Origin of the sequence: Vannielia litorea (assembly GCF_900142295.1) — a bacterium.
GTDB classification, from domain to species: Bacteria; Pseudomonadota; Alphaproteobacteria; order Rhodobacterales; family Rhodobacteraceae; genus Vannielia; species Vannielia litorea.
Window position 1 is genome coordinate 326,806 of the sequence record NZ_FSRL01000001.1, and the last position, 222,310, is coordinate 549,115.

Consider the following 222,310-nt stretch of genomic DNA (forward strand, 5'->3'; position numbering starts at 1 on the left):
CGGCACGCCGGTGGCCAGGTAGTTCATCCCCTGGTTCGCCAGCATCGCCACCGCGCAATCCAGCAGGCTCATGTCGATGTGCTGCCCCCGGCCGGTCCGGTGCCGCTGCTCCACCGCCGCCAGGATGCCGATGGTCGAGTAGAGCCCGGTCACGATATCCGTCACCGCCACGCCAAACCGCGTCGGCTGCCCCTCGGGGTCGCCGGTGATGTCCATCAGCCCGCTCATCCCCTGCAACAGGTAGTCGTAGCCCGCCCTCTTCGCATAGGGCCCGTCCTGCCCGAAGCCGGTGACAGAGCAGTAGATCAGCGCCGGGTTCACCTCCGCCAGGCTCGCGTAGTCCAGCCCGTATTTCGCCAGTCCGCCCACCTTGAAGTTCTCGATCAGGATATCGGCGCCCGCCGTCAGCTCGCGCACCCGCGCCTGCCCCTCCGGCTGGCGGAAGTCGACCACCTCGCTCACCTTGCCCCGGTTGGCCGAGTAGTAATAGGCCGCGCTCACGTCGCCCTCGCGCTCGATGAAGGGCGGCCCCCACTTGCGGGTGTCGTCTCCCTCCGGGCTCTCCAGCTTGATCACCTCAGCGCCCAGGTCGGCCAGCGCCTGGCCGATCCACGGCCCCGCGAGGATCCGCGCCATCTCGATCACCTTCAGCCCTTCCAGCGGTTTCATCACGCCTCCCTTGCCAATTCGCGCCACCCTAGCGCCCTCCGGCTGTTGCGGAAACACTGCGTTTCCGGCGCAGCTGGTGCCGCCCCCCTTCTGACACGCCGGGGTTGCGCGTATTGACATCCAAAAGCTCCCAGATCGGTATGCCCAGATGAAATCCACCGCCCGCATGCTCGCCTTTCTCGCAGCCCTCACCGGCCTCGCCGCGCCCGCGCAGGCGGCCGAACGTGCGCTTCTGGGCTGGGGACGGATCTTCACCAACGACGTGCTGGGCGATGGCTACGACCGCTGGCGCACCGGCGCCTACACCATCTCCATCGCCTACGGCCCCGACTGGACCGGCGCGGCGCCCGATGATTTCGGCCAGCTGCTCGAGTTCCGCCTGCGCTCCGAGCTGATCGCGCCCCAGAGCCTCACCGCCCCCGCCGCCGATGACCGCCGCTTCGCCGGCGCGCTCACCTTCGGCGTGCACAGCTACTCCCGCATGGGCGCGGCCGATCTGCGGCTCGGCGCCGACATCACCTTCACCGGCCCCCAGAACGGGCTGGGCGAGCTGCAGAACTCGATCCACGAGAGCTTCGGCCTTGCCGAAAGCACGGTGCTCGACGACCAGATCGAGGACAACACCTACCTCAGCCTCTCCGGCGAGCTTTCGCGCGAGTTCGCGGTGGGCCCGGCCCGCCTGCGACCCTTTCTGGAGCTTCAGGCCGGGGTCGAGAGCTTTGCCCGCATCGGCGCGGACCTGACCTTCGGCAGCTACGGGCAGGGCGCGATGATGGCGCGCGACAGCACCACCGGCCACCGCTATCAGGTGATCCGCTCCAACGCCGACCAGGGCTTCTCCTTTCTCATCGGCGGCGATATCGCCCGCGTGTATTCCTCCGAGTATCTCCCCGAGGAAGACGGCATCGAGCTGACCGACACCCGCAGCCGCATCCGCGCCGGGGTGAACTGGCAGGGCGAGAGCGCCGGGCTGTTCTACGGCCTGACCTATCTCTCCGAAGAGTTCGAGACCCAGCCCGAGGGCCAGCTCGTCGGCGCGCTGCAACTCCGCCTGTTCTTCTAGGCGACCGCGCCGCCTGCACCAACGCCCTGACGTGACCGCCCGGCCACGTCCCTGACTCCGCTGCATTTTCTGCTTGGTGAGCCGCTTCCGACCGTGTTAACGAATCACCAATAAAAAAGAAAATCGGCAGGCATACAGGCATGAAAACGGGCTTTCTCGGCACGTTTGTCATCCCCTGGTCGCAGACGGAAACAGATGGGCACACCGGCGCGCCGGTGCAAAGCCTGCATCCCGGGGCGACATGGCGCTGGAGCGGAACGCTCACGCGGGTCGACGGACCCGGTGATGTGCTCTCGCTCGGCAGCGCCGAGGGCGTGGCAGACCTTCACAGACGTGCGGCACGCAAGGTGCGGCGGATGATCTCCGGCAATGGCGGGGCCCTCGCGGCGCTCTCGCGGGGCGAGGACGCCCGCCGCACGCTAGCCCGCGCCGAGGCGATCGCCCAGGTGGCCGAGGGCGAGGCCCTTCTGGCCCATGCCAGCTTTACCGTGACCGATGGCCAGCAGGCCTGGATGGCAAGCTGGATCGAGACGGTGCCCGGCGCCTCCGGCCTCCTGATGTTCGCGGGTGGCGTGCCGCCCGAGGGTGCCGACCTCTGGATCAGCCAGGTGAGCCAGGCCGCCGAGGCCCTGCCGCTCCCCGGCGAAACGCCCCAGGGCGGGGTGATCTGCTTCGTGGCCGGCACCCGCATCGCCACGCCCGAGGGGTTCAAGCCCGTCGAGGAGCTGGCCGAGGGCGACATGGTGCAGACCAAGGATGACGGTGCCCAGCCGGTCATCTGGGCCGGGCAGCGCCGGATGACCGGCGCGCGCCTCTTTGCCATGCCCCACCTGCGCCCCATGCGCATCCGCGCGGGCGTGCTGGGGCCCGACATTCCCGACGGCGACCTGCTGGTTTCGCCCAACCACCGCATGGTGATCCGCGGCCCGGCGGCGCGCGCGCTCTACAACACCCCCGAGGTGCTGGTCCGCGCCCGCGACCTCGCCGGCCTGCGCGGCATCTCCACCGATCACCGGCTCACCGAGGCGACCTATGTCCATGTCCTGATGGACCGCCACCAGGTGCTCTTCGCCAACGGCGTCGAGACCGAGAGCTTCCACCCCGCCGAGGCCGATTTCGCCACGCTGGACGCCGCCGACCGCGCCCGCCTGCTCGACGGGCTCCCCTGGCTGAAGAAGCGCCCCGACGACTACGGCGCCCCGGCCCGGCGGATGCTCTCCGAGGCCGAGGCGGCGATCCTGCGGCACGACGCCGGACTGGCCGCCTGAGCCCCTGTTGACTCCCCCCCGCGCGGCTGTATAAGCCCGCCATCCACCGGGGTTCGCGCCCCGGTGTTCATTTTGGTGTTGGTGGCCCCCGCAAGGGGATGCCCTGTCGGCCGCAAGGCAAAGGACAACGCCCTTCCATCGCGCCCGCCCAGGGCGCCACATATCGAAGGAGATCAGACGGTGACCAAACGCACCTCTGCCAAGTACAAGATCGACCGCCGCATGGGCGAGAACATCTGGGGCCGCCCCAAGTCCCCGGTCAACCGCCGCGAATACGGCCCCGGCCAGCACGGCCAGCGCCGCAAGGGCAAGCTCTCCGACTTCGGCCTCCAGCTCCGCGCCAAGCAGAAGCTGAAGGGCTACTACGGCGACCTGACCGAAAAGCAGTTCAAGCGCATCTTCGCCGAAGCCGCCCGCGTGAAGGGTGACACCGGTGAAAACCTCATCGGCCTGCTCGAGCGCCGCCTCGATGCCGTGGTCTACCGCGCCAAGTTCGTCGCCACCATCTTCGCGGCCCGCCAGTTCGTGAACCACGGCCACGTCACCGTGAACGGCCAGCGCGTCAACATCCCCTCCTACCGGGTGAAAGAGGGCGACGTGATCGAGGTCCGCGACAAGTCCAAGCAGCTCGCCGTTGTGCTCGAGGCCGTCGGCCTCGCCGAGCGTGACGTGCCCGAGTACATCGAGGCCGACCACTCCAAGATGAAGGCCACCTTCATCCGCACCCCGGGCCTCTCCGACGTGCCCTACGCGGTGCAGATGGAGCCCAACCTCGTCATCGAATTCTACGCCCAGAACTAATAGGGCGCCTCATTCGAGGGACAGATGGGCCGCACCGCAGGGTGCGGCCCTTTTCGTTGCGGGCGTTTATTGCGCTAGTGACAAGAGCGGGAAGCACCATTCGGTTGGGCCAGAAAGGTCTTCTTTGCGGATGCGCCAGGAAGCCTTGAATCCGCCGTTGCAGCGAGAGCGAGTAAAGAATGGCGAATATCTACTGCGCACTGATCCTCGGCGTGATCGGTTTCCAGATCGCGCTGATCCTCGGTGCCCCATGGGGCAGGATCACGCAAGGCGGGCAGGTTGAAGGCCCCTTGCCTCGGTCCGGTCGCATCGTCGCTGCGGTTTCCATCGCCCTCCTGATCGCAATGGCGCTCGCAATCCTCTCCGCCGACGGTCGCTGGCCCGCCTGGCCATCGTGGACCGGATGGGCCGCCGTTGCGATGAACGGGGTGATGACGGTCCTGAACTGGATCACGCCATCACCTGCAGAACGCAGGCTCTGGGGCCCCATCACCACGGTGATCTTCGCCCTGGCCTTCGCGGTTAACTGGTTCTGACTGGTCGCGGTCGTCGTCGCTGGCATCCAGGCACTATCACGCCACCCGTTCCCGTACCCACCACCGCCGAACCGCACAGAGAAAAAGGGCCGCCCAAACGGACGGCCCTTCCTGCTCGATTGCCGGGGAGATCACATGCCGGGGCTGACGGCGAAGCCCGAGAAACCGCCCATGCCGAGGTCGGCCAGCATGGTCGCGGCACCGCTCGACAGGTCGATGGCGTAGAGCCCGGCGCTTTCGGCGCCTTCCATCTGAAGCACGGCATAGGCCATGTCGGTGCCCTCTTCGGGGGAGACGATGTCGAACCCGCCCCAGGCGCTCAGGTCCACGGCCTCGCCGTCCACCGTCACCTTGCCCACGGTGGCCAGCGTGCCGTCGTTGTTGGCCAGCGTCACCAGCGAGTCGGTCGCCGCGTCGAGGGCAAACTGCGCCGTGCCGCTCGCCTTCGCGCCGGAGATCGCGTTGGTGTAGGCATTGGCAAAGATCATCGGCGTGGCGCCGGCATTGGCGTCACCCTCGGCATAGGCCGCATCGGTGAAGCGCTTCACGCTGTTGGCCTTCGGGTCGTTGTCGCCAAAGCCCTCGGGGAAGTACACGAGGTTGGCCCCGTCCGAGCCCACGGCCCGCACCGCGTCGATCGCGTTGTTGAAGTCGAAGGCCACATAGGCATCGGCCCCGATCATGGCGTTGTCGTCGAAGGCCGCGCCGAGGTCGGTCACTTCGCCGCTCGCCGGGTTGACGGTCACGATCATGCCGTCGGCAAAGCCCAGCAGGTCGCCGGTGACCGGGCGGTAGGCGATGGCGCGCAGCGGCTGCGCGAGGTCGAAGGTCTGCACCTCGCCGGGCGTGGCGATATCGGCCATGACGACCAGCGTTGCGCCGTCATTGGCAAGGGCATAGCCCATCTGGCCGGCGTGGCCGTCGGCCAGAAGCGGTGCGGCGGCAAGGCCGAGGGCAGAGGCGGCAAGGGTCGTGCGGAGTGTGGAGCGGGTCATCAAAGGTCCTCTCTGGGCAAGTGGCACCGGCGCCATTGCCGGGCTTGTGGCAGAGGGCACGAAAGGCAGGGCGCCGGAGTTTCACCCCGGCTGCGCGGCTCACGGTCTTGTTACCGCCGCGCCGCCCGCCCCGTGGCCCGGAACGCTTCGGCCTCGCCCTCCGTGAGCCCCGCGTGAAAAGCGCAGCCTTCTGCCCGCCGCGCGGCACGGGGTCATTCCCTTGTCACGGGTTTCGCGCCACCCTTGTGCAGAGGTCCCGGCAAGGAGCACCCCCATGGCCCGGCGTGACATTTCCTTTTCCAGCATGAACCTGCTGAACCTCCAGCTCCCGGGCGAGGCAATCTATGGCGATACCGACGGCTGGAGCCCCGAGGTCTATGCCCGCAAGATCGAATGGAGCGGCCGCACCCTGCAACGCATTGCCGCCGAGGTGATCGGCTTCCAGGAGCTCTGGGCGCCCGCCGCGCTCGATCAGCTCCTCGCCTCCGCCGGTCTCGTCGGCACCCACAGGGCGCTCACCCCGCCCGGCCATAACGGCCGCAAGATCGTTTGCGCGGCAGCGGTGCGGAGCGACATCCTCGTGGGCGACCCGCAGTGGATCACCGATTTTCCGCCCGAAATGGTGCTGCGCAGCGGCGGTGACGACCCCCAGCAGGCCGATATCGCGGTGCAGCTGTCGAGCTTCTCCCGCCCGGTGCTCAATTTTCGCGTCCGCGTCACCGAGGACACGCCCGAGATCGAGATCTTCGTCTGCCACTTCAAGTCGCGCCGCCCCACCGAGGTCTGGCGCGAGCGCGGCTGGTATCGGCGCGAGGTGCACGGCCCCCATGTGACCGCGCTGGGCTATGCCATCTCCACCATCCGCCGCACCGCCGAGGCCGCCGCCCTGCGGGTGCTCGTCACCCGCCTGACCAAGGGCACCACGACCCCGGTGGTGGTGATCGGCGACATGAATGACGGCAAGGAGAGCAACACGCTCAACATCATGAGCGAACAGCCCACCTACCTCTCGCCGCTCTCCACCGGCGGCGGTGACAACGCGCTCTACACCGCCCAGACCCTGCAGGAGTACCGCTCCGTGCGCGATGTCTATTACACCCATGTCTACAAGGGCCAGCGCGAGAGCCTCGACCACATCCTGTTTTCCGAGCAGTTCTACGACAACTCCAAGCGCCGCCTCTGGGCCTTCGACGAGATGACGGTGGAGAACGATCACCTCAACTTCGACGACCACAAGGACAGCGGCACCACCGACCACGGCGTGCTGCGGACGACCTTCAAGTGGAAGCCCGCGCCGGGTGCGGCAACCGCCTGACCCGGTTGGACATCCCCGCGCCGCGCCCATAGGTTCAGGGCAACACGAATTGCCCGGAGGTCCCCATGTCCTACCCCGTCTATGGCCGCATCGAAGGCCCCATCGTGATGATCGGCTTCGGCTCCATCGGAAAGGGCACCTGGCCGCTGATCGAGCGCCATTTCGAGTATGACGCCGACAAGTTCGTGGTGATCGAGCCCGACGCCCGGCAGCACAACTTCCTCAAGCAGCACAAGTTGCGCTACATCGACACCGCCCTGACCCCAGACAACTACCGCGAGGTGCTCTCCGGCCTCTTTCCCGAGGGCAAGGGCTTCTGCGTCAACCTCTCGGTCGATACCTCCTCGCTCGACATCCTCAAGCACTGCCGCGAGCTGGGCGTGCTCTACATCGACACCGTGGCCGAGCCCTGGGCCGGCTTCTACTTCGACACGGCAGACAACGCCGCGCGCACCAACTACGCCCTGCGCCAGGCGGTGCGCGACGAGAAGGCCAAAAACCCCGGCGGCCCCACGGCCGTCAACTGCTGCGGCGCCAACCCCGGCATGGTGTCGTGGTTCGTCAAGGAGGCCCTGCTGACCCTGGCCCGCGACACTGGCCGCGATGCCACGCCTCCCACCTCCCGCGAAAGCTGGGCGAAACTGATGCAAGGCCTCGGCGTGCAGGGCGTCCACATCGCCGAGCGAGACACCCAGGCCCGCCGCACCCCGCGTCCGCGCAACGTTTTCGTCAACACCTGGTCGGTCGAGGGCTTCATCGCCGAGGGCTTCCAGCCCGCCGAGCTGGGCTGGGGCACCCACGAGCCCTGGTTCCCCGAGAACGGCCATACCCACGACACCGGCTGCCAGGCCGCCATCTGGCTCGACCGCCCCGGCGCGATCACCCGCGTCCACACCTGGTGCCCCACGCCCGGCCCGCAATTCGGCTTTCTCGTCACCCACAACGAGGCGATCTCGATCTCCGACTATTACACCGTGGGGCAGGGGGCGCACCCTGAGTATCGCCCGACCTGCCACTACGCCTACCACCCCTCCGACGACGCGGTGCTCTCGCTCCACGAGATGTTCGGCTCCGGCAAGCAGCAGACCAGACACCACATCCTCACCGAAGACGAGATCGTCGAGGGCATCGACGAGCTGGGCGTGCTGCTCTACGGCCACGAGAAAAATGCGCTCTGGTTCGGCTCGCGCCTCTCCAACGAGGAAACCCGCGACCTGGCACCCTACCAGAACGCCACCGGCCTGCAGGTGACGAGCGCCGTGCTCGCCGGCATGGTCTGGGCGCTGGAAAACCCGGAGGCCGGCATCGTCGAGGCCGACGAGATGGACCACGCCCGCTGCCTCGAGGTCCAGCGCCCCTACCTCGGCCCCGTCGAGGCGCATTACACCGACTGGACCCCGCTTCAGGACCGCTGGGAGCACTTCCCCGAAGACATCGACGAGAACGAGCCCTGGGCCTTCCGCAACGTGCTGGCCACCTGACGCCAGCGGTGGTGCATCACCGCCACCCATCAGACGTCATCCTCGGGCCTGCCGCGAGGATCTCTCCTTCATCGCACGCGTCCTGCGCGCAACACCCGCCGGCCCGCCACACCCTGCACCTTCACCCCCCCGGCCCGCAGGGCTAGAACCCCGCGCAACAGGCTCAACCGCGAGTGCCATCCATGCCCGAACCCAAGCCCGACGAGACCCACCCGCTCGAACGCAGCATCGAGCGCGGCCTCTTCAATGCCCGCTGGCTCATGGCCCCGATGTATCTCGGCCTCTCGCTCTGCCTGGCGATGCTCACCTTCATCTTCCTGCGCGAGTTGATCTACTACGCACCGCAGGTGCTCACCATGTCGGCCGACAAGTCGATCCTCGTGGTCCTCACCCTGATCGACCTCTCGCTGGCCGGAAACCTCCTGCTCATCGTCCTTTTCTCCGGCTACGAGAACTTCGTCAGCAAGCTCGACATCGGCGATCCCGAGGACAGGCCCGCCTGGATGGGCACGGTCGATTTCTCCGGCCTGAAGATGAAGTTGATCGGCTCCATCGTCGCCATCTCGGCGATCCACCTGCTCAAGCGCTTCATGGAGATCGGCCGCGACGAGGCCGATGCGATCTATGGCGAGCAGGAGCTTTTCTGGCTGGTCGTCATCCACCTCACCTTCGTCACCTCCGGCGTGCTCATGGCGCTGATGGACTGGCTCACCGCCCGCGCGAAGAAGGGCTAGACCGACCTGCGCTGCACGCCAACCGGCCCGCATTCGAAGCCAACCCTGAACCCCTTGTAGCCGTCATCCTCGGGCTTGACCCGAGGATCTCCCGGCGGCCGAGGGATCCTCGGGTCAAGCCCGAGGATGACCGTCCGCATGTGGAACGCTCACGCCACCAGCTGCACCCAGAGCGCCAGTGCCACGGCGGCCAGCGCCACGAAGACGCCATTCCACTTCACCGCCACCTCCCAGGGTGTCACCCCGCCCAGCCGCGAGATGATCATCACCGAGGCGGTGAAGGGCGAGGTCGGCGCGGTCAGGGTCCAGCCCGAGGTCAGCGCCAGCACCACCGAGATGGTCGAAACCCCCAGCGCGTCGGGGCTGGGCAGCAGTTGTGCAAAAAGCGAGACAAAGAGGATCGGGTTCAGCCCGATCTGCCCGGCCAGCGGCACCAGCAGGATCGGCAGCACCAGCAGCACCCGCGCGGGAATGCCCCCCAGGTCGAACCCGCTGCCCGCCAGCCATCCGGCCAGCAGCGCACCCGCCGCCGTGCCGATAAACCCCGCCGTCGCCAGCAGCACCAGCTCGCTGCGGTAGGAGGGCAGGTCGCAGAAGGCATAGGCCCGGCCCCGCGCCGCCAGTTCCGCCAGCTTGCGGCCCGCGGCGGTCTCGATCAGCACCCAGACCGCCGCGATCAGCGGCACCAGCCCCAGCACCGTGCGCGAGGGCTGCACGCCCCAGAGCACATCGACCACGATCGCGGGCAAGGCCACGGCGGTCAGCAGCCAGCCCAGCGGGCGCAGCGATTTCACGTCATGCGCGGCCACCTGGTCTCGCTGCGGCACCACCGTGCCCGCAGGCAGCGTGCCCTTCAGCCGCCTGTCCACCAGCCAGCCCACGATCACGATGATGAGCGCCGAGCCGAGCCCGTAGAGCACGACGGAGCCCAGCTCCGCGCCGGGCACGAGGGCGGTGGTGATGACCGTTGCAAAGGCCAGCGGCGACCAGCAGAGCGAGGCCGAGAACCCGCATTGTGCACCCTGCAGCATCCGCCGCGTCCGAAGCGCCCGCACCGCCGGGTCCGGCTCCCGCTCCGCCGAGTGCCGCGCCATGGTGCCCAGGAGCGACAGCGCGCCGTAGCTCAGCATCAGCGCAAAGACCTGGGTGCCGAAGCCGAGCGCCAGGTAGCGCCGCCCCGGCGGCTGGTTGGCCAGGAAGGCGGCGGCCCGGGCGATGGCGGGCGAGCGCCCGGCCACATGCTGCAGGCTCGCCAGTGCGCAGAAGAAGGCGATGATGAAGCTGGTGCGGTCCAGCGCCGGCCAGAGCACCTCGCCCGGCGCGGGCAGGGTCGTCAGGCAATAGCCCGCGAGCAGCACCGAGATCGCCAGAAACACGTGGCGCGACCGGCGCACCTGCGGCGCCAGCAATGCGAGCACCGCCACCGAGAGCAGGGCCGCCAGCGTGCCGGTCCCGGCGTCCAGCCCGAAGCCGTGCAGCATCACCAGCACCACGATGGCCAGGAGGAGAGCGCCGGTCAGCATCGCCAGTGGCTTGGTCGGGCTCTCCGGGGGGGCGGCGGGTTCGGTCATCGGTCGGGGTATCGTCTCATCGCGGCCTGTCCTCCCGCAGGCTCAGTCCTAGAGGCTCCGCGCGGGGGAGGGAAGGGGGAGGGGCACCGCGCGGTGGGGTAACGGATCGGGCCCGAAACAGCCATGCGCTGAGCGCATATGTACGGATTCTGCATGGGTTGTGCATGGGGTGTGCATCCCCCGATTTTCCGGTTAACGGCCTCGAGCCATTCCCGCCTTGCATGTTTCCGCCGGATTGCTATGACGCTGCGACCGGAGGAAGTGATGTCTGCACCCATTCCCCAGCCCGGCATTTCGGAGATCGCTCTTTACCAGAGCGGCAAGAGCACCTTCCAAGGTGTTGAAAATCCTCTGAAATTGTCCGCCAACGAAAACCCGTTCGGCTGCTCGCCGCGCGTGGCCGAGGCCATTGCCGCCGAGCTGGGGTCGCTGCACCGCTACCCCGGAACCGACCACCAGATCCTGCGGGAGGCCATCGCCAAGGCCCACGATCTGCCCGCCGACCAGGTGATCTGCGGCGTCGGAAGCGACGAGATCCTCCACCTCGCCGCCCAGGCCTACGCCGGGCCGGGGGGTGAGGTCGTCTATACCGAGCACGGCTTTTCGGTCTATCCGATCGTCGCCCGCGCCGCCGGCGCGGAGCCAGTGGTGGCCCCCGAACGCGACCGCGTGGCAGATGCTGACGCCATCCTGAGTGCTTGCAACGAAAAGACGAAAATCGTCTTTCTCGCCAACCCCAACAACCCCACCGGCACCATGATCGGCGGCAACGAGGTGGTCCGCCTTGCCGATGGTCTCCCCGAGGGCTGCCTGCTGGTGCTCGATGGCGCCTATGCCGAGTTCGTCGAGGGCTTCGACGGCGGCGCATCGCTGGCCGCCACCCGTGACAACGTCTTGATGACACGCACCTTTTCCAAGATCTACGGCCTCGGCGGTCTGCGCGTGGGCTGGGGGTTCGGCCCCCGCGAGATCATCGACACGCTGACCCGCATCCGTGGCCCGTTCAACCTGAGCAACATGCAGATCGCCGGTGCCGTGGCCGCGCTGGAAGACGTTGAATTCACCGAGAAATCCCGCGCCGAGAACAGCCGCAACCGCGCGCTGCTCGCCCGCGGCCTCACCGCGCTGGGCATCCCCTCCGATCCGTCCTTCGCCAACTTCATCCTCGCCCGCTTCGCTGGCGCCGAAGAGGCCGAGGCCGCCTTCAATCACCTTGGACATCAGGGGCTTATCGTTCGCCAGGTCGGCGGCTACGGGCTCCCGGATTGCCTGCGCATCACCATAGGCACCGAGGAAAACTGCCGCGCCGTCCTCGCCGCGCTCGAGGAGTTCAAATCCGCCCGATGATCTACCAACGTGTCGCCCTCATCGGCCTCGGCCTGATCGCCTCCTCCATGGCCCACGCCATCCGTCGCGGCGGCCTCGCCGGCGAGATCATCGGCACCGCCCGCTCCTCGGAAACCCGCGAAATCGCAAGAGAAATCAACCTCTGCGACCGCATCACCGAAACCGCGACCGAGGCTGTGCAGGGCGCCGACCTGGTCGTGCTCTGCGTCCCCGTGGGCGCGATGGGCGCAGTCGCGCAGGAGATCGCCCCGCATCTGTCCGAGGGCTGCACCGTCACCGATGTCGGCTCGGTCAAAAAGGCGGTGATAGAGGCCGTGGCCCCGCATCTGCCTGAAAAGGTTCACTTCATTCCCGGCCACCCGCTGGCGGGCACCGAGCATTCCGGCCCCCGCTCCGGTTTTGCCGAGCTCTTCGACAACCGCTGGAACATCCTTGTGCCCACCGTGGGCACGCCGCCCGAAGCCACTGATAGGCTTCGCAAACTTTGGGAGGGCATGGGGGCAAACGTCGATCAGATGGATGCCGAGCACCACGATCTCGTGCTTGCCGTCACCTCCCACTGCCCGCACCTCATCGCCTACACGATGGTCGGCGTGGCAGACGACCTGCGCCGGGTGACCGACAGCGAGGTCATCAAGTACTCCGCCGCCGGTTTCCGCGATTTCACCCGTATCGCCGCCTCCGATCCCACCATGTGGCGCGATGTTTTTCTGAACAACAAGGAAGCCACCCTGGAGATTCTCGGCCGCTTCACCGAGGAGCTCTTCGCGCTCCAGCGCGCCATCCGCACCGGCGACGGCCAGCAGCTCTTCGACTATTTCACCCACACCCGCGCCATCCGCCGCGGCATCATCGAAGCCGGTCAGGACACCGCCGCGCCAGACTTCGGCCGGGGCCCCAAGCGATGATCCGTCTCGCGGCTGCCCTCTTCCTCGCCGCCGCGCCCGCCCTTGCGGATGCACCCGCCAACTCGCTCCGCCCCATGCCGCGCGGTGGTGAAACTGTTGAAACCGAAGGAAAAACTACCGTGTCCACGCGAGGCAACGCGCCGCTGGACATGGCTGAGGATGCCGCGAAGCCTGCCGAGACCCGTCCCAAGCCGCGCCCGGCCCGTGCGGAGGTGCCCGCAGGCCAACCGTCGCCGCGCCGCCCCAGGGCCCGCCCGGCCGCGGCCACCGACCAGCATACGGTGGTGCGCGTCATCCGTGGCCCGCTGGCCCGGGCCGCGCTCCACGCCAAGCCCCGCCCGGCGCATATGGACCGGCTCGTGAAGGAGCAGGCAACGGTGACCGAAGTCGTCTATGCCGCGAAGGGCTCGGTCTGCGGCATCCCTTCGGTCAAGGGGCAGGCGATCAGCACCATCGGTCGGCCGGGCAACGGATGCGGCGTGTCCGAGCCGGTCAAGGTCACCTCCGTCCGGGGCGTCGCCCTCTCGAGCAGCGCGACGATGGACTGCGGCACCGCCAAGGCGCTGGACCGCTGGGTGGAGCAGGGGCTCAAGCCCGCCATCGGCTCCCGGGGCGGCGGCGTGAAGCAGATCAGGGTGGTGGCACATTACGCCTGCCGCAACCGCAACAACAGCAAGTCCGGGCGGCTGTCGGAGCACGCGAAGGGCCGGGCGGTGGATATCGCCGGGATCACGCTGCGCGACGGGACCCATGTTTCGGTGCTCAAGGGCTGGGGCTCCAAGTCCTGGTCGCAGGCGCTGAAGGTGATGCACAAGGCCGCCTGCGGGCCCTTCGGCACGGTGCTCGGGCCGAATGCAAACGCCTACCACCGCGATCACTTCCACTTCGACACCGCACGGTACCGCTCCGGCTCCTACTGCCGCTAAGGCTCGGAATTTACTCCAGGATTTCGCCCGGCTTCACGCCCCAGAGCGCGGTCTTGCGGACCCATCCACGTTGGCCTCCCGCCGAAACCCAGCACCAGTCCGGGGTGCACTCGCCGACGCGGGCCACCACGCCGGCCTCGGCGCGGGCGTTGATCGGGGCCTCGTCGTCGGGCTTCATCCGGAAGGCGGCCATGTCCTCCTCCACGAGCGCGGTACGCACGCCGGAGAGCAGCGAGTAATGCACCCATCCGCCCGCGCCCTCGCGGTCGCGGACCTTGCGCCAGTGGCCGAACTCGGCGACCACCTCGAGCGGCATGTTGCGGCGAGTGAAGACCCAGTCGATCCGATGGCTGAGCGACGGCCCGCGCCGCACGTTGCCCTCCTCGGCCTTGAGCGAGACGAAGCGGGGCAGGGGCATGTTGGTGACCGGCCCGCGCTCTTCGGCCGCATGCACCGCCGTGGCCAGCACGAGCCCAAGCAAACCGCCGTAAATTCTGTGAAATACCCGGCGCCCCCGAGTTGTTGCGCCTGCCTGCTGCCCCATGGATCTTACCACTGCTTGCCTCATCCGGCGCTTGTAACCCGCGCCTTTTCTTGCGCACACTCTACCGCAAGCATGGTCCTTGAGAAGCGGGAGGATGAGAGCGATGGGCGCAGAGCGTCTGAGTGTTGTCGTAACGCGACGGTTGCCCGAAGCGGTCGAAACGCGGATGAGCGAGCTCTTCAACGTGCGCCTGCGCGAGGACGACGTGCCGATGACCCGCGAGGAGCTGGTGGCCGCGATGAAGGACGCCGATGTGCTGGTGCCCACGATCACCGACACCCTCGACGGCGGCCTGATCGGCCAGGCCGGTGACCGGCTGAAGCTCATCGCCAACTACGGCGCGGGCTTCGACCACATCGACGTGTCGACCGCCCGCCAGCGCGGCATCCTTGTCAGCAACACGCCCGGCGTGGTGACCGAGGATACCGCCGACATGACCATGGCCCTCATCATCGGTGTCACGCGCAAGATTCCGCAGGGCGCCGCCCTGATGGCGGCCGGCAAATGGGAGGGCTGGTCGCCCACCGGCAACCTGGGCGGGCGCATCGCAGGGCGTCGGCTGGGTATTCTGGGCATGGGGCGGATCGGCCAGGCCGTGGCGCGGCGCGCGGCGGCCTTCGGGATGCAGATCCACTACCACAACCGCCGCCGGTTGCGTCCGGAGGTCGAAGACGAGCTGGGCGCGACCTATTGGGAGAGCCTCGACCAGATGCTGACCCGGATGGACGTGGTCTCGGTCAACTGTCCGCACACGCCCTCGACCTTCCACCTGCTCTCGGCCCGCCGGCTGAAGCTGCTGAAACCCGCGGCGGTGGTGGTGAATACCTCGCGCGGAGAGGTGATCGACGAAAACGCGCTGACACGCATGTTGCGGGCCGGCGAGATCGCCGGCGCGGGGCTGGACGTGTTCGACAAGACCCAAAAGCTCAACCCGCGCCTCTACGAACTGCCCAACGTGCTGCTGACGCCCCACATGGGCTCGGCCACCCTGGAGGGCCGGGTGGAGATGGGCGAGAAGGTTCTGATCAACATCAAGACCTTCGCCGACGGTCACCGCCCGCCCGACCAGGTCGTGCCGTCGATGCTCTGAGACGGCCCGCGCGCCGGCAGGGGCGCTGTCGGGGGGCGATGTCGCTTTTCGCCCCAAGGTGTCGAAACCCCGTGGCACGGGCGGCGCGATTTGGTGACAGTGGCGCTCAGACCCCTGAGCCCGGAGCCCGCGCCTGATGAAGACCCATGTGAAAGCCCTTGTCGTCGGCGGTGGCGCCGTTGGCACCTCGATCGCCTATCATCTCGGCAAGGCGGGGTGGGACACGATGCTGCTCGAGCGCGACGAGCTGACCTCCGGCTCCACCTGGCACGCCGCGGGCCTGCTGCCGCTGTTCAACATGGGCTATGCCACCAGCCACATCCACGACTACTCGGTGAGGTTCTACAAGACGCTGGAGGCGGAGACCGGGTTGAACGCGGGCTTTGCAGTGGTGGGCAACCTGCGCATGGCGCAGACAGATGCGCGGATGGACGAGTACGAGCTCTATGCCTCCACCGCCGAGACGGTGGGCATCCCCTACGAGTTTCTCACGCCGGCCCAGATCAGGGAGCGCTGGCCGCTGGTGCGCACCGAGGATCTGAAGGGCGCGCTCTTCCACCCCACGGACGGCTACATCAACCCGGCGGATGTGACGATGGCGATGGCCAAGGGCGCGCGCCAGCACGGCGTGACCATCGAGCGCAAGTGGCAGGTCGATGGCTACGAATGGACCGGCTCGGAGTGGCGCGTCACGGTGACGAAGATGGGCGAGAAGGGCGGCAACCTGGTGCCGACCGAGGAGCAGGCCGTCATCACCGCCGAGCATGTGGTCACCGCCACCGGCAACCACGCGCAGCGTACCGCGCGGCTGCTGGGGCTGAAGATTCCGGCGATCCCGGTCGAGCACCAGTATATCGTCACCGAGCCCGATCCGGCTCTGGTGGAGTGGCGTGCGGCGGGCAATCCCGAGCACCCGGTGCTCCGCGACGCCGATGCCAAGTGGTACGTGCGCGAAGAGCGCAAGGGCTGGATCCTCGGGCCCTACGAGCGCAACGCGCCTGCACGGTTCGAGTACGACGTGCCCGAGAGCTTCCGGGCCGATCTCTTTCCTCTCGATCTGGAGCGGATCGAGGAGGAATACATGAGCATGATCCACCGCATCCCGACCTCCGAGGAGGTTGGGTTGAAGGACGATTTCAACGGCCCGATCTGCTACACGCCCGATGGCAACCCGCTGGTCGGCCCCGCGCCGGGGCTGCGCAACATGTGGCTGGCCGAGGGCTTTTCCTTCGGGATCACCGCCGCCGGCGGCACCGGCCATTACCTTGCCCAGATGATGGTGGAGGGCGAAGCCGAGATCGACATGGCAAGCCTCGACCCCAAGCGCTACGGCAGCTGGATGACCACCGAATACGCCGCCCGGAAGAACGAGGAGTGCTACGAGCACGTCTTCATCCTCCACCACCCCGACGAGGAGCGCGAGGCCTGCCGGCCGCTGCGCACCGCCCCCGTCTACGAGCGCCAGAAGGCGGCGGGCGCGCAGTTCGGCTGCGTCAACGGCTTCGAACGGCCCAACTACTTCGGGCCGAAGGATGCGCCGTCGAGCTTCGACCACGACGCGCGCTCGTTTCGCCGTGGCGGCTGGTGGGACTATGCCAGGGCCGAGGCGGAGGCGATCCGCAAGGGCGTCGGCCTGATCGACGCCTCGGCCTTCACCAAGCACCTGCTGCGCGGGCCGGGGGCCACCGCCTTTCTCGACAAGTTCACCTGCAACAAGCTGCCCAAGGTGGGCCGGATCAACCTGACCTACGCGCTGACCGACGCCGGGACGACCCGCACCGAATACACCATCGTGCGGCTGGCCGAGAACGCCTATTACCTCGTCTCCGCCGGCGCCTGGACGGCTTATGACGCGGACTTCCTGACGAAGTCGGCGGAGGATTTCATGGCGGCGGGCGGCGGTTACGTCGATATCCACGACGTCACCACCCAATGGGGCGTCTTCGCCATCGCCGGTCCGAAGAGCCGCGACGTGCTGAACGAGCTGGTCAAGGATGCCGACCCCTCCACCGTGCTCTCCAACAAGCGCTTCCCTTGGCTTTCGATGCGTAACATCGAGCTGGGCATGTGCCCCGTTCGCGCGATCCGCGTGGCCTATACCGGCGAGCTGGGCTGGGAGCTGCACCACCCGATCGAGATGCAGACCTATCTCTACGACCAACTCCTCGCGGCGGGCGAGAAGCATGGGCTCACGCTCGTCGGCGCCCGGGCGCAGAACTGGCTGCGGCAGGAAAAGAGCTACCGCGCCTTCGGCACCGAGCTGGGCCGCGATGCCACGCCGCTGGAGGCCGGGCTGGACCGGTTCGTGGACCTCTCCAAGGACTTCAACGGCAAGGCGGCGATGGAGGCCAAGGGGATCCGCTCGATGTGCGTGACCGTGCTGATCGACGGGCCGTCCGATGCCGACCCCTGGGGCCGCGAGGCGCTCTATGACGGCGACACCAAGGTGGGGCGCCTCACCTCGGGCGGCTACTCGGTGGCCTTCGGCAGGAGCATCGGCATGGGCTATGTGCGCCCCGATCTGGCCAGGCCCGGCACCCGGCTGAAGGTGCGGATGCAGGGCAAGCTCTGGGACGTGGAGGTGACCGAAGACAGCCCCTACGACCCGACCAACGCGGTCATCCGCATCGACGGGTGAGCCGGACGGAGGGTCGATGCTGAAGCCGGCCCCCGCTCAGTAGTCCCGCTCGAAGAAGATCCCGATCCCGGCGTTGCCGTCCGACGAGGTCGAGCCCTTCACGTTCACGTTGGGCCCGATCTGGAGGTTCAGGTTGAGCTCGGTGGTGCCGTCGCTCTCCACCTCCACGTCGGAGTAGAGGTTCTCGCTGATGTACTTGCCCGCGCGCACGGAGGTCTCGCCGTCGTCGGTCTGGCTCACGTCGAGGTCGTCGAGCCCGAACTGGTCGCGCAGCCGGCCCATTATGCCCTCGCCGCCGCGCCCCGCCAGCGCGGCAACGGCCGAGGCAAGCTCCAGGGCCTGAAGCGGCGAGAGGGTGGTCAGGTCACGCCCGAAGATGAGCTGCGCAAGGATCTCGTCCTGCGGCAGGGTCGGCGCCGAGGTGAAGGAGATCTGCGGGTTGGAGGGCGAGCCCTCGAGGATGACCGAGATCGAGTAGCCGTTCTTCTCGGTGGTCGCCACCAGCCGCAGGTCGGCGTCAAACGAGCCGGTAAGGCGTGCCCTGCCCTCGGTCAGCTGAAACCGTTGGCTCAGGATGTCGAGCCGCCCGCGCACCAGCTCGAACGCGCCGATCGGGATGATGTTGGAGGTCGTGCCGGTCAGCCGCAACGAACCGCCGAGTTCGGCATCGAGCCCGCGGCCGCGAACGAACACCTGGTTCGGCGCGGCCAGCGTGATATCGAGCCCAAACCCGCCGCCGCTGCCGCCATTGCCCGATCCGCTGCCAGCTTCGTTCAGCCCGGCGCGATCCTGTGTCACCCGCACCGCCGTGCTCGCGCCGACATGGGTGATGGCGGGGATGTCGTGGATGCCGGTCATGCCGCTCGAGGGTATCCGGATCTCGGTCCGCCCCATCTCCAGCCGCCCTGTCACCACGGCACCGCCCGCGAGCGGCCCGGCCAGCGTGACCGCGCCGCTGACCGAGGTGTCATAGAGCTGCGGGTCGCGCAGGGCGAACCTCTGGAGCGTCACTGTCAGATCGGCACTCTGCGGGGCGGTGAGGCCCACGGAGCCACTCACCGCAAGCCGCCCGCCCTCGCCGCCGGTTGCCCCGATATCGACACGTGCGGCCCCGCCCGCGAGGGTCACCGTGCCATTGATCCCTTCGAGCGAAACCCCCACCTCGGGCGCCACGGCGCGGGCGTTGGAGGTGGTCACGGTTCCGCTCAGGCTCTCCAGCGCCAGCGGCCCGTTCAGCTGCAGGTCGACCTGTGCCGCGCCATTCAGCCGCTGCGGCGAGATGAAGGCATTGGCCAGGCCCAGAGGCGCCTGCCCGGTGATCGAGAGGTTGCCCTGCCCGCCGGAGATCGTGCCGGAGATGGTGGCCTGGGTGTCACCCGGCCCGGTTGCGCGGATGTCGAGGCCGGTCGTCCCGTCCTGCGAGGTCACCGTGCCGCTGGCCGTGACTGGGCCTCCGAAATCGGGCGCGATGAGGCCCAGATCGGCCAGCCGCGCCTCCAGCGTCAGGGCATTGGGCGTGCCGCTTGCCTCGATGTCGAGGTTCGGCCCGTCGAAACGGGCCTGATTGATTGTCAGCGGCGTATCCGCCGAGGCCCGGCTCACCTGTGCCGCATAGGTCGCGTTGCCCGCCGTCAGCCTGTCTGCGGTGGCGTTGCCGATGCCGAGGCCCTGGGCGCGGCCATCGAGCGCCAGGTCGAGCGCGCCGGTGGCCGGGTCGAAGAGCCCGGTTGCGGTGGCCTGCGTGGCGCCGTTCAGCGGCAGGCCGGCGAGGCTCGAAAACCGCGAGAGGGCAGGGGCGTCGAGCGCGAGGTCGTAGGTGATGGGGGCGCCCCCGAGCGGCTGGGCCAGCGTGACGGTGCCGGTGACCTCGGTTTGGTCGAGCCCGAGCGCGAGGTTGGTCACCCGCAGCGGCCCGTCGGCGGCATAGGCAATGTCGGCGCCCAGCCGCCCGGCGCCGCCGAGCACCGGATCGAGCCGTGCATCGCCGATGCCGAGCCCCTGCGTGGTGCCGTCGACCCGCAGGTCGGCGGTGCCGGTGTCGGGCCGGACAGTGCCCGTGGCCTTCACCGATGCGGCGCCCGTCAGAGGCAACCCGGCCAACCCGGCGAAGCGGCTGAGGGCAGGGGTGGCGAGCGTGGCGTCAAAGGTGATCGGGCCCTGGCCCGCCGGGGCGGCGAGCCGCGCGCTGCCGGTCAGGGTGGTCTCGCCCGAGATGAAGCGGATCTCGCTCAGGTCGAGGGGCCCGTCGGCGAGGTAGGAGAAGGCCGTCTCCAGCCCGGCGCTCTCGCCGACCGCCTGGGCCATCGCGGCATCCTCGGCAGAGATACCGTCACCCGAGAGGGCCAGCTCGCCCGCCATCGCCGCCAGCCCGCCGCCCTGGGCCTGAACCAGGCTGCCCGAGCCTTTCAGCGTGAAGGCCTGCGCGGCATAGCCCTCCGTCTCGAAATCGCGGAACACCGCGTCGGCGCGCCAGCGGCCCTCCTCGGCGCCATAGCCGATGTCGAGCGTGCCACCCGACAGGGTGAGCCCGGCGCCCACCGGCAGGATCACATCGCCGGTCTCCGATGAGAGCAGCGCGGCGATGGAGGCGGTTTGCAACTCGGTGCCGGCCAGCGCGACCCGCCCGCTCAGCCGGGCCGCGCCGCGGGCGGTTTCGCCGTCGAAGAGCGGGGCGATATCGGGCAGTTCGGCGGTGAAATCGAGCGCGCTGGCGGCGGTGGCCACCGTGCCATTGGCCGCGATCCGCGCGGCCTCGGTGCGGGCCTCGGCCTTGCGCAGCGTGATGCCGTTCTCGTTGCGCAGCACGCTGACTTCGATCCGGCCATCGCCTGCGAGGAGACGGTCCACCACATCCTGCCCGATGGCGAGATCGGTCGTGGTGCCCTCCAGCCCGAGGTCGAACGCCCCCGAGAGCAGCGCCACGTTGCCCTTTATGCCCAGACCCGCGGCGCCCTCCAGATCGACACCCGCGAGCGGTGCGAAGCGGGCAAGGTCTTCTGCCTCCAGCCGCAGGTCGAGCGCCGTGCCGAGGTCGGTGTCGACCCCGTCGAGCGTGGCCTCTCCGGTCAGCCCGAAGTCGGCGCCGCGCAGAGCGAGGCCCGAAATGCGCAGCGGCTGGCCCTCGTCATAGGCCAGCGTGAACTGCCCGGCGATCGCCTCGCCCACCGCACGGGCCAGCGCCGTGTCGTCCGGCGCAAGGCCGCGCGCATCGAGCGTGACATTGGCCGCGATGGCCCCGATCTCCTCGGCCTCGCCGGAGGTGATGCTGCCTTCGAGCCCGATGGTCATGGCCTCCGCCACGAAGCCCGTCGTCCGCACGCCCGTGGCCTCTGCATTGGCGGTGAATCCGCGCCCGTCTGCCTCGTCGTAGTCGAGCTGCAGGGTCGCCCGCGCAACCGAAGTCTCGCCGCCGCCGAAGGGCAGGACCACCGGCGCGCCCGCCGGGTCGGCCAGCGCGAGGCTCAGGTCCATCCGGCGCGGCCAGCCGGAGGGGGAGAACTGGAAATCGCCCTCGATGGTAGCGGTGCGTGCGCCCAGCGAAAGGCCGGAAAGCGAGAGCTGGCCCGCCGCATCCCGCTCGACCCGCGCCTGCAGGCTGATGTCGGGGCCGAAGAAGTCGCGCAGGTCGGGGGCGAAGAGCGGGGTCACGTCGCCCGAAAGGTCCACCGTCACCGTGAAGGGGGCGTCGGCCGCTTCGCTGGCGGCGAGCGAGATCGTGCCGCCGAGCCGCTCTTCATCGTCTGAGGTCACCGCCAGCCGAAGATCGAGATCGCTGATCGGCCCCTCGCCCTGAAGCGCCAGCGTGAGCGCCGGGCGGCCCGGGATGTTCAGCTTGTCCGCGGCAATGCCCGCCGGCCCCTCGCGCATGTCGAGGTTCACCGCGGCCTCCTCGGCAGCGGGATCGTAGCGGGCCACGAGGGTGATCGCGCCTTCCTTGCCGTCGAGCCGGTCAAGCGCGATGTCCACATTCGCGCCGCCATCGGCCAGACGGGCCTTGCCCGCCAGCCGCATGACCGCATCTTGCCCGAGCAGCGCGGCCCCGATCTCGGCCCGATCGACCGCGAGCTTGGCGATGTCGATTGACACGGGCAGTTCGGGGATGGCGAAAGGCGTTGCTTCGGGGCTCGGCGCGTCGCTCGTCAGCGGGCCGCGCGGCAGCACAAGCCGCTCGGCGGAGAACTCGCTCACCTCCAGCCGCCCGCGGAGCAGCGCCGCGCGGTTCCAGTCGAGGACCACGCCTTCGATGGTCAGCCATGTGCCCTGGTCGTCGGCGATGGTGATCCGTTCGATGGTGGCCCGCGACGAGAGCGCGCCCTGGAACCCGTCGATCACCACCGCGCGGCCGGCATCCGAAAGCACGTCTTGCAGCAGGTTGGTCAGATAGCCTTTGTCGGCCTCTTCCGAGGCGCTCTCCTGCGCGGTTGCGGCGAGCGGGAAGAGCAGGAGCAAGGCGAGGAGAAACTTGCGCATGTCAGAAGGCCTGCCCGATGCCGATGTAGAGTTCAACGCCGTCGCCGGTATCGCCCCCCACGGGGGTGGCCACGTCGAGCCGGATCGGGCCGAGGCCGGTCTGGTAGCGGATGCCGATGCCCGCGCCCGCATGGCTCTCGCCATCGCTGCCGGGCATGCTCTCGGCGCCCACGAGCCCGAAATCATAGAAGCCCACAAGCTGGATCTTCTCGCTCACCTGACCGCGCAGCTCGACCGAGGCCCCGACGAAGGAGGCGCCGCCGATCTCTTCGCCGGCGGGCAGGGTCACCCCAAGCGACTGGTAGGGCTGGCCGCGCACCGTGCCGCCGCCCCCGGAGTAGAACAGGTAGTCGGGCACCGTCTCGGCCACATCCGTGCCCATCACGGAGCCGACCTGGAGCCGCCCCGCGAGGGTGATCTTCTCGGCCTCGCCGAAGCTGCGATAGCCACGTGCATCGGCATAGAGCCGCGCCCCGGCGCCGGACCCGTCGACCCCGACGAAGGGCGTGAGATCGACGTTGAGGTAGTAGCCGTTCTTCGGGTCGAGGTCGTTGTCGCGCCGGTCCAGGGTGCCGCTGAAGGGCAGGGTGAGCAGGGTAAAATCGCGAATGCCGATATCGTCCTCGGTGTGCGAATAAAGCAGGCCGAGCCCGGCCTGAAACTTGTATTCCTCGTTGACGATCCGGGTCACGCCGCCCTCGATTTCGAAGCTGTCGCTGAGATAGAGCGGCTCGTCCTCGTGCTCGAGCGCGGCACGGATGTAGAGGTCGGTATCGGGGTTGAAGGTGCCCGGCCGGCCGTAGAGCACGCTCAGGCGGTAATCCACGCCGTTGTCGCCACCCAGGCCGATGTTGCTGATTTCGCCGTCGAACCGCAGCCGTTCGGCCCCGCCGAGCAGGTTGCGGTGCAGCCAGAAGGCCGAGAGGGTGGCGCCCTCCAGCGTGGTCAGCTCCGCCCCCACGCCGAGGCGCCGCCGCTTGGCCTCGACCAGTTCCGCGTTGATGTCGAGCGTGCCGTCCCGATTGGCGACCAGCGCCTCGGTGAGCGCCACGGAGCGGAAGGCCCCGGTGCGCTGGAGCCGTGTCGAGGCCTTGTCGACCTCGTCGGGGTGAAAGGTCTCGCCCCGCGGCAGCCCCGCGATCTCGATGATACGGTCGGTCCGGACCCTCTGGTTGCCGCGGGGGATCAGGTTGCCGAAGCGCAGCTTGCGCCCCGGGTTCAGCCCGATGCCCACGTCGATCTGCCGGGCCGGATGGGTCGCGGTGATGCGCTGGCCGGTGACTTCGGTCTTGGCAAAGCCGAGCTCGCGCCAGCGCTCGATGGCCGCCGTGCCGGCCTCCTCGATCACGGGCACCCTGGCCGTCGCGCCCCGCCGAAAGCCCTCGGGCAGGGCGGTGCGGGGGGCCAGCGGGGCGATCTCGGTGCGACCGAAGCGGAAGAGCGGGCCGGGATCCACGATCACGTCGATCCGCCCGACCTGCGTCGGCACCGCGAAGGGCGACATCTCCGCCGCCTCCCGCCCGTCGAGCCGGATCGACACAACCGGACCGTAATAACCCTCGGCATAGAGCGCGGCGAGGATGCGGCGATAATCTGCCTGCGCGGCCGCGATCAGGCCCTGCGGCTCGGTCTCCCCTTCAACAAGCAGTGATCGGGTGGAGAGAACCGCGATGATCTCGTCTCGCAGGTCGCTGTTTCCGCCCTTCACCGAGAGCCCCAGGCGAGGGTCGGCGACGGCGCTCAGACCGCTGGAAAGTAACAGGAAAGCCGCAGAAGCGACCTTCAGGATACGGGGGAATTTCACTGTGGTTCGCGCTCCTTCGGCCTCGCGCGGAGTCTAGGCGAAACCCCGGGGACTGCAACCAACTGCGACATCCTGCATCACGGTTTCGGGCCGCCCAGGGGGCGGGGGCCAGGGCCGTCCCGGCAGCCGGCGTTCCGGCCTCAGGCCAAGGGGCCGAGGCGCGCCAGAAGGGCCCCCGTTTCGGCGGCGGGCACGGCACCGGCGACCCGCCCGCGAGGCCCTGCGAGCCGGGTGGCCGCGAAGGCCTCGGCCACCGGGGCAGGGGCGGTGCGCAGCAGGATCGAAGCGGTGAGCAGGAGCGCCGTGCGCTCGGCAAACCACCGTGCCTCCGCCTCCTCGGGCAGTGCCGGCCAGCGGGCGATGTGCTCTGCGAGGGCCGCGTCAAAGGCAGCCGATCCGCCCCTGGCCGCCGCCAGCTCCTCCCGCAGCACTTCACCGGCCAGGGGTTCGCGGGCGAGGCTGCGCAGGATGTCGAGGCAGATCACGTTTCCCGACCCCTCCCAGATCCCGTTCAGCGGCGCCTCGCGGTAGAGCAGGGGCAGGGCGGCATCTTCCACGTAGCCCATGCCGCCCAGCACCTCCATCGCCTCCACGCAGACCAGGGGGCAGAGCTTGTTGGCGAGGAACTTGGCCAGCGCCACGCCGATCCGGGCGAAGGCGCGGCGCTCGGGGGCGCGGCCGTCAAACGCGGCGGCCACGTGCATCCCCAATGCGGTGCAGCCCTGCCAGTCCAGCACCAGGTCGGCCAGCACGGCGCGCATCAGCGGCGCGTCGATCAGCCTGCGCTGAAAGGCGGTGCGATGGACGACCCAGTGATGCGCCTCCGCCAGCGCCGCCCGCATCAGCCCGGCAGGCGCCATGGCCGTGTCGAGCCGCGTGTGGTGGACCATCTCGATGATCGTCCGAACGCCCGCGCCCTCCTCGCCCAGGATCTGCGCAAAGGCGCCCTCGTATTCGATCTCCGCGGAGGCATTGGAGCGGTTGCCGAGCTTGTCCTTGAGCCGCATCAGCCGGATGCCGTTGCGCTCTCCCTCGAGCCAGCGCGGCACCAGAAAGCAGGTCAGCCCCGCTCCGGTCTGTGCCAGCGTCAGGAACCCGTCCGACATCGGCGCCGAGCAGAACCACTTGTGCCCGTAGAGCCGCCAGCCGTCGCCGTCCCTGACGGCGCGCGTCGCGTTGGCCCGCACGTCCGAACCGCCCTGCTTCTCGGTCATGGCCATGCCGAGCGTGGCGCCGCGCTTGCGGGCGAGGGGCGCAACCGAAGGGTCATAGTGCCGAGACACCAGCTTCGGCCCCCAGAGCTTGGCCACCTCGGGCGCGGCGGCGAGCGCGGGCGTCGCGGCATAGCTCATGGTCAGCGGGCAGCAGTGCCCCGGCTCCGCCTGGCTGGCGAGGTAGACCATCGCGGCATGGGTCGCGTGCCCGCCCGGCTTGCCTTCCCAGGCCACGGCGGCATAGCCCGCGGCCGCGCTTGCCTGCATGATCTGGTGATAGGCCGGATGAAACCGCACCTCGTCGAGCCGCCGCCCGCCCGCATCGAAGAGCACCAGCTCCGGCGGGTGCCGGTTGGCCTCCCGGCCCGCCATGCGCATCTCTGCCCGGCCCATCTGGGCGCCATAACCCGCCAGACCCTCGGCCTGGCCGCCCGATGCCGCCGCGGCCTCGCGCAGCACCGGGTCACCGTCCCACAGGTCCAGGTCGCCGCGCGCCGGGGGCTGGTTTGTCACCTCGTGGTGCGGAAGGTCTGAGCGGGGAGGCAGCATGGGAGCATCCTACGCCCCGCCGCCCGCCCCGGCTAGCGTTGCGCGGTCTGCCACTCCGGGTGCACCCAGGGCTGCATGTTGACCGGGGGCAGGGGGCTGCGGCCGAGAATGTGATCGGCGGCCTTTTCGCCCACCATGATCGACGGCGCATTGAGGTTGCCGTTGGTGATGCGCGGGAAGATCGAGCTGTCGGCCAGCCGCAGCCCGTCGACCCCGATCACCCGGCACTCCGGGTCCACCACCGAACGCGGGTCGTCGGCGCGGCCCATCCGCGCGGTGCCACAGGGGTGATAGGCGCTCTCGGCATGCTCGCGGATCACCGCGTCCAGCGCCTCGTCGCTCTGCGCGGCGTCGCCCGGCTGGATCTCGTGCTTCACATAGGGCCTGAAAGCCTCCTGCCGGAACAGCTCGCGCGTGAGCCGGATGCAGCGGCGGAAGTCGATCCAGTCCTGCTCCTCGCTCATGTAGTTGAAGAAGATCCGCGGCGCCTCGGCCGGGTCGGCGGACTTCAGCGTGATCTCCCCGCGCGCGGGCGAGCGCATCGGGCCGACGTGGGCCTGAAAGCCGTGCCCCTCCGGTGCGGCCTGCCCGTCGTAGCGCACCGCGATGGGCAGGAAATGGAACTGGATGTCCGGGTAGTCCACCCCCGCGTCCGACCGGATGAAGCCCGCGCTCTCGAATTGGTTCGAGGCGCCCGGCCCGGAACGGGTGAAGAGCCAGCGCGCGCCCACATAGGCCTTTCCGAGCAGGTTCCAGTAGCGGTAGAGGCTGACCGGCTGGGCCGAGGCATATTGCACGTAGAGCTCCAGGTGATCCTGAAGGTTCTGCCCCACGCCCGCGCGGTCGGCGACCACCGGGATGCCATGCTCGGCCAGGTGCGCCGCCGGGCCGATGCCCGAGAGCATCAGCAGCTTGGGGGAGTTTATCGAGCTTGCCGCAAGGATCACCTCGGCCTCCGCCCGGATCACCTCGACCTTGCCGCCGCGCTCCACCTCGACGCCCACGGCGCGACCCTGCTCGATCACCACACGGCGGGCAAAGGCGCGGACCAGCTCGCAGTTGGGCTGCTTGAGCGCGGGCTTGAGATAGGCCTTGGCGGCCGACCAGCGTTCGCCGCGCCAGACCGTCATGTCATAGGGGCCGAAGCCCTCCTGCTGCGCGCCGTTGTAGTCGTCGGTGCGCGGGTAGCCCGCCTGCACGCCGGCCTCCACGAAGGCCTTCACCAGCGGGTTCATCCGCGCCCCGCGGGTCACGTGGAGCGGCCCATCGGTGCCCCGCCACGCCGGATCGCCGCCATGGCCGCCGTCGTGCCAGTGCTCCATCCGCTTGAAATAGGGCAGCACGTCGGCGTAGCCCCAGCCCTCGGCCCCCTCGTCGCGCCAGTGATCGAAGTCTCGGGCATGGCCGCGCACGTAGATCATCCCGTTGATCGAGGACGACCCGCCGATCACCTTGCCGCGCGGCGTGGCCATCCGGCGGCCCCCCAGGTGCGGCTCGGGCTCGCTGCGGAAGCCCCAGTCGTAGCGTCTCATGTTCATCGGGTAGCTGAGCGCGCCCGGCATGTTGATGAACGGCCCCCAGTCGGAGCCGCCATGCTCGATCACCAGAACGCGCCGCCCCGCCTGCGAGAGCCGCGCCGCCATGGCGCATCCGGCGCTGCCTGCGCCGACGATGACGTATTCGGCCTGCATCAGTAGGGCGCCTCGACATCGCCCATGCGGACATAGACCGATTTCAGCTGCGAGTAATGCTCGATCGCGGCCTTGGAGTTCTCGCGCCCCACGCCGGAGGCCTTCACCCCGCCGAACGGCGCCTCGACCGGCGCGTCGTTGTAGGAGTTGATGAAGCACGACCCGGCCCTGAGCTTGCCGATCACCCGATGCCCGCGCGAGAGATCGCGGGTGAACACGCCCGCCGAGAGGCCGAAGGCAGTGTCGTTGGCCCGCGCGATCACCTCGTCCTCGGTCTCGAAATCGAGCACCGCCATAACGGGCCCGAAAATCTCCTCCATCGCGATGGTCATGCCATCGGTGACGTCGGCAAAGACCGTCGGCTCGAGGTAGAACCCCTCGCGTTCAAGCCGCTTGCCGCCGGCCACCAGCCGCGCGCCCTCGGCAATGCCCTTCTCGATGTAGCGCTGCACGATCTCCATCTGCCGCTGGCTCACCATCGGGCCGAAATTCGTGGCCTCGTCCATCGGGTCCCCGATCACGGCACTTTTTACCCGTTCGGCGAGCCGGGCGAGAAACGCCTCCTTGATGCCCCGCTGCACGAAGACCCGCGTGCCGTTGGAGCAGACCTGGCCGGACGAATAGAAATTGCCGTTGATCGCCCCGCTCACCGCGTTCTCCAGGTCGGCATCGTCGAAGACCACCAGGGGCGACTTGCCGCCAAGCTCCATCGTCACATGCTTCATCTCGGCGGCTGCGGCGGCATAGACCTTGCGGCCCGTCGGCACCGATCCGGTGAGCGACACCTTGGCCACGCGCGGATCGGTCACCAGAAGGCTGCCCACCTCGCCCATGCCCTGCACCACGTTGAACACGCCCGCTGGCGCGCCCGCCTCTGTCAGGATCTCGGCGACCTTGAGGGCGCAGAGCGGCGTGGTCTCGGATGGCTTGAAGACCATCGCATTGCCGCAGGCCAGCGCCGGTGCGCCCTTCCAGCACGAGATCTGGGTCGGGTAATTCCAGGCCCCGATGCCCACGCAAACCCCGAGCGGCTCGCGCCGGGTGTAAACCCAATCCTCGCCCAGCTGGATGTGCTCGCCGGTCAGGCTCGCCGCCAGCCCGCCGAAATACTCCAGCGCATCGGCGGCACTCGTCGCATCGGCCACCAGCGTTTCCTGCAAGGGCTTGCCGGTGTCCCAGGTTTCCAGCTCCGAGAGCGCGCGGTTGCGCTCCCGCATGATCCGTGCGGCGTCGGTCAGCACCCGCCCGCGCGCGCGGCCGGTCATCTCGGCCCAGAGCGTCTGGGCCTCCACGGCGGCCGAGAGCGCCGCCTCCACCACGGCGGGCGTGGCGGCATGGACGCGGGCGATCTCTGCCCCCGTCGCCGGGTAGATCACCGGGATCGCCGCACCCGCGGAATCCTCGAGGTAGGCGCCGTTCACGTAGTGGCTGGCAGTCGGTTGTGTCTCGTAGCTCATCGCTCTCACTCGCCGCGCGGAAAGCGCTGACGCTCTTCCACGGTGTTCAGATCCATGTGGTTGCGCATGAAGCGCTCGCTGGCCTTCTGCAAAGGCTGGTAATCCCACGGGTAGTATGCGCCGTTGCGCAGCGCCTCGTAGACCACCCAGCGGCGGGCCTGGCTGCGGCGGACCTCCTCGTCGAAGCGGGCGAGATCCCAGCGTTCCGACGCCTCGGCCTTCAGCGCCGCATGGGCCTCCGCATGGGCCGGGTCGCCCGCGAGGTTCTGCAACTCGTGCGGGTCGGCCTCCAGGTCGAAGAGCTGATCCGGGTCCAGCGCGCAGAGGTTCAGCTTGTAGCGGCCCTTCCGGAGCGAGACCAAGGGCGCCTGGCTCGCCTCGGCGGCATATTCCATCGCCACCGCGCTCTGCCGCTCCGCACCCTGCCCCAGGGGCTTCAGACTCTCGCCGGCGGTCCAGGGGGCCACCTCCGCCATGCTCACGCCCGCGAGGTCGCAAAGCGTGGGGCAGACGTCGATGTTGCTGACAGGCGCCTCCACCAGCCCCGGCGCCATCTCGGGCGAGCAGATCATCATCGGCACGCGGGCCGAGCCCTCGTAGAAGTTCATCTTGAACCACAGGCCGCGCTCGCCGAGCATGTCGCCGTGGTCGGAGACGAAGAGAACGGTCGCCTCCTGCCGTGTCGCCTCCAGCACGTCGAGCAATTCGCCCACCTTCTCGTCGAGGTAGGAGATATTGGCGAAGTAGGCGCGACGCGACCGGCGAATGTCGTCCTCGCCGATATCGAAGCTGCGCCAGTCGTTGGCGTCGAAAATCCGCTGCGCATGGGCGTCCTGTTCCTCGTAGGGGATCGCGCCCACCTCGGGCAGCAGGTGCTCGCAATCCTCGTAGAGATCCCAGAACCGCTTGCGCGCCACGTAGGGGTCGTGCGGATGGGTAAAGCTCACGGTCAGGCACCAGGGCCGCGCGTCATGGCCGCGGGCGAGATCGTAGAGCTTGCGAACGGCGTGGTAGTGCACCTCGTCGTCATACTCCATCTGGTTGGTGATCTCGGCCACGCCCGCCCCGGTCACCGACCCCATGTTGTGATACCACCAGTCGATCCGCTCGCCGGGCTTGCGATAGTCCGGCGTCCAGCCGAAGTCGGCGGGGTAGATATCGGTCGTCAGCCGCTCCTCCAGCCCGTGCATCTGGTCGGGCCCGACGAAGTGCATCTTGCCGCTGAGACAGGTCTGGTAGCCCGCGCGGCGCAGGTGATGGGCATAGGTCGGCAAGTCGGAGGGGAACTCGGCGGCGTTGTCATAAACCCCGGTGACGCTCGGCAACTGCCCCGACATGAAGCTCGCCCGGCCGGGCGCACAGAGCGGCGATGCAGTGTAGGAGTTGCAAAACCGCGTGGAGCGCGCCGCCAGCCGCTTGAGGTTGGGCGCGTGCAGCCACTCCGCCGGCCCGTCGGGAAAGAGCGTGCCGTTCAGCTGATCGACCATGATGATCAGAAAGTTGGGGCGGGTCATGCCAGGGCTCCGAGTTCGTTGGCCAGGGTAGAAAGCGCATGCTCCGTGGCGGTCTGGCCGGTCATGTCGCCGGGGTTGGAGGCGTAACGCAGGTAGAGCCCGTCGATCACAGCGCCGATCCGGTCGGCGATGCCGCCCGCCGACTCTCCGGCCAGCGGGCGCAGGTCATGCACGAGATTGGAGCGCAGGCGCCGGTGGTAGACCGACAGGAGCCGCCGCGCCTCGTCGTTGCGCCGGGCCAGAACGTAGAAGTTGAGCCAGGCCGAGATCACCTCGGCGCGAAAGTTGCAGCTCGAGAAGCTCGCCCGCAGGATGCCCTCCAGCCGCTCGCGCGGCCCCTCCGAGACCAGCAGCGCCCCGCGCACCTCGGCGGCGTAGACCGCGAGCACATGGCGCATCGCGGCGAGGAAGAGCCGGTCCTTGTCGCCGAAGTAATGGAAGGCCAGCGCCGCCGAGACGCCCGCCCGCTTGGCGATCTTGCCGACGGTCACATCAAGCGAGCCATTCTCGCCGATCTCATGTATCGTCGCCTCCACCAACTGGGCTCTGCGCTTGGGTTCTACACTCATCGCCGACTCCAAAAGGCTTGCAATACGGGGTTAATCGTTCATTGTTTGATTGGTCAATCAATAAATGAACCAAACCCAAAGACGAACAGGGAGACCAGAATGAAAACCACCGCAGCCGTTTCCGTCCTCGCCCTCTGCGCCGCCTCCGCGGCCTGGGCCGAGTGCGACACCGTCGTCATGTCCGACGTGGGCTGGACCGACATCACCACCACCACCGCCACCGCAAAGCATGTGCTCGAGGCGCTGGGCTACGAGGTCGACGTGAAGATCCTCTCGGTGCCCGTGACCTTCGCCTCGCTGGAGAGCGACGATGTCGACGTGTTCCTCGGCAACTGGATGCCCGCCCAGACCGGCGCCATCGGCCCCTACCTCGAGTCGGGCGAGATCGAGGCGATCAACGTGAACCTCGAAGGCACCAAGTACACCCTCGCGGTGCCGACCTACACCTACGAGCGTGGCCTCCAGAGCTACGCCGACATCCCCGAGTTCGCCGAGCAACTCGAGGGCAAGATCTACGGTATCGAGCCGGGCAACGAGGGCAACGGCTACCTTGTGTCGCTGATCGACGAGAACAAGATGGGCTGGGGCGACGCCGAGCTGGAGGTGATCGAAAGCTCCGAGCAGGGCATGCTGGCCCAGGTCGAGCGCGCCTACAAGGACGAGCAGGACATCGTCTTTCTCGGCTGGGAGCCGCACCCGATGAACGCCAACTTCTCGCTGAAGTACCTGACCGGCGGCGAGGACTTCTTTGGCGGCGAGGGCGTGGTGCACACCGTCACCCGCAAGGGCTACTCGCAGGAGTGCCCCAACCTCGGCAAGCTCTTCGCCAACATGGACTTCACGCTGGAGATGGAAAACGGCATCATGGGCCAGATCCTCGATGATGGTGCCGATCCGGCGGATGCCACGCTCGACTGGCTCAAGGCCAATGCCGAGGTGCTCGACACCTGGCTCGCGGGCGTGACCGCCAAGGACGGCGGCGACGCCAAGGCCGCCGTCAGCGCCGCGCTGGGGCTCTGAACCGGATGTAGCGATCGAACCGCCCGCCTTCTCGCGGGCGGTTCTCTTTTGGCCGACCGACAAGCGCCACGCGAGCGCAGGCCAACCGGGGCAATGGGGAGACAGGAGCCGTGGAAGACTGGCTGGAAGACTACAAGATACCCGTGGGTAGGGGGGCCAAGGTCATCTTCGACTGGATCCGCGACCACGGAGAGGTGCTGCTCGACGGCTTTGCCGGCATCATGGAGGCGATGATCGACGCGATCCTCTGGGTGCTCCAGGAGCCGCCCGCGATCCTCGTCATCGCGGCCTTCGTGGCGATCACCTGGTTCCTCCAGAAGAGCTGGAAAACCTGCCTCTTCATCTTCCTCGGCTTCCTCTTCATCCTCAACCAGGGTTACTGGGACGAAACCACCGAGAGCCTTACCCTCGTGCTCTCCGCCTGCCTCGTCTGCATGGCCGTGGGCGTGCCCATCGGCATCGCCTGTGCCCACCGGCCCAAGCTCTACACCTACCTGCGCCCCGTGCTCGACCTGATGCAGACCCTGCCCACCTTCGTCTACCTGATCCCGGCGATCGTGTTCTTCGGGATCGGCATGGTGCCCGGCCTGATCGCCACGGTGATCTTCGTGCTGCCCGCCCCGATCCGGCTGACATACCTCGGCGTTTCCTCCACGCCCCAGTCGCTGCTCGAGGCGGCCCGTGCCTTCGGCGCCACGCCGCGCCAGACGCTCTGGAAGGTCGAGCTGCCCTATGCCTTCCCGCAGATCATGGCGGGCCTGAACCAGACCATCATGCTCTCGCTCTCCATGGTCGTCATCGCGGCGCTGGTGGGCGCCAATGGCCTCGGCGTGCCGGTGATGCGGGCGCTGGGCCAGGTCAATACCGCGCTGGGCTTCGAGTCCGGCATCGTCATCGTCGTGGTCGCCATCATGCTCGACCGGATGCTCAACGTGGGGGCGCGCAAATGACCACGGCCGTCAAGATCGACAATGTCTCCATCGTCTTCGGCGACCACCCGGAGCGCGCGCTTCCGCTGATGGACGCCGGCCAGCAGCGCAGCGAGATCCAGCAGGCCACAGGCCAGGTGCTGGGCGTGCACGACTGCTCGCTGGACGTGATGGAAGGCGAGATCGTGGTCCTCATGGGCCTTTCCGGCTCGGGCAAATCCACCCTCCTGAGGGCGGTGAACGGCCTCAACCCCGTGGTGCGGGGCGCGGTGCATGTGAACGACGGCCAGGGCATGGTCGACGTCACCCATGCCGACAAGTCGACCCTGCGGCGCATCCGCATGCATCACGTCGCCATGGTCTTCCAGCAGTTCGGCCTGCTGCCCTGGCGCTCCGTGCGCGAGAACGTGGGGCTCGGGCTGGAGCTGGCCGGCATGGACAAGGGCGAGGCCAACGAGCGGATCGACACCCAGCTCGACCTCGTGGGCCTCTCCGACTGGGCCGAGCGCAAGGTAGGCGAGCTTTCGGGCGGCATGCAGCAACGTGTCGGCCTGGCCCGCGCCTTCGCCACCGAGGCCCCGATCCTGCTGATGGACGAGCCCTTCTCGGCGCTCGACCCGCTGATCCGCACCAAGCTGCAGGACGAGCTCCTCGAACTCCAGCAACGGCTCCGGCGCACCATCATCTTCGTCAGCCATGATCTCGACGAGGCCTTCAAGCTGGGCAACCAGATTTCGATCATGGAGGGCGGGCGGATCGTGCAGACCGGCGCGCCGCAGGATATCTTCCGCGACCCCAAGAACGACTATGTGGCCGAATTCGTCCAGCACATGAACCCGCTGGGCGTGCTGCGCACCCGCGACCTCATGGGGCCGGCCACCGGCTCGCCCGCCGTGACCGTGGATGCCGACATGCTGGTGCGGGACGCAATGGAAACCCTGACCGGCTCCGAAGTGCCCGTAGGGGTCACCGAGAACGGCCGGATCGTGGGGCAGATCACGAAGGACGATATCCTGACCGGCCTTACCGCCCGGGAGATCACCCCGGCGGACTGACCGGCTGGACGCCGCCCGCCCTGCTGCTATCTTCGCGCCGGTTCAGTCCAGCGCGAGGCCCATCCCATGACCAGCAAACGCATCGTCCTTTCCAGCGATCACGCCGCCATCGAGTTGCGGCAGGCGGTTGCAGCCCATGTCGCCTCCAGGGGCTGGGATGTGGTGGACATCGGGCCGACCACGCCGGAGAGCACCCACTACCCGCTGCACGGCCAGGCCGCAGCCGAGCGCGTGGCCTCGGGCGATTGCGCGCTGGGCATCATCCTGTGCGGCACCGGGCAGGGCATCATGATGGCTGCCAACAAGGTGCCCGGCATCCGCTGCGGCGTGTGCTCCGATACCTTCTCCGCCCGGATGATCCGCATGCACAACGATGCCAACATCCTCTCGATCGGCGCGCGGGTCGTCGGCGAGGGTCTGGCCCTCGACATCGTGGACGCCTTTCTCGACGCCGAGTTCGAAGGCGGCCGCCATGCCACCCGCGTGGCCATGATCGAACCCGCGCCGGCCTGAGCGCGGGCGGGGCCTAGATCGGAAAGTCGTGCTGCCGGATCAGCGCCCAGATCGAACGGTTGAGCTGTTCGAGCTTGGCGATGCTGGCGTCGATGCTCGCCGATTCCGCCGCATTCACCCGCTCGGTCTTGCCCATGCGGATCGCCTCTTTGCGGTCCTGGATCCGCATCATGATCGTCTGGAGGCCGCCGCTCTCGGGGTCGAAGCTGTAGATGCAGTGGTTGTACTTGTTGCGCAGGCCCCCCTCGCGGGTCAGCGCCGAGGTCACCTCCAGCACATCCTTTCGCAACTCCGTGCTCACCGTCGGCAGCTTCGCCAGACGCTCCACGAGGTCGACACGGGCGCGCGTGGTGTTGAGCGTGAGAAAGATCACCACCGCCACATCCTTCTCGGTCTTGGCAAGGCCGGCGATCAGGTGAATCAGTAGGCTTTCGGTATTGGTCCAGGCGTAGTTCAGGCGTCCGACCCGCAGCAGGATCGCCTGAAGCTCCGCCTCGGCGCCCTGTGTCCTGCCTGGCGTGCGGGTGCCGGGTTCCATCATCTCCTCAATTGGCGCTGCGCATCGTCTGGAACTTGATCGCGGCCTCCGTCCGGTTCCGCACGTCGAGCTTGCCGATGATGTGATGGATATGCAGTTTCACGGTGTGCTCCGACACGCCGAGGTGCTCGGCGATGTGCTTGTTCTGCAGCCCGGTCGTAAGCTTCTCCAGAACCTCGATCTCCCGGCTCGTCAGCAAGTCCAGTTCGGCCTTTGCCTCCTGCCTGCATGGGGTCGGCACGGCGCCTCCGGCGGGTGACGGCTCGGCGTGAGACGACACGTGCCGCTCCGTCAGCTCGGCAGGAAAGTAGGTGCCGCCGTTGGCGAGCAGGCGGATGATCGACAGCCAGATGTCGATGGAAAGGTTCATCGGCACCAGGCCCCGCAGGTCTACGCGGTCTTCCAGCTGGCGATAGAGCCTCTCTCCGGTTTCGACATCCCAATAGGCCACGGCAAGTCCGGGTGGGTCATGGTTCGGGCATTGTTCGCTGAAAGCCTCAGCAAATGCGTAGAGGTTCTCGGCAGAATGGTTGCAAAGAAACGGATCCACGATTACGACTCTTGACTCGCCGCAATTGCCACCTATGGTTGAAATATACTCCTCGATACTCTCGTGGCGGATCGGCAAGGCGAAGCCACAGTCCAGTTTCACATTTCGCAAGAGCGTGTCCGAAAAGCTCTTCTTTGCTCCGGCGAACACGATGACATCCTGCTGTTCGGCAGGTGTTTCATGAAATGACATTTGTAATATGCTACTAGCCCCCCTACTTAAGAAAACTTTCGGGGCCTGAAGTAATTCGCCCGAAAATTTCGGAACAGATGAACGTCCGCCGAAATGCTCGGCGGTTATTAATCGAACGGTTAGCTTTTTATCCTCACGGTCTAAATCGTGCAGTCTCCAGCATCTGCTGCACGACGCTACGTTAACAAGCGGCGGTGATTCTGTTAACCCTTTTGGCAATTTGGTGCCGACCAGCCCCCCCTGGCGCGTCCCGTCCAGTCGTCTTTTCCACCGGAAGATCGCTGTTTTTCCACATAGTTATCCCGCGACTCGCACCCTCTCCCACCGGAGTAGATCGACTGGCCAGCTATTCTTGAGGGCTGTCCGGATCAAAGGTGGTTGGGCCGTCGGCGTTGATTTTGGCGGCAAATTTCCAATCGCATCCCGTGAAGGTTCTTTTGCGAGATGCACCGCCCACACCGCGTTCTGCGAGGCTTGCAATACGGGCGGACAATTAGGAAAGGGGGGTGATCGAAGGAGGCTTCACGTTTTCGAGAGGCCGACTGATGACGGCGCGATGAGCAATCCGTTTGCGCCACGGCCTTATCAATATCAATCCGCACATCGACGCATGGCTGCTTTGGACAGACTGGCAGCGGTTCGAGTGCATTCAAGGGAGTACCCGAAATGGGTGGATATCGAAACAACCTCTTTGCGCTGCAAGGGCAGTTGCAAGGCCAGCTCCAGGGCGAATTCCAGGCCCAGGGACAGGACCAGGACCAGGATCAGTGGCAAGGCCAGAAGCAGGGTCAGCACCAGTCCAGCGAGAACGTCAATCTCAATGGCAACGGCAACCTGAACGGCAATGGCAACCTGAACGGTAACGGCAACCTGAACGTCAACCACAACGACTCTACTGCCACGGGCGTGGGCGCGGGCCTCGGTGCCGGTGTCGGGCTTGCCGGCAGCAAGTCGCATGCCGGTTCCCACTCCGATGCCGTTTCGCTCGGGGTTGGTGTTGCCAAGTCGCACACCGACGTTGATGTCGACGTAGACGTCAAGCTCGACCTCAAGGACTACGAGCCGGTCGACAACGACTTCGCCGACTTCGATCTCGATGACGGGGCCAGGATCGACGACATCTTCATGGCCAAGGGCGACCTGACCTACGATCCGGGCAACGACATCAATCTCGATGGCGTTCTCAGCAAGGCCCTGAACGGTGAGGGCAACGACTCCGGCACCATCAACGCGATGTCGAACACGCTCGAGGACAACGACAGGATCGACAGCGCCAAGGTCGAGAACAACGCCCAGTACAACTCTACCCAGTCGGCCCGCGGCGGCACCGCCAATGCTGAAGAGGGCATCGACCTCGAGTCCGATGGCGGCTCCGGCGGCCGGGGCTCGGCCGATGGTGACGACGGCCATGCGGCGTCGCTCGGTGGCTTCTCGCTGGCCGATGGCGGCTACCACAAGGGCAACGACGGCGGCAGCGCCGACGGTGACGACGGTGGTGACGGCGGCAGCGCCGGTGCGATCGGCGTCGGCCTCGGTGGCCTCGGCGTCGGCCTCGGTTCGGGCGGCGACGGCGGCTCCGGCAGCGGCGGCGGCATGCCGACCTACTTCAAGCACCCCGGCAAGCCGGGTGGCGATGGCGTCGATGCCGATGGCGGCGATGGCCTCGGTGTCGGGATCGGTGTCGGCCACGGCGCTGGCCTCGCGGGTGCCTATGCGGGCGGCGGCGGCGGCGGCGGTGCCGGCGGTGACGCCAGTGCCAGCGGCGGCTGGTCCGGTGGCGGCAACTCCGATGGCGGCCATGCGGTCGTCTGGGGCGGCAACGGTGGCGACGGCGGCCATGTCAATGCCAACGGCGGCGCGGCTTCGGGCGCGGTCGGCGGCGGCAACTGGGGCTCCGGCAACTCGGACGACGGCTACGTCAACGGCTACTCGAATGCCTCCGCGGATGGCATCCTCGACAACGCCGCGTTCAACCAGAGCATCGTCCAGGGCGCGAACGTGCTCGGCAACACCGTCGACATGACGGTCGTTGGCGGCAACTTCTCGAACTCGCTCTCCGTCGGCGACGACGAGATGTAGGGCGATCCCCTCACGCAACAGGAGGCTGCGCGGCACCGTCGCGCAGCCTCACCCAAAAAAACGTCGAGCAGGCACAGTTTTCACACTACCCGACCAGGACGGATCGTGACCCATGTTGCTCGATGAAAAGTCCGAAATCATTGCTCATTTCATAGGTTTGTTCCAGCTGGGTTCCGAGGCCGCACGGATGCGGGAGGAGTTCGAGGAGTTCCAGGCGCTCAAGAACGCCGATCCCGAGTTCGGCAGCCTGCTCAACATAACCATCAACCTGTTCAGCGACTACGAGCTCGGTGCCTTCACGCCCGATATCCAGGGCCCTCTCTACTTTCCGGTGCTGCCGGGCGTTCCCGGCTTGCCCTACCTGCCGTTCGCGGGCCCGGCGGCGGAGCATCTCTGGCCGGTGTTGCCCGGCGAGCTCGCCGAGCTGCCAATCTACTGGTCCCCGCCCGGCTACCTCTTGGCCAAGCTGCAGTTCCTGATCCCGCCGCCCTCATCCGTTGCCACCATCACGGTGCAGTACAACTTTCTAAGGGATTACGATTACGCCTCCACCTCGGATGCCGAGATGAGCTTTGTCGACCCGGTCGCCTTCGAGGTGCCCCTGTCGTCGCTTCAGGCCACGGCCACCGCCCTTCAACCCTTCTCGGCGCCGGTGATGCCCGAGGATGAAGCCGCGATTGCCGAGAGCGGCCGCGAGGTCTCGGAGGATATCCGCGCCCTCGAGTCCGAGGGCGGACCGGGCGCGGCCGACGGCGCCGTCACCTTCGTTGCCTTCGGCGAGGCCACGGCCACGCCCACCCTCAATGGTCTCGCCGTCGAGGAAATGCCCAAGCTGTCCGACTACAGCGACACCTTTGCCGAGCCGGAGCCGGAACCCGAGGAGGAGGTGCCCGAGAGCCCCTTCGAGGACAACCGCGACGAGGCAGAGGAAGACGATCACCCAGAAGGCCAGCATGTGACCATGGGTGAGAACCTCCTGATCAACCAGGCCAACGTGGTCATGAACTGGCTTGACGCGCCCGTCTTCGTGGTGATGGGCGATGTCGTGGTCGCCAACGCGATCAGCCAGATCAACGTCTGGAACGATTTCGACAAGGTCAGCGGCGTATCCAGCCTCACCGAGGCCGGATCCACCCGCAGCGTCAACGCCAGCTCCATCGAGCATGTCGCCAACCCGGTTTCGGTCGGGGAGGGGGCCTATGGGCCCGGACAGGCGATCGTGACCCGGATCGAAGGCAACGTGATCAACTACAACCACATCCAGCAGTTCAACTTCGCCGCCGAGGGCGACGTGCTCAGCCTTCTGTTCAACGCCAGCGAGACCTTCATCCAGACCGGCGGCAATACGCTCTTCAACATCGCCGACATCCTCGAACTCGGCTTTGGCTACGACCTGATCGTCATCGGCGGCAACATGATCGACGTCACCCTGCTGACCCAGATGAACGTGCTGCTCGATGCCGACTCCGCCGAGATCGAAGGCGAGTTCGGCGGCACGATGGACACCTCGGGCAACCTGCTTCTGAACTATGCGGCCATCACCGAGGTCGGCGTCGATACCACGGTCGCCATCACCGAGGCCTACAGCAAGGCTGCGAACAAGGTCATCGAGGGCGGCGAGCCCGGCGGCGATATCCTCGGCGACCCGGCTTATCTCGGCACGCCGGTTCTGCGGGTGCTCTACATCGAAGGCGACTATCTCGACGTGCAGGTGATCGAACAGGTCAACGTGCTCGGCGATGTCGATCAGGTGGCGCTCGCGGCCGAAACGCTGCTGAGCGCCGAGGGCGCCGACGTCACGGTGCTCACCGGCGGCAACGAGCTGGTCAACATCGCCTCGGTCACCGACCACGGCGTCGATTCCACCGTCTACACGGGCGGCGAGGCCTATTCGGACGCCATGCTCTACCAGGCCGAGTTCATTTCCAACGACGACCCCTTCGCACTGGCCAGCTCCGACAATCTGGCCAGCGAGGCGGTGCTGTTCCTGGCCGACGACATGCTTTCCGACACATCGGACGGGCCCGGCGCGGGCCTGGGGCAACTGGTGCCCGAAGAGGCGCCGGTCGACGTCATGCAAACCCTCGTCGCGTGATCGAGGGCAGGTAAAAAGGGATACTGTTTTGAAGGACATGGTGAATGACGCGGAGCAGCCTGAAGCGCTGGTCGCGACCGAGGAGCCAGCGGCGCGGCAGGATGACGAGAGCAAGGAGGCCCTGCGCCTTGCGCCGGAAAACAGGGTAAAGGGCGAGCGCCCGTCGCCCTCCGGGTTCACCCGCATCACTCCAAGCGAGAAGGACTTGGGCGACCCTCCGCAGCGCCAGGAGAGCGAGCCGCCGAAACCCCCTGTCGACAACGGCGGCGGGCGAGGCAACGGCGGCGGCGGTGGCGGCGACGAGGTCTTTCACAAGCGCCTCGGCCCGATGGACTTTGCCGGCAGCCTCAAGCGCGGCCTCCGTGCGGTCCGACGCAACATGCTGCTTGTGATGCTGTTCACCTGCGCCACCAACCTGCTGATCCTCGCGATCCCCGTCTACCTCTTTCAGATCTCCGACCGCGTGCTCACCAGTCGGTCGATGGATACGCTGATCATGCTGACCACGATCATCGTGGGCGCCGTGGTGCTCCAGGCGATCCTCGATGCCGTGCGCCGCTTCATCCTGATGCGCACGGCGGTCGAGCTGGCGGCGCAACTGGGCTCCCCGATCCTCAGCGCCGCCGCCCGGGCCTCGCTCAACGGCAATGGCCGCGAGTATCAAACCCTGGGCGACCTTCAGCAGCTGCGCAGTTTTCTCGTCTCCGGCACGCTCCTGTCGTTCCTCGATGTGCCTTTCGCACCGCTCTTCATCCTGGCCATCTACCTGGTGCACCCCCATCTGGGCATGATCGTGGTCGCCACCGCCCTGGTGCTGCTCGTCATCGCGATCGTCAACCAGCGGGTGACTTCAGGAAAGTTCGCGGAGGCGAACCTGCACCTCAGCAAGGCCAACCTCCATCTCGACTCGATGTCGCGCAACAGCCAGATCATCAACGCGCTGGCGATGATCCCCGAGGCTGTTTCGATCTGGGGGCGCGATACGGCGGCCTCGCTGAAGGCGCAGGTCCGGGCGCAGGACCGCAACATCATCTCGGCCGCCTGCAGCCGGGCCGTGCGCCTGCTCACCCAGATCGGCCTCCTGGGGTGGGGCGCATACCTCGCGATCCAGGGCCATATCACCGGCGGCATGGTCATCGCCGCCTCGATCATCGCGGGCCGGGCGCTGGCGCCGATCGAGGGCGCGATCGAGGGCTGGAACCACTTTCTGATGTCGCGGTCGGCCTATGACCGCATCGCCCACCTCCTGCGCAGCTCGCCCCTCAACCAGGATCGCCTGATCCTGCCGCGCCCCGAGGGCCGGCTCGACGTGGAGCGGCTGCTCTACGTCCCGCAGGGCACCAAGAACGTGGTGCTCAACGGGCTGAGCTTTGTCCTCGCGCCCGGAGAGTCCCTTGCCATCGTCGGCAATTCGGGCGCGGGCAAGACGACCCTTGGCAAGATGCTGGTAGGCTCCGTCCTGCCCACCTCGGGCGCCGTCCGGCTCGACCTGATGGACCTGCGCAACTGGGATCAGCGCCAGCTCGGCACCAACATCGGCTACCTGCCGCAGGACGTGCAGCTCTTTCCCGGCACCATCAAGCAGAACATCGCCCGGATGCGGGAGGATGCCACCGATGCCCAGATCCACGAGGCGGCGATGCTGGCCGACGTGCATGGCATGATCTCGAACTTCCCGCAGGGCTACGAAACCTTTGTCGCCGCCGACGGCGCGCCGCTCTCGGGCGGGCAGAAGCAGCGCATTGCGCTGGCCCGGGCCTTCTTCGGCAATCCGCGGCTGGTGGTGCTCGACGAGCCCAACTCCAACCTCGACACTGCGGGCGACCAGGCCCTGGCCCGCGCCGTGGCCGATGCCAAGTCCCGCGGGATGACCCTTGTGGTCATCACCCAGAAGCCCTCTCTGCTCTCCTCGGTCGACAAGATCATGCTGATGGCCGACGGCAACATCGCGCTCTACGGCCAGCGCCAGCAGGTGCTGGAGGCGCTCGAGAAGCGTCGCCGCGGCAATGGCGGCGGCGGCCAGCAACTGAACTCCCCGAACAACCCCAATCCACAGGCAGGCTGATCATGAGTTTGGCAACCGCACCCACCTACGTCTCGAGCGAATGGTATTCCGAGGTGCCGCGCAGCGTCTGGCGCATCGGCCTGCTCGGCATCCTGCTGATGACCTTCTCGCTCGGCGGCTTCGGCTACTGGGCCTTCTCCGCGCCGCTTGCTGCCGCCGTGGTGGCGCCCGGCAGCTTTGTCGCGACCGGGCGCAACAAGATCGTCCAGCACCTCGAAGGCGGCATCATCGCCCAGATCCTCGTGGAAGAGGGGGAGGAGGTCGAGGCCGGCCAGCCGCTCGTGACGCTCGACACCACTGCCGCCGAGACGCGCCGCACCGAGCTTCAGCTCCGCCGCGCCCGGCTGGAGGCCATGAAGGTGCGCCTCATGGCCGAATACGACGACCGCAACACGGTCATCTTTCCGCCCGACCTGCGCCGCCGCGCCGTGATCGACCCGGAGATCGAGGAAATCCTGCTCAGCCAGAAGCTCAGCTTCGACCTCGCCCGCGACAAGCTCGACAATGACATCGGCCTCGTGGAGTCGAACATCCTCGCCCAGACAAAGCGGATCCAGGGCTACATCGCCCAACGCGAGTCCTCCGCCGTCCAGGTGAGCCTGTTGAAGGAGGACCGGGTCGCCAAGGCCGACCTGCTCAACAACGGCCTGACCCGGAAATCCGAGCTGAACGCCCTCGAGCGCGCCATCGTCGACGGTGTCGGCCAGATGGCCCGGCTGGAGGCGGAGATCGCCGAGAGCGAGGCGATGATCATCAAGTTCGAAAAGCAGATCCTGCAGACCCGCTACACCTATACCCAGGCCGCGCTGGACGAGCTTCATGTGGTTCAGGCCGAGCTCGACAGCGTGAAGGAGCAGGTGCTTCAGGCCGAAGACGTGCTGCGGCGCACCGAGATCCTCGCGCCGGTGGATGGCACGATCCTGCGCATGCACTATCACACCTCGGGCGGTGTGATCGAAAGCGGCAAACCCATCGTCGAGATCCTGCCCAAGGGCGCCCCGCTCATCATCGAAACCCTCATTCCGCGCAACGACATCGACAGCGTCCAGCTCGGTCAGTATGCCTCGGTGCGCCTGGTGGCGCTGAACCAGCGGACCACGCCGATCCTTGATGGGGAGGTCTTCTACATCTCTGCCGATGCCATCCCCGACACGGCGCAAGGCCCGGCGCGCGAGGTCTATGTGGCGCGGATCAGCCTGGAGGCAGAGCAGCTCCGCCGGGTCGACGGCTTTGCCCCGACCCCGGGCATGCCCGCCGAGATACTGATCGCCACCCGTGAGCGGACCTTCATGCAGTATCTCACCAAGCCCATCGTCGACTCGATGTCGCGCGCCTTCCGCGAAGACTGAGCGCGGGCCGGCACAGCGCAATGACGGCGCCGTTCCGCAACGGCGCAGCGCCCGCGCGATCACTCGCTCTGCTTGTCATTCTGCATGTCCGGGAAACTTGGTGGAGCCTAGGGGAGTCGAACCCCTGACCTCTTGCATGCCATGCAAGCGCTCTCCCAACTGAGCTAAGGCCCCGGTGAGGCGGACGTTTAGGGAATAGCGCCGGGGGGTTCAAGCGAAAATTTCGCTGCCCGACGCCTTTTCCCGGCCCGCCTCGAAAATGCCGTCAGTCGTCGTCGTCACCGCCGACGTCGGCGATATCGTCGAGCGACACATCATCATCGTCGTCGTCCTCGAGCACATCGTCCCCGAGATCGACATCGCTGTCATCATCATCATCGTCGAGCACGTCGATATCGGCGTCCTCGTCTTCCATCTCCAGCGACTTCGGATCGGGCTTGTCGCCCTTCAGCGCCGAGCGGGCCTTGTTGCCGGTGTCGAGCGTCACGATCTCGCCGGTGTAGGGGCTCACGATCGGGTCCTTGCCCAGGTCGTAAAACCGCTTGCCGGTGGTCGGGCAGACGCGCTTGACGCCCCATTCTTCCTTAGGCATCGAAATCCTCACATGCTTCGGGGTTCGAACGGGGCCAATGCCACGATGGGGGAGGGCTGTAAAGGGGGTATCGGGCTTTCTTGCCATCGCGCGTGGCGCTAGGATGGGCGGCAACGAAAAGGGCAGGGGCCTCATGGCACAGACAGGCTCGATCAGGCTCCCGGGAGAGCCGGAGGTGGAGGTCGTTCTGCGGCGCTCGTCGCGGGCGCGCAGGCTGTCTCTGCGGGTCTCCGGGGTCGATGGCCGCGTGACCCTCACCATGCCCCGTTTCGCGCCCGAGCGGGAGGCGCGCAGCTTCGCCGCCGAGAAGGCCGGTTGGATCCGCGACAGGCTGGCCGAGCAGGCCCCCTTCATCCTTGCCGCGCCCGGCGCCGTGGTGCCCGTCGAAGGGGTTGCCCGCCGGATCGAGACCGCCCCCCTGCGCCGCATTGCCCTTTCGGATCAGGCGCTTCTGGTGCCCGAGGGCGCATCGCGCGTGCCGGTGCGGCTCGGGGCCTTCCTGCGTGAACTGGCCCGCGACCGCCTGGCCGAGGCCTCCGCCCGCCACGCCGCCGCCCTCGGCCGCCCCCATGGCACCATTACCCTGCGCGACACCCGCTCCCGCTGGGGATCGTGCAGCCACGAGGGCAACCTGATGTATTCCTGGCGGCTCATCCTCGCGCCACCCGAGGTGCTCGACTACGTCGCCGCCCACGAGGTCGCCCACCTGGCCCACATGGATCACTCGCCCCGCTTCTGGGCCACCTGCGCGCAGCTCTTCCCGGCCCACAAGGCCGCGCGGCGATGGCTGCGACAGAACGGCGCCACATTGCACCGCTACGGCTTCAAGGGGTGAGTGTTTCCCCGTTGACGGATTGCAGATTCGTGATCACGCTCGAGAGATGCTGATCCAACCACCGCCCACCGATGCCGCTCCGCCCAACCGCGACATCCCCGCCCATGCCGGTGCCGCCACCGCGGCCCATGATCGGGTCTATCGCGCCCTGCGCACCCGCATCATGCACGGCGAGCTTCTGCCCGGCCACGCGCTCACCCTGCGCGGCGTTGGCAAGGATTTCGAGGTGTCGATGACCCCGGCCCGCGAGGCGGTGCGGCGGCTGGCGGCGGAAGGGGCGCTGACCCTCTCCGCGTCGGGCCGTGTATCCACGCCGGTGCTGTCGAACGACCGGATCGAGGAACTGGCCGCGATTCGTGCCCTTCTGGAGCCGGAACTGGCCACCCGCGCCCTGCCGCGCGCCCACATGGCGCTGATCGAGCGGCTGGAGGCAGTGAACGCGACCATCGCGGAGGTCACGGCGCGGGGCGATGCGGCGGGATACATCCGGGCGAACCTCGAATTTCACCGCACCCTCTACCTGCGGGCCCAGGCCCCGGCGATGCTGGCGCTGGCCGAGACGGTCTGGCTCCAGCTCGGCCCCACCATGCGGCTGCTCTACGACAGGCTGCGCCGCAACGAGGTGCCGCGCCATCATCGGCTGATCGTGGCGGCCCTCAAGGCTGGCGATGAGCCGGGCCTGCGGTTGGCCGTGCGCTCCGACGTGACCGGCGGTCTGAGGATGCTGGCCACCTGAGGCGGGGCGTCACAGGCTCCGCAGCATGCCCTGCATCTCCAGCGCCGAAATCCCCAGCGTGGCGGCCAGTCGGGCAAGAAAGCCCTTCTCGGATTGGGTGATCGTGCCGTCCGACACGGTAACCATCAGCGCCCCCCGCATCAGCGTCTCGCGCTGGTGCGCGTTGAGGCCCTGGCCGAAGGCGCGGAACTCGTCATCGGAGATCTTGCTGCCCGCCATGCCGATCAGCCGCTCGATCTGCTCGGCGGGGTAGGCAAGGCCGGTGAGCTTCTGGCTGGCGAAGGCGATGAGCTTCACCTCCTCCGGGTCCACCACGCCATCGGCCTTGGCGGCATGGCACATCACATCGAGCACGCGCTGGGCAAAGCCATTGGCGCCTGTCATCGCGTTGCGGCGGCGGCGCCGGCGCAGGCCGGCAAAGAGCTTGAGCAGGCCCATCAGCGCCACCGTCGCCCCGATCGCCGCAGAGCCGGCAAAGCCTGTCACCACCTGGGCGACCTGCATCCGGGGCTCGACCGGCAGGTTGCCCGGCGCCTCGCCGGACTGGAGCATCGCGGCCATGCGCTCCGGCGCGAGCGGAATGTACTTCTGTCCGGTGCAATTGTCGTAGGAGAGCGCATAGCTCTGCATCGAGCGCCAGAACCCGAGCTCAAGGATGTGCGACTTCTTCGACAGGTGGCAAAGCGCCATCTGGCCGCCCGCACCGTTGCCCGTGGTCGTATGCGCGACGAAATGGAGTTGCTCGCTCTCCATGATGAAGCCGCCACCCCGCCTGGCCTCGGCCTCGTGGCCGGTGACGGTGAGCGCCAGGGCGGCACTGGCCGCAATGGGTCCGAACTTGCGCATCGGCATGTCCTCTCGCTTTGGCTCAACAATCGGGGCTCTCCGGCCCAGTCCTTGCCAAAAGCGTTAACAACCGAATGCGGCGAGGCTTGGGCACAACCCGCGCACGAAAAAGGCCGCGGCGTTGCCACCGCGGCCCGGTCCCTGCGTCAGATGACGTGTCAGGCGTGGATCGCCCCGTCGCCGCAGGCCAGCGCGCTCTCGCGCACGGCTTCGGAGAAGGTCGGATGCGCGTGGCAGGTGCGGGCCACGTCCTCGGCGGAGGCACCGAACTCCATCGCCACGCAGATCTCGTGGATCAGCTCGCCCGCCGCCGGGCCGATGATGTGGCAGCCCAGGATCCGGTCGGTCTCCTTGTCGGCCAGCATCTTCACGAAACCCTCGGCCTGGTGCACCGACTTGGCCCGCGCATTGCCCATGAAGGGGAACTTGCCGACCTTGTAGGCGCGGCCCTTCTCCTTCAGCGTCTCTTCCGTCTCGCCCACGCTCGCCACCTCGGGCGCGGTGTAGATCACGCCCGGAATGAGGCCGTAGTTGATGTGCGGCTTCTGGCCCGCCAGCATCTCGGCCAGCGCGGTGCCCTCGTCTTCGGCCTTGTGCGCGAGCATCGGCCCCGGAATGGCATCACCGATGGCATAAATGCCCTTCACCGCGGTCTGGAAGTGATCGTCCACCTCCACCTGCCCGCGCTTTGTGAGCTTCACGCCAAGGCCTTCCAGCCCGAGGCCTTCGACGTAGGGCTTGCGACCCGTCGCCACCAGCACGGTGTCGGCCTTCAGCGTGTGGTCGCTCTCATCCTTGCGCAGCTTGTAGTGCACCGTGGCCTTGCCGCCCTTGGTCTCCACCTTGTTCACGGCGGCGCCCATGACGAACTCGAGCCCCTGTTTCTTCAGGATCCGCTGGAAGGTCTTGGCGACCTCGGCATCCGCGCCCGGCGTGATCGCATCGAGAAACTCGACCACGGTGACCTTGGTGCCCAGTCGGGCATAGACAGAGCCCAGCTCCAGCCCGATCACCCCGCCGCCGACCACGACCATCTCGTTCGGAACCTTGCCCAGCTCCAGCGCGCCGGTGGAGGTCACGACCGTTTTCTCGTCGATCTCGACCTCGGCGCCGGGAATGCTCGCAGGCTCGGAGCCCGTGGCGATGACGATGTGCTTGGCCTCATGCACCTCCTCGCCCACCTTGACCTTGCCGGCCTCGGGGATCGAGCCCCAGCCCTTGAGCCAGTCGATCTTGTTCTTCTTGAACAGAAATTCGATGCCCCCGGTGTTCTGGTCCACGGTCTTCTGCTTGTAGGCCTTCATCTGCGCCCAATCGACGGAGGGCGCCTTTCCCTTCAGCCCCATCTCGGCAAAGTTGTGCTCGGCCTCATGCAGCAGGTGGGAGGCATGCAGCAGCGCCTTGGAGGGGATGCAGCCCACGTTGAGGCAGGTGCCGCCCAGCGTTTCGCGGCCCTCGACCACGGCGGTTTTCAGGCCCAGCTGGGCACAGCGGATGGCGCAGACGTAGCCGCCGGGGCCGGCGCCGATGATGATCACGTCATATGCAGACATGGGGTCTCCTTTGCGGGGGTCAGGGGGCGTTGCGCCCCTCGGGCAGCGGTGTGCCCTGATGAAAGCGGGCCTGCCACCCGGCGGGCGTTTCGGCCCAGAGAGTGGATCGGCTGGCCCATTGAATCTCGTCCGGGTAGCGGGTCTCGGAGATATAGGTCACCAGCGTGACGCCGGGGCCTATCGTCTGTGTCTCGAGCCCGTGCAAGCGGTGCTCCGAAGGGCGGCCCTCGGAGGTGTCCGTCAGCAGCTCCTCGCGGGTATACTTGCGGCCCGAGCGCGACAGCTCGAAGAACTCGGGGGCCAGAAGCTCCTCGATGGCGGCGCGGTCATAGGCGGAGGCGGCGGCCCAGATCGCGTTTTCGAGCGCGGCGAAATCGGTCATCCCGCCACCCCGCTGAACGCGCCCTTGCGATAGAGATGCCAGGCAAACCAGGCGAGGCCCACGGCGAGCACGAACTCGACCACGGCCACGACCCAGATCATCGGGGTGACGAGCCATTGCGGCTCCACCCCCTCTGCGGCGCTGGGCGTGCGCCGCACGAGCAGAAAGGAAAAGCCGCAGATCGCCCAGATCAGCAGAACCGAAACAGGCTTGCGCGCGGGCAGGGTGTGCGACAGGGCGAGCAGCAGCAGGGCCGGGAGGAAGGCCACGGCGGCCAGGATCAGGAGCCAGGGCTGAAACCCGCCCCCGCCGAAGGTGCCGAGCCCCAGCACCCCCACGATGGAGAGAAACCCCAGCGTGAACCCGGCACTGCGCAGCCCGCGCGCCGTTTCGGGCGAGAAGGCAAGGGTTTCGGCGCGGGTGAGCAGGGTCACGGGGCAAGCTCCATCATCGCCGCGCCGCAAGACGGGCAGTGCAACGCCTCTGCCGCCCTGCGGAACGGGCCGAACCGGAACAGCCGCTTGCGCCTTTCTCCCGAGGGTGTGCGCTCGTTGAGATATTGCACTTCGCCGGAAAAACCGCAGGCCGTGCAGGTAAGGGTATTTGGAGTGAGCCAGGCCATCGCGTTTTCTGCCGGTGGGTTTCGCCCATCCTGCATATCCCTGCAGGGTGGGCGAAACCCGCCATGCCTCAAAGGTCCATCAACAGCCGGCGGGGGTCTTCGAGGGCTTCCTTGACCCGCACGAGGAAGGTCACGGCGCCCTTGCCGTCGACGATGCGGTGATCGTAGCTGAGAGCAAGATACATCATCGGGCGGATCTTGATCTCGCCACCCACCACCATCGGCCGGTCCTGGATCTTGTGCATCCCGAGGATGCCCGACTGCGGGGGGTTCAGGATCGGCGAAGACATCAGCGAACCGTAGACGCCGCCGTTGGAGATGGTGAAGGTGCCGCCCTGCATCTCGGCCATGCTCAGCTTTCCGTCGCGGGCGCGGGCGCCCTTTTCGGCGATCGCCTTCTCGATCTCGGCAAAGCTCATCGCGTCGGCATCGCGGATCACCGGCACCACGAGACCCTGCGGCGTGCCGGCGGCGATGCCCATGTGGACGAAGTTCTTGTAGACGATGTCGGTGCCGTCGATCTCGGCGTTGACCTCGGGCACCTCCTTCAGCGCGTGCACGCAGGCCTTGGTGAAGAACGACATGAAGCCGAGCTTCACCCCGTGCTTCTTGAGGAACAGCTCCTTGTACTCGTCGCGGAGCGCCATCACCTCGGTCATGTCCACCTCGTTGTAGGTGGTCAGGATCGCGGCGGTGTTCTGGGCGTCCTTCAGGCGGCGGGCGATGGTCTGGCGCAGGCGGGTCATCTTGACCCGCTCCTCGCGCGCCTCGTCCTCTGCGGCCACCGGGCCACGGGGCGGGGCGGAGGGGGCAGGGGCGGAGGCGGCCTTGGAGCCCGCGGCGCCGGCCCTCATCACGTCTTCCTTCATGATCCGGCCGTCCTTGCCGGTGCCCTGCACGTCGGAGGCCGAGAGGCCCTTCTCGGCCATCATCTTGTTGGCGGAGGGGGCGTTCTCCACGTCCTTCGCGCCTTTCGCGGCGCTCTCGGCGGCGGGCGCCTTGGGCGCTGCCGTGGCCGCGCCACCCTCGGCGGGGGCGGAGGCGCCGCCACCGGCCCCCTCGCTCATCACCGCCAGCTTGCCGCCGGCTTCCACCGTGGCACCCTCGGCGGCCACGATCTCGGTGATCGTGCCGGAGGCCGGTGCGGGCACCTCGACGCTCACCTTGTCGGTCTCGAGTTCGCAGAGCATCTCGTCAGCCTCGACGCTGTCGCCGACCTTCTTGAACCAGGTGGCCACGGTCGCCTCGGTCACGCTCTCGCCGAGCGTCGGCACCATCACGTCAACGCTGGCCCCGCCCGCGGCAGGGGCGGCCTCCTCTGCCTTGGGCTCTTCGGCCTTGGCGGCGGGCTTGGCCGGGGCGGCACCTTCGCCGCCCTCCGAGATCGTCGCCAGAAGCGCATCCACGCTCACGGTGTCGCCCTCGGCGGCCACGATCTCGCCCATCACCCCGGCGGCCGGGGCGGGGACTTCGACCGTCACCTTGTCGGTCTCCAGCTCGCAGAGCATTTCATCGACCGCCACGGTGTCGCCCGGCTTCTTGAACCAGGTGGCGACGGTGGCCTCGGTAACGCTTTCGCCCAGGGTGGGCACGCGGACTTCGGTGCTCATGTGATCAGTTTCCTTCGATTCCGAGCGCCTCGTTCACGAGGGCTTCCTGTTGTGCCTTGTGCTGCGAGGCGAGGCCGGTGGCGGGAGAGGCCGAGGTGGCCCGGCCCACGTAATGCGGACGGGTGTGGGCGGCGTCGATCCGGCTCAGCACCCATTCGATGTTGCTTTCGATGAACGTCCAGGCGCCCTGGTTCTTGGGCTCTTCCTGGCACCAGATCATCTCGGCGCCCTTGAACCGCTCCAGCTCCTTGACGAGGGAGATGGCGGGGAAGGGGTAGAACTGCTCGATCCGCAGCAGGTAGACATCGTCGATGCCGGCCGCGTCGCGCGCCTCCAGCAGGTCGTAGTAGACCTTGCCGGAGCACATCACCACGCGGCGGATCTTGTCATCGGTGACCAGCTGGGTGTCGGAGTTGCCGTGCTCGGCATCGTCCCACAGCACCCGGTGAAAGCTCGATCCGGTGGTGAACTCCTCCATCCGGCTGACCGCCAGCTTGTGGCGCAGCAGCGATTTCGGCGTCATCAGGATCAGCGGCTTGCGGAAGCTGCGGTGGACCTGGCGGCGCAGGATGTGGAAGTAGTTGGCCGGGGTCGTGCAGTTGGCCACGATCCAGTTGTCCTGCCCGCACATCTGCAAGAAGCGCTCGAGACGGGCGGAGGAGTGCTCCGGCCCTTGGCCCTCGAACCCGTGCGGCAGCAGGCAGACAAGGCCCGACATCCGCAGCCACTTGCTCTCGCCCGAGCTGACGAACTGGTCGAACATGATCTGCGCACCGTTGGCGAAGTCGCCGAACTGCGCCTCCCAGAGCACCAGTGCGTTGGGCTCGGCCAGGCTGTAGCCGTATTCGAAGCCCAGCACCGCGTATTCCGAGAGCATCGAGTCGATGACCTCGTAGTTGGCCTGGCCCGAGCGGATGTGGTTGAGCGGATAGTAGCGCTCCTCGGTGTCCTGGTTCACGAAGGCGGAGTGCCGCTGCGAGAAGGTGCCGCGGGTGCTGTCCTGCCCGGCCAGCCGCACCGGGTAGCCCTCGGTCAGCAGGGAGCCGAAGGCCAGCGCCTCGCCCGTCGCCCAGTCGATGCCCTCGCCCTTCTCGATCATCTCGGCCTTCGCGCCCAGCATCCGCTCCACGGTCTTGTGCAACGCATAGCCTTCGGGCGCGGTGGTCAGCGCCTTGCCGACCTCCTTGAAGGTCTCCTCGGCAATCGCCGTCTCGCCGCGCTGGTACTCCTCGCCGCGCCGGTCGAGGTGGCTCCAGCGGCCATCCAGCCAGTCGGCCTTGTTGGGCTTGTAGTTCTTCCCGGCTTCGAACTCGTCGTTCAGATAGGCCTGGAACGCCGCCTTCATGTCCTCGATCTCGCCCTCGGGGATCAGCCCGTCCTTGACCAGCCGCTCGGTGTAGAGGCTCAGGGTCGTCTTGTGACCCTTGATCCGCTTGTACATGATCGGGTTGGTGAACATCGGCTCGTCACCCTCGTTATGACCGAAACGGCGATAACAGAAGATGTCCAGCACCACGTCCTTGTGGAACTTCTGGCGGAACTCGGTGGCCACCCTGGCGGCATGCACCACCGCCTCCGGGTCGTCGCCGTTCACATGGAAGATCGGCGCCTCCACCATCAGCGCGATGTCGGTGGGGTAGGGCGACGAGCGCGAGAAATGCGGCGCGGTGGTGAAGCCGATCTGGTTGTTCACCACGATATGAATGGTGCCGCCGGTGCGGTGCCCGCGCAGGCCCGACAGGCCGAAACATTCGGCCACCACGCCCTGGCCGGCAAAGGCCGCGTCGCCGTGCAGAAGGATCGGCAGGACCTCGGTGCGCTGCTTGTCGCCCAGCTGGTCCTGCTTGGCGCGGGCCTTGCCCAGCACCACCGGGTTCACTGCCTCGAGGTGCGAGGGGTTGGCGGTGAGGCTGAGGTGCACGGTGTTGCCGTCGAACGAACGGTCGGAGGAGGCGCCGAGGTGGTATTTCACGTCGCCCGAGCCATCCACGTCTTCCGGCTTGAAGCTGCCGCCCTGGAACTCGTTGAAGATCGCGCGGTAGGGCTTGGCCATCACGTTGGCCAGCACGCTCAAGCGGCCCCGGTGGGGCATCCCGATCACGATCTCCTTCACGCCGAGGTTGCCGCCCCGCTTGATGATCTGCTCCATTGCCGGCACCAGGCTCTCGCCGCCGTCCAGGCCAAACCGCTTTGTGCCCATGTATTTGACATGGAGAAACTTCTCGAAGCCCTCGGCCTCCACCAGCTTGTTCAGGATCGCCTTGCGCCCTTCGCGGGTGAAGGCGATCTCCTTGCCCAGCCCCTCGATGCGCTCCTTCAGCCAGGAGGCCTCCTCGGGGTCGGAGATGTGCATGTACTGCAAGGCAAAGGTGCCGCAGTAGGTGCGCCGGACGATCTCGAGGATCTGCCGCAGCGAGGCGAACTTCAGGCCCAGCACCTCGTCGATGAAGATCGGGCGGTCCATGTCGGCATCGGTGAAGCCGTAGCTCTTGGGGTCGAGCTCGGGATGGGGCGTCTGGTCCTGCATGCCGAGCGGGTCGAGATCGGCCACGAGGTGTCCGCGGATCCGGTAGGCGCGGATGAGCATCAGCGCGCGGATCGAGTCGAGAACCGCGGTCTTGATCGCCTCCTCGCTCACCGGAGCGGCGCTGGCACCGGCGGCCTCCTTGATTTTCTGCGCGGCTCCGCGGCCCTCGGTGGTGGGCTCGGCGGGCCACTCGCCGGTGAGCGCAGCGGTCAGGTCATCGGCGGGCACCGGTGGCCAGTCCTTGCGTGCCCACGACGGGCCCTTGGCCTCTGCCTTCACATCGGTCTCACCGTCGCCCAGCTGCCGGAAGAACTCGGCCCAGGCGCCATCGACCGAATTCGGATCGTCGGCGTATTTGGCGTAAAGCTGTTCGAGGTAGGCCGCGTTGTGCCCCTGCATGAAGCTGGAGGCGTGGAAAAGGTCGTTGGGGCTTTGGTCGGTCATGATGCCACCTGATGTGTTGAAGGCCACGGACGGAATCCCCCGCCCGCGGCCGTTGTCGCGCGATATGTGCCGGGCCTAGCCAATCGCCTTCAGCACGGCCTCGCCCAGGGTCGCGGGGCTGTCGGCCACCACGATGCCGGCGGAGCGCATTGCTTCGATCTTGCTTTCGGCGTCGCCCTTGCCGCCCGCCACGATGGCGCCCGCATGGCCCATGCGGCGGCCCGGAGGGGCGGTGCGGCCGGCGATGAAACCGGCGACCGGCTTCCAGCGGCCCTTCTTCTTCTGCTCGGCCAGGAACTCGGCGGCCTCCTCCTCGGCGGAGCCGCCGATCTCGCCGATCATGATGATCGAATGGGTCTCGTCGTCGTCCAGGAACATGTCGAGCACGTCGATATGCTCGGTGCCCTTGATCGGGTCGCCGCCGATGCCCACGGCGGTGGACTGGCCGAGGCCTGCGTCGGAGGTCTGCTTTACCGCCTCGTAGGTCAGCGTGCCGGAGCGCGAAACCACGCCCACCGAGCCGCGCTTGTGGATGTGGCCGGGCATGATGCCGATCTTGCAGGCGTCGGGCGTGATGACACCGGGGCAGTTGGGGCCGATCAGCCGCGAGGAGGAACCTTCCAGCGCCCGCTTCACGCTCATCATGTCGAGCACCGGGATCCCTTCGGTTATGCAGACGATCAGCTCCATCTCTGCGTCGATCGCCTCGAGGATCGAGTCGGCGGCAAAGGGCGGCGGCACGTAGATCACCGAGGCATTGGCCCCGGTCACGGCCTTGGCCTCATGCACCGAGTTGAAGACCGGCAGGTCAAGGTGGCTCTGCCCGCCTTTGCCGGGGGTCACGCCACCGACCATCTTGGTGCCATAGGCAATCGCCTGCTCCGAGTGGAACGTGCCCTGGCTGCCGGTAAAGCCCTGGCAGATCACCTTGGTGTTTTCGTCTACGAGAATGGCCATCGGCACGTTCCTCTTTGTTGTCCGGCCCTCGGGCCCTGTTTCGGACGGGGCCTGCGGCGGCCCCGGTTGTATCACTTGGGCGCGAAGGTAAATCGCACCTGGTTGTCGCTCTCGCTATGGCAGACAGGGTCCTGGCCGCCGGAGGTGATGCCCACCGCACGGCCCTCGCCCAGCGTCCAGCCGGTGCAGCCCTCGATCTCCAGCGGGGTCGCGTCGGCGCCCACCGTCTCGAGAAAGGCCGACAAGGTGACCGTGCCTATTGCCGTGCCCTGCGCCGTGTTGTCCACCGCGCAGATCTCGCCATCGGCATAGAGCGTCACGAAGAGCGGGCCCTCGGGCGGGGTCATCTCGACCATGCCCATCTCGCTGTCGCCGAACACCTCCCAGCCGCGAGCCCTGAAGAACCCGGCGGTTGCCTCCGGGTCTCCGTTGCCCAGCAGGCAGGCCGAATAGGCACCGAGCTGCGCCTCGGGCGATGCCGGCGCGTTCAGCTGCGCCACCAGCGCCTCGAGAATCGCCACGTTCTGCGCAGCCGCCGGAGCAGCGGCCATGCAGGCCAGCAGAGGGAGCGCGAGACGCATCAGCCCTTCACGGCCTTCACGATCTTCTCGGCGCCGTCGGAGAGGTTGTCGGCGGCGATCACGTCGAGCCCGGAGGCGTTGATGATCTCCTTGCCCTTCTCCACGTTGGTGCCCTCGAGGCGCACCACCAGCGGCACCTTGAGGCCCACTTCCTTGACCGCGGCAATCACGCCCTCGGCGATCACGTCGCAGCGCATGATCCCGCCGAAGATGTTGACGAGAATACCCTTCACGTTGGGGTCGGAGGTGATGATCTTGAAGGCCTCGGTCACCTTCTCCTTGGTCGCGCCGCCGCCCACGTCGAGAAAGTTGGCAGGCTCGGCGCCGTAAAGCTTGATGATGTCCATCGTGGCCATCGCCAGGCCCGCGCCGTTGACCATGCAGCCGATCTCGCCGTCGAGCGCGATGTAGTTGAGGTCATGCTTGGAGGCGGCGAGCTCCTTGGGGTCTTCCTCGGTCTCGTCGCGTAACTCGGCCACATCGGGCTGACGGTAGATCGCGTTGCCGTCGAACCCGACCTTGGCGTCGAGCACCTTCAGCTCGCCGTTCGGCATGAGGATCAGCGGGTTGATCTCGAGCATCTCCATGTCCTTCTCCATGAAGGCCTTGTAGAGGATACCCATCAGCTTCACGCACTGCTTCACGGCGGCGCCTTCGAGCCCGAGGGCAAAGGCCACCCGGCGGCCGTAGTAGGGCTGGTAGCCCGTGGCCGGATCGACGGTGAAGCTCAGGATCTTCTCGGGCGTCGCGGCGGCGACCTCCTCGATGTCCATGCCGCCCTCGGTGGAGCAGACAAAGGACACCCGGCTGCTCTGACGGTCCACCAGCAGCGCGAGGTAGAACTCGGAGGTAATGTCGGAGCCGTCCTCGATGTAGATGCGGTTCACCGTCTTGCCGGCCGGGCCGGTCTGATGGGTGACCAGCGTCTTGCCGAGCATCTTCTTGGCTTCCTCGGCGGCCTCTTCGACCGACTTGGCCAGGCGCACGCCGCCCTTTTCACCGGCGCCGGCCTCCTTGAAGTGGCCCTTGCCGCGGCCACCGGCGTGGATCTGCGCCTTGACCACCCAGAGCGGGCCGTCCAGCGCGCCGGCGGCGGTCTTGGCCTCGTCGGCCTTCAGCACGGCCCGTCCATCGGAAACGGGGGCGCCGTAGGAGCGAAGCAGGGCCTTCGCCTGATACTCATGGATGTTCATGAAGCTGTTCCTCAAGCTGCGGTTCGCTCCCGTCCTTGGCACAGGCAATCGGCAAGGCAAACAAAAATCACCTTCAAAAGCGGGGGCTAACGGAGATTATTGCGATTTGTGATCACAGCCAAGAATTGTGTGATCACAAGTTAAGGCAGTGCTAACGCTATCATGGGAATCACCCCGCCCAGGCGCCGCCGGGGCTGGCCAGAGCCGCGCCGGAGAGGTATGCATTCGGCCATGAACGAGACCTCAAGACAGGGCAAACCCCCGACCTGGGCCGTCGTCGCCACCGTGCGCGAACCGGCCGAACTTGTGCTGGCCTTCGTCGCCCACCACCTCGAACTCGGCGCCGCCAAGGTGCTTATCTACCTCGACGACCCCGACGATCCGCTGCGCCCGATCCTGCGCGCCAAGTCGGGCGTCAACGTCGTCGCCTGCAACGAGGACTACTGGAACAAGGTCAACAAGGGCAGGGGGCGGCCGCCCAACCAGAACGCCCGGCAGGCGATCAACGCCACCACCGCCTACAAGAAGGTGAAGGCCGACTACCTGCTGCACCTCGATGCCGACGAGTTCCTGCACATGGCCCGCCCCTTCGCAGAAGAGGTCGCCCGCCTCGAGGCCGATGACATCTGGCTGCGCGTGCCCGCCGTCGAGCGCTGCTGGCTCGCGGGCGACCGCTCCGAGCACATCTTTTCCGGCGTGTTCCGCCATCCGATCAAGCAGGCCCCGCTGGTCGCCAAGCGGATTTACGGCGAGGAGGTTGCGCCCTACCTCGCCAACGGACTCGCCGGCTCGTCGCACGGCAAGCCGCTGGTGCGCACGGGCCACAAGGTTCAGCTGCAGGTCCATGCCGCCAAGCTCCCCGGCAAGAACAGCGGATGGGCCCCGCACAAGAAGGCCACCGGCCTGCACGTGCTGCACTTCGACGGGCTGACACCGCTGCATTGGGCGGCAAAGACCCTGCGCTATGCCGAGCAGGGCGACGAGGTGATCGACCACCTCCTCCACGAGGAACGCGCCCTCCAGGTCCGCCACGTGCGCGACAACATCGGCTCCATGCCCGAGCTGCTGCGCTTCTTCCGCAAGATCACCGGCCTCACGCCCGAGCAGGCCCGTGCCCTCACCGAACACGGCCGCCTCAGCGCGATGAAGATCGACCCGGAAGCCGCCATGCGCCGCGCATTCCCCGAGATCGAGGCCGACTTCTCCTTCCGCGCCTTCGACCTCAAGCTCGGCGCCGAGAACGCCAAGCGGCTGATGAAGAAGATCGCGGCCAGCCAGGCGGCCTGACGATCAGTCGCGGCTAATCCACTGGTTCAGGCGTTTTGAGAGCCCACGGCTAAGCGCCCGGGCAAGTCCCGGCAGGCCGCGCCGTATCAGCGGCTTCACTTCCGCGCCGCTTCCGCCCAGGGTTCTGTCGGCGGCCAGAAGAGCTTCGAGCTGATGATACACGGGGGGACCCAAGATCGTCTTGATCCGACTGAATTTCCGTTTCCGGTTTATAGTTTCTACGTGGCGATGCAGCCGCGGTAGATGCAGGATGCGAGGCGCGGCGAACTGTTCCGTATAAGCCTCGAGCAACTCGATGGTCATGAAATTGTATTCATCCGGCAAGACCCACAACCGCAGATCGGACTCGTAAACGCAGGCACGAAAGACGGGTTGGTCGCGGTCCAGCCCACTCGTCTGCAAAGTGGTGACCACCCTTTCTGCCAGTGCACTCACCCGGGGATCCTTGCAAAAGGCCAAGACACCGGTGTTCAGTTGCGGAAAGGCTGCCGGCAGCGGTTCTGCGAGGTTACTCACTGCCACCTTCGAATTACGTCGGGGCTCATGGGCAGCGGCAAGGTCGAAACGGTCAAGTACGCTGAAGACATCGTTCATCGGAGCGATGCAGAGCACATCCGCATCCAGCAGGATCGTCCTGTCGAACCGGCTGCGCTGCATCGCTTCGAATTTCGGGCGGAACCACGAGTTTTCCAGCGGAATAACCTGCGTGAAGATCTCTGCGGTGACCGGCTGGTCGCAGAACAGGTCTATTGGGTGGTCGGGGTGATGCAGCCGCAGGCTTTCGGCGGCGCGTAAGGCCAGCGGCACGTAGGCCGCACCGCTGACCGCAAAGACGAAGCCCTCTGAAGGCGGCCTCTTTGTATCTGTCGCATGCATCAAGTCAGCCAAGCGAGCTGTCGATCCCCTTGCAGGCCTCCATCAGGCCCTTCACGGCGTCGACCGACTTGTCGAACATCGCCTGCTCGTCCTTGGTGAGCTTGATGTCGACGACCTTCTCGATCCCGCCCGCGCCGATGACCGTGGGCACGCCCACGTACATGTCCTTCACGCCAATCTCGCCGTCGCAATAGGCGGCGCAGGGCAGAACGCGCTTCTGGTCCTTCAGGTAGGCCTCGGCCATCTCGATGGCGCTGGTCGCCGGAGCGTAATAGGCCGAGCCGGTCTTCAGCAGGCCCACGATCTCGGCGCCGCCGTCACGGGTGCGCTGGATGATCGCGTCGAGCTTCTCCTGCGTGGTCCAGCCCATCTCCACGAGGTCGGGCAGCGGGATGCCGGCAACGGTGGAGTAGCGGGCGGAGGGCACCATGGTATCGCCATGGCCGCCAAGCACGAAGGCGGTCACGTCCTTCATGCTGACGCCGAACTCGAGGCTGAGGAAGTGGCGGAAGCGGGCACTGTCGAGCACGCCGGCCATGCCGCAGACCTTGTGGGCGGGCAGGCCCGAAAACTTCTGCAACGCCCAGACCATCGCGTCGAGCGGGTTGGTGATGCAGATCACGAAGGCGTCGGGCGCATGGGCGGCAATGCCCTCGCCGACCGACTTCATGACCTTCAGGTTGATGCCCAGCAGGTCGTCGCGGCTCATGCCCGGCTTGCGCGGCACACCGGCGGTCACGATGCACACATCGGCGCCCGCGATCGCGGCGTAATCGGTGGTGCCCGAAAGCGCGGCGTCAAAACCTTCCGAAGGGCCGGACTCTGCAATATCGAGCGCCTTGCCCTGTGGCACGCCGTCGGCGATGTCGAAGAGGACAACGTCCCCCAGTTCCTTCATCGCGGCGAGATGAGCGAGCGTTCCGCCGATCTGCCCCGAACCGATGAGCGCAATCTTGGGTCTGGCCATTGTTGGTGTCCCTTGAGTGGTGAATTATCGCAGCACGCCTAGCCAATGGCATTGCGGCGTGCAAGGCTGCATTGCAGCGAGAATGCCGCAAACGCAAGCGCGGCCGGCGAGGAAAGGGCAGGGGATGCAAGGAGTTGGCGGCCATGTGGCCTGATCCCTGGGTCATGGCCGTGGCGGTGCCCGCGGTGATCTTTGCCGGTGTGTCCAAGGGCGGCTTCGGCTCCGGCGCGGCCTTTGCCGCAGCCCCGATTCTCGCCCTGGCGATCGACCCGCGCATGGCCGTGGGGCTGATGCTCCCTCTCCTGATGCTGATCGACGTCTTCACCCTCAGGAGCTTCTGGAAGCAGTGGCACGGCCCCTCGGCCCTCGCGCTCTGCCTCGGCTCCCTGCCGGGCATCGGCCTTGCCATCTGGCTCTTCCAGGTTGCCAACGCCGATACCTTCCGGCTCCTCATCGGCGCGATCGCCATTGCCTTCGTCATCTACCAGCTCGCACGTAGCCGGGGCTGGCTGAAGATCCCCGACAGGCCCTACGACCCGGTGGCGGGCGGCATTGCGGGTGCGGTGGCGGGCTTTACCAGCTTCATCAGCCATGCCGGCGGGCCGCCGGTGGCTGCCTTCCTGCTCGCGCAGGGCATGGGCAAGACGACCTACCAGGCGACGAGCGTCATCGTCTTCTGGGCGATCAACCTGCTCAAGTTCATCCCCTACGCGGCCCTGGGCATCTTCACCCGCGAGACCATCGTGCTCGACCTCTGGCTCGCGCCGGCCGCGATACTCGGCGCCTGGCTGGGCGTGAAGGCGCATCACGTCGTGCCCGAAAGGCCCTTCTTTGCGCTCACCTATGTTCTGCTCCTGCTGACCGGGGGCAAGCTGATCTGGGATGCGCTGACCTGAAGCAGCGCATCCGCGCGGTCTGCCCCGGTGTCAGGCGTCCTTCTCGCCGGCCGGAATGAGCGTTTCCTCCACCAGTTCAAAGGCCTTGCCCGAGGCCACGAGGCAGGTGATGCCGTTTGGCGCGGTCACCGTCACGGTCCAGGTGCCGCTCTCGAGGTTGGCGAAGGTCTCCACCACCTGGTTGTTGGCCCCCAGCCCGATCGCCTGGCGGCTCTCGCCATACCCGTCTGCAAGGCGGGCCACCACCTTGGCCCGGTCGGCGCAGTTGCGGTTCTGGGCCTCGGCCCCGGATGCGGCAAGGCAGGCAAGGCCCGCCGCGATGAAGAGAAGTTCTTTCATGGTCCAAACCCTTTTTGACAGCATGGCCCCATGTCGGGCGTGCCCGGCTTTGCCGGTGGCATGGGAGGCGCATTCGGCGCCGGTCCTTCACGGTCGGACTGATTTTTGCCGCTTTGCCCGGCAGCCCTGCCAGCCACGGCCCTCCAGTCGCCCGACTCTGCCTGAATGCTGCCGCCGATCGGTGTGCATCTGGTTAACGGCGCGGCGGGTGCCGTAACGGCCGAGTTCCGCGAGTTCGAAAATTGCGTGCTTGCGGGTATTTCCGGAAATCATCTTGCGCGGCGGCGCAGCATTTGTTCTTTCTGCACCTGCAACCGACCGGAGAGAATCAATGCCCGCCACCCGTCCGTATCGCTCGCTGCTCTACATTCCCGGCTCCAAGCCCCGTGCGCTGGAAAAGGCCGCGACCCTGCCCTGCGACGCGATCATCTTCGACCTCGAAGATGCGGTGACGGCCGAGGCCAAGGACGAAGCCCGTGCGCTTCTGGCCGACACGCTCCCGACAGCCGACTACGGCCCCCGCGCCCGCATCGTCCGCGTCAACGGCGCCGACACGCCATGGGGCGCCGCCGATCTCGAGGCCATCTGCCCGGTGGCGCCCGACGCGATCCTGCTGCCCAAGGTCGGCCATGCCGACGAGATCGCGGCGGTCAAGGCCAGGCTGGATGCCGCCGGCGCCAGCGCCACCCGGGTCTGGGCGATGATGGAAACGCCGCTGGGCATCTTCAACGCCCTCTCCATCGCTCAGGCTCCCGGCATGGGAGGCTTCGTGATGGGCACCAACGACCTCGCCAAGGAGCTGAACTGCCGCCCCCGTGCCGACCGTTTGCCGATGATGTTCGCGCTCCAGCACTGCCTCATGGCCGCCCGCGCCGCCGGGATCGTGGCCATCGACGGGGTGTACAATGCCTTCAAGGACGACGACGGCCTGAAGGCCGAGTGCGAGCAGGGCCGTGACCTCGGGTTCGACGGCAAGAGCCTGATCCACCCCGCCCAGCTCGAGATCACCAACGCCGCCTTCGCCCCCTCCGAGAGCGAGATCGACCTCGCTCGTCGCCAGATCGCGGCCTTCGAGGCGGTCGAGGCGAGCGGGCAGGGGGTTGCCGTGGTCGATGGCCGGATCGTGGAGAACCTCCACATCGAAACCGCCCGCGCCACGCTCGCCAGGGCCGAGGCCATTGCGGCCCTGACCGAATGAGGGCAAAGTGAACTTTACGGTTCACTTGTTGAGGATACCCCTATGGCACTCCCGCTCACCCTTCTGATTGCCGGTCTGGCGCTCTGGTGGCTCGCCCACCTCTTCAAGCGCATCGCGCCCGAGCGCCGCGCGGCCATGGGCAACGGCGGGCGCGGGGCCGTGGCGCTGGCGCTCATTGCCTCCATCGTCCTGATGACCTTCGGCATCCGCACCGCCGATGCCTCCCCCGACCTCTGGTATCCGCCCCATTGGCTGCGGCACCTGAACAACCTGCTGGTGCTGATCGCGCTCTATTTCACCTCGCCCGGCCCGTCCAAGGGGGCTCTCTTCTACAAGATGCGCCACCCCATGCTCTTCGGTTTCGCGCTCTGGGCCTTCGCGCACCTTCTGGTCAACGGCGACCTCGCCACCATGATCCTCTTCGGCGGCCTGCTGGCCTGGGCCCTTGCCGAGATGGTCGTCATCAACCGCGCCGAGCCCGAGTGGGCCCCGCCGCCGAAAGGCTCCATCGCCAAGGATGCGATGTTCCTGGCGATCTCCGTCCTCCTCCTCGGCCTCATCGGCTGGATCCACGGCCTCCTCGGCTACCCCGTGTTTGGATAACCCCCAATAGGCACAGCATGAAACTCTATCGCTTTCTCACCGAAGACGACACATCCGCCTTCTGCCACAAGGTCACCGCCGCGCTGAACAAGGGCTGGGTGCTCCACGGCGACCCGCAATACAGCTTCGATGCGTCCAACGGCGTCATGCGCTGCGGCCAGGCCGTGGTGAAGGAGGTCGAGGGCACCTACACGCCCGACACCAGGCTGGGGGAGCACTGATGTCGAAAACCAACGCGGGCCGGTTCTTTGAAGACTACGCACTCGGCGAAGTGATCCGTCACGCCGTGCCGCGCACCCTGGCCGAGGGCGAGCGGGCGCTCTACCACGCGCTCTACCCGGCCCGCCACGCGCTGCACTCCTCCGATGCCTTCGCCGGCGCCTGCGGCCTCGACGGCTCCCCGCTCGACGATCTCATCACCTTTCACGTGGTCTTCGGCAAGACCGTCCCCGACATCTCCCTGAACGCCGTCGCCAATCTCGGATATGCCGAGGGCCGCTGGCTGAAGCCGGTCTATCCCGGCGACACGCTCAGCGCCGAGTCCGAGGTGATCGGGCTGAAGCAAAACTCCAACGGCACGTCGGGCCTTGTCTATGTCCGCACCACCGGGCGCGACCAGACCGGCGAGCCGGTGCTGGACTACGTGCGCTGGGTGATGGTGCGCAAAGGCAATCTCGAGGCCCCCGCACCCGACACCACGATCCCCGATCTCGCTAAGGTCGTGGCGCCGGAGGATCTGGTGATCCCCGATGGCCTCAGCTTTGCCGATTACGACTTCACCGCCGCCGGCGAGCCCCATCGCTGGGGCGACTATGCCAAGGGCGAGGTGATCGACCACGTCGATGGCTCCACGATCGAGGAGGCCGAGCACATGCTGGCCACCCGGCTCTGGCAGAACACCGCCAAGGTGCATTTCGACGCCACCTTCCGCGAAGACGGCAAGCGGCTGATCTACGGCGGCCACGTGATCTCGATGGCTCGCGCGCTCTCCTTCAACGGCCTCGCCAACGCGCAGATGCTGGTGGCGATCAACGGCGGCGCCCATGCCAACCCCTGCTTTGCGGGCGACACGCTGCGCGCCTGGACCGAGGTGCTCGATGCCGCGCCCCTGACCGATGACATCGGCGCCCTCCGCCTGCGCCTCGTGGCCGTGAAGGGGCCAGAAGCCCTTGCCGGAGACCTCAAGGGCGAAGACGGCAGGTATCTGCCCCACGTGCTCCTCGATCTCGATTACTGGGCGCTCATGCCGCGATGAGCCCGCCCGCCCGCTGCGACCTGTGACGACGGAAGGGAGGCTTGCATTTTGTGATCACAAGTCGAAAAACTGTGATCACAACGCCGAAAAAACCTTCTGTTAGCGCCCGAACTGCGGCGCTTTATCATCGGTTTAGCCCGTGACTCGGCGGTTGAAAAATGCAAATGGAAAGACGCAGCACGCCTGCGCGGCCCGTCCGCGTGGCACGCCACCCAATGCGCCGCGCCCCGGCTCCGCCGCCCGGCCCGCGCCCTACAGGAGAGCGTTCATGGCAGATATGAACCGGGACCGCCCGCTTTCGCCCTTCATGATCGGCCCGTATTACCGGCCCCAGATCACCTCGATCTCCTCGATCATGGTGCGCATCACCGGAATCGTGTCCTTCGGCACCGCCTTCCTGGTGGTCTGCTGGCTGCTCGCGGCGGCCTTCTCCGAGCCCGCCTTCGACCGGATCAACTGGCTGATGACCAGCTTCATCGGCGACATCATCATGGTCCTCGCCAGCTGGGCCATCTGGTATCACATGCTCGGTCGGCTTCGGCACGTGATCTGGGACTTCGGCTACTGCCTCGAGGTTCCGATCTCCGAGAAGATGGGCTGGGGCATGTTCATCGGCGCCACCGTGCTGGCGCTCTTCACGGCCATCGTGGTGTAAGGGAGAGACACGATGAAATTCGTCACCGACCGCAAGCGCGCCACCGGCCTCGGCTCCGGCTCCGCAGGCACCCGCCACCACTGGCAGATGATGGCGAGCTCGCTCGCCCTCGTGGTGCTGGTGCCGCTCTTCGTCTTCACCTTCGGCGCCGCGCTGGGCCGTGGCCATGCCGACGTGCAGAGCTTCATCGCCAACCCCTTCGTCGCGCTGGTGCTGGGCATCGGCCTGACCGCCGGGCTGCTGCACTTCAAGATGGAGATCGACGAGGCGGTGGAGGACTACGTTCACGGGGTCAAGGGCAAGCTCACGCTGATCGCCGTCAGCGCCGCCACCTGGGTGCTGATCGCCGCCGGCCTGCTGGCGCTGCTGAAGCTGGCGCTCTGAGCCGCGCCGCCCCCAAGACCTGACGGAAGGCCCCGTCGCAACGCCGGCCTTCCCCCACGACCAGAGAGACGCGAGAGCGCCCAGGCCAGACGCAAGGGACGAACGAGACCATGGCAGCTTACGAATACGAGACGCATACCTATGACGTGGTGGTTGTGGGCGCCGGGGGCTCCGGCCTCCGGGCGACCCTCGGCATGGCCGAGCAGGGGCTGAAGACGGCCTGCGTCACCAAGGTCTTCCCGACCCGCTCGCACACCGTCGCAGCCCAGGGCGGCATCGCGGCCTCGCTCTCCAACATGGGCCCCGACCACTGGCAGTGGCACATGTATGATACCGTGAAGGGCTCCGACTGGCTGGGCGACACCGACGCGATGGAATATCTCGCCCGCGAGGCGCCCAAGGCGGTCTACGAGCTGGAGCACTACGGCGTGCCCTTTTCCCGCACCGAGGAAGGCAAGATCTACCAGCGCCCCTTCGGCGGCCACACCACCGAGTTCGGCGAGGGCCCGCCCGTGCAGCGCACCTGCGCCGCCGCCGACCGCACCGGCCACGCCATCCTGCACACGCTCTATGGCCAGTCGCTCAAGCACAACGCCGAGTTCTACATCGAGTATTTCGCCATCGACCTGATCATGGGCGAGGACGGCGCCTGCCAGGGCGTGGTCTGCTGGAAGCTCGATGACGGCACGATCCACGTCTTCCGCGCCAAGATGGTTGTGCTGGCGACCGGCGGTTATGGCCGCGCCTACTTTTCCGCCACCTCCGCCCACACCTGCACCGGCGACGGCGGCGGCATGGCCGCCCGCGCGGGCCTGCCGCTGCAAGACATGGAGTTCGTCCAGTTCCACCCCACCGGCATCTACGGCTCGGGCTGCCTGATCACCGAGGGCGCGCGCGGCGAGGGCGGATATCTCACCAACTCCGAGGGCGAGCGCTTCATGGAGCGCTACGCGCCCACCTACAAGGATCTCGCTTCGCGCGACGTGGTCAGCCGCTGCATGACCATGGAAATCCGTGAGGGCAGGGGCGTCGGCAAGGAGAAGGACCACATCTTCCTCCACCTCAACCACCTGCCGCCCGAGACCCTGGCCGAGCGCCTGCCCGGCATCTCCGAGAGCGCCCGCATCTTTGCCGGGGTGGACCTGACCAAGGAGCCGATCCCGGTGCTGCCGACCGTGCACTACAACATGGGCGGCATCCCCACGAACTACTGGGGCGAGGTGCTGAAGCCCACCGCCGACAACCCCGACGCCATCGCACCCGGCCTGATGGCCGTCGGCGAGGCCGGCTGCGCCAGCGTTCATGGCGCCAACCGGCTTGGGTCCAACAGCCTGATCGACCTCGTGGTCTTCGGCCGCGCCGCCGCGATCAAGGCGGCAGAGGTGGTGGACCCGAAATCGGCCAACCCCGACCTCAACAAGGCCTCCGTCGAGGCCGCGCTCGACCGCTTCGACAAGCTGCGCAATGCCTCGGGCTCGATCCCCACTGCCGAGCTGCGCGACGAGATGCAGCGCACCATGCAGGCCGACGCGGCGGTGTTCCGCACCGACAAGACCCTGGCCGAGGGCGTGGAGAAGATGAAGGCCGTTGCCGCCAAGATGGATGACATCAAGGTGACCGACCGCTCGCTGATCTGGAACTCCGACCTGATGGAAACCCTCGAGCTGACCAACCTCATGCCCAACGCGCTCGCCACCATCGTCGGCGCCGAGGCCCGCAAGGAAAGCCGCGGCGCCCACGCCCACGAGGATTACCCCGACCGCGACGACGAGAACTGGCGCAAGCACTCTCTCGCCGCCGTCGAGGGCAACCAGGTGACCCTCACCTATCGCCCCGTCCACCTCGACCCGCTGTCGACAGAGGCCGAAGGCGGCATCGACCTGAAGAAGATCGCGCCCAAGGCGCGGGTGTACTGAGACCCGTGCCACGGCGCACAGCCATATCCCGGTGGGCGGCATGATCACCGCCAACCTCGCCACCTACCCGCCGCGCGAGAGCAACCTCGCGCAGGTGGTGCAGGCCATCCTGCCGCAGGTCGACCGGCTGAACATCGTGCTCAACCAGTATGAGGCCCCTCTGCCTGCCTTCGAGGGCGAGGAGAAGATCGCCCAGATCATCCCCGACGAAGACCAGAAGGACGTTGGCAAGTTCTACCCCGATGTTTCGGGCGCCGATTGGGTCTTCATGATCGACGACGACATGATCTACCCTGTGGATTTCGTGGCAAAGTCCATCGCCTCGATGGAGGCGATCGGGCCGGGAAAGTTCCTCGGCGGCTACCACGGCTCGCTCTACTACGAGCCGCAGGTCTCCCTCTCGCCCGCGAAGCTGCTGAAGTACCTGCGCTACAAACCGGTGAACATCGCCGACTACCGCAAGCCCTTCCGCTTCTACGAACCGCTCGAAAAGCCCACGGTCGTGGATCAGATCGCCACCAACGCGGCGGTGATGCGCGGCGCGGATTTTCCGCCCCACGCCTTCATGGCCGGAAGCCAGAAGTTCGTCGACGTCCGCCTCGCCCGCTGGTGCTTCGAGAACTCCATCACCCCCGTCTGCCTGCCACGCCCCGCCGACTGGCTCGGCGAGGTGCGGTTCGACGAGACCATCTTCCGCGGCTTCACCCGCCAGAACCCGCCCCACGTCGCCGAGGAGATCTGGAGCTACGCGCTCAAGGTGCCCGGCCGGGGCGCCCCCGTCGGGGAGGGCCGCTGATGCCCCGCCTGATGTGCTTCGCCACCCACCACAAGTCCGGCACCGTCTGGACCCGTCGCACGATCCAGGCCCTGGGTCATGCCTTCGGGCTCGACTGGCATGGCATCTGGCGAGACGAGGCGATGCAGAAGCTGCCCGAGGAGGGCCGCGCCTTTCTGGTCAACTGGGCCGGGTGGTTTCCTGCCGACCTCTGGGCGCGCGACGACGTGGCCTTTGTCCACATCATCCGCGATCCGCGCGATATCCTGCTTTCGGGCTGCGTCTACCACCATTTCGCCGGCCAGCAGGGCGAGAAGTGGCTGCACCTGCCCCGCACGGATCTGGGCGGAAAGTCCTACCAGGAGCACCTGAAGGCGCTCGAAGGCGACGAGGCCAAGCTGCTCTTCGAGATGGAGGGCAAGCACCGCGAGACGGTGGAGGAAATGCGCAACTGGCCCTGGGGCGACGCGCGCATCTTCGAGCTGCGCTACGAAGACCTGATGCAGGACCGGGATTGCGCGCTCTTCGGCCAGGCCCTCGCCCATCTCGGCCTCGAGGGCGAGGAGCTCGAAACCGGCAAGCGCCTGTTCTGGGAGCAATCCCTCTTCGGCGGCATGGCCAAGATGGACGACCGCCCCCGCCACCTCATGGGCCACGTGTCGAGCGAAGGGGCGCTCAGGCGCTGGGAAACCGAGTTGCCGCGCGCCGTGGCCGAGGTTTACGCTGACCGCCACGGGGCAGACCTCGTGGCGCTGGGCTACGAGACAGACGCCACCGGCTGGCTCGACAGGCTGCGAGAGCCCGAGCCGCGCAATGAACGTGTTTCGAGGGGGAATGGACGATGATGGGTCGGATTGCTGCAATCGTGATCACCGGGGCCGTGCTGGCAGGTTGCACCGAGCGCGGCGGGCTGCGCGGCGAGATCCCCTTTCCCGAGGGCTACGCGCTGATGCCCGGCGACCGCGAGCGCTGGGCCGCGATGAATGACGCCGAGCGCCGCCGCGCGCTGGCCTTCATCTCCACCGGCGCCACCATCCAGAGCTCGATGGAGGCCGAATGAGCCTCCGCGCCGCCCCACTCCTCCTGCTGCTCCTCGCCGCCTGCGACGTGAACCCGGCCGACCTGGTCGCGCGGCAGGCCGCCAAGAGCGTCGTCCGCCCGATCGTGGTGGAAAAGCTGCCCGGCGTGCCGCCCGACCTGGTCACCGAATGCCTGATCGACAACATGTCGGCCGCCGAGATCTCCACCATCGCGCAGGAAGCCGCCACCGGCATCTCGCCCCGCTCGACCGAAATCGTCGTCGCCACCGCCCAGCGGCCGAAAGCCATCGAATGCATCACGCGGGAAGGTCTCCCGCTGATATTGAACGGATAGGAGCCTGACCCATGGTTCAACTCACCCTGCCCAAGAACTCCCGCATCACCACCGGCAAGACCTGGCCCAAGCCCGAAGGGGCGACCAACCTCCGCAAGTTCCAGATCTACCGCTACGATCCGGACTCGGGCAAAAATCCGAGCGTCGACACATATTTCATCGACATGGACGCCTGCGGCCCGATGGTTCTGGACGCGCTCATCAAGATCAAGAACGAGATCGACCCCACGCTCACCTTCCGCCGCTCCTGCCGCGAGGGCATCTGCGGCTCCTGCGCCATGAACATCGACGGCATCAACACGCTGGCCTGCATCTACGGCATGGACGAGATCAAGGGCGACGTGAAGATCTACCCGCTGCCCCACATGCCGGTGGTGAAAGACCTGATCCCCGACCTGACGCTGTTCTACGCCCAGCACGCCTCGATCATGCCCTGGCTCGAAACCAAGACCCAGCGTCCCGAGAAGGAGTGGAAGCAGAGCATCGAAGACCGCAAGAAGCTCGATGGCCTCTACGAATGCGTGATGTGCGCCTCCTGCTCCACCGCCTGCCCGAGCTACTGGTGGAACTCCGATCGCTACCTCGGCCCGGCCGCGCTGCTCCACGCCTATCGCTGGATCATCGACAGCCGCGACGAGGCCACCGGCGAGCGGCTCGACGACCTCGAAGACCCGTTCAAGCTCTACCGCTGCCACACCATTATGAACTGCGCCAAGACCTGCCCCAAGGGGCTGAACCCGGCCAAGGCCATCGCGCATATCAAGCAGATGATGGTCGAACGGGTCGTCTGACCGGGTGATCCTCTGGCTCCTCGCCAGCGCCGCGCTGATCTGGCTCGCCTGTGCGGCGGGCTGGCTCTGGCTCAGCGCCGGCCTGCGCGGGGAGGGCCTGCGCGGCAGGGCAGGGCGCATCGCGGTTCAGCTCTCGGGCTTCGCGCTGTTGGCCGGCGTGCTCGGCGGCAGCCCCCTTGTCGCCCTTGCCGGTGCCGCCTTTCCGCCCACGGCACTTCTGCTGCTCGACCGCATCCTGCGCGCGCCGGAGCTGGCCTCCGCCCTCCTGCCCTGGGCGCTCGGCGGCGCACTGGCCGGGGGGCTGCTCTCCGGGCTGTTCCTGTGGTGGCGCGGTGCCCGCACCACCTGGGCGCTCGGCCTCTCGCTCCTCGCGGGCACCCTCGCCATGACCGTCTCGGGTGAGGTCATCAGCCGCCGGGCCATGTGCAGCGCGGCCGCAGATCACGGCGCCACCACCGTGCTGCGCAACAGCTTTTCATGGAGCCTCCGCCACCCGCGCCGCGCCTTCAATTTCGAGGTGCACGGCCTCACGCGGCACGACGAGGTCACCCGGATCTGGAGCTACCGCAGCGTGTCCTGGCACGCCCTGCCCGAGACCATCGCGCGCAACATCGACGTGCCGCCGCACCGTCTCCCCTGCCCATAGCGGGGTTAGCGGGCCAGCGCCTCCTCGCGCGAAAACGGCTGACGGCCCCGGAACTCGGCAGGCACCAGCGCATCCACTGCATCGCCCGCGGCCTTCCACCGCCATCCGCGCCAGTCATGGGTAAAGATGAAGTCCTCGCGCTCGATCTCGGTCGTGGTGCGCTCCAGCTTGTCGAGCACGCCGGGGTGCGTCGGCGAGGCCACCGCGATGGTGAAGGCCACCTGGCAGTTGAAGGCCTCTTCGGTCAGCCGTTTGCACGCCCCGCGAAACCCGCTGTAGGTCACGCAGATCTCCACCTCGGGAAACTTCCGCAGGTTGGAGCGAAAGCCGGAGGGGCAGTCGTTCGTCGGGTACTGCTTGTTCAGCGCGTTCAGAAACCCGCTCTTCAGGTCGCCGGACTCGGGCTCCGGACTGATGAGCCTGGCCGTTGCATAGGCCTGAACCACCTTGTCCGGGCCTGTATCGTCCGGGATCGCTGCAGGGTGCAAAAAAATTGCGGAGAGGACGGAACCAAGTGCGGGCAGAAGCATTGTACCTCCGTTGACTGCCATTCGGGTATTGGGTCGTGCGTGCTCGATCCAACCCTAAACTGCGCCCTTCGCTCCTGTCATCCCCTTGTTACCTTTAATTCTCGTGACTGCCCGCCGATTGCGCGGCCCGTTGCGGCTCTGCCCTTTCGCTGGGCGCGGGACATCGCTTAGACTGGTCTCGAGCAGTCACAATTCCCCGAGCAGCCCATGAGCACGCCCCCCTCCGGCGGTCCCGCCGCGCCCGACCATGCAAAAGCCGCCCGCGCCGTGGCGCCGGTTATCTGCTACCCCACCAGCACGCTGCCCCAGCCCGACCTCGCCCTCTACACTCGCGCCCGCGCCGCCGCGCGCAAGACCGGAGAAGAGCAGGTGCCCCCGCGCGAGGCCCGTTGCATCCCGGTTCGGGCAGGGCAGTTCTTGCGAATCTCCTGTCCCGAGGGGGCGCAGGTGGGCGATCTCAACCTGTGGAACCTCGCAAACCTCTCCGAGCGCTTCTACTCCGGAAAGACCCGCGCCTTGCACGGCACACATCTTTCCGTGGGCGACCGCATGTGGTCGAGCTTCCCGCATCTGCGCCCGCTCGCCACCGTCACCGCCGACAGTCTGGCCTGGTATGGCACCGATTCCTTCGGCGGACGGGTGCATGACGTGATCGGCACCCGCTGCGACCCCTACACCCACCACCTGCTCTCCGGGCAGGACTACCACCACTGCTGCCACTCCAACCTCACCCGCGCTCTCGCGGACTGGACGGGGCAGGGGGCGGAGGCCGCGGAGCCGCTGGTGCACGATGTGCTCAACGTCTTCATGTGCACCGGCTTCACCGCCGACACCGGGCAATATTTCATGAAGGCCACCCCCGCGCGGGCCGGCGACTACATCGAGCTCTTCGCCGAGATCGACTTGCTCGCCGGCCTCTCCGCCTGCCCGGGCGGCGATTGCGGCGCCGAGCACAGCTCCGACGTGGCGCAATGCCATCCGCTGCTCTGCGAGGTCTTCGCGCCGCCGGCTGCCGCGCTGGAAGGATGGCAGAGCCCGCCGGTCAACGGCTACGACCGCAGCCACGGGCTGTGAAGCCCGCTGCCGTTCCGTAGGGCTGCGGGGTGGGTCAAACCCACCCTCAGCAATACCGCTCCACGCCGATCGTCTGGCTGTCGGAGTAGCGGTCGCCATGTGCAAAACCCACCGGCAGGATCTTTTCGATCTCGATGTAATCCTCGGTGGTCAGCGCCATGTCGGCGGCATCCACCCATTCCTTGAGGTGCGCCCCCGTCCGCGTGCCGGGGATCGGGATCAGGTGGTCGCCCCTGCCCAGCACCCAGGCCATCGCCAGCTTCGCGGTCGGCACGCCGCGGCTCCTGGCGTAGTCGCGGAAACGATCGAGCGCCTGCTGGTTGTAGCTCCGGTTCGGCTCCTGCCAGCGCGGATTGGCCCTGCGAAAGTCGGCCTCGCCCATCTTCGCCGGATCGGGGACCGTGTCGCTCAGCTCGCCCCGCGCCAGCGGGCTGAACGGCACGAAGGCCACGCCCAGCTCGGCACAGGTCTGGATCACCCCCAGCTCCGGCTGCCGCGACCAGAGCGAATATTCGTTCTGCACCGCCATCACCGGCTTCACCGCATGGGCGCGCCGGATGGTGGAGGGGGCCACCTCGCTCAGCCCGTAGCCGCCGATCAGCCCCTCTTCCATGAGCCGGGCCATGGTCTCGGCCAGCTCCTCCACGGGGCGCTCCTGCTCGCGCCGGTGCGCGTAGAACAGGCCCACGCTATCCACGCCGAGCCGCTTCAGGCTCTGCTCCAGCTCGCTGCGCAGATGGTCCTCGTCATTGCGAAAATGGCGCTGCGGCTTGGGCACGATCGAGGCCTTGGTGGCGATCACCGGCTTCGCGTCGGTGCCCTTCAGCCATGCTCCGATCGCACTTTCCGACCGGCCCATGCCGTAGATGTTGGCGGTATCCAGAAAGTCGATCCCGGCTTCCCAGGCCGTATCCAGGCAGGCCACCGAGGTTTCCAGGTCGGTGTCCCCGAAAAATCCGGCAAAGGACATGCAGCCCAGACCGATGGCAGATACCTCCGGCCCCCCGGCGCCGAGTTTGCGTTTCTTCATATGCTTGTTCCTTTATTGCGAGAACGCCGCTTCCAGCGCGATTTCGACCATGTCGCCAAAACTCTTTTCGCGTTGGTCGCTGGGTAGCGCTTCATGGGTTTTCAGGTGATCGGAAACGGTGAGAACGGCAAGCGCTCTGCAACCGTAGCGGGCGGCGAGCGTATAAAGCTCCGCCGCTTCCATTTCCACGGCCAGAATTCCGTGCCGTTCCATCTGCGCGTTCAAATCGGGCCGTTCATCGTAAAAAACGTCGGACGAATATATGCCGCCAACATGGATATTGACGTTTCTCCTTTCGGCCGCCACTGCCGCGGCCTTTATCAGAGACCAATCGGCGGTGGGCGCAAAATTCAGCTCCCGGAAAATACCGCGCGACGGCGTCGAAAGCGTGCTCGCCGTCATCGCCAGCACCACGTCGCGCACCGCAACGGAGTCCTGCATCGCGCCGCAGGAGCCGATGCGGATCAGCGTCTTCGCGCCGTAATCCCGGATCAGCTCATTCACGTAGATGGACAGCGAGGGCATCCCCATGCCGCTGCCCTGGATCGTCACCGGATGGCCGCGCCAGGTGCCGGTGAAGCCCAGCATCCCGCGCACTTCGTTGACGAGTCGGGGATTGTCGAGAAAGGTCTCCGCCGCCCAGCGGGCGCGGTAGGGGTCGCCGGGGAGAAGGACCGTCTCTGCGATCTCTCCCTTCTCGGCGCCGATATGCACGGTCATGCGCTGTCCCTCGGTCTGTTGCGGGGCGGCGCTTCTGGCCGCCCCGCACAGAAGATGGCTCAGATCGTGAAATCCTCAAGCGACTTTCCGGCGTTGAGTCCGTCCTTGATCCAGGCCGGCTGACGCCCGCGCCCTGTCCAGGTCTGGCTCTTGTCGGCCGGATTGGCGTATTTCGGCGCCCCTTTCGGCCCGCTTGCCTTTTTGGCGCCGGGCTTGCGGCCCCGTTTCGGCGTGGCGCCGGTCAATTCGTCGAGCGAAAAACCATGCGCCCGCGCTGCCTTTTCGGCGGCGACCATCGCGGCTTTCTTGTCTTCCTCGGCGGCCTTTTCCAGGGCCTTGTCGACATCTGCCTTGAGCTTTTCCAGCTCCTTGCGGCTCATGCCCTTTAGACTGATAGCCATTTCAATTCCTTCTTTGGGGGTTCCGTTGGTGAGTGTTTGCACGAACAAAAATGCGCCCGACCAATAAGAACGCGGCTTCGCGCCCGTGGATTGTATTGAAATCTATTGAAAATGCAAAGAGCTTGAGACTCCGGCGCAAATTCGCATCGGAGTCTCAATTCTTCAGCCGGTCCGGCGGCTTCAGGCGGCGGCTTCGCGCGGCTCGGCCAGGGCCACGATATCCATCATGATCCGGTTCAGCTCGAAATCCTTGGGCGTATAAACCTGCGAAACGCCCATCTCCTTGAGTGCATTCGCGTCTTCATCGGGGATGATCCCGCCGACGATGAGCGGAATATGCGCAAGCCCCTCCGCGTGCATCCGCTCCAATGTGTCGGCAATGAGTGGCAAATGACTGCCCGACAGGATCGAAAGACCCACAACATGCACCTCCTCCCGCCGTGCCGCCGCCACGATCTCTTCGGGCGTGAGCCGGATTCCCTCGTAGGAAATCTCCATGCCGCAGTCCCGGGCCCGGCAGGCGATCTGCTCGGCGCCGTTGGAGTGGCCGTCGAGTCCCGGCTTGCCGACCAGGAATTTCAGCCGCCGTCCCAGCCGGTCCGACACGAGGTCCACCGCCTCGCGGATGTGTTCGAGCCCCTCGGTCCGGTTCGAGGGCGCCCGCGCCACGCCGGTCGGCCCGCGATACTCCCCGAAGACGGCGCGCATCGCACCGGCCCATTCGCCCGTGGTCGCGCCCGCCTTCGCGGCGGCGATCGAGGGCTCCATCACGTTCTCGCCCGCCTGCGCCGCTGCTTTCAGTGCCGCGAGCGCCGCCGACACCGCCGCCGCGTCGCGCTCCGCGCGCCAGGCTTGCAGCCGGGCGATCTGGTCGGCCTCCACCGCCGGGTCCACCGTCATGATGCCGCCGTCCGAGCCCATCAGCGGCGAGGGCTCGGCCTCGGTCCAGCGGTTCACGCCCACCACCACCGTCTCGCCCGATTCCACCCGGCCAAGCCGCTCGGCATTGCTCTCCACCAGCCGCGCCTTCATGTAGTCGATGGCGGCAATCGCGCCGCCCATCCCGTCGAGCTGCGCCAACTCGGCCCGCGCGCCCTCTTTCAGCGCCTCCACCCTGGCCTCCACCGCCGGGTTGCCGTCAAAGAGGTCGCCGTATTCCAGCAGGTCGGTCTCATAGGCCATGATCTGCTGCATCCGGAGCGACCATTGCTGATCCCAGGGCCGCGGCAGCCCCAGCGCCTCGTTCCACGCCGGCAGCTGCACCGCCCTTGCCCGCGCCTTCCTGGAGAGCGTCACCGCCAGCATCTCGATGAGAATACGATACACGTTGTTTTCCGGCTGTTGCTCCGTCAGCCCGAGGCTGTTCACCTGCACCCCGTAGCGGAAGCGCCGCATCTTGGGGTCTTCCACGCCGTAGCGCTCCTGGCAGATCTCGTCCCAGAGGTCCACGAAGGCGCGCATCTTGCACATCTCGGTCACAAACCGGATGCCCGCGTTCACGAAAAAGCTGATCCGTCCCACCAGCACCGGAAAGTCCTCCTCCGGCACCTGGCCCTTCAGCGCATCCAGCACCGCGATCGCCGTGGCCAGCGCAAAGGACAGTTCCTGCTCCGGCGTCGCGCCTGCCTCCTGCAAGTGGTAGGAGCACACGTTCATCGGGTTCCACCTGGGCACGTTGGTGTAGCAATAGGCGGCCACGTCGGTGATGAGCTTCAGCGAGGGTTTCGGCGGGCAAACATAGGTGCCGCGGCTCAGGTATTCCTTGATGATGTCGTTCTGCACCGTGCCCTGGAGCTTCGACACATCCGCGCCCTGTTCCTCGGCCACGGCGATGTAGAGCGCCAGCAGCCAGGGCGCGGTCGCGTTGATCGTCATCGAGGTGTTCATCTGCTCCAGCGGAATGTCGGCAAACAGCGCCCGCATGTCGCCCAGGTGCGCCACCGGCACACCCACCTTGCCCACCTCGCCCTTGGAGCGCGGATCGTCGCTGTCGTAGCCGGTCTGGGTCGGCAGGTCGAAAGCCACCGAAAGGCCGGTCTGACCCTTGGCCAGGTTGGCCCGATAGAGGGCGTTCGAGGCGGCAGCAGTGGAGTGCCCGGCATAGGTGCGAAAGAGCCAGGGGCGGTCTTTATTCTGCGTCTGCGACATGGCGAGGCTCCGATTCATCGAGTGAGCAAGATTATTCCGTTGTGGGCGTTTCTGGCGAAAGATTATGCCAATGTCAATTCGCTGCAACGCGGCGCAACTTCCTATTGCGCCGCTGCCGCGCAATGCTACAGGTTTCCGCTCCCCATGATATGAAAGTGGGAGGGTAAGGGAGTGCCGGAGCTGATGTACGGACTGAACTCAGGGCTGATCGCCCTTGTGTTGCTCGCGTCCATGGTCGCTGCCATGTTTGGTGGCAGGGCGATGGCAGGGCGGCGGGCCCGACGCATTTCGGACGAAGGCAAATCGCAGACCCTGGCCGTGCAGGCCTCGCTGCTCGCGATCCTCGGCCTGCTGCTGGGTTTCACCTTCTCCCTCGCGCTCGGCCGCTACGACACCCGCAGCCAGGCCGTTGTCGAGGAGGCCAACGCCATCGGCACCGCATGGCTCCGCACCGACCTGATACCCGCCGGCCCGCGCGAGGAGGCCCGTGCGCTGCTGGTCAAATACGCCGAGTTCCGTGCCAAGGCGGGCGAGGTGCCCGCGCATCAGGCCGCCCGCCGCGCCGGCATGGTCGCCACGGCGCAAAAGACCTTCGACCAGCTCTGGGCCCTCGCCGCCGAAACGGCCCGCGCCGAGGGCGGCCCGGCAGTGGTGTCCTTCACCACATCGCTGAACGACATGATAGACCAGCTCTCCGCCCGCGACGCCGCCATCAACCGCCATGTGCCAGAGCCCGTGCTGTTGCTGCTCTACGGCACCTTCATCCTGCTGGGCTGGGTGCTCGGGCTTGCCTCGGCGCAAACCGGAGTGCGGCCTGGCCCGGCGGTCTATGCGATGCTGCTGCTCATCGTCGGCCTCGTCTTCGTCATCATCGACCTCGACAGGCCGAGGCGCGGGATCATCGAGGTCGAGCAGTCGCCGATACGCAACCTCGCCGACCAGCTGGCGAAGTCGGGCTGAGGCCGGGCCCCGGCCCGCGCGCCGTCAGTCGGCGGCGAAGCAGTAGAACAGCCCGTCGCCCCCGGTGCCGCGCAGCGCCTCCAGGCCGCAGCCGCCGCGGGAGGAGTGGGACGAGTTCCACGACTTCGCGGCGTCGCTCTCGTCGAGCCCCATCCGGTCGTGGTGGCCGACCATCCCGGCGGTGTCGGGGCCGTCGCTTGTCCAGTCCTCGCAGGTCATGCCCTCGGCCACGGTCCCGTCGGGCAGCGAGCCGGTGAGGATGTCATGCCGGTTCGGGCTGTCGCCCCGGCCATTCACCACGGCGCCGGTCTCGTCGAGCAGGGTGTCCTTGCCGAGGTTCGCCTCGCCGCCGTGAAGCTGCTCCACGCTCTCGGCCACGGTCACGCCCGCGGCGTTCACCCAGGGCCCGGTGCCGATCCGGTCGCGGGCATTCTCGGCGCTGGTCGACAGGTACGCCCGCCAGGTCGCCCCGCCCGCGCCCACGGCCTCCGCCAGCGCGGCGCAATGGGCATCGGCCCCCTCCAGGCCGCCGAGATTGCCACCGCTGCCGGGGTTCTGGCTGGTGACGAAAAAGCTCATCTCCCCGTCCTGCGCCCATGCCGCAGCGCCTGCGACCGTCAGAACGGCCGCGCCTATCCATCTGAACTTCATGCTGGTTCCTCCCTGGCTGCCGCTCCCCGCCCTCCAGCTCTCCAACGGTAGCACGCCCCCCGCGTGCCCTGCCTCACACATGCGTGACGAGAAATGCGGCGCAGTCGATTCCCGCGATTTACCGCGCAGCGAAAGTTTGCCACCCTCGCCGCATGTTCCAGCCGGTGACGCTGCCCCTCTGGCTCTTCGTCCTGATCCTCCTCTTCGCGGCGGTCACCTTCGCTTCGCACTTCCTCTTTCCCTCGGTCCGCTGGTTCTTCCGGCGGCGACTCGAGCGGGCCGTGGCGCGGCTCAACACCCGGCTCACCCGCCCGATCGAACCGTTCAAGCTGGCGCGGCGGCGCGACACCATCCAGCGGGTGCTCTACTCCCCCGACGTGCTCGCCGCCGTCACCGCCCATGCCGCCGAGGAGGGGGTGCCCGAAGAGGTCGCCTTCGAGCAGGCCCACCGCTACGCCCGCGAGATCGTTCCCGGCTTCTCGGCCTTCGCCTACTTCGGCTTCGCCATCCGCGCCGCCCGCTGGCTCGCCACCTCGCTCTTCCGCGTGCGCCTCGCCCGGCTCGATGCCGAGAAACTCGCCGCCATTCCGCCCGAGGCGACGGTCGTCTTCGTGATGAACCACCGCAGCAACATGGATTACGTCCTCGTCACCTATCTCGTCGCCGGGCAGACGACGCTCTCCTACGCCGTCGGCGAATGGGCGCGGGTCTGGCCCCTGCGCAGCCTGATCCGGGCGATGGGCGCCTACTTCATCCGCCGCAAGTCGCGCGGCGCGCTCTACCGCACCGTGCTCTCGACCTATGTCACCGTCGCCACCCGCGCGCGCGTCACCCAGGCCATGTTTCCCGAGGGCCGGCTTTCGCTGACCGGCGCACCGGGCGAGCCCAGGCTGGGGCTGCTGGCCTATATCACCGAGGCCGCGCAGGACGGCACCGAGGTGATCTTCGTGCCCACCGCGCTCAACTACGACCGTGTGCTGGAGGACCGCGTGCTCATCGCCGCGCAGGGGGGAGGGGGGTTTCCCACCCGGATCCGCGTGGTGATCCGCTGGCTCCTGCGCCAGCTGGTGCTGCGGGTGCGCGGGCTCACCCATCACCTCGGCTATGCGGCGGTCAGCTTTGGCGACCCGCTTTCGCTGGCCAGCTTTCCCGGCGACACCGAGGCGCTGGGCCGCGAGCTGATGGATCGGATCGAGGCGGTGATGCCGGTGCTCCCGGTGCCGTTACTGGCCGCGCTGCTGCTGGAGGCCGAAGGCCCGCTCGACCGGGCCACGCTCGAGCGCCGCTGGAATGCCCGGCTGCGCCTGCTGGAAGGGGCCGACATCGTGCTCCACGTGCCGCGCGGCAACCCCGCCTATGCCCTGGAAAACGCGTTGCGCATCCTGCGTGAGCGCCAGTTGCTCGCCGAAACCCCCGAGGGCATCGCGGCCGCGCCCGATGAGGCCCCGCTCTTCCGCTTCTATGCCGCCTCCGTCGCCCGGCAGCTGGCCAGGCTGGGCGATGCTGCGCCTGCAACCTTGCCGCACCCCCGGCTGCTGCCTGCCGATGATGCAGCTGCGAAGGTTTCTGCCGGAACCCGCGCCGAAACTGAATCGGGCGAGACATAAAATTACAAATCCGACGTCGGTCGTATTGCAATCTTGCGCGACGGCCCTTAGAACCTCCCGGACAAAGGGCGCGATTCTGCGCCGCAGAACAACGCGAGGAGAGATGACGATGGCGCTGGATGTCACCGAAGCCCGCCAGGCCCCCTATGAGGCCGAAGAGAAGGAGCTGTACGAGATCGGCGAAATGCCCCCTCTGGGTTACGTGCCGCCCAAGATGTATGCTTGGGCCATTCGCCGCGAGCGCCACGGCGAGCCCGATGTGTCGTTCAAGCAGGAGGTGCTCCCGACCTGGGAGATCGACAGCCAGGAAGTGCTCGTCCTCGTCATGGCCGCCGGCGTCAACTACAACGGCGTCTGGGCCGGGCTCGGCAAGCCGATCTCGCCCTTCGACGTGCACGGCCAGGATTTTCACATCGCCGGCTCCGACGCCTCCGGCATCGTCTGGAAGGTCGGTGACAAGGTCACGCGCTGGAAGGTCGGCGACGAGGTGGTGATCCACTGCAACCAGGACGACGGCGACGACGAGTTCTGCAACGGCGGCGATCCGATGTATTCGCCCAGCCAGCGGATCTGGGGATATGAAACCGGCGATGGCTCCTTTGCCCAGTTCACCAAGGTTCAGGCCCAGCAGCTCATGCCGCGGCCCAAGCACCTGACCTGGGAGGAGAGCGCCTGCTACACGCTGACGCTGGCCACCGCCTACCGCATGCTCTTCGGCCACGAGCCGCACGACCTGAAGCCCGGCCAGAACGTTCTGGTCTGGGGTGCCTCGGGCGGCCTCGGCTCCTATGCCATACAGCTCGCCAACACCGCCGGCGCCAATGCCATCGGGGTGATCTCCGACGAGAGCAAGCGCCAGTTCGTGATGGATCAGGGCGCCAAGGGCGTCATCAACCGGAAAGATTTCAACTGCTGGGGCCAGCTCCCCACGGTGAACAGCCCCGAGTACAACGAGTGGCTCAAGGAGGCCCGCAAGTTCGGCAAGGCGATCTGGGACATCACCGGCAAGGGCGTCAACGTCGACATGGTCTTCGAGCACCCCGGCGAGGCAACCTTCCCGGTCTCCACGCTGGTGGTCAAGAAGGGCGGCATGGTGGTGATCTGCGCCGGCACCTCCGGCTTCAACTGCACCTTCGACGTACGCTACATGTGGATGCACCAGAAACGCCTGCAGGGCTCGCACTTCGCACACCTCAAGCAGGCCTCCGCGGCCAACAAGCTGATGGTGGAGCGCAGGCTCGATCCCTGCATGTCCGAGGTCTTCCCCTGGGACGAGATCCCGGCGGCCCATACCAAGATGCTCCGCAACGAGCACAAACCCGGCAACATGTCGGTGCTGGTGCAGGCCCCCAGAACCGGCCTGCGCACCCTCGAGGATGTTCTCGAAGCCGGCCGCTCAGGCAACTGACCGGCCCTGTCCCCCGCCGCGCGGTTCCCTCGCGCGCGGCGGGTGGCACCACCAATGGTTGTGAGGTTCCCCGGGCACCATTGCGCGGGTCGATCCCGCCACGCCGCCTATCGGGCGCCCAATCTCCTGAACATGAAAAGAATTTCGGTGGCTTGTCAGATATCTCGCCATTTCAGGGGACGGTACATCCGCGAATTTTCTCACGCCGGGTCACATGCTAGGGTTGTGTTAACGCATCGTTAACCTTTAGGATTGAGGCTGCCTATGAAACACGATTGGGTGTTCGACGTCTTGGCCGATCTGCGGACATACGCAGCTCGCAACGGGCTGACCGCGCTGGAGGGGAAGCTGCTGGAGACGATCGAGGTGACACGTCGCGAGACGGGTTGCGATGCCGCATCGTTCAGGGGAGACGCGTCGGCGGAGGGCGATGGCGGCAGTGTTGGAGCATTTCATCGAGGGGTTGCAGCAGGCGAGCACGCTTGATGACCTGCAGACCTGCATCTTCGACTTCCGCGATCTCTACGAGGTCGAGCATGTCGTCTATCACTCGGTCAACGCGAGCGGCGGCCAGTATGCCGCGCTGACCTACGACAACAAATGGGTCGATCGCTACGTCTCGGAGGAGTACGAGCGCATCGACCCGGTGGTGATGGGCTGCTACCAGCGCTTCCACCCGGTAGACTGGCGGCGGCTGGACTGGTCGGGCAAGGTCAGCCGCGATTTCATGGACGAGGCCCAGCAGGCCGGGGTGGGCAACCAGGGCTACACCGTTCCGATCCGCGGTCCGTCAGGCCAGTTCGCGCTCTTCACCGTGTCGCACAATGCCAGCGACGCCAAGTGGACCCGCTTCACCGAGGCCTGCACCCGCGACCTGATCCTCGCGGCCCACTACCTGAACCAGAAAGCGCTGGAAATCGAGCGCGGCGGCACCGCAAGGGCCGCCTCCCGCGCCCTGTCTCCCCGCGAACGCGACGCCCTGACATTGCTCGCCTTGGGCTACAGCCGCGCCCAGGCCGCCGAGAGTCTCGAGATCTCCGAACACACCCTGCGGGTCTACATCGAGGGTGCCCGCTACAAGCTCGGGGCGATGAACACCACCCACGCCGTTGCCCTCGCCCTGGCACAGGGCCGGCTGGTATTCTGAGCGGCGCCGCATTTTCCTGATGCAATCTTAACGTGCCGGGCAATACAGCGTAACAACCTTAACGATAATTCCTTAACGTGACTCCCGTTCAAGCAACCAGATGGAGGGAGTTACCATGTTGCGCTATGTCTACGGCGAAGAGCTTTACCAGTTTCCCAAGCTGCGGAGCACCATGTTCCGGGATCGCGCCCGGCAGTTCTCGGAGCGGCTCGGCTGGGCGGTCACCGTGAACGAGGCCGGCGAGGAACACGACGAATACGACGTGATGAACCCGCTCTACGTGATCTGGCAGCGTGCCGACGGCAGCCACGGCGGCTCCATGCGCTTTCTGCCCACCACCGCAGCCTGCATGGTGAACGATCACTTCACCCATCTCACCGAGGGCGTGACCATTTCGCACCCGCTGATCTGGGAGTGCACCCGCTTCTGCCTTGCGCCCGAGGCCGAGGGCCGTGTGGCCGCGGCGCTCATGCTGGGCGGAGCCGAGCTGGGGCGCGGCTTTCACCTGACCGATGCGGTGGGCGTCTTCGATGCCCGGATGGTCCGCATCTACGGCCGCCTCGGCTGGGCGCCCACGGTGCTCGGCACGGCGGGCGAGGGGCGCGATGCCGTCTCCGTGGGGCTCTGGCAGATGTCCGATCCCACCCGCCTCGCCATGGCCCGCAGGGCCGGGCTCAGCCCCGCGCTCTCACGGCACTGGTTCGACCGCGCCTTCACCCCGGTCGCCTCTGCGCCAGAGGCCGTCTCGGCCTGACCACCGGGGCTGGTGGAGGGGGGGCGGACAGAATAAGGTCCGCCCCATGACCCTCCCCGCTCTCGTCTTCTCCGATGATCAGGCCCAGGCCTGGGATACCCTCTCGGAGGTGCTGCGCAAGCATGGCGTCGATCTCGACAACGAAACCACCACCCCCATGGCCGAGGGCAAGGGCTCGGTGACGGCGGTCCTGGGCAAGGCCGGCTCCGGCAAGACCCTCCTGCTCGCGCGCCTCGCCGATGCCCTGGCCGAGGCGGGGGTCGAGGTGATCTCGGGCGACTGGGAGGGCAAGCCGCGCCGCGACCGCCGCACGCTTGCCATCCTCGCGCCCACCAACAAGGCCGCTTCGGTCTTGCGGGGCAGGGGGGTGGCCGCCACCACGATCCACCGCATCCTCTACACGCCGGTCTACGACCCCGAGTACGAGAAGATCGCCGAGTGGCTGGCCGGGCAGGGCGACCGCCCCGAGCCGATGGAGGGCCTCACCGAGGCCGCCCTCGACCGCGCCCACGCCGTCTACCAGACCCACAAGTCCGTGCCCGCAGCGCTCGCCGCCGCCGGGCTGCGCGGCTCCGATTTCATCACCGGCTGGAAACGCCGCGAGGAACCGCTGGATATCGGCTTCATCGACGAGAGCTCGATGCTGTCCGACGACCAGTTCGACGACCTGAAGGAGATCTTCCAGGCCCTCGTGCTCTTCGGCGACCCGGCCCAGCTGGCGCCGGTCAAGCAGTCGGGCAACATGGTGTTCGACCGTCTCCCCGCGCCCCGCAAGCTCGAGCTGCACCGCATCCACCGCCAGGCCGACGACAACCCCATCCTCGATCTCGCCCACGCGCTCGCCGACCCGGATCTGACCTTCCAGGCCTTCGAGCGGATGGTCGAGGAGAAGGCCCGCGCCGACGACCGGGTGGTGGTCTCCGAGCGGGTCGAGGCCGCGCTCATGGCCCGCTCGCCCGTGCTGGTCTGGCGCAACAACACCCGCATCCGGCTCATCCACGCCTTCCGCGCCGCCTACCACGCCCCGCCCGATGCGCTCCTGCCCGGCGAACCGCTGGTCTGCGACGGGATCGAGCTGCCGATGAAGCACCGCAAGAAGCGGCTCGACCTCGAGGCGCGCGGCCTGATCAAGGGCGCCCAGGTGGTCTACCTCGGCCCCGGCAACAAGCCCGGCTTCTCCCGGCTCCACGTCTTCGGCGCCGAGCAGCCGCAAGTGTCTGCGGCCTCCATCGTCAAGATCGAGCTGCCCGACGAGGAGGAGCCCTTCATCCCCTACGCCGCCCGCATGGGGGCCACCTTCCTGCACGGCGCGGCGGTGACGATCCACAAGGCGCAGGGCAGCCAGTGGCCCACCGTCCAGGTCTTCGCGCCCGACCTCTTCGTGGCCGCCCGGATGAACCGCGACGAGGCCGGCCAGCCGCTCTGGAAACGCCTCGCCTACGTCGCCATCACCCGTGCCGAGGAACGGCTGCTCTGGGTCACCCGCAACCGCCTCGCCCGCCCCACCGCGCCGCTCACCATCGAAGACCTCTCCGCCCCCGCCGCGCCCCTGGCGCTGGAGGCCGAACAGCCCGAGTAGCACCCCGCCGGCAGAGGTGCACCGTCATCCTCGGGCCTGACCCGAGGACCTCTTGGCGGGGAGATCCTCGGGTCAGGCCCGAGGATGACGGTGAAACATCCCCATGGGCCTCAATACCCCGCCCCGCGATCCACCAGCCCGATGAGCGGCTCGCCCGCCTCTGCGCGCCGGATATTCTCGGCAACCGACCGCGCCGCGCTCGACACGCGCGTCTCCGCGGCCGTATGCGCCGTCACCGTCACCTTGGGGTGCGCCCAGAAGGCATGGCCCTCCGGCAGCGGCTCCACCCGGAACACGTCGAGCGTGGCATGGTCCAGTTGCCCCGAGTCCAGCGCGGCAATCAGGGCGTCGTCGTCGATCAGCGGCCCCCGCCCCGGGTTGATGAGAAAGCTCCCCCGCGCCATCGCCGCAAAGGCCCGCGCGTCCATCACCTTCTCCGTGGCCGGGGTGTCGGGCAGGAGCGTCACCACGATCTCCGCCCCCCTCAGCGCCTCCAGTAGCCCGTCCTCGCCGGCAAAGCTCTCGACGCCCTCGATCTCGCGCAGGCTCCGCGACCAGCCCCGCACCCGGAAGTTCAGCGCCACCAGCGCCCGCGCGCAGGCCGCGCCCAGAGCGCCCGTGCCCAGCACCGTCACCACCCGGTCCCGTGCCAGCGGCGGGATCACCCACTGCCAGGCGTGCTCGGGGTTCACGATGTGCCGGTCGAGCCCGAGGTGATGCCGCAGCACCTGCCCGGTGACCCACTCCACCATGCCCTCCGTCAAGGAGCTGTCCACCATCCGCGCCAGCGGCATCGTCAGGGTGGCGTTGCCCACGATCTGCTCCACCCCGGCCCAGAGGCTCAGCGCCGCCCTCGCCCGGACAAAGCCGCTGAAGTCCTCCACCGGTCCGTTCGGCGCAAAGACGATGTAGTCCACCTCGTCCTCGGCCACATCGCCGGGCTTAAACAGGGCCACCTCCAGCCCCGCCTCGGCGCAGGCGCGCGGCAGTTCGATGGCGTAGGGTTCCCAGAGGGACGAGCGGGCGGAGAGGAGTATGTTCAGCGTCATGCGCCGGACCCTATCCGCCCCGCGCGCCGCCGCCAAGCGATGCGCCCCTTGGGGCTACCGCCCGCGCGGCCTGTGCACATGGGCGCTCTGCACCAGCCCGAAGGCTCCCAGCAGCACGATCATCGCCGAGCCGCCGTAGCTCACCAGCGGCAGGGGCACGCCCACCACGGGCGCGAGGCCCATGACCATGCTCATGTTCACCGCGAAGAACAAAAAGAACGTGCCCGCGATCCCGAGAATCAGCAGCGAGCTGAACCTGTCGCGGTTCTTCAGCGCCGAGGCCACGCAGAAGACGATGATGAGCACGTAGAGCACCAGCAGAGACACGCCGCCAATAAAGCCGAATTCCTCCGCCAGCGTCGTGAAGATGAAGTCGGTGTGCTTTTCCGGCAGAAAGTTGAGCCGGCTCTGCGTGCCTTCCATCAGCCCGCGTCCCGTCCAGCCGCCCGAGCCCAGGGCGATCTTCGACTGGGTGATGTGGTAGCCCGCGCCCAGCGGGTCGGACTCCGGGTCGAGAAAGGTGTCGATCCGGCGGAACTGGTAGTCCTTCAGCAACTGCCAGGTCGTCCCGCGCGAGGCCAGGACGGTGCTCACCAGCCCCACGCCGCCGGCGATGACGACGCCGAAGTAGAGCCAGTGCACGCCGGCGCAGAACATCACCATCGCCCCGCCCACGACAAGCAGGATCGCGGTGCCGAGGTCGGGCTGCTTCAGCACCAGCGCGGTCGGCACCAGGATGATGAAGACCGGCAGCAGCACCCAGAGCGGGCGAGAGGTCTTTCCCACGTCGAGCCAGTCGTAATAGGCCGCCAGCAGCATCACCAGGGTGATCTTGGCCACCTCCGAGGGTTGCAGCCTTATGAAGCCGAGGTCGATCCAGCGCTGTGCGCCCATGCCGACATCGCCGAAGAACTCCACGTAGACCAGCAGCAGCAGCGAGCCCAGATAGGCCAGCAGCGCCATGTTGCGCCAGAAGTAGATCGGCACCATGGCGACGATGAACATCATCACCAGCCCGAGGGCAAAGCGCTTCATCTGCGGCCCCGCCCAGGGGTCGAGCGAGCCGCCCGCCACCGAGAAGAGCATCAGAAAGCCCACGCCGCAGACCGCCACCAGCAGCACGACCAGCGCCCAGTTGACGTAGAGCACCTTGCTCAGCCCGGTCGGGACCGTCTCGCGGTTGTACTCGAGATAGCTCACGCCGCGCGCCTCATGCCCTGTCGCTCGCCTCGCGCAGCAGGTCGTCGCGCAGCTTCAGCTCCTTGCGCATCTGCTCCACCTCCCAGCGCGCCGAGCTGGGGTAGGCCTCCATCGGGGGCAACCCGCCATAGAGCGTCTGAAGCATGATGTCCCGCGCCACCGGTGCCGCAACCGCCGAGCCGCCGCCGCCGTGCTCGACCACCACCGAAACCGCGTATTTGGGGTTGTCGTAGGGGGCAAAGGCCACAAAAAGCGCGTGGTCCCGCTGCTCCCAGGGCACATCCTGGTTGCGCACCACGACCGAGCGCACCTGGCTGGTGCCGGTCTTGCCCGCCATCGTCATGCCCTCGGCCACGATCCGGCTGCCCCGCGCGGTGCCGCGCGCCGAGTTCACCACGTCATACATGCCCTTGCGCACCTGGCTCAGCGCGGTGGGCGAAATGTCGAGCGGCTCCAGCCCGGTGACCGGCATCTCCTTGCCGTCAACCGACTTGACCAGCCTCGGGTCGATCCGGGTGCCGCTTGCGATGCGCGAGGCCATCACCGCGAGCTGGAGCGGCGAGGCCAGAACAAAGCCCTGGCCGATCGAGGCGTTCAGGCTGTCACCCACCACCCAGGGCTGTTCGTAGCGCTCCGCCTTCCACTCCTTCGACGGCGCGATGCCCTCCGCCACGGCGCTCATCGGCACGTCATGGCGCACCCCGATGCCGAGCTTCTTGGCCATCGCCGAGATGTTCTCGATCCCGGCCTTCATCGCCAGCTCGTAATAGTAGACGTCGCAGCTCTGCTCGAGCGAGGCCTCGAGGTCCACCCAGCCGTGGCCCGACCGCTTCCAGCAATGAAACCTGCGGCCCGAAATCTCCTTGTGGCCGGGGCAGTAGAAGGTCTCGCCCGCGGTCACCACGCCGGCCTCCATCGCCGCGAGGGCCGTGACCATCTTGAAGGTCGAGCCCGGCGGATACACGCCCTGTGCCGCCTTGTTTGCGAGGGGGCGGTGATCGTTCTCGGTCAGCGTGCGGTAGTCGGCCACCGAGATGCCGCGGACAAAGAGGTTGGGGTCGAAGGAGGGGGCCGAGCCGATCGCGAGCAGGTCGCCGTTGGTGACATCCATCACCACCGCCGCCGCGCTCTCGGTCCCGAGCCGCGCCTGCACGAAGTTCTGCAACTGGCTGTCGACGGTCAATTGCAGGTCGGCCCCCGAGATCCCCTGCTGCCGGTCCAGCTCGCGCATCACCCGTCCGCTCGCGTTCACCTCGATCCGCCGGTTGCCCGCCTTGCCGCGCAGCGGCTCCTCCCACTTGCTCTCCACCCCGGTCTTGCCGATCTGGAACTGGGGCAGCCGCAAGAGCGGGTCCGGGTCCTCGATCTTGGAGAGGTCGTAGTCGCTCACCCGGCCGACGTAGCCGATGACATGGGCGAAGTCCTCCAGCATGGGGTAGTGGCGCGACAGGCCCACCTCCGGCGAGATGCCGGGCAGGGCAGGGGTGTTCACGGCGACCTCCGAGAGCTGCTGCCAGCTCAGCCGGTCGGCGATGGTGTATTCGAGAAAGGGCGAGGACCGGCGCATCTCTTCCAGCGCCTTGTCGACCTCCTCGTCGGTCAGCGGGATGATCTTGCGCAGCCGGGCGAGCGTGTTGGCGAGGTCGCCCGCGTCTTCCGGCACGATGACCACCCGGTAGATCTGCTCGTTCACCGCGATCGGCCGCCCGTTGCGGTCGAAGATCAGGCCCCGCTCCGGCGGGATCAGCGAGAACTTGATCCGGTTCTCTTCCGCCAGCAGCCGGAAGGCATCGGCCTGTTCCACCTGCATGTAGCGCATCCGGCCCGCGAGCAAGGTGGCAAAGCCGCCCATCAGCCCGCCCATCACCAGCCCGCGCCGCGTGATCTTGCGAACGCTCTCCTCGGTATCCTTCGGTGCCCGCCTCACAGCCGGTGCCCCAGCGCATCCACCTCTCCCGGCGCGGCCTTGCGCAGCCCGAAGAGCATGTGGGAGGCGGCCACTACCACGGGGTAGGTCAGGATCGTGACGCCCATCTGCATCGCCGCCACGCCCATCGGCGGCCGCGGCACCATGAAGAGCGCCAGCACCGCCATGTTGGCCAGCATCAGCGCCACCATCACCATCCCCGCCATCGCCCACTCCAACGGAAACGGCAGCTCCCGCGACAGCGCCTGCCGGGCGCGCAGAAACTCGCAGCCCAGCAGCACCAGCAGGGTCCACAGGCCGGGCGGGCGGTGAAAGATCAGGTCGGCGGTCAGAAACACCAGCACCAGCAGCGCCGGCGGCACGAAGGCCGGGCGCCGCAGCACCCAGGCCAGTGTCAGCGCCAGCATCAGGTCGGGGCCGGGTATGCCGCCCGCGGTGGTGTCGAGCGGCAGCAGCCGGAAGAAGGCAAAGAGCGTGCAGAGGCCCAGAAAGGCCGCACGATAGGTCCAGATGCGGGTGGTGACCGGGTCAACCATCGGCAGCGCCCTCGGCCTGGCTCAGCGCCTCGGGGTGCGGATTGGGGGTGACCTCGGGGGTGAGGATCAGCCCGCCCGGATCGGCGATCACCTCGGCCTCATGGCTCCGCAGCACGCGCAGAAAGTCGAGCCGCTCGTAATCCGCCGAGAGCCGCACCCGCATCCGCCCGTCGCGCCCCTCCACCAGTTGTCCCACCACCAGCCCGGCCGGGAAGACCCCGCCATCGCCCGAGCTGACAACCCGGTCGCCGGGCCGCACGGTGTCGCGGTCCTCGATGAACTCCAGCGGCGGCAGCGCCCGGTTGTCGCCCGCCAGCATGGCGTGCTGGCCCGAGGGCTGCACCACGACAGGGATGCGCGAGGCCGCATCGGTCAGCAGGATCACCCGGCTGGTCTGCTCGCCCACGCCCGCGATCCGCCCCACGAGGCCCAGCCCGTCCATCACCGCCCAGCCATCGCGGATGCCGTCGCGCCGGCCCACGTTGAGCAGCACCGACTGGCGGAACGGCGAGCCGCTGTCGGCGATGACCACGCCCGACACGCTGGTCAGCCGCGGGTCGAGCCGCAGGTTGTTCAGCGCCAGCAGCTTGGCGTTCTGCTGTTCGAGCTGAACCGCCGCCTCCTTCCAGGCCTTCATCTGCTGAAGCTCCCGGCGCAGCTCCTGGTTCTGCTCGTAGAGCCGGTTGTAGGACTGGAAGCTGTCGGCCATGTTGCCGATCTTCGTGGCCGGCACGCTCGCCCACTCGAAGTTCGGCACCACCGCGTCGATCAGGTTGGAGCGAAACCGCTCCACCCGCGGGCTGTCGATCCGCCACAGCAGGAAGAGCCCGAAGCAGATCACGACGAAAACCGCGATCAGGATGCGCCTGACCGGGCTGACGTAGTCGATGTTCGTATCTCTCTTCGCCAAGCGGGCAGCCTTTCCGCGAGGCCTGCACCCTCGGCAGGGCCTCAGCTGTCGTAGTCTATCACATGCCTGAGCTGTTTTTCATATTCCAGCGCCTTGCCGGTGCCGAGCGCCACACAATTCAGTGACTCGTCGGCCACCGAGATGGCGAGGCCGGTCTGCTCGCGCAGGGCAAGGTCCAGCTCGCCCAGCAGCGCCCCGCCGCCGGTGAGCATCACGCCCCGGTCGACGATGTCGGCGGCAAGGTCCGGCGGAGTGGCCTCGAGCGCGGTCATCACCGCCTCGCAGATCTGCTGCACCGGCTCGCTCAGGGCCTCGGACACCTGCGCCTGGTTGATCTCGGTCTCCTTGGGCACGCCGTTCAACAGGTCGCGCCCGCGGATCATCATGCTGGCGCCCCGGCCATCGTCGGGCATCCGCGCGGTGCCGATCGAGGTCTTCACCCGCTCGGCGGTGCTGTCGCCGATCAGGATGTTGTGCTGCCGGCGCAGGTAGCTGACGATCGCCTCGTCCATCCGGTCTCCGCCCACCCGCACGCTTCGCGCATAGACGATGTCACCCAGCGAGAGCACGGCCACCTCGGTGGTGCCGCCGCCGATGTCGACGACCATGTTGCCCGTGGGGTCGGTGATCGGCATGCCCGCGCCGATGGCCGCCGCGATCGGCTCGGCGATCAGCCCCGCCCGGCGCGCACCCGCACTCAGCACCGATTGCCGGATCGCCCGCTTTTCAACCGGAGTCGCGCCATGGGGCACGCAGACGATGATCTTGGGCTTGGTGAAGGTGGTGCGCTTGTGAACCTTGCGGATGAAGTGCTTGATCATCTCTTCCGCCGTGTCGAAGTCGGCGATGACACCCTCGCGCATCGGCCGGATCGCCTCGATGCTGCCGGGCGTCCGGCCGAGCATCAGCTTGGCGTCCTCACCCACCGCCAGCACCTCCTTGCGCCCGCCCTTGGTGTGATAGGCCACCACGGAGGGCTCGTTGAGGATGATCCCCCGGCCCTTCACGTAAACCAGCGTGTTGGCGGTGCCGAGGTCGATCGCCATATCCGACGAAAACAGACCGCTCAGAAAAGCCATGTCAACGTTACCCCTGCCCTCTGCCAAAGCCCCACCGGGGCACGACTCAGCCGCCCCCTCGGAACTTTTGGCTTATAGGGGCAGGGTGGGAGGTGGGACAAGGGGGGCACGGGAGGGCAACGGCAAGTTGATGCCGGGGCAGGGGGGCATCGCCGACTGCCGTGCCGGAGGCACCCCGCCTCGCCGCCGGTCAGCGCCGGGCCACCTCGGTCAGCCGCATCGGCGGAAACAGCGCCGCCATCGGCCCCTGAACCTCGCTCGCGGTCACCAGCCCGAGGTCGGGGGCATAGATGTGCCGGGTCTCCAGCGGCGCCATCCACCCTACCGACACCGTGATCGAAACCTCCCACGCCGGGTATCGGCAAGCGCCCGCCACGGCCACGGAGGGGCCGAGATAGCGCACCACCACCTCGCCCTCCCGCACCGCCGCGCCAGCGGGCGCGATGGTCACGCCGCTCTGCCAGCGCCCCAGCTCGTCGAGCCGGTCCAGCGGGGCAGGGTCGGCGGCATAGGCGTAGCGGGTGGGTGCCGCCGCGGGTCCGGTCTCCGACACCAGCAAGGGGTGGAGATAGGCCATCCGCATCTGCCCGCCCGGCAGTCCGGGCGCATCCCGCAGGATCGTCCCGTCCCGCGCGCTGATCACCAGCGTCACCTCCGTCGCCTCGAGCCGCGCGCGCAGCCCGGCCTCCAGGTCGGCCGCCACCGGGCAGGCCGCAGCGGCGGGCGTTGCGACAAGGGCGCAGAGGGTGGCAATGATCTGGCGCATGAGCGTCTCCCCGGGTGACCACGCGCCATCCCATGCTAGAACCGTGGCATGAGTGAGGCGAAACCCAGAGAGCAGGATCTCTATGCCCCGGTGAAGGCCCTCCTTGAGGCCCAGGGCTACGAGGTGAAGGGCGAGGTCGGCGCGGCCGATCTGGTGGCGTGCCGGGGCGGCGACGCGCCCGTGGTGGTCGAACTGAAGCTGGCGTTCTCCCTGGCGCTGATCCACCAGGGCATCGCCCGCCAGGCGCTCACCGATGCCGTCTACCTCGCCGTGCCGCGCGGCTCGGGCCGCCGCTGGATCTCGGCGATGAAGAACCACAAGGTGCTCTGCCGCCGCCTCGGCCTCGGGCTGATCTACGTGCGCCTCTCCGACGGCCACACCCAGATCGCCCTCGACCCGGCGCCCTACACGCCGCGCAAATCGGCTCCCCGCACGAGCCGCCTCCTGCGCGAGTTCGCCCGCCGCGAGGGCGACCCGCAGCCCGGCGGCGCCGACCGCTCCTCCACGCTGATGACAGCCTACCGCCAGGACGCCATGAAGCTCGCCGCCCACCTCGCCGCCGAAGGCCCCTGCAAGGGCGCCACGGTCGCCGCCGCCACCGGCGTCGCCAGGGCCACCCGGATGATGGCCGACGACCACTACGGCTGGTTCGAGAGGGTGGAGAAGGGCATCTACGGCCTGACCGAGAACGGCGCAAAAGCCCTCGGTATGCTCGGAGCCGACGCGCCTTGACCCTCGCCTCCCCAGTCCCGGACCTGCATCAGCCCGCGCCGGCGCAACGCGAACTCCGGCCACAGTCCCGTGCCGATGCCGCCCTCTTCGCCGCCGTCGAGGCCTGGGCCCGCCTCCGTCATGGCAAGGCCCTGCGCTGGCTTCGCAAGACCGAGGGCGCCCCGCGCCGCCAATCCGTCGCGCTGCCCGATTGCGCCAACGACAAGTTCACCTGGCGCAAGCTCTTCGATCACGACCCCCGCTTCGTGCAGCTGAGCGACAAGGCTACCCAGCGCGACTGGCCCGGCGCTGCCCGCTGCGGCGTGCCCTGGGTTCCGATGCTGTGGGTGGGCGACGACATCGCGGCCTTTCCCGACGCGCTGTTCGCGCGCGACATCATTCTCAAGGGCGCGCATTGCTCGGGCCGCACGATCTTTGCCGAGGCCGGCACGCTGACCCGCGAGGCCCTGCACGCGCGCACGCGGCGCACCCTCCGGCGCACCCACGGCCGAAAGGCCGCCGAATGGGCCTACCGGCACCTGCCGCACCGCATCCTCGCGGAACCCATGCTCGGAAGCTCGGAGGCCGTCACCGATATCAAGTTCTACACCTACGGCGGCCAGATCGAGCGGGTCATCCACCTCTCCGACCGGCGCGGCAAATTGGGCCGCAGCGAGTGGCTCTGGCGCGACGGCACCTTCCGCCGCCTGCCCGGACCGCCGCAACCGGGCTTCTCCGATCTCCGCGCCGAGCTGCCCGATATCACCTGGCGCGCGATGGAGACCGCGCAGGACCTCGGCGCGCATTTCGACCACGTGCGGGTCGATTTCCTTTCCGACGGCCAAGGCCTCTGGCTCGGCGAACTGACCTTCTACACCAACGCCGGCTTCTACCACGGCGACCTCGGCACCAGCCCCGCAGCCCCCACCAACCGCATGTGGGACCTCCGCCGCAGCTGGTTCATGCAATCCCCGCAGCGCGGCTGGCGCGAGGCCTACCGCAGGGCGCTCGCCCGCAGCCTGGAGGCTGCCGCGGCGACCTGATCGCTAACCCAACCACAGACAGGCGCTTTCACAACAAAACGGCCCGCCAGGGGCGAGCCGTTCTCGATGCTTGCGGGTCTGGCCGCGCCTCAGCCGGCGTCCTTGTAGCTGACCTCGCGGGTGTCCTTGCCGCCGAGCTTTTCCTTGCGGACACGCAGGCGGTTCAGCGCGGTGACATAGGCCTTGGCCGAGGCCACCACCGTGTCGGTATCGGCGGCCTCGCCGGTGGCCAGCACGCCGTCTTCCTCCATCCGCACCGTCACCGTGGCCTGGGCGTCAGTGCCCTCGGTCACGGCGTGCACCTGGTAGAGCTGCAGCCGCGCGCCATGCGGGTAGAGCGCCTTCACCGCGTTGAAGGTCGCATCCACCGGCCCGTCGCCCTGGGCCGTGGCCTGCTGGTCCACGCCGCCCACGGTCAGGGTGATGTCGGCCGACTGCGGCGCCTGGGTGCCGCAGACCACGCGGAGAAACTTCAGCTTCAGGTGCTCTGCCGCCGGGTCGTTGGAGGCGTCGCGCATCAGCGCCACCAGGTCGTCGTCGAAGACCTCCTTCTTGCGGTCGGCCAGCTCCTTGAACCGCACGAACACGTCGGCCAGCTGGTTGTCGGCCAGCTCGTAGCCCAGCTCGTTGAGCTTGGAGCGCAGCGCCGCCCGGCCCGAGTGCTTGCCCATCACCAGGTTGGTCGCCGCCAGGCCCACGTCCTCGGGCCGCATGATCTCGAAGTTCTCGGGGTTCTTGAGCATCCCGTCCTGGTGGATGCCGCTCTCGTGGGCAAAGGCGTTCTTGCCGACGATCGCCTTGTTGGGCTGCACCGCAAAGCCGCTGACGGCCGCCACCCGGCGCGAGATATGCATGATCTTGCGAGTGTCGACCCCGGTGGTGAAGGGCATGATGTCATGGCGCGTCTTCATCGCCATCACCACCTCTTCCAGCGCGGTGTTGCCGGCCCGTTCGCCCAGCCCGTTGATGGTGCACTCGATCTGCCGCGCGCCCGCCTCCACGGCGGCGAGGCTGTTGGCCGTCGCCATGCCGAGGTCGTTGTGGCAATGGGTGGCGAACACCACGTCACCCGCCCCCGGCACCGTCTCGATCAGCCGCGAGATCAGCGACGCGCTCTCGCGTGGGGCGGTGTAGCCCACCGTATCGGGGATGTTGATGGTGGTGGCCCCCGCCTTGATGGCGATCTCGATCACCCGGCAGAGATAGTCCCACTCGGTCCGGGTCGCATCCATCGGGCTCCACTGCACGTTGTCGCAGAGGTTGCGGGCATGGGTCACCGTCTCGTGGATCCGGTCGGCCATCTCGTCCATCGTCAGGTTCGGGATCTGGCGATGCAGCGGCGAGGTGCCGATGAAGGTGTGGATGCGCGGAGACTTCGCGTGCTTCACCGCCTCCCAGCAGCGGTCGATGTCGGCGATGTTGGCGCGGGCGAGGCCGCAGACGGTCGCCCCCTTGGTCTGGCGGGCGATCTCGGAGACGGCGGCAAAGTCACCCTCCGAGGCGATCGGAAATCCCGCCTCGATGATATCGACGCCCATCTCGTCGAGCAGATTGGCAATCTCCAGCTTCTCGGCATGGGACATGGTGGCGCCGGGCGACTGTTCGCCATCGCGCAGGGTGGTGTCGAAGATCAATACGCGGTTTGCGTCGGACATGGAAAATCTCTCTGGCTTGCTGTGCTTGTGCTCTTGGGTGCTTTGGCGCGTCTATACCTCTGAGCGGTCGCGCCGAAAAGGCACGCTCAGAGGCAGGTAAGCAGAAGCAGCAGGCCGGCGAGGAGCAGGGCGACAACAGCGGCGAGAGGGAGCCGGCTGGCTTCCTCCTGGCGGGCGATCGCGATGGCCCGGGGCTGGTTGTGGCGCTCTTGCGTCATGGGCCGGATCATACGCGGGGAATCGAAAAAGAAAAGCGGAGAATCGAGCGCCGGTCCGCCGGCGGCGGGGCACCGCGCCCAGAAGGCCGGCAAGCCACCGCCGGAGCCGGCCCGTCCTTTCCGTGCTCACACCACGTTTTTCTCCGGCCCGAAGGGAAACCCCGTGATGTTCTCGGCCCCCTCCTCGGTGATCACCAGGATGTCGTGCTCCCGGTATCCGCCCGCCCCCGGCATCCCCTCGGGCACCGTTAGCATCGGCTCCATCGAGATCACCATCCCCGGCGCCAGCACCGTGTCGATGTCCTCCCGCAGCTCCAGCCCCGCCTCGCGCCCGTAGTAATGCGACAGCACGCCAAAGGAATGCCCGTAGCCGAAGCTGCGGTACTTCAGCAGCCCCCGCTCGGCGTAACAGGCATTCAGCTCCTCCGTCACCGCGCTGCACCTGGCCCCTGGCTTCAGCAGGGAAAGCCCCAACTCGTGGACCGCCACGTTGGCCTCCCAGTAGCCCAGCGAGGCGTCATCCACCTCGCCCACGAAGAGCGTCCGCTCCAGTGCGGTGTAGTAGCCCGAGATCATCGGAAAGCAGTTGAGGCTCAGGATATCGCCGCGCTCCAGACGCCGGCCCGTCACCGGGTTGTGCGCCCCGTCGGTGTTCAGCCCCGACTGGAACCAGACCCAGGTGTCGCGATACTCGGCCTCCGGAAAGGCCCGCGCGATCTCCAGCTCCATCGCGTCGCGGCCCGCCATCGCCACGTCGATCTCGCGCACGCCCTCGCGGATTGCGCCCCTTATCGCCTCGCCGCCAAGGTCCGCCACCCGTGCGCCCTCGCGGATCAGCGCGATCTCGGCCGGGCTCTTCACCATTCGGAGGCCCATCACCGTCCCGGCGATATCCATCGAGACCGGCGCCAGAAAGCTCTCCATCGCCGCCCGCTGCTGCACGGTCATGTGGTCGCCCTCGAAGCCCAGCACCCGGCCGGTGCCCGCCACATGGGCCACCGCCCGCCAGAAGTTGTCGCGCGCCCAGTCGGTGTAGGTCAGCGCCTCGCCATGGCAGCGCCGCCACGGCTGGCCCGCGTCGATGCCCGCGGCGATCACCACTGAGGTTTCCGCCGTCACCACAAGCCCGAACGGCCGCCCGAAGGCGCAATAGAGAAAGCCCGAATAATAGGCGATGTTGTGCATCGAAGTGAACAACGCCACCTCCACGCCCGCCTCCGCCATCACCGCCCGCAGCCTGGCGAGCCGTGCGTCATATTCGGCACCCGAGAAGGGCAGGGGCGCCTTCTCGCCGTTCTCGAAGCGGTAGAACTCGGGACGATCCGTCATGTCATCAGCCTTTCCGGGCCACGCATCGGGCCCATTCGTCAAGGAATGGTCCCGGCGTGCAGGACGGAAAGGGCCGCGCGACGGGGTGACGCCATCACCCCGGGCCTGCCGCCGACTATGCCACGCCGCCGCGCCCGCGCAAGCCCGTTGCAGCCCCCGCGGGCTCCGGGCACTCTGCGCCCATGCGCCGCCTCATCCTCGCCCTGCTCGCCCTCGTCACCCCCGCCGCCGCCCCGGCAGACCCGGCCTCCTTCGCGGCGCGCTTCGCCGTGCTCAAGCGGCAGCTCGACGATCCCGAGGCCTTGTTCATTGGCGGCGAGATGGTGGCCGCTCTCCTCGCGCTGGAGCCGCTCGTCACCGGCCCCGCCGAGGAGGCCCGCCTGTTTCGCGAGTTGGCGGTGGTCGAGGGCAAGCGCGACGAGGCCGCCTGCCTCGACCATGCCGAGCGGGCGCTGGCCGCCGAGGCAAGGGCAGGGGTGCTGGCGCCGCTTGAGCTCTACTTCATGCATCGCCTCTGCGCCGAGACCGGCGTGATGTGGGTCAACGACAGCCGCACCACCGCCCACCTCGAGGCCGCGCTGGCCCTTGCGCCCCAGGTGGGCCGCCCGGTGACCGAGATCCATTGGCTGCGGATGAACCAGGGCACCCACCTGCGCGCGCTCGACAAGGCGCGCCACAAGGCCGGGCAGGCGCCGCTCCACCGCTTCGGCCTCGAGGCCTGGGAGCCCCTTCTGGGCGACGCCACGGCCCACTACGGCGCAGAGTCGTCGGAACTGTCCGACCTCCTGCGCCTGATGTCCGAGGCCTACGAGCTCGAGGGCGACTTCGAGAAGGCCATCGCCGTCAAGACCCGGTCCGTGGCGCTTACCCACACCACCGCCGATCCGGGCCGGCGCGTCTCGGCGCTGACCGGGCTCGCCGCGCTCCAGCACCGGGCCGGCAAGGTCGAGGCCGCCCGCGCCACCTTCGACGCCGCCATCGACTGGGCCGAGGCCTGCTGCTCCACCGCGACCCGCGGATTTGCCCGCGACCAGAAGGCCAGGCTCTTCCCCTGAGCGCGCCCTCCCTTCCCCCCATGCGATCAATCCCCTAGCGTCACCCCATGGCCCGCTACCTCGCCTCCCGGCTGATCTCCCTCGCCCTCTCGCTCGTCGCGGCCAGCGTGGTGATCTTCTTCATGCTCGAGGTCATCCCCGGCGATCCGGCGGCCTTCATGCTGGGGCTCAATGCCCAGCCCGAGACCGTGGCCGCGCTGCGCAGCGAGCTCGGGCTCGATGGCAGCACGCCCGAGCGCTACCTGCGCTGGATCACCGGGCTCCTGCAGGGCGACATGGGCACCTCCTACACCTACCGCGTGCCGGTGGAGCAGCTCATCGCTGACCGCCTCGCGGTCTCCGCGCCGCTTGCCGCCTATGCGCTGGTGCTCTCCACGCTGCTGGCCATCCCCGTCGGCCTGCTCGCCGCCGCCTTCCGGGGCCGGGCGGCGGATTACGGCATCATGGGGCTGACCCAGCTCGGCATCGCCGTGCCCAACTTCTGGTTCGGCATGCTGCTGGTGCTGGCCTTCGCCATCACCGTCCCGCTCTTTCCCGCAGGCGGCTTTCCGGGGTGGGATGCGGGCCTCTGGCCCGGCCTGAAGGCGCTGACCCTGCCCGCCGTCGCCCTGGCCCTGCCGCAGGCCTCCATCCTCGCCCGCGTCATGCGCTCGGCGCTGATCGAGGTGCTGGGGCAGGATTTCATCCGCACCGCCCGCGCCAAGGGCCTGAGCCGGGCGCAGGCCCTCACCCGCCACGCGCTGCGCAACGCGCTGGTGCCGGTGCTGACCATCCTGGGCCTGCAATTCTCCTTCCTGCTGGCCGGGGCGATCATCATCGAGAACGTCTTCTACCTCCCCGGACTCGGCCGGCTCATCTTCCAGGCCATCACCCAGCGCGACCTGATCGTGGTCGAAAGCGCGGTGATGCTGCTGGTCTTCGCCGTCATCTGCGTGACCTTCCTGACCGACATCGCCTACGGCCTGGCCGACCCGCGGCTGAGGAGGCGGAGGTGACAAAACAAAGGCAATTCGGACCGGCGCAAGACGTGCAGCGCCGACCCGCGGGGTGGCGCCCGCAACGGCTGTGCAGAGCACTTTATCTTGCCGTGGTAGCTCGACCTTCGTGGTCAGCGCTGCTCTCACCAAAGCGCCGCCCCGGGGGGCGGGTCGGCGCTGCACGGCGCCTTCGGCTTGACTCCGTGCAGGTGCCCCGCTGCACCGGAGCCCGCCCGTGAAGCTCCCCGCCCAGCTCCTCATCGGCGCCGCCCTCACCGCCGTCTTCCTCGCTGCCGCGCTGCTCTCGCTGGTCTGGACGCCCCATTCCGTCCTCGATCTGGCGATCTCCAACAAGCTCGCCGCCCCCTCCGCCACCCACCTCCTCGGCACCGATCACCTGGGCCGCGACCTCACCTCCCTGCTCATGGCCGGGGCGCGCACCTCCATCGCCGTCGCCCTCGTCGCCGTCTCCATCGGCCTGTGCATCGGCGTCCCCCTCGGGCTCACCGCCGCCGCCGCCCGTGGCTCGCTGCTCGACGAGGTCATCATGCGCGCCAACGACCTCACCTTCGCCTTTCCCTCCCTCGTGATCGCCATCCTGATCACCGCCACCTTCGGCCCCTCGGCGCTCAATGCCATCCTCGCCATCGGCATCTTCAACATCCCGGTCTTCGCCCGCGTCGCCCGCGGCGCGGCGCTGGGGGTCTGGCAGCGCGAGTTCATCCTCGCCGCGCGGGTGGCGGGCAAGTCCCGCGCCCGCATCTCGGCCGAGCACATCCTGCCCAACATCGCCAGCCTGCTCATCGTCCAGGCCACCATCCAGTTCTCGCTGGGCATCCTCGCCGAGGCCGGCCTCTCCTACGTCGGCCTCGGGGCGCAACCGCCGACGCCCTCCTGGGGCCGGATGCTGGCCGATGCGCAAACCTTCTTCTACGGCACCCCGCGCCTCGCCATGGCCCCGGCCTTCTGCATCACCGCCATGGTCCTTGGCCTCAACCTGATGGGCGACGGGCTGCGCGACATGCTCGACCCCCGCCTGCGCAGGGCCGTCCAGTGATCGAGCTGCGCAATCTCTCGCTCGCCATCCACGGCAAGCCCATCCTGCGCGATGTCTCCCTCTCGCTGCCCGAGGGCCGCATCCTCGGCCTCGTCGGCGAGAGCGGCTCCGGCAAATCCATGACCGCCCTCTCGATCATGGGCTTGCTGCCGCACGGCTCCCGCACCACCGGTGCCGCCTGCCTCGATGCCGAAGACCTGACGCAAGCCTCCGAGCGCCGCCTCTGCGCCCTGCGCGGCAACGAGATCGGCATGATCTTCCAGGAGCCGATGACCGCGCTCAACCCGATGCAGACCATCGGCGCCCAGGTGGCCGAAACCCTGCGCATCCACGGCGCCGCCTCGCGCGGGCAGGCCGCCGCCATCGCCCGCGACAAGCTCGACCGCGTCGGCCTCGCCAGCATCCCCGCCACCCGCTACCCGCATGAGCTCTCCGGCGGCCAGCGCCAGCGCGTCTGCATCGCCATGGCCATCGCGCTCCGCCCCCGGCTGCTCATTGCCGACGAGCCGACCACGGCGCTCGATGTGACGACCCAGGCCCAGATCCTCGAGCTGCTGCGTGGCCTGGTGCGTGAAGAGGGCATGGCGCTGCTGCTCATCACCCACGACCTCGCCGTGGTGGCCGACATGGCCGACGAGATCGCGGTGATGCAGGCCGGCCGGGTGGTCGAGCACGGCCCCACCGCCACGATCCTGCGCACCCGCAGCCACCCCTATACCCGGGCGCTCTTCGAGGCCTCCGGCCACCAGCCCGACCGCGCGGCCACGCGCATCGCGCAAAGGCCCCTGCTCTCTGTCCAGGGCGCGATCCGCGACTACCCCACCCGCAAGGGGCCGTTCCGCGCCGTGAACAGGGTCAGCTTCACCCTGCGCCAGGGCGAGTCCCTCGGCCTTGTCGGCGAGAGCGGCTGCGGAAAGTCCACCCTCACCCGCGCCATCCTCGGCCTCGACCCGCTCCAGGGCGGCAGCATCGCGCTCGATGGCCAGCCAGTCTCGCCCGCCATGGGCTTCGACCTGCGCCGCCGCCTCCAGGTCGTGTTCCAGGACCCCTACGGCAGCTTCAACCCGCGCCACCGGGTGTCGCGCCTCGTCGCCGAGCCCTTCCACCTCACCGGCACCCCGCCCGACCTCCGCGCCCGCATCTCCGAGGCCCTGCGCGCCGTCGGCCTCCACCCCGACGACGCCCACAAGTATCCGCACGAGTTTTCCGGCGGCCAGCGCCAGCGCATCGCCATCGCCCGCGCGCTGATCACCCACCCCGAGCTGATCGTGCTCGACGAGGCGGTCTCGGCGCTCGATGTCCAGGTCCGCGCCCGCATCCTCGACCTGCTGGCCGGGCTCCAGGCCGAGCGCGGCCTGTCGTATCTCTTCATCAGCCACGACCTCTCGGTGGTCCGCAACGTGACCGACCGGGTGCTGGTGATGAAGGCGGGCGAGATCGTGGAGGAGGGCCCGACCGGGCAGGTCTTCACCGCCCCCGAGCACCCCTACACCCGCACCCTCATCGCCGCCGCCCCTGTGCTCGCGGCCTAGGGTGGGCAATCCGCACACCTCGACAGGCCGATGAGCGCAGCGAAGAGGCCCCACCCGCCGAGCGAAGCGAGGCCACCGAAAGCACTTCCCCCTCCCGCCGCCCCGGTTCTTGTAACTTGACCAAACGGTTCAGCCTGGCACCTGCACGGAATCAAGCCGAAGGCGCCGTGCAGCGCCGACCCGCCCCCCGGGGCGGCGCTTCGGTGACGACTGCGCTGACCACGAAGGTCGAGCCACCACGGCACAATAAAGTGCCCCGAACAGCCGTTGCAGGCGCCACCCCGCGGGTCGGCGCTGCACGGCTCATCAAGGGCGCCCCGATCCCCCTTCCCAACGCTGCCCCCGCCCCCTAACCTCGCCCCCGGAGGCCCCACCATGACAGACATCACCGCAGGCTGGTTCGACCCGTCCGAATATCTCATCGGCGGCCACTGGCACGACGCCCCCGCCACCCTCCCGATCGAAGACCCCTCCACCGGGCAGGAAATCGGCGCCATCGCCCGCTGTGGCAGCCGCGAGGTGTCCGATGCCGTCGCCGCCGCGCAAACCGCGCTCGAGGGCGAGTGGGGCGGCTTCACCGCCGCCGAGCGCGGCCGCATCCTGCTGCGGCTCGCCCGCCTGATCGAAGAGCGCACCGAGGCCCTTGCGGTGCTCGAATCCCGCGATGTCGGCAAGCCGCTCACCCAGGCCCGCGCCGACGCCCGCGCACTCGCCCGCTACATGGAGTTCTACGGCGGCGCGGCCGACAAGATCACCGGCCAGACCATCCCCTACCTCGACGGCTACACCGTCTACACCCTGCGCGAGCCGCACGGGGTGACCGGCCACATCATCCCCTGGAACTACCCGATGCAGATCATCGGCCGTTCCGTCGGCGCGGCTCTGGCCATGGGCAACGCCTGCGTCCTCAAACCCGCCGAAGAGGCCTGCCTCACCGCGCTCGCCTTCGCCCGCCTCGCCCAAGAGGCCGGCCTGCCGCCCGGCGCGCTCAACGTCGTGCCCGGCCTCGGCGAGGAAGCCGGCGCCGCGCTCTCCCGCAATCCGGGCGTCCGCCACCTCAGCTTCACCGGCTCGGCGGGCGTGGGCACCCTGATCCAGCAGGCCGCGGCCACCAACATCGTGCCCGTCACCCTCGAACTCGGCGGCAAGTCGCCCCAGCTCGTCTTCGCCGATGCCGACCTTGGCGCCGCGCTCCCCTTTCTCCTCTCCGCCGGGCTGCAAAACGCGGGTCAGACCTGCTCCGCCTCCTCCCGCCTCCTCGTCCAGAGACCGCTCTGGGATGAGACGGTGGCCCGCATGGCCGAGGCCTACGGCAAGCTGCGCGCCGCCCCCGCGCTGGAAGACGCCGAACTCGGCCCGCTCATCTCCGCCCGTCAAAAGCAGATCGTGCAGGGCTACCTTTCGCGCGACGAGGGGCTGCAACTGCTGGCCGAGGGCCGCGTCTCCAGCGATGCGCCGAAGGCCGGCCACTACGTCGCCCCCCGGCTCTACGCCACCACCGACCCCACCCACATCCTCGCCCAGGAGGAGATCTTCGGCCCGGTCCAGGTGATGATCCCCTTCGACAGCGAGGAGGAGGCCGTCGCCATCGCCAACGGCACCGGCTACGGGCTGGTCGCCTCGGTCTGGTCCGAGAGCGGCGCGCGCCAGATGCGGCTGGCGAAGCGGCTGAAGGCGGGCCAGGTCTTCCTCAACAACTACGGGGCAGGGGGCGGCGTCGAGCTGCCCTTCGGCGGCGTCGGCCGCTCCGGCCACGGGCGCGAAAAGGGCTTCGAGGCGCTCTACGGCTTCTCCACTCTCAAGACCGTGGCCGCCCGGCACGGTTGAACCCGGCCCGGCGGCGGGTCCCGTTCCTTCAGAAAGGGAGGCTTGCGGCGCCTGTAAACAGTATTACAATCACCGCCGATGCCCCTCACCCTGACAGAAACCCTCTCCCGCGCCGGAAACCCGACCGAGTCCGATGGCTTCCGGCTCTGGCACCGCTTCCTCGGTTGGCAACGCAGCCTCTCGGCCAGCCTGCTTGCATTGGGCCTCACCCAGCCGCTCTTCTCCGTCCTCGCCGTCATCGGCTGGCTCACCCGCGAGGGCGGGGCGGTGACCCAGCAACGCATCGCCAATGTCTCCGGCATGGACCGGATGCATATCTCCGGTCTGGTGCGCAAGCTCGAGGCCATGGGCCTGGTCACCCGCACGCCCTCGCAGCGCGACCGCCGCGCCGTGGCCGTCTCGCTCACCCCCGAGGGCCGCGACACCCTCGCCCGTGCCATCCCCGCCGCTGCCGACCACGACGCCGCCTTCTTCGCCTCCGCGCCCGAGCGCTCCGCCCGCCGCTGACCGGCCCCGCGCTGCCTTCGGCCCCTTGCGCCCCGCCGCCCCATGCCCTCTCATCGGCCCGACAAGAGGGAGGAACCTGACATGCGACTCAAGGGCAAACGCGCCATCGTCACCGGCGGCGGTTCGGGCTTCGGCGCGGGCATCGCGCGCAAGTTCGCGGCCGAGGGCGCCCAAGTGCTGGTTGCCGACATCAACGCCCGGGCCGCCGCCGCCGTCGCCGAGGAGATCGGCGGCCGCTCGCTGGCGATGGACGTGGCCACCCTGGCCGGCTGGGAGGCCTGCGCAGGCGAGGCCGGGCAGACCGACATCCTCGTCAACAACGCCGGCGTCACCCATCTGCCCGCGCCGATGGAGGAGGTCTCGGAGGAAGATTTCGACCGCGTCACCGCGATCAACATGAAGTCTATCTACCTCTCCGCCCGCACCGTGATTGCGGCGATGAAGGCCCGTGGCACGGGCGCGGTGCTCAACATCGCCTCCACCGCCGGCCTCTCCCCCCGCCCGCGGCTCAACTGGTACAACGCCTCCAAGGGCTGGGTCATCACCGCCACCAAGGCCATGGCGGTCGAGCTTGCGCCCTCGGGCGTGCGGGTCAACGCGCTCTGCCCGGTGGCCGGTGAAACCCCGCTGCTGGCGAGCTTCATGGGCGAGGACACCCCCGAGATGCGGGCGAAGTTCCTCGCCACCATCCCGCTCGGGCGCTTCTCCACGCCGGAGGATCTCGGCGCGGCGGCGGCCTTCCTGTGCTCCGACGAGGCCTCCATGATCACCGGCACCGCGCTCGAGGTCGACGGCGGCCGATGCATCTAGGCCTCCCCGCCGCCTGGTGGGCCGTGGCACACGCCATGGCCCTCTTCGTCGCGGCCCTCGCCTCGGGCCAGCTCATCGCGCCACTTTTCGACCCGACGCTCGGCTTCGCCCTCCACCGCGCCGCCGGCCTCTCCGAGCCGCTCCTCTTTGCGCTCCTCCTGCTCGGCGCGCTCTGCGGGCTGCACGGGGCGCCGCACCGTGGCACCTGGGTCGGCCTCTCGGCGCTGGCCGTCACCGGCGTTGCGCTGGGCTTTCTCGGCTATCTCCTGCCCTGGGGGCAGGTGAGCTTCGCGCTGGCATCGGGCCCTGCCGCGTCGCTCCCCGCTCTGGCGCCCGCGCTCCTGCCGCTCGCGCTTCTCGCCGTGCTCCTGCGCCACCTCGGCCAGTACTGGCACCTCCGCCACCCCTCCGCTCTGGCCCTCATCCCGGCCGTGGCCCTCCTCGCCGCGCTCGCGCTGCCGTTGCCGCCGCCAGCCGCCCCCGACGCCTTTGCCAGCACCGCCGACATCCTCGCCGACGTGCGCCGCACCCCGCTGCCCGCCAATCCGCTCGCCACCCCGGTCCACATCCTCCCCGAAACCTGGCTGCTACCGTTCTACGCCATCCTCAGGGCCCCGCCCGACAAGACCGCCGGGATCCTCGCTTTCTTCGCCGCCCTCGCGCTCTGGGTTGCGCTGCCCTGGCTCGACCGGCATGCCTCCCGCCCGCTCTGGGAGCGCCCGGCCAGCGCCCTCGTCGCCGCGCTCGCCGCCCTCTGCCTGCTCGCCCTCCTGCCGCTCGGCGCCGTGCCCGCCTCACCGCTGGTGCAATCGGCCTCCCTCGCGCTCACCGCCGCCTATTTCACCGCCTTGCTGGTCGGCCTGCCTCTGGCCGCGCGCCGCTTGCCCCGGCCGCACGCCACCGGGTAGCCTGCCGCATGCTCCGCCTCCTCCTCCGCCTGCTCGGCCTCGCCTCCCGTTCGGAGGAACACCGCGCCGCACCGCTGCCGCCGGGCAACCGGCGCCTGCATCTCTTTTCCGGCACCTTCGGCAGCGAGGCGGCGGCCGTGGCCTATGTCCTGCCGCCGATGGACGGGCACCTGGCCGACGAACCGGCCCAACTCACCGTCGACCTGCCCGAAGCCTTCATCGACCCGGCCTTCGTGCGGATGGGCCACGGCACGGGCCTCGAACCCCTGCTCGAGGCCACCTTCACCGGCGAGACCCTGCTCGACGTGAACCACATCACCGCCGGAGCCGATACCGTGGTGGTCATCGACGAACGCGCCACCGGCGGCTTCCCCTTCCGCCTCGCCGACACGCCCCGCCTCACCTACCACGGCGCCTTCGACCTCCACGACTGAGCCGCGCCCCTTGCACCGGGGCCGCCGATCGGCAACACCTGCGCCAAGCGCATGAAGGGGGCAGCAATGAAGCCGGGTCCACGCAATCTCATCACCGATGTCGCCGGCCTCCGGGTCGGCAACGCCACGAACACCCAGGTCAAATCCGGCGTGACCGCGCTGGTGGGCGACGCGCCCTTCGTGGCCTCCGTGCATGTCATGGGCGGCGCCCCCGGCACCCGCGAAACCGATCTGCTCGCCCCCGACAAGCTGGTGCAGAGGGTCGATGCCCTCGTGCTCTCCGGCGGCTCCGCCTTCGGGCTCGATGCCGCCTCCGGCGTGGCCGACGGCCTGCGCGCGCAGGGCCGTGGCTACCAGGTCGGCGAGGTCCGCGTGCCCATCGTCCCCGGCGCCATCCTTTTCGACCTGCTGAACGGCGGCGACAAGGACTGGAAGGAAAATCCCTACAAGTCGATGGGCCGCATGGCGCTGGACGCCGCCGGCGCCAGCTTCAAGCTCGGCTCCGTGGGCTGCGGCACCGGGGCCACCACCACCACGCTGAAGGGCGGGCTCGGCTCGGCCTCCGTGGTGCTGGAGAGCGGCATCACCGTGGGGGCGCTGGTCGGCGTCAACGCGGTCGGCTCCGCGATCGAGGGCAAGGGCCCCCGCTTCTGGGCCGGGGCCTGGGAGATGGCGGGCGAGTTCGGCGGCCTCGGCGGGCCTGAGACGACCGATGCGGGCTTCGAACCCAGCCTCGAAAAACTCGCGGGCGAGGCCACCACCATCGCCATCGTGGCGACCGACGCGGCGCTCGACCCGGCGCAATGCCTGCGCATGGCCGTGGCCGCGCATGACGGCATGGCCCGCGCGCTGGTGCCCTCGCACACGCCCTTCGATGGAGACCTTGTCTTCGGGGCCGCCACCGGCGCCCGGCCGCTGGAAGACCCGCAGTGGGATGCGCTCCGCATCGGCCACGCCGCCGCCACCTGCCTCGCCCGCGCCATCGCCCGCGGCGTCTACCACGCCACCCCGGCCAAGGGAGATACCATCCCCACCTGGACCGGCCGCTTCGCCCAGGGCGGGCGCCCCGCCTAACGCTCCAGCCGCTGCCGGGCCACCGCCTCGTGAACCTCGGCCTTCCCCTGCTCGGCCAGCGCCCGCTCGACGAAGTCGAGATGTGCCTCCACCGCCCTCCGGGCCGCCGCGGCGTCGCGGGCCAGGATCGCTTCCGCGATGGTCCGGTGCTGCGCCAGCAGCCGCTCCCGCGTCGGCTGGTTCCGGAACATGATCTGACGGTTGTAGAAGACACCCTCGCGCAGCAGCCCGAACATCGCCCGCATCATGTGCAGGAGCACCACGTTGTGCGCCGCCTCCAGGATCGCCATGTGAAAGCCCGCGTCCAGCTCGGCCTCCTCCTCGGCCGTCGTCCGCCGCCCGTGGGCCGCCTCCATCTCCGCCAGCGCCCGGGCAATTCCCTCGTGGTCTCCCTCGGTGCCATGCACCGCCGCCCGCTCCGCCGCCTGGCCCTCGAGGTCGCGGCGGAAGCCGATGTAATCCACCACCGCCTCCCGATGCCCGGCAAAGAGCCGCACCAGGGCTGGCGGAAAGACCGAGCGCAGCCCTTCCGACACGAACACCCCCGCGCCGGCCCGCGCCTCCAGCAGGCCCTTGTCCTGCAGCGCCCCCAGCGCTTCACGCAGCGAGGGGCGCGACACGCCCATGCGCTCGGCCAGGTCACGCTCCGCCGGCAGCCGCTCTCCGGGGCGCAGCACGCCCCGCAGGATCAGCAGCTCGATCTGCTCCACCACCGCATCGCTCAGACGCGCGGCATTGACAGGCTGGAACGGCATGAAAAAGCCCCCCGGAATTGGTCAAGTGATTTGACCACGTTCCGGGGGGAGGGGGCAAGGTGCCCCCGCCACAGGCAGGGCGGGAGCAAAGACGGAGCGGGGCAGGGACGGGCCCCGGTCCGAACTGGTTACACGCTCATCCGATCAGGTGTTCGGGATGATGATGATCTCGACGCGCCGGTTGGCGGCTTTGCCCGAGGCGGTCTGGTTGGTCGCCACCGGCTGGCTCTCGCCGCGCCCGATCGCCTGGATCCGGCCCGAAGACACGCCACCGTTCACCAGCACACCACGCACCGCGAGTGCACGACGCTCCGAGAGATCCTGGTTGTAGGAGGCCGCACCGTCGCTGTCGGTATGCCCGATCACCTGCACGGTGGTATTGGGGTAGTCGTTCAGGCTGCGGGCCAAGGTGTAGAGGTCATCCTGCAGGGTCGAGGTCAGCGCCGTGCTGTCGACGGCAAAGAGAATGTCCTGCGGCATGGTCACGATCAGGCGGTCGCCGGTGTTGACCACCTTGATGCGCCCGTCGAGGTTCTGGTCGAGCTCCCGCGCCTGCTTGTCGAGGTTGGCGCCGATGGCACCGCCCACGCCGGCACCGACGGCGGCACCGAGCACGGCGCCGCGGCGGCGGCTCTCTTCGTCGTCACCCAGCGCCACGCCGGCCAGCGCCCCCACGGCGGCACCGGTCAGGGCGCCCGTCTGGGTCTTCGGGCCGACGCCTTCGCAGCCTGCGAGGAAGGTGGCGGCGGCGGCGGAAATCAAAAGGGAATTGCGGATCATGTCTGCTACGGTCCTTGTCTTTACGGTTGGTCCCCATGGACGTCGGGGCTTTAACGCCCTCTGGGCCGCTTCGTTCCTTTAAAATGTGACATAGCCAACTCGAAATCGCGTGATCCGCCCGTGCTGAGCGGAAATCTGCCCGCCCCGCGCGCAGAATGTTTCAGCCCTCCACCGGCTTGTCACATCACGTGAAATCCACGACATCCGCGGCCCGGCGCCGCCTGTTGGCCCCTCAGCCGGCCGCGCGCCCCTCGGTCCGCGCGGCCTCCCAGGCCAGCATCACCCGCTTCACCGGCAGCCCCCAGTGATAGCCGCCCAGGCCCCCCGACTTGGCAATCGCGCGGTGGCAGGGGATCAGCCAGCTCACCGGGTTGCGCCCCACCGCCGTGCCCACCGCCCGCACCGCCCTGGGCGATCCGACGGCCCGCGCGATCTCGGAATAGGTGGTCACATGGCCTGTCGGGATCTGCATCAGCGCCTCCCAGACCTTGATCTGGAACGGCGCCCCGATGAGGTAGAGCGGCGTCTCCTCCCCCTTGCCCTCGGCCCCGAAGGCCGAAAGCACCCAGGGCCGCAGCGCCATCGGATCCTCCACGAAGGCCGCCCCCGGCCAGCGGCCGCGCAGGTCGTCCATCGCCGCTTCCGGCCCCATCTCGGCGGCGAGCGCGATGCCGCACAGGCCCTTCTCCGTGCCCATCACCAGCGCCGGGCCGAAGGGGCTCTCGAACCATCCCCAGCGGATCTCCAGCCCCGCGCCGCCCTTGGCATAGTCACCCGGGCTCATCGCCTCCCAGCGCAGGAACAGGTCGTGCAGCCGCCCCGACCCGCTGAGCCCCACCTCGTCCGCCGCCTCCAGCGTGGTGAACCGCTCCCGGAGCAGCGCCTTGGCATGGCCGAGGGTCAGGTATTGCTGATACCGCTTCGGGCTGACGCCAACCCACTGGCTGAACATCCGCTGGAAATGCGCCTGTGACATCCGCATCTCGCTCGCCAGCGCCTCCAGCGTCAGCTTGCCCTCCGCCCCGTCGATCACGTCGAGCGCACGGCGCATCACCTGGTAGTGGTAGCTCTCTTCCATCTCTCTCACGGGCGCGTTCATCGGCATGTCTCCTTCGAGGATAGAGATAGAAACCCCCGCCGCCCAGGGCGACCCGGAAGTTGCGCTAAGGCGGCACGACCTCAGCGCGTGCGCAAACCACCGTTACGCTTGCCCATTCCCCGCCCGCAGGGCAAAACAGCGCCCATGCCCGCGCCCGCCATGACATATCACCAGATCTCCGAGGTCTTCGCCCGCTTCCGCGAGGCCGAGCCCGAGCCCAAGGGCGAGCTGGAGCACACCAACGCCTTCACCCTGGTGGTCGCCGTCGCCCTCTCGGCCCAGGCCACCGACGCAGGCGTCAACAAGGCCACCCGCGCGCTCTTCGCCCTGGCCGACACGCCGCAGAAGATGCTCGACCTCGGGCTCGACGGGCTGACCGAGCACATCAAGACCATCGGCCTCTTCCGCCAGAAGGCGAAGAACGTGATGAAGCTGAGCCGGATCCTCGTCGACGAGTTCAACGGCGTCGTGCCCTCCTCCCGAGAGGCCCTCACCTCGCTGCCCGGCGTGGGCCGCAAAACCGCCAACGTGGTGCTGAACATGTGGTTCCGCCACCCCGCCCAGGCCGTCGACACCCACATCTTCCGCGTCGGCAACCGCACCGGCATCGCGCCCGGCCGCGATGTCGATGCCGTCGAGCGCGCCATCGAAGACCGCATCCCGGCCGAATACCAGCAGCACGCCCACCACTGGCTCATCCTGCACGGGCGCTACACCTGCAAGGCCCGCAAGCCGCTCTGCGCCACCTGCATCATCCGCGACATCTGCCTTTACGAGGAGAAGACCCTGTGACCACCCAGTATGACGTCGTCGGCATCGGCAACGCCATCGTCGACGTGATCTCCCACGGCGATGACAGCTTTCTCGACAACATGGGCATCGAGAAGGGCATCATGCAGCTCGTCGAGCGCAAGCGCGCCGAGGTGCTCTACGCCGCCATGACCGACCGGGTGCAAACGCCGGGCGGCTCGGTCGCCAACACGCTGGCGGGGCTGGGCACGCTGGGGCTGGCCACCGCCTTCGTCGGCCGGGTCAAGAACGACGCACTGGGCCGGTTCTACGCCGAGAACATGGAGAAGGACGGCACCACCTTTCCCAACCCGCCGGTCGATGACGCGAGCCAGCCGCCCACCTCCCGCTCGATGATCTTCGTCTCCCCCGACGGCGAGCGCTCGATGAACACCTACCTCGGCTGCGGCGCCGAGTTCGGCGAGGAGGACGTGGACGTTTCGGTCATGGAGAACACCCGCTACCTGTTTCTCGAGGGCTACCTCTTCGACAAGGACAAGGGCAAACGCGCCTTCATGGCCGCCGCCAACGCCTGCCACCACGCGGGCGGCAAGGCCGGCATCACGCTCTCCGATCCCTTCTGCGTCGACCGTCACCGCGACAGCTTCCGCGAGCTGATCGAGAACGACATGGATTACACCATCGGCAACGAGGCGGAGTGGAAATCGCTCTACCAGACCGACAGCCTGGAAACCGCGCTGAACGAGGCCGCCGCGATCTGCCCGGTGGTGGTCTGCACCCGCTCCGGCAACCCGGTGATCCTGATCCGCGACGACGAGCGCGTCGAGGTGCCGGTGCAGCGCGTCACGCCGGTGGATGCCACCGGGGCAGGCGACCAGTTCGCCGCCGGGTTTCTCTATGGGCTCGCCACCGGCCAGACGCTGGAGATGTCCGGCCGCATGGGCGTCACCGCCGCTGCCGAAGTCATCCGCCACATCGGCCCGCGCCCCGAGCGCCCGCTCCGCGAGGTTTTTCACAAGGCCGGCCTGCTCTAGGGCGGGCCCTGTCCCGCCACTCCGGCAGCCGCTCCTCGGCCCCTCCCGAGCCCTCCTCGCAGCTGCCCCGCCCCATGCGATGAGCGGCCGAAGGCCCCGAAGAGCAGCCCGGCCATGCCCGCGCATCCGCCTTCAGGGTGTCTTTGCGCAGCTCAGGCGCCCCGCATGCCAGTCTCCATCGGCCCCTTCGTAGCGCGCATCTTCCCGGCGATGATCCGGTCTGCCATCGCGGGCCATAGCCGGTCGATTGCCGAGAGCACCCCCGTCGGCCCAACGAACACCCGGCGCCGCCCCGCCGCGAGCCCGTCCAGCATCTGCCGCGCCGCCTCCTGCGGGGCCATCTTGCGCTTCGCCGGGGCCGAAAGCCCGGTGTCCACCAGCGCCATGACCACCTCGCTCAGCTGCATCGCGCGGCCCTCCACCCGCGCAAGGCTGCGTAGCCCGCGCGTGGCCGAGGCGAGCCCGGCCTTTGTGGCGCAATAGGTCACCGCATCCGGCAGCGGCGCGATGGCCAGCCCCGAGGTGACATTGGCCACCATGGCGCCCGGACGGCGGGCCAGCAGCGGCAGCATGTGCGCGGTGAGCGTGAGCGGCGCGATCAGGTTCACCGCAACCTCGCGGGCAATCTCCGCTTCGCGCGGGTCTTCCTCGGGCAGGCCGCGATCGGCGGGTTCGCTCAGGCGGGTGTGGATCATGATGGCGGCGTTGTTGATGAGCCCGGTGCAGCCCGGGTGCTCTGCCGCCACCCAGCGCGCCACCGCCAGCGGCATCCCCGGCGCGGCGAGGTCGGCGGCCAGCACATGCACGCGGCGCGGCTCCAGCGCCTTCAGTTCGGCCAGCGCCGCCTCACTGCGCGCCACCGTCAGCACCGTCGCGCCGCGCGCCAGCATCTGCTCTGCCGCCGCCCGCCCGATCCCCCGGCTGGCCCCGGTGATCAGCACCGTCGCGCCGTCGAATTCAAACCCTCGCTTCATCTCGACACCCTCTTGCTCTGCGGTCACTCGTTCCATAATGTGAGCAAGTATTCACATTGCCAACTCGCATTCGGATCCCGCCATGGCCGCCCCCGCAACCCCCCGAAAAAAGCCGGCTCAGGCCCGCTCTCTGGCTACATGGAATGCCGTTCTTGAAGCCGCAGCTCACATTTTGCGCAGCGAGGGCGCTCGGGCGCTGACCACCAACAGCGTGGCCGAGCGGGCCGGCGTGTCGATCGGCTCGCTCTACCAGTACTTTCCCTCCAAGGACGCGATCATCGCCGAGCTCGTGCGGGAGATGAAGGCCGCGATGGTGCGCGATTTCGCCACCGTGCTCGACGACGCCGCGCTCTGCGCCGCGCCCTTGCCCAAGCTTGTCGGGGCGATCATGCGCGCCAGCCTGCTGCACCATTCCCGCGACCCGGAGCTGGCCCGGCGGCTCGAAACCATCGAGCAGGACATGGCGGTGGATGCCGACCTCGCCGCGCTCAAGGCGGGGCTGACGGCCCGGTTCGTGCAACTTCTGCGGGGGCGCGGCGTGCCCCGCGCAGAGCAGGCCGTGCGCGACCTCACGGCCATGTCGATGGGCCTGAGCCACGCCGCGCTGCTGGCCGGGGAGGACGATTTCGAAGACCTCGCCGCCCGCCTCACCCGTGCCGCGCTGGGCTACCTGGGGATCGCGCCGGGGCCTTAATCCCCGAGCTTCGCGTGCACCTCTTCCAGGTCGATCTCGCCCGTTGGCATCTTGTTGGCGGGGTTCTCGAAGTCATACTTGAAGAGCTGGAAGTCGCGCTTGTAGATCTCGTAGACCAGATGCATCGACAGGTCGTCGAAGTAGTCTTCCACCGGATGCGCCCGTTTCGGCCCGTGCCCCTCGCTCTCGTTGAAGCGCGGGATCTCGTCCAGCTTGACCTCATGGGGCATCTCGACGGCGTCCAGCACCGACTGCATCCCCTCGTTGAACTTCTCGGTCCAGAAGATGTTGTCGTAGCTCCCGCCGTTCACGATGAAGGTGCTGATATGCCCCGACATGGCGCTCCAGTGAATGTCGGGCTCCATCGGTCGCCGCCAGCGGATGGTGTCGCGCGCGAACAGCAAAAACCGCCGGAAGCTCTTGATCTGGTCGAACTCGAAGCCGCTCTTCGGGTCGCCCACCTCGATCCCGTATTTCTGGATCAGCATGGGCACCAGCTTGCCCCGGTAGCGCTTGCCGTTGCGCTGGATGCCGCAGATCTTGTCGAAGAAGCTCGAAAGGATCCGGGTGTAGGGGTTGCGCACGCAGGTGAAGGCGTAGCTCTGATGCGCCGTCACATTGGCCTCGATCAGTGGCTGGCTCTCCTCCTGCGCCCATTTGTGCAGCCCCGCGGTGCTGTCGTGGATGTCGCCGTCAAAGAACTTGCCGTGATCGGAGTAGAACATGATCTGCCCGATGGTCGAGCAGGCGCACTTCGGCACCACCCGGTACACCACGCTCTCACTCTCCGTCATCCAAGTGCCGGGAAAGCCCATATTCACCGCCTCCAGAAACGCATATGGCCGCAAGTTGGCCTTCCGGCACCATTGACGGGGAAACTTACAAGGAAACCCTGTCTTTTCAATGTTTGGTTACGCTACTAACCCTAAACAGTGTCTTCAAAAAGGCTCCGCGAGTTTCCACCTTGGCAAAGATCGCCTTCATCCTGCTGTGTCACAAGGACCCCGACGCCATCATCGCCCAGGCCGAGAGCCTGACGGTGGTGGGCGACTACATGGCGATTCACTTCGATGCCCGCGCCAGGCCGGAGCATTACGCAAGGATTCGCGAGGCCCTGAAGGACAATCCCAACGTCACCTTCGCCCGCAAGCGCATCAAGTGCGGCTGGGGCGAGTGGAGCCTCGTGCAGGCCACCCTCAACGCCGTCGAGTCGGCCATCGAGGCCTTTCCGCGCGCCACCCACTTCTACATGCTCTCCGGCGATTGCCAGGCCATCAAGTCGGCCGAATACGCCCACGATTTCCTCGACCGCGACGATGCCGATTACATCGAGAGCTTCGACTATTTCAATTCCGACTGGATCAAGACCGGGATGAAGGAGGAGCGGCTGATCTACCGCCACTTCCTCAACGAACGAAAGCACAAGTGGCTGTTCTACCAGTCGCTCGAATGGCAGCGCCGCCTCGGCCTCACCCGCCCCGTGCCCGCCGACCTCCAGATGATGATCGGCTCGCAATGGTGGTGCCTGCGCCGCCGCACGGTCGAATGGGTGCTCGATTTCACAAGGACCCGGCGCGACGTGATGCGCTTCTTCCGCACCACCTGGATCCCCGACGAGACCTTCTTCCAGACCATCGTGCGTCATCTCGTGCCCGAGAACGAGATCCGCTGCCGCACCCTGACCTTCCTCATGTTCACCGACTACGGCATGCCGGTGACCTTCTACAACGACCACTACGACCTGCTGCTCAGCCAGGATTTTCTCTTCGCGCGCAAGATCAGCCCCGAGGCCGCCGATCTGAAAAAGCGCCTCGGCAAGCTCTATGCCGCCGCCGATCAGAGCTTCCAGATCTCCAACGAGGGCCGCAGGCTGTTTCACTTCCTCACCGGCCGCGGCCGCATCGGCCGCCGCTTTGCGCCGCGCTTCTGGGAGACCGAGGCGAGCCTCGGGCGGGGCCGCGAGCTGATGATCGTCATCTGCAAGAAATGGCACGTCGCCAAGCGCCTGTGCGAGCGCATCCGTGCCACCACCAACATCCCGGTCATCGAGTATCTCTTCAACGAGGAGAGCGCCCGGCTTCCCGACCTCGGCGGCATCCAGACCACCCTCGAAAAGCGCACCCGCCACCGCCGCGCGCTGATGCGGATGCTCTTCGACTACCACGACACCGATCGCCTGGTGATCTGCCTCGACCCGGCCAACATCGACCTGATGCAGGATTTCCACGCCGACAAGTCGTCGACCAAGATCCTCGATCTGGAGTGCGAGTTCACCGACAGCTACCTGCTCGGCCATGCCCGCCGCGTCGGGCTCGCGGGCGACCAGACCCCGCAGGACACGCTCGAGCGGCTGCTGCCGACCATCCGCTATGATATCGTCTTCGAGAAGGAGCGCATCCGCGACGCGGGTTTCGAGCATCTCGACCGCATCCGCGAAAGCGCGAGCGTCGAGGAGAACGTGCCGCCGCTGGCTCGCTTTCTCGGCATCCCGATCGACACGGCGTGGGAGATCGCCTCCACGCCGCATCTCTTCACCGACTGAGGACAAACATGGGCTACACCTACGATCCCGAAAACATTTTTGCCCGCATCCTGCGCGGCGAGATCCCCAACTCCACCGTCTACGAGACCGAGCACACGCTGGCCTTCCGCGATATCAACCCCCAGGCCCCCGTGCATGTGCTGGTGATCCCGAAGGGCCCCTACGTGAGCTACGACCACTTCGCCCAGGAGGCCTCCGAGGCCGAGATCGTCGATTTCACCCGCGCCCTGGGCAAGATCTGCGAGATGGAAGGGGTCGAGGCCCACGGTCCGGGCTGCCGTTTCATCTCCAACGCCGGCCACGATGGCGTGCAGGAGGTGCCGCATCTCCATGTCCACATCCTCGGCGGCCGCCCGCTGGGCCGGATGCTGTCGTCCGCCTGAGGCGCGGCGAAGCTGCTCACCCCGCGCAGGGTGGGCAATCTGCCCTGCCACGCCGCACATCGCCTGCGGGGTTGGTGCACCCCATCCCCCCCAGCCAGCCTTCTGGGTGACCCCACCGCCTACCGGCCCAACACCTCCAGCGCCGCGCCGAGCGCCTCCCGCGCCGCCGCCCATTGCGCCGGGCCCGCCGAGGCATAGGCATCGAGCCCCGGCGCCGCGTTGGCCTCGAGCACCACTGTCTCTTCGCCCACCACCAAGTCGACCCCGGCCCAGCGCAGCCCCAGTGCCTCCGCCGCCCGCACCGCAAGCGCCTCCGCCTCCGCGCCCGGTGCGCCATCCCGCACCGCTCCTCCGGCCGAGAGGTTGGCCGGCCCGCTGCCCGGCCGCACCCGCTCGTAGGCCAGCACGACGCGCCCCTCCAGCACCATCACCCGGTATTCCCGCCCCGGCGCATCGCGCTGCAACAGCACGTGCCGCCCGGCCTCCCGCAGCGGCGCCATCGCCGGCTCGAGCGCCCCGAAATCCTCCACCCGCACCACGCCCGCGCCGCCATGCCCGTCATTGGGCTTCACCCAGAGCGGCACGCCGCAGGCCTGCCGCGCCCAGGCGATCCCCGGCGCCGCATCCCCCCCGGCCAGCACGATCACATGCTCCGGCACCGGCACGCCCGCGTAAGCCATCACCTTCGCCGCATAATCCTTGTCGCCCGCCAGCCGCGCCGCCGCGTCGCCGTTCAGCCCCAGTGCCGCGCCATGCACCGCATGCGTCCGCCCGCCCGCGTCGGTGTAAAACCCGAACCGCCCCACGAAGGGCTCCGCCACCACCCGGCCGCCCAGCCGCTCTGCCGCCTCCGCCATCAGCCGCAGGAACGGGCGCATCCCTGCGTGCGGCGCGACCAACCACCGCGCGTCGTTCATGCCGCTGCCCACTTGAACGGCCTCCCCATCCTGCTATTTTCACGAGGCAATTCTGGCCCGCCCCCGTGCCCCCCGCAAGGAGAGACCCATGACCATCGCCGCCCCCGAGACCGAAGTCGTTTCCGCCTGGCGCGTCTCCTGCGACGGCGGCGAGGGCGCGCTTGGCCATCCCCGCGTCTGGCTCTCCGTGAGCCATGAGACCGGCGAGGTCGAATGCGGCTATTGCGACAAGAAGTTCATCCACCAGAGCTTCGCGCCGAAGGCCCCGTGATCCGGCCTGCCTACCGCGTCATGATCATGCAGGTCGTCGACCCGGTCGCATAGACCCGCCCGTCCTCGACCCCCAGGATCTCGCCCCGCGCCACGCCCGTCGAGCGGCCCACGTGCTGGACCTCGCCCACCGCCAGCACCTCGCAGCCCACCGGGATCGGGCGGGTGATGTTCACCTTGTATTCCAGCGTCGTGTACCAGCTGCCCTTTGGCACCTTCGTCATCACCGCGCAGGCCATGCAGCTGTCGAGCAGCGTGCCGTACCAGCCGCCATGGGTGCCGCCCATCGGGTTGGCATGGGCAAACTTCGGCGCGCCGCGAAACACCACGCGCCCCTCCGCCACCTCGTCCAGCCAGTACTCCATCACGCCCGAGATCGGCGGCCCCGCGATCTCGCCCGCGAGAATCCCCTGCATGAACTCCAGCCCCGACATCGAGAGCAACTCGTCGAATGTCGCCAGCTCCTCCGGCCCCGCCGCGATCTTCCGACTCATCCGAACACCCGCTTGTAACGCTCCCGCAGCGCCGCCTTCTGCACCTTGCCCATGGTGTTGCGCGGCAGCCCCTCCACCACATCGAAGTGCCGCGGATGCTTGAACCGCGCCAGCGCCTCGTCCAGCGCCGTCTGCACCGCGCCAAGGTCCACCTCCGCCCCGGCCTCCTCCACGATCACCGCCACCGGGCTCTCGCCAAAGTCGCCGTGCGGAGCCCCCACCACCGCGCTTTCCAGCACGCCCTCCACCGCGTCGATCACCGCCTCCACCTCCTTGGGGTAGATGTTATAACCCCCCGAAATAATGAGGTCTTTCCCGCGCCCGACGATGCTGACATAACCCCGCGCGTCGATCACGCCCAGATCGCCGGTGATGAAGAACCCGTCCTCGCGCAACTCGGCCGCCGTCTTCTCCGGCATCTGCCAATAGCCGCAAAACACGTTCTCCCCGCGCACCTCGATCATCCCCACCTCGCCATCGGGCAGGGCCTTGCCCTCCGCATCGCACACCTTCAGCTCCACGCCGGGCAGGGGCGGGCCCACCGTCCCCGCCACCCGCTCGCCGTCATAAGGGTTCGAGGTCAGCATGTTGGTCTCGGTCATCCCGTAGCGCTCCAGGATCCGCTGCCCCGTGCGCGCCTCGAACTGCCGGTGCGTCTCCTCCAGCATCGGGGCCGAACCGGAGATGAAGAGCCGCATGTGCCCGGCCAGCGCGGCGTCGAAGCGCGGCTCGTCCAGCAGCCGGGTGTAGAAGGTCGGCACCCCCATCATCGTCGTGGCCCGTGGCAGTGCCTCCAGCACCGTCTCCACCTCGAACTTCGGCAGCCAGATCATCCGCGCGCCCGACAAGAGCGCCACGTTCGTCGCCACGAAGAGCCCGTGGGTGTGGAAGATCGGCAGCGCGTGCAGCAGAACGTCCTCGTCGGTGAAATGCCAGCTCTCCACCAGCACCCGCGCATTGCTCAGCAGGTTCCGGTGCGAGATCATCGCCCCCTTCGACCGCCCAGTGGTGCCGGACGTGTAGAGAAACGCCGCCAGGTCGTCCGGCCCCCGCGCCACCGGCGCAAAGGCGCTGTCGCACCCCGCCGCCCGCGCCGCAAAACTCCCCGCGCCCCCCGGTCCGAGGCACTCGATCCGCGCAAACCTCTCCAGCCCCGCCAGCGCCTCCCGGTCCCCCGGATCGCACAAAAACAGCCGCGCCCCCGAGTTCTCCACGAAATAGGCCAGCTCCGCCGCCGGATACCCGGTGTTCAGCGGCAGAAATACCAGCCCCGCGGCAATGCAGCCGCCGATCAGCGCCAGCATCTCCGGGCTCTTCTCCAGCTGCATCGCCACCCGGTCGCCGGGCTCCAGCCCGAGGTCCGATAGCGCATGGGCGTAGCGCCCGACCTGCCCGACGAACTCGGAATACCCCAGCAGCACGGAGCCATCCGGCCGCAGCAAAAAGCCTCCCTCCCGGTCCGCGCAGGGCGCGATCAGCGCGTCGTAGAGCGGGTTCATTCCACCGCCACCTCGCCCAGCCCGCTCAGCGCCCGGATCTCCGCGATGACCGCCTCCAGCCCCTGCCCATGCCGCATCGCGCAAAAGAAGAAGGGCCGCCCCGCGCGCATCCGCGTCGCGTCCCGCTCCATCACCTCCAGCGAGGCGCCGACATGGGGCGCGAGGTCGGTCTTGTTGATGACCAGAATATCCGAGCGGGTAATCGCCGGCCCCCCCTTGCGCGGAATCTCCTCGCCCGCCGCCACGTCGATCACATAGATCGTCAGGTCCGCCAGCTCCGGCGAGAAGGTGGCCGACAGGTTGTCGCCCCCGCTCTCGATCAGCACCACCTCCACCTCGGGATGGCGCTTCACCATCTCCGACACGGCGGCGAGGTTGATCGAGGCATCCTCGCGGATCGCCGTATGCGGGCAGCCCCCCGTCTCCACCCCGATGATCCGGTCGGCCGGCAGAATCTGTGCCCGCACCAACGCCTCGGCGTCCTCGCGGGTGTAGATGTCATTGGTGATGACCCCCACCGAATGATGCGGCGAGAGCGCCTTCGCCAGCGCCCCCGTCAGCGTGGTCTTGCCCGCACCCACCGGCCCGCCAATCCCGATCCGCAAGGGCCCGTTCAACCGCGTCATGTCAAAGCTCCATATGTCAGAATGAGAAAGCCCGCCCCGATCCCGAGGCAGAGCGGGCCATAGATCCGCCGGTCCAGCGTGGCAAAGGGCTCTTCCGGCACCAGCCGCCGCCAGGCCGCCACATAGGCCGCCGCCCCCCGCGCGAGAAATACCGCCGTCAGAACCGCCAGCCCGAGCACCGTCACCGGATGCACCGGCAACCACACCCAGGCCGCCGCGAAGATCAGCGCCACCACCACCAGCGCGCAGGCCACCGCCCCGGGCATCGCCTCCACGCCCCGCGCGCCCAGCACCGCCCGCGCCAGCGCCCGCTCGTCGCCGAGCGGAAACCACCGGCCCAGCGCCCACATCAGGTGCAGCGCGGCCAGCACGACCAGCACGAAGGACAGAAGGCAGGACAGGGCGATCATCCCGCCATCCTTCCCACGGGCCAAATCCGCGCGCAAGATCGCCCCTGCGCGCGCCCCCGCTGCGTTTTCTTGCCGCGAGTACTCGATCCCGCCCCCTCGATCGGCACGACGGCCGATCAGGCCCCGCACGCCGCCATCCCCGCAAGGGCCTCCGGCCGATGAGGCGCAGCCAAAGAGGCCAGCCCGCCGAGCGCAGCGAGGCGACCTCGGGCCTTCAGCTCCGGAACACGCGAGAATACAGAGTCTCATGCCGCATCGCGGCCACATCGGCGGCAAAGCTCGCCGTCCCCAGCCCCTCGATCCCGCCCGCAATCGCCTGCCGTGCCACGCCCTCGCAGCGGGCCGTCAGCCGCGCCAGCATCGCCTGCGCCTCGGTCTGGCCCAGCGGCACCGCGCGGGTGGCCACCGCCACGAGGTTGCCGATGAAGCCCTGCAGGTACATCACCGCGGTCAGCTCCAGCGCCAGCCCGTGGAGTGCCGCCGCCCGTCCCACCGCCACCGGATAGGCCAGCGCCTCCACCGCCCGGTCCGGCCAGAGCGCGGAGACCGTCCGGGCAAAGGCCGTGCCCTGTTCCACCGTCTCCGCCAGCCGCTCCGCCGAGGGGGCCAGCGCGCGGGCCAGGGCGTCCACCCCCGCAAGGGCCGCGCCCTCCGCCCCATGGGCCGCCGCCAGCAGGGCCGCATCCGCACGCCCCGCGCCATCCTCCAGCACGCCTTCGAGCCAGGCCTCCACGCCGCCGCGGTCCACCCGGCCCTCCGCCAGGGCCGTCTCCAGCCCGTGCGACCAGGCGAAGGCCCCCACCGGAAACCCCGGCGAGAACCATTGCGCCAGCCGCAGCACCGCCTCGGTGCCGGCAGGCTCAGTGCTCATGCGAATGCCCATGCCCGTGGTCATGCCCGTGTCCATGCCCGTGTCCATGCCCGTGCCCGTGCCCCTCCGGCCCGTGCTGCGCCCCGTGGTCGTGCCCGTGGGTTCGCCCCTCGCCATAGGCGCCACCCTCCGGCGTGAAGGGCTCCACCACCTCCGCCACCTCCGCCCCAAGCCGCGCCAGCATGTCGGCCATCACATGGTCGCGTCGGATCAGCAGCCGGTCCGCCTCGACCTGGCAGGGCGTGTGCCGGTTGCCGATGTGCCAGGCCAGCCGCACCAGCCCGTCTCCCCGCACCTCCAGCAGCGGCTCCTCCGCCGCCTCCACCGCCACCAGCCCGCCACCCGCCAGCACCAGCGCGTCGCCGGCCTCGAGCGAGGTCGTCCGGGCGAGATCCACCAGCACCCGGCCAGCGCCCTCGGTCACCAGCACCCGGCGCCGCAGGAACCTCTCCTCGTAGCTCAGCCGCACCCGGTCGCCCGCGCCCTCGGCGGCCCCGCGTCGCACCTCCTGTGCCGTCTGCAAATCGCTCATTCCATCGCCTCGATCGAAACATAGTCGTAGCGGTCTACCCGGTCGTCCTCGTGCCAGGCCACCGCATAGCTGAAGCCCAGCTCCGGCAGGTAGTGCCGCTCTTCCCGCGCCACCTGCACACCGTCCTCGTAGATCCGCTGTTCCACCGGCACCACCGCGAGCCTGCAGCCGCCGATCTCCACCTCGCCCGCCGCGCCAAAGCGCAGGCCCAGCATCTCGGTGACCGGATCGCTGCCATAGGTCGCCACTATCCGCACGCCCCAGCCATGGCCAGGGAGCGGCTCCGGCGTCTCCTCGGGGCGCATCGGCAGGGCAAAGGTCGCGCGGCTTCCGGGCCGGGCAACGCCGCCCTCCAACTCGAGCGACTCCACCAGGTAGACCCCGCGCGCATAGGTGAACCGGGTCTCCCCGCCGCCCTGGGTGAGCCGGCTCTCCACCAGCGCCGGGCCGCCGCCTCGGCGGAAGTCCTCATGGTCGCCGCCCTCCAGCACCATCCGCACGCCGCCGCGCCCCAGATCGCCCGCGACCGGGCAGGCCGCCTCGGCCGTGCCCGTCGTGGCGCAGAGTGCCACCGCTGTCGCCGCCCGGATCATGGCATCGCCTCCACGCTCACATAGGTATAAACGTCCTCGCTCTCCCCGTCGGAATAGCCCGCGAGGTAGGAGTGCCCGAAGGCCACCAGGTAGTGCAGGCTGTCGCGGCTCACCTCCGTGCCATCCCTGAAATGCACCGTGCGCACCGGGATCACCTCGTAGGCGCAGCTGCCATAGGTCCAGGTCACCGGCGTGCCGAAGCTGTAGTCGTGCCGCTCCTGCCTGGTCTCGTCGCCCTCGACCACCAGCTCGAGCGACACTTCGAGCCCCGGCGCAGGGGCGGGCAGGGGGGTGGCATAGCGGTAGGTCGTCGGCGTCGCCACCTCGGTGCCGTTCTCCTCCTCCCGCACCTCCAGCGGAAACACCCCTTGCCCCAGCCGCACCTCGGAGACGTATCCCTCCACGATGAACCGCGAGCGCGTCTCGCCCTCCGCCGTGCCGCGCGTCACCTCCTCGACCTCGCCCGTGGCAAGACCCAGCCGCAGGCCCCTCTCCATGTCGGCGGCCACCGGACAGGCGGCAAGGGCAGGGGAGGCGGCGGCAACAAGGCCGATAGAGCAGATCAGGTGGCGCATCAGAGGTCTCCCGGCAGACAATGCCCCGAGCCTAACGGGTTTCGCACGGCATGGAAGGGCCACGGCGCCCCGGTGGCGGAGTTGGTCGCGGATCAGGCCGGGCCGGATCGCATCCTGCGCGCCCCGCCGCGCGCGCCGGCACTCCGGCGGCGGCAAGGCCCGGCCCCTGGGTGGCGCGTAACGGCCCGTTAACCCCGGCCGGTCCACCCTTGCCCCATGAGCCGCCCCGAATCCTTTCCGCCCGCGCTGCCCACCCAGCCTGCCGCCCTTGCCGACGCGCTGGGCGCGATCCGGGCGCAGATGGCCGTGCTGAAGACCTGCGAGGCCGCGCTCCGCCGCGCCCTCGTCGAGGCGCGTCCCAACGGCCCCGTCACCGGCGCGGCCTTCACCGTCACCCTCCACCACGGAACCCGCCGCAGGCTCGACCCAACGCGCCTGCCCGCCTACATCCGCGACGACCCGGCCTTCTGGCGGGAGAGCCGCAGCACCACCCTCGTCACCACGCCCAGGGCTTCCGCCGAAACGCCGGAAGACGACGACTTCGAGGTGATCGAACGCTTCGGCTGAGCCGCGGGGAGCTCCTTCGCCGCCCTCTCCGCCATCCTCGGGCCTGCCCGGGGATGTCGCCGGCCGCCGCTCGCACGGTTGGTTCAACCCGTCCCGCCACCGCGGGCGGCACTGACCGGCTTGCGGGAGGCGAGGGCCCAGGCGGCCCACGCCCGACCTGCGCCCGGCCCGCAGGCAGGGCAATCTGCCCACCACCCTGCTCAGAACAGGAAATACCGCTGCGCCATCGGCAACCGCTCCGCCGGCTGGCAGGTCAGCAGCTCGCCATCCGCCCGCACCTCGTAGGTTTCGGGGTGCACCTCGATCTTCGGCGTCGCGTCGTTCAGCTTCAGCGACGACTTGCCGATCCCCCGCGTGCCCTTCACCGCCAGCAGATCCTTCGCCAGCCCGAGTTGCCCGCGCAGCCCCCCGGCCAGCGCCGCCTCGCTGACGAAGAGCGCCGCCGAGCGCTCCACCGCGCGGCCCATCGAGCCGAACATCGGCCGCGTGTAAACCGGCTGCGGCGTGGGGATCGAGGCATTCGGGTCGCCCATCTGCGCCACCGCGATCATGCCGCCCAACAGCACCATCTCCGGCTTCACGCCAAAGAACGCCGGGCTCCACAGCACAAGGTCGGCCCGCTTGCCCACCTCGATGCTGCCGATCTCATGGCTCATCCCGTGCGCAATCGCCGGGTTGATCGTGTATTTCGCCACGTAGCGCCGGGCACGGAAATTATCGTTGTCGCCGGTCTCCTCGGCGAGCCGCCCGCGCTGCTTCTTCATCTTGTCGGCGGTCTGCCAGGTGCGGATCACCACCTCGCCCACACGCCCCATCGCCTGGCTGTCACTGGCGATGATGCTGAACGCCCCCATGTCGTGCAGGATGTCCTCCGCCGCAATCGTCTCGCGCCGGATGCGGCTTTCGGCAAAGGCCACGTCCTCGGGGATCGACTTGTCGAGGTGGTGGCACACCATGAGCATGTCGAGATGCTCTTCCAGCGTGTTCACCGTGAAGGGCCGCGTCGGGTTGGTGGAGGACGGCAGCACGTTCTCCTCGCCGCAAACCTTGATGATATCCGGCGCATGGCCCCCGCCCGCCCCCTCGGTGTGAAAGGCATGGATCGTGCGCCCCTTGATCGCCGCCACCGTGTTCTCGACAAAGCCGCTCTCGTTGAGCGTGTCGGTGTGGATCATCACCTGCACGTCCATCTCGTCGGCCACGCTCAGGCAGCAATCAATCGCGCCGGGCGTGGTGCCCCAGTCCTCGTGCAGTTTCAGCGCACAAGCCCCGCCCTCCACCATCTCCACCAGCGCGCCGGGCAGCGAGGCATTGCCCTTGCCCGCCAACCCGATATTCATCGGCACCCCGTCCAGCGCCTGCAACATTCGCCCGATGTGCCAGGGCCCTGGCGTGCAGGTGGTGGCCAGCGTGCCATGCGCCGGCCCTGTGCCGCCGCCCAGCATGGTGGTGAGCCCCGAGTGCAGCGCATCCTCGATCTGCTGCGGGCAGATGAAATGGATGTGGCTGTCAAAGCCCCCCGCCGTCAGGATCTTGCCCTCGCCCGCAATCGCCTCCGTGCCGGGGCCGACGATGATATCCACCCCCGGCTGCGTATCGGGGTTGCCCGCCTTGCCGATGGCGGCGATCCGCCCGTCCTTCAGCCCGATGTCGGCCTTGTAGATCCCGGTCCAGTCCAGCACGAGCGCGTTGGTGATCACCGTATCCACCGCGCCCTCTGCCCGCGTCACCTGAGACTGCCCCATCCCGTCCCGGATCACCTTGCCGCCGCCGAATTTCACCTCCTCGCCATAGGTTGTAAAATCCTTCTCCACCTCGATCACCAGATCGGTATCCGCCAGCCGCACCCTGTCGCCGGTGGTCGGGCCGAACATGGCGGCATAGTCGGAACGGGAGATCGTGGTGGCCATGGCGGCTCCTTTCAGGCGAGAGCGGTGAAATGTTTCGAGCGGGCGGCCCGTTTGTCGAAGGTGAGCGTGGTCTTGCAGCCCGCTTCGGAATTGATTGCGCCGATCAACTGGTCGGCAAAGCCGCCGCCCGGCGCGTTGGCGAACTCCTCCAGCGCCAGTTCCACGGCCTGCCGGTCCGACACCTTCACGTTCTCCGAGTAGAGCAAGCGCTCGACTATCTCGATCTGGGTCTCAGCCGGGCGCTTGAACACATTGGCAACCACCCAGATCGTTTCGGCAACGACCACGGCGTTCACGAAACACTCCTCGCGGGCGCCGATAATGGCCTCCTCGACAAGGCGCACTTGGGACTCGGACCGACCCGACTGACCTTCGTCGGCAGAGAGCCAGCGCAGCAAGACGTTGGTATCAAGACCGATCATGCCCACGTCCCAGCGCGGTCCTGGCCTGGCCCACGGCTTCTGAGATCTCATCCAGTTCCACGGGCCTTCCGAGGTTCAGCGCCCCCTTCAGGTCGGCGAAGGAGCCGGAGAGCTTCACGATGCGATAGCTGCCATCCGCCTCTTTGACATAGCGAATGCGGTCGCCCGGCATGAGGTCCAGGGCGGTGCGAAGCTCGGAGGGCAGGGTGGTTTGCCCCTTGGATGTGATCTTCGAGATCAGGCTCATGACTTACTCCTGCAGATTTCCTTACATTGCGCCAAAAGTAAGGAATATCTTGAGTCGTCGCAAGCCGAGCCCTCAAACATCAAACACCTCATCGACCGGCACCTGCAGCGCCGTGACCATCCCGTTGGTCATCATCGCCGCACCGATCACCCGGATCAGCTCGGCGTGCATCGCCTCGCTCATCCCCTTGGCCTTCGCTGCCGCCGTGTGGCTGTGCACGCAGTAGGAGCACCCGTTCGCCGTGCTCACCGCGACGTAGATCATCTCCTTCACCAGCGGGTCGAGCGCGCCCGGCGCCATTACCGCCGAGAGCTGCGCCCAAGTCGCCTCCAGCGCCGCCTCGTCATGCGCCAGCGCCCGCCAGAAGTTGTTGACGAAGTCGGTGCCCCTGGCCTTTCGGATCGCGGCAAAGACCGCCGCCGCCCGGGGCGAGAGCTCCTCGTCGCTCAGAAGGGGCACCGTCGCCATCAGACCACCGCCATCACGCGGGCAGGCCCGCCGGTGCCCCCGCCGTGCTTGGGCGCGCCCACGAAAAGCGTGGCCCCGGCCGCCGGCACCGCGTCGAGGTTGGCCAGGTTCTCGATCCCGTAGCGCCCGGCGGGCAACCAGGAGTAATGCACCGCAAAATCCGCCGAGTTGCCCGGATCGAGCGAGAGCGTGTCCACCCCGATGCTCGCCACGCCCATCTCCAGCAGCATGTCCGTCGCCGCCTTGGCGAAGCCCGGAAAGGCGAAGTTCCCCGCGCCGTCATTGCGGAACGACGGATCGCCCATCTTCGCGCCCCAGCCCGAGTTCATCGCCACGCAGGCCCCTTCCGGGATCTCGCCATTGGCCGAGACCCAGGCCTCGATATCCTCCGGCTCCACCATCGCGTTCGGGTCTTCGGCGGCCTTGGCCTTCAGGTCGATCACGCAGAGCGGGCACATCAGGCTCTCGGGCGGCAGCATGTCGACCGTGTTCGTCCCTTCGGCAAAATGCGCAGGCGCGTCGATATGGGTGCCGGAATGCTCGAAAAACGAGACCTTCCAGATCTTGTAGCCATCGGCGGCATAGTCCTTGTCGGGCGCAAACTCGATCCCCGGCATCCCGTCAAAGGTCGGAAACTCCGGTGTCAGCGTCCAGGTCAGGTCCACCACCTTGCCGGTGGACTGCGCCAGCGCGGGCTTGGCGGCCATCGCCCCGGCCGCCACCGCCGCAACCCCGGCCGCCGCACTGCGGGCAAAAAACCCGCGACGGCTCATCGCACTCTTACGAACATTCTCGATCAGGCAGGCATTGCACATGTCAGAACTCCCATTCTGGTTGAACGTCCCGAACCCTATCCCAGCTTCGGCCCCCGCCGGCCCAGCCGCCGAACGTTGGAGCGCGTCTTCTGCCGTACCGGCCGCAGCGCCGCCGCAGCCACGTCGCGGCCCCCGAGCGCGGCCAGCGTAGCCGCCTCGGCGGCCTTCACGAAAGCCAGCTGCTTCTCCCGCACCATCCGCGCGTTTTCGCCCGGAGTCACATTCCAGGCGCCGGCCATGCCCAGCATCCGCATCCAGATCACGGCGCTGGCCTCCAGCGTCATCTGGGCATACTGCATCTGCAGGCGCATCATCGCCGCGGGGTTGAAAAAGGGGCTCATTCCAGCGCCCCCATGACCTTCTGGTTGAAGCCATAGACCTTTCGCGCCCCGCCGTAGGGGATGAGGTTCACCTCCCGCGCCTGGCCGGGCTCGAACCGCACCGCCGTGCCGGCGGCAATGTCGAGCCGCATCCCCCGCGCCGCGTCGCGGTCGAAGTCCAGCGCCGCGTTGGTCTCGGCAAAATGGTAGTGGCTGCCCACCTGCACCGGCCGGTCGCCGGTGTTGGCCACCCGCAGCGTCACCGCCGCGCGACCCGCGTTCAGCTCGATCTCGCCCGGCGCGCAGATCACCTCGCCCGGGATCATCGCCGCGCCCGCCGGACCATGAGCACCCCGGCCAGGCCGACGAGGGCCGCCGCCGCGATCAGCGGCCAGGCCGAGGGGGCCTCGCCATGCGGGTGCAGATGGGCGCCCGTATGGGCGAGGGCGGGGGCGGCGGTTGCCAGCAGGGCGGCCAGGTACTTCATCGGTCTTCCTCTTCAGCGAATGGGGTTGTGCACGGTCACCAGCTTGGTGCCGTCCGGAAAGGTCGCCTCCACCTGCACCTCGTGGATCATCTCGGCGATCCCCTCCATGCATTGATCGGCGGTAATCACCTGCGCCCCGGCCTCCATCATGTCGGCCACCGAGCGCCCGTCGCGCGCGCCTTCCACCACGGCGTCGGTGATCAACGCGATCGCCTCGGGATGGTTCAGCTTGACGCCGCGCGCGAGCCGCTTGCGGGCCACCTCGGCGGCCATGGCGATGAGGAGCTTGTCCTTTTCGCGGGGGGTGAGTTGCATGGGTTCAAAGCCTCCAGGATCGTGGAAGGGTATTGCCCGAGAGCCGGTCCAGCGCGGGCATCAGCAGTTGGCGCAGGGCAAAGCCGTCGGGGGCAAGGAATCGGGCCACCATCACATCTTGGGCGATCAGCGAGGCGCCCGCCAGCGCGCTCTCGGGGAGGGCGGCGCGCAGCGCGTCCCTCTGGTGCTCGGCATCCCCGCCGACATGCACCACCAGCGCCATCGCCCGGCTGCCCGCACCGGTCGCCGGGCCCGCGAGCTGCGCCGCGATATCGCCTTCGAGCCGGGTGGCATCAGTGAAAAGCCGCTCATCCTCTCGAAAAATCTCCACCCGGTCGCTGAACAAGCCCTCGGTGAGCACCTCGCCCATCGCCGTCCGGCCAAAGACCACCGGCTCGCACAGGAGCAGCCGCGCATCGTCCTCCAGTTCCACCCTCAACCGGCGGCGCAGGGCGCAGGCCTGAAACAGGATCGTCTCCTGCGGCAGCCAGTGCAGCACCGCGCCCGCCCCCGCCTTCAACCGCACGGCAATCTCGCCCACCTCGCCCGGCTGCGCCCGGTAGGCCCGCTCGCAGGCCTGGGTCGTCACGCTGAGCGCCGCGCCCGCCTCGGCCTCGGCCTCGAGCCGAAAGCGGTCGCCCCCGGTGATCCCGCCCGCCGAGTTCACCACCATCGCCTGCACCGTGCCGCGGCTGCGCGGAAACAGAAGCTTCAGCGCGCCCGACATGCGCAGCGCCCCGATCCGCCCGCCCGTGCGCGCCGAAACCCGCGCCGCGCCCTCGGCTCTCGGCTGCGCCCTGCGCAGCGTGCTCATGTCGGTCCCGATTGTGATGGCATCCCCCGGCATTCGTTCTGCCCTCGTTTTGACCATGCGGCCCGTTGGCTGACCATATGGGAGCGCCGAACCTCTCCCTGCGTCAATCCTTGCGCCCAATTATTGTGCGCCAACTGCGGAGGATGCCCGGAATTGCATCATTTTGCGCCGCAGCACCTTTTTCTGCACCGCCAAAATTGCGCGGTCCCCGCCTCGATTCAAAGCATGACCACGCCCGGCGCGGTGGATCTTCCCGCAGCCCGGGTGCGTGGCAGCCGCCGACGGGGACCCGGATCAAGCCGCCGCGCCATCAGCAACAGGAACTTGTTTCGCTGTGTGCCCGGGTGCTGCCAAAGGCCAAGCCCGCACGCGTCGAACGGAGGGATGATATGACCGTATTCAAGACAACCGCCGCCTCCGCGCTGGCACTCGGCCTCACCGCCGGCGCCGCGCTGGCCCAGGACTGCCCGATCAAGGTCGGCGTGCTGCACTCGCTCTCGGGCACCATGGCGATCTCCGAGACCACGCTGAAGGAGACGATGGAAATGCTCGTCGCCGACCAGAACGCCGCCGGCGGCCTGCTCGGCTGCGAGCTCGAGGCCGTGGTCGTCGACCCCGCCTCCGACTGGCCGCTCTTCGCCGAAAAGGCCCGCGAGCTGCTGACCGTCCACGAGGTCGATGTGATCTTCGGCAACTGGACCTCCGTGAGCCGCAAATCCGTCCTGCCGGTGATCGAAGAGCTGAACGGCCTTTTGTTCTATCCGGTGCAATACGAGGGCGAGGAGTCCTCCAAGAACGTCTTCTACACCGGCGCCGCCCCCAACCAGCAGGCCATTCCGGCCACCGATTACTTCCTTGACGAACTCGGCGTGGAGAAGTTCGCGCTGCTGGGCACCGACTACGTCTACCCGCGCACCACCAACAACATCCTCGAGAGCTACCTGAAGTCCAAGGGCATCGCCGCCGAGGACATCTTCGTCAACTACACCCCCTTCGGCCATTCCGACTGGTCCAAGATCGTGTCCGACGTGGTGGCGCTGGGCGCCGACGGCAAGAAGGTCGGCGTGATCTCCACCATCAACGGTGACGCCAACATCGGCTTCTACAAGGAGCTGGCCGCGCAGGGCGTCTCGGCCGAGGATATCCCCGTGGTGGCCTTCTCCGTGGGTGAGGAAGAGCTTGCGGGCCTCGACACCTCCAACCTCGTCGGCCACCTCGCCGCCTGGAACTACTTCATGTCCGCCGACACCGAGGCCAACGCCGAGTTCATCGCCAAGTGGCACGAGTTCATCGGCTCCACCGATCGCGTCACCAACGACCCGATGGAGGCCCACTACATCGGCTTCAACATGTGGGTGAACGCGGCCACCGCCGCCGGCACCACCGAGGTCGACGCCGTGCGCGAGGCGATGTGGGGCCAGGAGTTCCCCAACCTGACCGGCGGCACCGCCGTGATGGGCGTGAACCACCACCTCTCCAAGCCGGTGCTGATCGGCGAGATCCGGGCCGACGGCCAGTTCGACATCATCTCCGAGACCGACCCGGTCCCCGGCGATGCCTGGACCGACTTCCTGCCCGAGAGCGCGGTGCTGGAGTCCGACTGGAAAGATCTCCAGTGCGGCATGTACAATACCCAGACCTCCACCTGCGTGCAGATCGAAAGCAACTACTGAGGCTCCGGCCTCGACCGGGCGGCGCGGGATTCTGCGCCGCCCGGAACGCCATCGGCGAGGGCGGCCCAGGCGGCCCTCACCGGCCCCAGGGGATAATCGCGCGGTGGGAATTCCAATGATGTTCAAGGCCTTGCAGGCTCTGGCGCTCCTCTGCGCCCTCACGTCGGCCGCGCCGCTCGCCGCCCAGGAGGCACCCGGCCCGATCCAGGCGCTGCTCCAGGAGCACGCCGCCGACATCGCCAAGCCCTCGCGCCGCACGATCCAGCCGGTGATCGACGCGCTGGCCGCCTCCGAGCTCGACGGCATGCAGCAGGTGCTCCAGTCCTGGGAGGCCCGCAGCATGTATCAGCGCGAGGCCGACGGCTGGTTCTTCGCCGGCAAGCCGGGCCCGGATCGAACCGTGATCCTCACCGATTTCGACAGCGGCGAGGAGCTTCCGCCCGCAGCCTCCGACGCCGCCTCGAACCTCAAGCCCAACTCCGGCGTGCGCGGCCTCATCGCCTCCGCCCTGGTGCGCTTCCAGCTGCTCGATGACAACGCCGCCCGCAGGCAGGATGCCCTCACCGCCATCGCCCGCACCCCCGACCGCGCGCATCTGGAGCCGCTCGCCGCATCCATCGACGACGAGCCGGACCCGGAGCTCAAGGCGCAAAAGCAGCGTCTCCTCACCCTGCTCACCATCTCCTACGGCGCGAGCGACGAGGCCCGCATCGCCGCCATCGAGAGCATGGCGGGCGATCTCGGCGTCGACACCCGCGCCACCCTCAACCCGCTGGTCGCCACCACGCTGAAGCTCGCGCCGGGCGACACCCCGCCCGCCTCCGCCAACGTCGCCCGCACCCTCCGCGCAGGCTCCGAGGCGCTGCCGCGCGAGGCCGCCTACGACCTCATCGCCGCCGAGGCGGGCCTGCCCGCCCGCATCTCCCCCGCCGACCGCCGCGCAGCCCTTCAGGCCAACGTGTCGGGCGGCGCCGTGGGGGGCGTGCCGCTCTCTGAGCTGAACACCGTCGCCGCCCGCGAACGCGCCTATGAGGCGCTCGAGGCCGCCGGTGCCGTGGCGCCCGCGCCCACCGAGCAGGAGATCGACGCCGCACTCGCCGGCTACACCTTCTACGAAGACTACGCCGAGCCCTCCGCGCCCGTCACCGAGGCCGCCCGCGACGCGCTCCGCGCGATCGACAGCAAGGTGGGCCTCAACACCACCCTCGACCTCGGGCTCGACGCGCTCTCGCTCGCCTCCATCTACTTTCTTGCCGCCATCGGGCTCGCCATCACCTTCGGGGTGATGGGGGTCATCAACATGGCGCACGGCGAGTTCATCATGATGGGCGCCTACACCGGCTACGTCGTGCAGCAGGTGATCCCCAACCACACCGTCTCGATCCTCGTCGCCATCCCGCTCGCCTTCGCCGTCACCTTCGCCGCGGGCGTGGCGATGGAGCGGCTGGTGATCCGCTGGCTCTACAACCGTCCGCTCGAAACGCTCCTGGCCACCTTCGGCATCTCCATCGCCCTGCAACAGCTGGCCAAGAACATCTTCGGCACCCAAGCCCGTCCGCTCACCGCGCCCTCCTGGCTCGACGGCCAATGGCAGATCAACGAGATCGTCGCCATCTCCAACATCCGCGTGGCCATCTTCGTTCTGGCGCTGGTGTTCCTCTGCTTCTTCCTCTTCCTGATGAAGAAGACGCGGCTGGGGCTGGAGACCCGCGCCGTCACCCAGAATCCCCGCATGGCCGCCTCCATGGGCATCAACCCCGGCCGGGTGAACATGCTCACCTTCGGCCTCGGATCGGGCATCGCCGGCATCGCGGGCGTGGCCATCGGCCTCTACGCCAAGGTGACCTCCGAACTGGGCTCCGATTACATCGTGCAGAGCTTCATGACCGTTGTGGTCGGCGGGGTGGGCAACATCTGGGGAACGCTGCTGGGCGCCACCATGATCGGCTCGCTGCAAAAGGGCATCGAATGGCTCAACCCCTCCAACACCCTCGCGGCCCAGACCTACATGATCATCTTCATCATCATCTTCATCCAGTTCCGCCCGAGAGGCATCATCGCCCTCAAGGGCCGCGCGGCGGGGGATTGAGCATGTTTGGGTTGACCCTCCGTACCGGAAATGGCGCATCGACCCAGCGGAGCACCCGGCCGCCAACGGCGGCCTGCGCCGGCACCGCCCCCCGTCACGCCGAAGGCGTGGTTTCAGCACGACGGGGCGGGCGCTTCGTCGATCTTCTGCTGACCGGCACCGGATCGCGCGACGGCGAAGCCATCGCTGGTGGCACTGCGCCCCGTGCGGTGCGGGCGCTGGCCTCGCTCTGCAATCTCACCCGGAGGGCCACCCAATGAACCGCTCCTTCATCGCCCGTAACCCCTCCATCCTTGTCTTCCTCGCCTGCCTCGGCATCTTCACCCTCGCCGTCACCGTGGCCTCCGAAGGCTTCGGCCTCGGCCTGATCTCCACCTCCTTCGTCAAGACCCTCGGCAAGACCCTCTGCCTCTGCCTCGTCGCCGTGGCGATGGACCTGATCTGGGGCTACTGCGGCATCCTCTCGCTCGGCCACTTCGCCTTCTTCGGGATCGGCGGCTACATGGTGGGGATGTGGCTGATGTACGAGCGCACCCGCCTGATCGTGACCGAGAGCATGGCCGCGCAAACCATCCCGCCCACCCCGCAAGAGGTGGTCGACGCCATCGGCACCCAGATCTTCGGCGTGGTGGGCTCCTCCGAGTTTCCGCTCATCTGGTCCTTCGCCCACTCGCTCACGCTGCAACTCATCCTCGTGGTCGCGGTGCCGGGCCTGCTCGCGCTGGTCTTCGGCTGGCTCGCCTTCCGCTCCCGCGTAACCGGCGTGTATCTCTCGATCCTCACGCAAGCCATGACCCTCGCCCTCGCGCTCTACCTCTTCCAGAACGACAGCGGGCTGCGCGGCAACAACGGCCTCTCGGGCCTGCAAAACCTGCCCGGCGTCTCCGCCTCGCAGGACGTGGTCTCGGTCTGGTTCCTCTGGGCCTCGGCGCTGGCGCTGGGGCTTGGCTACCTGCTCGCCGCCTTCGTGGTCTCCGGCAAGTTCGGCTCGGTCATTCGCGGCATCCGCGACAACGAGGCCCGCGTGCGTTTCCTGGGCTACTCGGTCGAAACCTACAAGCTCGCCATGTTCACCCTCACCGCCTGCATCGCGGGCGTCGCGGGCGCGCTCTACTACCCGCAGGCGGGCATCATCAACCCGGCCGAGATCGCACCGATCGCCTCGATCTACCTCGCCGTCTGGGTCGCCATCGGGGGCAGGGGCCGCCTCTACGGCGCGGTCATCGGCGCGGCGCTGGTGTCGCTCGTCTCCACCTTCTTCACCGGCGGCCAGGCTCCCGACATTCCGCTCGGCTTCTACACCATCGCCTGGGTCGACTGGTGGACGGTGCTGCTGGGCCTCACCTTCGTGCTGGTCACCCTCTTCGCCCCCAAGGGCATCGGCGGCCTCTTCGACCTCGTGGCCCACCGCCTTCCCGCCAACCGCCACGGGGCAGACTACGGCCCCGACCAGGGCAGCCTGCGCGAAAAGGAGGGCCCCGGCCAATGAGCACCCTGCTGGAAGTCAACGGCATCTCCGTCACCTTCGACGGCTACAAGGCGATCCGGAACCTGTCGTTCAACATCGGCGAGGCCGAGCTGCGCGCCATCATCGGCCCCAACGGCGCCGGCAAGACCACCTTCATGGATATCGTCACCGGCAAGACCCGCCCCGACGAGGGCAAGGTGATCTGGGGCGAGATGAGCCGCAACCTCATCGGCATGAACGAGGCGAAGATCGCCCAGGCCGGCATCGGCCGGAAGTTCCAGAAGCCCACCGTGTTCGAAGACCAGTCGGTGCGCGACAACCTCACCATGGCGCTGAAAAACAAGCGTGGCTGGTCCTCGGTGCTGTTCTGGAAGCCTACCCGGGCCGACGAGAACCGCGTGGTCGAACTCGCCTCCGAGATCGGCCTGGCCGACGCGCTCGACCGCACCGCGGGCGAGCTCTCGCACGGGCAGAAACAGTGGCTCGAGATCGGCATGCTGCTCGCCCAGGAGCCCCGCCTCCTGCTGGTCGACGAGCCCGCGGCCGGCATGACCCTCGCCGAACGCGAGCACACCACCGACATCCTCAAGGAGGCGGCCAAGACCCGCGCCGTGGTGGTGGTGGAGCACGACATGGAGTTCGTCCGCCGGCTCGACTGCAAGGTGACCGTGCTGCACGAGGGCTCCGTGCTGGCCGAAGGCTCGCTCGACCACGTCACCTCCAACCCGCAAGTCATCGAGGTGTATCTTGGCCGCTGATACAGCAAAACCCACCATGCTCTCGCTCGACGGGCTGACACTGCACTACGGTCACTCCCAGATCCTGCACGGCATCTCCATGGAGGCGCGGCTGGGCGAGGTGACCTGCGTCATGGGCACCAACGGCGTCGGCAAGACCTCCCTGATGAAGGCGATCAGCGGCACCCACGCCCGCTCCGGCGGCCAGGTCATCTTCGACGGGCAGCAGATCGGCAAGCTCCCCGCACATGAAATGGCCCAACGCGGGCTGGCCTATGTGCCCCAGGGCCGCGACATCTTTCCGCTCCTGACGGTGAAGGAAAACCTCGAGACCGCCTACGCCTGCCTGCCCAGGTCGGAGCACGAGATCCCCGGTGAGGTCTTCGAGCTCTTCCCGATCCTCAAGGAGTTCCTCCACCGGCGCGGCGGCGACCTCTCCGGCGGACAGCAGCAGCAGCTCGCCATCGCCCGCGCAATGATGACCAAGCCCAGGCTCCTGCTGCTCGACGAACCCACTGAGGGCATCCAGCCCAACATCATCCAGCAGATCGGCCGGGTGATCGAATACCTGCGCGACCGGGGCGACATGGCGATCATCCTCGTCGAGCAGTATTTCGAGTTTGCCTACACGCTCGCCGACCGTTTCGTGGTGCTGCGGCGCGGCGAGGTGCGGGCCTCCGGCGCCCGTGGCGAGATCGAGAAGAGCGCGCTGATGGCCGAGGTCTCGGTCTGACCTCGGGCAAAGACGCCTCGAAGGGTGGATGAGCCCGCTCCGGCGACGCTCATCAAGGCCATAGGGCCTTTCCTCGCAATGGCGCAGGGCTCATGATCCGCCCTTTGAAGGAGCGCGCCATGACCCTGCCTATCACGACCCTCGCCCTCATCGGCACCGGCATGCTGGGCCGCGAGATCGCCCGCGGGCTCATTGCCTCCGGCGCCCTCCCGCCCGAGCGCCTGATCCTCGCCAACACCAGTGGCACCCCGCCCCATGGCCTGCCCTGTCGCACCACCACGCCCGCGCAGGCCGCGGCGGAGGCCGATGCGCTCCTGCTCTGCGTCCCGCCGGCCGCCGCGCCCCGCCTCGGGATCACCACTGCCAAGCCGGTGCTCTCCACCATGGCCGGTGTCACGCTGGCCCGCCTCACCGAGCTCACCGGCAGCACGCGCGTGATCCGCGCCATGTCCTCCCCCGCCGCGGGCGATGGCCTGGCCTTCTCCCCCTTCACCGCCGCCCCCGGCGCCACGGCGGACGACAGGGCCTTGGCCAGCGCGCTCTTCTCGGCGCTGGGCACCACCGCCGAGCTGCCCTCCGAGGCCCAGATAAACGTCTTCACCGCCATCACCGGCCCTGTGCCCGGCTTCGTCGCCTTCTTCGCCGAGGCGGTGCAGCGCTACGCCGAGGCCGAGGGCATCGCGCCCGAAACCGCCCTCGCCGCCACCCGCCAGCTCTTCCTCGCCGCAGGGCAGATGATGGCCAGCGGCCCCGCGCCCGCCGAGCACGTTCAGGAGATGGTCGACTATGCCGGCACCACCGCCGCCGGCCTCGAGGCGCTGCGCGCATCGCCCGTGGCCGAGCTCATCGCCCAAGGCCTCGCCGCAGCCACCGCCCGCGCCCGCACCATCGGCTGACGCGGGGCAGGGGGCTTCCCAGCCCGCCCCGCCCGGTGCTACCAGAGGCGCAGTTCACGAAAGACCGCCCATGACCAGCCCCACCTACGCCCGCCCGCCCGGCGGCATGCCGCCCCAGACCGACAAGCTCTCCTCCTCCGCCACCTTCACCACCGCCTACGCGGTGATCCCGGCGAGCGTGCAGCGCGATATCGTCACCTCCTTTCTGCCCGGCTGGCGCGAGGCCCGCTTCTGGGTGCTGGCCCGCCCGCTTTCGGGCTTTGCCGAGACCTTCTCGCATTATGTCGCCGAGGTCGCGCCCGGCGGCGGCACCGACCGGGACGAGGGCGAGGAAGGGGTGCAATCGGCGCTCTTTCTCACCCACGGCGCGGCGCGGCTCGACATCGGCGGCGAAACCCACCTGCTGACCCCGGGCAGCTTCACCTACCTGCCCCCCTCGGCACCCTGGAGCCTCACCGCCGAGGGCGAGGATGCGGCGGTGTTTCACTGGTTCCGCAAGCGCTACCAGCCCGCGCCGGGCCTCACGCCGCCCGCCTTCTTCCACCGCAACGACGCCGAGATCGCGCCCGTGGCGATGCCCGCCGAGGGCGGCCTCTGGGGCACCACGCGCTTCATGGACCCGGCCGACATGGCCTTCGATTTCCACATCACCATCGTCACCCTCGACCCGGGCCTCTGCATCCCCTTCCTCGAAACCCACGTCATGGAGCACGGGCTCTACGTGCTGCAGGGCAAGGGCGCCTACCGGCTCAACACCGATTGGGTCGAGGTCGGGCCGGGCGATTACATGTGGCTCCGCGCCTTCTGCCCGCAGGCCTGCTACGCCGGCGGCCCCGAGCAGTTCCGCTACCTGCTCTACAAGGACGTGAACCGCCACGCCCCGCTTCCGCGCCACCCCTAGGGCGGCGCGCGCGGCTCAGAACACCAGGCTCCGGTGCACCGCCGCCCCGGCAAAGGCGCCTTGCCCCACGGCCAGGGCAATCGAATGCGGCTGTTTCGCCGCGTCGCCGCAGCTGAACACCCCGGCCACACTGGTCGCGCCCATCGCATCCACCGCCACCATCCCGCCCATCGGCGTCTCCTCCACCCGGCAGCCCAAAGCCTCGGCAATCGGCGAGGCGGGCCAGACCCGGCTCGCGGCAAAGAGCCCGTCGAATTTCAGCGCGCGCCCGTCAGCCAGATGCGCCACCGGCCCGGCCTCCAGCCGCACCAGCGCCGCCTCCTCCACCCGCACGCCCCGCGCCTCCATCGCCGCCACCTGCTCCGGCGCGGGCACAAACCCGAAGGGCAAGAACGTTACCTCCCCCCACTCGGTGATCAGCTCCGCCATGTGCACTACCATCTCCGAGTTGCCGATCACCCCGATGTCGCCTTGCCCCAGCTCGTAGCCATGGCAATAGGGGCAGTGAAACACCTGCCGCCCCCAGAGCGGCTCCAACCCCTCGACCTCCGGCAGATCGTCCCGCACGCCGGTGGCCAGCACCAGCCGCCGCCCCGCCAGCCCCCGCCCCCCAGCCAGCTCCACCTCGAAGGCGTCGATCCCGCCCCGAGCCCCCACCGCCTCGCCCTCGACCCACTCCAGCGTGCCGTATTTCTCCAGCTGCGCCCGAGAAATCTCCAGCAGGCTCGCAGGCGGCGTGCCGTCGCGGGTGAAGAACCCCTGCGCATGGGCGGCCCGCGCATTGCGCGGATGCCCCGCATCCACCACCGCCACAGAGCGCCGCGCCCGCAGGAGCTGAAGCGCAGCAGATTGCCCGGCGGGGCCACCGCCGATCACGATCACGTCGAATGTCATGGGGTTATCCTCTCGCTATCCCGGCCTTCGCGCCGGACCTGTGCGCCGCGAACCGGGCGCTGAACTCTGCGGCCAGATCGGCCAGCGTGACGGCGGCAAACCGCTCCAGCAGCAGTGCCTCGGCGGCGGCAAAGGCATCGTCCATCACCGCGTTCACCGCCTGCTCCACAAGGCAGCCCGGCGCCTCGTTCTTGTGGCCAATGGCAAAGACTGTGGGCTCCCCCAGCGCCTCGTGCAGCTGCCGCAGGGTGACACGCTCCAGTGCCACCGCAAGCTCCCATCCGCCCGCCGCGCCGCGCGTCGCCCGCACCAACCCGGCCTCGCGCAAGAGTCCCATCACGCGCCGCACCACCACCGGGTTGGTGCGCATGCACCGGGCCAGCACCTCCGAGCTCATCGGCCCCTTGTGCTCGGCCATGTGCAACAGCGCGTGGAGCACCATCGAGAGCCTGCTGTCGCGTTTCATCCGCGCCTCCGCTTAATCGTAACTTTGATTATTACGATTCGCCCCACCCCTGCAACCCCGCGCGTCGCCCATCACAGCGCCGCCTTCCCGCCCGTCCGGGCTTGCCCGGTCGCGCAGCTCCCGCCTGGCATCGCCACACCCACAACGGGCTGCGCCATGCCCGCCACTTGCGCCGGCCTTCCGCAGATCGCCCCCTCCCGCCGCATCCTCCCGGCACTCCGCCGCATCGGGGCCGCGCCCCTGGGCGAGGTCACCCACGCCGGGCAGGCCTTGCTCAAGGTCCGGCTCCACGCCGCCTGGCAGGGCAGGGGTTGCTCCCGGCGGCGGCCCGTCGCAGCCTCCGGCCAAACCTGCCCCCGAGTCGGAGTGCCCCATGCCCACCATCGCCATCAACGGCTTCGGCCGTATCGGTCGCACCGTGCTCCGACAGATCCTCGCCTCCCGGCCCGAGGTCACCCTCGCGCTGATCAACGACATCGAGCCGCTCGACACCTGCGCCTACCTCTTCGCCTATGATAGCGTCTTCGGCCCCTGGCCCGGCGAGGTGACCACCGGCCCCGAGCAGCTCATCGTCGGCGGCACGCCGATCCGCTTCACCGCCACGCCCGATCTCTCCACGCTCGATCTCTCCGGCGTCGACGTGGTGCTCGAATGTACCGGGCTGGCCGGAAAGCGCTCGGTTGCCGAGCGCGGCCTGGCGGCGGGGGCAGGGTCCGTGCTCGTGTCGGGCCCCTCCGACGAGGCCGATATCACCGTGGTCCTGGGCGCAAACGACGCGGCGCTCGACGGCCAGCGCATCGTCTCCAACGCCTCCTGCACCACCAATGCCCTCGCGCCGCTCCTCAAGCTGCTCGACGATGCCTTCGGCGTCGAGGCCGGGCAGATGACCACCGTCCATTGCTACACCGGCGCCCAGCCCACCGTGGATGCGCCGCGCAAGGCGCCCGAACGCTCCCGCGCCGCCGCGCTCTCGATGGTGCCCACCACCACCTCCGCCGCCCGGCTGATCGACAGGGTGCTGCCCGCGCTCGCCGGCCGCATCGAGGCCCGCGCGCTGCGCGTGCCCACCGCCTCCGTCTCGGCCATCGACCTGACCGTGAGTACCCGCGAGGCGACGTCCGCCGAGGCGGTCAACGCCGTCCTCGCCGCCGCCCGTGGCCCGATCATCGGCATCACCGATCAGCCGCTCGTCTCCTCCGACCTGCGCGCCCGCCCCGAGAGCCTGATTCTCGCCCCGCGCGAAACCTCGGTCGCCGGAGGGCTGACCCGCGTCTTCGGCTGGTATGACAACGAGTGGGGCTTTTCGGCCCGGATGCTCGACATGGCCGAGCGGATGGCGGCACGGGGCTGATCCTCGAGGCCGGTTCGGCCCACCGTCACGGTCCGTTAACACCTGCCCTGCATGTCATTTGACGTATGCATGGGTTGTGCATGGGTTGTGTATGGATTCTGTATCTGAAGTATTTGTCGTTAACTTCGGCTCTGTCCGCTTCGCTCTGCAAAATCGCACAGATTGAAGCGGCTCAGAGTCCCTCCGCCGGATCCACCCAAAGCGGCGGAGTCAAAGGATATTCCTCGAGGTTCGCCCCCGCTCCGATCCGGTCCAGTACGGCAAACTGCCCGCGCTCTCCCAGGGGCGCCAGCACCCCGTGCCATACATTCCGAAGCAGGTTCACCACTTGGCCCGGCTGGCTGACAAAGGCCTGATAATTCACGGGTTTTCCGCCGTCATCCTCGGCCACCACCACGATCATCCGCGCCCCCGACACCGGCATGAACGCCTGGCTGCCCTCCGGATGCCGCTCCACGAGGTCCACCCGGAGCGGCCAGTGCCGCGCCTCCGCATCGAACAGCGAAAGCCCCGCCCGCCCGTCGCCAAAGTCGAGCCGCGCCCGGTCATGAAAACGCCCGCAAAGCCCTGCGTTTATTAACCTGTCCGGGCTACCCTCAGCTTCGATCACGTCTCCGAAAGCGCCAAACGCTTTGGAATCAAGAGGTTTCGCAATGATCCGATCCGCCATTCCGGCCAGTCTCCCTGCCAGTCCTGGCCCGAGTAAACCGTGGCGACCCGCGGGATTGAAGGGTTATTTCCCGCCGTTCCCCTGCTAGGCTTGCCCAGCGCAACCCCGAAAGGAGTCACCCATGGCGGGATACCTCACCACCCATGTGCTCGACACTGCCCGCGGCCTCCCCGCCGAAGGCTTGGTGATCATGCTCTTCCGCATCGGCGAAGATGGCACCCGCGAGGGCATCGCCCAGGCCGTCACCAACGAGGATGGCCGCACCGACGAGCCGATCCTGCCGAAAGAAGCCTTCAAGACGGGCACATACGAGCTGCTCTTCCACGCCGGGCACTATCTGCGCGCCACCATGCAGGGCGACGAAGACACGCTCTTTCTCAACGAGGTGCCGATCCGCTTCACCATGACCGAAGAGAGCCACTACCACGTTCCGCTGCTGCTCTCGCCCTACAGCTATTCCACCTACCGGGGCAGCTGAGGCAGTTTTTCTCTCCGACCTATTGACCTTCCCGTGACTGGAACCCCCATGTAAGGCACCGGACCACCCACGCCCCGGAGCCAGACCCATGCGAGACACCCCCGTAGCCAACGCCCGCCTGACCGTGTCCGGCATGACCTGCGGCAAGTGCAGCGCCCGCGTGGAGGCGGCCCTTCTCGCCACGCCCGGCGTGCAGTCAGCCACCGTCACCCGCACCTCGGGAGAGGCCATAACCCTCTATGATCCTTCGAAGATTTCTCCCGAGGCGCTCGCTGCTGCGGTGACAGAGGCGGGCTATCCCGCAACACCCGAGGCGCGCGGCGACACGGGCCCCGCCCCCGCCGAAGAGCCCGGCGATGAGGCCGCCCCGGCGGCCGATGAGCCGCGCCAAGAGGCCCCCGGGAGCGTCACGCTGACCATCGAGAACATGCATTGCGCCTCCTGCGTCGGCACGGTCGAAAAGGCCCTCAGCGCGGTTCCGGGCGTGACCTCCGCAACCGTCAACCTCGCCACCCGCCGCGCCACGGTCCACGGGGTGGCGAAGGTCGAACTGCTTGAAAACGCGAGCAAAGCTGCGGGCTACCCGGCCACCGCGCATGCGCACCATCACGATGCCAGCCCCGCCGACACCACCGATGAAACGCGTATCATGGCCCGCCGCACGCTTGTTGCGGCCCTGCTCACCGCGCCGGTCTTCCTGATCGAGATGGGCGGCCATCTCTACCCGCCGCTGCACCACTGGGTCACGGCCACGCTTGGCGTAACCCCTTGGCGCATCGTGCAATTCCTGCTCACCACGGCGGTGCTCGCCGGGCCGGGCCGGCTGTTCTTCACCTCCGGCATCCCGGCGCTGCTGCGCCGCGCGCCCGAGATGAACGCCCTCGTCGCCCTCGGCGCGGGGGCGGCCTGGGCCTACTCGACCTTCGCCACCTTCGCCCCCGGCCTCCTGCCGGCCAGCGCCAACCATGTCTACTTCGAGGCCGCCGCCGTCATCGTCACGCTCATCCTGCTGGGCCGCACGCTCGAGGCCCGCGCCCGTGGCCAGGCCGGGGCCGCCCTGCGCGGCCTGATGGCGCTCACCCCGAAGACCGCGCCGGTCGAAACCTCGCAAGGTATTCAGGACAAACCGGTTTCCGAGATCGCGCCGGGCGACGTGCTGCACCTCTCCCCCGGCGCCCGCGTGGCCGTCGACGGGGTTGTGACCGAGGGCTCGGGCTGGCTCGACGAGTCGATGGTCACCGGCGAATCCGCACCCGTCGAAAAGGCCCCCGGAGATCCGCTCACCGGCGGCACCCTCAACGGCACCACCGCCCTCACCTACCGCGCCACCGCCATCGGCGCCGACACGGTGCTCGCCCGCATTGCCGCACAGGTCGAGCAGGCCCAGGCCACCAAGCTGCCGGTGCAGCGCATCATCGACAAGGTCACCGCCGTTTTCGTCCCGGCCGTGCTGGTGATCGCCGCGCTCACCGTCGCGGTCTGGCTCGCCCTGACCGGCGACATCTCCCAGGCCCTCGTCGCGGGCGTCTCGGTGCTCATCATCGCCTGCCCCTGTGCCATGGGCCTTGCCACCCCGGTCTCCATCCTTGTCGCCACCGGCCGCGCCGCCGAGCTTGGCGTGATCTTCCGCCAGGGCGCTGCGCTGGAGCAGCTCGGCGCGGTGAAGACCCTGGCCTTCGACAAGACCGGCACCCTCACCGAGGGCCACCCCCGGCTCACCTCCGTCACGACCGCCGGGGACGACCGAAACGAGACCCTCCGCCTCGCCGCCTCCGCCGAGGCCCGCTCCGAGCATCCGCTGGCCAAGGCGCTCGTCAGCGCCGCCGAAGCGGAAGGCATCGAACTGTCGCCTGCCAGCGATGCAGCTGCCAAACCGGGTTACGGGCTCGCCGCAACCGTGGAAGGAAAGCGCCTGATCGTGGGTGGCAAACGGGCAATGGAGGCCGAGAGCCTCACGATCCCCGCAGTGCTCACCGAAGCGCTGGATGCTGCAGAAACCCGCGCAGAAACCGCCTTCTTTCTTGCTGTCGACGGCACCGTCGCGGCGCTCTTCACCGTCTCCGACCCGATCAAGCCCGATGCCGCTCCGGCCCTGCAAACCCTCAAGGCCCAGGGTGTGTCCCTTGCGCTGCTGTCGGGCGATGCGCCGCGCGTGGCCGAGGCCGTGGCCCGCGACCTCGCCATCGACTCGCCCGAAGGTGGCCTGCTGCCCGCCGACAAGCTCGCGCGGATCGAAGCGCTCAAATCCGTGGGTCCGGTCGGCTTTGTCGGTGACGGCATCAACGACGCCCCCGCGCTCGCCGCGGCGGATGTGGGCCTCGCGATCGGCACCGGCACCGAGGTCGCCGTGGAGGCCGCCGATGTTGTGCTGCTGTCGGGCCGTCTCTCCGGCCTGACCGCCGCGCACGAAATCTCGCGTCGCGCCATGGTCAACATCCGCCAAAACCTCGCCTGGGCCTTCGGCTACAACATCCTACTGATCCCGGTCGCCGCCGGGGTGCTGGTGCCCTTCGGCGGCCCGCAGCTCTCGCCGATGCTGGCCGCGGGCGCCATGGCGCTCTCGTCCCTGGCGGTGGTCGCCAATGCCTTGCGCCTGAGGAGGGCCGCCCGATGAACATCTCTCAAGCCGCCACCCGCGCTGGTCTGCCGGCAAAGACCATCCGCTACTACGAGGACATAGGCCTCATCTCTCCCCATCGCGACGCCAACGGCTATCGCAGCTTTTCGGAGAACCTTGTCCACAAGCTGCACTTCCTCGCCCGCGCCCGAGGGCTGGGATTCGCCATCGAGGACTGCCGCACTCTGCTCGCGCTCTACGAAGACAGCGGGCGCGCCTCGGCAGACGTGAAAGCGATCGCGCAGGAGCATCTTGCAAAGATCGAGGCCAAGATCGCCGAACTCTGCGCTATGCGCGACACGCTGACCGAACTGGTTCATGCCTGTGCCGGCGACCACCGCCCGGAGTGTCCGATCCTGAATGGGCTGGAGGGCTAGGCGCCTACTGCGCCGCGGCCTCGGCCAGCCGGTAGGGCAGGGGAAGGCCTGCCATACCCGCCCTGTACCACGCCCGGATCGCCGCGCGTTCCTCGGGTTCCATCCAGCTCACATTGGCCGGCGGCATCGCCTCGCTCACGCCGGCTTGCAGGTAGATCTGCCGCGCGGCGCGCAGAATGTCGGGCCGGGTTTCGAGCAGGATGTGCTTGGGCGCATAGGGCACGCCCTCGTAGGCCGTTTCGCGGGCATGGCACATGGAGCAGCGGCCCAGAACGATGCTCTCCACCTCGTCAAAGCCCTCCACCGCCGCAAGGATCTCCTGCCGGGGTGTCAGGGCGGCTGCCTCCGCCTCTTCATGGCTGTCGTGCGTGAGCCCCGCGGTCGAAAGCCACATGACGAGCACGAAGAGCCCTGCGGTGACGGCCCATGTCCACCAGGGCCAGGGCTTGCCCATGTGCTTGGTGTTGAAGAAATGCCGGATCGTGACCCCCATCAGAAAGACCAGCCCCGCGATGATCCACGCATACTCGGTGGCAAAGGCCAGCGGGTAGTGGTTGGAGAGCATCAGGAACAGCACCGGCAGGGTGAGGTAGTTGTTGTGGGTCGAGCGCAGCTTGGCGATCTTGCCGTATTTGGCATCAGGCGTGCGGCCCGCCTTGAGGTCGGCCACCACGATGCGCTGGTTGGGCATGATGATGAAGAAAACGTTGGCGGTCATGATCGTGGCGGTGAAGGCACCGAGGTGCAGCATCATCGCGCGGCCGGTGAAGATCTGGGAATAGCCCCAGCCCATCGCCATCAACAGGCAGAACAGCAGCACCATCAGCAGGGTCGGCCGCATGGCCATGCCGCTCTTGCATAGAAAATCGTAGACCAGCCAGCCGATCGTCAGTGAGCCAGCCGAGATCAGGATCGCCTGCCACGGCGCCAAATCGGCCTTGGCTGCGTCGATCAGATAGAGTTCCGCGCCGACCCAGTAGACGATGGCCAGGAGTGCCGCGCCCGAAAGCCATGTGGTGTAGCTCTGCCACTTGAACCACACGAGGTGGTCGGGCAATTCGCGCGGGGCGACGGTGAATTTCTTCATCTGGTAGAAGCCGCCGCCATGCACCTGCCACTCCTCGCCCGCCACACCCTCTCGCCGGTCCGTCGAGGGGCGCAGGCCGAGGTCGAGTGCGATGAAATAGAAGCTGTCGCCGATCCATGCGATCGCGGCGATGACATGCAGCCAGCGCACGGCAAAGCCGAGCCAGTCCCAGATCGTGGCCAGATCACTCATGAGGTGCCCCGAGTTGTCCCTTGTCGACCCCAGCGTAGCCGACCGATGGCCCATGTCCATCGACAACCCCGGCAATCCGGGCCGCCGGAGCGGCCAGATGCCGGAATTTCAGGCATTTGTCAGTAGGGCAGGCCCACGTAGTTTTCCGCGAGGACCCGTTGCGCCGCCTCGTTCGAGCGCAGAAACTCCAGATCTGCCCGCTGGATGCGCAGGTCGAAGTCGGTTTGATCGGGAAAGCGATGCAGCAGCGTGGTCATCCACCAGCTGAACCGCTCGGCCTTCCAGATCCGTGCCAGCGCCTTTTCCGAGTAGCGGTCGAGCCCCTCGTTGTCCTTCTCTTCGTAGAACTGGACGAGACCGTGATACAGGTAATGCACGTCTGAGGCGGCGGTGTTGAGCCCCTTCGCGCCCGTCGGCGGTACGATGTGCGCCGCGTCGCCGCACAGAAACAGGCGACCCCAGCGCATCGGCTCGCACACGAAGCTCCGGAGCGGGGCGATGGATTTCTCGATCGACGGCCCGGTGACGAGGTTTTCGGCGTGATGCGCCGGGATGCGCCGTTTCAGTTCCTGCCAGAACCGCTCGTCCGACCAGTCCTCGGGCTTGTCGGCGAGCGGGCACTGCACGTAGTAGCGCGAGAGATTGGCGTGGCGCATCGAGCACAGGGCAAACCCCCGCTCGGAATTCGCATAGATGAGCTCGTCGTGCACCGGCGGCGTTTCCGACAGCACGCCAAGCCAGCCGAAGGGGTAGGTCTTTTCAAACTCGCGGCGCTTGTCCTCGGGGATCTGCTGGCGCGAGACCCCGTGAAAGCCGTCGCAGCCCGCCACGTAATCGCAGTCGAGCCGGATCACCTTGCCGTCCTTCATGAAGGTCACATAGGGCGCGTCGGTCTCGAGGTCGTGGGGCATGACGCCCGAAACTTCGGTGATCACCCGCCCTTCGTCGGCCTCGGCCGCGTCGTAGAGGTCGCGGGTAACTTCGGTCTGGCCGTAGACGATGACGGAAGTGCCGGTCAGCGCCTTGAAGTCGATCTCGAACTCCTCGTTTCCATAGGAGATCACGGTGCCGTCGTGGACATAGCTCTCCCGGTCCATCCGCTCCGCCACACCGGCCTCGCGCATCAGGTTGACGAAGCCGGTCTCGAGAATGCCCGCGCGGATCCGGCTCAGCACGTAGTCGCGCGAGCGGCGCTCGAGCACCACGCTGGCAATGCCCTTGGTGTGCAGAAGCTGCGAAAGCAGAAGGCCGGAAGGCCCGCCACCGATGATGGCAACCTGAGTGCGCATGGAATGTCCTCCCTTGTTCAGGGGCATCTTGCCGCAAATTGCGAGCTCACCGAATGGACGGCACGCGCGAAGAAATGTATATTTCGAACATGGAGCAATCTCCCGGGATCAGCAGTTACAACCTCTTCGGAGAAACCGCCGAACTGGCCGATGTGGTGCATTGCGAAACCATCGCGGCCCGCTCCGTCTTGCACGATTGGCACCTCGCGGCGCACCGCCATGTCCGCTTGCACCAGGTTCTGCTTGTCTCTTCAGGCGGTGGCGAGGCGCGGATGGAAGAGCAGGTGCAGGCCCTCGCACCGGAGGTCTTGGTCAACCTGCCCGCCGGTGCCGTGCACGGCTTTCGCTTCGATCCGGGTACCGAAGGCTGGGTTCTGAGCGTTCCCGCAGATCTGGTGGACCAGATCCTGCGCCCCGCAGAGGGGCTGTGGGCCGTGCTGCGCCACCCGCGCGTCGAACCGGGGGCAGGGGCGCTGGCCGGTCCGATGGCCGCACTCTTTGCGGAATACGAAGGCCGCAGCTACGCGCGGGCCCAGATGCTGCGCATGCAGGCCGGGCAAGTGCTGGCCCTTGTTGCCCGGCATCTGGCCGACCGGGCCGGGGCGGGGGCCGGGGCCGTCCATCCGATGTTCCGGCGTCTGGAGGCCCTGATCGAGGAGCGGCATGCCGGACGGCCAACCGTGGCGGAACTCGCCCATTCGCTGGCTGTCAGCCCGCAGCACCTGAGCCGCGTCGCCCGCGAGGCCACGGGTCAGCCCGTCCGTGCCCTCATTGCCGCACGCAGCCACCGCGAGGCGCGGCGGCTGCTGACCTATACCAACCTGCCGGTGCAGCAGGTGGCCTATCGCCTGGGCTATGCCGACCCGGCGCATTTTTCGCGCGCCTTCACCCGAGAGGCGGGCGTGAGCCCCCGGGCATTTCGCAGGTCGCTTTAGGGCCTCGCTCCGCCCGCCGTGTCATATCTTCAGAGCAAGCGAAGGTGACAGCACGTCGATTCCCAGCGCCCGACCCACCGCGTAGTTCGTCAATCGCCCGGCATGGGTATTGAGGCCCGCCAGCAGATGCTCATCCGACTCGCAGGCGGCCTTCCAGCCCTTGTTGGCCAGGGCGATGATGAAGGGCAAGGTGGCGTTGCCGAGGGCGATGGTCGAGGTTCGGGGCACCGCGCCGGGCATGTTGGCGACGCAATAGTGCACGATCCCGTCGACCTCGTAGATCGGGTCTTCGTGAGTGGTGGCCTTGGACGTCTCGAAACACCCGCCCTGGTCGATCGCCACGTCCACCAGAACCGCGCCTGGTTTCATGCTGCCAAGCTGCGCCCGGCTCACCAGCTTGGGTGCAGCCGCTCCAGGGATCAGCACCGCGCCTACCACCATATCGGCGCGGGCGACCAGGTCTGCCGTGGTGGCGGCAGACGCATAGCGGGTGGTGAACTCGCCCCTGAAGGCATCGTCGAGGTAGCGCAGGCGGGGCAGCGAGCGGTCCAGCACCACCACATCCGCCCCCATTCCGGCGGCCACGCGGGCGGCATGGGTGCCGACGACTCCACCGCCGATCACCACCACTTCGGCCGGGCCCACGCCGGGCACGCCACCCATCAGCACGCCGCGCCCGCCATTGGCCTTCTGCAAGGCCCAGGCCCCCACCTGCGGTGCGAGCTTGCCTGCCACTTCGCTCATCGGCGCGAGCAGGGGCAGGCCGCCAGCGCGGTCGGTGACCGTTTCATAGGCGATGGCAGTCACGCCGCTCTCCAGCAGGTCCCTGGTCTGGTCCGGATCGGGCGCGAGGTGCAGATATGTGAAGAGAATCTGACCCCCGCGCAGCAGCTTTCGTTCGGCGGCCTGCGGTTCCTTCACCTTCACCACCATCTCGGCCTCGGAGAACACGTCCTCCGCCGTGTGCGCAATCCGCGCACCTGCGGCCTCGTAATCGGCATCGGCAAAGCCCGCGCCGGCCCCGGCGCCCGCCTGCATGATCACCTCGTGGCCATTGGCCACGGCCTCCTGCGCCGCGGCGGGTGTGACCCCCACGCGGAATTCCTGTGCCTTCACTTCCTTCGGGCATCCGATCTTCATGAAAAAACCTCCCTTTCCTGCGCCCAGTCTGCCATCGGGGCCTCGCAATCGCTTTGACATTTCGCGGGCGCGCAGCCAGCGTGACGCGCGATCAATCGCGTGCCCAAGCCATTCAGCGGGAGAATATTGCGTGGAGACGGAAATCGACGAGACCGACCGCAGAATTCTTGCGGCGCTCCAGCGGCGCGGGCGCATGACCTCGGCAGAGCTTGCCGAAGCGGTCAACCTCTCTCCCTCGGCCTGTCACCGCAGGGTTCAGCGGCTCGAGAAGAACAGCGTGATCCGCGACTACGTGGCCTTGCTCGATGCCCGAAAACTCGGCCTCGCCACCACCGTCTTCGTCGAGATCAAGCTCGCCGGCCAGACAGATGACATTCTCGATGCCTTCGAAAAGGCCGTTGCCCGGGTGCCGGCCGTCCTCGAGTGCCATCTGCTCGGCGGTGCGGCCGACTACCTTCTGAAGGTGGTGGCGGAAGACACGGAGGATTTTGCCCGCCTCCATCGCCAGTATCTCGCCCGTCTTCCGGGCGTGCAGGGCATGCAGTCGAGCTTTGCGCTGCGCACCGTGTTCAAGACCACGGCCCTGCCGACCTGACCTGCGCGATCGGCGCAAGTCGTGCCCTTTCGCCCCGCAGTTTTCGCCATCACGCCCCATTGCCGCCACAGGTTTGTATCACAACCGGCAACAATGAGGGGTAGTGCAAGGGGCGATCCATGGGTGGCCTGAACCGTATATTTGCCGTCGTGGCTTGGCCATTCCTGCTGGCAGGCGTCGGCGCATTCGGTCTTGGCGGCTGGACGCTGTGGGAGGAGTTTCGGACCACCCGCATGCTCCAGGAGGTGGCCGCCGCGCCGCAGCCACAGGCCGTGCCCATCGAAACATTCGACCCGGCCGCCGATATCCACGCGCTTGGCGAGGTGCACGTCACGGGCCAACTCGATCTCAGCATGCAGTATGATCTGCTGGCACCGGGCGATGCGGGCGGCGAACACCTTGGCGTGATGATTCCGATCTACGCCCAGACTGCCACCGATACCGGCAGCCCCGCCCTCGGCGTTCTTCTCTACGATCAGGGGCAGGGCGGCGACACGATCGGGGATGTCGAGGTCAACAGCCTTGTCGCGCAGATCGACGGTGAGGGCGCCGTCGGCCCCTACATCTCTCTTGGAGGGCAAGTGACCCGTGCCGGTCGGTACCATCCGCTTGTGCTCGACGCTTTCGCCGAGAACGGACGGACCATTGCCGAGGATTTTCTCGCTGTAGCCCCGTTTCGGGCCGGACGGGCGCAAGACCTCGCGCAGGGCCTGGACGTTGAGAAACCGATGCTGTTCGGTATGGGCGGCACCATCGCCGTCTTGCTGGCAATGATCGGATTCTCCCGTGGGCGCGCCGTAAGGCGCAAAGCAGGCCAGCCCGTCAATGCGGTTGCCCAGGAGGTCGCAGGTGACACCCTCGACAAGCCAGAATTCGGTTTCGAACAGGAAACCGGGCTCATCGTGATTCCGGCCTACAGCCCTGAAATGGCCGATGGTTCGGCCGGCACGTCCCTGATGAGAGAGGTCTTGGCGCTTGGGCGGCGCTCGGATGAAACCACTGTCTATTCCGCGCGGCGCGAGGGCATCGACGAGTTTGCCGCGCTCGATAGCGGCGGCCTCAAACGTCCGCTTGCGGGACGGGGTGTTTCCGAAAAGGTCGCCGGGCCCAAACCCGTGAAAAAGGAAAGCCCGCTTGCCGCCATGCAGGACCCGTCTCAAGCCGCCGATATCATGGCCGCCGTTCAGGCCGAAATCGCCGGACCTGTGAAGGGCTTGGCGAAGGACGGTGACATGGGAGATATCTTTGCGGCTGTTCAGGCCGCGGTGCGGACCTAATTTTTACCGACCGACCGACCGACCGACCGACGGCTCTGCCAGTGCGCCGGTCGGCGTGGTGCGGGCCTCCTTTGCAGGCGAGATCCCCGGCGCGGATCAGAAATCGGCTGTGACGCCGGGCAGCCTGAGATTGGTGATCAGGTCGCGCAACTCCTGCCGGGCGGCGACATTGGAAATGTTGAGGCGCTCCACCCCCACATCGCCCAGATCCAGCAGAGTCAGGCCGCGCGGGAACAGCTCCCGAAAGATCACCCGCTCCGAAAAGCCGGCTGACGCACGGAATCCGATACGCTTGGAGAGCTTGTCGAGTGCGTCGCCCATCTTCTTCTTGTTGTGCATGGCCTGCGGGCCGAGGCGGTTGCGCACCACCAGCCAGTCGATCGGTGGCAGCCCGGCCTGGGCCCTGACCTGGCGGGCTGACCAGACCATCTCGGAATAGACCGATGGTCCGAGGATCTTGCCGGTCGAGGGGTCGATCCTTGCCAGCAGGTCGAAGTCCACGAAGCTGTCGTTGAGCGGCGTTACAAGGGTATCCGCCAGAGAATGCGCAACCTGACTGAGGCGCGTGTGCGAGCCGGGGCAGTCGATCAGGATGAAATCCATATCGCCTTCGAGCCCGGCGAGGGCTGCCGACAACCTGCGGTCATAGATGTTTTCACCCGCCTCCAGGCTGGCCTGGTCGACCTGAGGCAACTCGCGAAAGACCGGCCCGGCCAGCGTGAGCCCCTGACCCTCGGAAAAGACGCGGCGGTTGTCGAGATAGCGGGCAAAGCTGCGCTGCCGCAGGTCGAGGTCAAGCGCCCCCACTTTCCAGCCCATCCGCGCCAGTGCTGTAGAAATATGCATGGAGGTCGTGGATTTGCCCGACCCGCCCTTCTCGTTGCCGACGACGATGATATGCGCCATGGCCCTTGCCCTTCTGGCCGCAGCTTGCGGCGGCCTCTGCCCCATCTTGTTTGGCGCGCACAATATATTGGGGAGTCACCCCCGAAAAGCGGCTATCCGGCATTTTTGGCAGATCGTGGCGGCTGGGCAGTCGGGGCGCGCCTTGCCCAGGCCAGCCATTGCGGTGCAGCCCGGATCAGGTCGCTCCCGTTTCGGAGGGTAACCAAGGGGCATCATTTACCGGCATACGCACTCGCGTTCGATTCAGCCGTTCCGCTCTTGCCGGTGCGGTCCGCAGATGCCCGTGCCGTGGACCTGGGTGAGAGGACAGGGCGGCTTTCGCTCGCTGACCCATGGTGCCGAACGCGCCCCGAACCGGTGGCCTGGGCGGCTGCCCGCCCTCGGCATCGCATCACGCGATGGTGTTGGCTTTCTCCCTTCAAACCCTGTATTGTTCGCGCCACAAGGCCGCCAACAGAGCGGCTCCTATCGGGCGGCTCCGGACCGGAGCGAAAGAACAAGAGGCGGGAACGAGGCATATGGGTTCCGAAACAGCTGCTTTGGCGCAGGAGATCGACTTCTCCCTGCTTGCGCTTTTCATGCGCGCCACCCTGACCGTTAAGATCGTGATGATCCTGCTGATCATCGCGTCCTTCTGGTCGTGGAAGATCATCATCGAGAAGATCATGATGTACCGGATGCGCCGGTCGGAGGCAGGAAGCTTTGACCGGGCGTTCTGGTCGGGCGAACCTCTGGACGAGCTCTTCGACCAGATCGGTACCGAGCCTAAGGGCGCGAGCCAGAAGATCTTTGCCGCAGGCATGATCGAGTGGCGGCGTTCGCACCGTGACGACGGGGCGCTTATTGCCGGAGCCCAGGCGCGGATCGACCGCTCGATGGACGTGGCGATCGCCAAGGAAACAGACAAGCTCAACCAGGGTTTGCCGTTCCTGGCGACCGTGGGTTCAACCGCGCCCTTCGTGGGCCTTTTCGGCACCGTCTGGGGGATCAAGAACTCCTTCGAGGAGATCGCCATTTCCAAGTCCACCGACCTCGCCGTGGTCGCCCCCGGTATCGCCGAGGCGCTGGTGGCTACCGGCCTCGGGCTGTTGGCGGCCATCCCGGCGGTGATCTTCTACAACAAGCTCTCCAGCGACAGTGACCGCATTGCCGGAAACTACGAGAGCTTCGCCGACGAGTTCGCGACCATCCTGTCGCGCCAGCTGGACAGCTGAGCGATGGGCGCGGGCGTCATCAACACCGGCGGGGGCAACCGCAAGCGCCGCTCCCGTGGCCGGGGCCGCGCGGCGGCGATGAGCGAGATCAACGTCACGCCCTTTGTCGACGTGATGCTGGTACTGCTGATCATCTTCATGGTGGCCGCGCCCCTGCTCACCGTCGGCGTGCCGATCCAGCTGCCCGAGACGGCAGCGCAGGCGCTGCCTACCGAGCAGGAGGAGCCGCTGACCATCACCCTGACTGTCGAAGGCGAGACCCTGATCCAGACCACACCGGTTGAAGAGGGGGCACTGGTCACGCGTCTGCGCGCCATCGCCGCCGAACGCGCCGATGACAAGGTCTTTCTCCGCGCCGACGGGGCGATTCCCTACGAGCGGGTCATGCGGGTGATGGGTGCGCTCAACGCCGGCGGCTTTGGCAACATCGGCCTGGTGACCGATACCGGCGGACCCACGCTCGACGGGTCGGACGGGTAGGGGGGCGCCGTGCCCGAGAAGCTCGACAAAAGCACGATCATTTCCGGCGCGGGCCATCTCGGCCTGATCGGCTGGGCCTTGATCGGCGGTGTTCTCCATTGGGAATCGCCGCCCGAAACCGTGACCAATGTCAGCATGATCTCGGGCGAGGACTACGCGGCCCTCGTGGCCGATGCGACCGATCCGGCAAATCCGGGCCCCGAAGTCCCCGAGGCACCCGAGACCCCCGACACGCCCGAGCCTGCCGAGCCTGAAACGCCCGAGCCGCCTGCGCCGGAGGTGGAGGCACGGCCTTCGGAGGCTCCGCCGCCACGCGCTGCCGAGGTCGCGCCCGACGAGGCGCCCGACACCTCCGCGCTCGAGCCCCTGCCGGAGGCAGAAGTGACCGAAACCGCGCCGCCAGCGCCCGAGGCGCCTTCGGCCACGCCGGATGAGTCGCCGGGCGCGAGCCTTGTGCTCGACACCTCGAAACGTCCCAAGGAGCGGCCGGCTCAGCGTGTGGCCCCCACCCCGGCCCAGCCACCCGAGCCCGACGCGGCGGTGGATACCGAGGTGACGGAGGCCGCCGAGCCCACACCGGCCGAGGAAGAGCCGGTACAAGAAGCGCAGGAAGACACCGCGCCCGAGGCGGCCAATACAGAAATCGTCACCGAGGCCGAGGAGCCTGCGGGCGGCGAAGTCGTAGCGCTCGCCCCTACCGGCTCGCCTCGGCCCAAGAGCCGCCCGGCCCGCCGCGAGCCTCAAGCGGAGCCGGCCCGTGCGGAGACCTCGGCGGATACCTCCGATGCCATCGCAGACGCTGTGGCCGACGCCGTCAGCCAGGGACAGGCCGCGTCGGAACCCACCACGACCACGCCCAGCCGCAGCGGCCCGCCCATGACCGCCGGCGAGAAGGACGCGCTGCGCGTAGCCGTACAGCAGTGCTGGAACGTGGGCAGCCTCTCGACCGATGCGCTGCGCGTCACCGTCACCGTTCTGGTGGCGATGAACGAGAACGGCACGCCCGATAACGGCTCGATCCGGATGATCGACAGCGAGGGCGGCTCGGGGGATGCTGTGCGCCAGGCCTTCGAGGCCGCCCGCCGCGCGATCATTCGCTGCGGTGCCCGCGGGTTTCCCCTGCCGGCAGAGAAGTATGGTGAATGGGCCGAGATCGAGATGGTCTTCAATCCCGAACGGATGAGGATCAAGTGATCGGCGCCGCGATCACAACCTTTGCCTGTGCGGCACCGGCCGTGGCCGACGTGTCCGTCCCGATCCGGGCCCAGACGTTTCCGGTCGGCCAAGGCTGCAATCTCGGGGGCCTTTCGCCCGCTGCGGCTCTTGCTGCGGTGCCCGTGGCCTTCTTCTTGGCGCCCGATGGGGTGGTCGTGCCGGGCAGCCTGCGCCTGACCGGATGGAACGGCGACAAGAAGGATGCTGCCGAAGCGGCCTCTCACTCAGCCCGGCACGGGCTCCCGCGCCGCGGCACTCTCGGGTTAGACTTGCCGTTGGAGCAGGTTGAAGCCTGGAGAGACGTCGAACTGACCTTCAATCCGAGACGGATGGAAGTGTCATGAGGCCGTGGCATGGTCGAGGTGAAGCAATGCGAGGCGCGGCCGCGGCCGCAGAGCGCCATACGGAGCGGCAGGAACCTGCCGATATTGAATAACAAGAGGCCAAGAGGCTTCATGAGCGGTGAAATGCGAGGAATGACAGCGGTATGAAAAAACTGATGCACCTAATGGCCGGGATTGCCCTGGCCCTCGGAGTTGCCCCTGCCATCGCGCAGGATGGCCCGTTGCGGATCGAGATCACCGAAGGCGTGATCGAGCCGCTGCCCTTTGCCATTCCGGTCTTCATTGCCGAAAACGCGGCGGCGCAGGAATATGCGGCGCAGCTGAGCCAGGTGGTCGCAGCCGACCTCCAGGGCACCGGCCTGTTCCGGCAGATCCCGGCGGACGCCTTCATCTCGGGGGTCAGCAACTTCGATGCGCCGGTGCAATATGCAGACTGGAAGGCGATCAACGCGCAGGCGCTGATCACCGGCGCGGTCTCCGTGGCCGAAGGCGGGCGGGTGAACGTGAAGTTCCGCCTGTTCGACGTGTTCTCCGAGGCCCCGCTGGGCGACGGGCTGCAGCTGGGTGGCACCACCACCAGCTGGCGCCGCATCGCGCACAAGGTGGCCGACCAGGTCTACTCGCGCATCACCGGTGAGGGCGGCTATTTCGACAGCCGGGTTGTCTTTGTTCACGAAGAAGGGCCCAAGAACGCACGGCAGAAGCGCCTTGCGGTGATGGATTACGACGGGGCCAACGTGCAGTATCTGACCGACAGCGCCTCGATCGTGCTTGCGCCGCGCTTTTCGCCCACGGGTGACCGGGTGATCTACACCAGCTACGAGACCGGCTTTCCCAAGATCTACATGATGGACGTGGGCACCGTGCAGCGCCGCATCCTCGAGGATCAACCCGGCACCATGACGTTTGCGCCGCGCTTCGCACCGGACGGTCAGACCGTGGTTTACTCGCTCGAACGGGGCGGCAACACCGATATTTACCGCCTGGTCCCAGGCGGGACCGCACAAGCTCTGACCAATGCACCGTCGATCGAAACAGCGCCGAGCTACTCGCCGGACGGCGCGCAGATCGTGTTCGAATCCGACCGTTCCGGCACCCAGCAACTCTACAAGATGTCGGCTGGCGGCGGTGAGCCGACCCGGATCAGCTTTGGCGAGGGCCGCTACGGCACGCCTGTATGGTCGCCGCGCGGCGACCTCATCGCCTTCACCAAGCAGCACCAGGGCAGGTTTCACATCGGCGTGATGCGCACGGATGGCTCCGAAGAGCGGCTTCTGACCGCGAGCTTCCTCGACGAAGGCCCGACCTGGAGCCCCAATGGCCGTGTGATCATGTTCACCCGGTCCGGAAGCGGGGCAGGGGGCGAAAGCGCGCTCTACTCGGTGGATATCTCCGGCCGGAACCTCAGGAAGGTGCCGACCCCGGGAGCCGCCTCCGACCCGGCGTGGTCGCCGTTGCTGCCGTAGGAAATGGCGCCACGCTTTCGTGCGTGGGGCAAGTCATACAGGTGTTTCCCAACGCCATCGCGGGATGGTATAGACACCGGCAAGAAAGCGCCCGCCACAGGGCGCATCATGAGAGAGAGGCAGTCGAGATGAACAAGTTCCTCGTGAAGTCCGGGCTGATTGCCCTTGCACTGGCCGTGACGGCCTGTACCGATCCCGGTCGTTTCGGCAGCGGAGCCGGTGGTGACGGCTCGGTCGGTGCCGATGTCTACAACCCCAACGATCCGGCCTCGAACCCGAACTCGCCGGCCTACTTTTCGCAGCGAGTCGGCGACCGTGTGCTCTTCGCCGTCGACCAGTCGACCCTGTCGCCCGAGGCGCAGTCGACCCTTGCGGCCCAGGCCCAGTGGCTCAATACCAACTCCTCCTACCAGGCTATCGTCGAAGGCCACGCCGACGAGCAGGGCACCCGCGAGTACAACCTTGCGCTGGGTGCGCGCCGCGCCAATGCTGTGCAGGAATACCTGATTTCTCAGGGTGTTGCCGGTTCCCGGCTGAAAACTGTCAGCTACGGCAAGGAACGCCCGATCGAGGTTTGTTCGACCGAGTCCTGCTACTCCAAGAACCGCCGCGCCGTGACGGTGCTTTCGGCGGGCGCAGGGTTCTGATCCGATGATCCGCAGGGCGCTCTTCGCTTCGCTGATCGTGGCAGCTGCACCGGCGGCGGCGCAGGATGCCCAGACGCTTGCCGACATTCGGCAGGAGCTGGCCACGGTCTACGTGTCGATGCAGGAGCTCAAGCGTGAGCTTTCGACCACCCAGGGTGCTGCGGGCGGCCAGGTGGCGGGCTCCGTGCTTGATCGTGTCAACGCGATCGAGGCGCAGCTTCAGGCCCTCACCTCGCGCACCGAGGAGATGCAAAACCGGATCGACAGGGTGGTGACCGATGGCACCAACCGGATCGGCGATCTCGAGTTCCGGGTTTGCGAGATCGAGCCGGGCTGCGATTTCGGCGACATCGGCGACACGCTTCCGCTCGGCGGCACCGCGCCCGCATCTGGCGGCGGTGGCCAGACGGCGGTGATCACCCCTGACACCGGAAACGGTGGCTCCACGTCCGCTCCCTCTACCGGCCCTGCGATGGCCGTGGCCGAACAGGCCGATTTCGACCGGGCGAAGGCGGCCCTCGACTCCGGTAGCTTTCAAAGCGCCGCTGACCTCTTTGCGGCCTTTGCCCAATCCTACCCGGGTGGCCCGCTGACCAGCGCCGCCCATTTCTGGCGCGGCGAGGCGCTCTACGAACTGAACAAGGTGCCCGAGGCCGCGCGTGCGTTTCTCGAGAGCTACTCCTCCGATCCGCAGGGGTCGATGGCGGCCGACGCGCTCTACAAGCTCGGCACGTCTCTGGCCGATCTGGGACAGAATGCCGAGGCCTGCACGACCCTTGGTGAAGTGCAGTTGCGCTTTCCCGAGAGTGACGTGGCCTTCGACGCCGGTGCCGCCCGTCGTTCGATCGGGTGCATTTGAGCCTCGCTGAAAGGGTCTCTGCTGCCTACGCGCGCCTGTTCAAGGGCTCACCGCCTGAACGGATTGGCATTGCCCTTTCGGGCGGGGGCGACAGCACCGCACTCCTGTTTCTGACCCGTCAGCTTATTCCTCAGGTGAACCTTTTCGCCGCCACGGTGGATCACCGGCTTCGAGAGGGGTCCGCCGCCGAGGCGGAAGAGGCCGGAAAGCTCTGCCGGTCGATGGGAGTTCCTCACGAGATCCTCCCCTGGGAGGGATGGGCAGGGGAGGGCAATCTTCAGGCAGCGGCCCGCTCCGCCCGTGTTGCGCTGCTCGCCGACTGGGCAGACAGGAATGATCTTGCTCAAGTCGCTCTGGGCCACACGCGGGACGATCAGGCGGAAACATTCCTTTTGCGTCTGGCGCGCGGGTCCGGTGTGGATGGGCTTGCCGCCATGGCGCCGGCGCGCGTGGCTCAGGGCATCCGCTGGCTCCGGCCCCTGCTGGACACCAGCCGGGACGAACTGCGCGCCTGCCTAGAGGCGCAGGGCGTCGCCTGGGCAGACGATCCGTCGAACGAGGATGAACGGTTTGATCGGGTAAAGGCGCGGCGCATGGCCGAGAGCCTTGGGCAGCTCGGGCTGACGACCGAGCGGCTGGTGCGAACCGCCGCCCAGATGGCGATGGCGCGCGACGCCTTGAACGAAAACGCCGCCAACGCTCTCAGGCGCGCAAGGCTGGAGCAGGGCGACCTTCTGATGCCGAACCCGGGGCTGCTCGATGCGCCGCGCGAGGTGCAGCTGCGCGCCTATGCTCACGCCCTCCGCTGGATCTCGTCCTCGGCCTATCGGCCGCGCTTCGAACCACTGGAAGCGCTGGTCGACGGGTTGGAGCCGGGCAAGGCTGCCACCCTCCACGGCTGCCGGATCACCTGCGAAGGTGCGGTCTGGCGTATCGCAAGGGAGTATGCCGCGGTTGCCGAGACGGCGACACCACCCGCCGCACTCTGGGACAAACGCTGGAAGATCGAGGGTCCGCCGCCTCCTGCCGAAAGCCACATCGGTGCGCTTGGCGAACTTGGTTTGGCCGAGTGCGAGGATTGGAAGGCCAGCGGGCTGCCCCGCGCAACCCTGCTCGCCTCTCCGGCGCTCTGGAAAGGTGAGAGGCTGCTGGCCGCACCTCTGGCGGGACGGCCGGAAGGTTACACCGCGCGCCTTTGTCACGGGGTGGAACACCTTGTTTCCAGCCTTTGGGCGGATTGAACCCCCGCCAAAAAACCCTATGTTGAGCGATGAACCGCGCCAGCGCGGTATTTTAGCTTTCCGGGAGGTGTCTGCCTGATGGGCAATGCACGCAACATCGCGTTCTGGGTCGTACTGTTCGTTCTGATCCTTGCGCTCTTCAACCTCTTCTCCGGCGACAACGCGACCATGTCGTCGCGCAACCTGAGCTACTCCGACTTCATCGAAGCGGTCGAGAAAGGCTCGGTGAGCGAAGCCACCATCGACGGCGAGGAGATGCGGATTCGCACCAAGGACGACACGACCTACACCACGATCATCCCGCCCGGCGTGGATCCGACCGAAGTGCTGATCGCGAACGACGTGGAAGTGACCGCCAAGGCCCAGCAACAGAACGGTTTGCTGGCCTATATCGGCACGCTCCTGCCGTTCATCATCCTGATCGGCATCTGGATCTTCCTCATGAACCGGATGCAGGGCGGTGGACGTGGCGGCGCGATGGGCTTCGGCAAGTCGAAGGCCAAGCTGCTGACCGAAAAGCACGGGCGCGTCACGTTCGATGATGTTGCAGGCATCGACGAGGCCAAGGAAGAGTTGGAAGAGATCGTCGAGTTCCTGCGCAACCCGCAGAAGTTCTCACGGCTCGGCGGCAAGATCCCCAAGGGCGCGCTTCTGGTCGGCCCTCCGGGCACCGGCAAGACCCTGCTGGCGCGTGCCATTGCTGGTGAGGCGGGCGTGCCCTTTTTCACCATCTCGGGCTCGGACTTCGTGGAGATGTTCGTGGGTGTCGGTGCCTCCCGTGTGCGCGACATGTTCGAACAGGCCAAGAAGAACGCGCCCTGCATCGTCTTTATCGACGAGATCGACGCCGTGGGCCGGTCGCGTGGCGTGGGATACGGCGGCGGCAACGACGAGCGCGAGCAGACGCTGAACCAGCTTCTGGTCGAGATGGACGGTTTCGAGGCCAACGAGGGCATCATCATCGTGGCTGCCACCAACCGGCCCGACGTTCTTGACCCGGCGCTGCTGCGGCCCGGTCGCTTTGACCGGCAGGTGCAGGTGCCCAACCCCGATATCAAGGGCCGGGAGAAAATCCTCGGCGTCCATGCCCGCAAGGTGCCGCTTGGTCCGGACGTGGACCTGCGCATCATCGCGCGCGGCACCCCGGGCTTTTCGGGTGCCGACCTTGCCAATCTGGTCAACGAGAGCGCCCTGATGGCCGCCCGCGTCGGCCGGCGCTTCGTGGTGATGGAAGATTTCGAGAACGCCAAGGACAAGGTGATGATGGGGGCGGAGCGCCGGTCCATGGTGATGTCCGAGGACGAGAAGAAGCTGACCGCCTACCATGAGGCCGGGCACGCGATCGTTGGCCTGAACGTGCCGCAGCACGATCCGATCCACAAGGCAACGATTATCCCGCGCGGTCGGGCGCTGGGCCTGGTGTTGTCGCTGCCCGAGCGTGACCAGCTCTCGGTGAGTTTCACCAAGTACAAGAGCCAGATCGCCATGGCGATGGGCGGACGCGTGGCCGAAGAGCTGATCTTCGGGCCGGAAAATGTGACCTCCGGCGCGGCTTCCGACATCCAGCAGGTGACCCGGATCGCCCGCGCCATGGTGACTCGATTCGGTTTTGACCCTGAGCTGGGCTACGTGGATTACGCCAACGAGCAGCAGAGCTATCTCGGCGGCTACCAGGGCCAGACCAGCCATTCCGGCATCACCCAGAAGCTCATCGACGACAAGGTCCGCAGCCTTGTGGAAGAGGGCTACCAGACCGCCAAGCGGATCCTGACCGAAAAGGCCGATGACCTCGAGCGACTGGCGCAGGGACTGCTTGAGTACGAGACCCTGACCGGCAGCGAGATCACTCGCGTGATCGCCGGCGAGCCGATCAAGCGGGGCGACGATGACGACACTGGCGCCGCGCCCGGTGGCGGCCAGTCCGACAAACCCTCGCTCACGGCCATCCCCAAGACCAAGCCGCGAAAAGGCGGCGGCGGGATGGAGCCGGAGCCTTCCGCCTGAGGGAAGCCACGAGCAGAGAAAAGAGACGCCGCGCCCCGCGCGGCGTTTTTTTGCGCTCGTTCCGGGGCGCATGCGGCGGCGCCGCGTTCTGAAGGTAGTTCAGGGAGGAAATCTCGCGTTGTCCGATGCCTCCCCTGCGGAGCCGGTTGCACCGGTGCTCTTCCTCTTCCGGCGGCTCTTGCTTACGGTCCGGCGCAACAGTTGAAGGAGCGCCTCATGGCCGGATTGAAGAAGCTCGACACCACCGCCACCGTGACCTGGCTCGGCTGGGTCAAGAGCCGCGAAGCCAGCCTGCGCTCGGAACCGCTCGAAGCGGTGCAGGCCACGCTCGACGGCTTTCCGGGGGAGGATCATGGCGGGGCGACGCGGCCGTCCTGCTCGAGGGTGCTGGCGCTCTACCCCCAGCGCGGAACAACCATTCGCAACACGCGGCAACTTTCGATCGTGTCGGCGGAAGAACTCGCCGAGGTAGCGGCCACTCTGGGCCTCGAAACCTTGGAGCCTGAGTTGATCGGGGCGTCGGTGGTCGTGTCTGGCTTGCCGAACTTCTCGCATGTGCCACCCGGTACCAGGCTTCAGGCCCCTTCGGGTGCCACCATCACGGTGGACGTCGAGAACGGCCCCTGCAATTTTCCAGGCAAGGAGATCGAAGCGGTTCACCCCGGGCGTGGCAAGGGTTTCAAGGCCGCCGCCTTGGGCAAGCGCGGTGTTGTGGCCTGGATCGAGCGGGAGGGGCGGATTGCCTTGGGCGACCCGCTCACCGTGTTCGTCCCCGATCAGCCTGCCTGGGCGGGGGCCTGAGGGCTCGCCCGGCAAGGACCGGATGGTTTAGGATCTGCGGCATCGGTTTCCGGCTTCCGGCGCTTCCGTTGTGCAGAGTGTCGCAAACCGCACCCGCCCGGGGTGGCTGCATCGTTACCACTCCTGATACACCGCAATCGGAGGAGGGAGGCCCCATGAGCGTGAAGTCCGACATCGAAATCGCCCGCGAAGCTGAGAAGCGTCCGATCCAGGAGATCGGAGCCAAACTTGGCATACCGGAGGCCGACCTTGTGCCCTACGGCCATGACAAGGCGAAGGTGTCGCAGGCCTTCATCTCGGGCCTGAAAGACCGCCCGAACGGCAAGCTCATCCTCGTGACGGCGATCAACCCCACGCCTGCGGGCGAGGGCAAGACCACCACCACCGTGGGGCTGGGAGACGGGCTGAATGCCATCGGCAAGAAGGCGGCGATCTGCATCCGCGAGGCCTCTCTGGGCCCTTGCTTTGGCATGAAGGGTGGTGCTGCGGGCGGCGGCTATGCACAGGTCATTCCAATGGAGGAAATGAACCTTCATTTCACCGGCGATTTTCACGCGATCACTTCGGCGCACAATCTGCTTTCGGCGATGATCGACAACCACATCTATTGGGGCAATGCGCTGGGCATCGACGAACGCCGCATCACCTGGCGCCGCGTGATGGACATGAACGACCGTGCGCTGCGCGACACCGTCGTGGGCCTCGGTGGCGTGGCCAACGGGTTCTCGCGTCAGACCGGGTTCGACATCACGGTGGCCTCTGAGGTCATGGCGATCCTTTGCCTTGCGACCGATCTTGCAGACCTCGAGGCGCGGCTCGGGCGCATCATCGTGGCCTACACCCGTGAGCGGGAGCCGATCACCTGCGCCGACATCGGCGCGAGCGGGGCAATGACGGTTCTGCTGAAGGACGCCATGCAGCCCAACCTCGTGCAGACGCTGGAGCACAACCCGGCCTTCGTGCATGGTGGCCCCTTTGCCAATATCGCGCACGGCTGCAACTCGGTCATTGCCACTACGACAGCACTGAAGCTCGCTGACTACGTGGTGACCGAGGCCGGCTTCGGGGCCGACCTTGGTGCAGAGAAGTTCATGAACATCAAGTGCCGCAAGGCCGGGCTTGCGCCCGATTGCGTTGTGCTGGTGGCCACGGTTCGGGCCATGAAGATGAACGGTGGCGTGGCCAAGGCCGACCTTGGGCCCGAGAACGTGGCCGCCGTGAAGAAGGGCTGCGCCAACCTCGGGCGCCACATCGAGAACCTCAAGAGCTTCGGCGTGCCGGTCGTTGTGGCCATCAACCACTTTACGTCTGATACCGAAGCCGAGATCGCCGCCGTGCAGGCCTATGTCGCCCAGCACGGCTCCGAGGCCATTGTCTGCAGGCATTGGGCCGATGGTTCCAGGGGGATCGAAGCGCTGGCAAGGCGCGTGGCGGAGGTGGCCGACGGCAAGTCTGCCCAATTCGCGCCGCTCTATGAAGACGACATGCCGCTCTTCCAGAAGATCGAAACCATCGCCACACGCATCTACCGGGCCGATGAAGTGCTGGCCGACAAGAAGGTGCGGGACCAGCTGCATGCATGGGAGGCGGCGGGTTTCGGCAACCTGCCGGTCTGCATGGCCAAGACGCAATACAGCTTCTCCACCGACCCGGCACTCCGGGGCGCGCCCTCCGGCCATTCCGTGCCGATCCGCGAAGTGCGGCTGTCGGCGGGCGCAGGCTTCGTGGTGGCGATCTGCGGCGAGATCATGACCATGCCCGGCCTGCCGCGCCACCCTGCCGCGGAGACCATCGGGATCAATGACGCGGGCGAGATCGAAGGGTTGTTCTGATGCGCAGGAACCCGGGCGAGATCGGCACGATTGCGGAGATGCGGGCGCAGATCGACGAGATCGACGCCGAACTCGTCGCGCTACTGGCCGAACGACAGGCGCATGTCGATTGCGTGCCGGCGCTGAAGCGCGCTGCGGGCATATCCGCGGCGGCCCCCTCGCGCTCGGAGGCCGTTCTGGCTCATGTGACCGAACTGGCGGAGCGGAAAGGCTTCGCGCCGGAATTGGCCCGCATCCTGTGGCGCGAGATGATCGCGTTCTACGTCGCCCGCGAACAGGAGCACCTTGGCATCGGGGGAGAGGACCTTTAGGTGCCTGACTTGACGTTGGCAGAGCTGCTGCGGCACACCCACGAAAGCATGAACTGACGGAGAGCCCCATGAGCGCAAAGATCATCGACGGAAAGGCCTTTGCCGCGACTGTCCGCGAGAAGGTCGCCGGGCATGTCGCGCACATCAAGCAGGAGCGCGGCATCACCCCGGGGCTGGCGGTGGTGCTTGTCGGAGAAGACCCGGCGTCTGCCGTCTACGTCCGCAACAAGGGCAAGCAGACCGTCGAGGTCGGTATGGCGAGTTTCGAACACAAGCTGGCTGCGGACACTTCGGAGGAGGCCCTGCTCGCCCTGATCGAACAGCTCAATGCCGATCCCGAAGTTCACGGAATTCTCGTGCAGTTGCCCTTGCCGGCTCATCTGAACTCCGACCTCGTCATCAACGCGATCGACCCGGCCAAGGACGTGGATGGCTTTCACATTTCGAACGTCGGACTGCTCGGCACGGGGCAGAAGTCGATGGTGCCCTGCACGCCGCTCGGATGCTTGATGATGCTGCGCGACCATCACGGTTCGCTCTCCGGCATGGACGCCGTCGTGGTCGGGCGCTCCAACATCGTGGGCAAGCCGATGGCCCAGTTGCTGCTTGGCGACAGTTGCACCGTGACCATCGCCCACTCGCGCACCAAGGACCTGGCCGAGGTGGTCCGACGGGCCGACATTGTCGTGGCGGCGGTGGGTCGGCCTGAAATGATCCCGGGAGACTGGATCAAGGAGGGAGCGACGGTGATCGACGTGGGCATCAATCGCGTGCCCGGCGACGCAGGCAAGACCCGGCTGGTGGGCGATGTGGATTACGCCTCTGCCTCGGAGCGCGCAGGCGCCATCACGCCGGTTCCGGGCGGAGTTGGCCCCATGACCATCGCCTGCCTTCTCGCCAACACGGTGACCGCCTGCTGCCGCGCCAACGGCCTCCCGGAGCCCGAGGGCCTAACGGCCTGACCGCAGACGGATTTCTCGCGCAATGGCCAGGCGCTCTTCGGCCAGGGCCCCCTCTATCGCGAAGGCCGTATCGCTGACGGCGCCCGGATCTTCCTGGCCATCGCGCATGGCGTCTTCGAGCCATTGCAGGATCTCGTCCGTCGAGCGCCCCGCTGCGAGCATCGCGATGACTTGCCGCTGAGCAATCAGGCGGCCCTCGGTTGTCGGGTCCATTCCGTCCTCCTTGGTCACAGTCCCTCAGGCAAAGCTAACGCGATCGGGGAGAAAATCACATCAGAGGCACGGCCAAGGCAGAAGGGCCCGTCAGCACGGCAATGGCTCGCGCCGAGAACAGGTTGCGCAACACTGGCGTGTCGCACCGCAGACCGCCGGTGTAGGCCCCGAATGCCGGCAGGATGAGGCGTCTGTCGTCATAGACGAACGCGGGCCGCGAGGTGCCTGAGCGCGGCAGCCTGTGCTTTGGGTGGTAATGCCCGGAGACCTCTCCCGCCGGGCAATCGCCCGCGGCGATGTGGCGAAATACCAGGCCCGCCAGCGCAATTTCGGCCAGGTGTTCGCCCCCCAACTCGACCGGCCCCGGATCGTGGTTTCCCTCGATCCAGACCCAGCGACGCCCCGCCTGCATGGTGCGGATGCGCAAGCCAACCTCATCGGCAACGGCCCGAGCAGCGCCGAGATCATCGAAGCTATCGCCAAGGCAGATCACCGTGCGGGGATCGAGAGCCGAAACCTCGGCCTCGAACCGCGACAACGTCTCCTCCGTTTCGTAAGGCGGCAACAGGGCGCCACCCCGGCGCGCCATGCGTTCGGATTTTCCAAGGTGGAGATCCGACACACAGATCAGGCGCAGATCCGGCCACCAGAGCGCGCCCGACGCCCGTGCCTCCAGCGCGGAACCTGCAAGATCAAAGCGGTGTACGTTCATGCTCCGTTCTTATGGCGGAAGGTCGGACGCCTGCAAGGCCTAGCTCGTGAGTCCGACCCTGGCCATAAGCGCCGCAGCCTCTTCTTCTGCCAGTCGCTCGCGCCCCTTGCCGGCCACCGGCACCTTGCCCACTTCAAGCAGAAGCGGTGCCGCCATCGGGCTGACACGGTCGAGCACCACGTGATCCACGCGACCCTCGACACGAGCGAGCATCTCTTCGACACGTCCGAAGTCCACCAGTCCCTTCATGGCCTCCTCGCGGGTGATCCGCATCAACAGGTGATCGGGGTCGTACTTGAGGAGGGTGTCGTACAGGATGTCTGAGCTGAAGGTTGCCTGCCGCCCGGACTTGCGGTTCTGCGGCAAGTTGCGCTCGATCAGCCCTGCAATGGTGGCCGACGCGCGGAAGGTGCGTTTCATCACGGCATTCCGGGCCAGCCACCCGTCGAGCACGTCGCGCAGGACATCGGGGGCGAGCAGAGGCGAGGGGGCATCAATCGGCTCGAGTCCCCAGATCAGGGTGGCGTAGTCCGTGGCGACAAACCCCAGCGGGTCGAGCCCGGTTTCCTCCATCCGCCGTGTCACGAGCAGGCCGAGGGTTTGCTGGGCGTTGCGCCCGGCAAATCCATACAGGCAGGTATGCGCCCGGCCGTCATGCGGAAAACTTTCGACCAGCAATCGGTCTCCCCGCGGCAGGTGCGATACCTCGCGCTGCAACACAAGCCACTCGCGCACGTTCTTTGGCAGCCCGCTCCAGTCGCCGTGGATCAACTGGAGAATACGCTCGGCAAGTCGCGTGGATGCAGAGAACTTGGTGCCCCCGAAGACGGCGATCTTCGGGGTCTTGTGCTCCGATCGCGTGACCTGGACGGTCATCTCCTTGAGCCCCTCGTAGCGCACGATTTCGCCCCCGATCAGGAAAGTGTCGCCCTCGGTCAGGGAGGCGGCAAAGGATTCTTCGACCTCGCCCAGGGGCTGCCCACCCCTGCCGCGCATGCGCACCTTCAGCAATTCGGTGTCCTGTATGGTTCCGATGTTCATGCGGATGCGCTGGGCCGCGCGGGGGTCGCGCAGGCTCCACAGCCCGTCGCGTTGCATCAGCTTCTGCCAGCGGTCATAGGCCTTGAGCGCGTAACCGCCAGTCGCGCAAAAATCGAGACAGTCGTCGAAGGCCGCACGGCTGAGCGCGGCATAGGCTCCGACGGTCTTCACCTCGCGGAACAGCTCCGCATCATCGAAGGGCCCGGCACAGGCGCGGATAAGGATGTGCTGGCAGAGCACGTCACGAGGGCCGGGGCCGCGCGGCTCGCCGTCCAGATCATGTTCGGCCACGGCTTCCAGAGCAGCGCGGCACTCGAGCACTTCGAAACGGTTGGCCGGGACGAGGCGCGCTTTCGACGGCGCGTTGTAGCGGTGGTTGGCCCGACCGATGCGCTGGACGAGGCGCTTGATGTTCTTGGGGCCGCCGATCTGGATGATCAGGTCGACATCGCCCCAGTCGATCCCGAGGTCCAGTGTCCCGGTGCAGACGATCGCCCGCAACGACCCGGCCACCATCGCGGCCTCCACCTTCTGCCGTTGCTCGCGGGCGAGCGAGCCGTGATGGATGGCGATGGGCAGGCCCTCGTCGTTTGCGAGCCAGAGGTTGTGAAAGAAGATCTCCGCCTGAGCACGGGTGTTGTGGAAGATGAGTGTGGTCCGGTGCTTTCGAACCTCTTCGAGTACTTCCGGGATGGCATGCACCGCACCTCCACCAGCCCACGGCGGGGGCGCCGCAGTCTGCAACATGGCGATATCGGGCAAGGGGCCTGGGTCCGCCATGACCAGGGCGCAAGGCTCGGGGTGGCAGGCGAACTGGCGGGCCAGCGCAGGCGCGTCCTCGACGGTTGCCGAAAGGCCAACGCGCCTGAGCCCCGGGGCCAAAGCCTCCAACCGCGACAGGGCCAGCATCAGCTGGTCACCGCGCTTGCTCTCGGCGAGGGCATGGATTTCATCAATCACGACGCGGCTCAACCCGGCGAAGATGCGCGGAGCGTCTTCATAGGAGGTGAGCAGGGCGAGGGACTCCGGTGTGGTGAGCAGGATGTGTGGCGGGTCGGCGCGCTGGCGCCTGCGTGCCGAGGAAGGCGTATCGCCGGTGCGGTCCTCGATGCGGATCGGCAGCCCGATCTCCTCGACCGGACGACGCAGGTTGCGTCGGATATCTGCGGCAAGCGCCTTGAGGGGCGAGATGTAGAGGGTGTGCAACCCGCTGTGGCTCCCTTCGGCCAGTTCAGCGAGCGAAGGAAGAAAGCCCGCGAGGGTCTTGCCGCCGCCGGTGGGTGCGATCAGGAGCGTTGCACGCTCGCCGGCGCGCTCCAGCATCTCCAGCTGGTGCGGGTGTGGCTGCCAGCCATGCGCGGCAAACCACTCGGCAAAGCGCGGCGGAAGCGCTGCCCTCGACATCGGCGGTCAGCCGTCGGGTTTTTCGGTAGACAGGTCGGCCAGGCTCTCACGCAGGGCGGTGATTTCGGCGACGGTCCGGTCCGTTGGATCATCCGGAGCTGTCGACCATTTGCTGAAGCGTTCCAACAAGGGCAGGAAGGTTGCGACTTCCTCCTCGGTCCAGGTCTGCAGGAAATGTCCGAGGGTCAGGAACTTGAAGGTCCGCACGGCGGTTACGATGCGATCGCCATTCTCGGAGACCTTGAGGATCGCGCGCCGCGCGTCCTCCTGGCTCACGCCGCGCTCAACCAGACCTTTGCGAATGAGTTCGGATGTAAGCCGCGACGCGCGGGACGGGTCGATGCCAAGCCGGTTCGCAACCGTGCCAACCGTCGTTTCCCCCTCCTCTTCGTCTCCGAACTCATTGGCGGGCCGCCATACGGCGATCAATGCGTCAAGTTCGGCCAGCTCGAGAGAGAGGCCGAGCTCCTGAACCGCCCGTACGCCCAGCTCGCGCCGGACAACAGCACGACGACGCCATCGTTGAAGAACGGCGTCCAGTTCCAGCGCACTTTGAGACAAGGATTGCTCGATGCCATAGGTTTCGAGCTTTCGCAGAAGTTCCTGGTCTCTCTCGCCCAAATGGACCTCCGTATGTCGTTGACATATATATGCCGCAGGCACATATATTCGTCGAGTGAAATTCGCAGGTGCGAATGTTTGCGCTTGAGGGGATTTACCCGTGCCGACGCCAGACGACAACAATCTTGTTACAATCGACGAAAGGTCGCGCATCGGGCTTGTCCTGCTTGCCGTTGGGGCAACTTTGCTCTTTGCCTCCCTGGGGCAGACGATCGTCACCACGGCGATGCCGACGATGGTTGCCGACCTGGGAGGTGTGAACCATATCACATGGGTCATCACGGCGTTTCTCCTGGCCTCCACCATCGGCGCTCCTGTCAGCGGAAAGCTGGGTGATCTGTTCGGCCGAAAGATCGTCATCCAGGGCGGAATTCTGATCTTCGTGCTCGGTGCCGCGATCTGCGGATTTGCCCAGTCCATGGGCATGCTGATTGCCGGGCGTACTGTGCAGGGGCTTGGTGGCGGCGGTCTCATCGTGGTGTCGATGGCCGTAGTGGCCGATGTTCTGCCGCCGCGCGAACGGGGCAAGGCCCAAGGGCTTCTGGGTGCCGTGTTCGGCGTTTCAACGGTGATCGGGCCGCTGATCGGCGGATTCCTCGTAGAAGCGCTGTCCTGGCACTGGATATTCTTCGTCAACTTCCCTGTCGGCCTCCTCGCTTTCGTGGTGCTTGGCATCGCCCTGGAAACACCAGTGCGCAAACACCGGGCGAAGCTGGATTTTCTCGGAGCCGGCCTGCTTGCCACCATCCTTTCGGTGGCAGTTCTCGGCTCCAACCTTGGCGGGACGGTCCTCCCCTGGGGCAGCCCGCAATTCCTCGGCCTTCTGGCCCTGGGACTCGCTGCTGTTGCCGGGTTCGTCCTTGCCGAGCGGCGTGCGGAAGAGCCTATCCTCCCTCTTGGGCTCTTCCGCAACAACACCTTCCTCGTGGTGAACTCGGTGGGCTTCATGGTGGGTGTGGCCATGTTCGGGACGATCACCTTCATCCCGCTCTATCTGCAGGTCGTCCAAGGGGTCTCGCCCGCGGTTTCCGGCCTCTTTCTGACACCGATGATGGCAGGTCTCATCGCTTCGTCCACGGGCGCCGGGCTGATCATGGCCCGCACAGGGCGGTACAAGATCATGCCAACCCTTTCCACGGCGTTGCTGGCCCTGGCGATGCTCTCGCTGTCTACCCTCTCGGAAGGCTCCCCTCTGTGGAAGGTTACCGTGTCGATGATCTGCGTGGGCCTTGGCCTCGGGCCGGTCTTCTCGATTGGTGTGGCCGCGATCCAGAATGCCGTGCCGCGCCATATGCTCGGGGTCGGCACCGCTTCGGCCAACATGTTCCGGCTAATCGGCGGATCGGTGGGCACCGCGGCGTTCGGAGCGCTATTCGGAACCGGGTTGATGCACAATCTTGAAGGCGCCCTGCCGGATGGAACAGGTATCCAATCGATGAGCGCATCGACGCTGGCCAAGCTCAGCCCGGAGGCGCAAGCCCAAGTTCAGCACGGATTCGCCATGGCTTTGCACCCCATCTTCTGGATCGGCGCTGCCGTGGCCCTGTTGGCCTGCCTCGTTTCTCTCAGGCTGCGTGAACTGCCCTTGGAGAACGGCGAAGCGCGGGCCTGAGCCCGCGCTCTCCAATCATCGTTCCGGAGATCAGTGAACGATGGTTTCCTCTTTCACGAACATGTTCGCCCAGGCCCGGTCGATCAGTTCCGGCGTCATCTGGTAGGGGATGCCCTCGAACTCGCAGATGGCGATCATCTGGTCGATCAGGAAGATCGGCTGATAGTTCGCGTAAATATTGTCGATTTCCGGGTACTTCACCTTCAGAAGGTGGATGAGCGCATCCTGACTCAGCGGCATGCCGCGCTTCTTGGCCACCATGGCGAAGATCTTCAGGTAATCTTCCTGGCAGGGACCGTCGATCTTGATCTTGAAGAAGATCCGGCGAAGGGCCGCCTTGTCGAAGATCTCGTTGGGGTGGAAGTTGGTCGAAAAGATCACCAGTGTGTCGAAGGGTACCTCGAACTTTTCGCCCGATTGCAGCGCGAGGATGTCCTTGCTCTCTTCGAGCGGAACGATCCATCGGTTGACCAGCGCCTGCGGGGGCTCGGCCTGGCGGCCAAGGTCGTCGACGATGAAGATCCCGCCCGATGACTTCAGTTGAAGCGGCGCCTGGTAGGTGCGGGCGGTCGGGTTGTAGACGAGGTCAAGCATGGAGAGCGAAAGCTCACCGCCGGTGATGACGGTCGGGCGCTCGCAACGGACATAGCGGGTGTCGAACCGGCCCGAGGTGCGGCGCAGGCTGTTTGGGTCGTCGGCCTCTTCTTCCACGGCGCTGTGCACGATCGGGTCGTAGACGGTAATCACCTGCCCCGCGTATTCGATGGCGCGCGGCACATAGATCTTGTCGCCCATGGCATCGCGGATACCGTTGGAGATCGACGATTTGCCGTTACCCGGAGGGCCATACATCAGGATCGAGCGACCGGCGGAGACCGCCGGGCCGAGGTGGTCGAGCAGGCTGTCGGGCAGGATCAGGTGACCCATCGCGCCGGTAAGCTGCTGGCGGCTGATCTGGATGTTGCGGATCGACTGACGCTTGACCTGCTCCTGGTAGACTTCGAGCGGTACCGGCATGGCGCCGTAATACTCCGATTGTGCCAGCGCATCGAGCGCCCGGGCCTTGCCGGCATCGGTCAGTTGGTAGCCCATCTCACCCGATCCGCCTGCTGTCATCGAGCCGGTGGCCTCGATCAGCTTCTGGCTGCGGGCGAGATCCACCAGCTCTTGCGTGACCGGGATCGGCAGACAGATCGCGGGCGCAATCTCCGCCACGGTCTCTACGTTCTTGCGGAAGATCGTTTTCAGAACGATATCGCGCATCATCACCAGGGGCAGTTGCATGTCCTCCAGCCGTTTCGGGGCGGGGGGCGCAATCACGTTGGCCACTTCCATGTTCATCCGGGTCACCTGCTCGTTTCGGGCGCGCGTCAAGATTTTTCCCCGGGTTTCGCCCGATAACCGCCCTACGCTTGGACAATACCCGTGGTGAGCTGGACTGTGCCCGGTTAATGTGGCCAAAAAATGGACAAGAGCAGTGATGAAAAAGACAAACTCTGGAAGGTTGTTCGCGTTTCTGCTTGCGGTTCTGGCCGTTGAAGCCGGGATCGCCCTTTGGCGGGGGCAGTTGCTGGTGGGCAAGCATGAGGGCGACATGCTGCACCTTCTCGAGATCGTCTTTCGCATGGCGGACGGCGAGTGGCCGCATCTCGATTTCATGACACCGATCGGAGTCATGGCCTTCGCTCCCATCTCGCTCTTCGTGAAACTGGGGGCAGGGGTGGGTCACGCCATCCACTATGGGCAGCTTCTGGTGGGGCTATGCCTGATACCCCTGGCGTGGCGGGCGGGCCTCTCGCGCCTTACCGGATACTGGCCTTACCTCTTTGGCGCTCTTATCATCATTCTGGCCACGGCGCTCGTTCACGGTGAGGCCGAGCGTTCTGTCTCGATCTCGATGCACTACAACCGTTGGGCATGGGCTTTTGCCTTCGTCGCAATCCTCATCGCGGCGCTTCCGCCAGTCGACGGCACTCGCAACCAACTCGCCGACGGCGTGGTCATAGGCGTGGCATTGGCCTTCATGGCGCTTTGCAAGGTCACATACTTAGCCGCATTCCTGATCCCCGTCTCAATCGGCTTGCTCGCCCACCGGCAACTGCGTGCCTTCGCCGTGGCGTTTGTGACCGGGCTGGCGATCGCCGCAATCGTGACAGTCTTCGCGGGTGTGGACTTCTGGCTGGCCTATATCGGGGACTTGCTGAGTGTTTCCCGCTCGGATGTGCGGTCCAACCCCGGCGAGCCCTTCACGGCCGTTGTGGCCGCACCTGCCTATATCGGTGGCTCGCTCGTGCTGCTGATCGGGGTGATCCTGCTGCGGCAGGCCGGAAAGGCCACCGAGGGGCTCATGTTGTTGCTGCTGGCGCCGGGTTTCTTTTATGTCACCTTCCAGAATTACGGCAACGACCCGCAATGGCTGTTGTTACTGGGAGTGCTGCTCTTCGCCGCCCGCCCGGAAGCGGGTGTGAAGAATGGCCTGGGATGGGACATGCAGATGTCTGTCGGCCTTGCAGGCGCTGCCGCCTTTGCCATGATCATGCCATCGGCCTTCAACCTCGCCTACAGCCCGCTCCGGCACCTGGGCCAGGACTCGGCCCAGTACTTGCCGCTTCTGCCCCGCGCGGCCCTGCATGACGATCTTCGAGCGGGGGCTGTGCGCGCCTTGCGCGCCGACAAGCGCGTGCCGATCGAGTTGCCCGCGACGGTGCCCGCGTCCTGGGAAAAGCTGACAGCGCGAGAGACCCCTACGGAGCTGAACGGCGAGACTCTCGAGCAATGCGACCTGCAACTTGGTCTCGTGGCCGTCTTCGACACGATGGCCCAGAGCCTCGAAGACAGCGGTCACAGCGGCAAGCGCATCTTCGTGACCGATCTGTTGTCGTCGATCTGGCTGTTCGGAGATTTCGCTCGTTTGGAGAAGGGAGCCCCGTGGTACTATGCCGGGCTGCCCGGCTATGCCTCCGCCGACCTCGTGCTCGTGCCGCTCTGTCCGGTCAACCCGATGGTGCGCAAGCTGACGCTCGACCGTATCGCCGAGCAGGGTGACACCCTGGAGGAGGTGGATAGGACGCCGTTCTACATCTTGCTGAAAAAGGGCTAGACCCCGTATTTTGCACTCATTGCAAGGTATGCGGCCAGCGTCCCTCCGAGGGCGAGACCCATCGGAAAATCCTTGCGGGTCCAGCTCTCCCAGTGCGGTACCAGGTTGCGGACCGGCGGAATGGACCGCGCAAGCCGATGGGTGAAAAAGGCCGCGAGCATGATTGCGGCGAAAAGCATCATCACGGTGAACAGGTCTCCGAGGGCAATGAACGGCGCCATGGCGGCTGCAAACTTTGCATCCCCCGCGCCAAGCATGCCGACCATGTTCATCACGAAACCCACGGCCAGAACCGCCAGCAGATGCACCCAGCGCCACGCATAGTCGGTGAAGGGCAACAGGATGAGCCCGGCGACAGCGAAAATGCCGACCGTTGCGAGGACCGCCTTGTTGGGGATTTTCATCCGCGCCATATCCGACCATGCCACGTAGAGGCAGATCGGTGCCGTAAGGATGAAGAACCACAGGCTGGCCGTGGCGGGGGCGAGCATTCTTGCGGCCCCCGGATCAGTTGGTCACGTTGTTTTCCAGCGCCCTGAGCGACCGGACCGCCTCTTCGAAATGCTGCGGATGCGCGTCGATCGCCTCTTGCAGAAGGCCCTTGCCGGTTTCCACGTCACCCTGCTTGACGGCGGTGAGCGCCGCGGTGTGCAGCAACTGCGCGCGCTCGATTTGCGACATCTGAACCAATGGCAGCTGATAGTTGCGCTGGGCTCCACGGGCGAGCACGAGGTTGTTCTTGGCGGTGAACAGCTCCGGATCGTACTGGATGGCCTCGACGAAGAGCTTTTCGGCGCCCTTGTAGTCTCCGCGGGAGAGCTTGGAGAAGCCCCAGTTGTTCAGAACGCCGGAAGGCTTGGTGGTGAGCGCGACGGCCGTTTCATAGAAACTGTCGGCTTTCTTCCACTCCTTGTTGCTGTCGGCCACCATGGCCTCGAGCCGGTAGCGTTTGTAGGTCTCGTGGGTCGGCGGAATGGAGTCGAGGGTCGCCTCGGCCTCCTTCCAGTCGCCATTGCGCAGGAGCGCGTCGGCAAAGTCGACCTTGTCGTCGAGCGTGCTGTCCTCATGCTTGACGACTTTGCGCCAGGCAGCGACGGCCTCGGTGTTCTTCTTGGCGCGGACGAGGCTGAGTGCCAGGCCGCGTTGCAGGTCGATCCGCTTCGGATTGTCGCTGCTGGCGCGTTTGAAGTAGCTGACGGCCTCGTTGGGGTCGGCGACGGTGAGCATGATGTCCGACAGGCCGTTCTCATCGACGGCGTTGACCGAGGCCATCGCGCGGGACACCTCGCCGTCGCCGGATTTCTGGCAGGCCGAGAGGACCAAGGCACCCGTAAGGGCAAGGGAAATAAGGGATGTCTGGCGCATTTTCTGCGTCCTTTTACTGCTCTTGCTGCCTCATGGCGTGCTGAGAAGAAGGTATTGCCCGCTGCCCCTGCGCACCAAGTCGAAATTGGTTTCTTGTTCTTCTTCAGAACCATAGCCGGGGAGTTGCATGCGATCCATGGCGAGGTTCAGATTTTTCTTGATCTGGGCGGAATTGCCACTGTCCAGCGCGAAGGCGATCTTGAACACGCGTTCGGCCTCTCCGTACTCCCGTTTTTCCATCAGGATGACGCCTAAGTTGTTCCAGGCAGGAGGAAATTTCTCGTCCTTCTCGATCGCCCGGCGGAGCAGGTCCTCGGCCTGGCCGAGGCGGCCGAGCTTGAGATTTGCACTGCCCAGCGCGCTCAGCACATCAACCGTCAACCCTTGCTCGGCGGCGGCGCGGTAATAGGCCGAGAGCGCCAGCTCGTACTCGCCGGCGGACATCAGGCGATGCCCGACGATGAGGCCGTCGGGGTCTTCGAAGGAGCGGGAGGAGGGGGCTTTAGTGCCCTGATTCAATTCGGAAAGTTTGCCCGACCCGCAGGCGGCGAGGGCCAGCAGGAGCAGGGCCGCGAGGGCCTTGGGGAAGTGTGCCATGTGTGACAGGAGACTGCTCGCCTGCGTTGTTTTTCTGGCCGCGAAGATGCGCCCGCAGGGGCCTTCTGGCAAGGATCTTCGGGCCGTCGGGTGGCGAAAGGGGCAAAAAGGTGACAGCAGCGCCCGGTGGGGCAGGACTTGGCCGGGAGGTATCAGAGCACCTTAGCACAACCCATGCACAACTGATGCACAACCCATGCATACGCGATTTGGGGCGAAAGGCGGTTAAGGCGCGGGGACGGTGGCTTGAGCCTTTCTTCAGGTCTCGCGGCCCTGTCTGCCGCACGGCTGCGCGGACCGCCGGCCGACAGGCGCACAGGTCTGGCCCGCATGCGGGTATCGTCGTGGCGTCCGCCCGGGCTGCGCCGCGGGTGATCCTCGGGTCGGGCCCGAGGATGACATGGCGCCCAGCGATGGGGTGAAGGGGGCGGGGGCCAGTGTGGCCCCTGCCTCAGAAGAACTTCGCGTTGCTCAGCGTGTCGTAGATCTGGTAGACCGACGGGCCGATGAGGATGATCATCAGCGGCGGCACAGTGAACATCATGGTGCCGAGCGTCAGCTTGGTGGGCAGGACGTTGGCCTTTTCTTCCGCCCGCATCACCCGCTTGTCGCGCATCTCCTCGGAGAACACCCGGAGCGCGTCGGCGATGGAGGTACCGAAACTGGCGGACTGGATCATCACGGTCACGAAGCTGGCGATGTCGGGCACGCCGCAGCGCTCGGACATGTCCTTCAGCACGTTGGACTTGTCCTTGCCGGCCTTCACCTCGTGGGCGACGATCTCGTATTCCTCGGCGAGCGCGGGATAGCCCTGGCGGATCTCCTTGCTGACGCGGATGATCGACTGGTCCATCGACTGGCCGGCCTCGACGCAGACCAGCATCATGTCGAGCGAGTCAGGAAAGCCGTTGGTGATGTCGGCCTGGCGTTGTTGCAGGCGGCGGTTGATCCAGTAGCGGGGCAGGTAGTAGCCCGCGAAGCCGGGGATCAGCACCATCATCAGGAGCTGCTTGGTTTCGACCTCGCCGGTCGCCGAGCTGACGATGGCGACGAGGAGGCCGATCAGCAGCATGCCGATGCCGAGCGAGAACTGGATGAAGTGGAACATCCGCACCGCGTTCTTGCCGCGGTAGCCGGCCTGGAGCATGCGCAGGCGGGCTGCGCTCATTTCCTCGGCGGACTGCGGCTCGAGGAAGGTGGCGAACTTGTCGAGCTTCTCGCCGCTCTTGCTGGAGGAGCGCAGCTTGGCGCCCTTGCCCTCGGCCAGCTTGGAGGCACGGCTGGCGGTGCCGCCGGTGCCCTTGAGCTTGTCCATCGGGTCTGCCTGCCGCTTGAGGAAGGTCGGCAGGGTGAGCAGCACCAGCAGGAGGCCGAGTGCGCCGATGGCGTAGAGCGGACCGAGCTCCCCGAAGGTGGCGATGAGCCAGTCGTTGGCGTTTTGCAGTAGTTCCATGCTTGGGGCCTCAGACTTTGATGTTCACCATGATCTTCATGAAGATCACGTTTACGACGAGGAAGGTGGCGACGACGATGCAGGCCGGGATGAAGGCCGCGGTTTCCTTCACGTCGTCGTAGTAGTCGGGTTTGATCACGTTGATCATGATGATCGCCAGGATCGGGAAGAGCGACAGGAACATGCCGGACCACTTGGCCTCGGCGGTGATCGCCTTGACCCGGCGGAACAGCTTGAAGCGGGCCCGGATCACCTTGGAGAGGCCTTCGAGGATCTCGGCGAGGTTGCCGCCCGACTGCTGCTGGATGGTCACGGCGACGGCGAGGAAGCGAAGATCCTGCATGTCGATCCGTTCGGCGAGGTCCTTCAGCGATTCCGACATCTCGCGGCCATAGGCGGCCTCGTCGGCGATGACGCCGAATTCGGTGCCGAGCGGGTCGGGCACCTCCTTGGCGACGATGTTGACGGCCGAGGAGAAGGGGTGGCCGACGCGCAGCGAACGGACCATCAGCTCGACCGCGTCGGGGAGTTGCTCCTCGATCAGGGCGAGGCGCTTCTTGGCCTTGTTGTTGACCCAGGTGTAGACGCCGCCGATGCCCATCGCGAGGGACACGATCAGGCGGACGCCGAAGCCCGCCGAGGAGGCGACCGAAAGCGCGCCGAAGGCGACCACGGAGAGGCCCAGCATGATCAGCACGAGTTGGCCGGGAGAGAAGGCGATGTTGGCCTTCTGGGCCTTGTTGGCAAGGATCGAGTAGAGCGGGATGCTCTTGGTCGACATGTGCTGCTTCATCTCCTTGCGGAGCTGTTCGAGCACCTCTTCGCGGTTGCCGCCCTTCTCCATCATGTCGAGGCGGCGGTTGACCTTGCTGTTGAGCGAGATCGACTTGCCGAAGACGACAAGGTAGAGGCCTTCGACCATCACCAGGACGGCAACGAAGATCAGGCCGTAGATGAGTGGTTCTGCGGAAATCTGCATGGCTGCGCTCCCCCTTATTGCGCGGCGATGGGTTCGAAGATCGAGGCCGGGAGGTCGTAGCCCCAGGCCTTGAAACGATCGGAATAGGCGGAGCGGACACCGGTGGCGTTGAAGCGGCCGATGATCTTGCCGTCGGACGCCAGCCCGAGACGCTCGTAGCGGAAGATCTCCTGCATCGAGATGACCTCGCCCTCCATGCCGGTGATCTCGGTGATCGAGACCATGCGGCGGGAGCCGTCCTGGAGACGGGAGGCCTGCACGATGAGGTTGACGGCCGAGGAGATCTGCGAGCGCACGGCCTTGAGCGGCATCTCGATGCCGGCCATGGCGATCATGTTCTCGAGACGGCTCACGCCGTCGCGGGCGGAGTTGGCGTGGATCGTGGTCATCGAGCCGTCGTGGCCGGTGTTCATGGCCTGCAGCATGTCGATCACTTCCTCGCCGCGGGTCTCACCCACGATGATGCGGTCGGGGCGCATCCGGAGCGCGTTGCGCAGACAGTCGCGCTGGGTCACGGCGCCCTTGCCCTCGACGTTTGCCGGGCGGCTTTCCATCCGGCCGACGTGGGTTTGCTGAAGCTGGAGTTCCGCCGTGTCTTCGATGGTCAGGATCCGCTCGGAGTTGTCGATGAAGCTCGACAGCGCGTTGAGCGTGGTGGTCTTGCCCGAGCCGGTACCGCCCGAGACGATCACGTTCAGGCGGCAGGCGACGGCGGCCTGGAGATAGGCGGCCATCTCCTCGGTGAAGGCGCCGAACTTCACGAGGTCGTCGATCGCAAGTTTCTCTTTCTTGAACTTACGGATCGAGACGAGGCTGCCATCCACCGCGATGGGCGGCACCATGGCGTTGAAACGCGACCCATCCGACAGACGCGCGTCGACGTAGGGGTTGCTTTCATCGACCCGGCGGCCCACGGCCGACACGATCTTGTCGATGATCCGCAGCAGGTGCTTTTCATCCTTGAAGGTGATGTCGGAGAGCGAGAGCTTGCCCGCCCGTTCGACGAAGATCTGCTTGGGACCGTTGACGAGAATATCGTTGACGTCGTCGTCCTTCAGCAGCGGCTCGAGCGGGCCCAGGCCGGTGACCTCGTCGTAGAGATCCTGGTGGAGGGTGACGCGCTCTTCCTTGTTCAGGACAACGCCCATCTGCTCCAGCGTCTCGGAGGAGATGGCGACGATCTCGGCCTTCAGGTCGCTCTCCGTCGCGGTTTCCAGCGCGGCGAGGTTGAGGTTGTCGAGCAGCGCCTTGTGCAGCTCCACCTTGATCTCGGAGAGCCGCTCCTTGCGCTTTTTCTCCTTGTCCTCGGGCGTGGCGGCCGCGGCGACCTTGGCGCTCTTCTGCGGCGCCATGGCGGCACGTTGCAGCTTTGTCTTCGGCGCAACGGCGGGCGCCGCCTGCGCGGCGGGCGCGGCGGCGGGTGCGTTTGCGGCAGGACCTTCGGGCGTTGCCTGTTTCTTGTAGCGCGAGAACATGGCGGTATTCCTTGGTTGCTAGTCGGTCAGGCGGCTTCTTCCGCGGATTTCACAAGCTCGAGCAGCGACTGGGCCAGTTTCTGGATGTCGCGGCGGAGCGGGTTTTTCGGGGCGAACTCGGCCAGCGGCTGGCCGTGGTCGGCGCTGTCGCTCACCTGCTTGGCGCCGTTGGCCAGCATCAGCTCGATGTCGATGTCGAGCCCTTCGGCCATCCGCTTGACGCGGGCCTTGCCGGAGAGGTCGGTGAACTTGGGCGAGCGGTTGAGCGCGAAACGCAGCTTCTCGTAGGGCAGGTCCTCGGACTTGAGCGCCCGGATCATCCGCATCACGTTTTGCGCCGAGCGCATGTCGAGCTCGATGGGCGCGAAGTAGACCTGGGCGGCATCCAGCACCGTCTCGGTCCAGGCGCAGACGGTCGTGGGCATGTCGATCACGACGAAGTCGAAGTTGGCCCGTGCGACCTCCAGCACGGCGGAGATGTCATCCGGCGTCGCGATGTCGAGCGGGAGCATCTCGGCGGGGGCGGTGAGCACGTGGATCTTGTCGTTGTAGGATTGCAGCGCCGCCATGAAGGCGGAGCTGTCCATCGACGCGGTATCGCTCAGGATCTCGTAGACCGCTTCCTTGCGGTCGAGGTCGAGAAAGGTGGCGGTCGAGCCGAACTGGAAGTCGAGGTCGATCAGGCAGACGCGCGGATTGTCCTTCTTCTCCTGGGTGGCGAGCTCGTAGGCGAGGTTCACCGCGAAGGTGGTGGCCCCGGTGCCGCCGGCCATGCCGTGCACGGCCAGCACGACGCCGTCACGGTCGCCGGTGGCGGTGAGCGTGGGCGTGGCGGCCTGGGGCGCAAGCTGCACCGGTGCGGGTGCGGGCTTGTTCAGCCGCTCGATCGCATCGTGCAGGGCGTTCTCGGGAAGCGGGTAGGGAACGAAGTCATCGGCGCCGTTGTGCAACAGCTGGTGCAGGACAATGGGGCTGACATCCTCGGCAATCAGGATGACCTTTACGCCCTTGTCGCGGGCCTTGGTGATGAGCGCGGTGATCTCGGGAAGGTTGGCCTCGTCCTGGCTGTCGAGCGCGACAGCGAAGAACTTGAGCTCCTCGGCCTCGTCCTGGTCGAGGAAGGCGGAGGCGTCGGCAAAACCAAGGTCACCCCAGCTCTCTCCAAGCTCGGTTTCCATGTCTTCGATCAGAAGATCGAAATTCTGCACGTCGCGCGACACGGTGCAGGCAGTGATCGGCGCCGGTTCTGGCTGCAATACTGCGGTCATCGTCATTGCCTCACGTCCTTTTTCTACGGTCACACCCGGAAACCGCTGAAGGGAGGAGCATGTTTTGCCTGGCAACCGCCCCCTCTGGCCCGGGTGCCTGCGCGAGTCGTTATACGCGCACTGCTCCCAATGAAGAGTTGATGCCCCCCAAAATGGGCAAGATTGCGGCTGAAAAGCCGAAATTGTTGGGTATCTGCGGTGGGATTAACCCCCTGAAGGGGCGTTGTTTCTCAGCTGCGGGGCAATCGTTCGATTTCTCCACAGATTTTGTTGCCCGGCTCGAAACGATAGCCCCGAACGAAGAACGCGCGCCGGGGTGCGGCGCGCGTTCGGGTCTGGCTTGCGGGGGCCCCTGCCGTGAGAGAGGCAGGGCAGGGGAGAACCCCTTGGCCCGGGGTCAGCGTTCTTCGTCGCTGCCCTGTTCGTCGATGATGACCAGCTCGTGGGGCTCGGTCGCCGAGGTGATCGTCTCGGTGTAGGAGAACAGCGCGTACTTGCCGTCCTGGAACTGCTGGCGCTTGCCCAGGAAGCCCGACACCTCGGTGACCGTGCGGCGGTTGCGGCGCTCGCGGGTCTCGGTGTGGATGAGCGGCTGGGTCTCGCCGAAGCTGACCACCGCCTCGAGCCGGGAGCGGGAGATCCCGCGCGACACGAGGTAGTTGACCGCGGCCCGTGCCCGGCGCAGGCCGAGGGCCTTGTTGTAGCCCTGCGAGCCCACCAGGTCGGTGTGGCCGAAGACGCGGAACCGCACCGTCGGATACTGGGCGATCCACGAGGCCTGCTTGTCGAGGGCGGCCCGGGCCGAAGCATCGAGCGCCGCCGAGTTGAAGGCGAAGTTGATCGTGGTCGGGGCCTCGGCGGCGAACTTCCGGCTCAGTTCCACGGCGGCGTTGAGCTGGCCGGTGTGGACGAGGTGGTTGTTCATCGTCGCATTGCCGAAGCCGCCGATGTCGAGGTCGCTGCCCACCACACGGTCGGCGGAGTCGCTGCACCCGGCCACCGCGAGCGCGGTGGAGAGGATGCCAAGGGTGAGTGCCTTTTTCATGGTCTTCACTCCATCACGTAGCCGTAGGAACCGGAAAAGTCCTGCCGGGCCACCTCGCCTGCGCCGCCCTTGGTGGAGGTGCGGGTGGAGGAGCCGTTGGCGGGCATTGCGTCGTTGCCGCCGAGGAAGAACTCACGCTCGGTGGGCGGGCGCACACGGTCGGTGGGAAGCGCGAGGGCTTCACCGGCTGTGGGCGTCACCAGGTGGGCCGAGACGATGATCACGAGCTCGGACTGGTTGCGCTGGTAGTCCGACGAGCGGAACAGGGTGCCCAGGATCGGGATGTCACCGAGCCATGGCACCTTGGAGATGCCGTCGGTGAAGTCGTCCTGCAGCAGCCCCGCGATGGCAAAGCTCTCGCCGTCGCGCAGCTCCACGGTGGTCGAGGTCGACCGGGTGCGGAAGCCGTTCACGGTGAAGCCCGCATCGGTGAAGCCAATGGTGGTATCGACACCCGACACTTCGGCGGTGAGCCTCAGGTTGATGTTCTTGCCGATCACGCGGGGCGTGAAGTTCAGCAGGATGCCGAAGGGCTTGAAGTCCACCGTCACCGAACCGTTGTCGTTGGCCACCGGCACCGGGTACTCGCCACCGGCGAGGAATTCGGCGTTCTGGCCGGAGAGCGCGGTCAGGTTGGGCTCCGCCAGCGTGCGGATGAAGCCGCGGGTCTCGAGCGCCTCGAGCAGGATCGCCAGCTCGACGTTGGAGCCGCCGAAGCCGAAGGAGATGGCGCCGGTCGACTGCCCCGAGCGGGTGACGCTGGTGTTGGGGTCGCCGTCGAACAGGTTCGACAGGTTGTTGCCCTCGAGATAGGTGCCGGATCCACCGGCCGCGCCGAAGTTGCCCTCACCGCCGGAGACACCCGCGATGCCCACGGACGCGGAAAGCGACTTGGACACGGAGCGGTTCATCTCGGCGAAGCGGACCTTCAGCATCACCTGCTGCGAGCCGCCCACGGTCATCAGGTTCGACACCCGCTGCGGCGCATAGCGCTGGGCGAGGTCGAGCGCCCGGTCAAGCGATGCGGCCGAGCTGACGATACCCGAAAGGATCAGGCCGTCGTTGGCGGGGCGCACCTCGATCTGCTCGCCCGGAAGCACCTCGCGGAGGCGCTCCTTGAGCTCGGAGATATCCGGCGTGACCTGCACTTCGACGTTGGTGATGAGCGAGCCATCGGGCGCCAGAAGGGTTAGCGTCGTCCGCCCCGGCGCCTTGCCGAGCACGTAGATCGTGCGCTCGGAGAGCGTGGAGATGTCGGCGATGCCGGGGTTTGCAATGGAGAGTTCCGCGAAGGCCTCGTCGCTCTCGACGACGACGGCCCGGTTCATCGGAACTTTCAGGCTGGAGGAGGCCGATCCGGACATGACCCGGAGGGATTGGGCGGCCGCCCCCTTTATATTGGGAATGATTGCAGCAAGGCCGATCAGGCCCGCCGCCATAAGCGCTTTAAGTTTCATGTGACCCTGCCTCTATAGTCACTACGATGGAATGGGGCCTTGAGGCCCACTTGTGGTGCCCACATCCTGCGGGCAGTCATGTTTTTTTGCAAGAATCAACGCGTTGTGGCGATTCTTTTATGTAGTTTCACAGCAACACGGGGCTAGTTGTAGCGGACGCACGCCTGGGTTGCCCCTAGGGGTAGCGCCCTGCCGCTCAGTAATTCACCGTCACCACCACGCTGTCGGTGTAGGTGCCGAACTCGGCCGACTGTCCGGCGTGAATCCGGCCGTAGATGGTGTAGCCCTGGTTCAGGCCGGCGCCGGTGGCGTCGAGGTCGGTCGTGGGGGTCGCGCCCCAGACGGCGCTGCGGGCGGCATCGCGGTAGAGCCCGTATTCAAGCACATTGGCCCCGTTCTTCATGCGTCGGCGCGCCGGATCGGTGCCGCCGCCTGTCCCCTGGCCGAGGGTCACGGTGTAAGGCGTGGCATCGGAGCAGCGCACGTTCAGCGAGGCGGTCTGGTCGACGGGTGCGGTCAACTGGGTGGGGATCACCCCGAAGTTCATGCTGCTCACGTCGATCTCGCAGCTCGCCTCGAGCTGGGCCGACACGGTGAACGGGGCGGGGGTGCTGGTTTGGCCGAGAAGCCCGCAGGCCAGCACGCCGTAGGTGAGCTTCACCTGTGTCGGGCCGCTGAAGTTGCTGGCGTAGCTGCCGGTGGGCACGCTGGGCGCGTTCTCGACGATGCGGCCGTAGATCGGGATGTCCACGGTTCCGCCGAGACCGACCAGCATGGTGATGGACCGGAACACCTCGGTGGTCGGCCCGGTCACGGCGGAGGAACCGCCGAGGCGCAGGTCGTAGGCAAGTGCGCGGCCCGAGCCGTTGCGCATGTAGCGCGGCGAGTTGCCGGCCCCCGCGCCGCCCGAGCCGGGGCCGATCTGCACGCAGACGCCGACGACATCGGCGACCAGCAGCAACGGATTGCTGCAGGTGACGCGGATGTTGCCCTGGGTCGTGTTGTTGGCGCCGGCGCGCAGCGTGACGGTGCCGAAGTTCACATCGGTGACCGTGGCGGTGCAGTTGGCCGCCTGGGCGGTCATCGGTGCGACGGCCAGGGCGGCCATCGCCGCGAGGGTGCGGAGGGTGCGGGGGATCATTGGCATGTGAACGGTCCGATCTGCGGTTGCAGCTCGCCGGTGGGCGTGAAGGCGAAGCTGGCCCTGCAGCTGCCTCCGCCCGCGAGCTCGACCTTGAGCGTGTTCTGGCTCTTCAGCCCGTCGACGTAGGTGAGCCCGTCGTAGCCCACAGGGAAGCCCGCGCCCTTGCCGCCGAGCTTGGCCTCGGAGCCGGGGGGCAGGGGCGCGCCGGAGGCGGAGACCAGCGTGACGAGCGCGGAAGCGTCGGCCTCGCCGCTGGCGCCTTCGAGTTTGAAATCCACCAGCACACCGCCGCGCCGGCTGGGCACCACATCGGCCCCGGTGGCCCCGAGCACGACACTGTCATCGAGCTTTTTGGGGTCGACCGACACATGGCTGAGGCGGAAGGAGCTGAGGCCGGGCACCAGCGCCACGCCGCCCATGCCGGTGCGGGTGACCTCGCGGTGATGCAGCTGCACCGGAAGGTCGGGCACGCCGGTGCGCACGACGGCGAAGCTGTCGGAGATGGTGTTGCCGAGCGCAGGCTGCCCGCCCGCTATGACCACGGCCCCTTCGGCCGCGCCGCGCAGGTAGCTCTGGCCATCGGAGTACAGCAGTTCGCCCGAGACCTTGCCGTAGCGCCCGAGATACTCGACCGATCCGCCACCGTAGTAACGCCCGTCCTGGCGCTCCAGTCGGGCGGTGTAGCCGTAATCGCCCACGCCGTCAGAGATGGCGCGGCTGGCATAGAGGCTCTCGATCCGCTCGCCGCTGGAGGAGGTGGAGACCTGCGCGCGCCCGGTGGTGCGTTTGCCCAACGGCATGGAAAGCGCCATGGAAAAGCGGCTCTCCTCGCTCTCGAAGTTGTGGCTGCCGTAGACCGAGAAGTTGGCGCCGCCCTTGTCGAGGCTGTGCGAATAGGCGACCGAGGCGATCAGGTCGCGGCTCGAGGCGCGCTCGGAGCGCACCAGCGAAAGGCCGAGGTTGCGGTAGTCGTCGGAGATCGGAATCCCCACCGAGATCACGTCGGTGATCGTGGGAAACTCGAGCAGGGAGCCTGCATCGGAGATCGCGTCGGCCCCGAGATACTCGAGGCCGGTGACATAGGCGAGGTCGGCAAAGCCTGCCTCGGCGCGCAGGCTCGAGACCTGAAGATCGACCTTGCCGATCTGGGTGCTGAGCGTGCCGTAGGCAAAGCCCGCCGAGGTGCCGAGATAGTCGCTCTGGCCGACCGCGAAGGAGAGCTCGCCGATCCGGGTGGCTGCATGAATACCGAAACCCGCCAGCAGCAGGTCATCACTGCCTTCGACATGGGCCTCCAGGGTCATACGGCGGGTCAGGCCATAGGCGAGGGTCGCCGAATAGAGATCCGTCCCGCCATACTGGCCGCTCTCGGAGCCGTAGGCCTCGCGGGCACGGCCGGTTTCGAGCGAAAAGTCGAAGCGGCCCTTTTTCAGAAGGTTCGGCGAGGTGAAGAAGGAGACCTCGCGGGTGACCTCGCGCCCGGTCGCGTCGCGCACCACGACGACAGCATCGCCGCCTCCGGAGGCGATCGGCACATCCTCGAGCCGGAAAGGACCGGGCTGGACCTGGCCGGTGTAGGCGCGGTTGTTCTCGATGTAGACGTCGACGGAGGAGGGCACGGCGGCGGCCCCCTCGAAGGAAAACAGCTGCTCGGTCACGAGGTCGGAGCGCAGCGAGAAGTCGCGGCGGAGCTGGACCCCGCCCATCCGGATCGGGCGCGACCAGGCGGTGGCCGAGGTGGTCACGTCGCCCAGGGTGAGGGTGACGGCGCGATTGAGATTGTGCAGGTCTAGCCGGGTCTCCTGCCGGATGAACCCGCCCGCCTGGGGGTTGTTGGGGTAGTGGCGGTAGAAGCCGGTGGAGGAGAGGGTGCCGAAAGGGGTGAAGACCCAGCCGTCGACCGCGCCGGTGAAGCTGGTGAAACTGTAGTTGCCGCTGCCGTCCGGTCCGGCCTGGGCATCGAGCGCGTAGTTCAGCACGGCGCCGTAGCTCTGCTCGGGCTTGGTGAACTCGGGGCGTTGGGCCGCCGATTGCACCTTGGGCAGAAGCGCCGAGAAGGGCGCGGTGATGGCGATGCTCTGGGAAATCGGGTCGTAGTCGTAGTCGACCCCCTCGATCTCGTCGAGATAGACGCGGCCGAGGTTGGTGGCTGGCGCCCGGATGCCCAGCTCGCGCAGCTCGGAACGGGTGGCCGAGATCCGGCCCGTGCCGCCCTGCTGGACAAACTCGGCAACAAGGAAGGTGTCCTGCCCGTTCAGCGCCACTTCGAGGGCGAGCGGCGTGTCGGCGGCGGGGGCGTTCACCCGTCCTGCGACCGAGGCGGTGATCTCGAGCCCGTCGCTCACCTGGGTGCGGTCGACGGTGTCGGCACGGGTGGGCGTTTCGGGCGCGCCGACGACGAGGCCGCCACCGGCGGGCGCCGCCGGGGCCGGGTTGCCCACGACGAGGCCGCCCGTGGCCTGCTGCGCCAGCACGGGGACCGCGGCCATCAGAGCCGTGGCGGCCAGCGCCGCGAAGGCGCGCTTATAAGATTGTGAAACCGTTCTTGTCACGGGTGCCCCCACCTTCGACCACGTTCATGATGACACCGGCACACGCGGGAGGCGTGCGCCGGAGGTCGTTCACGACGAGAAGCAAAGTGGCACGGAGTGGCGGACCTGGAGTTTCACCGCCTGGTCGGCCTGCTCGATGCCGGGGAGGCGGTCGATCAGGACGCGGTAGCACTCGCGGCCCCGCACCTTCCGGCCCTTGGTCCGGACGATCCGTGCGGTCAGCTCTTGCCGGGGCTTCAGCTTGACCACGGGTGGCGAGATCACGACGTCGCGGGTAGATTTGACCCGGTTCGGATCGGTGCCTTCGCGCCAGGCCATGACCCGGAGCTGGACGATGGAGGTGCCGCGCCCGTCGGCCTTGACGGTGACGGTGGTCTGGTTGACGCCGGGGGCCTCGAGTTTGGTTGGAGAAACCGAAAGCGACTGGGCGATTGCGCCGGTTCCGCCGGCGACGGTCAGGCCGGCCACCCCGAGAAGGGCGGCCAGCGTGGCCTTCTTGACTGCGGTGATAATGCTGCTCTGCATCGTTTTTATCCTTTTATCCTCGTTTATCGAGGCCTGCCTGTTTTGAGACCTCTTAGCACATTTCGGTCAGGCTCAATAGGTTAGAGTGACCAGCACCGTATCGGAGTAGATACCGGCGGAGTAATTGCCCGCAGCAATGGTGCCGTAGACCGGGATGTTCTGCGGGGTGATTGCGGTCAGGTCGCCCTCCCAGATGTTCTCGTCGATACCGACCTCGTCTGTGTGCGTGGAATCCGAGAAGATCGAGTAGGGGATCGTTGCGGAGCCGGAGTCCGACATGTTGCGCGAACCACCCGATGACGCGGCACCGGCCCCGAGCTTGACCGACACATCGGTCTTGGCGGAGCTGCACACCACGTTGATCAGGCCGGGGATCGTCTGGCCTGCATCGGTGTTGGTGTCGATGCTGCCGAAGCCGAGCGCCGTCACGGCGGTGACGGTGCAGCTGTCGAGCACGATGGCGTTGACGGAGAGGTTGGTGGTTTTCTCGGCGGCTTGTGCGGCCCCCATGCTCATGCCCATGCCGACAGTGGCAGCACAGGCAAACTTAGCAAACTTGGTCATGGCGTTCCCTTCCAGACAGACGGGGGAGCAAATCACGCGTGCCGGACCATCCAACAGCCACTCCACCGAATATGTGTCAATTTCGCCCTGAAATTTTGGCTTTTATTTGGTCAACCTCGGTCGGTGTGGCGGTCAAGATTGGGTATTACTGTGTGACGAATGCATGCTTTTTGCGCCAATACACGTTTCGTGCGATTGCCTTGAATCACCCTTCAACCTGGCGTTGCCTATCTCATCTTTGGATTGAATGGAGCATCGGGAAGCGAAAAAGCCCGGCGCCTCGCGGGAGCGCCGGGCCTTTTGGCAAGTGATTTGGCGGAACGGGTCAGTTGGTGCAGGGGATCGGCTGCTCGATCACCTCGGCTCCCTTGCGGACCTTGGTGGTGCAGACGCGCTCCACCTCGACCTGGCGCACTTCCTTGTCCTTGATCCCGAGCAGGCGCTTCTGGTCGACCTCGACCTCGGCGGCCACGGTCTCGTCTTCCGCGCCAACGAGCGAGAGCGACAGGCGCCCGGTGCTCTGGGCCTGGGCCAGCGATGCCACCTGATCGGGCGAGATCGCCACGGTGACGGTGCGCGCAATCGACGGGCTGGAATGGCCCTGGTCGTAGGTCTGGTCCACCGCGATGAGCTTGATGCCCGCCTCGATGAGCTTGGTCACCTCGCGGCCTTCGATGCCGCCGGTCCAGTACACGTCGACCCGGTCACCGGGACGCAGGAAGCCCGACACGCCCGAGGTGGCGTCGACCTTGATGGCGAAGGCGCGCATGCCCTTGTCCAGGCGCGAGGTGATGCCTGCATCCTCGCCGGGTTCCGTCACCTTGGATTTCAGCACCGGCTCGAACTTGGACATCGCGGTGATGATGGTGCGCGGGTCCTTCCCGGCGGGAAAGAGATCTTCCATCTTCAGGTAGTGGCCTGCGGGCAGGCTGTCTTGCTGCCAGCGGATGGCAATGACGTCCTCGGGCATGAGGCGCTCGCCGTAGGCCTTGTTCTTGGACACCACGATCACGTCGACCGTGGGCTTTGCCTGTTGCTGCGCCGCGATCAGCGCATTGCGCTCGGCGGTCGTGCGGGCGAGATAGCCCTGCACCATGTAGGCGGCAAAACCCGCCAGGGCGACGCCGATCGCCAGAACCAGTGCGAAAACGATACGCATGGTATTTCCTTTCTCACTTGCCACGGGTCGGGGGAAGAGGCGGAAGGGCCCCACGCGCCGCCCGAGAGTCAAACTTGCTCGTGATGCGTTTATTCCCGGTGAATCTGGCAAAACCGGGGCGGGGCGACGGCGCCGAGAAGAAATGTTCGCAAAAACGAAACGCCGGCCAGGGGCCGGCGCGATTGTCTGCTCTCGCCCCGCGTCTTGCGGAGTTGGGCCGGTGCAGGGTCAGTACTGCTGGACTTCCATGCTGCCCAGCACGTTGCCGATGCTGCCGGACGTCTGGGTCGCGCCCTGGGCGATCATCGCGATGACCGCGATCCCGAGGCCCACGATGGCGGCTGTGAGAACGACCCAGTCGACCGTCACGGCGCCGGAGTCGTCGCGGGAGAAGCGGGAGAGAAATTTAATCATCGGTTTGTTCCTCATTGTGCCGTCCCACCTGTTGCCGGCGCTTGATGTCCTTGGTTTCGATCGTTGCGCTCAAATGCGGCGAATTGATGTTGCCCAAGGGGTATCTCCGGGACGTTCCGGACCGCAGCCGGGCCAACACTTGCGAGCAGCTGAAACGAGAAGGCCGCGCCTCCCTGGGAGAGGCGCGGCCCTGGCAACATAGGCGTGTGAGCCTATTAGTCGGTGGAAGTCGGAACGCCCACGGAGACCGAAGCCACCTCGTTCGAGATGTTCTGGGCCAGGGTGTTCACACCGCCGGAGACGGAGGCGAGAACGGCGATGCCGAGGCCCACGATGGCGGCGGTCAGCACGACCCAGTCAACGGTCACGGCACCGTCTTCGTCGTTGCGGAAGTTCTTCACGAGAGTGAACAGTTTCATAGTATATCCCTCCAAGGATTTCGCTCGTTTCCAGTGTCAACCAGGGCGGATCTTCTCGGGCCGGCCTCTGAAATGGCCCGATCCCCGTCTCGGTATGGATGCTAATTAGCCCTCGGATTGGGGCATGAATTGGGCGTGCGTCGTACAATTTTGAAGCGCTTCAAAAAAAGCGTTGGGTGTCGAGTAACGCGCGGAAAAATAACGAAAATATAGTTAACGAGAGGTTGGCTTGGCTGGCGATTGCGTGCGCAGTGCGGCAAAATCACCGCGACCCGCCGCGATTGTTTCATGCCTTCTGGCCATGTGGCGCTGTTTTTGCGAGGCTCGGGCAAAACGATAACAACGTTATTGAGCAGGAAAGGCGCGAAACATGCGTCAGATGATGTTTGCAGGCCTCGCTGCGGCCGGTGTTTGCCTGTCCGGCCCTTCCTGGGCCGAGACCTCGGGGGCCTACCCCGACTTCACCTTCAAGCGTGTGAAGGCGGGCAAGGGGCTGCCCGGCAAGAGGATCACCGTGCAGATCGACCCCAAGGCCCAGGCCGAATACATCGCCGCGCGTCCGAATGCGCCGCAAAAGGGCGAGGGCGCGGAGCCCGCGGTGGCCACGGCAGGCGAGGGAGAGGTGATCACGGCCAGTGTCGACCCTGTGGCCCTGCCCGACGCGCCGACCTATGGCTGGTTCTGGACGGCGATCTCGCCCGATCTCAGCGCCAAGGCGCCCGGACGGCTCGACGCCGCGGTGCAGATGCTCAGCAACGGCCCCGAGGGTCAGACGGTAAAGGCGCCCCGGCTCTCGCACATGAAGAAGATCTCCGACAAATATGGTGCCGAGATCCTGAAGGCGACCATCGGGACCGATGTGTCGCCGGCGCTGGTGCTGGCGGTGATCGGGATCGAGAGCTCCGGCAACGTGACCGCCGTCAGCTCTGCCGGGGCCCAGGGGCTGATGCAGCTGATGCCCGACACGGCGGCCCGCTTTGGCGTGACCGATTCCAACGATCCGGTGCAGAACATCAAGGGCGGCGTGGCCTATCTCGACTTCCTGATGAAGGAGTTCGACCGCGACCCGATGCTGGTGCTGGCCGGATACAATGCGGGCGAGGGCGCCGTTAAGAAGAATTCAGGGGTTCCGCCCTATGCCGAGACGCGCGACTATGTGCCCAAGGTGCTTGCGGCCTGGACGGTGGCGCGGGGGCTGTGCCTGACCCCGCCGCAGCTTGTCACCGACGGATGCGTCTTCGCAGGAGGCTGAGAGGCGTGGCTGACGCGAAACCGCTGGTGCTCGATGTCGACGGCACCTTCCTGAAGACCGACCTGCTGCTCGAGAACTTCTGGGCCGGGCTGGGGCGCGACCCTGTGGCGACGCTGGCCGTGAGCTTTCGGCATCTGCGCCACCCCGAGAAACTGAAGGCCGAACTGGCGCGAATTGCCCCGCTGCGCACCGACCTGATGCCGGTGAACCCCGATATCAGGGCGCTCGCGGTAAAGTCGAAGGCGGCAGGGCGCGAGGTGGTGCTTGCCTCCGCCTCGACCGAGCCGCTGGTGAAGCAGGTGGCCGCCGATCACGGGCTGTCGGACCGGGTGTTTGCCTCGACCACGGAGATCAATCTCAAGGGCAAGGCCAAGGCCGGCGTGCTGGTGGAGGCCTATGGCGAGCAGGGCTTCGACTATGCCGGCAATGCGCCGGTGGATGCCAAGGTCTGGGACCACGCCGAAAACGTGATCATGGTGGGCGAGCAGCCTTCGGTCGCCGCCCGCCTCGCCGCGAAGGGCCGCAACGTGGTGACCTATGGCGGCGGCTGGCGCTTTGCCGACCTCATGAAGGCGCTGCGCCCGCACCAGTGGGTGAAGAACGTGCTGCTGCTGCTGCCTCTGGTGGCGGCGCATCAGTTCAGCTGGGCGGCGCTGCTGCCGGTTCTCGTCGGCATCCTTGCATTCTCCTTTGCGGCCTCGTCGATCTACATCGTCAACGACCTGCTCGATCTCGAGGCCGACCGGCTGCACAAGAGCAAGTGCAGGCGGCCCTTCGCCGCCGGCACGGTGCCGATCGGGGTGGGGATGATCATAGGGGTGGCGCTGGGGCTCTCGGCTCTGATCCTTGCCGCCGCGCTCAACTGGGCGTTCTTCGGGATCGTGGTGCTCTACATCGTCACCTCGCTGGCCTATTCGCTGAAGCTGAAGCGGATGCGCTGGGTCGATATCGTCGTGCTGGCCTCGCTCTACACCATCCGGGTGGTCGCGGGGGCCGCAGCGGGAGAGGTGGCGATCACCAGTGCTTTGCTGGTCTTCGTCTTTCCGGTCTTCATCACGCTGGGCTGCGTGAAGCGGATCACCGAACTGGCCAAGGCGGAGGATGACGAGCGGCTGCCCGGGCGCGGCTACGGGCGGCCCGACCGGCACGACCTGCTGAACGTGGCCGGGATCGGCGTGTTCGGGGCGCTGCTGATCTTTTTCATCTATACGCTGAGCCCGCAGGCAAAGGCGCTCTACCCGGATCGCTGGCTGCTTTGGGCGGCCATGCCGTTCCTCGCCCATTGGCTGATCCGGATGGTGCGGCTCGGCTGGCAGGGAAAGATGGATTACGACCCCATCGTCTTTGCGGCCCGCGACCGGGTGGGGCTGGGCGTGATGCTCTTCACCCTGTCGCTGATGTTCTGGGCGGCGAAGCTCTGGCAGCAATGGTTCGGCGCGTAGCGCGCGGCGGACCGCCCGAGCGGCTGGCCTCCTGCGACGGAGGGGGCTGCGGGGTCAGACCGAGAGCTTCTTGAAGATTGGCTCGGGAACGCTGCGGATGATGGCCATGATGTAGCGCCAGAAGAACGGCGTGTAGAGCACGTTGCGGCCCTTGCGCCCGGCCTTCAGCATGTGGGCAGCGACCTGCTCGGGGGAGGCGACAAGAAACATGCCCTCGACATCCCATGTCATGGCCGTGTCCACGAAGCCGGGCTTGACCGTCATCACATGCACGCCGGAGCGGCCGAGACGGTTGCGCAGGCCTGAGAGGTAGGTTGCAAAGCCTGCCTTGGCGGCGCCGTAGACGTAGTTGCCGATCCGGCCCCGGTCCCCGGCGACCGAGCCCACGCCGATGACGAGGCCCTTGCCGCGGGATTCGAGCCGGGGCGCGAGCATCTGCAGAAAGCGGGCGGGGCCGGTGAAGCTGTCGGTCACCGTGCCGTCGATCAGGGAAGGGTCGGCGTCGATGCTCTGTTGCGGGGGCATGGAGCCCACGAAGACCGCGCAGTTGATCGGGCCGTCACCGGCGAGGGCTTCGGCCTCGGCCAGGAGGGGGGCGAAGGTTTGCGCGTCGCGGGCGTCGAACCGGGCGGCCTTTGCGTTGGTTGCACCGCGCAGGGCAAGGTCGGTGGCCTGCGCCTCCAGATCGGGCATGTCGCGGCCGGCGAGCAGAAAGTTGGCGCCTTCAACGGCAAGATGGCGGGCCATGGCGCGGGCCATCGAGGAGGTGGCGCCGAGGAGTATCCAGGTTTCGGTCATTTGGTGCTCCTGAGGCTCAGACGGCGGGTGAGATCGGTCTCGTAGCGGTGCTCGGGGTCCGCGGCGTTGACGGCGGCGGCCCAGTCGGAGAGCTCGGGGTACATGCCGGGGATGTCCTCGGCCCGCGCCACGGAGTCCTTGGCGAAATAGATGCGCCCGCCGGCGGCCTTGGTCTCGGCGATGAGCTCCTGGATCAGCCCGCGGGTGCCGGTGCGATTGCGGAAATCGACCGCCAGCGTGTAACCCTCCATCGGAAAGCTGAGATGCCCAGCGCGGCCCGCACCCATGCGTTTGAGCACCGCGAGCGGCGAGGCGAGGCCGGAACTGGCGATCGCTTCGAGCATCGAGCGCAGGGTGCCGCGCGCGGTCACGGGCACGACGCATTGGAACTGGTGAAAACCCTGGCTTCCGTAGAGCCTGTTCCAGTCGTGGATCCGGTCGAGCGGGAAGAAGAAATCGTCGATCGGCTTGACCAGGGTGCGCCCGGCGGCCGGGACGCGGCTGTAGTAGAGCTTGTTGAAGAGCCGCACGACCGGCGCGGCCAGTGCCCAGCCGGGGGCGTTGAACGGCACCCTGCGGCCGCGTTTGGCGGACGGCACGAGGCCTGCGCCGGTTTCACCCTCTTCGAGGATGCCGCGCCCGAGGGACTCTCCCGTGGCGGTGGCGTCGATCCAGCCGACGGTATAGGTGGCCTCGCTCTCGTCGAGCAGATCGAGGAAGCTCTCGAGGTTTTCGGCGCGGCGCTCGGTGACCATCATCACGTCGACCTTGGCGCGGAGCAGCCTGAGCCGGGCGGAGCCGATCGGGCCGGTCTGGCCGAGGCCGCCGACGGTGGCGGCAAAGAGCGGGTCCTGCGGGGTGAGCACCTTGCCGGTCGCAAGGGTGATCTCCGTCACATGCTGGCCGAAGCTGCCTGCGCCATGGTGGTTCTTGCCATGCACGTCCATGGCGATGCAGCCGCCGACGGTGGCAAAGCCGGTGCCGGGCATGACGGCGGGCAGGAAGCCCCGGGGAGCGAGGATGCGGGCCAGGTCGGAGATGGTGGCGCCGGCCTCGACATGGATCACCGCTTCGGCCGCGTCGAAATCCAGGATCTTGTCGAGCCGCGCCATGATGACGGCGCGCCCCTCGCTCACCAGCGCGGCGTCGCCATAGGAGCGGGCGTTGCCGATGGCGGGGCCTTCGGTGGCGAGCGCGGCAAGCGCGGCGCTGCGTTCGGGGCGGGCGAGTTCACCCGTGGCAGAGAGCACGCGGCCCCAGCCTGTCCATGTGGTTTTCTTCCAGCTCATGACATTGCCTTGAGAGAGGCCCGCTCGGCGAGGGGAAAGACCAGAAGGCCGATGCCGATGGCGAACCAGAGGGTTGTGACGCGGATGACGGCGGTGGCGGGCACCGAGACCTCCAGCGGGATGCCGTGGAGCTTGAGCAGCGCGATCATCGCCGCCTCGGCTCCGCCCACGCCGCCCGGCGCGCCGGTGAGGCCGCCCGCGAGGGTGGAGAAGACGAAGATTGCCACGGCGGAGAAGAAGCCGATATCGGCACCCATCCACATCAGCAGCAGGTGGAAGGCGTAGCCCTCGGCCACCCAGCCGGCGAGCCCGAGAGTGAGCGATCCGGCGATGACGGGCAGGGTGGAGAACTGCCGGAGCGAACGTGCGGCGCTGCGGATGCGGGCAAAGAGCCGCGGCAGCCAGCCTGTGGCGCGGTAGCAGAGGGTCACGAGCAGGGTGAGCAGAGCGGGGCGGGTGACCACCACGGAGGCCACCAGCGCCAGCACGGCGACCGAGACCGCGCCCTTGATGCCCATGGCGGAGAGCGAGAGCGCGACGGCGAGGATCAGGCCCATGGCGGCGAGGTCGGAGGCCCGGTCGACCAGCACCAGCGGCGCGGAGCGGGTGAAGGGCCAGCCGGCCTCGCGGCTGATCCAGCGCATCCGCACCAGCTCGCCCACGCGGCCGGGTGTGGCGGTCATGGCGAAACCGCCCAGGAAGTGGCGCATGTTGGCGACGGGGGTGAGCGGCAGGCCGAGACGTCGGGCGAAGAGATGCCAGCGCACCCCGCGGAAGAGGTAGTTGACGAGGGAGAGGGCAAAGAGCGCAGACAGTTGCAGCGCCGAGAGCTGCAAGACCTGTTGCCAGCTCTCCTTCCACCCGCCCGCAAGTGCCAGCCCGAGGAAGCCGAGGGCGAAGAGGCCGAGGAGCAGAAGCACGAAATAGAGCTCACGTCCCACGCGGGGCGTGCGTGCACCGGATCTGGCGCTGGGTTGTCTGCTGCTCGTAGCCATTGTCATTGATCGCCCGGTTAGCAACAGAATGGGGCGATAATGTGAAGTTGTTTCTAAGATTTCAACAAGAGCCGGTGTCAGCCGATGCCCCAGCGGGCGAGGTCGAGCTCGTTCTGGCCAAGTGCCGCCAGGCTGACCTGAAGGCGGGCCTTGGCATCCTCGAAAGCGGGCGTGTCATGCAGGCGCGCGGCCTCTTCAGCCTCGGCCAGCTGGGCCTTGGCGGCGCAAAGCGTTTCCCGCATTTCCGGAAAGCGGGCGTTCTGCGGGAAGCGGTCACAGAGGCTCTCCGTGATCTCGACCAGCCGGGCATGCAACGGCGCGAGCGTGCCGAAGCAGGGCGTGCTGGCGGCGGCCTGGAAGAGATCGAGCGTTTCGGTGGTGCCTTTTGCGTGCATGGGAAAAATATGGATGGTCCGCGCGGGCAGTTGAAGAGGGCTCGCGTGCAAGTGCCGCAACGTGAGACATGGGAACAACAGGTGCCGCTGGCAAAAAACCAGGACGGCCGCCTCGCCTTGGTAGGGCGGGGCGGCCGCAGGAGCTGCCGGGCGTGGCGCGAGCGCGCCCGGAAAGATCAGACGAGGGTGGCCTCGGTGGCGGCACGGAGCTCTTCTTCGGTGACGCCATCGGCCAGTTCCACCAGCTTCAACCCGCCTTCGACCACGTCGAGCACGCCGAGGTTGGTGATGATCCGGTCGACCACGCCGGTGCCGGTGAGCGGCAGGGTGCATTGCTTCAGCACCTTGCTCTCGCCGTGCTTGTTGGTGTGGTCCATCACCACGATCACGCGGCCGACGCCGGCCACGAGATCCATCGCGCCGCCCATGCCCTTCACGAGCTTGCCGGGGATCATCCAGTTGGCCAGGTCGCCGTTCTCGGCCACTTCCATCGCGCCCAGGATCGCTGCCGCGATCTTGCCGCCGCGGATCATGCCGAAGCTGGTGGCGCTGTCGAAGTAGCTGGTGCGCTTCAGCTCGGTGATGGTTTGCTTGCCGGCGTTGATGAGGTCGGGGTCTTCCTCGCCCTCGAAGGGGAAGGGGCCCATGCCGAGCATGCCGTTCTCGGATTGCAGGGTGATGTCCTTGTCGCCCACGTAGTTGGCCACCAGCGTCGGGATGCCGATGCCGAGGTTCACGTACCAGCCGTCTTCAAGCTCTTGGGCCGCGCGGGCGGCCATCTGGTTGCGGTCCCAGGGCATTATGCGTCCTCCTTCTTGCGCGTGGTGCGCTGTTCGATCCGCTTTTCGTGCTCGCCCTGGATGATGCGATGCACGTAGATGCCGGGCAGGTGGATGTGATCGGGGTCGAGCGAGCCGGTCGGCACGATCTCTTCGACCTCCAGCACGCAGGTCTTGCCGCACATCGCGGCGGGCGGGTTGAAGTTGCGGGCGGTCTTGCGGAACACGCAGTTGCCGGTCTCGTCGGCCTTCCAGGCCTTGACGATGGAGAGATCGGCGAAGATGCCCTCTTCGAGAATGTAATCCTTGCCGCCCCAGCTCTTCACTTCCTTGCCCTCGGCAATCACGGTGCCCACGCCAGTGGCGGTGTAGAAGCCGGGAATGCCGCAGCCGCCGGCGCGCATGCGCTCGGCCAGGGTGCCCTGCGGGTTGAACTCCAGCTCCAGCTCGCCCGAAAGATACTGGCGCATGAACTCGGCGTTCTCGCCGACGTAGGAGCTGAGCATCTTCTTGATCTGCTTGGTGTCGAGCAGCTTGCCGAGGCCAAAGCCATCCACGCCGCAATTGTTGGACGCGATCGTGAGATCCTTGGTGCCGCTCTCGACGATGGCGTCGATCAGAAGCTCGGGGATGCCGCAGAGGCCAAAACCGCCCGCCGCGATGAACATGCCGTCGAACAGGAGGCCGTCGAGGGCCTCCGCCGCGGAGCCATAGACCTTTTTCATGAGAACTCCTCTTCCTGGACTTCGTGACGTTGTCACGCGGCGCGGGAGAGGAGTCAATGAAATGCCGCAGTGCGGCAGGACGCGGGGGGCCTGCGCGGGTCGATCAGCCCTGCTGCCGGGGTTCGGCCGTCTTCTGCTGCTTGCGCGCGCCGCGCCGTTCGAGGCGTTCGAGCAGCCAGGCGACGGTGAGACCGGCCAGACCCCAGACGAAGACCGCGCCCAGCGTGTACCCCAGGATCTGGGGCGCTGTCATCGCGGCGCCGGCCTCCACGCTGTCGGTATAGGCTCCGGCGGCCCGGACCAGGCCGTAGAGCACCCCGCAGAGGGGAATCACCACCATGGAGTTCATGCTGTCGTAAATTCTGCGGAGCATCCGGCGCCTCTCTGTCTGTCCGAGACTTGGTTAATCAGAGTTTCGGGCGGGAGAGGCGCGAGATTGCGGTAATCCCGTGGCGCGGCCTACTTTTTCGCTGCCGTCTTCTTTGCCGGGGCCTTCTTGGCGGTGGACTTGGCGGCAGCCTTCTTGGCCGGGCGTTTCTTGCCCTTGGAGGCGGCTTTCTCGGCGATCAGCTCGACCGCGGCCTCCATGGTGAACTGCTCGGGATCGGTGCCCTTGGGCAGGGTGGCGTTGATCTTGTCCCACTTCACGTAGGGCCCGTACTTGCCCTCCATGATCGACACCACGCCGCCCGCCTCCGGGTGATCGCCCAGCTCGCGCAGGGTTTTGGCCGCACCGCGCCCGCCGCGGGAGGCGACCTTCTCGGCCAGAAGCTGGACGGCGCGGTTCATCCCGACCTCCCAGACGTCCTCGATGCTCTCGAGATTGGCGTTCGTACCGCCCCGGTCCGAGGTGCTCTCGGCGTGCTTCAGGTAGGGACCATAGCGCCCGATGTTGGCCCAGACGTTCACGCCATCCTCGGGGTGGGGGCCGATCAGCCGCGGAAGCTGCAGCAGGCGAACGGCCTGCCCGAGTTCCACCTCCTCGGGTTTCCACTCCTTGGGCACCGACTGGCGCGGGGGTTTCTTGTTGTCTTCGGTCAGCTCGCCGCGCTGAACGTAGGGGCCGAAGCGGCCCTTCATGACCCAGATCTTGTCACCCCCGTCCTCGCCCAGAAGTTTGCCTTCGGGCGGGATCGCGGAGGCCTCGGCCTCGGCATCGGGCGGCCCGAAGGGGCGCGTGTAGCGACATTCGGGGTAGTTCGAGCAGCCGATGAAGGCGCCGCCCGAGCGCGCGGTGCGCATCGACAGCCGTCCGGCACCGCAGTTGGGGCAGAGCCGCGGATCGCCGCCCTCGGGCAGCGGCGGAAACAGGTGCGGCTCCAGCACCTCGTTGATCTTGTCGAGCACCTCGGTGATGCGCAGCTCGGAGGTCTCTTCGATCGCGGCCTTGAAGTCGCGCCAGAAGGAGGCCAGCACGCTGGTCCACCGGGCATCGCCCGCCGAGATCTCGTCGAGTTCCTCTTCCAGCTTGGCGGTGAACTCGTAGCCGACGTAGCGGCGGAAATAGTTGGTGAGGAACACCGTCACCAGGCGGCCCTTGTCCTCGGGGATGAGGCGGCCCTTGTCCTTGGTCACGTATTCCCGGTCCTGGATCGTGGTGACGATCGAGGCGTAGGTGGAGGGCCGGCCGATGCCCAGCTCCTCCATCCGCTTCACCAGTGTGGCCTCGGTGTAGCGCGGCGGCGGCTGGGTGAAGTGCTGCTCGGGCGTCACGCTCTCCTTGCCGGCGGTCTCGCCCTCGGCGACCTGGGGCAGGCGGCGGTCGTCGTCATCGGCCACCTCGTCGTCGCGGCCCTCCTCGTAGACCTTGAGGAAGCCGTCGAAGAGCACCACCTGGCCGGTTGCGCGCAGCTCGACCTGGCCATCGCGGGAGCCGACCGTCACCGTGGTGCGCTCGAACTTCGCGCTCGCCATCTGCGAGGCCAGGGTGCGCTTCCAGATCAGGTCGTAGAGCTTGCGCTGGTCGGGCTCGAGGCGAAGGCTCTCGGCGTCGGCGCTCATGTCGGTGGGCCGGATGCACTCGTGGGCTTCCTGAGCGTTCTTGGCCTTGTTCTTGTAGATCCGCGGCTCGCCCGGAACGTACTCGGCGCCGAAGCGGGCGCCGATGGCGTCGCGCGCGGCGGTCACCGCCTCGGGGGCCATGTCGATGCCGTCGGTCCGCATGTAGGTGATGTGACCGGCCTCATAGAGCCGCTGGGCGGTAGACATGCAGGCCCGCGCGCCCATGCCGAACTTGCGGCTGGCCTCCTGCTGGAGCGTGGAGGTCATGAAGGGGGGCGAGGGGTTGCGGGTGTTGGGCTTGGCTTCGACCGACTGCACCGTCAGGTCGCGGCTCCGGATCGCCTGCACCGCCAGCTCGGCGGCGGTCTCGTTCTCGATGTCGTAGCGGTCGAGCTTCTTGCCGCCCAGAACGGTGAGGCGGGCCTCGTAGCTCTGGCCGCGGGGCGTGGAAAGCAGGGCCTTGACCGACCAGTACTCGCGGGCACGGAAAGCCTCGATTTCCATCTCGCGCTCGACGATGAGCCGCAGGCAGACCGATTGCACCCGCCCCGCGGAGCGCGCACCGGGCAGCTTGCGCCAGAGCACCGGGGAAAGGTTGAAACCCACGAGATAATCGAGCGCGCGACGGGCGAGATAGGCCTCGACCAGCTCCATGTCGATCTCGCGCGGCTCGGCCATGGCCTTGGTCACCGCGTCCTTGGTGATCGCGTTGAAGGTGACGCGGGAAACCGGCGTGTCCTTCTTGATCGACTTGCGGGCGGTCAGCGCCTCCTTGAGGTGCCAGCTGATCGCCTCGCCCTCGCGGTCGGGGTCGGTTGCGAGGATGAGCGCGTTGTCGTCCTTCAGCGCGTTGGCGATGGCGGCGACGTGCTTCTTGCTGTCGGAGGCCACCTCCCATTTCATCGCGAAATCCTGCTCGGGATCGACAGAGCCATCCTTGGGCGGCAGGTCGCGGACATGGCCGTAGGAGGCGAGAACGGTGTAGTCGGGCCCCAGATATTTGTTGATTGTCTTGGCCTTGGCAGGGGACTCGACAACGACAACTGGCATGGGGCGCCTTTCGGGGCTGGGGGGTGACTCGGATTGGCGCGCAACATGTGGGGGGGGATCGCGCCTTGTCAATGGAACCTTGAGAGGGCGGCGTGGGGCCTCGCGCGGGCGCGCGTTGGCCCTTGCCCATCAAGCAGTCTTGACGATGAGGCCGCCGGGCTGGCGGGCAATCCGGCCTTCGAGTTCGAGCGAGGTAAGGTTTTCCGCAAGGTGGCGGGCGGGAAGCGACAGATCCCGCGCCAGCTGGTCTTCGGCCACGGGCGCCGGGCCGATGAGCCCGAGGATGCGGGCATGTAGCGCGCGGGTCTCCTCCTGCGGGCGTTCGGGGGCGCGGGGCAGGTCGGCCGGGGCGACAGGCGCCGCCCGGACAGCGGGGGCGATCTCGGCGGGGGCGGGGCCGAGCGCCTCGATCACGTCTTCGGCGCTGCGGATCAGCGTGGCGCCATCCCGGATGAGCAGGTTGCAGCCCGAGGCGCGGGCATCGAACGGGTGGCCGGGCACCGCCATGACCTCGCGGCCCTGGTCGAGTGCGCCGCGCGCGGTGATCAGGCTGCCCGAGCGCGCACCCGCCTCGACCACGATGACGGCGCGGGCGAGGCCCGAGATGATGCGGTTGCGCTTGGGAAAATGGCGGGCTTGCGGCTGAAGGCCCGGCGGCTCCTCCGACAGGATCAGACCGCCCTCGGCGATCCGGGCCATCAGCGCGGCATTTTCCTGCGGGTAGGTCACATCGACCCCGCCGGCGACCACGGCGATGGTGCCGCCGTCGAGCGCGGACTTGTGCGCTTCGGCGTCGATCCCGCGGGCGAGGCCAGAGGCGATGACGTGACCGGCCGCCGAGAGCTCGCCCGAGAGGCGGGCGGCCATGCGGCGGCCCAGCGAAGAGGCATTGCGGGCGCCGACGAGGGCGAGGGTGGGGCGGTTGGCGAGGGTCAGGTCGCCGCGCGCCCAGAGCAGGGGCGGGGCATCGGAGATGGCGCGCAGGACGGCAGGGTAGTGGCGTTCGCCAAAGGCGAGAAGGCGGGCCCCGCACCGCTTGCCGGCGGCGAGTTCACGGGCCGCCAGATCACGGGGGAAGGGCTGGTAATCGGCCACCCCGGCCTCGGCCGCGACACGGGGGAGGGCCGCGAGGGCGGCTTCGGCGCAGCCGTATTCATGCATGAGGCGGTAGAAGGTACTCGGCCCCACCCGACGTGAGCGCAAGAGACGAAGCCACGTCAGCTTATCTTCTTCCGAGGTGGGTGGTGCGAGGGGGGGTGGGGAAGAAAACAAATCCACGCCAACGTCGCTCCGTCTGCTTGCAGGACCGTTTTTAGAGCGCACTGGTTAACCGGCCCTTAACGCAGCGGAAGAAATCGGGCGGGAATGAGGATTTTTTTGCGAAGTCGCTGACAAATCCTGATTATCGAAAGAATTTCAGAGGCTTACCTGCCGAGCAAAACGGAAGCAGCCCTCGGAGATGGACAGACCGGAGCCTTCGCCCCGGCCTATCGCGTCGGAGGATTGATCGCGCGGCCTCAGCCGCCCGACCCGCCCACCGTCAGCCCGCCGATCCGCAGGGTGGGCAGGCCGACCCCCACCGGCACCCATTGCCCGGCCTTGCCGCAGGTGCCGATGCCGGGGTCCAGCGCCATGTCGTTGCCGATGGCGGCGATATTTTTCAGCGATGTCGCGCCGTCGCCGATGAGGGTCGCGCCCTTCACCGGCGCGCCCACTTGGCCGTTTTTCACCCGGTAGGCCTCGGTGCAGGAAAACACGAACTTGCCGGAGGTGATGTCGACCTGGCCGCCGCCGAAGCCCACGGCATAGAGCCCGTCCTCGAGCCCGGCGAGAATCGACTCAGGCGCCTCGGACCCTCCGAGCATGTAGGTGTTGGTCATCCGCGGCATCGGCGGGTGGGCATGGCTCTGCCGCCGGCCGTTGCCGGTGGCGGAAACGCCCATCAGGCGGGCGTTCTGCCTGTCCTGCATGTAGCCCACCAGCACACCGTCCTCGATCAGAGTGGTCTTGCTGCTGGGCGTGCCCTCGTCATCCACCGAGATCGAGCCGCGCCGGTCGGGGAGGGTACCATCATCCACCACGGTCACGCCCCTGGCCGCGACCTGCTGGCCCATGAGGCCGGCGAAGGCGGAGCTGCCCTTGCGGTTGAAGTCGCCCTCCAGCCCGTGGCCCACGGCCTCGTGCAGCAGGATGCCGGGCCAGCCGGGGCCGAGGACCACGTCCATCGTGCCGGCCGGGGCGGGCTCTGCCGAAAGATTGACCAGTGCGATTCGCAGCGCCTCGCGGGCGGCGGGCTGCCACATCCGGGGCGAGATCAGGCCTGTGAGGTCCACCCGGCCGCCGCCGCCATGGCTGCCGCTCTCGCGGCGGCCGTTCTCCTCGACGATGAGCGACACATAAAGGCGGGTCATCGGGCGAGTGTCGGCGACCTGGGTGCCATCGGGGCGGAGGATCACCACCTCCTGCAAACCGGCCGAAAGCGAGGCCGAAACCTGCACCACGCGGGGGTCGAGCGCGCGGGTGAAGGCATCTATCTCCGCCAGGGTCTCTATCTTGACCGGAAACGCCACGCCCTCGATCGGGTCGGCATCGCCGTAGAGCTTGCGGTTGGTGGGCTGGGGGCCGGGGGCCATGGTGCCGCCACCGTCGCCCACGGCGAGGCGGGCCGTCTCGGCGGCGCGCAGCAGTGCCTTTTCGGAAAGCTCGGTGGAATGGGCATAACCGGAGGTCTCGCCCTTCACCGCGCGCAGGCCGAATCCCTCGCTGGCATCGAAGCTCGCGGTCTTCACCCGGCCGTCCTCGAACACCAGGCTCTCGGAGGCGCGGCGCTCGAGAAACAGCTCGCCATCCTCGGCGCCATCGGTCGCCTGCCGGAGCGCCCGGAGGGCTGCGGCTTCGTCGAGGCTTGTTTCAAAGGGGCGAAAGCTTTGGGGCATCGGGTTTCCTCTGGTCATTTTCACGGCCTACGCGCCACATTGCCGCGCTGGAACCGCTTGAGCGATGTCACGTAATATGGTTTGAGACGCGCGAAGGAACAACGGGCGGCCCCGCGAACGCCGCCCCGCAGACGCGCTTCAGACAAGCGAAGGGACGTGCCGATGAAGATTTTCAAGCTCCTTGCCGCCGTGAATGCCGCCCTGGTGGCGCTGTTCGCTGGCTTTGCCGCCTACGCCCAGGACGGGATCGAGGGGCTCGAGTCCATCGGAAAGCCGCATCCCAAGGGGATCGACTGGCAGCCCGCCGTCACCGAGCTGGCGCGTGACATTCACTGGCTGGAAGGCATGGTGAACGTGATCATCATCGCCATCTCGCTGTTCGTGGTGGCGCTGCTTGCGATCATCATCCTGCGGTTCAACCAGAAATCCAACCCGAAGCCCGCCAGCTTCACCCACAACACGCCGCTGGAGATCGCCTGGACTCTCGGCCCGATCGTGATCCTCGTCTTCATCGGCGCGTTCTCGCTGCCGGTGCTCTTCAAGCAGCAGGAAATCCCGCAGCCCGAGCTGACCATCAAGGCGACCGGCTACCAGTGGTACTGGGGCTACGAATATCCCGAGGAGGGCATCGCCTTCGACAGCCTGATGCTGGCGAAGGACGAGCTGGCCGACTACGGCTATGCCGAGGACGAGTACCTGCTGGCCACCGACAATGCCGTGGTGATCCCGGTGGATACCGTCGTGGTGGTGCGCGTGACCGGGGCCGACGTGATCCACTCCTGGACCATCCCCGCCTTCGGCGTGAAGCAGGATGCCGTGCCGGGCCGGACCGCCGAGCTGTGGTTCAAGGCCGAGCGCGAAGGCGTCTATTTTGGCCAGTGCTCCGAGCTCTGCGGCAAGGACCACGCCTACATGCCGATCACCGTCAAGGTGGTGAGCCAGGAGGCCTATGCCGCCTGGCTGGAGCGCGCCACCGAGGAATTCGCCGGGGTGGCCCCCGCGGTGAAGGTGGCTTCGGCCGACTGATCGACGCCGGGGCGGCCCCTGCGCCGCCCGGCCCATTGCTACTGCGCGGGCATTGCGAACCGGACCCGCTAGGGAGGCAGACGACTTGAGCGACGTGAACGCATATGAGCGGGCGGAAGAGCCGGGCTTCGGGGACTACGTGGCCCTGCTGAAGCCGCGGGTGATGTCGCTCGTGGTGTTCACCGCCATGGTGGGCCTGCTGGTGGCGCCGGTTCCTGTGCACCCGTTCATCGCCTTCACCTCCATCCTCTTCATCGCCATCGGGGCAGGGGCCTCGGGCGCGCTGAACATGTGGTGGGACGCCGATATCGACGCCGTGATGAGCCGGACGCAGAAGCGCCCGATCCCCGCGGGAAAGGTGCAGCCGGGCGAGGCGCTCGGCCTCGGAGTGGCGCTCTCGGGCCTGAGCGTGATGATGCTGGCGCTCGCCGCCAACCTCGCCGCTGCCGCTCTGCTGGCTTTCACCATCTTCTTCTACGCCGTCATCTACACCATGATCCTCAAGCGCTGGACGCCGCAGAACATCGTGATCGGCGGCGCGGCGGGGGCCTTTCCGCCGATGGTGGGCTGGGTTGCGGCCACGGGTTCCGTCAGCCTCGAGGCGCTGCTGATGTTCGGCCTGATCTTCTTCTGGACGCCGCCGCATTTCTGGGCGCTCTGCCTGTTCATGAAGTCGGACTACGCCGATGCCAAGGTGCCGATGCTGACGGTGACCCACGGCCATGACGCCACGCGCCGCCAGATCTTCGTCTACACCCTCGTGCTGGCCGCCTCGGCGCTGGCGCTGGGCTTCACCTCGATTGCCGGTCCGGCCTATATCGCCACCGCCGTGGTCATGAACGCCCTCTTCGCCAGGGGCGCATGGATGATCCTGCGCCGCTCGACCGAGACCGCTCAGGCCGATGGCTACAAGGTGGAAAAGAGCTTTTTCAAGCTGTCGCTGATCTACCTCGCGCTCCACTTCGGCGCGTTGCTGGCGGATGCCGCCCTGCGCGCTCTGGGGCTGATCGGGGGTGCGGCATGATCCGCGCCGAGCACGAGCTGCACCAGCGCCGGCTAGGCCGGAACGTGGGCGTTGCCGTTTCCCTTGTGGCACTCGTCGTCATCGTGCTGGGCCTGACCTTCGTGAAGGTGACCCGCGGCGGGGCCGCGGCGATGGAAGGCTTCGACCATGCCGTGCGCCCGGCGATGACCACCTCGGAAGGGGGCAACTGATGGCCACTCCGGATCAGAAGAACGCCCGCGTCGCGCTCTATGCTGCCGGGGTCGTCGTGTTCATGGGTGCGATGGCCTGGGCCGCTGTGCCCTTCTACAACTGGTTCTGCAAGGTCACCGGCTACGGCGGCACGCCCTCGGTGGCCGAGGCCGGCTCCGACGTGGTGCTCGACCGCGAGATCACCGTGCGCTTCGATGCCAACCTGGAGCGCGACATGCCCTGGGTCTTCACGCCGATGCAGCAGAAGATGACCCTGAAGATCGGCGAGACGGGCCTGGCCTTCTACGAAGCCTACAACCCGACCGACCGCCCCGTTGCGGGGCAGGCCACCTACAACGTGGCCCCCTATTCGGCGGGGGGCTACTTCGACAAGATCGACTGCTTCTGCTTCACCGAGCAGGTGCTGCAGCCCGGCGAGCGGGTGCAGATGCCGGTGAGCTTCTACGTCGACCCTGAGATCGTGAACGACCGCGATGCGAAGTTCACAAACTCGATCACGCTCAGCTATACCTTCTACGAGATCGACCTGCCGGAAGAGCAGGCAGCGCTTTCGCCCGACGCGCCCGACACGGCGCCGAAGGCCAACTGAACCGAAGAAAGAGACCGTCCGAGGAACCAAAGATGGCCCACGAAAAGAACCACGACTACCATATCCTGCACCCCTCGATCTGGCCCTTCATCGGCGCTATTTCGGCCTTTGTCATGCTCTTCGGCGCGGTCCAGTGGATGTCTCCGCAGGTGGAGACCAACCAGCCCTGGATGTTCCTGCTGGGCTTCATCGGCGTGCTCTACGTCATGTTCGCCTGGTGGTCGGACGTGGTGGAAGAAAGCAAGGTCGGCGACCATACGCCGGTGGTGCGGATCGGCCTGCGCTACGGCTTCATCCTCTTCATCATGTCGGAGGTGATGTTCTTCGCGGCCTGGTTCTGGAGCTTCTTCAAGCACGCCATGTACCCGATGAACCCCGAGATCGACCTGGCCCCCGCCGTGGACGGCATCTGGCCGCCCGCAGGGATCGAGACCTTCGACCCCTGGCACCTGCCGCTGATCAACACGCTGATCCTGCTCTGCTCGGGCATGGCCGCGACCTGGGCGCACCATGCGCTGGTGCATGAGAACAACCGCAAGGCCATGGCCGAGGGGCTGATCCTCGCCGTGGTGCTGGGCCTGATCTTCACCGTGCTCCAGGCCTACGAGTACAGCCACGCAGCCTTCGGCTTTGCGGGCAACATCTATGGTGCCAACTTCTTCATGGCGACGGGCTTCCATGGCGCGCATGTGATCATCGGCACGATCTTCCTGTTCATCTGCTACCTGCGCCTGCGCGCCGGGCACTTCAGCCAGGACAAGCACATCGGCTTCGAGGCTGCCGCCTGGTACTGGCACTTCGTCGACGTGGTGTGGCTCTTCCTCTTCGCCGCGGTCTACATCTGGGGCGGCTGAGCGAATGGTGGGCAGATCGCCCACCCTGCGGAATACGGAACGCGGGCTGGAAACGGCCCGCGTTCGGCTTTGAAGGACACCTCATGCGCTATCTCTTCCCGGCACTCCTCGGCTTCTGCGGCATCGCCGTGCTGGTCAGCCTCGGCACGTGGCAGCTGCGGCGACTGGAGTGGAAGAATGCGATGCTGGCCGAGATCGACGCCCGCATCACCGCCACCCCTGTGGCCGTGCCCGCAACGCCAGACCCTGACGTGGACCGCTTTCTACCCGTGCAGGCGGAGGGCACCTTGGGCGTGGCCGACCTGACGGTACTGGCCTCCATCAAGCAGGTCGGCGCGGTGCACCGGGTCGTGACCACGCTGACCCTGAAAGATGGCCGCCGCCTCCTGGTGGACGCGGGCTATCGCCGGGTGGGCGAGCCTGTGGCGGCGCGGAAGGAGCAGATCGTGTCGGTGACCGGCAACCTGCATTGGCCAGACGAGACCGACAGCTTCACCCCGGCGCCCGACGGCAGCCTTTGGTTTGCCCGCGATGTGCCCGCGATGGCCGCGGCCCTGGGCACCGAGCCCGTGCTCATCGTTGCCCGCGAGATCGCCCCCAACCCTACGGGCCTCGCCACGCTGCCGGTGAGCAGCGAGGGCATCCCCAACGACCACCTCGAATATGCGCTCACCTGGTTCGGGCTGGCGCTGGTGTGGCTGGGGATGACACTCTTCCTGATGTGGCGTATCAAGCGCCGCACCGCCTGAAGGACACCCGATGCGCTATATCTCCACGAGGGGCCAGGCCCCGGTTCTGAGCTTTGAAGACGCCATGCTGAGCGGGCTGGCCCGTGACGGCGGGCTCTATCTGCCCGAGACCGTGCCGACCCTCAGCGAAGCCGAGATCGCAGCGCTGGCGGGGGTGAGCTACGAGGAGGCGGTGGCGCGGATCATCGCGCCCTTCGTGGGCGATGCGCTTGGCACGCCTGAGGAGGTGGAGGCGCTGATCGGGCGGGCCTATGCGGGCTTCGGCCATCCGGCGCGGGCGCCGCTGAAGCAGCTGGCGGACAACCACTTTCTGCTCGAGCTGTTCCACGGGCCGACGCTGGCCTTCAAGGACTTTGCCATGCAGCTCATCGGGCAGATGTTCCAGACCGTGCTCAAGCGGAACGGCCGCAAGATCACCATCGTCGGGGCCACCAGCGGAGACACCGGCTCGGCGGCGATCGAGGCCTTTGCCGGGCTCGACAACGTGGATGTGTTCATCCTTTTCCCGCATGGCCGGGTGAGCGAGGTGCAGCGGCGGCAGATGACCACGCCCGAGGCGGCCAACGTGCATGCGCTGGCGGTCGATGGCGATTTCGACGATTGCCAGGACATGCTGAAAGAGATGTTCAACGACTTCACCTTCCGGGACGAGGTCGGCCTTGCAGGGGTGAATTCGATCAACTTTGCCCGGGTGCTGGCGCAGATCGTCTACTACTTCACTTCCGGGGTGGCCCTGGGCGCACCGCACCGGAAGGTGAGCTACTGTGTGCCCACGGGCAATTTTGGCGATATCTTCGCGGGCTTCCTGGCCAAGCAGATGGGTCTCCCGGTGGACAAGCTCATCATCGCCACCAACCAGAACGACATCCTGCACCGCTGCCTGACGACCGGCGACTATGCCAAGGCCGGGGTGAAGCCCTCGATCTCGCCGTCGATGGATATCGAGGTGAGCTCGAACTTCGAGCGCGCGCTGTGGTTTGCCTACGGCGGCGACGGGGCCGCGGTTTCGGCGCTGATGGAGGAGCTGAAGGCCGGCAGGTTCCGGGTGAGCGAGAACGCCATGGGCGCGCTGACCGAGCACTACCTCTCGGGCCGGGTCGGCGAGGCGGAGACGAAGGCTGAAATTGAACGCATGTTCAAGGAAACCGGCGAGGTGATTTGCCCGCATACGGCGGTGGGCACGCGGGTGGCGCGGGACCACCAGGGCGCGACCCCGGTGATCACGCTGGCCACGGCGCATCCGGCCAAGTTTCCGGCCGCCGTGGAGGAGGCCTGCGGCGTACATGCCGCCCTTCCCAAGCGGATGGGCGACCTATATGACAGGTCCGAACGGGTGACGCGGGTCGACAACGACCTTGCCGCCATCGAGACTCTCATCAGGGAAAGGCGGTCTGCGTGAGCGTTCAATTCGACAGGCTTCACAATGGAATGCGCGTTGTCACCGAGGCGATGCCGGGGTTGGCGAGCGCGTCGGTGGGGCTGTGGATCAACACCGGCGGACGGCACGAGCGGATTGACCAGAACGGGATCGCGCATTTTCTGGAGCACATGGCCTTCAAGGGCACCGCGCGGCGCTCGGCCTTGCAGATCGCCGAGGAAATCGAGGACGTGGGCGGCTACATCAACGCCTACACCGGGCGCGAGATGACCGCCTATTACGCCCGTGTGCTGGCCGCCGACGTGCCGCTGGCGCTGGATGTGATCGCCGACATCGTGCTGGAGCCGGCCTTCGACCTGGGCGAGATCGAGGTGGAGCGGGGCGTGATCCTGCAGGAGATCGGGCAGGCACTCGACACGCCCGACGACATCATCTTCGACTGGCTCCAGGAGGCCGCCTATCCGGGGCAGGCGATGGGGCGGACGATCCTGGGCGAGCCCGAGGGCATCAAGCGCTTTGGCCGGGGCGATCTGGCGGGCTTCGTGGCCGAGCACTACGGGCCCGAGCACCTCGTGCTGGCCGCCGCCGGCGCGGTGGACCATGACGAAATTCTCCGGCTGGCCGAGCGCGCCTTCGGCCACCTCACCCCGCGCCCGCGCCGGGTGGAGGAGCCTGCGCGCTTCGTGGGCGGTGAGTTTCGCGAGATCCGGCCGCTGGAGCAGGTGCATTTTGCCATGGGGCTGGAGAGCCCCAACTACCGTGACCCCGATATCTACACCGCGCAGATCTATGCCAGCGCGATGGGCGGCGGCATGTCGTCCCGCCTGTTCCAGGAACTCCGCGAGAAGCGGGGCCTGTGCTACTCGATCTACGCCCAGGCCGGGGCCTATGGCGACACCGGGCTGATGACGATCTACGCGGGCACCAGCGGCGATGACATTGCCGGGCTGTCCGACGTGGTCATCGACGAGCTGCGCCGCGCGGGGGACGACCTGACCCACGCCGAGCTGGAGCGCGCCCGCAACCAGATGAAGGCGGGCCTGCTGATGGGGCTCGAGAGCGCCTCGAGCCGGGCCGAGCGCATCGCCCGGATGGTGACGATCTGGGACCGTGTCCCGACCCAGGAGGAAACGGTGGAGAAGATCGACGCCGTCACCCTCGCCGACCTGCGCCGCTTTGCCACCGGCCTCGCCGCCGACGCGCCCGCGGCGCTGGCGCTCTACGGGCCGGCAGAGCGCGCCCCCGGCCTGAGCGGCCTGAAGGAGCGGCTGGCGGCCTGATGCTGCTAGGGCGGCGGAAAGTCCGGATCGACACGCCGCGGATGCTGCTGCGCCCGCCCGCCCATGGCGATTTTCGCGGCTGGTGCGACCTGCGCCGGGAGAGCCGCGAGTTTCTCACCCCGTGGGAGCCCACTTGGGCCAGCGATCATCTTTCCCGAAAAAGCTTTACAAACCGTGTCTACTGGGCGCAGCGCGCGATTGCCGGGGGATCGGCGGTGCCGCTGTTTCTGTTTGCGCGCGACGGCGAGACCCTGCTGGGCGCGATCACGCTCGACAACATTCGCCGGGGGCCGGCGCAGTCGGGCACGCTGGGCTACTGGATCGGCGAGCCGCACAAGAGGCGCGGCTTCATGAAGGAAGCCATTGAAGCGGTTGTGCATTATGGCTTCACCGCGCTCGATCTGAGCCGGCTGGAGGCGGCCTGCCTGCCCGAGAACCTGGCCTCGCGCGGGGCGCTGGAGAGATGCGGCTTCAAATACGAAGGCGTGGCGCAGAGCTACCTTCAGATAAACGGGCGGTGGCGCAATCATGTGCTTTACGCCAATTTGCGCCGCGACCGGCGCGGCCGGACGGAAGCGGGCGCGTAAACTTTTCGTGGGGTGGCTGCGGGGCCGCGATTTGCGGGTAACGTGAGCGGCAGGAGGCGCCGCCCATGTTCAGACCACTCGTTGCCCTTGTTGCCCTTGCCGGACCGGCCCTGGCCCAGGATGCGGAGCGGCGCGCGTCGCATTGCATCGCGCTGGTCGAGAATGTGCCGGGGCTGGAGTATGTGCAGAAAGCCGCCTGGACCGACCCGGTCGGGCAGGATGCGGTGCGGATCACCTATGTCGATCATTCGGTCTACGTGGTGCAGACGCAGGCGGGGCTGGCGGTGGCGACCGACTACAACGGTTATCTCGGGCCGGAGGACTTTGTGCCCGACGTGGCGACGATGAACCATGCCCACGGCTCGCATTGGACCCCGAACCCCGACCCGCGAATCCCTCATGTCTTGCAGGGCTGGGGCGATGGCGAGGGGCCGGCGGCGCATCACCTCGACCTGGGCGAGATGCTCGTCCGCAACGTGCCGACCGATATCCGCTCGGGCTATGGCGGGGTGGAGGAGGATGGCAACTCGATCTTCGTCTTCGAGGTGGCGGGGCTCTGCATCGGGCACCTGGGCCACCTGCACCACGAGCCCAACGCCGAGCAATATGCGGCGCTGGGGCGGCTCGACATCGTGATGGCCCCGGTGGATGGCGGGATGACCGTGGATATTGCCACGATGCAGCGCATTATCAGCAGGTTGCGCTCCTCAGTCGTGCTGCCGATGCACTGGTTCTCGGGTTATTCCCTGGAGCAGTTCCTCGAAGGGATGGCCGGGGAGTTCGTGATCGAGCGGCGGCGGGAGAGTTCGTTAACCATGACGCTCCGCGACCTGCCGTCGCGGCCGACCATCGTGGTGCTGCAACCCTTGGTGCTTTCGGCCCGCGATTGAATTTTGCGCGGGGCCGTGCGTAATGGCCCCATGTTGAACGACGCGACCCCCGAGATTGTTAACCGTTTTCGCGGAAACCTGCCCGAGGGCGTGGTGCGCGAGGTGGCCCAGAGATACCTCGAAGAACCGAGAGACAGGTTAACCGGCCGCGCCGGGGCGGTTCTTGCGCCCGCGACGGTGGAGGAGGTCTCGGCGGTGCTGCGACTGGCCTCGGAGGCGCGGGTGGGCGTGGTGCCCTATGGCGGCGGCACCGGGCTGGTGGGCGGGCAGCTCGCGCCCGAGGGACCGGTGCCGCTGGTCCTGAGCCTGGAGCGGATGAAGGCGGTTCGGGGCATCTGGCCGGACGAGGGCGTGATGACCGTGGAGGCGGGCGCGATCCTGGCCGATGTGCAGCGGGTTGCGGAGGAGCATGACCGGCTCTTTCCGCTGTCGCTGGCCAGCGAGGGCTCGGCGCGGATCGGCGGGCTTCTGGGCACCAATGCGGGCGGGGTGAACGTGCTGCGCTACGGCAATGCGCGGGAGCTGTGCCTCGGCGTGGAGGCGGTGCTGGCCGATGGCCGCGTGATGCGCGGGCTGAAACGGTTGCGCAAGGACAACACCGGCTATGACCTGCGCAACCTGCTGATCGGCTCGGAGGGCACGCTGGGCGTGGTCACCGCCGCGAGCCTGCGGCTGTTTCCACGCCCCGAGAGCCGGGCGGCGGCGGTGCTGGTGGTGGAGAGCCCGGAGGCGGCGTTGCGCCTGCTGGGTCAGGCGCAAGCCGTTGCGGGGCCTGCGCTTTCGGCCTTCGAGCTGATCGCGGGGCAGGGACCGCGGTTTCTGGCCGAGCACATGCCCCAGGTGAGGCTGCCCTTTGCCGAGATCCCCGAGTGGTGCGTGCTGATCGAGCTGGGCTGTAGCGCCGGGCAGGATGCCGATGCGCTGATGGAGGCGCTCTTCGCGGAGGCCTACGAGGCCGGGCTGGTGCGCGATGGCGTGGTGGCCGCGAGCGAGGCGCAGCGGGCGGAGTTGTGGGCGATGCGGGAGAGCCTGCCGGAGGGCAACCGGAAGGTCGGCTCGATCCTGTCGAACGACATCTCGCTGCCCTTGAGCGCGGTGCCCGAGTTCATCGCGCGGGCCGGGGAGGCGATTGGAAAGGCGGGGGATTTCAGGATCAACTGCTTTGGCCACATGGGCGACGGGAACCTGCATTACAACGTGTTTCCGGTCGCGGGAAAGGCGCGGGGCGACTACCCGGCCGACACCTCTGACCGCCTGAAAGAGCTTGTGAATCAACTGCTTGCGGAGCTGGAGGGCTCGTTCAGTGCGGAGCATGGGCTGGGGCGGGCCAAGGTGGAGGACCTGGTGCGCTGGGGCGACCCGGTGCGGATCGAGATGATGCGGGCGATCAAGAAAACCCTTGATCCATTGGGGATTCTGAACCCCGGTGCGATATTCAGAATTGAATAGGTCAAGGCGACGGGCAGCGTTAACCGCAAATATGTCACAGTCACAACCCATGCACATCCGATGCACAACCCATACATATTCAAAAATGAATAGCGCGAGGGGTTAAGGCACCGGGCGCGGGGGGTTGACACCCGGCCCGGCTCGGGGTGGAGGGAGGCGCTCATTCCACGGCACCCTCGGAGCGCGATCATGGACCGGCTGGCTATCGACTTTGGCACCTCGAACTCGGCGGCGGCGGTCTTTGCCGGCGGCGCGGTGCGCCGGTTGCCGATCGAGGCGGGGGCCGAGACCTTGCCGACGGCGGTGTTCTTCCCTGAGGGGGGCGGCGCGATGCGGATCGGCGCGGCGGCGGGCGCGGCGCTGATCGGCGGCGAGGAGGGCCGCTACATGCGCGCTCTCAAGAGCGTGCTGGGGCTGCCGCTGTTTCACGAGAAGCGGCTGATCGAGGGCAGGCGGCGCACCCTCGCGGAGGTTGTCACGGCCTTCCTGGTGCAGCTGCGGGAGCGGTCGGAGGGCTTTACCGGGATGCGCTTTGCCCGGGCGCTCTCGGGGCGGCCGGTGCATTTTCATGGCGACGCGGAGAAGGACGCGCAGGCGGAGGCGGACCTGCGGGGCTGCTACCTTGCGGCGGGGTTCGAGGAGGTGACGTTTCTGCCCGAGCCGGAGGCGGCGGCGGTGGCCTGCCAGGGGATGGGCCGGAGCGAGGGGATGGGGCTGATCGTGGACATCGGCGGCGGCACCAGCGACTTCACGCTGTTCCGCAGCGGGGCGGAGGTGGAGATCCTGGCCAGCCACGGCCTGCGGCTGGGCGGCACCGACTTTGACCGGGTGGTGAGCCTGGCGGAGGTGATGCCGCTCCTGGGGCTGGGCGGGGAGCTGCGGCGCGAATTCGGGCCGGGGCTGCTGCCGGTGCCGGCGGCGATCTTCGTGGACCTGGCGACCTGGCAGAAGATCCCGTTTCTCTACGCGCCGGATGTGCGCCGGGAGGTGGCGGGGATGGTGAAGCTGGCGGTAGAGCCTGCGCGGCTGGGGCGGCTGGCGCGGGTTCTGGAGGACGAGCTGGGCCATGCGCTGGCCTTCGCGGTGGAGAAGGGCAAGATCGCCGCGAATGACGCGGGCCTGGGCCGGATCGGGATGGGGATGGTGGAGCCGGGGCTGGCGGCGGAGCTGACGGCGGCGCGGATGGACGCGGTGCTGGGCGAGGCGCGGGCGGCCCTGGGCGCGGCGGCGCGGGAGCTGCTGGCGCGGGCGGGCGTGGCGCCGGAGGCGGTGGGCCGGGTGATCCTCGTCGGCGGGTCGAGCCTGATGGGCTTCGTGGAGGCGGAGATGCGGACGGTCTGCGGGGGCGCGGAGGTGCTGCGCTCGGAGGCTTTCACGGCGGTGGTGGACGGGTTGGCGATGGCGGCGGCCGCGCGGTAGGGGCGGGGGCGCGCGCGAGGCATCGGCGGGTGTCGCCGGGAGAGAGGACGCCTCGAAGGGCGGATGAGCCGTGTCGGAGGCTGCTCTTCGGGGCCTTCGGCCACTCATCGCAGATGCGGGGGGGCCTCAGGCGCCTTCGTAGGCCACCAGCGCATGCACGTCGAAGCCCAGGCCTTCGAGCCGCTTGCGGCCGCCGAGGTCTGGCAGGTCGACGATGAAGGCGCAGCCGGTGATGACGCCGCCGAGCCGCTCGACCAGCTTGATCCCGGCTTCGGCTGTGCCGCCGGTGGCCAGCAGGTCATCGACCAGCAGGATGCGCTCGCCCGGCTGGATCGCATCGTCATGCACCTCCATGATCGCCTCGCCGTATTCCAGCGTATAGGCCTCGGAGATCACCGTGCCGGGGAGCTTGCCCTTCTTGCGGATCGGCACGAAGCCGGTGCCAAGCTGGTGCGCGATGGCGCCGCCGAGGATGAAGCCGCGCGCCTCGAGGCCCACGACCTTGTCGATCGGCTCGCCGGCGTAGGGGTGGAGCATCTGGTCGACGCAAAGGCGCATGCCGCGCGGGTCGGCGAAGAGCGTGGTGACATCGCGGAACATGATCCCTTCGTGGGGGAAGTCGGCGATGGTGCGGATGTAGTCGGCGACGGATTTCACAGCGGTCACTCGGTGGTCACTCGGTGGTCACTCGGCGGGCGCTTCGCCTTCGGTCTCTTCCTTCAGCGAGTTCTGGAAGATCGCCTCGGTGACCTGGAACAGGCGGGCGTTGGGGCTGGCCTGGCACTGGGCGAGGGTGATGTCGATGATCTTGGCCGGGCCGACCTCCTGCATCTTGTCGAGCAGCGCCTTGGGGGCGTCGATGGAGGCGTGGGACCAGTAGCCGAGGATCCAGCCGGCGACCTGGCCCTGGTCGGTCACGTTTTCGGTGACGAAGGCGGCGCGGGCGCGTTCGCAGGTCCATTGGCCGGTGCCCATCATGTAGGCCTCCGAGAGGGCCGGAGCCGTGGAGGCGGCGCAGAGGGCGGCGGCGAGGATGGTGCGGTGCATGGGCTTCTCCCTTGGTCGGTCGGGGCTATTGGTAGCCGGGCGGCGCCCGGATGAACAGGGGTCACCAGAGCTGCGGCTTTGTGACCATCAGCCAGAAGACGCCGGTGAGCGCCGCGAAGGCGGGCCAGCCGAGCGCGAACCAGATGCGGTAGGCGCGCAGGGCGGCGGCGGGCAGGGGCGCGCCTGTGGCGGCGGCGGTGCGGGCTGCGTTGCGGATGCGGATCTGCAGGTGCACCACCGGCGCCCAGCAGGCGAAGGCCAGCGCGTAGAGGGCGTAGGTGACAACGAGCCAGGGCTCGGTGAGGCTGTAGCCCAGGGCCTGGATCAGCGCGAGGCCGGTGAGCGGCTGGACGATGCCGGCGGGGGTGGTGAAGAGCCAGTCGGCCAGCACGACGTGATGCGCGGTATGGGCCACGGTTTGCGGATTGCGGGTGCGCATGGCCATGACCATCTGGAACGCCGTTCCGATCCCGGTGCCGAAGAGCACCGTGGAGGAGAGGATATGGAGCCATTTGAGGAGTTCGTGGAGGTCCATGCGGGGGCCTGTTGCGGGTGTTGGAGTGGGGGGGCAGCCCCCACGCCCTTCGGGATACTTGTGGCAGGAAAATGAGGGGGCGGTCGGGGCGGGGTGTGATCCTTGAGCTTGGGTCAGCGCTCGGTGTCGAGGGCGCGGGCGGTGAGCAGGAGGGCGAGGATGGGGAGGTTTTTCAGCAGGGCGCCGTAGGGGTCGAGCCAGAGGTGAGGGGCGGCCATGGTGAGGCCTGCGGTGTAGCCGGTGACGAGGAGGATCTGTGCCCAGAAGGTGAGGCGCGGGCGCCAGTTGCGGAAGAGCGCTGCGGCCAGCGCGAGGTCGATCACGCCGAAGGCGCGGGCGGCGGTGGTGAGGGTCTGCTCGGAGAGGCCGGTGGCGGCGAGGTCGGGGAGGTAGCTCTGCGGCGGCGTCAGCAGGCCGAGGAGGCCGGAGACCAGCCAGAGCAGCACGAGCGTGAGGCGCAGGAGCGGGCGGAGCAGGTAGAGGCGGGCGTGCCAGAGATCGGCCGGGGTGGGCGGGCGCCGGGCGAGGAAGGCGGAGGCGCCGGGCAGCGGCGTGGCGGTGGGCGCGAGGACGCCGTGCTCGAGCTGGGCGATGGCGGTGGTGGAGAAGGGGCCGGCGCGCATGGCGTCGCCGAGCCGGCCCATGAGCCGGGCGAGGGCCATCGGGACGGGCAGCGCGGGCACCGGCCGCAGCCCGAGGTGGGCGCGGGTGGCGGCGGTGAGTTGCTTCAGGGTCAGGGTGTCGGCGCCGCCGGTGGGGATGGCGCGGGGGCTGCCTGCCTCCCCGGTTGCGGCGAGCAGGCGCTGGGCGAGGTCCTCGGCGTGGCAGGGGTTGAACTGGTGCCGGCCGGAGCCGAGCACGGGCATGACGAAGGGAAAGGCCGAGAGGGCGCGCAGCACGGCGGAGCCGCCATAGGCGCCGTCGCCGAGCACGAGGCCGGCGCGCAGGATGGTGAGCCGGTGGTGGCCGGTCTCGGCGGCGAGCCGGGCGGTCAGCTCGCCGGTGCGGCGAGCCTCGGCGAAGGGGGTGTCGGCGTCGATGCCGGTGGCCGAGAGCAGGGTGAGGAAGCTGCCGTGGGGCAGGGCATCGTAGAGCGCGGCGGGGGCATGCTCGTGGACGGCGGCGAGGGCGGCGGGCGATCCGGTGAGCAGGCCCGCGCAGTTGATGACCCCGTCGGCGGTGCGGGCGAGGTCGCGCCAGGAGGAGGCGCTGTGCCACTTCTCGGCGGTGAGGTCGGCGGCGAAGGTCTCGAAGCCGAGCGCCTTCAGGGCCGAGGTGCGGCGGGCGATGCAGGTGACGCGGTGGCCCGCCGCGCGGGCGGCATAGGCGACGTGGCGGCCGATGAAGCCGTCGGCGCCCAGCAGGAGGATGTGCCTCTGGTCGGTCACGCGCGGCGCAGCGTGGCGGTTGCGGCGGCCATGGCCAGCAGCGCGCCGCCGCCGGCGCGGGTGAGCCAGGTCAGCACGGCGGGGCGGCGGATGGTGGCGCGCAGGCGGTCGGCGGCCAGCGCGTAGGCCAGCGCGTTCAGCGCGGCGAGGGTGACGAAGGTGGCCGTCAGGATGGCGAACTGGGGCAGGAGCGGCGCGGCGGGCGTGACGAACTGCGGGACGAAGGCGATGAAGAAGGCGATCGACTTGGGGTTGAGCGCGGTGACGGTGGCGGCATGGCGGAAGATGGTGGCGGGCCGGGCCCGGGCGGCCTCGGGGCGGTCGAGCGTGGTGGCGGGGGTGCGGAGCAGCTTGAGGCCCATCCAGGCGAGGTAGGCCGCGCCGAGCCACTTGAGGAGCGTGAAGGCGGTGGCCGAGGCGGCCACCAGGGCGCCGAGCCCCGCGAGCGAGGCGGTCATGGCGAGGAGGTCGCCCAGGGCGACGCCGGTGGCGCAGGCCATCGCGGTGCGGCGGCCCTGGCTGAGCGCGTAGGAGAGCACCAGCAGCACGGTGGGCCCCGGGATCAGCAGCAGGGCGGTGGAGGCTGCGGCGAAGGCAAGCCAGAGGTCGAGGGGCATGGGGCGGTCTCCTTTGCGGGGGAGGAAGCCACGGGGGCAGCCGAGGGTCAATGGGGCGCGGGGGCGAGGCGCCGCGCATGGGTTGCACCCGCCCGGCGGGCGGGGTCTGATGGCGCCAGGAGGGCGGCTGATGTTCGAGACGGTGGCGGCGGGGCTGGACTGGTTCGGCCTTTGCGTCTTTGCGGTGACCGGCGCGCTGGTGGCCTCGCGCAAGGAGATGGACGTGGTGGGCTTTGTCCTGCTCGCGGTGGTCACCGGCGTGGGCGGCGGCACGCTGCGCGACCTCGTGCTGGGGCTTTCGCCGGTATTCTGGGTGGAGCGGCCGGAGGTGCTGCTGGTCTGCGCGGGCGTGGGCGCGCTGGTGTTCTTCGTGGCCCACATCCCGGCCTCGCGGTACCGGGTGCTGCTGTGGTTCGACGCGGTCGGGCTGGCGCTGTTTGCCGTGACCGGGGCGGAGCGGGCGCTGGATGCGGGCGCGGGCCCCTCGGTGGCGGTGGCCATGGGGGTTGCCACGGCCTCCTTCGGCGGCATCCTGCGGGACCTGCTGGGCGGCGAGGAGCCGGTGATCCTGCGGCGCGAGATCTACGTGACGGCGGCCTTTGCCGGTGCGCTGGTGCTGGCGCTGGCGGATGCGGCGGGGCTTGCCCGCGAGCCGGCGCTGGTGGCAGGCTTTGCCGTGGCGCTGGCGCTGCGGGCGGCGGGGCTCTGGTGGGGGCTCTCGCTGCCGCGCTACCGGGCGCGGCCCGGGCGGGAGGTTGCCGAGATCGAGAGGGACCGCTGATGCTGGGGCAACTGGCGCTGGGCTCGGCGATCATGGGCGCGACCACGGTGGTGGCGGCCCTGTCGCTCTGGGGGCTGGAGGCCTTCCTGGCCCGCATCCACCGCTGGGTGGTGCGCCCGCCGCAGGGGCCCAGGCTGGTGGCGGCGGTCACGGCGGTGATGATCTGGACGCTGGTGGTGATGACCGTCGCGGTCTGGATCTGGGCGCTGGCGCTCTGGGGCCTCGGTGTGTTCGTCACGCTGGAGGCGGCGGTTTACTTTGCGTTGGTGGCCTTCACCACCCTGGGCTTCGGCGACATCCTCCTGCCGCAGGAATGGCGGCTGCTGGGAGGGCTGGCGGCGGCGAACGGGCTGCTGGTGTTTGCCCTGCTGGCGGCGATGCTGGTGGAGACCCTGCGGCAGACGCGGCTGCGCCAGCGCGGCGACCGGCCCTAGGATGCGACCCGCCACGCGACGGGTTTTCGCTGCCCGCGCGGGGCGATAAGGTCGCGCCGCGACCGCCCCCCGTGCCCGCGTGGTGGAATGGTAGACACTGGGGACTTAAAATCCCTTGGCTTTACGCCGTGCCGGTTCGAGTCCGGCCGCGGGCACCAGGGGGGAGCGTGTTGCCCCCGGCAAGCGGAGGCAGATGGCCCGCCGCCGCCCGGATCAGTTGAAATCCATCGGCAGGTTGAACGACTGCGACCCGCCGCCGAGTTGGGCGGGCGCCCGGGGCATGCGCCCGGCGCTGCGGACGGCCTGGAGCGCGGCCTGGTCGAGGCGCGGGTTGCCCGAGGACCGCGCGAGGCCGAGGCCGGTGACCTGGCCGGAGGCGGCGACGGTGATGCGCAGCACAACCTGGCCGCGCCCGCCGGGCGACCGCTTGCGGCGCTCGACGCGCGAGCGGATCTGGGCGCCCCATTGGCCGATCAGGCTTTGCTTCTGGCTCGCGGAGAGCTGACGGGCGCCGGTGGTTCGGGCGATGCCGGCCTGCGACGAGCCGCCGGTGCCTGCGGATTTGGCTCCGGCGCGGGCCTGCGAATTTTCCTGCGCGGGCCGGGCCTTGGTGGGCTCGGCGCTGCGCTGGGGTTGCGGCGTGGCGGGCGGCTGGGGCTCGGGGGCCTTGGCGACGGGCGGCGGGGTGGGGCGCTCGGGCATCGCACGTGGCCTTATGCTGCGGCTCGGCGCGGTCTGGGGCGCGAGCGGCTCGGCGTTGGCGGTGTCGATCTCCGGCGGTTGCGGCGGCTCGGCCCGGGGCGGCGCGGGGTGGGGCGTGGCGCGCTGGGCCTCGGGCAGCGCGACGGGCACCGGCGCCTCGGGCGCGGCGGGAAGCTGCACCGGCGCCAGTGCGCTGGGCGGCACCTCGACGGCGGGGGGCACCGGGCTGGCTTGCAGCACCGGGGCGGTGTCGAGCGCGGGGGGCGCCTCGGCCGGTTCGGGCCGGACCGGTTGCGGCAGCGCGGCGGGGCGCAGCGCATCGGGCGTGCTCGTCAGCTCGGGCGGCGCCTCCGGCGCGGGCGGCTCGGGTGGGGCCTGCTCCGAAGGGTCGGACAGCTCGGGCGGGCGATCCCAGCTTTGGACCATCGCGGCGAGGGTGGCGTCGGCGGGGATGACGGAGGCGGCGCTCTCTCCGCCCTCGCCGCCCGTGGTGGTGCCGCCGTCGGAGGCGGGCAGGGCGAAGGCGATAGCGATGTGCAGGGCGGCGGCGAGGCCGACGAAGACGGGGAAGTCGTATCTCATCGCGGCACCGCCACGAGCTCGACGCGGGGCAGGCCGGCGGCGGCGAGTTGCCCGAGCACGCGGGCGACGACGACGGCCTCGGCGGCGGCATCGGCGCGGAGCTGGGCCGCCTCGCCGGCGACCGCGACGAAGCCGGCGAGCGCGGCCTCGCCTCGGGCCGCGCCGAAGGCCAGGGTGCCGTCGGGCCCGATGTAGAGCACCGCCTCGCGGCGCCGGGCCTCCTCGCCCGTGGCCTGCGGCGGCGCGACCTCGATCGGCTCGGGCGGGGCGAGGCTGGAGGTCATCAGGAAGAAGATCAGCAGCAGGAAGACCACGTTGATCATCGGCAGCACCGACTCGGTGGCGCTGCGGCGGGGCGGATCGGAGAACTCCATCATTCGACCAGCACCAGGGCGGTGAACCCCGCTGCCCGCAGGGTCTCGGCCAGGGTCACCACACGTTGCAGGCTGGCGCCCTCGCGGCCGCGCAGGATGATGGTGTCGCCCGGGGATTCGGTCAGCTGCGCCAGCGCGGTGGCCAGCACCTGCTCGTCGGTTTCCACCCCGTTCAGGCGGGTGCCCTGGGGGGTGATGTCGACCAGCCGGGGCGGGCCGGAATAGGCCGCCGCACCGCCGCCGCTGCCCGCCAGCGGCAGGGGCAGCATGACCTCGGTGCCGAAGCGCGAGGCCAGCATGAAGAAGACCAGCAGCAGGAAGACCACGTCG

General features: G+C 67.5%; 221 protein-coding genes and 2 tRNA genes (2 of these 223 running past the window's edge). 110 read left to right on the plus strand and 113 right to left on the minus strand.

The annotated features are described in order from the left end of the window. On the minus strand, positions 1 to 669 hold the 5' portion of the coding sequence (locus BUR94_RS01685) for a CaiB/BaiF CoA transferase family protein (RefSeq protein WP_074254538.1). It extends 438 nt beyond the left edge of the window; only the first 669 of its 1,107 coding nucleotides appear in the window; its start codon is at positions 667 to 669; the stop codon falls past the left edge of the window. 148 nt (positions 670 to 817) lie between these two features. Between BUR94_RS01685 and BUR94_RS01690 the strand changes: the two genes are divergently transcribed. The 4 genes from BUR94_RS01690 to BUR94_RS01705 all read left to right on the plus strand — a co-directional run bounded on the left by BUR94_RS01690 (position 818) and on the right by BUR94_RS01705 (position 4,337). Then, positions 818 to 1,732 carry a lipid A-modifier LpxR family protein gene (locus tag BUR94_RS01690; RefSeq protein ID WP_084192874.1) on the plus strand — a complete coding sequence of 305 codons (915 nt, stop codon included), beginning with the start codon at positions 818 to 820 and terminating at the stop codon, positions 1,730 to 1,732. A gap of 140 nt (positions 1,733 to 1,872) precedes the next feature. Next, a complete protein-coding gene (locus BUR94_RS01695) occupies positions 1,873 to 3,000 on the plus strand; it encodes a Hint domain-containing protein (RefSeq protein ID WP_074254540.1) in 1,128 nt (375 codons plus the stop codon). 180 nt (positions 3,001 to 3,180) lie between these two features. Continuing rightward, on the plus strand, positions 3,181 to 3,801 hold the full coding sequence (gene rpsD, locus BUR94_RS01700) for a 30S ribosomal protein S4 (RefSeq protein ID WP_074254541.1): 621 nt from the start codon (positions 3,181 to 3,183) through the stop codon (positions 3,799 to 3,801). Positions 3,802 to 3,980: 179 nt separating this feature from the next. Beyond that, entirely contained in the window at positions 3,981 to 4,337 is a 357-nt protein-coding gene (locus tag BUR94_RS01705) for a hypothetical protein (RefSeq protein WP_074254542.1), read from the plus strand. Positions 4,338 to 4,468: 131 nt separating this feature from the next. On the opposite strand, the gene BUR94_RS01710 is transcribed toward BUR94_RS01705, so the two are convergent. After that, positions 4,469 to 5,332 (minus strand): DUF4394 domain-containing protein, encoded by an 864-nt coding sequence (locus BUR94_RS01710; RefSeq protein WP_074254543.1) that lies wholly within the window; start codon positions 5,330 to 5,332, stop codon positions 4,469 to 4,471. A gap of 274 nt (positions 5,333 to 5,606) precedes the next feature. On the opposite strand from BUR94_RS01710, the gene BUR94_RS01715 reads away from it, so the two are divergent. The 3 genes from BUR94_RS01715 (at position 5,607) to BUR94_RS01725 (ending at position 8,862) form a co-directional block, all read left to right on the plus strand. Further along, a complete protein-coding gene (locus tag BUR94_RS01715) occupies positions 5,607 to 6,647 on the plus strand; it encodes an endonuclease/exonuclease/phosphatase family protein (protein ID WP_074254544.1) in 1,041 nt (346 codons plus the stop codon). 65 nt (positions 6,648 to 6,712) lie between these two features. Next, a complete protein-coding gene (locus tag BUR94_RS01720; RefSeq protein ID WP_074254545.1) occupies positions 6,713 to 8,128 on the plus strand; it encodes a homospermidine synthase in 1,416 nt (471 codons plus the stop codon). 182 nt (positions 8,129 to 8,310) lie between these two features. Next, the gene (locus BUR94_RS01725; RefSeq protein ID WP_074254546.1) at positions 8,311 to 8,862 is read left to right on the plus strand and encodes a TIGR00645 family protein; all 552 of its coding nucleotides are present in this window, start codon (positions 8,311 to 8,313) and stop codon (positions 8,860 to 8,862) included. 149 nt (positions 8,863 to 9,011) lie between these two features. On the opposite strand, the gene BUR94_RS01730 is transcribed toward BUR94_RS01725, so the two are convergent. After that, complete coding sequence (locus tag BUR94_RS01730; protein ID WP_074254547.1) at positions 9,012 to 10,433, minus strand: hypothetical protein; 1,422 nt, start codon at positions 10,431 to 10,433, stop codon at positions 9,012 to 9,014. 264 nt (positions 10,434 to 10,697) lie between these two features. Here BUR94_RS01730 and hisC point away from each other — a divergent pair, with 264 nt between their 5' ends. The 3 genes from hisC (at position 10,698) to BUR94_RS01745 (ending at position 13,614) form a co-directional block, all read left to right on the plus strand. Then, the gene (hisC, locus tag BUR94_RS01735) at positions 10,698 to 11,780 is read left to right on the plus strand and encodes a histidinol-phosphate transaminase (RefSeq protein WP_074254548.1); all 1,083 of its coding nucleotides are present in this window, start codon (positions 10,698 to 10,700) and stop codon (positions 11,778 to 11,780) included. Next, a complete protein-coding gene (locus BUR94_RS01740) occupies positions 11,777 to 12,688 on the plus strand; it encodes a prephenate/arogenate dehydrogenase family protein (RefSeq protein ID WP_074254549.1) in 912 nt (303 codons plus the stop codon). The genes hisC and BUR94_RS01740 overlap by 4 nt, the downstream gene beginning before the upstream one ends. Before the next feature lie 119 nt (positions 12,689 to 12,807). After that, a complete protein-coding gene (locus tag BUR94_RS01745) occupies positions 12,808 to 13,614 on the plus strand; it encodes an extensin-like domain-containing protein (protein WP_245794332.1) in 807 nt (268 codons plus the stop codon). A gap of 10 nt (positions 13,615 to 13,624) precedes the next feature. On the opposite strand, the gene BUR94_RS01750 is transcribed toward BUR94_RS01745, so the two are convergent. After that, entirely contained in the window at positions 13,625 to 14,158 is a 534-nt protein-coding gene (locus BUR94_RS01750) for an SH3 domain-containing protein (RefSeq protein ID WP_084192875.1), read from the minus strand. A gap of 103 nt (positions 14,159 to 14,261) precedes the next feature. On the opposite strand from BUR94_RS01750, the gene BUR94_RS01755 reads away from it, so the two are divergent. Together BUR94_RS01755 and BUR94_RS01760 are read left to right on the plus strand one after the other, a co-directional pair. Then, positions 14,262 to 15,248, plus strand: coding sequence for a 2-hydroxyacid dehydrogenase (locus BUR94_RS01755; RefSeq protein WP_074254551.1), 987 nt, complete (start codon positions 14,262 to 14,264; stop codon positions 15,246 to 15,248). 136 nt (positions 15,249 to 15,384) lie between these two features. Further along, positions 15,385 to 17,886 carry a GcvT family protein gene (locus BUR94_RS01760; protein ID WP_074254552.1) on the plus strand — a complete coding sequence of 834 codons (2,502 nt, stop codon included), beginning with the start codon at positions 15,385 to 15,387 and terminating at the stop codon, positions 17,884 to 17,886. Positions 17,887 to 17,922: 36 nt separating this feature from the next. Here the strand turns inward: BUR94_RS01760 and BUR94_RS01765 are convergent, their stop codons facing one another. The 7 genes from BUR94_RS01765 to betI all read right to left on the minus strand — a co-directional run bounded on the left by BUR94_RS01765 (position 17,923) and on the right by betI (position 31,154). After that, positions 17,923 to 22,356, minus strand: a complete 4,434-nt coding sequence (locus BUR94_RS01765) for a translocation/assembly module TamB domain-containing protein (RefSeq protein WP_074254553.1) — start codon at positions 22,354 to 22,356, stop codon at positions 17,923 to 17,925. 1 nt (position 22,357) lies between these two features. Continuing rightward, positions 22,358 to 24,160: an autotransporter assembly complex protein TamA gene (locus BUR94_RS01770; protein ID WP_245794334.1), complete on the minus strand. Its 1,803-nt coding sequence runs from the start codon at positions 24,158 to 24,160 to the stop codon at positions 22,358 to 22,360. A 140-nt stretch (positions 24,161 to 24,300) separates the two neighbouring features. Then, positions 24,301 to 25,923 (minus strand): acyl-CoA dehydrogenase family protein, encoded by a 1,623-nt coding sequence (locus BUR94_RS01775; RefSeq protein ID WP_074254554.1) that lies wholly within the window; start codon positions 25,921 to 25,923, stop codon positions 24,301 to 24,303. 32 nt (positions 25,924 to 25,955) lie between these two features. After that, on the minus strand, positions 25,956 to 27,614 hold the full coding sequence (betA, locus tag BUR94_RS01780) for a choline dehydrogenase (protein WP_074254555.1): 1,659 nt from the start codon (positions 27,612 to 27,614) through the stop codon (positions 25,956 to 25,958). Continuing rightward, complete coding sequence (gene betB / locus BUR94_RS01785) at positions 27,614 to 29,071, minus strand: betaine-aldehyde dehydrogenase (RefSeq protein ID WP_074254556.1); 1,458 nt, start codon at positions 29,069 to 29,071, stop codon at positions 27,614 to 27,616. The genes betA and betB overlap by 1 nt, the downstream gene beginning before the upstream one ends. Positions 29,072 to 29,076: 5 nt before the next feature. After that, positions 29,077 to 30,585: a choline-sulfatase gene (betC, locus tag BUR94_RS01790; RefSeq protein WP_074254557.1), complete on the minus strand. Its 1,509-nt coding sequence runs from the start codon at positions 30,583 to 30,585 to the stop codon at positions 29,077 to 29,079. Beyond that, positions 30,582 to 31,154, minus strand: a complete 573-nt coding sequence (gene betI, locus BUR94_RS01795) for a transcriptional regulator BetI (RefSeq protein WP_074254558.1) — start codon at positions 31,152 to 31,154, stop codon at positions 30,582 to 30,584. The genes betC and betI overlap by 4 nt, the downstream gene beginning before the upstream one ends. Positions 31,155 to 31,253: 99 nt before the next feature. Here betI and choX point away from each other — a divergent pair, with 99 nt between their 5' ends. From choX to rpiB, 4 genes are all read left to right on the plus strand, one after another. After that, positions 31,254 to 32,174, plus strand: a complete 921-nt coding sequence (gene choX, locus BUR94_RS01800; RefSeq protein WP_074254559.1) for a choline ABC transporter substrate-binding protein — start codon at positions 31,254 to 31,256, stop codon at positions 32,172 to 32,174. Between the two features lie 110 nt (positions 32,175 to 32,284). Beyond that, on the plus strand, positions 32,285 to 33,124 hold the full coding sequence (gene choW / locus BUR94_RS01805; protein WP_074254560.1) for a choline ABC transporter permease subunit: 840 nt from the start codon (positions 32,285 to 32,287) through the stop codon (positions 33,122 to 33,124). After that, positions 33,121 to 34,158 (plus strand): choline ABC transporter ATP-binding protein, encoded by a 1,038-nt coding sequence (gene choV / locus BUR94_RS01810; RefSeq protein ID WP_074254561.1) that lies wholly within the window; start codon positions 33,121 to 33,123, stop codon positions 34,156 to 34,158. Before choW ends, choV begins: the two co-directional genes overlap by 4 nt. Positions 34,159 to 34,224: 66 nt before the next feature. Beyond that, positions 34,225 to 34,671 carry a ribose 5-phosphate isomerase B gene (gene rpiB, locus BUR94_RS01815; RefSeq protein WP_074254562.1) on the plus strand — a complete coding sequence of 149 codons (447 nt, stop codon included), beginning with the start codon at positions 34,225 to 34,227 and terminating at the stop codon, positions 34,669 to 34,671. Positions 34,672 to 34,684: 13 nt separating this feature from the next. Here the strand turns inward: rpiB and BUR94_RS01820 are convergent, their stop codons facing one another. Together BUR94_RS01820 and BUR94_RS20250 are read right to left on the minus strand one after the other, a co-directional pair. After that, on the minus strand, positions 34,685 to 35,212 hold the full coding sequence (locus BUR94_RS01820) for a hypothetical protein (protein ID WP_342745192.1): 528 nt from the start codon (positions 35,210 to 35,212) through the stop codon (positions 34,685 to 34,687). 4 nt (positions 35,213 to 35,216) lie between these two features. After that, on the minus strand, positions 35,217 to 35,951 hold the full coding sequence (locus tag BUR94_RS20250) for a response regulator transcription factor (RefSeq protein ID WP_084192876.1): 735 nt from the start codon (positions 35,949 to 35,951) through the stop codon (positions 35,217 to 35,219). Between the two features lie 666 nt (positions 35,952 to 36,617). On the opposite strand from BUR94_RS20250, the gene BUR94_RS20585 reads away from it, so the two are divergent. The 4 genes from BUR94_RS20585 (at position 36,618) to BUR94_RS01845 (ending at position 43,539) form a co-directional block, all read left to right on the plus strand. Further along, on the plus strand, positions 36,618 to 38,030 hold the full coding sequence (locus BUR94_RS20585; RefSeq protein ID WP_074254564.1) for a hypothetical protein: 1,413 nt from the start codon (positions 36,618 to 36,620) through the stop codon (positions 38,028 to 38,030). Between the two features lie 112 nt (positions 38,031 to 38,142). Then, positions 38,143 to 40,125 carry a hypothetical protein gene (locus BUR94_RS01835; protein WP_074254565.1) on the plus strand — a complete coding sequence of 661 codons (1,983 nt, stop codon included), beginning with the start codon at positions 38,143 to 38,145 and terminating at the stop codon, positions 40,123 to 40,125. Positions 40,126 to 40,162: 37 nt separating this feature from the next. Next, entirely contained in the window at positions 40,163 to 42,190 is a 2,028-nt protein-coding gene (locus BUR94_RS01840) for a type I secretion system permease/ATPase (RefSeq protein ID WP_084193091.1), read from the plus strand. Between the two features lie 2 nt (positions 42,191 to 42,192). Beyond that, complete coding sequence (locus BUR94_RS01845) at positions 42,193 to 43,539, plus strand: HlyD family type I secretion periplasmic adaptor subunit (RefSeq protein WP_074254566.1); 1,347 nt, start codon at positions 42,193 to 42,195, stop codon at positions 43,537 to 43,539. A gap of 98 nt (positions 43,540 to 43,637) precedes the next feature. Here BUR94_RS01845 and BUR94_RS01850 read toward each other — a convergent pair. Beyond that, positions 43,638 to 43,713, minus strand: a tRNA-Ala gene (locus tag BUR94_RS01850). Positions 43,714 to 43,804: 91 nt separating this feature from the next. Beyond that, entirely contained in the window at positions 43,805 to 44,131 is a 327-nt protein-coding gene (locus BUR94_RS01855; RefSeq protein ID WP_074254567.1) for a TIGR02300 family protein, read from the minus strand. Between the two features lie 133 nt (positions 44,132 to 44,264). On the opposite strand from BUR94_RS01855, the gene BUR94_RS01860 reads away from it, so the two are divergent. Both BUR94_RS01860 and BUR94_RS01865 read left to right on the plus strand, forming a co-directional pair. Then, positions 44,265 to 44,966, plus strand: coding sequence for a M48 family metallopeptidase (locus tag BUR94_RS01860; RefSeq protein ID WP_139301198.1), 702 nt, complete (start codon positions 44,265 to 44,267; stop codon positions 44,964 to 44,966). A gap of 46 nt (positions 44,967 to 45,012) precedes the next feature. Then, positions 45,013 to 45,702 carry a GntR family transcriptional regulator gene (locus BUR94_RS01865; RefSeq protein ID WP_074254569.1) on the plus strand — a complete coding sequence of 230 codons (690 nt, stop codon included), beginning with the start codon at positions 45,013 to 45,015 and terminating at the stop codon, positions 45,700 to 45,702. Positions 45,703 to 45,711: 9 nt separating this feature from the next. Here BUR94_RS01865 and BUR94_RS01870 read toward each other — a convergent pair whose 3' ends face one another. From BUR94_RS01870 to sucC, 9 genes are all read right to left on the minus strand, one after another. Beyond that, positions 45,712 to 46,548, minus strand: coding sequence for a tellurite resistance TerB family protein (locus BUR94_RS01870; protein ID WP_175570410.1), 837 nt, complete (start codon positions 46,546 to 46,548; stop codon positions 45,712 to 45,714). A 158-nt stretch (positions 46,549 to 46,706) separates the two neighbouring features. Further along, positions 46,707 to 48,101 carry a dihydrolipoyl dehydrogenase gene (gene lpdA, locus BUR94_RS01875; RefSeq protein ID WP_074254571.1) on the minus strand — a complete coding sequence of 465 codons (1,395 nt, stop codon included), beginning with the start codon at positions 48,099 to 48,101 and terminating at the stop codon, positions 46,707 to 46,709. 19 nt (positions 48,102 to 48,120) lie between these two features. Further along, positions 48,121 to 48,483, minus strand: a complete 363-nt coding sequence (locus tag BUR94_RS01880; RefSeq protein ID WP_074254572.1) for a DUF4440 domain-containing protein — start codon at positions 48,481 to 48,483, stop codon at positions 48,121 to 48,123. Further along, a complete protein-coding gene (locus BUR94_RS20590; protein ID WP_074254573.1) occupies positions 48,480 to 48,917 on the minus strand; it encodes a hypothetical protein in 438 nt (145 codons plus the stop codon). The genes BUR94_RS01880 and BUR94_RS20590 overlap by 4 nt, the downstream gene beginning before the upstream one ends. 256 nt (positions 48,918 to 49,173) lie before the next feature. After that, positions 49,174 to 50,715 carry a 2-oxoglutarate dehydrogenase complex dihydrolipoyllysine-residue succinyltransferase gene (gene odhB / locus BUR94_RS01890; RefSeq protein WP_074254574.1) on the minus strand — a complete coding sequence of 514 codons (1,542 nt, stop codon included), beginning with the start codon at positions 50,713 to 50,715 and terminating at the stop codon, positions 49,174 to 49,176. Positions 50,716 to 50,719: 4 nt separating this feature from the next. Further along, positions 50,720 to 53,686, minus strand: coding sequence for a 2-oxoglutarate dehydrogenase E1 component (locus tag BUR94_RS01895; RefSeq protein ID WP_074254575.1), 2,967 nt, complete (start codon positions 53,684 to 53,686; stop codon positions 50,720 to 50,722). A 75-nt stretch (positions 53,687 to 53,761) separates the two neighbouring features. Beyond that, positions 53,762 to 54,643, minus strand: coding sequence for a succinate--CoA ligase subunit alpha (gene sucD, locus BUR94_RS01900; protein WP_074254576.1), 882 nt, complete (start codon positions 54,641 to 54,643; stop codon positions 53,762 to 53,764). Positions 54,644 to 54,714: 71 nt separating this feature from the next. Next, a complete protein-coding gene (locus BUR94_RS01905) occupies positions 54,715 to 55,224 on the minus strand; it encodes a hypothetical protein (RefSeq protein WP_074254577.1) in 510 nt (169 codons plus the stop codon). Continuing rightward, a complete protein-coding gene (sucC, locus tag BUR94_RS01910) occupies positions 55,224 to 56,417 on the minus strand; it encodes an ADP-forming succinate--CoA ligase subunit beta (protein WP_074254578.1) in 1,194 nt (397 codons plus the stop codon). The genes BUR94_RS01905 and sucC overlap by 1 nt, the downstream gene beginning before the upstream one ends. A 231-nt stretch (positions 56,418 to 56,648) precedes the next feature. Between sucC and BUR94_RS01915 the strand changes: the two genes are divergently transcribed. Further along, positions 56,649 to 57,704 carry a glycosyltransferase family 2 protein gene (locus BUR94_RS01915; RefSeq protein WP_175570411.1) on the plus strand — a complete coding sequence of 352 codons (1,056 nt, stop codon included), beginning with the start codon at positions 56,649 to 56,651 and terminating at the stop codon, positions 57,702 to 57,704. A gap of 3 nt (positions 57,705 to 57,707) precedes the next feature. Here BUR94_RS01915 and BUR94_RS01920 read toward each other — a convergent pair whose 3' ends face one another. Both BUR94_RS01920 and mdh read right to left on the minus strand, forming a co-directional pair. Then, complete coding sequence (locus BUR94_RS01920) at positions 57,708 to 58,592, minus strand: glycosyltransferase family protein (protein ID WP_139301199.1); 885 nt, start codon at positions 58,590 to 58,592, stop codon at positions 57,708 to 57,710. Next, positions 58,585 to 59,547 carry a malate dehydrogenase gene (gene mdh / locus BUR94_RS01925; protein ID WP_074254581.1) on the minus strand — a complete coding sequence of 321 codons (963 nt, stop codon included), beginning with the start codon at positions 59,545 to 59,547 and terminating at the stop codon, positions 58,585 to 58,587. The genes BUR94_RS01920 and mdh overlap by 8 nt, the downstream gene beginning before the upstream one ends. Positions 59,548 to 59,690: 143 nt before the next feature. Here mdh and BUR94_RS01930 point away from each other — a divergent pair, with 143 nt between their 5' ends. Next, a complete protein-coding gene (locus tag BUR94_RS01930; RefSeq protein ID WP_074254582.1) occupies positions 59,691 to 60,443 on the plus strand; it encodes a sulfite exporter TauE/SafE family protein in 753 nt (250 codons plus the stop codon). A 30-nt stretch (positions 60,444 to 60,473) separates the two neighbouring features. On the opposite strand, the gene BUR94_RS01935 is transcribed toward BUR94_RS01930, so the two are convergent. After that, positions 60,474 to 60,782: a hypothetical protein gene (locus BUR94_RS01935; RefSeq protein ID WP_074254583.1), complete on the minus strand. Its 309-nt coding sequence runs from the start codon at positions 60,780 to 60,782 to the stop codon at positions 60,474 to 60,476. A gap of 331 nt (positions 60,783 to 61,113) precedes the next feature. Here BUR94_RS01935 and BUR94_RS01940 point away from each other — a divergent pair, with 331 nt between their 5' ends. The 13 genes from BUR94_RS01940 to BUR94_RS02000 all read left to right on the plus strand — a co-directional run bounded on the left by BUR94_RS01940 (position 61,114) and on the right by BUR94_RS02000 (position 70,379). Then, positions 61,114 to 61,980: an HpcH/HpaI aldolase/citrate lyase family protein gene (locus BUR94_RS01940; RefSeq protein ID WP_074254584.1), complete on the plus strand. Its 867-nt coding sequence runs from the start codon at positions 61,114 to 61,116 to the stop codon at positions 61,978 to 61,980. Between the two features lie 42 nt (positions 61,981 to 62,022). Further along, the gene (locus tag BUR94_RS01945; RefSeq protein WP_074254585.1) at positions 62,023 to 62,583 is read left to right on the plus strand and encodes an NnrU family protein; all 561 of its coding nucleotides are present in this window, start codon (positions 62,023 to 62,025) and stop codon (positions 62,581 to 62,583) included. 17 nt (positions 62,584 to 62,600) lie between these two features. After that, positions 62,601 to 62,804 (plus strand): DUF1737 domain-containing protein, encoded by a 204-nt coding sequence (locus tag BUR94_RS01950; RefSeq protein WP_074254586.1) that lies wholly within the window; start codon positions 62,601 to 62,603, stop codon positions 62,802 to 62,804. Then, positions 62,804 to 63,838, plus strand: a complete 1,035-nt coding sequence (locus BUR94_RS01955) for a MaoC family dehydratase (protein ID WP_074254587.1) — start codon at positions 62,804 to 62,806, stop codon at positions 63,836 to 63,838. Before BUR94_RS01950 ends, BUR94_RS01955 begins: the two co-directional genes overlap by 1 nt. 268 nt (positions 63,839 to 64,106) lie before the next feature. Beyond that, positions 64,107 to 64,493, plus strand: coding sequence for a succinate dehydrogenase, cytochrome b556 subunit (sdhC, locus tag BUR94_RS01960; protein ID WP_074254588.1), 387 nt, complete (start codon positions 64,107 to 64,109; stop codon positions 64,491 to 64,493). A 12-nt stretch (positions 64,494 to 64,505) separates the two neighbouring features. Then, positions 64,506 to 64,877, plus strand: a complete 372-nt coding sequence (gene sdhD, locus BUR94_RS01965) for a succinate dehydrogenase, hydrophobic membrane anchor protein (RefSeq protein WP_074254589.1) — start codon at positions 64,506 to 64,508, stop codon at positions 64,875 to 64,877. Between the two features lie 110 nt (positions 64,878 to 64,987). Continuing rightward, positions 64,988 to 66,793 carry a succinate dehydrogenase flavoprotein subunit gene (sdhA, locus tag BUR94_RS01970; RefSeq protein ID WP_074254590.1) on the plus strand — a complete coding sequence of 602 codons (1,806 nt, stop codon included), beginning with the start codon at positions 64,988 to 64,990 and terminating at the stop codon, positions 66,791 to 66,793. A gap of 40 nt (positions 66,794 to 66,833) precedes the next feature. Beyond that, positions 66,834 to 67,589: a hypothetical protein gene (locus BUR94_RS01975; protein WP_139301200.1), complete on the plus strand. Its 756-nt coding sequence runs from the start codon at positions 66,834 to 66,836 to the stop codon at positions 67,587 to 67,589. Continuing rightward, complete coding sequence (locus BUR94_RS01980) at positions 67,589 to 68,413, plus strand: sulfotransferase family protein (protein ID WP_074254592.1); 825 nt, start codon at positions 67,589 to 67,591, stop codon at positions 68,411 to 68,413. The genes BUR94_RS01975 and BUR94_RS01980 overlap by 1 nt, the downstream gene beginning before the upstream one ends. Beyond that, positions 68,410 to 68,628, plus strand: a complete 219-nt coding sequence (locus tag BUR94_RS01985; RefSeq protein ID WP_074254593.1) for a hypothetical protein — start codon at positions 68,410 to 68,412, stop codon at positions 68,626 to 68,628. Before BUR94_RS01980 ends, BUR94_RS01985 begins: the two co-directional genes overlap by 4 nt. Beyond that, positions 68,625 to 68,942: a hypothetical protein gene (locus BUR94_RS01990; RefSeq protein WP_074254594.1), complete on the plus strand. Its 318-nt coding sequence runs from the start codon at positions 68,625 to 68,627 to the stop codon at positions 68,940 to 68,942. The genes BUR94_RS01985 and BUR94_RS01990 overlap by 4 nt, the downstream gene beginning before the upstream one ends. 11 nt (positions 68,943 to 68,953) lie before the next feature. Beyond that, positions 68,954 to 69,733: a succinate dehydrogenase iron-sulfur subunit gene (locus BUR94_RS01995; protein ID WP_074254595.1), complete on the plus strand. Its 780-nt coding sequence runs from the start codon at positions 68,954 to 68,956 to the stop codon at positions 69,731 to 69,733. Positions 69,734 to 69,737: 4 nt separating this feature from the next. After that, positions 69,738 to 70,379, plus strand: a complete 642-nt coding sequence (locus BUR94_RS02000; protein ID WP_074254596.1) for a hypothetical protein — start codon at positions 69,738 to 69,740, stop codon at positions 70,377 to 70,379. A 5-nt stretch (positions 70,380 to 70,384) separates the two neighbouring features. On the opposite strand, the gene BUR94_RS02005 is transcribed toward BUR94_RS02000, so the two are convergent. Next, the gene (locus BUR94_RS02005) at positions 70,385 to 70,825 is read right to left on the minus strand and encodes a hypothetical protein (protein ID WP_139301201.1); all 441 of its coding nucleotides are present in this window, start codon (positions 70,823 to 70,825) and stop codon (positions 70,385 to 70,387) included. 291 nt (positions 70,826 to 71,116) lie between these two features. Here BUR94_RS02005 and BUR94_RS02010 point away from each other — a divergent pair, with 291 nt between their 5' ends. Then, complete coding sequence (locus tag BUR94_RS02010; protein ID WP_074254598.1) at positions 71,117 to 71,983, plus strand: urea carboxylase-associated family protein; 867 nt, start codon at positions 71,117 to 71,119, stop codon at positions 71,981 to 71,983. Between the two features lie 46 nt (positions 71,984 to 72,029). Here BUR94_RS02010 and BUR94_RS02015 read toward each other — a convergent pair whose 3' ends face one another. From BUR94_RS02015 to BUR94_RS02030, 4 genes are all read right to left on the minus strand, one after another. After that, a complete protein-coding gene (locus tag BUR94_RS02015; RefSeq protein ID WP_074254599.1) occupies positions 72,030 to 73,013 on the minus strand; it encodes an aldo/keto reductase in 984 nt (327 codons plus the stop codon). A gap of 12 nt (positions 73,014 to 73,025) precedes the next feature. Next, complete coding sequence (gene deoD / locus BUR94_RS02020; RefSeq protein WP_074254600.1) at positions 73,026 to 73,733, minus strand: purine-nucleoside phosphorylase; 708 nt, start codon at positions 73,731 to 73,733, stop codon at positions 73,026 to 73,028. A 59-nt stretch (positions 73,734 to 73,792) separates the two neighbouring features. Further along, positions 73,793 to 74,176 carry an H-NS histone family protein gene (locus BUR94_RS02025; RefSeq protein WP_342745193.1) on the minus strand — a complete coding sequence of 128 codons (384 nt, stop codon included), beginning with the start codon at positions 74,174 to 74,176 and terminating at the stop codon, positions 73,793 to 73,795. Positions 74,177 to 74,314: 138 nt separating this feature from the next. Beyond that, on the minus strand, positions 74,315 to 76,282 hold the full coding sequence (locus BUR94_RS02030) for a protein meaA (RefSeq protein WP_074254602.1): 1,968 nt from the start codon (positions 76,280 to 76,282) through the stop codon (positions 74,315 to 74,317). A gap of 183 nt (positions 76,283 to 76,465) precedes the next feature. Here BUR94_RS02030 and BUR94_RS02035 point away from each other — a divergent pair, with 183 nt between their 5' ends. Further along, the gene (locus tag BUR94_RS02035; protein ID WP_074254603.1) at positions 76,466 to 77,242 is read left to right on the plus strand and encodes a bestrophin-like domain; all 777 of its coding nucleotides are present in this window, start codon (positions 76,466 to 76,468) and stop codon (positions 77,240 to 77,242) included. 24 nt (positions 77,243 to 77,266) lie between these two features. On the opposite strand, the gene BUR94_RS02040 is transcribed toward BUR94_RS02035, so the two are convergent. After that, complete coding sequence (locus tag BUR94_RS02040) at positions 77,267 to 77,893, minus strand: hypothetical protein (protein ID WP_074254604.1); 627 nt, start codon at positions 77,891 to 77,893, stop codon at positions 77,267 to 77,269. 152 nt (positions 77,894 to 78,045) lie between these two features. On the opposite strand from BUR94_RS02040, the gene BUR94_RS02045 reads away from it, so the two are divergent. The 5 genes from BUR94_RS02045 (at position 78,046) to BUR94_RS02065 (ending at position 84,388) form a co-directional block, all read left to right on the plus strand. Next, positions 78,046 to 79,500, plus strand: coding sequence for a 1-acyl-sn-glycerol-3-phosphate acyltransferase (locus BUR94_RS02045; protein WP_074254605.1), 1,455 nt, complete (start codon positions 78,046 to 78,048; stop codon positions 79,498 to 79,500). Between the two features lie 109 nt (positions 79,501 to 79,609). Further along, positions 79,610 to 80,908, plus strand: a complete 1,299-nt coding sequence (ccrA, locus tag BUR94_RS02050; RefSeq protein ID WP_074257533.1) for a crotonyl-CoA carboxylase/reductase — start codon at positions 79,610 to 79,612, stop codon at positions 80,906 to 80,908. 430 nt (positions 80,909 to 81,338) lie between these two features. Continuing rightward, complete coding sequence (locus BUR94_RS02055; RefSeq protein ID WP_074254606.1) at positions 81,339 to 82,055, plus strand: helix-turn-helix transcriptional regulator; 717 nt, start codon at positions 81,339 to 81,341, stop codon at positions 82,053 to 82,055. Positions 82,056 to 82,170: 115 nt separating this feature from the next. Continuing rightward, positions 82,171 to 82,809: an acyl-homoserine-lactone synthase gene (locus BUR94_RS02060; RefSeq protein WP_074254607.1), complete on the plus strand. Its 639-nt coding sequence runs from the start codon at positions 82,171 to 82,173 to the stop codon at positions 82,807 to 82,809. A 46-nt stretch (positions 82,810 to 82,855) separates the two neighbouring features. Beyond that, positions 82,856 to 84,388 carry an AAA family ATPase gene (locus BUR94_RS02065; RefSeq protein ID WP_074254608.1) on the plus strand — a complete coding sequence of 511 codons (1,533 nt, stop codon included), beginning with the start codon at positions 82,856 to 82,858 and terminating at the stop codon, positions 84,386 to 84,388. Between the two features lie 110 nt (positions 84,389 to 84,498). On the opposite strand, the gene BUR94_RS02070 is transcribed toward BUR94_RS02065, so the two are convergent. From BUR94_RS02070 to BUR94_RS02100, 7 genes are all read right to left on the minus strand, one after another. Beyond that, positions 84,499 to 85,437, minus strand: a complete 939-nt coding sequence (locus BUR94_RS02070) for a 2-hydroxyacid dehydrogenase (protein ID WP_074254609.1) — start codon at positions 85,435 to 85,437, stop codon at positions 84,499 to 84,501. Positions 85,438 to 85,491: 54 nt separating this feature from the next. Next, positions 85,492 to 86,637, minus strand: a complete 1,146-nt coding sequence (rodA, locus tag BUR94_RS02075; protein WP_074254610.1) for a rod shape-determining protein RodA — start codon at positions 86,635 to 86,637, stop codon at positions 85,492 to 85,494. A gap of 10 nt (positions 86,638 to 86,647) precedes the next feature. Next, positions 86,648 to 88,564, minus strand: a complete 1,917-nt coding sequence (gene mrdA, locus BUR94_RS02080) for a penicillin-binding protein 2 (protein ID WP_074254611.1) — start codon at positions 88,562 to 88,564, stop codon at positions 86,648 to 86,650. Further along, the gene (locus BUR94_RS02085; RefSeq protein WP_074254612.1) at positions 88,561 to 89,100 is read right to left on the minus strand and encodes a hypothetical protein; all 540 of its coding nucleotides are present in this window, start codon (positions 89,098 to 89,100) and stop codon (positions 88,561 to 88,563) included. Before BUR94_RS02085 ends, mrdA begins: the two co-directional genes overlap by 4 nt. Beyond that, positions 89,093 to 90,010, minus strand: a complete 918-nt coding sequence (mreC, locus tag BUR94_RS02090; protein WP_074254613.1) for a rod shape-determining protein MreC — start codon at positions 90,008 to 90,010, stop codon at positions 89,093 to 89,095. Before mreC ends, BUR94_RS02085 begins: the two co-directional genes overlap by 8 nt. A 41-nt stretch (positions 90,011 to 90,051) precedes the next feature. Beyond that, positions 90,052 to 91,089: a rod shape-determining protein gene (locus BUR94_RS02095; protein WP_074254614.1), complete on the minus strand. Its 1,038-nt coding sequence runs from the start codon at positions 91,087 to 91,089 to the stop codon at positions 90,052 to 90,054. A gap of 190 nt (positions 91,090 to 91,279) precedes the next feature. Then, positions 91,280 to 91,855: a hypothetical protein gene (locus BUR94_RS02100; protein ID WP_074254615.1), complete on the minus strand. Its 576-nt coding sequence runs from the start codon at positions 91,853 to 91,855 to the stop codon at positions 91,280 to 91,282. A 48-nt stretch (positions 91,856 to 91,903) separates the two neighbouring features. On the opposite strand from BUR94_RS02100, the gene BUR94_RS02105 reads away from it, so the two are divergent. Together BUR94_RS02105 and BUR94_RS02110 are read left to right on the plus strand one after the other, a co-directional pair. Further along, entirely contained in the window at positions 91,904 to 92,587 is a 684-nt protein-coding gene (locus tag BUR94_RS02105) for a DUF2161 domain-containing phosphodiesterase (RefSeq protein ID WP_074254616.1), read from the plus strand. Beyond that, entirely contained in the window at positions 92,584 to 93,609 is a 1,026-nt protein-coding gene (locus BUR94_RS02110) for an ATP-grasp fold amidoligase family protein (protein WP_074254617.1), read from the plus strand. Before BUR94_RS02105 ends, BUR94_RS02110 begins: the two co-directional genes overlap by 4 nt. An 89-nt stretch (positions 93,610 to 93,698) precedes the next feature. Here BUR94_RS02110 and BUR94_RS02115 read toward each other — a convergent pair whose 3' ends face one another. The 3 genes from BUR94_RS02115 to BUR94_RS02125 form a co-directional block, all read right to left on the minus strand. Then, positions 93,699 to 95,264 carry a 2-isopropylmalate synthase gene (locus BUR94_RS02115; protein WP_074254618.1) on the minus strand — a complete coding sequence of 522 codons (1,566 nt, stop codon included), beginning with the start codon at positions 95,262 to 95,264 and terminating at the stop codon, positions 93,699 to 93,701. Between the two features lie 86 nt (positions 95,265 to 95,350). After that, positions 95,351 to 95,482 carry a hypothetical protein gene (locus tag BUR94_RS20995; protein WP_281249188.1) on the minus strand — a complete coding sequence of 44 codons (132 nt, stop codon included), beginning with the start codon at positions 95,480 to 95,482 and terminating at the stop codon, positions 95,351 to 95,353. Between the two features lie 126 nt (positions 95,483 to 95,608). After that, positions 95,609 to 96,811, minus strand: a complete 1,203-nt coding sequence (locus tag BUR94_RS02125) for an aminopeptidase P family protein (protein ID WP_074254620.1) — start codon at positions 96,809 to 96,811, stop codon at positions 95,609 to 95,611. 182 nt (positions 96,812 to 96,993) lie between these two features. On the opposite strand from BUR94_RS02125, the gene BUR94_RS02130 reads away from it, so the two are divergent. The 10 genes from BUR94_RS02130 (at position 96,994) to BUR94_RS02175 (ending at position 106,992) form a co-directional block, all read left to right on the plus strand. Then, positions 96,994 to 97,866 (plus strand): tetratricopeptide repeat protein, encoded by an 873-nt coding sequence (locus BUR94_RS02130; RefSeq protein ID WP_074254621.1) that lies wholly within the window; start codon positions 96,994 to 96,996, stop codon positions 97,864 to 97,866. Between the two features lie 47 nt (positions 97,867 to 97,913). Further along, positions 97,914 to 98,861, plus strand: coding sequence for an ABC transporter permease (locus BUR94_RS02135; protein ID WP_074254622.1), 948 nt, complete (start codon positions 97,914 to 97,916; stop codon positions 98,859 to 98,861). Positions 98,862 to 99,078: 217 nt separating this feature from the next. Beyond that, positions 99,079 to 99,900, plus strand: a complete 822-nt coding sequence (locus tag BUR94_RS02140; RefSeq protein WP_074254623.1) for an ABC transporter permease — start codon at positions 99,079 to 99,081, stop codon at positions 99,898 to 99,900. Continuing rightward, positions 99,897 to 101,432, plus strand: a complete 1,536-nt coding sequence (locus BUR94_RS02145) for an ABC transporter ATP-binding protein (RefSeq protein WP_074254624.1) — start codon at positions 99,897 to 99,899, stop codon at positions 101,430 to 101,432. The genes BUR94_RS02140 and BUR94_RS02145 overlap by 4 nt, the downstream gene beginning before the upstream one ends. 375 nt (positions 101,433 to 101,807) lie before the next feature. Further along, the gene (locus BUR94_RS02150) at positions 101,808 to 103,259 is read left to right on the plus strand and encodes an aldehyde dehydrogenase family protein (protein ID WP_074254625.1); all 1,452 of its coding nucleotides are present in this window, start codon (positions 101,808 to 101,810) and stop codon (positions 103,257 to 103,259) included. 78 nt (positions 103,260 to 103,337) lie between these two features. Further along, on the plus strand, positions 103,338 to 103,766 hold the full coding sequence (locus tag BUR94_RS02155) for a MarR family winged helix-turn-helix transcriptional regulator (protein WP_074254626.1): 429 nt from the start codon (positions 103,338 to 103,340) through the stop codon (positions 103,764 to 103,766). A gap of 81 nt (positions 103,767 to 103,847) precedes the next feature. Then, entirely contained in the window at positions 103,848 to 104,576 is a 729-nt protein-coding gene (locus BUR94_RS02160; RefSeq protein WP_074254627.1) for a glucose 1-dehydrogenase, read from the plus strand. Between the two features lie 35 nt (positions 104,577 to 104,611). Next, positions 104,612 to 105,484, plus strand: coding sequence for a hypothetical protein (locus BUR94_RS02165; RefSeq protein WP_074254628.1), 873 nt, complete (start codon positions 104,612 to 104,614; stop codon positions 105,482 to 105,484). Positions 105,485 to 105,492: 8 nt separating this feature from the next. Further along, positions 105,493 to 105,918: a hypothetical protein gene (locus BUR94_RS02170; protein ID WP_074254629.1), complete on the plus strand. Its 426-nt coding sequence runs from the start codon at positions 105,493 to 105,495 to the stop codon at positions 105,916 to 105,918. Positions 105,919 to 105,984: 66 nt separating this feature from the next. Continuing rightward, positions 105,985 to 106,992, plus strand: coding sequence for a P1 family peptidase (locus tag BUR94_RS02175; protein WP_074254630.1), 1,008 nt, complete (start codon positions 105,985 to 105,987; stop codon positions 106,990 to 106,992). On the opposite strand, the gene BUR94_RS02180 is transcribed toward BUR94_RS02175, so the two are convergent. The 3 genes from BUR94_RS02180 to BUR94_RS02190 all read right to left on the minus strand — a co-directional run bounded on the left by BUR94_RS02180 (position 106,989) and on the right by BUR94_RS02190 (position 109,626). Beyond that, a complete protein-coding gene (locus tag BUR94_RS02180; RefSeq protein ID WP_074254631.1) occupies positions 106,989 to 107,747 on the minus strand; it encodes a FadR/GntR family transcriptional regulator in 759 nt (252 codons plus the stop codon). The two genes, BUR94_RS02175 and BUR94_RS02180, sit on opposite strands and share 4 nt — an antisense overlap. Before the next feature lie 144 nt (positions 107,748 to 107,891). After that, positions 107,892 to 108,527 (minus strand): YiaD family glycine zipper/OmpA-like lipoprotein, encoded by a 636-nt coding sequence (locus BUR94_RS21000; RefSeq protein WP_074254632.1) that lies wholly within the window; start codon positions 108,525 to 108,527, stop codon positions 107,892 to 107,894. Positions 108,528 to 108,759: 232 nt separating this feature from the next. After that, positions 108,760 to 109,626, minus strand: a complete 867-nt coding sequence (locus BUR94_RS02190) for a methylated-DNA--[protein]-cysteine S-methyltransferase (protein ID WP_139301203.1) — start codon at positions 109,624 to 109,626, stop codon at positions 108,760 to 108,762. A gap of 144 nt (positions 109,627 to 109,770) precedes the next feature. Between BUR94_RS02190 and nth the strand changes: the two genes are divergently transcribed. Next, positions 109,771 to 110,418 (plus strand): endonuclease III, encoded by a 648-nt coding sequence (gene nth / locus BUR94_RS02195; RefSeq protein WP_084192880.1) that lies wholly within the window; start codon positions 109,771 to 109,773, stop codon positions 110,416 to 110,418. Next, positions 110,415 to 111,410, plus strand: coding sequence for an adenosine kinase (locus BUR94_RS02200; protein ID WP_245794337.1), 996 nt, complete (start codon positions 110,415 to 110,417; stop codon positions 111,408 to 111,410). The genes nth and BUR94_RS02200 overlap by 4 nt, the downstream gene beginning before the upstream one ends. A 152-nt stretch (positions 111,411 to 111,562) precedes the next feature. Here BUR94_RS02200 and BUR94_RS02205 read toward each other — a convergent pair whose 3' ends face one another. Continuing rightward, complete coding sequence (locus BUR94_RS02205; RefSeq protein WP_084192881.1) at positions 111,563 to 112,420, minus strand: SDR family NAD(P)-dependent oxidoreductase; 858 nt, start codon at positions 112,418 to 112,420, stop codon at positions 111,563 to 111,565. Between the two features lie 46 nt (positions 112,421 to 112,466). Between BUR94_RS02205 and BUR94_RS02210 the strand changes: the two genes are divergently transcribed. Further along, positions 112,467 to 113,078, plus strand: coding sequence for a TetR/AcrR family transcriptional regulator (locus BUR94_RS02210; protein ID WP_074254634.1), 612 nt, complete (start codon positions 112,467 to 112,469; stop codon positions 113,076 to 113,078). Here BUR94_RS02210 and BUR94_RS02215 read toward each other — a convergent pair. Next, positions 113,075 to 113,893 carry a sulfotransferase family protein gene (locus tag BUR94_RS02215; protein ID WP_074254635.1) on the minus strand — a complete coding sequence of 273 codons (819 nt, stop codon included), beginning with the start codon at positions 113,891 to 113,893 and terminating at the stop codon, positions 113,075 to 113,077. The two genes, BUR94_RS02210 and BUR94_RS02215, sit on opposite strands and share 4 nt — an antisense overlap. 149 nt (positions 113,894 to 114,042) lie before the next feature. Between BUR94_RS02215 and BUR94_RS02220 the strand changes: the two genes are divergently transcribed. After that, positions 114,043 to 115,620 (plus strand): DUF5928 domain-containing protein, encoded by a 1,578-nt coding sequence (locus BUR94_RS02220; protein ID WP_074254636.1) that lies wholly within the window; start codon positions 114,043 to 114,045, stop codon positions 115,618 to 115,620. Between the two features lie 8 nt (positions 115,621 to 115,628). Then, positions 115,629 to 116,003: an HIT domain-containing protein gene (locus tag BUR94_RS02225; RefSeq protein ID WP_074254637.1), complete on the plus strand. Its 375-nt coding sequence runs from the start codon at positions 115,629 to 115,631 to the stop codon at positions 116,001 to 116,003. Between the two features lie 119 nt (positions 116,004 to 116,122). On the opposite strand, the gene BUR94_RS02230 is transcribed toward BUR94_RS02225, so the two are convergent. Beyond that, a complete protein-coding gene (locus BUR94_RS02230) occupies positions 116,123 to 116,920 on the minus strand; it encodes an ATP-grasp domain-containing protein (protein WP_139301204.1) in 798 nt (265 codons plus the stop codon). An 88-nt stretch (positions 116,921 to 117,008) separates the two neighbouring features. Here BUR94_RS02230 and BUR94_RS02235 point away from each other — a divergent pair, with 88 nt between their 5' ends. Continuing rightward, on the plus strand, positions 117,009 to 117,191 hold the full coding sequence (locus tag BUR94_RS02235; protein WP_074254639.1) for a zinc-finger domain-containing protein: 183 nt from the start codon (positions 117,009 to 117,011) through the stop codon (positions 117,189 to 117,191). 10 nt (positions 117,192 to 117,201) lie between these two features. Here BUR94_RS02235 and BUR94_RS02240 read toward each other — a convergent pair whose 3' ends face one another. From BUR94_RS02240 to BUR94_RS02275, 8 genes are all read right to left on the minus strand, one after another. Then, entirely contained in the window at positions 117,202 to 117,684 is a 483-nt protein-coding gene (locus BUR94_RS02240) for a PaaI family thioesterase (protein ID WP_074254640.1), read from the minus strand. Next, complete coding sequence (locus BUR94_RS02245; RefSeq protein WP_074254641.1) at positions 117,681 to 119,183, minus strand: malonate--CoA ligase; 1,503 nt, start codon at positions 119,181 to 119,183, stop codon at positions 117,681 to 117,683. The genes BUR94_RS02240 and BUR94_RS02245 overlap by 4 nt, the downstream gene beginning before the upstream one ends. Beyond that, the gene (gene ureG / locus BUR94_RS02250; protein ID WP_074254642.1) at positions 119,180 to 119,809 is read right to left on the minus strand and encodes an urease accessory protein UreG; all 630 of its coding nucleotides are present in this window, start codon (positions 119,807 to 119,809) and stop codon (positions 119,180 to 119,182) included. The genes BUR94_RS02245 and ureG overlap by 4 nt, the downstream gene beginning before the upstream one ends. Then, a complete protein-coding gene (locus tag BUR94_RS02255; RefSeq protein ID WP_074254643.1) occupies positions 119,806 to 120,219 on the minus strand; it encodes a DUF3995 domain-containing protein in 414 nt (137 codons plus the stop codon). Before BUR94_RS02255 ends, ureG begins: the two co-directional genes overlap by 4 nt. 214 nt (positions 120,220 to 120,433) lie before the next feature. Continuing rightward, on the minus strand, positions 120,434 to 121,090 hold the full coding sequence (locus BUR94_RS02260) for an urease accessory protein UreF (RefSeq protein WP_074257537.1): 657 nt from the start codon (positions 121,088 to 121,090) through the stop codon (positions 120,434 to 120,436). Next, positions 121,080 to 121,622, minus strand: coding sequence for an urease accessory protein UreE (locus tag BUR94_RS02265; RefSeq protein WP_074254644.1), 543 nt, complete (start codon positions 121,620 to 121,622; stop codon positions 121,080 to 121,082). The genes BUR94_RS02260 and BUR94_RS02265 overlap by 11 nt, the downstream gene beginning before the upstream one ends. After that, positions 121,619 to 122,215: a hypothetical protein gene (locus BUR94_RS02270; RefSeq protein WP_074254645.1), complete on the minus strand. Its 597-nt coding sequence runs from the start codon at positions 122,213 to 122,215 to the stop codon at positions 121,619 to 121,621. Before BUR94_RS02270 ends, BUR94_RS02265 begins: the two co-directional genes overlap by 4 nt. Further along, entirely contained in the window at positions 122,212 to 122,790 is a 579-nt protein-coding gene (locus tag BUR94_RS02275) for a hypothetical protein (RefSeq protein WP_074254646.1), read from the minus strand. The genes BUR94_RS02270 and BUR94_RS02275 overlap by 4 nt, the downstream gene beginning before the upstream one ends. A 216-nt stretch (positions 122,791 to 123,006) precedes the next feature. On the opposite strand from BUR94_RS02275, the gene BUR94_RS02280 reads away from it, so the two are divergent. After that, positions 123,007 to 123,357: a hypothetical protein gene (locus BUR94_RS02280; RefSeq protein WP_074254647.1), complete on the plus strand. Its 351-nt coding sequence runs from the start codon at positions 123,007 to 123,009 to the stop codon at positions 123,355 to 123,357. A gap of 200 nt (positions 123,358 to 123,557) precedes the next feature. Here the strand turns inward: BUR94_RS02280 and ureC are convergent, their stop codons facing one another. The 10 genes from ureC to BUR94_RS02325 form a co-directional block, all read right to left on the minus strand. Then, entirely contained in the window at positions 123,558 to 125,267 is a 1,710-nt protein-coding gene (gene ureC, locus BUR94_RS02285; RefSeq protein ID WP_074254648.1) for an urease subunit alpha, read from the minus strand. Between the two features lie 11 nt (positions 125,268 to 125,278). Continuing rightward, on the minus strand, positions 125,279 to 125,689 hold the full coding sequence (locus BUR94_RS02290) for a type II toxin-antitoxin system VapC family toxin (protein WP_074254649.1): 411 nt from the start codon (positions 125,687 to 125,689) through the stop codon (positions 125,279 to 125,281). Beyond that, the gene (locus BUR94_RS02295) at positions 125,676 to 125,936 is read right to left on the minus strand and encodes an AbrB/MazE/SpoVT family DNA-binding domain-containing protein (RefSeq protein WP_074254650.1); all 261 of its coding nucleotides are present in this window, start codon (positions 125,934 to 125,936) and stop codon (positions 125,676 to 125,678) included. Before BUR94_RS02295 ends, BUR94_RS02290 begins: the two co-directional genes overlap by 14 nt. A 72-nt stretch (positions 125,937 to 126,008) precedes the next feature. Continuing rightward, on the minus strand, positions 126,009 to 126,404 hold the full coding sequence (locus tag BUR94_RS02300; protein ID WP_074254651.1) for a carboxymuconolactone decarboxylase family protein: 396 nt from the start codon (positions 126,402 to 126,404) through the stop codon (positions 126,009 to 126,011). Then, positions 126,404 to 127,219 (minus strand): cyclase family protein, encoded by an 816-nt coding sequence (locus tag BUR94_RS02305; RefSeq protein WP_074254652.1) that lies wholly within the window; start codon positions 127,217 to 127,219, stop codon positions 126,404 to 126,406. Before BUR94_RS02305 ends, BUR94_RS02300 begins: the two co-directional genes overlap by 1 nt. Before the next feature lie 35 nt (positions 127,220 to 127,254). Then, on the minus strand, positions 127,255 to 127,560 hold the full coding sequence (locus BUR94_RS02310; protein WP_074254653.1) for a hypothetical protein: 306 nt from the start codon (positions 127,558 to 127,560) through the stop codon (positions 127,255 to 127,257). Continuing rightward, positions 127,557 to 127,865, minus strand: coding sequence for an urease subunit beta (locus tag BUR94_RS02315; protein WP_074254654.1), 309 nt, complete (start codon positions 127,863 to 127,865; stop codon positions 127,557 to 127,559). Before BUR94_RS02315 ends, BUR94_RS02310 begins: the two co-directional genes overlap by 4 nt. Continuing rightward, the gene (locus BUR94_RS20395; protein WP_139301205.1) at positions 127,862 to 128,026 is read right to left on the minus strand and encodes an LPXTG cell wall anchor domain-containing protein; all 165 of its coding nucleotides are present in this window, start codon (positions 128,024 to 128,026) and stop codon (positions 127,862 to 127,864) included. The genes BUR94_RS02315 and BUR94_RS20395 overlap by 4 nt, the downstream gene beginning before the upstream one ends. 12 nt (positions 128,027 to 128,038) lie before the next feature. Beyond that, complete coding sequence (locus BUR94_RS02320) at positions 128,039 to 128,341, minus strand: urease subunit gamma (protein WP_074254655.1); 303 nt, start codon at positions 128,339 to 128,341, stop codon at positions 128,039 to 128,041. 4 nt (positions 128,342 to 128,345) lie between these two features. After that, positions 128,346 to 129,155, minus strand: a complete 810-nt coding sequence (locus tag BUR94_RS02325) for an urease accessory protein UreD (protein WP_074257538.1) — start codon at positions 129,153 to 129,155, stop codon at positions 128,346 to 128,348. Between the two features lie 389 nt (positions 129,156 to 129,544). Here BUR94_RS02325 and urtA point away from each other — a divergent pair, with 389 nt between their 5' ends. The 8 genes from urtA (at position 129,545) to BUR94_RS02360 (ending at position 137,652) form a co-directional block, all read left to right on the plus strand. Continuing rightward, entirely contained in the window at positions 129,545 to 130,828 is a 1,284-nt protein-coding gene (urtA, locus tag BUR94_RS02330) for an urea ABC transporter substrate-binding protein (protein ID WP_074254656.1), read from the plus strand. A 115-nt stretch (positions 130,829 to 130,943) separates the two neighbouring features. After that, positions 130,944 to 132,917, plus strand: a complete 1,974-nt coding sequence (gene urtB / locus BUR94_RS02335) for an urea ABC transporter permease subunit UrtB (protein WP_074254657.1) — start codon at positions 130,944 to 130,946, stop codon at positions 132,915 to 132,917. 107 nt (positions 132,918 to 133,024) lie between these two features. Continuing rightward, positions 133,025 to 133,177, plus strand: a complete 153-nt coding sequence (locus BUR94_RS20595; RefSeq protein ID WP_175570413.1) for a hypothetical protein — start codon at positions 133,025 to 133,027, stop codon at positions 133,175 to 133,177. Continuing rightward, positions 133,174 to 134,406 (plus strand): urea ABC transporter permease subunit UrtC, encoded by a 1,233-nt coding sequence (gene urtC, locus BUR94_RS02340; protein ID WP_074254658.1) that lies wholly within the window; start codon positions 133,174 to 133,176, stop codon positions 134,404 to 134,406. Before BUR94_RS20595 ends, urtC begins: the two co-directional genes overlap by 4 nt. Continuing rightward, positions 134,403 to 135,143, plus strand: a complete 741-nt coding sequence (urtD, locus tag BUR94_RS02345) for an urea ABC transporter ATP-binding protein UrtD (RefSeq protein WP_074254659.1) — start codon at positions 134,403 to 134,405, stop codon at positions 135,141 to 135,143. The genes urtC and urtD overlap by 4 nt, the downstream gene beginning before the upstream one ends. Positions 135,144 to 135,159: 16 nt before the next feature. Further along, positions 135,160 to 135,855: an urea ABC transporter ATP-binding subunit UrtE gene (urtE, locus tag BUR94_RS02350; RefSeq protein WP_074254660.1), complete on the plus strand. Its 696-nt coding sequence runs from the start codon at positions 135,160 to 135,162 to the stop codon at positions 135,853 to 135,855. A gap of 119 nt (positions 135,856 to 135,974) precedes the next feature. Then, positions 135,975 to 136,751 carry a pyrroline-5-carboxylate reductase family protein gene (locus tag BUR94_RS02355; RefSeq protein ID WP_074254661.1) on the plus strand — a complete coding sequence of 259 codons (777 nt, stop codon included), beginning with the start codon at positions 135,975 to 135,977 and terminating at the stop codon, positions 136,749 to 136,751. Between the two features lie 70 nt (positions 136,752 to 136,821). Next, positions 136,822 to 137,652, plus strand: a complete 831-nt coding sequence (locus tag BUR94_RS02360; protein ID WP_074254662.1) for a bifunctional allantoicase/(S)-ureidoglycine aminohydrolase — start codon at positions 136,822 to 136,824, stop codon at positions 137,650 to 137,652. Positions 137,653 to 137,667: 15 nt separating this feature from the next. Here BUR94_RS02360 and BUR94_RS02365 read toward each other — a convergent pair whose 3' ends face one another. Beyond that, complete coding sequence (locus BUR94_RS02365; protein WP_074254663.1) at positions 137,668 to 138,546, minus strand: NAD(P)/FAD-dependent oxidoreductase; 879 nt, start codon at positions 138,544 to 138,546, stop codon at positions 137,668 to 137,670. Between the two features lie 4 nt (positions 138,547 to 138,550). After that, the gene (locus BUR94_RS02370; RefSeq protein WP_074254664.1) at positions 138,551 to 139,012 is read right to left on the minus strand and encodes an Rrf2 family transcriptional regulator; all 462 of its coding nucleotides are present in this window, start codon (positions 139,010 to 139,012) and stop codon (positions 138,551 to 138,553) included. 373 nt (positions 139,013 to 139,385) lie between these two features. Between BUR94_RS02370 and BUR94_RS02375 the strand changes: the two genes are divergently transcribed. After that, positions 139,386 to 140,363 carry a type I glyceraldehyde-3-phosphate dehydrogenase gene (locus BUR94_RS02375; protein ID WP_074254665.1) on the plus strand — a complete coding sequence of 326 codons (978 nt, stop codon included), beginning with the start codon at positions 139,386 to 139,388 and terminating at the stop codon, positions 140,361 to 140,363. Between the two features lie 172 nt (positions 140,364 to 140,535). Here the strand turns inward: BUR94_RS02375 and BUR94_RS02380 are convergent, their stop codons facing one another. Continuing rightward, the gene (locus BUR94_RS02380) at positions 140,536 to 141,033 is read right to left on the minus strand and encodes an ureidoglycolate lyase (RefSeq protein WP_074254666.1); all 498 of its coding nucleotides are present in this window, start codon (positions 141,031 to 141,033) and stop codon (positions 140,536 to 140,538) included. Between the two features lie 121 nt (positions 141,034 to 141,154). Here BUR94_RS02380 and uraH point away from each other — a divergent pair, with 121 nt between their 5' ends. The 3 genes from uraH to cueR all read left to right on the plus strand — a co-directional run bounded on the left by uraH (position 141,155) and on the right by cueR (position 144,505). Continuing rightward, the gene (gene uraH, locus BUR94_RS02385) at positions 141,155 to 141,511 is read left to right on the plus strand and encodes a hydroxyisourate hydrolase (RefSeq protein WP_074254667.1); all 357 of its coding nucleotides are present in this window, start codon (positions 141,155 to 141,157) and stop codon (positions 141,509 to 141,511) included. 88 nt (positions 141,512 to 141,599) lie between these two features. Then, a complete protein-coding gene (locus tag BUR94_RS02390; protein WP_074254668.1) occupies positions 141,600 to 144,125 on the plus strand; it encodes a heavy metal translocating P-type ATPase in 2,526 nt (841 codons plus the stop codon). After that, positions 144,122 to 144,505, plus strand: a complete 384-nt coding sequence (gene cueR, locus BUR94_RS02395) for a Cu(I)-responsive transcriptional regulator (RefSeq protein ID WP_074254669.1) — start codon at positions 144,122 to 144,124, stop codon at positions 144,503 to 144,505. Before BUR94_RS02390 ends, cueR begins: the two co-directional genes overlap by 4 nt. A gap of 4 nt (positions 144,506 to 144,509) precedes the next feature. Here cueR and BUR94_RS02400 read toward each other — a convergent pair whose 3' ends face one another. Next, positions 144,510 to 145,784, minus strand: a complete 1,275-nt coding sequence (locus tag BUR94_RS02400; protein ID WP_074254670.1) for a urate hydroxylase PuuD — start codon at positions 145,782 to 145,784, stop codon at positions 144,510 to 144,512. 119 nt (positions 145,785 to 145,903) lie between these two features. Next, a complete protein-coding gene (gene pobA, locus BUR94_RS02405) occupies positions 145,904 to 147,073 on the minus strand; it encodes a 4-hydroxybenzoate 3-monooxygenase (protein WP_074254671.1) in 1,170 nt (389 codons plus the stop codon). A gap of 74 nt (positions 147,074 to 147,147) precedes the next feature. Between pobA and BUR94_RS02410 the strand changes: the two genes are divergently transcribed. Then, a complete protein-coding gene (locus BUR94_RS02410) occupies positions 147,148 to 148,008 on the plus strand; it encodes a helix-turn-helix domain-containing protein (RefSeq protein WP_245794339.1) in 861 nt (286 codons plus the stop codon). Between the two features lie 21 nt (positions 148,009 to 148,029). Here BUR94_RS02410 and ald read toward each other — a convergent pair whose 3' ends face one another. Next, positions 148,030 to 149,148 carry an alanine dehydrogenase gene (gene ald, locus BUR94_RS02415; protein ID WP_074254673.1) on the minus strand — a complete coding sequence of 373 codons (1,119 nt, stop codon included), beginning with the start codon at positions 149,146 to 149,148 and terminating at the stop codon, positions 148,030 to 148,032. Positions 149,149 to 149,278: 130 nt separating this feature from the next. On the opposite strand from ald, the gene BUR94_RS02420 reads away from it, so the two are divergent. Both BUR94_RS02420 and BUR94_RS02425 read left to right on the plus strand, forming a co-directional pair. Further along, positions 149,279 to 149,743, plus strand: coding sequence for an Lrp/AsnC family transcriptional regulator (locus BUR94_RS02420; protein WP_281249191.1), 465 nt, complete (start codon positions 149,279 to 149,281; stop codon positions 149,741 to 149,743). Positions 149,744 to 149,862: 119 nt separating this feature from the next. Continuing rightward, positions 149,863 to 151,020 (plus strand): hypothetical protein, encoded by a 1,158-nt coding sequence (locus BUR94_RS02425; RefSeq protein ID WP_139301206.1) that lies wholly within the window; start codon positions 149,863 to 149,865, stop codon positions 151,018 to 151,020. A 96-nt stretch (positions 151,021 to 151,116) separates the two neighbouring features. Here the strand turns inward: BUR94_RS02425 and BUR94_RS02430 are convergent, their stop codons facing one another. Further along, entirely contained in the window at positions 151,117 to 151,926 is an 810-nt protein-coding gene (locus BUR94_RS02430; RefSeq protein ID WP_074254675.1) for a division plane positioning ATPase MipZ, read from the minus strand. A gap of 518 nt (positions 151,927 to 152,444) precedes the next feature. On the opposite strand from BUR94_RS02430, the gene tolQ reads away from it, so the two are divergent. From tolQ to folD, 13 genes are all read left to right on the plus strand, one after another. After that, positions 152,445 to 153,140 (plus strand): protein TolQ, encoded by a 696-nt coding sequence (tolQ, locus tag BUR94_RS02435; protein WP_074254676.1) that lies wholly within the window; start codon positions 152,445 to 152,447, stop codon positions 153,138 to 153,140. A 3-nt stretch (positions 153,141 to 153,143) separates the two neighbouring features. Beyond that, positions 153,144 to 153,620, plus strand: coding sequence for an ExbD/TolR family protein (locus BUR94_RS02440; RefSeq protein WP_074254677.1), 477 nt, complete (start codon positions 153,144 to 153,146; stop codon positions 153,618 to 153,620). A gap of 9 nt (positions 153,621 to 153,629) precedes the next feature. After that, positions 153,630 to 154,814 carry a hypothetical protein gene (locus tag BUR94_RS02445; RefSeq protein WP_074254678.1) on the plus strand — a complete coding sequence of 395 codons (1,185 nt, stop codon included), beginning with the start codon at positions 153,630 to 153,632 and terminating at the stop codon, positions 154,812 to 154,814. Beyond that, positions 154,811 to 155,179 carry a hypothetical protein gene (locus tag BUR94_RS02450; RefSeq protein WP_074254679.1) on the plus strand — a complete coding sequence of 123 codons (369 nt, stop codon included), beginning with the start codon at positions 154,811 to 154,813 and terminating at the stop codon, positions 155,177 to 155,179. Before BUR94_RS02445 ends, BUR94_RS02450 begins: the two co-directional genes overlap by 4 nt. Before the next feature lie 143 nt (positions 155,180 to 155,322). Beyond that, complete coding sequence (tolB, locus tag BUR94_RS02455) at positions 155,323 to 156,645, plus strand: Tol-Pal system beta propeller repeat protein TolB (protein WP_074254680.1); 1,323 nt, start codon at positions 155,323 to 155,325, stop codon at positions 156,643 to 156,645. 128 nt (positions 156,646 to 156,773) lie between these two features. After that, positions 156,774 to 157,292: a peptidoglycan-associated lipoprotein Pal gene (pal, locus tag BUR94_RS02460; RefSeq protein WP_074254681.1), complete on the plus strand. Its 519-nt coding sequence runs from the start codon at positions 156,774 to 156,776 to the stop codon at positions 157,290 to 157,292. Between the two features lie 4 nt (positions 157,293 to 157,296). Next, a complete protein-coding gene (ybgF, locus tag BUR94_RS02465; RefSeq protein ID WP_175570414.1) occupies positions 157,297 to 158,151 on the plus strand; it encodes a tol-pal system protein YbgF in 855 nt (284 codons plus the stop codon). After that, on the plus strand, positions 158,142 to 159,392 hold the full coding sequence (tilS, locus tag BUR94_RS02470; RefSeq protein ID WP_245794341.1) for a tRNA lysidine(34) synthetase TilS: 1,251 nt from the start codon (positions 158,142 to 158,144) through the stop codon (positions 159,390 to 159,392). The genes ybgF and tilS overlap by 10 nt, the downstream gene beginning before the upstream one ends. Positions 159,393 to 159,470: 78 nt before the next feature. Next, entirely contained in the window at positions 159,471 to 161,396 is a 1,926-nt protein-coding gene (ftsH, locus tag BUR94_RS02475) for an ATP-dependent zinc metalloprotease FtsH (protein WP_074254682.1), read from the plus strand. 216 nt (positions 161,397 to 161,612) lie between these two features. After that, entirely contained in the window at positions 161,613 to 162,197 is a 585-nt protein-coding gene (locus tag BUR94_RS02480; RefSeq protein WP_074254683.1) for an MOSC domain-containing protein, read from the plus strand. 155 nt (positions 162,198 to 162,352) lie between these two features. Then, positions 162,353 to 164,029: a formate--tetrahydrofolate ligase gene (locus BUR94_RS02485; protein ID WP_074254684.1), complete on the plus strand. Its 1,677-nt coding sequence runs from the start codon at positions 162,353 to 162,355 to the stop codon at positions 164,027 to 164,029. Continuing rightward, the gene (locus tag BUR94_RS02490) at positions 164,029 to 164,340 is read left to right on the plus strand and encodes a chorismate mutase (RefSeq protein ID WP_074254685.1); all 312 of its coding nucleotides are present in this window, start codon (positions 164,029 to 164,031) and stop codon (positions 164,338 to 164,340) included. Before BUR94_RS02485 ends, BUR94_RS02490 begins: the two co-directional genes overlap by 1 nt. A gap of 68 nt (positions 164,341 to 164,408) precedes the next feature. After that, positions 164,409 to 165,302: a bifunctional methylenetetrahydrofolate dehydrogenase/methenyltetrahydrofolate cyclohydrolase FolD gene (gene folD / locus BUR94_RS02495; RefSeq protein WP_074254686.1), complete on the plus strand. Its 894-nt coding sequence runs from the start codon at positions 164,409 to 164,411 to the stop codon at positions 165,300 to 165,302. Here folD and BUR94_RS02500 read toward each other — a convergent pair. From BUR94_RS02500 to BUR94_RS02515, 4 genes are read right to left on the minus strand one after another with little or no spacing between them, the layout of a single operon-like run. Continuing rightward, positions 165,291 to 165,515: a hypothetical protein gene (locus tag BUR94_RS02500; RefSeq protein WP_074254687.1), complete on the minus strand. Its 225-nt coding sequence runs from the start codon at positions 165,513 to 165,515 to the stop codon at positions 165,291 to 165,293. The two genes, folD and BUR94_RS02500, sit on opposite strands and share 12 nt — an antisense overlap. 55 nt (positions 165,516 to 165,570) lie before the next feature. After that, positions 165,571 to 166,227, minus strand: coding sequence for a ligase-associated DNA damage response endonuclease PdeM (pdeM, locus tag BUR94_RS02505; RefSeq protein WP_074254688.1), 657 nt, complete (start codon positions 166,225 to 166,227; stop codon positions 165,571 to 165,573). Positions 166,228 to 166,266: 39 nt separating this feature from the next. Then, on the minus strand, positions 166,267 to 168,672 hold the full coding sequence (locus BUR94_RS02510) for a ligase-associated DNA damage response DEXH box helicase (protein ID WP_074254689.1): 2,406 nt from the start codon (positions 168,670 to 168,672) through the stop codon (positions 166,267 to 166,269). Positions 168,673 to 168,678: 6 nt separating this feature from the next. Further along, positions 168,679 to 169,293, minus strand: a complete 615-nt coding sequence (locus BUR94_RS02515; protein WP_074254690.1) for a MarR family winged helix-turn-helix transcriptional regulator — start codon at positions 169,291 to 169,293, stop codon at positions 168,679 to 168,681. Between the two features lie 100 nt (positions 169,294 to 169,393). On the opposite strand from BUR94_RS02515, the gene BUR94_RS02520 reads away from it, so the two are divergent. Continuing rightward, a complete protein-coding gene (locus BUR94_RS02520) occupies positions 169,394 to 170,905 on the plus strand; it encodes an MDR family MFS transporter (RefSeq protein ID WP_074254691.1) in 1,512 nt (503 codons plus the stop codon). 30 nt (positions 170,906 to 170,935) lie between these two features. On the opposite strand, the gene BUR94_RS02525 is transcribed toward BUR94_RS02520, so the two are convergent. After that, positions 170,936 to 172,246: an ATPase gene (locus tag BUR94_RS02525; RefSeq protein WP_074257542.1), complete on the minus strand. Its 1,311-nt coding sequence runs from the start codon at positions 172,244 to 172,246 to the stop codon at positions 170,936 to 170,938. A 139-nt stretch (positions 172,247 to 172,385) separates the two neighbouring features. Here BUR94_RS02525 and BUR94_RS02530 point away from each other — a divergent pair, with 139 nt between their 5' ends. Beyond that, the gene (locus BUR94_RS02530; RefSeq protein WP_139301207.1) at positions 172,386 to 174,005 is read left to right on the plus strand and encodes a DUF2029 domain-containing protein; all 1,620 of its coding nucleotides are present in this window, start codon (positions 172,386 to 172,388) and stop codon (positions 174,003 to 174,005) included. On the opposite strand, the gene BUR94_RS02535 is transcribed toward BUR94_RS02530, so the two are convergent. The 16 genes from BUR94_RS02535 to BUR94_RS02610 all read right to left on the minus strand — a co-directional run bounded on the left by BUR94_RS02535 (position 174,002) and on the right by BUR94_RS02610 (position 190,421). Further along, positions 174,002 to 174,496 carry a prepilin peptidase gene (locus BUR94_RS02535; RefSeq protein WP_074254693.1) on the minus strand — a complete coding sequence of 165 codons (495 nt, stop codon included), beginning with the start codon at positions 174,494 to 174,496 and terminating at the stop codon, positions 174,002 to 174,004. The genes BUR94_RS02530 and BUR94_RS02535 overlap by 4 nt on opposite strands. 16 nt (positions 174,497 to 174,512) lie before the next feature. Then, positions 174,513 to 175,370: a tetratricopeptide repeat protein gene (locus BUR94_RS02540; protein ID WP_074254694.1), complete on the minus strand. Its 858-nt coding sequence runs from the start codon at positions 175,368 to 175,370 to the stop codon at positions 174,513 to 174,515. Positions 175,371 to 175,400: 30 nt separating this feature from the next. Then, the gene (locus BUR94_RS02545) at positions 175,401 to 175,967 is read right to left on the minus strand and encodes a tetratricopeptide repeat protein (RefSeq protein ID WP_074254695.1); all 567 of its coding nucleotides are present in this window, start codon (positions 175,965 to 175,967) and stop codon (positions 175,401 to 175,403) included. A 451-nt stretch (positions 175,968 to 176,418) separates the two neighbouring features. Beyond that, positions 176,419 to 177,420, minus strand: coding sequence for a type II secretion system F family protein (locus BUR94_RS02550; protein ID WP_074254696.1), 1,002 nt, complete (start codon positions 177,418 to 177,420; stop codon positions 176,419 to 176,421). A gap of 10 nt (positions 177,421 to 177,430) precedes the next feature. Continuing rightward, positions 177,431 to 178,399, minus strand: coding sequence for a type II secretion system F family protein (locus tag BUR94_RS02555; protein ID WP_074254697.1), 969 nt, complete (start codon positions 178,397 to 178,399; stop codon positions 177,431 to 177,433). Between the two features lie 14 nt (positions 178,400 to 178,413). Then, positions 178,414 to 179,874 carry a TadA family conjugal transfer-associated ATPase gene (locus tag BUR94_RS02560; protein WP_074254698.1) on the minus strand — a complete coding sequence of 487 codons (1,461 nt, stop codon included), beginning with the start codon at positions 179,872 to 179,874 and terminating at the stop codon, positions 178,414 to 178,416. 26 nt (positions 179,875 to 179,900) lie between these two features. Beyond that, positions 179,901 to 181,148 (minus strand): CpaE/TadZ family protein, encoded by a 1,248-nt coding sequence (locus BUR94_RS02565; protein ID WP_074254699.1) that lies wholly within the window; start codon positions 181,146 to 181,148, stop codon positions 179,901 to 179,903. Between the two features lie 391 nt (positions 181,149 to 181,539). Beyond that, entirely contained in the window at positions 181,540 to 182,187 is a 648-nt protein-coding gene (locus tag BUR94_RS02570) for an OmpA family protein (RefSeq protein ID WP_074254700.1), read from the minus strand. Between the two features lie 5 nt (positions 182,188 to 182,192). Beyond that, positions 182,193 to 183,644, minus strand: coding sequence for a type II and III secretion system protein family protein (locus tag BUR94_RS02575; RefSeq protein WP_074254701.1), 1,452 nt, complete (start codon positions 183,642 to 183,644; stop codon positions 182,193 to 182,195). A gap of 196 nt (positions 183,645 to 183,840) precedes the next feature. Continuing rightward, positions 183,841 to 184,785: a Csu type fimbrial protein gene (locus BUR94_RS02580; protein ID WP_074254702.1), complete on the minus strand. Its 945-nt coding sequence runs from the start codon at positions 184,783 to 184,785 to the stop codon at positions 183,841 to 183,843. Further along, positions 184,782 to 187,277, minus strand: coding sequence for a fimbria/pilus outer membrane usher protein (locus BUR94_RS02585; protein WP_074254703.1), 2,496 nt, complete (start codon positions 187,275 to 187,277; stop codon positions 184,782 to 184,784). Before BUR94_RS02585 ends, BUR94_RS02580 begins: the two co-directional genes overlap by 4 nt. 132 nt (positions 187,278 to 187,409) lie before the next feature. Beyond that, positions 187,410 to 187,865, minus strand: coding sequence for a fimbrial biogenesis chaperone (locus BUR94_RS02590; protein WP_074254704.1), 456 nt, complete (start codon positions 187,863 to 187,865; stop codon positions 187,410 to 187,412). 72 nt (positions 187,866 to 187,937) lie between these two features. Continuing rightward, a complete protein-coding gene (locus BUR94_RS02595) occupies positions 187,938 to 188,429 on the minus strand; it encodes a Csu type fimbrial protein (RefSeq protein WP_074254705.1) in 492 nt (163 codons plus the stop codon). Between the two features lie 325 nt (positions 188,430 to 188,754). Beyond that, positions 188,755 to 189,588: a Flp pilus assembly protein CpaB gene (cpaB, locus tag BUR94_RS02600; RefSeq protein WP_074254706.1), complete on the minus strand. Its 834-nt coding sequence runs from the start codon at positions 189,586 to 189,588 to the stop codon at positions 188,755 to 188,757. 228 nt (positions 189,589 to 189,816) lie between these two features. Further along, positions 189,817 to 190,002: a Flp family type IVb pilin gene (locus BUR94_RS02605; protein WP_074254707.1), complete on the minus strand. Its 186-nt coding sequence runs from the start codon at positions 190,000 to 190,002 to the stop codon at positions 189,817 to 189,819. A 215-nt stretch (positions 190,003 to 190,217) separates the two neighbouring features. Beyond that, positions 190,218 to 190,421, minus strand: a complete 204-nt coding sequence (locus BUR94_RS02610; RefSeq protein WP_074254708.1) for a Flp family type IVb pilin — start codon at positions 190,419 to 190,421, stop codon at positions 190,218 to 190,220. A 370-nt stretch (positions 190,422 to 190,791) separates the two neighbouring features. Between BUR94_RS02610 and BUR94_RS02615 the strand changes: the two genes are divergently transcribed. Further along, the gene (locus tag BUR94_RS02615; RefSeq protein WP_245794343.1) at positions 190,792 to 191,673 is read left to right on the plus strand and encodes a lytic transglycosylase domain-containing protein; all 882 of its coding nucleotides are present in this window, start codon (positions 190,792 to 190,794) and stop codon (positions 191,671 to 191,673) included. Positions 191,674 to 191,678: 5 nt separating this feature from the next. Beyond that, positions 191,679 to 193,115, plus strand: coding sequence for a UbiA family prenyltransferase (locus tag BUR94_RS02620; RefSeq protein ID WP_245794345.1), 1,437 nt, complete (start codon positions 191,679 to 191,681; stop codon positions 193,113 to 193,115). 54 nt (positions 193,116 to 193,169) lie between these two features. Here BUR94_RS02620 and BUR94_RS02625 read toward each other — a convergent pair whose 3' ends face one another. The 10 genes from BUR94_RS02625 to tldD all read right to left on the minus strand — a co-directional run bounded on the left by BUR94_RS02625 (position 193,170) and on the right by tldD (position 204,083). Beyond that, positions 193,170 to 193,913 carry an SDR family NAD(P)-dependent oxidoreductase gene (locus BUR94_RS02625; RefSeq protein WP_074254710.1) on the minus strand — a complete coding sequence of 248 codons (744 nt, stop codon included), beginning with the start codon at positions 193,911 to 193,913 and terminating at the stop codon, positions 193,170 to 193,172. Continuing rightward, positions 193,910 to 195,202, minus strand: a complete 1,293-nt coding sequence (locus tag BUR94_RS02630; RefSeq protein ID WP_074254711.1) for an FAD-binding oxidoreductase — start codon at positions 195,200 to 195,202, stop codon at positions 193,910 to 193,912. The genes BUR94_RS02625 and BUR94_RS02630 overlap by 4 nt, the downstream gene beginning before the upstream one ends. Continuing rightward, the gene (locus BUR94_RS02635) at positions 195,199 to 196,143 is read right to left on the minus strand and encodes a lysylphosphatidylglycerol synthase transmembrane domain-containing protein (protein WP_245794347.1); all 945 of its coding nucleotides are present in this window, start codon (positions 196,141 to 196,143) and stop codon (positions 195,199 to 195,201) included. Before BUR94_RS02635 ends, BUR94_RS02630 begins: the two co-directional genes overlap by 4 nt. A 131-nt stretch (positions 196,144 to 196,274) precedes the next feature. Beyond that, on the minus strand, positions 196,275 to 196,592 hold the full coding sequence (locus BUR94_RS02640; protein WP_074254713.1) for a hypothetical protein: 318 nt from the start codon (positions 196,590 to 196,592) through the stop codon (positions 196,275 to 196,277). 176 nt (positions 196,593 to 196,768) lie between these two features. After that, on the minus strand, positions 196,769 to 197,392 hold the full coding sequence (locus BUR94_RS02645; RefSeq protein WP_074254714.1) for a CoA transferase subunit B: 624 nt from the start codon (positions 197,390 to 197,392) through the stop codon (positions 196,769 to 196,771). Continuing rightward, positions 197,392 to 198,096, minus strand: a complete 705-nt coding sequence (locus BUR94_RS02650) for a CoA transferase subunit A (RefSeq protein ID WP_074254715.1) — start codon at positions 198,094 to 198,096, stop codon at positions 197,392 to 197,394. The genes BUR94_RS02645 and BUR94_RS02650 overlap by 1 nt, the downstream gene beginning before the upstream one ends. Before the next feature lie 103 nt (positions 198,097 to 198,199). Next, the gene (locus tag BUR94_RS02655) at positions 198,200 to 198,469 is read right to left on the minus strand and encodes a hypothetical protein (protein ID WP_074254716.1); all 270 of its coding nucleotides are present in this window, start codon (positions 198,467 to 198,469) and stop codon (positions 198,200 to 198,202) included. Positions 198,470 to 198,555: 86 nt separating this feature from the next. Beyond that, the gene (gene topA, locus BUR94_RS02660; RefSeq protein WP_074254717.1) at positions 198,556 to 201,147 is read right to left on the minus strand and encodes a type I DNA topoisomerase; all 2,592 of its coding nucleotides are present in this window, start codon (positions 201,145 to 201,147) and stop codon (positions 198,556 to 198,558) included. Between the two features lie 129 nt (positions 201,148 to 201,276). After that, positions 201,277 to 202,419, minus strand: coding sequence for a DNA-processing protein DprA (gene dprA / locus BUR94_RS02665; protein WP_342745211.1), 1,143 nt, complete (start codon positions 202,417 to 202,419; stop codon positions 201,277 to 201,279). A 245-nt stretch (positions 202,420 to 202,664) separates the two neighbouring features. Continuing rightward, positions 202,665 to 204,083: a metalloprotease TldD gene (gene tldD / locus BUR94_RS02670; protein ID WP_074254719.1), complete on the minus strand. Its 1,419-nt coding sequence runs from the start codon at positions 204,081 to 204,083 to the stop codon at positions 202,665 to 202,667. Positions 204,084 to 204,245: 162 nt separating this feature from the next. On the opposite strand from tldD, the gene coxB reads away from it, so the two are divergent. The 12 genes from coxB (at position 204,246) to BUR94_RS02730 (ending at position 215,520) form a co-directional block, all read left to right on the plus strand. Next, positions 204,246 to 205,109, plus strand: coding sequence for a cytochrome c oxidase subunit II (coxB, locus tag BUR94_RS02675; RefSeq protein ID WP_074254720.1), 864 nt, complete (start codon positions 204,246 to 204,248; stop codon positions 205,107 to 205,109). An 85-nt stretch (positions 205,110 to 205,194) separates the two neighbouring features. Further along, a complete protein-coding gene (gene cyoE / locus BUR94_RS02680; RefSeq protein WP_074254721.1) occupies positions 205,195 to 206,133 on the plus strand; it encodes a heme o synthase in 939 nt (312 codons plus the stop codon). Continuing rightward, on the plus strand, positions 206,130 to 206,324 hold the full coding sequence (locus BUR94_RS02685) for a hypothetical protein (protein ID WP_074254722.1): 195 nt from the start codon (positions 206,130 to 206,132) through the stop codon (positions 206,322 to 206,324). Before cyoE ends, BUR94_RS02685 begins: the two co-directional genes overlap by 4 nt. Beyond that, positions 206,324 to 206,914 carry a cytochrome c oxidase assembly protein gene (locus BUR94_RS02690; protein ID WP_074254723.1) on the plus strand — a complete coding sequence of 197 codons (591 nt, stop codon included), beginning with the start codon at positions 206,324 to 206,326 and terminating at the stop codon, positions 206,912 to 206,914. The genes BUR94_RS02685 and BUR94_RS02690 overlap by 1 nt, the downstream gene beginning before the upstream one ends. A 32-nt stretch (positions 206,915 to 206,946) precedes the next feature. After that, positions 206,947 to 207,768 carry a cytochrome c oxidase subunit 3 gene (locus tag BUR94_RS02695; protein WP_074254724.1) on the plus strand — a complete coding sequence of 274 codons (822 nt, stop codon included), beginning with the start codon at positions 206,947 to 206,949 and terminating at the stop codon, positions 207,766 to 207,768. A gap of 83 nt (positions 207,769 to 207,851) precedes the next feature. Continuing rightward, positions 207,852 to 208,517 (plus strand): SURF1 family protein, encoded by a 666-nt coding sequence (locus tag BUR94_RS02700; RefSeq protein ID WP_074254725.1) that lies wholly within the window; start codon positions 207,852 to 207,854, stop codon positions 208,515 to 208,517. Positions 208,518 to 208,527: 10 nt separating this feature from the next. Further along, a complete protein-coding gene (gene thrC / locus BUR94_RS02705) occupies positions 208,528 to 209,916 on the plus strand; it encodes a threonine synthase (protein ID WP_074254726.1) in 1,389 nt (462 codons plus the stop codon). Positions 209,917 to 209,945: 29 nt separating this feature from the next. Beyond that, positions 209,946 to 211,175: a M16 family metallopeptidase gene (locus BUR94_RS02710; protein WP_425445230.1), complete on the plus strand. Its 1,230-nt coding sequence runs from the start codon at positions 209,946 to 209,948 to the stop codon at positions 211,173 to 211,175. Next, on the plus strand, positions 211,175 to 211,762 hold the full coding sequence (locus BUR94_RS02715) for a GNAT family N-acetyltransferase (RefSeq protein ID WP_074254728.1): 588 nt from the start codon (positions 211,175 to 211,177) through the stop codon (positions 211,760 to 211,762). The genes BUR94_RS02710 and BUR94_RS02715 overlap by 1 nt, the downstream gene beginning before the upstream one ends. Before the next feature lie 65 nt (positions 211,763 to 211,827). After that, a complete protein-coding gene (locus BUR94_RS02720; RefSeq protein WP_074254729.1) occupies positions 211,828 to 212,652 on the plus strand; it encodes an MBL fold metallo-hydrolase in 825 nt (274 codons plus the stop codon). 30 nt (positions 212,653 to 212,682) lie between these two features. After that, positions 212,683 to 214,101, plus strand: coding sequence for an FAD-binding oxidoreductase (locus BUR94_RS02725; protein ID WP_074254730.1), 1,419 nt, complete (start codon positions 212,683 to 212,685; stop codon positions 214,099 to 214,101). A 189-nt stretch (positions 214,102 to 214,290) separates the two neighbouring features. Continuing rightward, the gene (locus tag BUR94_RS02730; RefSeq protein ID WP_074254731.1) at positions 214,291 to 215,520 is read left to right on the plus strand and encodes an Hsp70 family protein; all 1,230 of its coding nucleotides are present in this window, start codon (positions 214,291 to 214,293) and stop codon (positions 215,518 to 215,520) included. Between the two features lie 126 nt (positions 215,521 to 215,646). Here the strand turns inward: BUR94_RS02730 and BUR94_RS02735 are convergent, their stop codons facing one another. The 5 genes from BUR94_RS02735 to BUR94_RS02755 form a co-directional block, all read right to left on the minus strand. After that, complete coding sequence (locus BUR94_RS02735; protein ID WP_425445243.1) at positions 215,647 to 216,177, minus strand: adenine phosphoribosyltransferase; 531 nt, start codon at positions 216,175 to 216,177, stop codon at positions 215,647 to 215,649. Between the two features lie 27 nt (positions 216,178 to 216,204). Then, positions 216,205 to 216,567, minus strand: a complete 363-nt coding sequence (locus tag BUR94_RS02740) for an HdeA/HdeB family chaperone (protein ID WP_074254733.1) — start codon at positions 216,565 to 216,567, stop codon at positions 216,205 to 216,207. A gap of 61 nt (positions 216,568 to 216,628) precedes the next feature. Then, positions 216,629 to 217,102, minus strand: a complete 474-nt coding sequence (locus BUR94_RS02745; RefSeq protein ID WP_074254734.1) for a DUF2269 family protein — start codon at positions 217,100 to 217,102, stop codon at positions 216,629 to 216,631. 113 nt (positions 217,103 to 217,215) lie between these two features. Then, complete coding sequence (locus tag BUR94_RS02750; protein WP_074254735.1) at positions 217,216 to 218,490, minus strand: SDR family oxidoreductase; 1,275 nt, start codon at positions 218,488 to 218,490, stop codon at positions 217,216 to 217,218. Beyond that, positions 218,487 to 219,107: a LysE family translocator gene (locus tag BUR94_RS02755; protein ID WP_074254736.1), complete on the minus strand. Its 621-nt coding sequence runs from the start codon at positions 219,105 to 219,107 to the stop codon at positions 218,487 to 218,489. The genes BUR94_RS02750 and BUR94_RS02755 overlap by 4 nt, the downstream gene beginning before the upstream one ends. Positions 219,108 to 219,237: 130 nt before the next feature. Between BUR94_RS02755 and BUR94_RS02760 the strand changes: the two genes are divergently transcribed. The 3 genes from BUR94_RS02760 (at position 219,238) to BUR94_RS02770 (ending at position 220,480) form a co-directional block, all read left to right on the plus strand. Continuing rightward, on the plus strand, positions 219,238 to 219,888 hold the full coding sequence (locus BUR94_RS02760; RefSeq protein ID WP_074254737.1) for a trimeric intracellular cation channel family protein: 651 nt from the start codon (positions 219,238 to 219,240) through the stop codon (positions 219,886 to 219,888). Beyond that, positions 219,888 to 220,322: an ion channel gene (locus tag BUR94_RS02765; RefSeq protein ID WP_074254738.1), complete on the plus strand. Its 435-nt coding sequence runs from the start codon at positions 219,888 to 219,890 to the stop codon at positions 220,320 to 220,322. Before BUR94_RS02760 ends, BUR94_RS02765 begins: the two co-directional genes overlap by 1 nt. A 73-nt stretch (positions 220,323 to 220,395) precedes the next feature. Continuing rightward, positions 220,396 to 220,480: transfer RNA gene (locus BUR94_RS02770), tRNA-Leu, on the plus strand. Between the two features lie 55 nt (positions 220,481 to 220,535). On the opposite strand, the gene tolA is transcribed toward BUR94_RS02770, so the two are convergent. The 3 genes in view from tolA to BUR94_RS02785 are tightly spaced (each overlapping or abutting the next) and all read right to left on the minus strand, a layout consistent with a single transcriptional unit that may run on beyond the window. Continuing rightward, positions 220,536 to 221,606 carry a cell envelope integrity protein TolA gene (tolA, locus tag BUR94_RS02775; RefSeq protein WP_074254739.1) on the minus strand — a complete coding sequence of 357 codons (1,071 nt, stop codon included), beginning with the start codon at positions 221,604 to 221,606 and terminating at the stop codon, positions 220,536 to 220,538. Further along, complete coding sequence (locus BUR94_RS02780; RefSeq protein ID WP_342745195.1) at positions 221,603 to 221,983, minus strand: ExbD/TolR family protein; 381 nt, start codon at positions 221,981 to 221,983, stop codon at positions 221,603 to 221,605. Before BUR94_RS02780 ends, tolA begins: the two co-directional genes overlap by 4 nt. Further along, positions 221,980 to 222,310, minus strand: the 3' portion of a protein-coding gene (locus BUR94_RS02785) for an ExbD/TolR family protein (protein ID WP_074254741.1). The gene runs 56 nt beyond the window's last position; only the last 331 of its 387 coding nucleotides appear in the window; the start codon falls outside the window, past its right edge — the gene reads right to left on this strand; it ends in the stop codon at positions 221,980 to 221,982. The genes BUR94_RS02780 and BUR94_RS02785 overlap by 4 nt, the downstream gene beginning before the upstream one ends.

Coding starts and splice junctions, on each gene's coding strand:
- BUR94_RS02355 (WP_074254661.1), top strand. CDS start 135,975: ATGACCCTGCCTATCACGACCCTCGCCCTCATCGGCACCGGCATGCTG.
- BUR94_RS02150 (WP_074254625.1), top strand. CDS start 101,808: ATGACAGACATCACCGCAGGCTGGTTCGACCCGTCCGAATATCTCATC.
- BUR94_RS02745 (WP_074254734.1), bottom strand. CDS start 217,102: ATGGACCTCCACGAACTCCTCAAATGGCTCCATATCCTCTCCTCCACG.
- BUR94_RS02190 (WP_139301203.1), bottom strand. CDS start 109,626: ATGAACGCGCCCGTGAGAGAGATGGAAGAGAGCTACCACTACCAGGTG.
- BUR94_RS01950 (WP_074254586.1), top strand. CDS start 62,601: ATGAAACTCTATCGCTTTCTCACCGAAGACGACACATCCGCCTTCTGC.
- BUR94_RS02560 (WP_074254698.1), bottom strand. CDS start 179,874: ATGTTCTCGCGCTACAAGAAACAGGCAACGCCCGAAGGTCCTGCCGCA.
- BUR94_RS02550 (WP_074254696.1), bottom strand. CDS start 177,420: ATGGAACTACTGCAAAACGCCAACGACTGGCTCATCGCCACCTTCGGG.
- betI (WP_074254558.1), bottom strand. CDS start 31,154: ATGAGTGTAGAACCCAAGCGCAGAGCCCAGTTGGTGGAGGCGACGATA.
- BUR94_RS02320 (WP_074254655.1), bottom strand. CDS start 128,341: ATGCAACTCACCCCCCGCGAAAAGGACAAGCTCCTCATCGCCATGGCC.
- BUR94_RS01730 (WP_074254547.1), bottom strand. CDS start 10,433: ATGACCGAACCCGCCGCCCCCCCGGAGAGCCCGACCAAGCCACTGGCG.
- BUR94_RS01845 (WP_074254566.1), top strand. CDS start 42,193: ATGAGTTTGGCAACCGCACCCACCTACGTCTCGAGCGAATGGTATTCC.
- BUR94_RS02535 (WP_074254693.1), bottom strand. CDS start 174,496: ATGCTCGCCCCCGCCACGGCCAGCCTGTGGTTCTTCATCCTTACGGCA.
- BUR94_RS02715 (WP_074254728.1), top strand. CDS start 211,175: ATGCTGCTAGGGCGGCGGAAAGTCCGGATCGACACGCCGCGGATGCTG.
- BUR94_RS02300 (WP_074254651.1), bottom strand. CDS start 126,404: ATGGCGACGGTGCCCCTTCTGAGCGACGAGGAGCTCTCGCCCCGGGCG.
- BUR94_RS01945 (WP_074254585.1), top strand. CDS start 62,023: ATGGCACTCCCGCTCACCCTTCTGATTGCCGGTCTGGCGCTCTGGTGG.
- BUR94_RS01985 (WP_074254593.1), top strand. CDS start 68,410: ATGATGGGTCGGATTGCTGCAATCGTGATCACCGGGGCCGTGCTGGCA.
- BUR94_RS20995 (WP_281249188.1), bottom strand. CDS start 95,482: ATGACGCAAGAGCGCCACAACCAGCCCCGGGCCATCGCGATCGCCCGC.
- BUR94_RS02760 (WP_074254737.1), top strand. CDS start 219,238: ATGTTCGAGACGGTGGCGGCGGGGCTGGACTGGTTCGGCCTTTGCGTC.
- BUR94_RS02640 (WP_074254713.1), bottom strand. CDS start 196,592: ATGCACGCAAAAGGCACCACCGAAACGCTCGATCTCTTCCAGGCCGCC.
- BUR94_RS02570 (WP_074254700.1), bottom strand. CDS start 182,187: ATGAAAAAGGCACTCACCCTTGGCATCCTCTCCACCGCGCTCGCGGTG.
- tolA (WP_074254739.1), bottom strand. CDS start 221,606: ATGAGATACGACTTCCCCGTCTTCGTCGGCCTCGCCGCCGCCCTGCAC.
- BUR94_RS02070 (WP_074254609.1), bottom strand. CDS start 85,437: ATGACGCTGAACATACTCCTCTCCGCCCGCTCGTCCCTCTGGGAACCC.
- BUR94_RS02720 (WP_074254729.1), top strand. CDS start 211,828: ATGTTCAGACCACTCGTTGCCCTTGTTGCCCTTGCCGGACCGGCCCTG.
- BUR94_RS02240 (WP_074254640.1), bottom strand. CDS start 117,684: ATGAGTCGGAAGATCGCGGCGGGGCCGGAGGAGCTGGCGACATTCGAC.
- BUR94_RS02780 (WP_342745195.1), bottom strand. CDS start 221,983: ATGATGGAGTTCTCCGATCCGCCCCGCCGCAGCGCCACCGAGTCGGTG.
- urtD (WP_074254659.1), top strand. CDS start 134,403: ATGAGCACCCTGCTGGAAGTCAACGGCATCTCCGTCACCTTCGACGGC.
- BUR94_RS02510 (WP_074254689.1), bottom strand. CDS start 168,672: ATGTCGAGGGCAGCGCTTCCGCCGCGCTTTGCCGAGTGGTTTGCCGCG.
- BUR94_RS02210 (WP_074254634.1), top strand. CDS start 112,467: ATGGCCGCCCCCGCAACCCCCCGAAAAAAGCCGGCTCAGGCCCGCTCT.
- BUR94_RS01740 (WP_074254549.1), top strand. CDS start 11,777: ATGATCTACCAACGTGTCGCCCTCATCGGCCTCGGCCTGATCGCCTCC.
- BUR94_RS02130 (WP_074254621.1), top strand. CDS start 96,994: ATGCGCCGCCTCATCCTCGCCCTGCTCGCCCTCGTCACCCCCGCCGCC.
- betB (WP_074254556.1), bottom strand. CDS start 29,071: ATGAGCTACGAGACACAACCGACTGCCAGCCACTACGTGAACGGCGCC.
- BUR94_RS01840 (WP_084193091.1), top strand. CDS start 40,163: ATGGTGAATGACGCGGAGCAGCCTGAAGCGCTGGTCGCGACCGAGGAG.
- BUR94_RS02035 (WP_074254603.1), top strand. CDS start 76,466: ATGTACGGACTGAACTCAGGGCTGATCGCCCTTGTGTTGCTCGCGTCC.
- BUR94_RS02105 (WP_074254616.1), top strand. CDS start 91,904: ATGAGTGAGGCGAAACCCAGAGAGCAGGATCTCTATGCCCCGGTGAAG.
- BUR94_RS01930 (WP_074254582.1), top strand. CDS start 59,691: ATGTGGCCTGATCCCTGGGTCATGGCCGTGGCGGTGCCCGCGGTGATC.
- BUR94_RS02115 (WP_074254618.1), bottom strand. CDS start 95,264: ATGTCCGACGCAAACCGCGTATTGATCTTCGACACCACCCTGCGCGAT.
- BUR94_RS02500 (WP_074254687.1), bottom strand. CDS start 165,515: ATGGACCCGACAACCGAGGGCCGCCTGATTGCTCAGCGGCAAGTCATC.
- BUR94_RS02400 (WP_074254670.1), bottom strand. CDS start 145,784: ATGAGTGATCTGGCCACGATCTGGGACTGGCTCGGCTTTGCCGTGCGC.
- BUR94_RS02045 (WP_074254605.1), top strand. CDS start 78,046: ATGTTCCAGCCGGTGACGCTGCCCCTCTGGCTCTTCGTCCTGATCCTC.
- BUR94_RS02690 (WP_074254723.1), top strand. CDS start 206,324: ATGGCCACTCCGGATCAGAAGAACGCCCGCGTCGCGCTCTATGCTGCC.
- ureG (WP_074254642.1), bottom strand. CDS start 119,809: ATGACGCGGTTGAACGGGCCCTTGCGGATCGGGATTGGCGGGCCGGTG.
- BUR94_RS02765 (WP_074254738.1), top strand. CDS start 219,888: ATGCTGGGGCAACTGGCGCTGGGCTCGGCGATCATGGGCGCGACCACG.
- BUR94_RS02740 (WP_074254733.1), bottom strand. CDS start 216,567: ATGCACCGCACCATCCTCGCCGCCGCCCTCTGCGCCGCCTCCACGGCT.
- deoD (WP_074254600.1), bottom strand. CDS start 73,733: ATGACCGTGCATATCGGCGCCGAGAAGGGAGAGATCGCAGAGACGGTC.
- BUR94_RS02390 (WP_074254668.1), top strand. CDS start 141,600: ATGCGAGACACCCCCGTAGCCAACGCCCGCCTGACCGTGTCCGGCATG.
- BUR94_RS01695 (WP_074254540.1), top strand. CDS start 1,873: ATGAAAACGGGCTTTCTCGGCACGTTTGTCATCCCCTGGTCGCAGACG.
- BUR94_RS01915 (WP_175570411.1), top strand. CDS start 56,649: ATGAACGAGACCTCAAGACAGGGCAAACCCCCGACCTGGGCCGTCGTC.
- BUR94_RS02585 (WP_074254703.1), bottom strand. CDS start 187,277: ATGGCCGCGGTCCCCGTGCTGGCGCAGCAGGCCACGGGCGGCCTCGTC.
- BUR94_RS02310 (WP_074254653.1), bottom strand. CDS start 127,560: ATGAGCCCCTTTTTCAACCCCGCGGCGATGATGCGCCTGCAGATGCAG.
- BUR94_RS02275 (WP_074254646.1), bottom strand. CDS start 122,790: ATGCGCCACCTGATCTGCTCTATCGGCCTTGTTGCCGCCGCCTCCCCT.
- mdh (WP_074254581.1), bottom strand. CDS start 59,547: ATGGCCAGACCCAAGATTGCGCTCATCGGTTCGGGGCAGATCGGCGGA.
- BUR94_RS02615 (WP_245794343.1), top strand. CDS start 190,792: ATGCGTCAGATGATGTTTGCAGGCCTCGCTGCGGCCGGTGTTTGCCTG.
- sdhA (WP_074254590.1), top strand. CDS start 64,988: ATGGCAGCTTACGAATACGAGACGCATACCTATGACGTGGTGGTTGTG.
- BUR94_RS02365 (WP_074254663.1), bottom strand. CDS start 138,546: ATGACATTCGACGTGATCGTGATCGGCGGTGGCCCCGCCGGGCAATCT.
- BUR94_RS02590 (WP_074254704.1), bottom strand. CDS start 187,865: ATGCAGAGCAGCATTATCACCGCAGTCAAGAAGGCCACGCTGGCCGCC.
- nth (WP_084192880.1), top strand. CDS start 109,771: ATGCCCGCGCCCGCCATGACATATCACCAGATCTCCGAGGTCTTCGCC.
- BUR94_RS01775 (WP_074254554.1), bottom strand. CDS start 25,923: ATGCTGCCTCCCCGCTCAGACCTTCCGCACCACGAGGTGACAAACCAG.
- BUR94_RS02125 (WP_074254620.1), bottom strand. CDS start 96,811: ATGACGGATCGTCCCGAGTTCTACCGCTTCGAGAACGGCGAGAAGGCG.
- BUR94_RS02375 (WP_074254665.1), top strand. CDS start 139,386: ATGCCCACCATCGCCATCAACGGCTTCGGCCGTATCGGTCGCACCGTG.
- folD (WP_074254686.1), top strand. CDS start 164,409: ATGAGCGCAAAGATCATCGACGGAAAGGCCTTTGCCGCGACTGTCCGC.
- BUR94_RS02325 (WP_074257538.1), bottom strand. CDS start 129,155: ATGAGCACGCTGCGCAGGGCGCAGCCGAGAGCCGAGGGCGCGGCGCGG.
- BUR94_RS02085 (WP_074254612.1), bottom strand. CDS start 89,100: ATGGTTGACCCGGTCACCACCCGCATCTGGACCTATCGTGCGGCCTTT.
- thrC (WP_074254726.1), top strand. CDS start 208,528: ATGCGCTATATCTCCACGAGGGGCCAGGCCCCGGTTCTGAGCTTTGAA.
- betC (WP_074254557.1), bottom strand. CDS start 30,585: ATGACCCGCCCCAACTTTCTGATCATCATGGTCGATCAGCTGAACGGC.
- BUR94_RS02255 (WP_074254643.1), bottom strand. CDS start 120,219: ATGATCGCCCTGTCCTGCCTTCTGTCCTTCGTGCTGGTCGTGCTGGCC.
- ureC (WP_074254648.1), bottom strand. CDS start 125,267: ATGGCCACCACGATCTCCCGTTCCGACTATGCCGCCATGTTCGGCCCG.
- BUR94_RS02030 (WP_074254602.1), bottom strand. CDS start 76,282: ATGTCGCAGACGCAGAATAAAGACCGCCCCTGGCTCTTTCGCACCTAT.
- BUR94_RS01705 (WP_074254542.1), top strand. CDS start 3,981: ATGGCGAATATCTACTGCGCACTGATCCTCGGCGTGATCGGTTTCCAG.
- BUR94_RS02305 (WP_074254652.1), bottom strand. CDS start 127,219: ATGTGCAATGCCTGCCTGATCGAGAATGTTCGTAAGAGTGCGATGAGC.
- sucD (WP_074254576.1), bottom strand. CDS start 54,643: ATGGCCATTCTCGTAGACGAAAACACCAAGGTGATCTGCCAGGGCTTT.
- lpdA (WP_074254571.1), bottom strand. CDS start 48,101: ATGTCTGCATATGACGTGATCATCATCGGCGCCGGCCCCGGCGGCTAC.
- BUR94_RS02530 (WP_139301207.1), top strand. CDS start 172,386: ATGAAAAAGACAAACTCTGGAAGGTTGTTCGCGTTTCTGCTTGCGGTT.
- BUR94_RS02710 (WP_425445230.1), top strand. CDS start 209,946: ATGCGCGTTGTCACCGAGGCGATGCCGGGGTTGGCGAGCGCGTCGGTG.
- BUR94_RS01865 (WP_074254569.1), top strand. CDS start 45,013: ATGCTGATCCAACCACCGCCCACCGATGCCGCTCCGCCCAACCGCGAC.
- BUR94_RS02230 (WP_139301204.1), bottom strand. CDS start 116,920: ATGAACGACGCGCGGTGGTTGGTCGCGCCGCACGCAGGGATGCGCCCG.
- sucC (WP_074254578.1), bottom strand. CDS start 56,417: ATGAACATCCATGAGTATCAGGCGAAGGCCCTGCTTCGCTCCTACGGC.
- sdhD (WP_074254589.1), top strand. CDS start 64,506: ATGAAATTCGTCACCGACCGCAAGCGCGCCACCGGCCTCGGCTCCGGC.
- BUR94_RS02225 (WP_074254637.1), top strand. CDS start 115,629: ATGGGCTACACCTACGATCCCGAAAACATTTTTGCCCGCATCCTGCGC.
- BUR94_RS02545 (WP_074254695.1), bottom strand. CDS start 175,967: ATGGCACACTTCCCCAAGGCCCTCGCGGCCCTGCTCCTGCTGGCCCTC.
- BUR94_RS02485 (WP_074254684.1), top strand. CDS start 162,353: ATGAGCGTGAAGTCCGACATCGAAATCGCCCGCGAAGCTGAGAAGCGT.
- tolQ (WP_074254676.1), top strand. CDS start 152,445: ATGGGTTCCGAAACAGCTGCTTTGGCGCAGGAGATCGACTTCTCCCTG.
- BUR94_RS02265 (WP_074254644.1), bottom strand. CDS start 121,622: ATGAGCGATTTGCAGACGGCACAGGAGGTGCGACGCGGGGCCGCCGAG.
- BUR94_RS01990 (WP_074254594.1), top strand. CDS start 68,625: ATGAGCCTCCGCGCCGCCCCACTCCTCCTGCTGCTCCTCGCCGCCTGC.
- pdeM (WP_074254688.1), bottom strand. CDS start 166,227: ATGAACGTACACCGCTTTGATCTTGCAGGTTCCGCGCTGGAGGCACGG.
- BUR94_RS02480 (WP_074254683.1), top strand. CDS start 161,613: ATGGCCGGATTGAAGAAGCTCGACACCACCGCCACCGTGACCTGGCTC.
- BUR94_RS01760 (WP_074254552.1), top strand. CDS start 15,385: ATGAAGACCCATGTGAAAGCCCTTGTCGTCGGCGGTGGCGCCGTTGGC.
- BUR94_RS02170 (WP_074254629.1), top strand. CDS start 105,493: ATGCTCCGCCTCCTCCTCCGCCTGCTCGGCCTCGCCTCCCGTTCGGAG.
- BUR94_RS02725 (WP_074254730.1), top strand. CDS start 212,683: ATGTTGAACGACGCGACCCCCGAGATTGTTAACCGTTTTCGCGGAAAC.
- BUR94_RS01860 (WP_139301198.1), top strand. CDS start 44,265: ATGGCACAGACAGGCTCGATCAGGCTCCCGGGAGAGCCGGAGGTGGAG.
- BUR94_RS02430 (WP_074254675.1), bottom strand. CDS start 151,926: ATGGCGCATATCATCGTCGTCGGCAACGAGAAGGGCGGGTCGGGCAAA.
- BUR94_RS02425 (WP_139301206.1), top strand. CDS start 149,863: ATGGGTGGCCTGAACCGTATATTTGCCGTCGTGGCTTGGCCATTCCTG.
- BUR94_RS01750 (WP_084192875.1), bottom strand. CDS start 14,158: ATGGGGCAGCAGGCAGGCGCAACAACTCGGGGGCGCCGGGTATTTCAC.
- BUR94_RS02650 (WP_074254715.1), bottom strand. CDS start 198,096: ATGAAAAAGGTCTATGGCTCCGCGGCGGAGGCCCTCGACGGCCTCCTG.
- tolB (WP_074254680.1), top strand. CDS start 155,323: ATGAAAAAACTGATGCACCTAATGGCCGGGATTGCCCTGGCCCTCGGA.
- BUR94_RS02625 (WP_074254710.1), bottom strand. CDS start 193,913: ATGACCGAAACCTGGATACTCCTCGGCGCCACCTCCTCGATGGCCCGC.
- BUR94_RS02380 (WP_074254666.1), bottom strand. CDS start 141,033: ATGGCGGATCGGATCATTGCGAAACCTCTTGATTCCAAAGCGTTTGGC.
- BUR94_RS02315 (WP_074254654.1), bottom strand. CDS start 127,865: ATGATCCCGGGCGAGGTGATCTGCGCGCCGGGCGAGATCGAGCTGAAC.
- BUR94_RS02100 (WP_074254615.1), bottom strand. CDS start 91,855: ATGCGCCAGATCATTGCCACCCTCTGCGCCCTTGTCGCAACGCCCGCC.
- sdhC (WP_074254588.1), top strand. CDS start 64,107: ATGGCAGATATGAACCGGGACCGCCCGCTTTCGCCCTTCATGATCGGC.
- BUR94_RS01895 (WP_074254575.1), bottom strand. CDS start 53,686: ATGACCGACCAAAGCCCCAACGACCTTTTCCACGCCTCCAGCTTCATG.
- BUR94_RS02490 (WP_074254685.1), top strand. CDS start 164,029: ATGCGCAGGAACCCGGGCGAGATCGGCACGATTGCGGAGATGCGGGCG.
- BUR94_RS02700 (WP_074254725.1), top strand. CDS start 207,852: ATGCGCTATCTCTTCCCGGCACTCCTCGGCTTCTGCGGCATCGCCGTG.
- BUR94_RS02540 (WP_074254694.1), bottom strand. CDS start 175,370: ATGCGCCAGACATCCCTTATTTCCCTTGCCCTTACGGGTGCCTTGGTC.
- BUR94_RS02175 (WP_074254630.1), top strand. CDS start 105,985: ATGAAGCCGGGTCCACGCAATCTCATCACCGATGTCGCCGGCCTCCGG.
- uraH (WP_074254667.1), top strand. CDS start 141,155: ATGGCGGGATACCTCACCACCCATGTGCTCGACACTGCCCGCGGCCTC.
- BUR94_RS01870 (WP_175570410.1), bottom strand. CDS start 46,548: ATGCGCAAGTTCGGACCCATTGCGGCCAGTGCCGCCCTGGCGCTCACC.
- pobA (WP_074254671.1), bottom strand. CDS start 147,073: ATGCGCACTCAGGTTGCCATCATCGGTGGCGGGCCTTCCGGCCTTCTG.
- BUR94_RS02135 (WP_074254622.1), top strand. CDS start 97,914: ATGGCCCGCTACCTCGCCTCCCGGCTGATCTCCCTCGCCCTCTCGCTC.
- BUR94_RS02165 (WP_074254628.1), top strand. CDS start 104,612: ATGGCCCTCTTCGTCGCGGCCCTCGCCTCGGGCCAGCTCATCGCGCCA.
- BUR94_RS02055 (WP_074254606.1), top strand. CDS start 81,339: ATGGCGGCAGTGTTGGAGCATTTCATCGAGGGGTTGCAGCAGGCGAGC.
- BUR94_RS02155 (WP_074254626.1), top strand. CDS start 103,338: ATGCCCCTCACCCTGACAGAAACCCTCTCCCGCGCCGGAAACCCGACC.
- BUR94_RS02575 (WP_074254701.1), bottom strand. CDS start 183,644: ATGAAACTTAAAGCGCTTATGGCGGCGGGCCTGATCGGCCTTGCTGCA.
- urtA (WP_074254656.1), top strand. CDS start 129,545: ATGACCGTATTCAAGACAACCGCCGCCTCCGCGCTGGCACTCGGCCTC.
- betA (WP_074254555.1), bottom strand. CDS start 27,614: ATGCAGGCCGAATACGTCATCGTCGGCGCAGGCAGCGCCGGATGCGCC.
- BUR94_RS01835 (WP_074254565.1), top strand. CDS start 38,143: ATGTTGCTCGATGAAAAGTCCGAAATCATTGCTCATTTCATAGGTTTG.
- BUR94_RS01880 (WP_074254572.1), bottom strand. CDS start 48,483: ATGACCGATTTCGCCGCGCTCGAAAACGCGATCTGGGCCGCCGCCTCC.
- BUR94_RS02290 (WP_074254649.1), bottom strand. CDS start 125,689: ATGATCGGTCTTGATACCAACGTCTTGCTGCGCTGGCTCTCTGCCGAC.
- choX (WP_074254559.1), top strand. CDS start 31,254: ATGAAAACCACCGCAGCCGTTTCCGTCCTCGCCCTCTGCGCCGCCTCC.
- BUR94_RS20585 (WP_074254564.1), top strand. CDS start 36,618: ATGGGTGGATATCGAAACAACCTCTTTGCGCTGCAAGGGCAGTTGCAA.
- BUR94_RS01755 (WP_074254551.1), top strand. CDS start 14,262: ATGGGCGCAGAGCGTCTGAGTGTTGTCGTAACGCGACGGTTGCCCGAA.
- BUR94_RS01690 (WP_084192874.1), top strand. CDS start 818: ATGAAATCCACCGCCCGCATGCTCGCCTTTCTCGCAGCCCTCACCGGC.
- BUR94_RS02160 (WP_074254627.1), top strand. CDS start 103,848: ATGCGACTCAAGGGCAAACGCGCCATCGTCACCGGCGGCGGTTCGGGC.
- BUR94_RS02655 (WP_074254716.1), bottom strand. CDS start 198,469: ATGCTCCGCAGAATTTACGACAGCATGAACTCCATGGTGGTGATTCCC.
- BUR94_RS01765 (WP_074254553.1), bottom strand. CDS start 22,356: ATGCGCAAGTTTCTCCTCGCCTTGCTCCTGCTCTTCCCGCTCGCCGCA.
- BUR94_RS02295 (WP_074254650.1), bottom strand. CDS start 125,936: ATGAGCCTGATCTCGAAGATCACATCCAAGGGGCAAACCACCCTGCCC.
- BUR94_RS01725 (WP_074254546.1), top strand. CDS start 8,311: ATGCCCGAACCCAAGCCCGACGAGACCCACCCGCTCGAACGCAGCATC.
- cueR (WP_074254669.1), top strand. CDS start 144,122: ATGAACATCTCTCAAGCCGCCACCCGCGCTGGTCTGCCGGCAAAGACC.
- cpaB (WP_074254706.1), bottom strand. CDS start 189,588: ATGCGTATCGTTTTCGCACTGGTTCTGGCGATCGGCGTCGCCCTGGCG.
- BUR94_RS01820 (WP_342745192.1), bottom strand. CDS start 35,212: ATGATGGAACCCGGCACCCGCACGCCAGGCAGGACACAGGGCGCCGAG.
- urtE (WP_074254660.1), top strand. CDS start 135,160: ATGCTCTCGCTCGACGGGCTGACACTGCACTACGGTCACTCCCAGATC.
- BUR94_RS02280 (WP_074254647.1), top strand. CDS start 123,007: ATGAGCCGCCCCGAATCCTTTCCGCCCGCGCTGCCCACCCAGCCTGCC.
- BUR94_RS02685 (WP_074254722.1), top strand. CDS start 206,130: ATGATCCGCGCCGAGCACGAGCTGCACCAGCGCCGGCTAGGCCGGAAC.
- BUR94_RS02065 (WP_074254608.1), top strand. CDS start 82,856: ATGACCCTCCCCGCTCTCGTCTTCTCCGATGATCAGGCCCAGGCCTGG.
- BUR94_RS02605 (WP_074254707.1), bottom strand. CDS start 190,002: ATGATTAAATTTCTCTCCCGCTTCTCCCGCGACGACTCCGGCGCCGTG.
- coxB (WP_074254720.1), top strand. CDS start 204,246: ATGAAGATTTTCAAGCTCCTTGCCGCCGTGAATGCCGCCCTGGTGGCG.
- BUR94_RS02215 (WP_074254635.1), bottom strand. CDS start 113,893: ATGGGCTTTCCCGGCACTTGGATGACGGAGAGTGAGAGCGTGGTGTAC.
- BUR94_RS02630 (WP_074254711.1), bottom strand. CDS start 195,202: ATGAGCTGGAAGAAAACCACATGGACAGGCTGGGGCCGCGTGCTCTCT.
- BUR94_RS02205 (WP_084192881.1), bottom strand. CDS start 112,420: ATGGAACGAGTGACCGCAGAGCAAGAGGGTGTCGAGATGAAGCGAGGG.
- BUR94_RS02555 (WP_074254697.1), bottom strand. CDS start 178,399: ATGCAGATTTCCGCAGAACCACTCATCTACGGCCTGATCTTCGTTGCC.
- BUR94_RS01980 (WP_074254592.1), top strand. CDS start 67,589: ATGCCCCGCCTGATGTGCTTCGCCACCCACCACAAGTCCGGCACCGTC.
- BUR94_RS02610 (WP_074254708.1), bottom strand. CDS start 190,421: ATGAAACTGTTCACTCTCGTGAAGAACTTCCGCAACGACGAAGACGGT.
- ald (WP_074254673.1), bottom strand. CDS start 149,148: ATGAAGATCGGATGCCCGAAGGAAGTGAAGGCACAGGAATTCCGCGTG.
- BUR94_RS01975 (WP_139301200.1), top strand. CDS start 66,834: ATGATCACCGCCAACCTCGCCACCTACCCGCCGCGCGAGAGCAACCTC.
- BUR94_RS02235 (WP_074254639.1), top strand. CDS start 117,009: ATGACCATCGCCGCCCCCGAGACCGAAGTCGTTTCCGCCTGGCGCGTC.
- BUR94_RS02060 (WP_074254607.1), top strand. CDS start 82,171: ATGTTGCGCTATGTCTACGGCGAAGAGCTTTACCAGTTTCCCAAGCTG.
- BUR94_RS02755 (WP_074254736.1), bottom strand. CDS start 219,107: ATGCCCCTCGACCTCTGGCTTGCCTTCGCCGCAGCCTCCACCGCCCTG.
- ccrA (WP_074257533.1), top strand. CDS start 79,610: ATGGCGCTGGATGTCACCGAAGCCCGCCAGGCCCCCTATGAGGCCGAA.
- rpiB (WP_074254562.1), top strand. CDS start 34,225: ATGACCAGCAAACGCATCGTCCTTTCCAGCGATCACGCCGCCATCGAG.
- BUR94_RS02440 (WP_074254677.1), top strand. CDS start 153,144: ATGGGCGCGGGCGTCATCAACACCGGCGGGGGCAACCGCAAGCGCCGC.
- choV (WP_074254561.1), top strand. CDS start 33,121: ATGACCACGGCCGTCAAGATCGACAATGTCTCCATCGTCTTCGGCGAC.
- BUR94_RS02695 (WP_074254724.1), top strand. CDS start 206,947: ATGGCCCACGAAAAGAACCACGACTACCATATCCTGCACCCCTCGATC.
- ybgF (WP_175570414.1), top strand. CDS start 157,297: ATGATCCGCAGGGCGCTCTTCGCTTCGCTGATCGTGGCAGCTGCACCG.
- hisC (WP_074254548.1), top strand. CDS start 10,698: ATGTCTGCACCCATTCCCCAGCCCGGCATTTCGGAGATCGCTCTTTAC.
- BUR94_RS02525 (WP_074257542.1), bottom strand. CDS start 172,246: ATGAACATGGAAGTGGCCAACGTGATTGCGCCCCCCGCCCCGAAACGG.
- topA (WP_074254717.1), bottom strand. CDS start 201,147: ATGCCAGTTGTCGTTGTCGAGTCCCCTGCCAAGGCCAAGACAATCAAC.
- BUR94_RS01710 (WP_074254543.1), bottom strand. CDS start 5,332: ATGACCCGCTCCACACTCCGCACGACCCTTGCCGCCTCTGCCCTCGGC.
- BUR94_RS02410 (WP_245794339.1), top strand. CDS start 147,148: ATGTATATTTCGAACATGGAGCAATCTCCCGGGATCAGCAGTTACAAC.
- tldD (WP_074254719.1), bottom strand. CDS start 204,083: ATGCCCCAAAGCTTTCGCCCCTTTGAAACAAGCCTCGACGAAGCCGCA.
- BUR94_RS21000 (WP_074254632.1), bottom strand. CDS start 108,527: ATGATCCGCAATTCCCTTTTGATTTCCGCCGCCGCCGCCACCTTCCTC.
- BUR94_RS02095 (WP_074254614.1), bottom strand. CDS start 91,089: ATGGCTTTTCTGAGCGGTCTGTTTTCGTCGGATATGGCGATCGACCTC.
- BUR94_RS01955 (WP_074254587.1), top strand. CDS start 62,804: ATGTCGAAAACCAACGCGGGCCGGTTCTTTGAAGACTACGCACTCGGC.
- urtC (WP_074254658.1), top strand. CDS start 133,174: ATGAACCGCTCCTTCATCGCCCGTAACCCCTCCATCCTTGTCTTCCTC.
- BUR94_RS01905 (WP_074254577.1), bottom strand. CDS start 55,224: ATGCGTCTCGCGCTCCCTCTGCTGGCCTGCATGGCCGCTGCTCCGGCG.
- BUR94_RS01715 (WP_074254544.1), top strand. CDS start 5,607: ATGGCCCGGCGTGACATTTCCTTTTCCAGCATGAACCTGCTGAACCTC.
- BUR94_RS02730 (WP_074254731.1), top strand. CDS start 214,291: ATGGACCGGCTGGCTATCGACTTTGGCACCTCGAACTCGGCGGCGGCG.
- BUR94_RS01855 (WP_074254567.1), bottom strand. CDS start 44,131: ATGCCTAAGGAAGAATGGGGCGTCAAGCGCGTCTGCCCGACCACCGGC.
- BUR94_RS02040 (WP_074254604.1), bottom strand. CDS start 77,893: ATGAAGTTCAGATGGATAGGCGCGGCCGTTCTGACGGTCGCAGGCGCT.
- BUR94_RS01940 (WP_074254584.1), top strand. CDS start 61,114: ATGCCCGCCACCCGTCCGTATCGCTCGCTGCTCTACATTCCCGGCTCC.
- BUR94_RS02015 (WP_074254599.1), bottom strand. CDS start 73,013: ATGAAGAAACGCAAACTCGGCGCCGGGGGGCCGGAGGTATCTGCCATC.
- BUR94_RS01720 (WP_074254545.1), top strand. CDS start 6,713: ATGTCCTACCCCGTCTATGGCCGCATCGAAGGCCCCATCGTGATGATC.
- BUR94_RS02580 (WP_074254702.1), bottom strand. CDS start 184,785: ATGATCCCCCGCACCCTCCGCACCCTCGCGGCGATGGCCGCCCTGGCC.
- BUR94_RS02565 (WP_074254699.1), bottom strand. CDS start 181,148: ATGACGATGACCGCAGTATTGCAGCCAGAACCGGCGCCGATCACTGCC.
- BUR94_RS02245 (WP_074254641.1), bottom strand. CDS start 119,183: ATGAACCCGCTCTACGACGCGCTGATCGCGCCCTGCGCGGACCGGGAG.
- BUR94_RS02595 (WP_074254705.1), bottom strand. CDS start 188,429: ATGACCAAGTTTGCTAAGTTTGCCTGTGCTGCCACTGTCGGCATGGGC.
- BUR94_RS20250 (WP_084192876.1), bottom strand. CDS start 35,951: ATGTCATTTCATGAAACACCTGCCGAACAGCAGGATGTCATCGTGTTC.
- BUR94_RS20395 (WP_139301205.1), bottom strand. CDS start 128,026: ATGAAGTACCTGGCCGCCCTGCTGGCAACCGCCGCCCCCGCCCTCGCC.
- BUR94_RS02370 (WP_074254664.1), bottom strand. CDS start 139,012: ATGAAACGCGACAGCAGGCTCTCGATGGTGCTCCACGCGCTGTTGCAC.
- BUR94_RS02180 (WP_074254631.1), bottom strand. CDS start 107,747: ATGCCGTTCCAGCCTGTCAATGCCGCGCGTCTGAGCGATGCGGTGGTG.
- BUR94_RS02010 (WP_074254598.1), top strand. CDS start 71,117: ATGAGCACGCCCCCCTCCGGCGGTCCCGCCGCGCCCGACCATGCAAAA.
- BUR94_RS02270 (WP_074254645.1), bottom strand. CDS start 122,215: ATGATCCGGGCGGCGACAGCGGTGGCACTCTGCGCCACGACGGGCACG.
- BUR94_RS01935 (WP_074254583.1), bottom strand. CDS start 60,782: ATGAAAGAACTTCTCTTCATCGCGGCGGGCCTTGCCTGCCTTGCCGCA.
- BUR94_RS02360 (WP_074254662.1), top strand. CDS start 136,822: ATGACCAGCCCCACCTACGCCCGCCCGCCCGGCGGCATGCCGCCCCAG.
- BUR94_RS02645 (WP_074254714.1), bottom strand. CDS start 197,392: ATGCCCTGGGACCGCAACCAGATGGCCGCCCGCGCGGCCCAAGAGCTT.
- pal (WP_074254681.1), top strand. CDS start 156,774: ATGAACAAGTTCCTCGTGAAGTCCGGGCTGATTGCCCTTGCACTGGCC.
- ftsH (WP_074254682.1), top strand. CDS start 159,471: ATGGGCAATGCACGCAACATCGCGTTCTGGGTCGTACTGTTCGTTCTG.
- BUR94_RS02260 (WP_074257537.1), bottom strand. CDS start 121,090: ATGAGCACTGAGCCTGCCGGCACCGAGGCGGTGCTGCGGCTGGCGCAA.
- BUR94_RS01995 (WP_074254595.1), top strand. CDS start 68,954: ATGGTTCAACTCACCCTGCCCAAGAACTCCCGCATCACCACCGGCAAG.
- odhB (WP_074254574.1), bottom strand. CDS start 50,715: ATGAGCACCGAAGTCCGCGTGCCCACCCTGGGCGAAAGCGTTACCGAG.
- urtB (WP_074254657.1), top strand. CDS start 130,944: ATGATGTTCAAGGCCTTGCAGGCTCTGGCGCTCCTCTGCGCCCTCACG.